General features: G+C 41.1%; 231 protein-coding genes, 1 tRNA gene, 7 pseudogenes, 3 riboswitches and 1 other annotated feature (2 of these 243 running past the window's edge). Of the genes and pseudogenes, 166 read left to right on the forward strand and 73 right to left on the reverse strand.

The genetic code is table 11. The features are described from left to right. The 7 genes from AAYR28_RS04920 to AAYR28_RS04950 all read left to right on the forward strand — a co-directional run. On the forward strand, positions 1 to 320 hold the end of the coding sequence (locus AAYR28_RS04920; RefSeq protein WP_345808942.1) for a PBP1A family penicillin-binding protein. It extends 1,816 nt beyond the left edge of the window; the window shows 320 of its 2,136 coding nt (coding positions 1,817-2,136); its start codon lies beyond the left edge, outside the window; its stop codon occupies positions 318 to 320. Between the two features lie 125 nt (positions 321 to 445). Beyond that, positions 446 to 1,504, forward strand: a complete 1,059-nt coding sequence (gene hemE / locus AAYR28_RS04925; RefSeq protein WP_024425464.1) for a uroporphyrinogen decarboxylase — start codon at positions 446 to 448, stop codon at positions 1,502 to 1,504. Positions 1,505 to 1,536: 32 nt separating this feature from the next. Continuing rightward, positions 1,537 to 2,475 (forward strand): ferrochelatase, encoded by a 939-nt coding sequence (hemH, locus tag AAYR28_RS04930; RefSeq protein ID WP_024426557.1) that lies wholly within the window; start codon positions 1,537 to 1,539, stop codon positions 2,473 to 2,475. 22 nt (positions 2,476 to 2,497) lie between these two features. Beyond that, positions 2,498 to 3,910, forward strand: a complete 1,413-nt coding sequence (gene hemY / locus AAYR28_RS04935) for a protoporphyrinogen oxidase (RefSeq protein WP_041117028.1) — start codon at positions 2,498 to 2,500, stop codon at positions 3,908 to 3,910. A 175-nt stretch (positions 3,911 to 4,085) separates the two neighbouring features. Further along, positions 4,086 to 4,664, forward strand: coding sequence for a TetR/AcrR family transcriptional regulator (locus tag AAYR28_RS04940; RefSeq protein WP_041117030.1), 579 nt, complete (start codon positions 4,086 to 4,088; stop codon positions 4,662 to 4,664). A 64-nt stretch (positions 4,665 to 4,728) separates the two neighbouring features. Beyond that, positions 4,729 to 7,038 (forward strand): YhgE/Pip domain-containing protein, encoded by a 2,310-nt coding sequence (locus tag AAYR28_RS04945; RefSeq protein WP_065214193.1) that lies wholly within the window; start codon positions 4,729 to 4,731, stop codon positions 7,036 to 7,038. Between the two features lie 143 nt (positions 7,039 to 7,181). Further along, positions 7,182 to 8,231 carry a M42 family metallopeptidase gene (locus tag AAYR28_RS04950; protein WP_034282191.1) on the forward strand — a complete coding sequence of 350 codons (1,050 nt, stop codon included), beginning with the start codon at positions 7,182 to 7,184 and terminating at the stop codon, positions 8,229 to 8,231. A 34-nt stretch (positions 8,232 to 8,265) separates the two neighbouring features. Here the strand turns inward: AAYR28_RS04950 and AAYR28_RS04955 are convergent, their stop codons facing one another. Both AAYR28_RS04955 and yhfH read right to left on the reverse strand, forming a co-directional pair. Next, the gene (locus AAYR28_RS04955; RefSeq protein WP_034282190.1) at positions 8,266 to 9,555 is read right to left on the reverse strand and encodes a cation:dicarboxylate symporter family transporter; all 1,290 of its coding nucleotides are present in this window, start codon (positions 9,553 to 9,555) and stop codon (positions 8,266 to 8,268) included. A gap of 339 nt (positions 9,556 to 9,894) precedes the next feature. Continuing rightward, on the reverse strand, positions 9,895 to 10,032 hold the full coding sequence (gene yhfH, locus AAYR28_RS04960) for a protein YhfH (protein ID WP_008359029.1): 138 nt from the start codon (positions 10,030 to 10,032) through the stop codon (positions 9,895 to 9,897). Between the two features lie 156 nt (positions 10,033 to 10,188). Between yhfH and AAYR28_RS04965 the strand changes: the two genes are divergently transcribed. The 3 genes from AAYR28_RS04965 (at position 10,189) to AAYR28_RS04975 (ending at position 13,650) form a co-directional block, all read left to right on the forward strand. After that, positions 10,189 to 10,932, forward strand: coding sequence for an MBL fold metallo-hydrolase (locus AAYR28_RS04965; RefSeq protein ID WP_034282324.1), 744 nt, complete (start codon positions 10,189 to 10,191; stop codon positions 10,930 to 10,932). A 2-nt stretch (positions 10,933 to 10,934) separates the two neighbouring features. Further along, positions 10,935 to 11,924 (forward strand): lipoate--protein ligase, encoded by a 990-nt coding sequence (locus AAYR28_RS04970; protein ID WP_024425472.1) that lies wholly within the window; start codon positions 10,935 to 10,937, stop codon positions 11,922 to 11,924. Positions 11,925 to 12,096: 172 nt separating this feature from the next. Then, a complete protein-coding gene (locus tag AAYR28_RS04975) occupies positions 12,097 to 13,650 on the forward strand; it encodes a fatty acid--CoA ligase family protein (RefSeq protein ID WP_034282189.1) in 1,554 nt (517 codons plus the stop codon). A 71-nt stretch (positions 13,651 to 13,721) separates the two neighbouring features. Here AAYR28_RS04975 and AAYR28_RS04980 read toward each other — a convergent pair whose 3' ends face one another. Next, complete coding sequence (locus AAYR28_RS04980) at positions 13,722 to 14,129, reverse strand: hypothetical protein (protein WP_034282188.1); 408 nt, start codon at positions 14,127 to 14,129, stop codon at positions 13,722 to 13,724. Between the two features lie 177 nt (positions 14,130 to 14,306). On the opposite strand from AAYR28_RS04980, the gene AAYR28_RS04985 reads away from it, so the two are divergent. After that, a complete protein-coding gene (locus AAYR28_RS04985; RefSeq protein WP_034282187.1) occupies positions 14,307 to 15,593 on the forward strand; it encodes a M48 family metallopeptidase in 1,287 nt (428 codons plus the stop codon). 45 nt (positions 15,594 to 15,638) lie between these two features. On the opposite strand, the gene AAYR28_RS04990 is transcribed toward AAYR28_RS04985, so the two are convergent. From AAYR28_RS04990 to AAYR28_RS05005, 5 genes and pseudogenes are all read right to left on the reverse strand, one after another. Further along, positions 15,639 to 16,784, reverse strand: a complete 1,146-nt coding sequence (locus AAYR28_RS04990) for a serine alkaline protease SapB (protein ID WP_034282323.1) — start codon at positions 16,782 to 16,784, stop codon at positions 15,639 to 15,641. A gap of 387 nt (positions 16,785 to 17,171) precedes the next feature. After that, positions 17,172 to 17,756 (reverse strand): histidine phosphatase family protein, encoded by a 585-nt coding sequence (locus tag AAYR28_RS04995; protein WP_024426547.1) that lies wholly within the window; start codon positions 17,754 to 17,756, stop codon positions 17,172 to 17,174. A gap of 61 nt (positions 17,757 to 17,817) precedes the next feature. After that, a complete protein-coding gene (locus AAYR28_RS19025; RefSeq protein WP_404841197.1) occupies positions 17,818 to 18,429 on the reverse strand; it encodes a methyl-accepting chemotaxis protein in 612 nt (203 codons plus the stop codon). Positions 18,430 to 18,573: 144 nt separating this feature from the next. After that, positions 18,574 to 19,113 (reverse strand): annotated as a pseudogene (locus tag AAYR28_RS19030) (protoglobin family protein); the annotation flags it as partial. 92 nt (positions 19,114 to 19,205) lie between these two features. Further along, positions 19,206 to 20,738 (reverse strand): FAD-dependent oxidoreductase, encoded by a 1,533-nt coding sequence (locus tag AAYR28_RS05005; protein ID WP_345808943.1) that lies wholly within the window; start codon positions 20,736 to 20,738, stop codon positions 19,206 to 19,208. 141 nt (positions 20,739 to 20,879) lie between these two features. Between AAYR28_RS05005 and AAYR28_RS05010 the strand changes: the two genes are divergently transcribed. Then, positions 20,880 to 21,740, forward strand: a complete 861-nt coding sequence (locus AAYR28_RS05010; RefSeq protein WP_034282185.1) for an SDR family oxidoreductase — start codon at positions 20,880 to 20,882, stop codon at positions 21,738 to 21,740. Positions 21,741 to 21,796: 56 nt separating this feature from the next. Here AAYR28_RS05010 and AAYR28_RS05015 read toward each other — a convergent pair whose 3' ends face one another. Continuing rightward, the gene (locus tag AAYR28_RS05015) at positions 21,797 to 22,033 is read right to left on the reverse strand and encodes an IDEAL domain-containing protein (protein WP_008348804.1); all 237 of its coding nucleotides are present in this window, start codon (positions 22,031 to 22,033) and stop codon (positions 21,797 to 21,799) included. Positions 22,034 to 22,322: 289 nt separating this feature from the next. Here AAYR28_RS05015 and AAYR28_RS05020 point away from each other — a divergent pair, with 289 nt between their 5' ends. From AAYR28_RS05020 to AAYR28_RS05055, 8 genes are all read left to right on the forward strand, one after another. Then, positions 22,323 to 22,901 carry a competence protein ComK gene (locus AAYR28_RS05020; RefSeq protein ID WP_034282183.1) on the forward strand — a complete coding sequence of 193 codons (579 nt, stop codon included), beginning with the start codon at positions 22,323 to 22,325 and terminating at the stop codon, positions 22,899 to 22,901. A gap of 298 nt (positions 22,902 to 23,199) precedes the next feature. Next, positions 23,200 to 23,682, forward strand: coding sequence for a hypothetical protein (locus AAYR28_RS05025; protein WP_034282182.1), 483 nt, complete (start codon positions 23,200 to 23,202; stop codon positions 23,680 to 23,682). 282 nt (positions 23,683 to 23,964) lie between these two features. Then, positions 23,965 to 24,243: a barstar family protein gene (locus AAYR28_RS05030; protein WP_024426542.1), complete on the forward strand. Its 279-nt coding sequence runs from the start codon at positions 23,965 to 23,967 to the stop codon at positions 24,241 to 24,243. 161 nt (positions 24,244 to 24,404) lie between these two features. Then, entirely contained in the window at positions 24,405 to 25,355 is a 951-nt protein-coding gene (locus tag AAYR28_RS05035) for an ABC transporter permease (protein ID WP_120207356.1), read from the forward strand. Continuing rightward, the gene (locus AAYR28_RS05040; protein ID WP_024425487.1) at positions 25,348 to 26,298 is read left to right on the forward strand and encodes an iron chelate uptake ABC transporter family permease subunit; all 951 of its coding nucleotides are present in this window, start codon (positions 25,348 to 25,350) and stop codon (positions 26,296 to 26,298) included. The genes AAYR28_RS05035 and AAYR28_RS05040 overlap by 8 nt, the downstream gene beginning before the upstream one ends. Next, positions 26,289 to 27,047: an ABC transporter ATP-binding protein gene (locus AAYR28_RS05045; RefSeq protein WP_056766095.1), complete on the forward strand. Its 759-nt coding sequence runs from the start codon at positions 26,289 to 26,291 to the stop codon at positions 27,045 to 27,047. Before AAYR28_RS05040 ends, AAYR28_RS05045 begins: the two co-directional genes overlap by 10 nt. Positions 27,048 to 27,068: 21 nt before the next feature. Next, entirely contained in the window at positions 27,069 to 28,013 is a 945-nt protein-coding gene (locus AAYR28_RS05050; RefSeq protein ID WP_120207354.1) for a siderophore ABC transporter substrate-binding protein, read from the forward strand. Positions 28,014 to 28,151: 138 nt separating this feature from the next. Next, the gene (locus AAYR28_RS05055) at positions 28,152 to 29,105 is read left to right on the forward strand and encodes an LCP family protein (protein ID WP_024425490.1); all 954 of its coding nucleotides are present in this window, start codon (positions 28,152 to 28,154) and stop codon (positions 29,103 to 29,105) included. Positions 29,106 to 29,176: 71 nt separating this feature from the next. Here AAYR28_RS05055 and AAYR28_RS05060 read toward each other — a convergent pair whose 3' ends face one another. Continuing rightward, the gene (locus AAYR28_RS05060; RefSeq protein WP_120207352.1) at positions 29,177 to 29,539 is read right to left on the reverse strand and encodes a hypothetical protein; all 363 of its coding nucleotides are present in this window, start codon (positions 29,537 to 29,539) and stop codon (positions 29,177 to 29,179) included. Positions 29,540 to 29,695: 156 nt separating this feature from the next. Between AAYR28_RS05060 and AAYR28_RS05065 the strand changes: the two genes are divergently transcribed. Further along, complete coding sequence (locus AAYR28_RS05065; RefSeq protein ID WP_024425492.1) at positions 29,696 to 30,313, forward strand: TVP38/TMEM64 family protein; 618 nt, start codon at positions 29,696 to 29,698, stop codon at positions 30,311 to 30,313. Then, a complete protein-coding gene (gene lepB, locus AAYR28_RS05070) occupies positions 30,313 to 30,825 on the forward strand; it encodes a signal peptidase I (protein WP_024425493.1) in 513 nt (170 codons plus the stop codon). Before AAYR28_RS05065 ends, lepB begins: the two co-directional genes overlap by 1 nt. 38 nt (positions 30,826 to 30,863) lie before the next feature. On the opposite strand, the gene AAYR28_RS05075 is transcribed toward lepB, so the two are convergent. After that, complete coding sequence (locus tag AAYR28_RS05075) at positions 30,864 to 32,009, reverse strand: AbrB family transcriptional regulator (protein WP_024425494.1); 1,146 nt, start codon at positions 32,007 to 32,009, stop codon at positions 30,864 to 30,866. A gap of 266 nt (positions 32,010 to 32,275) precedes the next feature. On the opposite strand from AAYR28_RS05075, the gene AAYR28_RS05080 reads away from it, so the two are divergent. From AAYR28_RS05080 to AAYR28_RS05090, 3 genes are read left to right on the forward strand one after another with little or no spacing between them, the layout of a single operon-like run. After that, positions 32,276 to 32,698 (forward strand): BlaI/MecI/CopY family transcriptional regulator, encoded by a 423-nt coding sequence (locus AAYR28_RS05080; protein WP_034282159.1) that lies wholly within the window; start codon positions 32,276 to 32,278, stop codon positions 32,696 to 32,698. Next, the gene (locus AAYR28_RS05085) at positions 32,691 to 33,530 is read left to right on the forward strand and encodes a M56 family metallopeptidase (protein ID WP_034282157.1); all 840 of its coding nucleotides are present in this window, start codon (positions 32,691 to 32,693) and stop codon (positions 33,528 to 33,530) included. The genes AAYR28_RS05080 and AAYR28_RS05085 overlap by 8 nt, the downstream gene beginning before the upstream one ends. Positions 33,531 to 33,587: 57 nt before the next feature. Further along, on the forward strand, positions 33,588 to 33,998 hold the full coding sequence (locus AAYR28_RS05090; RefSeq protein WP_034282155.1) for a DoxX family protein: 411 nt from the start codon (positions 33,588 to 33,590) through the stop codon (positions 33,996 to 33,998). 196 nt (positions 33,999 to 34,194) lie between these two features. Here AAYR28_RS05090 and AAYR28_RS05095 read toward each other — a convergent pair whose 3' ends face one another. Beyond that, positions 34,195 to 34,641, reverse strand: a complete 447-nt coding sequence (locus AAYR28_RS05095; RefSeq protein WP_034282153.1) for a ferritin-like domain-containing protein — start codon at positions 34,639 to 34,641, stop codon at positions 34,195 to 34,197. Between the two features lie 152 nt (positions 34,642 to 34,793). Between AAYR28_RS05095 and addB the strand changes: the two genes are divergently transcribed. The 5 genes from addB to AAYR28_RS05120 are packed head-to-tail and all read left to right on the forward strand — an operon-like array spanning position 34,794 to position 46,898. Then, entirely contained in the window at positions 34,794 to 38,303 is a 3,510-nt protein-coding gene (gene addB, locus AAYR28_RS05100) for a helicase-exonuclease AddAB subunit AddB (protein ID WP_345808944.1), read from the forward strand. Then, on the forward strand, positions 38,281 to 41,985 hold the full coding sequence (gene addA, locus AAYR28_RS05105) for a helicase-exonuclease AddAB subunit AddA (RefSeq protein ID WP_070325680.1): 3,705 nt from the start codon (positions 38,281 to 38,283) through the stop codon (positions 41,983 to 41,985). The genes addB and addA overlap by 23 nt, the downstream gene beginning before the upstream one ends. Before the next feature lie 26 nt (positions 41,986 to 42,011). Next, positions 42,012 to 43,187 carry an exonuclease subunit SbcD gene (sbcD, locus tag AAYR28_RS05110; protein WP_070325681.1) on the forward strand — a complete coding sequence of 392 codons (1,176 nt, stop codon included), beginning with the start codon at positions 42,012 to 42,014 and terminating at the stop codon, positions 43,185 to 43,187. After that, a complete protein-coding gene (locus AAYR28_RS05115; RefSeq protein WP_345808945.1) occupies positions 43,184 to 46,579 on the forward strand; it encodes an SMC family ATPase in 3,396 nt (1,131 codons plus the stop codon). The genes sbcD and AAYR28_RS05115 overlap by 4 nt, the downstream gene beginning before the upstream one ends. Before the next feature lie 19 nt (positions 46,580 to 46,598). Beyond that, complete coding sequence (locus AAYR28_RS05120) at positions 46,599 to 46,898, forward strand: hypothetical protein (RefSeq protein WP_034282144.1); 300 nt, start codon at positions 46,599 to 46,601, stop codon at positions 46,896 to 46,898. A gap of 47 nt (positions 46,899 to 46,945) precedes the next feature. Here the strand turns inward: AAYR28_RS05120 and AAYR28_RS05125 are convergent, their stop codons facing one another. The 8 genes from AAYR28_RS05125 to AAYR28_RS05160 all read right to left on the reverse strand — a co-directional run bounded on the left by AAYR28_RS05125 (position 46,946) and on the right by AAYR28_RS05160 (position 50,409). Then, the gene (locus AAYR28_RS05125; protein WP_003211468.1) at positions 46,946 to 47,164 is read right to left on the reverse strand and encodes a spore germination protein; all 219 of its coding nucleotides are present in this window, start codon (positions 47,162 to 47,164) and stop codon (positions 46,946 to 46,948) included. A gap of 22 nt (positions 47,165 to 47,186) precedes the next feature. Beyond that, positions 47,187 to 47,618 (reverse strand): spore germination protein GerPE, encoded by a 432-nt coding sequence (locus AAYR28_RS05130; protein WP_061109643.1) that lies wholly within the window; start codon positions 47,616 to 47,618, stop codon positions 47,187 to 47,189. Beyond that, on the reverse strand, positions 47,618 to 47,794 hold the full coding sequence (locus AAYR28_RS05135) for a germination protein GerPD (protein ID WP_003210893.1): 177 nt from the start codon (positions 47,792 to 47,794) through the stop codon (positions 47,618 to 47,620). The genes AAYR28_RS05130 and AAYR28_RS05135 overlap by 1 nt, the downstream gene beginning before the upstream one ends. Continuing rightward, positions 47,791 to 48,405 carry a spore germination protein GerPC gene (locus tag AAYR28_RS05140; RefSeq protein WP_041117065.1) on the reverse strand — a complete coding sequence of 205 codons (615 nt, stop codon included), beginning with the start codon at positions 48,403 to 48,405 and terminating at the stop codon, positions 47,791 to 47,793. The genes AAYR28_RS05135 and AAYR28_RS05140 overlap by 4 nt, the downstream gene beginning before the upstream one ends. Before the next feature lie 30 nt (positions 48,406 to 48,435). Then, positions 48,436 to 48,669 (reverse strand): spore germination protein GerPB, encoded by a 234-nt coding sequence (locus AAYR28_RS05145; protein ID WP_003210877.1) that lies wholly within the window; start codon positions 48,667 to 48,669, stop codon positions 48,436 to 48,438. 14 nt (positions 48,670 to 48,683) lie between these two features. Then, positions 48,684 to 48,905: a spore germination protein gene (locus AAYR28_RS05150; protein ID WP_345808946.1), complete on the reverse strand. Its 222-nt coding sequence runs from the start codon at positions 48,903 to 48,905 to the stop codon at positions 48,684 to 48,686. Positions 48,906 to 49,030: 125 nt separating this feature from the next. Then, the gene (locus tag AAYR28_RS05155) at positions 49,031 to 49,192 is read right to left on the reverse strand and encodes an aspartyl-phosphate phosphatase Spo0E family protein (protein ID WP_029707539.1); all 162 of its coding nucleotides are present in this window, start codon (positions 49,190 to 49,192) and stop codon (positions 49,031 to 49,033) included. 122 nt (positions 49,193 to 49,314) lie between these two features. After that, a complete protein-coding gene (locus AAYR28_RS05160) occupies positions 49,315 to 50,409 on the reverse strand; it encodes a CotH kinase family protein (RefSeq protein WP_041117067.1) in 1,095 nt (364 codons plus the stop codon). 205 nt (positions 50,410 to 50,614) lie between these two features. Here AAYR28_RS05160 and cotG point away from each other — a divergent pair, with 205 nt between their 5' ends. The 3 genes from cotG to AAYR28_RS05170 all read left to right on the forward strand — a co-directional run bounded on the left by cotG (position 50,615) and on the right by AAYR28_RS05170 (position 52,773). After that, positions 50,615 to 51,280 (forward strand): spore coat protein CotG, encoded by a 666-nt coding sequence (cotG, locus tag AAYR28_RS19035; RefSeq protein ID WP_080769818.1) that lies wholly within the window; start codon positions 50,615 to 50,617, stop codon positions 51,278 to 51,280. 126 nt (positions 51,281 to 51,406) lie between these two features. Next, complete coding sequence (locus tag AAYR28_RS05165) at positions 51,407 to 52,312, forward strand: fumarylacetoacetate hydrolase family protein (RefSeq protein WP_251232208.1); 906 nt, start codon at positions 51,407 to 51,409, stop codon at positions 52,310 to 52,312. Positions 52,313 to 52,404: 92 nt separating this feature from the next. Further along, on the forward strand, positions 52,405 to 52,773 hold the full coding sequence (locus AAYR28_RS05170; RefSeq protein ID WP_034282135.1) for a YisL family protein: 369 nt from the start codon (positions 52,405 to 52,407) through the stop codon (positions 52,771 to 52,773). A 38-nt stretch (positions 52,774 to 52,811) separates the two neighbouring features. Here AAYR28_RS05170 and AAYR28_RS05175 read toward each other — a convergent pair whose 3' ends face one another. After that, positions 52,812 to 53,339: a DUF2777 family protein gene (locus tag AAYR28_RS05175; RefSeq protein ID WP_041117073.1), complete on the reverse strand. Its 528-nt coding sequence runs from the start codon at positions 53,337 to 53,339 to the stop codon at positions 52,812 to 52,814. 154 nt (positions 53,340 to 53,493) lie between these two features. On the opposite strand from AAYR28_RS05175, the gene asnB reads away from it, so the two are divergent. From asnB to AAYR28_RS05195, 4 genes are all read left to right on the forward strand, one after another. Further along, positions 53,494 to 55,335, forward strand: a complete 1,842-nt coding sequence (gene asnB, locus AAYR28_RS05180) for an asparagine synthase (glutamine-hydrolyzing) (protein ID WP_111927185.1) — start codon at positions 53,494 to 53,496, stop codon at positions 55,333 to 55,335. 147 nt (positions 55,336 to 55,482) lie between these two features. Then, the gene (locus AAYR28_RS05185; protein ID WP_345808947.1) at positions 55,483 to 57,000 is read left to right on the forward strand and encodes a phytoene desaturase family protein; all 1,518 of its coding nucleotides are present in this window, start codon (positions 55,483 to 55,485) and stop codon (positions 56,998 to 57,000) included. Then, positions 56,997 to 58,472, forward strand: coding sequence for a phytoene desaturase family protein (locus tag AAYR28_RS05190; protein ID WP_034282128.1), 1,476 nt, complete (start codon positions 56,997 to 56,999; stop codon positions 58,470 to 58,472). The genes AAYR28_RS05185 and AAYR28_RS05190 overlap by 4 nt, the downstream gene beginning before the upstream one ends. Then, positions 58,465 to 59,304, forward strand: a complete 840-nt coding sequence (locus tag AAYR28_RS05195) for a phytoene/squalene synthase family protein (protein ID WP_034282127.1) — start codon at positions 58,465 to 58,467, stop codon at positions 59,302 to 59,304. The genes AAYR28_RS05190 and AAYR28_RS05195 overlap by 8 nt, the downstream gene beginning before the upstream one ends. Before the next feature lie 25 nt (positions 59,305 to 59,329). Here the strand turns inward: AAYR28_RS05195 and AAYR28_RS05200 are convergent, their stop codons facing one another. Beyond that, on the reverse strand, positions 59,330 to 60,706 hold the full coding sequence (locus AAYR28_RS05200) for an MATE family efflux transporter (RefSeq protein WP_034282125.1): 1,377 nt from the start codon (positions 60,704 to 60,706) through the stop codon (positions 59,330 to 59,332). 113 nt (positions 60,707 to 60,819) lie between these two features. Between AAYR28_RS05200 and AAYR28_RS05205 the strand changes: the two genes are divergently transcribed. From AAYR28_RS05205 to AAYR28_RS05215, 3 genes are all read left to right on the forward strand, one after another. Then, entirely contained in the window at positions 60,820 to 61,686 is an 867-nt protein-coding gene (locus AAYR28_RS05205; protein ID WP_065214208.1) for an AraC family transcriptional regulator, read from the forward strand. A 14-nt stretch (positions 61,687 to 61,700) separates the two neighbouring features. Next, positions 61,701 to 62,267, forward strand: coding sequence for a GNAT family N-acetyltransferase (locus AAYR28_RS05210; protein ID WP_098676798.1), 567 nt, complete (start codon positions 61,701 to 61,703; stop codon positions 62,265 to 62,267). Positions 62,268 to 62,362: 95 nt separating this feature from the next. After that, complete coding sequence (locus AAYR28_RS05215) at positions 62,363 to 62,620, forward strand: hypothetical protein (protein ID WP_034282121.1); 258 nt, start codon at positions 62,363 to 62,365, stop codon at positions 62,618 to 62,620. On the opposite strand, the gene AAYR28_RS05220 is transcribed toward AAYR28_RS05215, so the two are convergent. Further along, positions 62,615 to 63,151, reverse strand: a complete 537-nt coding sequence (locus tag AAYR28_RS05220) for a serine O-acetyltransferase (RefSeq protein ID WP_101677384.1) — start codon at positions 63,149 to 63,151, stop codon at positions 62,615 to 62,617. The genes AAYR28_RS05215 and AAYR28_RS05220 overlap by 6 nt on opposite strands. A gap of 384 nt (positions 63,152 to 63,535) precedes the next feature. On the opposite strand from AAYR28_RS05220, the gene AAYR28_RS05225 reads away from it, so the two are divergent. Genes AAYR28_RS05225 through AAYR28_RS05250 form a run of 6 tightly spaced genes read left to right on the forward strand, consistent with a single transcriptional unit; the run spans position 63,536 to position 71,837 of the window. After that, positions 63,536 to 64,882, forward strand: coding sequence for an aspartate aminotransferase family protein (locus tag AAYR28_RS05225; RefSeq protein WP_034282119.1), 1,347 nt, complete (start codon positions 63,536 to 63,538; stop codon positions 64,880 to 64,882). After that, entirely contained in the window at positions 64,869 to 66,356 is a 1,488-nt protein-coding gene (locus tag AAYR28_RS05230) for a pyridoxal phosphate-dependent decarboxylase family protein (RefSeq protein WP_111927195.1), read from the forward strand. Before AAYR28_RS05225 ends, AAYR28_RS05230 begins: the two co-directional genes overlap by 14 nt. Beyond that, positions 66,353 to 68,134 (forward strand): IucA/IucC family protein, encoded by a 1,782-nt coding sequence (locus AAYR28_RS05235; protein WP_111927197.1) that lies wholly within the window; start codon positions 66,353 to 66,355, stop codon positions 68,132 to 68,134. Before AAYR28_RS05230 ends, AAYR28_RS05235 begins: the two co-directional genes overlap by 4 nt. Then, the gene (locus AAYR28_RS05240) at positions 68,131 to 68,685 is read left to right on the forward strand and encodes a GNAT family N-acetyltransferase (RefSeq protein WP_024426511.1); all 555 of its coding nucleotides are present in this window, start codon (positions 68,131 to 68,133) and stop codon (positions 68,683 to 68,685) included. Before AAYR28_RS05235 ends, AAYR28_RS05240 begins: the two co-directional genes overlap by 4 nt. Beyond that, complete coding sequence (locus AAYR28_RS05245) at positions 68,660 to 70,009, forward strand: lysine N(6)-hydroxylase/L-ornithine N(5)-oxygenase family protein (RefSeq protein WP_345808948.1); 1,350 nt, start codon at positions 68,660 to 68,662, stop codon at positions 70,007 to 70,009. Before AAYR28_RS05240 ends, AAYR28_RS05245 begins: the two co-directional genes overlap by 26 nt. Positions 70,010 to 70,022: 13 nt before the next feature. Beyond that, positions 70,023 to 71,837, forward strand: a complete 1,815-nt coding sequence (locus AAYR28_RS05250) for an IucA/IucC family protein (protein WP_251232204.1) — start codon at positions 70,023 to 70,025, stop codon at positions 71,835 to 71,837. A 43-nt stretch (positions 71,838 to 71,880) separates the two neighbouring features. On the opposite strand, the gene AAYR28_RS05255 is transcribed toward AAYR28_RS05250, so the two are convergent. The 4 genes from AAYR28_RS05255 to AAYR28_RS05270 form a co-directional block, all read right to left on the reverse strand. After that, complete coding sequence (locus AAYR28_RS05255; RefSeq protein WP_120207325.1) at positions 71,881 to 72,738, reverse strand: GNAT family N-acetyltransferase; 858 nt, start codon at positions 72,736 to 72,738, stop codon at positions 71,881 to 71,883. Positions 72,739 to 72,866: 128 nt separating this feature from the next. Beyond that, on the reverse strand, positions 72,867 to 76,295 hold the full coding sequence (metH, locus tag AAYR28_RS05260; protein WP_342496064.1) for a methionine synthase: 3,429 nt from the start codon (positions 76,293 to 76,295) through the stop codon (positions 72,867 to 72,869). Next, positions 76,279 to 78,120, reverse strand: a complete 1,842-nt coding sequence (locus tag AAYR28_RS05265) for a bifunctional homocysteine S-methyltransferase/methylenetetrahydrofolate reductase (RefSeq protein ID WP_326136592.1) — start codon at positions 78,118 to 78,120, stop codon at positions 76,279 to 76,281. Before AAYR28_RS05265 ends, metH begins: the two co-directional genes overlap by 17 nt. Positions 78,121 to 78,198: 78 nt before the next feature. Next, positions 78,199 to 78,317, reverse strand: a riboswitch (SAM riboswitch). 81 nt (positions 78,318 to 78,398) lie between these two features. After that, the gene (locus AAYR28_RS05270) at positions 78,399 to 78,890 is read right to left on the reverse strand and encodes a YajQ family cyclic di-GMP-binding protein (protein ID WP_012009527.1); all 492 of its coding nucleotides are present in this window, start codon (positions 78,888 to 78,890) and stop codon (positions 78,399 to 78,401) included. Between the two features lie 225 nt (positions 78,891 to 79,115). On the opposite strand from AAYR28_RS05270, the gene AAYR28_RS05275 reads away from it, so the two are divergent. The 3 genes from AAYR28_RS05275 to AAYR28_RS05285 all read left to right on the forward strand — a co-directional run bounded on the left by AAYR28_RS05275 (position 79,116) and on the right by AAYR28_RS05285 (position 82,733). Beyond that, positions 79,116 to 79,964, forward strand: a complete 849-nt coding sequence (locus AAYR28_RS05275; RefSeq protein ID WP_024426505.1) for a CvfB family protein — start codon at positions 79,116 to 79,118, stop codon at positions 79,962 to 79,964. Positions 79,965 to 80,109: 145 nt separating this feature from the next. Continuing rightward, positions 80,110 to 81,087, forward strand: coding sequence for a BMP family lipoprotein (locus AAYR28_RS05280; protein ID WP_065214218.1), 978 nt, complete (start codon positions 80,110 to 80,112; stop codon positions 81,085 to 81,087). Continuing rightward, on the forward strand, positions 81,084 to 82,733 hold the full coding sequence (locus tag AAYR28_RS05285; protein ID WP_024426503.1) for a methyl-accepting chemotaxis protein: 1,650 nt from the start codon (positions 81,084 to 81,086) through the stop codon (positions 82,731 to 82,733). The genes AAYR28_RS05280 and AAYR28_RS05285 overlap by 4 nt, the downstream gene beginning before the upstream one ends. Positions 82,734 to 82,780: 47 nt before the next feature. Here AAYR28_RS05285 and AAYR28_RS05290 read toward each other — a convergent pair whose 3' ends face one another. Beyond that, the gene (locus tag AAYR28_RS05290; RefSeq protein WP_024425073.1) at positions 82,781 to 83,632 is read right to left on the reverse strand and encodes a DegV family protein; all 852 of its coding nucleotides are present in this window, start codon (positions 83,630 to 83,632) and stop codon (positions 82,781 to 82,783) included. A gap of 139 nt (positions 83,633 to 83,771) precedes the next feature. Here AAYR28_RS05290 and AAYR28_RS05295 point away from each other — a divergent pair, with 139 nt between their 5' ends. Both AAYR28_RS05295 and AAYR28_RS05300 read left to right on the forward strand, forming a co-directional pair. Next, positions 83,772 to 84,614: a YitT family protein gene (locus AAYR28_RS05295; protein WP_024425072.1), complete on the forward strand. Its 843-nt coding sequence runs from the start codon at positions 83,772 to 83,774 to the stop codon at positions 84,612 to 84,614. Positions 84,615 to 84,628: 14 nt separating this feature from the next. After that, complete coding sequence (locus tag AAYR28_RS05300; protein ID WP_120207318.1) at positions 84,629 to 85,084, forward strand: BsuPI-related putative proteinase inhibitor; 456 nt, start codon at positions 84,629 to 84,631, stop codon at positions 85,082 to 85,084. A gap of 50 nt (positions 85,085 to 85,134) precedes the next feature. Here AAYR28_RS05300 and AAYR28_RS05305 read toward each other — a convergent pair whose 3' ends face one another. The 3 genes from AAYR28_RS05305 to AAYR28_RS05315 form a co-directional block, all read right to left on the reverse strand. Continuing rightward, positions 85,135 to 85,326, reverse strand: a complete 192-nt coding sequence (locus AAYR28_RS05305) for a DUF3813 domain-containing protein (protein ID WP_024425070.1) — start codon at positions 85,324 to 85,326, stop codon at positions 85,135 to 85,137. Next, entirely contained in the window at positions 85,323 to 85,472 is a 150-nt protein-coding gene (locus AAYR28_RS05310; RefSeq protein WP_024425069.1) for a hypothetical protein, read from the reverse strand. Before AAYR28_RS05310 ends, AAYR28_RS05305 begins: the two co-directional genes overlap by 4 nt. 88 nt (positions 85,473 to 85,560) lie before the next feature. Beyond that, positions 85,561 to 86,373 carry a Cof-type HAD-IIB family hydrolase gene (locus AAYR28_RS05315; protein ID WP_024425068.1) on the reverse strand — a complete coding sequence of 271 codons (813 nt, stop codon included), beginning with the start codon at positions 86,371 to 86,373 and terminating at the stop codon, positions 85,561 to 85,563. 137 nt (positions 86,374 to 86,510) lie between these two features. Here AAYR28_RS05315 and AAYR28_RS05320 point away from each other — a divergent pair. The 13 genes and pseudogenes from AAYR28_RS05320 to AAYR28_RS05380 all read left to right on the forward strand — a co-directional run bounded on the left by AAYR28_RS05320 (position 86,511) and on the right by AAYR28_RS05380 (position 100,986). Next, a pseudogene (locus tag AAYR28_RS05320) lies at positions 86,511 to 87,296 on the forward strand (alpha/beta fold hydrolase). 46 nt (positions 87,297 to 87,342) lie between these two features. Further along, a complete protein-coding gene (locus tag AAYR28_RS05325) occupies positions 87,343 to 87,651 on the forward strand; it encodes a metal-sulfur cluster assembly factor (protein WP_024425066.1) in 309 nt (102 codons plus the stop codon). A gap of 123 nt (positions 87,652 to 87,774) precedes the next feature. Next, positions 87,775 to 89,220 carry an FAD-binding oxidoreductase gene (locus AAYR28_RS05330; protein ID WP_065214219.1) on the forward strand — a complete coding sequence of 482 codons (1,446 nt, stop codon included), beginning with the start codon at positions 87,775 to 87,777 and terminating at the stop codon, positions 89,218 to 89,220. Continuing rightward, positions 89,217 to 89,765 (forward strand): MFS transporter, encoded by a 549-nt coding sequence (locus tag AAYR28_RS05335; protein ID WP_061109662.1) that lies wholly within the window; start codon positions 89,217 to 89,219, stop codon positions 89,763 to 89,765. Before AAYR28_RS05330 ends, AAYR28_RS05335 begins: the two co-directional genes overlap by 4 nt. Positions 89,766 to 89,902: 137 nt before the next feature. Continuing rightward, positions 89,903 to 90,940, forward strand: coding sequence for an N-acetyl-gamma-glutamyl-phosphate reductase (gene argC / locus AAYR28_RS05340; protein ID WP_183002008.1), 1,038 nt, complete (start codon positions 89,903 to 89,905; stop codon positions 90,938 to 90,940). Positions 90,941 to 90,962: 22 nt separating this feature from the next. Next, on the forward strand, positions 90,963 to 92,183 hold the full coding sequence (gene argJ / locus AAYR28_RS05345; RefSeq protein WP_120207312.1) for a bifunctional ornithine acetyltransferase/N-acetylglutamate synthase: 1,221 nt from the start codon (positions 90,963 to 90,965) through the stop codon (positions 92,181 to 92,183). A gap of 14 nt (positions 92,184 to 92,197) precedes the next feature. After that, positions 92,198 to 92,974 (forward strand): acetylglutamate kinase, encoded by a 777-nt coding sequence (gene argB, locus AAYR28_RS05350; protein WP_025093396.1) that lies wholly within the window; start codon positions 92,198 to 92,200, stop codon positions 92,972 to 92,974. After that, entirely contained in the window at positions 92,971 to 94,122 is a 1,152-nt protein-coding gene (locus tag AAYR28_RS05355; protein ID WP_120207310.1) for an acetylornithine transaminase, read from the forward strand. The genes argB and AAYR28_RS05355 overlap by 4 nt, the downstream gene beginning before the upstream one ends. Positions 94,123 to 94,193: 71 nt before the next feature. After that, complete coding sequence (locus tag AAYR28_RS05360) at positions 94,194 to 95,255, forward strand: carbamoyl phosphate synthase small subunit (protein WP_024425061.1); 1,062 nt, start codon at positions 94,194 to 94,196, stop codon at positions 95,253 to 95,255. Beyond that, a complete protein-coding gene (locus tag AAYR28_RS05365; protein ID WP_342496066.1) occupies positions 95,248 to 98,328 on the forward strand; it encodes a carbamoyl phosphate synthase large subunit in 3,081 nt (1,026 codons plus the stop codon). Before AAYR28_RS05360 ends, AAYR28_RS05365 begins: the two co-directional genes overlap by 8 nt. Continuing rightward, on the forward strand, positions 98,325 to 99,275 hold the full coding sequence (argF, locus tag AAYR28_RS05370) for an ornithine carbamoyltransferase (RefSeq protein ID WP_342496067.1): 951 nt from the start codon (positions 98,325 to 98,327) through the stop codon (positions 99,273 to 99,275). The genes AAYR28_RS05365 and argF overlap by 4 nt, the downstream gene beginning before the upstream one ends. A 102-nt stretch (positions 99,276 to 99,377) precedes the next feature. Then, entirely contained in the window at positions 99,378 to 99,557 is a 180-nt protein-coding gene (locus AAYR28_RS05375; RefSeq protein ID WP_008348517.1) for a YjzC family protein, read from the forward strand. 163 nt (positions 99,558 to 99,720) lie between these two features. After that, positions 99,721 to 100,986: an MFS transporter gene (locus tag AAYR28_RS05380; protein ID WP_041117120.1), complete on the forward strand. Its 1,266-nt coding sequence runs from the start codon at positions 99,721 to 99,723 to the stop codon at positions 100,984 to 100,986. 112 nt (positions 100,987 to 101,098) lie between these two features. Here AAYR28_RS05380 and AAYR28_RS05385 read toward each other — a convergent pair whose 3' ends face one another. Further along, entirely contained in the window at positions 101,099 to 101,293 is a 195-nt protein-coding gene (locus AAYR28_RS05385; protein WP_003211779.1) for a YjzD family protein, read from the reverse strand. Between the two features lie 212 nt (positions 101,294 to 101,505). Between AAYR28_RS05385 and AAYR28_RS05390 the strand changes: the two genes are divergently transcribed. From AAYR28_RS05390 to AAYR28_RS05405, 4 genes are all read left to right on the forward strand, one after another. Next, a complete protein-coding gene (locus AAYR28_RS05390) occupies positions 101,506 to 102,246 on the forward strand; it encodes a hypothetical protein (protein ID WP_024425057.1) in 741 nt (246 codons plus the stop codon). 73 nt (positions 102,247 to 102,319) lie between these two features. Then, positions 102,320 to 102,895: a nad binding enzyme gene (locus tag AAYR28_RS05395; protein ID WP_342496068.1), complete on the forward strand. Its 576-nt coding sequence runs from the start codon at positions 102,320 to 102,322 to the stop codon at positions 102,893 to 102,895. Positions 102,896 to 102,986: 91 nt separating this feature from the next. After that, complete coding sequence (locus AAYR28_RS05400) at positions 102,987 to 103,949, forward strand: BMP family ABC transporter substrate-binding protein (protein WP_034282085.1); 963 nt, start codon at positions 102,987 to 102,989, stop codon at positions 103,947 to 103,949. Between the two features lie 12 nt (positions 103,950 to 103,961). Beyond that, positions 103,962 to 104,159, forward strand: a complete 198-nt coding sequence (locus AAYR28_RS05405) for a ComZ family protein (protein WP_034282083.1) — start codon at positions 103,962 to 103,964, stop codon at positions 104,157 to 104,159. 9 nt (positions 104,160 to 104,168) lie between these two features. Here AAYR28_RS05405 and AAYR28_RS05410 read toward each other — a convergent pair whose 3' ends face one another. Then, positions 104,169 to 104,402: a hypothetical protein gene (locus tag AAYR28_RS05410; RefSeq protein ID WP_034282082.1), complete on the reverse strand. Its 234-nt coding sequence runs from the start codon at positions 104,400 to 104,402 to the stop codon at positions 104,169 to 104,171. Positions 104,403 to 104,573: 171 nt separating this feature from the next. On the opposite strand from AAYR28_RS05410, the gene AAYR28_RS05415 reads away from it, so the two are divergent. From AAYR28_RS05415 to AAYR28_RS05455, 9 genes are all read left to right on the forward strand, one after another. Further along, positions 104,574 to 105,512 carry a beta-ketoacyl-ACP synthase III gene (locus tag AAYR28_RS05415; protein ID WP_034282079.1) on the forward strand — a complete coding sequence of 313 codons (939 nt, stop codon included), beginning with the start codon at positions 104,574 to 104,576 and terminating at the stop codon, positions 105,510 to 105,512. Between the two features lie 21 nt (positions 105,513 to 105,533). Further along, on the forward strand, positions 105,534 to 106,775 hold the full coding sequence (fabF, locus tag AAYR28_RS05420; protein ID WP_034282078.1) for a beta-ketoacyl-ACP synthase II: 1,242 nt from the start codon (positions 105,534 to 105,536) through the stop codon (positions 106,773 to 106,775). Between the two features lie 77 nt (positions 106,776 to 106,852). Beyond that, positions 106,853 to 107,656, forward strand: a complete 804-nt coding sequence (locus AAYR28_RS05425; RefSeq protein ID WP_342496069.1) for a DUF2268 domain-containing protein — start codon at positions 106,853 to 106,855, stop codon at positions 107,654 to 107,656. A 149-nt stretch (positions 107,657 to 107,805) separates the two neighbouring features. Continuing rightward, the gene (locus tag AAYR28_RS05430) at positions 107,806 to 108,786 is read left to right on the forward strand and encodes an ABC transporter ATP-binding protein (protein ID WP_034282076.1); all 981 of its coding nucleotides are present in this window, start codon (positions 107,806 to 107,808) and stop codon (positions 108,784 to 108,786) included. After that, the gene (locus tag AAYR28_RS05435) at positions 108,783 to 109,805 is read left to right on the forward strand and encodes an ABC transporter ATP-binding protein (protein ID WP_034282075.1); all 1,023 of its coding nucleotides are present in this window, start codon (positions 108,783 to 108,785) and stop codon (positions 109,803 to 109,805) included. The genes AAYR28_RS05430 and AAYR28_RS05435 overlap by 4 nt, the downstream gene beginning before the upstream one ends. 85 nt (positions 109,806 to 109,890) lie before the next feature. Then, positions 109,891 to 111,525 carry a peptide-binding protein gene (locus AAYR28_RS05440; protein ID WP_046310550.1) on the forward strand — a complete coding sequence of 545 codons (1,635 nt, stop codon included), beginning with the start codon at positions 109,891 to 109,893 and terminating at the stop codon, positions 111,523 to 111,525. A 227-nt stretch (positions 111,526 to 111,752) separates the two neighbouring features. Next, positions 111,753 to 112,703, forward strand: coding sequence for an ABC transporter permease (locus AAYR28_RS05445; RefSeq protein ID WP_046310552.1), 951 nt, complete (start codon positions 111,753 to 111,755; stop codon positions 112,701 to 112,703). Between the two features lie 33 nt (positions 112,704 to 112,736). After that, complete coding sequence (opp4C, locus tag AAYR28_RS05450; RefSeq protein ID WP_081124254.1) at positions 112,737 to 113,636, forward strand: oligopeptide ABC transporter permease; 900 nt, start codon at positions 112,737 to 112,739, stop codon at positions 113,634 to 113,636. A 145-nt stretch (positions 113,637 to 113,781) separates the two neighbouring features. Beyond that, complete coding sequence (locus tag AAYR28_RS05455) at positions 113,782 to 114,534, forward strand: YjbA family protein (protein WP_024426484.1); 753 nt, start codon at positions 113,782 to 113,784, stop codon at positions 114,532 to 114,534. Between the two features lie 35 nt (positions 114,535 to 114,569). On the opposite strand, the gene trpS is transcribed toward AAYR28_RS05455, so the two are convergent. After that, a complete protein-coding gene (gene trpS, locus AAYR28_RS05460) occupies positions 114,570 to 115,565 on the reverse strand; it encodes a tryptophan--tRNA ligase (protein WP_061109672.1) in 996 nt (331 codons plus the stop codon). A gap of 53 nt (positions 115,566 to 115,618) precedes the next feature. Continuing rightward, positions 115,619 to 115,839, reverse strand: a binding site (T-box leader). A gap of 482 nt (positions 115,840 to 116,321) precedes the next feature. Between trpS and AAYR28_RS05465 the strand changes: the two genes are divergently transcribed. From AAYR28_RS05465 to spxA, 8 genes are all read left to right on the forward strand, one after another. Beyond that, a complete protein-coding gene (locus tag AAYR28_RS05465) occupies positions 116,322 to 117,959 on the forward strand; it encodes a peptide ABC transporter substrate-binding protein (protein WP_327828104.1) in 1,638 nt (545 codons plus the stop codon). A gap of 116 nt (positions 117,960 to 118,075) precedes the next feature. Further along, positions 118,076 to 119,020, forward strand: coding sequence for an ABC transporter permease (locus AAYR28_RS05470; protein ID WP_024425044.1), 945 nt, complete (start codon positions 118,076 to 118,078; stop codon positions 119,018 to 119,020). Between the two features lie 3 nt (positions 119,021 to 119,023). Further along, positions 119,024 to 119,941: an ABC transporter permease gene (locus AAYR28_RS05475; protein ID WP_024425043.1), complete on the forward strand. Its 918-nt coding sequence runs from the start codon at positions 119,024 to 119,026 to the stop codon at positions 119,939 to 119,941. A gap of 12 nt (positions 119,942 to 119,953) precedes the next feature. Then, positions 119,954 to 121,033: an ABC transporter ATP-binding protein gene (locus AAYR28_RS05480; protein ID WP_024425042.1), complete on the forward strand. Its 1,080-nt coding sequence runs from the start codon at positions 119,954 to 119,956 to the stop codon at positions 121,031 to 121,033. 1 nt (position 121,034) lies between these two features. Then, the gene (locus tag AAYR28_RS05485) at positions 121,035 to 121,955 is read left to right on the forward strand and encodes an ABC transporter ATP-binding protein (RefSeq protein ID WP_024425041.1); all 921 of its coding nucleotides are present in this window, start codon (positions 121,035 to 121,037) and stop codon (positions 121,953 to 121,955) included. 104 nt (positions 121,956 to 122,059) lie between these two features. Beyond that, positions 122,060 to 122,347 (forward strand): hypothetical protein, encoded by a 288-nt coding sequence (locus AAYR28_RS05490; protein ID WP_034282065.1) that lies wholly within the window; start codon positions 122,060 to 122,062, stop codon positions 122,345 to 122,347. A gap of 137 nt (positions 122,348 to 122,484) precedes the next feature. After that, positions 122,485 to 123,063: a GNAT family N-acetyltransferase gene (locus tag AAYR28_RS05495; RefSeq protein WP_034282062.1), complete on the forward strand. Its 579-nt coding sequence runs from the start codon at positions 122,485 to 122,487 to the stop codon at positions 123,061 to 123,063. A gap of 193 nt (positions 123,064 to 123,256) precedes the next feature. Next, complete coding sequence (spxA, locus tag AAYR28_RS05500) at positions 123,257 to 123,652, forward strand: transcriptional regulator SpxA (protein WP_003211421.1); 396 nt, start codon at positions 123,257 to 123,259, stop codon at positions 123,650 to 123,652. A 39-nt stretch (positions 123,653 to 123,691) separates the two neighbouring features. Here spxA and AAYR28_RS05505 read toward each other — a convergent pair whose 3' ends face one another. After that, positions 123,692 to 124,357, reverse strand: coding sequence for a TerC family protein (locus AAYR28_RS05505; protein ID WP_034282060.1), 666 nt, complete (start codon positions 124,355 to 124,357; stop codon positions 123,692 to 123,694). A gap of 264 nt (positions 124,358 to 124,621) precedes the next feature. On the opposite strand from AAYR28_RS05505, the gene mecA reads away from it, so the two are divergent. The 4 genes from mecA to pepF all read left to right on the forward strand — a co-directional run bounded on the left by mecA (position 124,622) and on the right by pepF (position 130,259). Further along, a complete protein-coding gene (mecA, locus tag AAYR28_RS05510) occupies positions 124,622 to 125,287 on the forward strand; it encodes an adaptor protein MecA (protein ID WP_024425038.1) in 666 nt (221 codons plus the stop codon). Positions 125,288 to 125,374: 87 nt separating this feature from the next. Beyond that, a complete protein-coding gene (gene cls, locus AAYR28_RS05515; protein WP_034282056.1) occupies positions 125,375 to 126,895 on the forward strand; it encodes a cardiolipin synthase in 1,521 nt (506 codons plus the stop codon). A 162-nt stretch (positions 126,896 to 127,057) separates the two neighbouring features. Then, positions 127,058 to 128,218 carry a competence protein CoiA gene (locus tag AAYR28_RS05520; RefSeq protein ID WP_254001642.1) on the forward strand — a complete coding sequence of 387 codons (1,161 nt, stop codon included), beginning with the start codon at positions 127,058 to 127,060 and terminating at the stop codon, positions 128,216 to 128,218. Between the two features lie 214 nt (positions 128,219 to 128,432). Beyond that, on the forward strand, positions 128,433 to 130,259 hold the full coding sequence (gene pepF, locus AAYR28_RS05525; RefSeq protein ID WP_305933614.1) for an oligoendopeptidase F: 1,827 nt from the start codon (positions 128,433 to 128,435) through the stop codon (positions 130,257 to 130,259). 107 nt (positions 130,260 to 130,366) lie between these two features. Here pepF and AAYR28_RS05530 read toward each other — a convergent pair whose 3' ends face one another. The 5 genes from AAYR28_RS05530 to AAYR28_RS05550 all read right to left on the reverse strand — a co-directional run bounded on the left by AAYR28_RS05530 (position 130,367) and on the right by AAYR28_RS05550 (position 133,785). After that, positions 130,367 to 130,540: a hypothetical protein gene (locus AAYR28_RS05530; protein WP_024425034.1), complete on the reverse strand. Its 174-nt coding sequence runs from the start codon at positions 130,538 to 130,540 to the stop codon at positions 130,367 to 130,369. 295 nt (positions 130,541 to 130,835) lie between these two features. Further along, complete coding sequence (locus AAYR28_RS05535) at positions 130,836 to 131,747, reverse strand: ClpXP adapter SpxH family protein (protein WP_024425033.1); 912 nt, start codon at positions 131,745 to 131,747, stop codon at positions 130,836 to 130,838. Next, positions 131,744 to 132,142, reverse strand: a complete 399-nt coding sequence (locus AAYR28_RS05540; protein WP_008355333.1) for a thiol management oxidoreductase — start codon at positions 132,140 to 132,142, stop codon at positions 131,744 to 131,746. The genes AAYR28_RS05535 and AAYR28_RS05540 overlap by 4 nt, the downstream gene beginning before the upstream one ends. A 275-nt stretch (positions 132,143 to 132,417) precedes the next feature. Next, the gene (locus AAYR28_RS05545) at positions 132,418 to 133,185 is read right to left on the reverse strand and encodes a lytic transglycosylase domain-containing protein (protein WP_034282051.1); all 768 of its coding nucleotides are present in this window, start codon (positions 133,183 to 133,185) and stop codon (positions 132,418 to 132,420) included. Positions 133,186 to 133,206: 21 nt separating this feature from the next. Further along, complete coding sequence (locus AAYR28_RS05550; protein WP_065214231.1) at positions 133,207 to 133,785, reverse strand: CYTH domain-containing protein; 579 nt, start codon at positions 133,783 to 133,785, stop codon at positions 133,207 to 133,209. A gap of 234 nt (positions 133,786 to 134,019) precedes the next feature. On the opposite strand from AAYR28_RS05550, the gene AAYR28_RS05555 reads away from it, so the two are divergent. The 4 genes from AAYR28_RS05555 to AAYR28_RS05570 all read left to right on the forward strand — a co-directional run bounded on the left by AAYR28_RS05555 (position 134,020) and on the right by AAYR28_RS05570 (position 136,823). Beyond that, positions 134,020 to 134,385: a hypothetical protein gene (locus AAYR28_RS05555; RefSeq protein WP_034282045.1), complete on the forward strand. Its 366-nt coding sequence runs from the start codon at positions 134,020 to 134,022 to the stop codon at positions 134,383 to 134,385. 33 nt (positions 134,386 to 134,418) lie between these two features. Beyond that, positions 134,419 to 135,048, forward strand: a complete 630-nt coding sequence (locus AAYR28_RS05560) for a GTP pyrophosphokinase (protein ID WP_024425028.1) — start codon at positions 134,419 to 134,421, stop codon at positions 135,046 to 135,048. 63 nt (positions 135,049 to 135,111) lie between these two features. After that, on the forward strand, positions 135,112 to 135,912 hold the full coding sequence (locus tag AAYR28_RS05565; protein WP_003211364.1) for an NAD kinase: 801 nt from the start codon (positions 135,112 to 135,114) through the stop codon (positions 135,910 to 135,912). A gap of 17 nt (positions 135,913 to 135,929) precedes the next feature. Next, positions 135,930 to 136,823 carry an RluA family pseudouridine synthase gene (locus tag AAYR28_RS05570; protein WP_065214459.1) on the forward strand — a complete coding sequence of 298 codons (894 nt, stop codon included), beginning with the start codon at positions 135,930 to 135,932 and terminating at the stop codon, positions 136,821 to 136,823. Between the two features lie 40 nt (positions 136,824 to 136,863). Here the strand turns inward: AAYR28_RS05570 and prpE are convergent, their stop codons facing one another. Continuing rightward, positions 136,864 to 137,607, reverse strand: a complete 744-nt coding sequence (prpE, locus tag AAYR28_RS05575) for a bis(5'-nucleosyl)-tetraphosphatase PrpE (RefSeq protein ID WP_041110152.1) — start codon at positions 137,605 to 137,607, stop codon at positions 136,864 to 136,866. A gap of 162 nt (positions 137,608 to 137,769) precedes the next feature. Here prpE and AAYR28_RS05580 point away from each other — a divergent pair, with 162 nt between their 5' ends. From AAYR28_RS05580 to AAYR28_RS05625, 10 genes are all read left to right on the forward strand, one after another. Beyond that, positions 137,770 to 139,611: a monovalent cation:proton antiporter family protein gene (locus AAYR28_RS05580; protein ID WP_345808949.1), complete on the forward strand. Its 1,842-nt coding sequence runs from the start codon at positions 137,770 to 137,772 to the stop codon at positions 139,609 to 139,611. A gap of 59 nt (positions 139,612 to 139,670) precedes the next feature. Next, a riboswitch (TPP riboswitch) is annotated at positions 139,671 to 139,780 on the forward strand. Positions 139,781 to 139,858: 78 nt separating this feature from the next. Further along, a complete protein-coding gene (gene tenA / locus AAYR28_RS05585) occupies positions 139,859 to 140,569 on the forward strand; it encodes a thiaminase II (RefSeq protein ID WP_046310576.1) in 711 nt (236 codons plus the stop codon). After that, positions 140,544 to 141,161 carry a thiazole tautomerase TenI gene (gene tenI, locus AAYR28_RS05590; RefSeq protein ID WP_046310578.1) on the forward strand — a complete coding sequence of 206 codons (618 nt, stop codon included), beginning with the start codon at positions 140,544 to 140,546 and terminating at the stop codon, positions 141,159 to 141,161. The genes tenA and tenI overlap by 26 nt, the downstream gene beginning before the upstream one ends. Continuing rightward, positions 141,145 to 142,257 (forward strand): glycine oxidase ThiO, encoded by a 1,113-nt coding sequence (gene thiO / locus AAYR28_RS05595; RefSeq protein ID WP_034282034.1) that lies wholly within the window; start codon positions 141,145 to 141,147, stop codon positions 142,255 to 142,257. The genes tenI and thiO overlap by 17 nt, the downstream gene beginning before the upstream one ends. Further along, positions 142,254 to 142,457: a sulfur carrier protein ThiS gene (thiS, locus tag AAYR28_RS05600; RefSeq protein WP_024426466.1), complete on the forward strand. Its 204-nt coding sequence runs from the start codon at positions 142,254 to 142,256 to the stop codon at positions 142,455 to 142,457. The genes thiO and thiS overlap by 4 nt, the downstream gene beginning before the upstream one ends. A 4-nt stretch (positions 142,458 to 142,461) precedes the next feature. Beyond that, positions 142,462 to 143,229, forward strand: a complete 768-nt coding sequence (locus AAYR28_RS05605; protein WP_034282033.1) for a thiazole synthase — start codon at positions 142,462 to 142,464, stop codon at positions 143,227 to 143,229. Beyond that, entirely contained in the window at positions 143,226 to 144,239 is a 1,014-nt protein-coding gene (locus tag AAYR28_RS05610; RefSeq protein ID WP_061109683.1) for a thiazole biosynthesis adenylyltransferase ThiF, read from the forward strand. Before AAYR28_RS05605 ends, AAYR28_RS05610 begins: the two co-directional genes overlap by 4 nt. Before the next feature lie 16 nt (positions 144,240 to 144,255). Then, positions 144,256 to 145,059: a bifunctional hydroxymethylpyrimidine kinase/phosphomethylpyrimidine kinase gene (thiD, locus tag AAYR28_RS05615; protein WP_046310584.1), complete on the forward strand. Its 804-nt coding sequence runs from the start codon at positions 144,256 to 144,258 to the stop codon at positions 145,057 to 145,059. A gap of 150 nt (positions 145,060 to 145,209) precedes the next feature. Then, positions 145,210 to 145,986, forward strand: a complete 777-nt coding sequence (gene fabI, locus AAYR28_RS05620) for an enoyl-ACP reductase FabI (RefSeq protein ID WP_024425017.1) — start codon at positions 145,210 to 145,212, stop codon at positions 145,984 to 145,986. A gap of 114 nt (positions 145,987 to 146,100) precedes the next feature. Further along, positions 146,101 to 146,790: a CotO family spore coat protein gene (locus AAYR28_RS05625; RefSeq protein WP_120207286.1), complete on the forward strand. Its 690-nt coding sequence runs from the start codon at positions 146,101 to 146,103 to the stop codon at positions 146,788 to 146,790. 35 nt (positions 146,791 to 146,825) lie between these two features. On the opposite strand, the gene AAYR28_RS05630 is transcribed toward AAYR28_RS05625, so the two are convergent. The 5 genes from AAYR28_RS05630 to AAYR28_RS05650 all read right to left on the reverse strand — a co-directional run bounded on the left by AAYR28_RS05630 (position 146,826) and on the right by AAYR28_RS05650 (position 149,478). Then, positions 146,826 to 147,269: a CotY/CotZ family spore coat protein gene (locus AAYR28_RS05630; RefSeq protein ID WP_024426462.1), complete on the reverse strand. Its 444-nt coding sequence runs from the start codon at positions 147,267 to 147,269 to the stop codon at positions 146,826 to 146,828. A 203-nt stretch (positions 147,270 to 147,472) separates the two neighbouring features. Continuing rightward, positions 147,473 to 147,964, reverse strand: a complete 492-nt coding sequence (locus tag AAYR28_RS05635; RefSeq protein WP_003211658.1) for a CotY/CotZ family spore coat protein — start codon at positions 147,962 to 147,964, stop codon at positions 147,473 to 147,475. Positions 147,965 to 148,110: 146 nt separating this feature from the next. After that, positions 148,111 to 148,614: a spore coat protein gene (locus AAYR28_RS05640; protein ID WP_034282028.1), complete on the reverse strand. Its 504-nt coding sequence runs from the start codon at positions 148,612 to 148,614 to the stop codon at positions 148,111 to 148,113. An 88-nt stretch (positions 148,615 to 148,702) separates the two neighbouring features. Then, the gene (locus tag AAYR28_RS05645) at positions 148,703 to 149,038 is read right to left on the reverse strand and encodes a hypothetical protein (protein WP_034282321.1); all 336 of its coding nucleotides are present in this window, start codon (positions 149,036 to 149,038) and stop codon (positions 148,703 to 148,705) included. A gap of 44 nt (positions 149,039 to 149,082) precedes the next feature. Continuing rightward, entirely contained in the window at positions 149,083 to 149,478 is a 396-nt protein-coding gene (locus tag AAYR28_RS05650; protein WP_223250954.1) for a spore coat protein, read from the reverse strand. 167 nt (positions 149,479 to 149,645) lie between these two features. Between AAYR28_RS05650 and AAYR28_RS05655 the strand changes: the two genes are divergently transcribed. From AAYR28_RS05655 to AAYR28_RS05675, 5 genes are all read left to right on the forward strand, one after another. Beyond that, positions 149,646 to 149,996, forward strand: a complete 351-nt coding sequence (locus AAYR28_RS05655) for a DUF1360 domain-containing protein (RefSeq protein ID WP_044334792.1) — start codon at positions 149,646 to 149,648, stop codon at positions 149,994 to 149,996. A gap of 71 nt (positions 149,997 to 150,067) precedes the next feature. Further along, positions 150,068 to 150,196: a hypothetical protein gene (locus AAYR28_RS05660; protein ID WP_255290946.1), complete on the forward strand. Its 129-nt coding sequence runs from the start codon at positions 150,068 to 150,070 to the stop codon at positions 150,194 to 150,196. Positions 150,197 to 150,283: 87 nt separating this feature from the next. Then, complete coding sequence (locus AAYR28_RS05665) at positions 150,284 to 150,505, forward strand: hypothetical protein (protein ID WP_034282024.1); 222 nt, start codon at positions 150,284 to 150,286, stop codon at positions 150,503 to 150,505. Between the two features lie 84 nt (positions 150,506 to 150,589). Next, the gene (locus AAYR28_RS05670) at positions 150,590 to 150,724 is read left to right on the forward strand and encodes a YjcZ family sporulation protein (RefSeq protein WP_034282023.1); all 135 of its coding nucleotides are present in this window, start codon (positions 150,590 to 150,592) and stop codon (positions 150,722 to 150,724) included. Between the two features lie 138 nt (positions 150,725 to 150,862). Beyond that, on the forward strand, positions 150,863 to 151,120 hold the full coding sequence (locus AAYR28_RS05675) for a stage VI sporulation protein F (protein ID WP_034282022.1): 258 nt from the start codon (positions 150,863 to 150,865) through the stop codon (positions 151,118 to 151,120). Positions 151,121 to 151,136: 16 nt separating this feature from the next. Here the strand turns inward: AAYR28_RS05675 and AAYR28_RS05680 are convergent, their stop codons facing one another. Then, on the reverse strand, positions 151,137 to 153,449 hold the full coding sequence (locus AAYR28_RS05680; protein WP_335370742.1) for an ATP-dependent helicase: 2,313 nt from the start codon (positions 153,447 to 153,449) through the stop codon (positions 151,137 to 151,139). Positions 153,450 to 153,575: 126 nt separating this feature from the next. Between AAYR28_RS05680 and AAYR28_RS05685 the strand changes: the two genes are divergently transcribed. After that, complete coding sequence (locus AAYR28_RS05685; RefSeq protein WP_003210759.1) at positions 153,576 to 153,833, forward strand: hypothetical protein; 258 nt, start codon at positions 153,576 to 153,578, stop codon at positions 153,831 to 153,833. 82 nt (positions 153,834 to 153,915) lie between these two features. On the opposite strand, the gene AAYR28_RS05690 is transcribed toward AAYR28_RS05685, so the two are convergent. From AAYR28_RS05690 to AAYR28_RS05700, 3 genes are read right to left on the reverse strand one after another with little or no spacing between them, the layout of a single operon-like run. Further along, positions 153,916 to 154,350: a GNAT family N-acetyltransferase gene (locus AAYR28_RS05690; RefSeq protein WP_046310592.1), complete on the reverse strand. Its 435-nt coding sequence runs from the start codon at positions 154,348 to 154,350 to the stop codon at positions 153,916 to 153,918. 6 nt (positions 154,351 to 154,356) lie between these two features. Continuing rightward, positions 154,357 to 154,872: a YjcG family protein gene (locus AAYR28_RS05695; protein WP_024426454.1), complete on the reverse strand. Its 516-nt coding sequence runs from the start codon at positions 154,870 to 154,872 to the stop codon at positions 154,357 to 154,359. A gap of 52 nt (positions 154,873 to 154,924) precedes the next feature. Further along, positions 154,925 to 155,665, reverse strand: a complete 741-nt coding sequence (locus tag AAYR28_RS05700) for an alpha/beta hydrolase (protein ID WP_098676826.1) — start codon at positions 155,663 to 155,665, stop codon at positions 154,925 to 154,927. Positions 155,666 to 155,886: 221 nt separating this feature from the next. Then, positions 155,887 to 156,008, forward strand: a riboswitch (SAM riboswitch). Positions 156,009 to 156,086: 78 nt separating this feature from the next. On the opposite strand from AAYR28_RS05700, the gene AAYR28_RS05705 reads away from it, so the two are divergent. From AAYR28_RS05705 to AAYR28_RS05715, 3 genes are all read left to right on the forward strand, one after another. Continuing rightward, the gene (locus AAYR28_RS05705) at positions 156,087 to 157,205 is read left to right on the forward strand and encodes a methionine biosynthesis PLP-dependent protein (protein ID WP_120207282.1); all 1,119 of its coding nucleotides are present in this window, start codon (positions 156,087 to 156,089) and stop codon (positions 157,203 to 157,205) included. Beyond that, the gene (gene metC, locus AAYR28_RS05710; RefSeq protein WP_041117167.1) at positions 157,202 to 158,380 is read left to right on the forward strand and encodes a cystathionine beta-lyase; all 1,179 of its coding nucleotides are present in this window, start codon (positions 157,202 to 157,204) and stop codon (positions 158,378 to 158,380) included. Before AAYR28_RS05705 ends, metC begins: the two co-directional genes overlap by 4 nt. A gap of 128 nt (positions 158,381 to 158,508) precedes the next feature. Further along, positions 158,509 to 158,581: transfer RNA gene (locus AAYR28_RS05715), tRNA-Val, on the forward strand. A 378-nt stretch (positions 158,582 to 158,959) separates the two neighbouring features. Here the strand turns inward: AAYR28_RS05715 and AAYR28_RS05720 are convergent. Further along, positions 158,960 to 159,811 (reverse strand): hypothetical protein, encoded by an 852-nt coding sequence (locus AAYR28_RS05720; RefSeq protein ID WP_081124272.1) that lies wholly within the window; start codon positions 159,809 to 159,811, stop codon positions 158,960 to 158,962. A gap of 249 nt (positions 159,812 to 160,060) precedes the next feature. On the opposite strand from AAYR28_RS05720, the pseudogene AAYR28_RS05725 reads away from it, so the two are divergent. Both AAYR28_RS05725 and AAYR28_RS05730 read left to right on the forward strand, forming a co-directional pair. Continuing rightward, positions 160,061 to 160,877: pseudogene (locus AAYR28_RS05725) on the forward strand (SMI1/KNR4 family protein). Between the two features lie 191 nt (positions 160,878 to 161,068). After that, complete coding sequence (locus tag AAYR28_RS05730; RefSeq protein WP_183002007.1) at positions 161,069 to 162,175, forward strand: Rap family tetratricopeptide repeat protein; 1,107 nt, start codon at positions 161,069 to 161,071, stop codon at positions 162,173 to 162,175. A gap of 382 nt (positions 162,176 to 162,557) precedes the next feature. Here AAYR28_RS05730 and AAYR28_RS05735 read toward each other — a convergent pair whose 3' ends face one another. After that, a complete protein-coding gene (locus tag AAYR28_RS05735) occupies positions 162,558 to 162,896 on the reverse strand; it encodes a winged helix-turn-helix transcriptional regulator (RefSeq protein ID WP_120207279.1) in 339 nt (112 codons plus the stop codon). A 105-nt stretch (positions 162,897 to 163,001) separates the two neighbouring features. Between AAYR28_RS05735 and AAYR28_RS05740 the strand changes: the two genes are divergently transcribed. Beyond that, on the forward strand, positions 163,002 to 163,385 hold the full coding sequence (locus tag AAYR28_RS05740; protein ID WP_061109701.1) for a RidA family protein: 384 nt from the start codon (positions 163,002 to 163,004) through the stop codon (positions 163,383 to 163,385). Between the two features lie 119 nt (positions 163,386 to 163,504). After that, a pseudogene (locus AAYR28_RS05745) lies at positions 163,505 to 163,685 on the forward strand (peptidoglycan-binding domain-containing protein); the annotation flags it as partial. A 51-nt stretch (positions 163,686 to 163,736) separates the two neighbouring features. On the opposite strand, the pseudogene AAYR28_RS05750 reads toward AAYR28_RS05745, so the two are convergent. From AAYR28_RS05750 to AAYR28_RS05760, 3 genes and pseudogenes are all read right to left on the reverse strand, one after another. Further along, positions 163,737 to 164,356: pseudogene (locus AAYR28_RS05750) on the reverse strand (LysE family translocator). 295 nt (positions 164,357 to 164,651) lie between these two features. Then, positions 164,652 to 165,596, reverse strand: a complete 945-nt coding sequence (locus tag AAYR28_RS05755; RefSeq protein WP_070325718.1) for an acetyl-CoA carboxylase carboxyltransferase subunit alpha — start codon at positions 165,594 to 165,596, stop codon at positions 164,652 to 164,654. Positions 165,597 to 165,628: 32 nt separating this feature from the next. Further along, complete coding sequence (locus AAYR28_RS05760; RefSeq protein WP_120207275.1) at positions 165,629 to 166,075, reverse strand: MarR family winged helix-turn-helix transcriptional regulator; 447 nt, start codon at positions 166,073 to 166,075, stop codon at positions 165,629 to 165,631. A gap of 451 nt (positions 166,076 to 166,526) precedes the next feature. On the opposite strand from AAYR28_RS05760, the gene hag (AAYR28_RS05765) reads away from it, so the two are divergent. Further along, positions 166,527 to 167,480, forward strand: a complete 954-nt coding sequence (gene hag, locus AAYR28_RS05765) for a flagellin Hag (protein ID WP_046310604.1) — start codon at positions 166,527 to 166,529, stop codon at positions 167,478 to 167,480. A gap of 522 nt (positions 167,481 to 168,002) precedes the next feature. On the opposite strand, the pseudogene AAYR28_RS05770 reads toward hag (AAYR28_RS05765), so the two are convergent. Together AAYR28_RS05770 and AAYR28_RS05775 are read right to left on the reverse strand one after the other, a co-directional pair. Further along, positions 168,003 to 168,192 (reverse strand): annotated as a pseudogene (locus AAYR28_RS05770) (hypothetical protein). 988 nt (positions 168,193 to 169,180) lie between these two features. After that, on the reverse strand, positions 169,181 to 169,600 hold the full coding sequence (locus AAYR28_RS05775; RefSeq protein ID WP_120207271.1) for a stress protein: 420 nt from the start codon (positions 169,598 to 169,600) through the stop codon (positions 169,181 to 169,183). Between the two features lie 51 nt (positions 169,601 to 169,651). Between AAYR28_RS05775 and AAYR28_RS05780 the strand changes: the two genes are divergently transcribed. From AAYR28_RS05780 to AAYR28_RS05815, 8 genes are all read left to right on the forward strand, one after another. Next, positions 169,652 to 170,482 carry a sialate O-acetylesterase gene (locus AAYR28_RS05780; protein WP_120207269.1) on the forward strand — a complete coding sequence of 277 codons (831 nt, stop codon included), beginning with the start codon at positions 169,652 to 169,654 and terminating at the stop codon, positions 170,480 to 170,482. Between the two features lie 129 nt (positions 170,483 to 170,611). Then, positions 170,612 to 171,271 (forward strand): type A chloramphenicol O-acetyltransferase, encoded by a 660-nt coding sequence (gene catA / locus AAYR28_RS05785; RefSeq protein ID WP_098676834.1) that lies wholly within the window; start codon positions 170,612 to 170,614, stop codon positions 171,269 to 171,271. Between the two features lie 188 nt (positions 171,272 to 171,459). After that, complete coding sequence (locus AAYR28_RS05790; RefSeq protein WP_120207267.1) at positions 171,460 to 172,572, forward strand: Rap family tetratricopeptide repeat protein; 1,113 nt, start codon at positions 171,460 to 171,462, stop codon at positions 172,570 to 172,572. Further along, positions 172,562 to 172,732 (forward strand): hypothetical protein, encoded by a 171-nt coding sequence (locus AAYR28_RS05795; protein ID WP_183002006.1) that lies wholly within the window; start codon positions 172,562 to 172,564, stop codon positions 172,730 to 172,732. The genes AAYR28_RS05790 and AAYR28_RS05795 overlap by 11 nt, the downstream gene beginning before the upstream one ends. Positions 172,733 to 173,222: 490 nt before the next feature. Next, positions 173,223 to 174,824, forward strand: coding sequence for a ribonuclease YeeF family protein (locus tag AAYR28_RS05800; protein WP_369877290.1), 1,602 nt, complete (start codon positions 173,223 to 173,225; stop codon positions 174,822 to 174,824). A gap of 16 nt (positions 174,825 to 174,840) precedes the next feature. Then, positions 174,841 to 175,140, forward strand: coding sequence for a contact-dependent growth inhibition system immunity protein (locus tag AAYR28_RS05805; RefSeq protein ID WP_034284276.1), 300 nt, complete (start codon positions 174,841 to 174,843; stop codon positions 175,138 to 175,140). Positions 175,141 to 175,482: 342 nt separating this feature from the next. Continuing rightward, on the forward strand, positions 175,483 to 176,313 hold the full coding sequence (locus tag AAYR28_RS05810) for an SMI1/KNR4 family protein (protein WP_120207262.1): 831 nt from the start codon (positions 175,483 to 175,485) through the stop codon (positions 176,311 to 176,313). Between the two features lie 425 nt (positions 176,314 to 176,738). Further along, positions 176,739 to 177,635, forward strand: a complete 897-nt coding sequence (locus AAYR28_RS05815) for a macrolide 2'-phosphotransferase (RefSeq protein WP_120207260.1) — start codon at positions 176,739 to 176,741, stop codon at positions 177,633 to 177,635. A 44-nt stretch (positions 177,636 to 177,679) separates the two neighbouring features. Here the strand turns inward: AAYR28_RS05815 and AAYR28_RS05820 are convergent, their stop codons facing one another. Next, on the reverse strand, positions 177,680 to 178,555 hold the full coding sequence (locus AAYR28_RS05820; RefSeq protein WP_120207257.1) for a LysR family transcriptional regulator: 876 nt from the start codon (positions 178,553 to 178,555) through the stop codon (positions 177,680 to 177,682). A gap of 23 nt (positions 178,556 to 178,578) precedes the next feature. Continuing rightward, complete coding sequence (locus AAYR28_RS05825) at positions 178,579 to 179,277, reverse strand: aspartate/glutamate racemase family protein (protein WP_120207255.1); 699 nt, start codon at positions 179,275 to 179,277, stop codon at positions 178,579 to 178,581. Between the two features lie 177 nt (positions 179,278 to 179,454). Between AAYR28_RS05825 and AAYR28_RS05830 the strand changes: the two are divergent. Further along, positions 179,455 to 179,957: pseudogene (locus tag AAYR28_RS05830) on the forward strand (DinB family protein). A gap of 4 nt (positions 179,958 to 179,961) precedes the next feature. Here the strand turns inward: AAYR28_RS05830 and AAYR28_RS05835 are convergent. Further along, positions 179,962 to 180,525, reverse strand: a complete 564-nt coding sequence (locus tag AAYR28_RS05835) for a GNAT family N-acetyltransferase (protein ID WP_120207253.1) — start codon at positions 180,523 to 180,525, stop codon at positions 179,962 to 179,964. 16 nt (positions 180,526 to 180,541) lie between these two features. Beyond that, complete coding sequence (locus AAYR28_RS05840; protein WP_034284287.1) at positions 180,542 to 181,447, reverse strand: LysR family transcriptional regulator; 906 nt, start codon at positions 181,445 to 181,447, stop codon at positions 180,542 to 180,544. 112 nt (positions 181,448 to 181,559) lie between these two features. On the opposite strand from AAYR28_RS05840, the gene AAYR28_RS05845 reads away from it, so the two are divergent. From AAYR28_RS05845 to AAYR28_RS05870, 6 genes are all read left to right on the forward strand, one after another. After that, entirely contained in the window at positions 181,560 to 182,717 is a 1,158-nt protein-coding gene (locus tag AAYR28_RS05845; RefSeq protein WP_120207250.1) for a CynX/NimT family MFS transporter, read from the forward strand. A gap of 41 nt (positions 182,718 to 182,758) precedes the next feature. Further along, positions 182,759 to 183,178 carry a GNAT family N-acetyltransferase gene (locus AAYR28_RS05850; RefSeq protein ID WP_065214252.1) on the forward strand — a complete coding sequence of 140 codons (420 nt, stop codon included), beginning with the start codon at positions 182,759 to 182,761 and terminating at the stop codon, positions 183,176 to 183,178. A gap of 129 nt (positions 183,179 to 183,307) precedes the next feature. Further along, a complete protein-coding gene (locus tag AAYR28_RS05855; protein ID WP_046310635.1) occupies positions 183,308 to 184,441 on the forward strand; it encodes a Rap family tetratricopeptide repeat protein in 1,134 nt (377 codons plus the stop codon). Further along, a complete protein-coding gene (locus AAYR28_RS05860) occupies positions 184,431 to 184,568 on the forward strand; it encodes an aspartate phosphatase (RefSeq protein ID WP_120207245.1) in 138 nt (45 codons plus the stop codon). Before AAYR28_RS05855 ends, AAYR28_RS05860 begins: the two co-directional genes overlap by 11 nt. A gap of 97 nt (positions 184,569 to 184,665) precedes the next feature. Continuing rightward, positions 184,666 to 184,899, forward strand: coding sequence for a hypothetical protein (locus AAYR28_RS05865; protein ID WP_041105908.1), 234 nt, complete (start codon positions 184,666 to 184,668; stop codon positions 184,897 to 184,899). Between the two features lie 225 nt (positions 184,900 to 185,124). Next, positions 185,125 to 185,583 carry a GyrI-like domain-containing protein gene (locus tag AAYR28_RS05870; RefSeq protein ID WP_034284291.1) on the forward strand — a complete coding sequence of 153 codons (459 nt, stop codon included), beginning with the start codon at positions 185,125 to 185,127 and terminating at the stop codon, positions 185,581 to 185,583. Positions 185,584 to 185,638: 55 nt separating this feature from the next. Here AAYR28_RS05870 and AAYR28_RS05875 read toward each other — a convergent pair whose 3' ends face one another. After that, entirely contained in the window at positions 185,639 to 185,986 is a 348-nt protein-coding gene (locus AAYR28_RS05875; RefSeq protein ID WP_108909024.1) for a YunG family protein, read from the reverse strand. A gap of 140 nt (positions 185,987 to 186,126) precedes the next feature. On the opposite strand from AAYR28_RS05875, the gene AAYR28_RS05880 reads away from it, so the two are divergent. The 6 genes from AAYR28_RS05880 to hag (AAYR28_RS05905) all read left to right on the forward strand — a co-directional run bounded on the left by AAYR28_RS05880 (position 186,127) and on the right by hag (AAYR28_RS05905) (position 193,121). Continuing rightward, positions 186,127 to 186,738: a GlsB/YeaQ/YmgE family stress response membrane protein gene (locus AAYR28_RS05880; RefSeq protein WP_081124280.1), complete on the forward strand. Its 612-nt coding sequence runs from the start codon at positions 186,127 to 186,129 to the stop codon at positions 186,736 to 186,738. A gap of 181 nt (positions 186,739 to 186,919) precedes the next feature. Beyond that, positions 186,920 to 188,101 (forward strand): alanine racemase, encoded by a 1,182-nt coding sequence (alr, locus tag AAYR28_RS05885; RefSeq protein WP_120207242.1) that lies wholly within the window; start codon positions 186,920 to 186,922, stop codon positions 188,099 to 188,101. 118 nt (positions 188,102 to 188,219) lie between these two features. Further along, entirely contained in the window at positions 188,220 to 189,701 is a 1,482-nt protein-coding gene (locus tag AAYR28_RS05890; protein WP_120207240.1) for a Kelch repeat-containing protein, read from the forward strand. 230 nt (positions 189,702 to 189,931) lie between these two features. Further along, positions 189,932 to 190,837: a flagellin Hag gene (hag, locus tag AAYR28_RS05895; RefSeq protein WP_046310661.1), complete on the forward strand. Its 906-nt coding sequence runs from the start codon at positions 189,932 to 189,934 to the stop codon at positions 190,835 to 190,837. 264 nt (positions 190,838 to 191,101) lie between these two features. After that, complete coding sequence (hag, locus tag AAYR28_RS05900) at positions 191,102 to 192,013, forward strand: flagellin Hag (protein ID WP_041116353.1); 912 nt, start codon at positions 191,102 to 191,104, stop codon at positions 192,011 to 192,013. Between the two features lie 286 nt (positions 192,014 to 192,299). Continuing rightward, complete coding sequence (gene hag / locus AAYR28_RS05905; protein ID WP_025093449.1) at positions 192,300 to 193,121, forward strand: flagellin Hag; 822 nt, start codon at positions 192,300 to 192,302, stop codon at positions 193,119 to 193,121. 34 nt (positions 193,122 to 193,155) lie between these two features. Here the strand turns inward: hag (AAYR28_RS05905) and AAYR28_RS05910 are convergent, their stop codons facing one another. Further along, a complete protein-coding gene (locus AAYR28_RS05910; protein ID WP_120207238.1) occupies positions 193,156 to 194,628 on the reverse strand; it encodes an NAD(P)/FAD-dependent oxidoreductase in 1,473 nt (490 codons plus the stop codon). Between the two features lie 217 nt (positions 194,629 to 194,845). On the opposite strand from AAYR28_RS05910, the gene AAYR28_RS05915 reads away from it, so the two are divergent. After that, positions 194,846 to 195,670 (forward strand): methyl-accepting chemotaxis protein, encoded by an 825-nt coding sequence (locus AAYR28_RS05915; RefSeq protein WP_034281469.1) that lies wholly within the window; start codon positions 194,846 to 194,848, stop codon positions 195,668 to 195,670. A gap of 235 nt (positions 195,671 to 195,905) precedes the next feature. On the opposite strand, the gene AAYR28_RS05920 is transcribed toward AAYR28_RS05915, so the two are convergent. Further along, positions 195,906 to 196,277, reverse strand: coding sequence for a DUF5412 domain-containing protein (locus AAYR28_RS05920; RefSeq protein WP_024426772.1), 372 nt, complete (start codon positions 196,275 to 196,277; stop codon positions 195,906 to 195,908). Between the two features lie 242 nt (positions 196,278 to 196,519). Here AAYR28_RS05920 and AAYR28_RS05925 point away from each other — a divergent pair, with 242 nt between their 5' ends. Next, positions 196,520 to 197,143: a poly-gamma-glutamate hydrolase family protein gene (locus AAYR28_RS05925; protein ID WP_120207236.1), complete on the forward strand. Its 624-nt coding sequence runs from the start codon at positions 196,520 to 196,522 to the stop codon at positions 197,141 to 197,143. Between the two features lie 26 nt (positions 197,144 to 197,169). Here AAYR28_RS05925 and AAYR28_RS05930 read toward each other — a convergent pair whose 3' ends face one another. Then, positions 197,170 to 197,718, reverse strand: a complete 549-nt coding sequence (locus tag AAYR28_RS05930) for an ImmA/IrrE family metallo-endopeptidase (RefSeq protein ID WP_024424963.1) — start codon at positions 197,716 to 197,718, stop codon at positions 197,170 to 197,172. 310 nt (positions 197,719 to 198,028) lie between these two features. On the opposite strand from AAYR28_RS05930, the gene AAYR28_RS05935 reads away from it, so the two are divergent. Beyond that, positions 198,029 to 198,928 (forward strand): N-acetylmuramoyl-L-alanine amidase, encoded by a 900-nt coding sequence (locus AAYR28_RS05935; RefSeq protein ID WP_120207234.1) that lies wholly within the window; start codon positions 198,029 to 198,031, stop codon positions 198,926 to 198,928. On the opposite strand, the gene AAYR28_RS05940 is transcribed toward AAYR28_RS05935, so the two are convergent. From AAYR28_RS05940 to AAYR28_RS05965, 6 genes are all read right to left on the reverse strand, one after another. Further along, positions 198,917 to 199,048 carry a type II toxin-antitoxin system SpoIISB family antitoxin gene (locus tag AAYR28_RS05940; protein WP_120207232.1) on the reverse strand — a complete coding sequence of 44 codons (132 nt, stop codon included), beginning with the start codon at positions 199,046 to 199,048 and terminating at the stop codon, positions 198,917 to 198,919. The two genes, AAYR28_RS05935 and AAYR28_RS05940, sit on opposite strands and share 12 nt — an antisense overlap. A 98-nt stretch (positions 199,049 to 199,146) precedes the next feature. After that, on the reverse strand, positions 199,147 to 199,317 hold the full coding sequence (locus tag AAYR28_RS05945; RefSeq protein WP_024424961.1) for a type II toxin-antitoxin system SpoIISB family antitoxin: 171 nt from the start codon (positions 199,315 to 199,317) through the stop codon (positions 199,147 to 199,149). Next, a complete protein-coding gene (locus tag AAYR28_RS05950) occupies positions 199,292 to 200,062 on the reverse strand; it encodes a type II toxin-antitoxin system SpoIISA family toxin (protein ID WP_024424960.1) in 771 nt (256 codons plus the stop codon). The genes AAYR28_RS05945 and AAYR28_RS05950 overlap by 26 nt, the downstream gene beginning before the upstream one ends. Before the next feature lie 145 nt (positions 200,063 to 200,207). Further along, positions 200,208 to 201,206 carry an inorganic phosphate transporter gene (locus AAYR28_RS05955; protein ID WP_017359158.1) on the reverse strand — a complete coding sequence of 333 codons (999 nt, stop codon included), beginning with the start codon at positions 201,204 to 201,206 and terminating at the stop codon, positions 200,208 to 200,210. Positions 201,207 to 201,221: 15 nt separating this feature from the next. After that, positions 201,222 to 201,839: a DUF47 domain-containing protein gene (locus tag AAYR28_RS05960; RefSeq protein WP_024426775.1), complete on the reverse strand. Its 618-nt coding sequence runs from the start codon at positions 201,837 to 201,839 to the stop codon at positions 201,222 to 201,224. 199 nt (positions 201,840 to 202,038) lie between these two features. Further along, a complete protein-coding gene (locus AAYR28_RS05965; protein WP_120207223.1) occupies positions 202,039 to 202,503 on the reverse strand; it encodes an ASCH domain-containing protein in 465 nt (154 codons plus the stop codon). 227 nt (positions 202,504 to 202,730) lie between these two features. Between AAYR28_RS05965 and ggt the strand changes: the two genes are divergently transcribed. From ggt to AAYR28_RS06055, 18 genes are all read left to right on the forward strand, one after another. Continuing rightward, positions 202,731 to 204,482 (forward strand): gamma-glutamyltransferase, encoded by a 1,752-nt coding sequence (gene ggt, locus AAYR28_RS05970; RefSeq protein ID WP_120207221.1) that lies wholly within the window; start codon positions 202,731 to 202,733, stop codon positions 204,480 to 204,482. Positions 204,483 to 204,742: 260 nt separating this feature from the next. Beyond that, positions 204,743 to 205,780: a sulfate ABC transporter substrate-binding protein gene (locus tag AAYR28_RS05975; RefSeq protein WP_070325738.1), complete on the forward strand. Its 1,038-nt coding sequence runs from the start codon at positions 204,743 to 204,745 to the stop codon at positions 205,778 to 205,780. 11 nt (positions 205,781 to 205,791) lie between these two features. After that, the gene (cysT, locus tag AAYR28_RS05980; RefSeq protein WP_034281474.1) at positions 205,792 to 206,637 is read left to right on the forward strand and encodes a sulfate ABC transporter permease subunit CysT; all 846 of its coding nucleotides are present in this window, start codon (positions 205,792 to 205,794) and stop codon (positions 206,635 to 206,637) included. A 5-nt stretch (positions 206,638 to 206,642) separates the two neighbouring features. Next, positions 206,643 to 207,512 (forward strand): sulfate ABC transporter permease subunit CysW, encoded by an 870-nt coding sequence (cysW, locus tag AAYR28_RS05985; RefSeq protein ID WP_120207218.1) that lies wholly within the window; start codon positions 206,643 to 206,645, stop codon positions 207,510 to 207,512. 15 nt (positions 207,513 to 207,527) lie between these two features. Beyond that, positions 207,528 to 208,259 carry a sulfate/molybdate ABC transporter ATP-binding protein gene (locus AAYR28_RS05990; protein ID WP_183002005.1) on the forward strand — a complete coding sequence of 244 codons (732 nt, stop codon included), beginning with the start codon at positions 207,528 to 207,530 and terminating at the stop codon, positions 208,257 to 208,259. A gap of 240 nt (positions 208,260 to 208,499) precedes the next feature. After that, positions 208,500 to 208,967, forward strand: coding sequence for a PTS sugar transporter subunit IIA (locus AAYR28_RS05995; RefSeq protein ID WP_120207214.1), 468 nt, complete (start codon positions 208,500 to 208,502; stop codon positions 208,965 to 208,967). 53 nt (positions 208,968 to 209,020) lie between these two features. Beyond that, positions 209,021 to 210,394, forward strand: coding sequence for a PTS galactitol transporter subunit IIC (locus AAYR28_RS06000; RefSeq protein ID WP_034281477.1), 1,374 nt, complete (start codon positions 209,021 to 209,023; stop codon positions 210,392 to 210,394). A 19-nt stretch (positions 210,395 to 210,413) separates the two neighbouring features. Further along, positions 210,414 to 210,692 (forward strand): PTS sugar transporter subunit IIB, encoded by a 279-nt coding sequence (locus AAYR28_RS06005; RefSeq protein ID WP_003212259.1) that lies wholly within the window; start codon positions 210,414 to 210,416, stop codon positions 210,690 to 210,692. Between the two features lie 61 nt (positions 210,693 to 210,753). After that, complete coding sequence (locus AAYR28_RS06010) at positions 210,754 to 211,200, forward strand: hypothetical protein (protein ID WP_120207212.1); 447 nt, start codon at positions 210,754 to 210,756, stop codon at positions 211,198 to 211,200. Continuing rightward, on the forward strand, positions 211,197 to 212,228 hold the full coding sequence (locus AAYR28_RS06015) for an alcohol dehydrogenase catalytic domain-containing protein (RefSeq protein ID WP_120207210.1): 1,032 nt from the start codon (positions 211,197 to 211,199) through the stop codon (positions 212,226 to 212,228). The genes AAYR28_RS06010 and AAYR28_RS06015 overlap by 4 nt, the downstream gene beginning before the upstream one ends. 180 nt (positions 212,229 to 212,408) lie before the next feature. Continuing rightward, complete coding sequence (gene pdhA, locus AAYR28_RS06020; RefSeq protein WP_024424949.1) at positions 212,409 to 213,392, forward strand: pyruvate dehydrogenase (acetyl-transferring) E1 component subunit alpha; 984 nt, start codon at positions 212,409 to 212,411, stop codon at positions 213,390 to 213,392. Positions 213,393 to 213,423: 31 nt separating this feature from the next. Further along, a complete protein-coding gene (locus AAYR28_RS06025) occupies positions 213,424 to 214,404 on the forward strand; it encodes an alpha-ketoacid dehydrogenase subunit beta (RefSeq protein WP_034281944.1) in 981 nt (326 codons plus the stop codon). A gap of 17 nt (positions 214,405 to 214,421) precedes the next feature. Continuing rightward, positions 214,422 to 215,747 carry a dihydrolipoamide acetyltransferase family protein gene (locus tag AAYR28_RS06030; RefSeq protein WP_120207209.1) on the forward strand — a complete coding sequence of 442 codons (1,326 nt, stop codon included), beginning with the start codon at positions 214,422 to 214,424 and terminating at the stop codon, positions 215,745 to 215,747. A 12-nt stretch (positions 215,748 to 215,759) separates the two neighbouring features. Continuing rightward, positions 215,760 to 217,142, forward strand: coding sequence for a dihydrolipoyl dehydrogenase (lpdA, locus tag AAYR28_RS06035; protein WP_120207207.1), 1,383 nt, complete (start codon positions 215,760 to 215,762; stop codon positions 217,140 to 217,142). A 25-nt stretch (positions 217,143 to 217,167) separates the two neighbouring features. Beyond that, entirely contained in the window at positions 217,168 to 217,869 is a 702-nt protein-coding gene (locus tag AAYR28_RS06040) for an SDR family NAD(P)-dependent oxidoreductase (RefSeq protein ID WP_259455884.1), read from the forward strand. Next, the gene (locus AAYR28_RS06045) at positions 217,847 to 218,632 is read left to right on the forward strand and encodes an SDR family NAD(P)-dependent oxidoreductase (RefSeq protein ID WP_120207203.1); all 786 of its coding nucleotides are present in this window, start codon (positions 217,847 to 217,849) and stop codon (positions 218,630 to 218,632) included. The genes AAYR28_RS06040 and AAYR28_RS06045 overlap by 23 nt, the downstream gene beginning before the upstream one ends. Before the next feature lie 93 nt (positions 218,633 to 218,725). Further along, complete coding sequence (locus AAYR28_RS06050) at positions 218,726 to 219,682, forward strand: sugar-binding transcriptional regulator (RefSeq protein ID WP_024424944.1); 957 nt, start codon at positions 218,726 to 218,728, stop codon at positions 219,680 to 219,682. A gap of 63 nt (positions 219,683 to 219,745) precedes the next feature. Then, positions 219,746 to 220,075 (forward strand): bh protein, encoded by a 330-nt coding sequence (locus tag AAYR28_RS06055; protein ID WP_034281483.1) that lies wholly within the window; start codon positions 219,746 to 219,748, stop codon positions 220,073 to 220,075. Positions 220,076 to 220,201: 126 nt separating this feature from the next. Here AAYR28_RS06055 and AAYR28_RS06060 read toward each other — a convergent pair whose 3' ends face one another. Further along, positions 220,202 to 221,527: an APC family permease gene (locus AAYR28_RS06060; RefSeq protein ID WP_041116373.1), complete on the reverse strand. Its 1,326-nt coding sequence runs from the start codon at positions 221,525 to 221,527 to the stop codon at positions 220,202 to 220,204. 329 nt (positions 221,528 to 221,856) lie between these two features. Between AAYR28_RS06060 and AAYR28_RS06065 the strand changes: the two genes are divergently transcribed. Further along, positions 221,857 to 222,813 carry a ring-cleaving dioxygenase gene (locus tag AAYR28_RS06065; protein ID WP_120207201.1) on the forward strand — a complete coding sequence of 319 codons (957 nt, stop codon included), beginning with the start codon at positions 221,857 to 221,859 and terminating at the stop codon, positions 222,811 to 222,813. 33 nt (positions 222,814 to 222,846) lie between these two features. On the opposite strand, the gene AAYR28_RS06070 is transcribed toward AAYR28_RS06065, so the two are convergent. Continuing rightward, positions 222,847 to 224,130 carry a S1C family serine protease gene (locus AAYR28_RS06070; protein ID WP_061109728.1) on the reverse strand — a complete coding sequence of 428 codons (1,284 nt, stop codon included), beginning with the start codon at positions 224,128 to 224,130 and terminating at the stop codon, positions 222,847 to 222,849. Between the two features lie 168 nt (positions 224,131 to 224,298). Between AAYR28_RS06070 and proG the strand changes: the two genes are divergently transcribed. From proG to AAYR28_RS06100, 6 genes are all read left to right on the forward strand, one after another. Then, positions 224,299 to 225,123: a pyrroline-5-carboxylate reductase ProG gene (gene proG / locus AAYR28_RS06075; protein WP_034281487.1), complete on the forward strand. Its 825-nt coding sequence runs from the start codon at positions 224,299 to 224,301 to the stop codon at positions 225,121 to 225,123. A 189-nt stretch (positions 225,124 to 225,312) separates the two neighbouring features. After that, the gene (locus tag AAYR28_RS06080; RefSeq protein WP_034281488.1) at positions 225,313 to 226,137 is read left to right on the forward strand and encodes a M55 family metallopeptidase; all 825 of its coding nucleotides are present in this window, start codon (positions 225,313 to 225,315) and stop codon (positions 226,135 to 226,137) included. 18 nt (positions 226,138 to 226,155) lie between these two features. After that, positions 226,156 to 227,091 (forward strand): ABC transporter permease, encoded by a 936-nt coding sequence (locus tag AAYR28_RS06085; RefSeq protein ID WP_034281489.1) that lies wholly within the window; start codon positions 226,156 to 226,158, stop codon positions 227,089 to 227,091. Further along, positions 227,088 to 228,050, forward strand: a complete 963-nt coding sequence (locus AAYR28_RS06090; RefSeq protein WP_034281490.1) for an ABC transporter permease — start codon at positions 227,088 to 227,090, stop codon at positions 228,048 to 228,050. Before AAYR28_RS06085 ends, AAYR28_RS06090 begins: the two co-directional genes overlap by 4 nt. A 6-nt stretch (positions 228,051 to 228,056) precedes the next feature. After that, complete coding sequence (locus AAYR28_RS06095; RefSeq protein ID WP_120207199.1) at positions 228,057 to 229,070, forward strand: ABC transporter ATP-binding protein; 1,014 nt, start codon at positions 228,057 to 228,059, stop codon at positions 229,068 to 229,070. Continuing rightward, positions 229,067 to 230,686: the 5' portion of a peptide ABC transporter substrate-binding protein gene (locus AAYR28_RS06100; RefSeq protein WP_120207197.1), read on the forward strand. It continues 3 nt past the right edge of the window; the window shows 1,620 of its 1,623 coding nt (coding positions 1-1,620); it begins with the start codon at positions 229,067 to 229,069; its stop codon lies beyond the right edge, outside the window. Before AAYR28_RS06095 ends, AAYR28_RS06100 begins: the two co-directional genes overlap by 4 nt.

Raw genomic sequence — 230,686 nt, forward strand, 5'->3', positions numbered from 1 at the left:
GGATAAAAGAGCTCGAGTCGCCTATCCATTTAGAGGGACTATCAGGATTTGAAGCCCGCTATGCGTTTAAAATCAAAGGATTGTTTACATTAGAGCTGTCTTGGAACAATCAAGAGGATAAACGCGTTGAATACCGCATTTATGAAAAGAGAAATGGAAGCGAGACGCTGATCGACACAGTGACAGGCGTGGGCAGCTATACAATGCCGTATGCCAATGTATTTTCAAATGCAGAGTATAAGGTTGTTCCATATAATACTCAAACGCAAGAAGAAGGCGAAGGCAGTCCATATGTCAAGCCAGAGGCTTTTGGACGTTAATATTCGGCGATTTTTTGAACATTGAGCCGCTTTAGTATACCGTGCCTTGAAAAAACGGTATAGTAAAAGCAGGTTTGAGCCTTGTACAAAAAGAGAGTATAAGGCGAAAGGTGGAATGAAAGGTAATGGGAAAAACGAAGGTTTTTAATGACACGTTCTTAAAGGCGTGTAAAGGGGAAAAAACAGACCATGTACCAGTTTGGTATATGAGACAGGCAGGACGCTCACAGCCTGAATATCGTGCCCTTAAAGAAAAATACGGGCTATTTGAAATTACGCATCAGCCAGAGCTATGTGCTTATGTAACGAGACTTCCTGTAGAACAATATGGTGTAGATGCCGCTATTTTATATAAAGATATTATGACCCCGCTTCCGGCTATTGGAGTGGACGTAGAAATTAAAAATGGAATTGGACCTGTGATTGATGCACCGATTCGATCTAAAGCAGATATCGAACGTCTTGGGGAACTTCATCCTGAAGAAGACCTGCCATATGTGCTTGATACCATTCAGCTTTTAACGAAGGAGCAGCTGAATGTTCCGCTTATCGGTTTTGCTGGCGCACCATTTACGATGGCAAGCTATATGATTGAAGGCGGCCCATCTAAAAATTATCATAAAACAAAGGCACTGATGTACAGTGATCCTGAGGCGTGGATGCTGCTCATGAACAAGTTAGCTGATATGACGATTACGTACATACGCGCGCAGGTAAAAGCCGGGGTCAGTGCATTTCAAATTTTCGACTCATGGGTTGGTGCTTTAAATGCAGCAGATTACCGGACATTCATTAAGCCTGTCATGCAGCGAATTTTCACAGAGCTGAAGTCTGAAAACGTCCCAATGATCATGTATGGAGTTGGTGCAAGCCATTTAGCGAAAGACTGGCATGACCTGCCGCTTGATGTGGTTGGACTGGATTGGCGTATGAGTGTAGACGAAGCAAGAAAAGAAGGGCTCACAAAAACGTTACAGGGGAACCTTGATCCAACCATTTTACTTGCTCCTTGGGAAGTCATTGAAGAGAGAGCAAAAGATATTTTAGATCAAGGAATGAAATCAGATCACTTTATCTTTAACTTAGGTCATGGGGTATTTCCAGATGTTTCACCAGATACGTTAAAGAAGCTGACAGATTTTATTCACGATTATTCAGCGAAACATAAAAAATCATCCATCTAAACTATTTCAAATGATCTGAAGGAGTGTTGGTTGTGGAGAAAAAGAAAATGGGACTTCTTGTCATGGCATATGGCACCCCATATAAAGAAGAAGATATTGAGCGTTATTATACACATATCCGCAGAGGCAGAAAGCCGGAGCCAGAGATGCTGCAAGATTTGAAGGATCGCTACAAGGCAATCGGCGGTATTTCTCCTTTATCAAAAATTACCGAACAGCAGGCAAATGGTTTGTGTGATCATTTGAACGACATCCAAGACGACATTGAATTTCATGTCTACATTGGCTTAAAGCATATTGAGCCGTTCATTGAGGATGCAGTTGCAGAGATGCACAAGGACGGCATCACAGAAGCAGTGAGTATTGTTCTTGCGCCGCATTTTTCAACCTTTAGCGTGAAATCGTATAACAAGCGTGCACAAGATGAGGCAGACAAGCTTGGCAATCTGAAGATTACGTCTGTGGAAAGCTGGTACGATGAGCCGAAGTTTGTGGACTATTGGGTGAAACAAGTGAAGGATACGTATGCATCGATGAGTGAAGAGGAAAGAGAATCAGCCGTACTCATTGTGTCTGCACACAGCCTTCCTGAAAAGATTATTGCAGCAGGAGATCCATATCCTGATCAGCTCGCACAATCTGCCAAAATGATTGCAGAAGGTGCAGGAATTGAACATTATGAAATTGGCTGGCAAAGTGAAGGCAACACGCCTGATCCATGGCTTGGACCAGACGTTCAAGACTTAACACGTGACCTATTCGAACAAAAAGGCTATAAAACGTTCGTATATGTGCCTGTTGGATTTGTCGCTGACCATCTTGAAGTGTTATACGACAACGATTATGAATGTAAAGTCGTGACAGATGAAATCGGTGCAGCCTACTATCGTCCAGAAATGCCAAATGCGAAACCAGCATTTATTGATGCTCTCGCAACTGTCGTATTAAAGAAGCTTGACGAAAGCAAGTAATTATATAAAAGAAGGCGATCCTATGCATGACAATCAAAAACACCTTGTCATCATTGGCGGTGGCATCACTGGTTTAGCCGCCGCCTTCTATTTGGAAAAGGAAGTCGAAGAAAAAGGTCTTCCCATTCAAATATCTCTTATTGAAGCGAGCCCTAGGCTAGGTGGAAAAATACAAACATTATATAAAGACGGCTACATCATTGAACGTGGACCTGATTCATTTTTAGAAAGAAAGGTCAGTGGACCGCAGCTGGCGAAGGATGTGGGTCTCGCAGATCAGCTCGTCAATAATGAAACAGGGCAGGCATATGTACTAGTCAATGAAACCCTTCACCCGATGCCAAAAGGCGCTGTCATGGGTATTCCAACTCAAATCAGCCCATTCATCACAACCGGTCTTTTTTCAGTTGCAGGAAAAGCGAGAGCCGCAATGGATTTCGTCTTGCCAAAAAGCAAGCAAACAGAAGATCAGTCGCTCGGTGAATTTTTTAGAAGACGTGTCGGTGATGAAGTAGTTGAGAATTTAATCGAACCTCTTCTATCAGGCATTTATGCAGGTGACATTGACCGTCTCAGCTTAATGTCTACCTTCCCGCAGTTTTATCAAACAGAACAAAAGCATCGCAGTTTGATTCTTGGGATGAAAAAATCACAGCAGCATGCGAAAGCGCAGCAAGTGACAGCGAAAAGACAAGGGCAGTTCCAAACGATCAATCAAGGACTGCAAGCGCTTGTTGAAGCAGTAGAAAGCAAGCTCAAGCTGACAACGATTTATAAAGGGACAAAAGTGCAGCAGATTGAAAAAACAGATGGGGGCTACGGTGTGCAGTTAGACAGCGGTCAAACGCTTTTTGCTGATTCAGCCATTGTGACAACTCCGCATCAATCGATCTATTCCATGTTTCCAAAAGAAGCAGGGCTTGAGTACTTGCATGATATGACATCAACTTCTGTTGCAACGGTGGCACTCGGTTTTAAAGAAGAGGATGTTCATAATGAATATGACGGTACTGGTTTTGTCATCTCAAGAAACAGTGATTTCTCTATTACAGCCTGTACGTGGACGAACAAAAAATGGCCGCATACAGCTCCTAAAGGAAAAACGCTATTGCGTGCCTATGTAGGGAAAGCTGGCGACGAATCAATTGTCGAGCAGTCAGACCATCAAATCGTCAGCATCGTGCTGGAGGATTTGAAAAAAATCATGGATATTAAAGCAGATCCAGAACTGACGACAGTGACTCGCTGGAAGACGAGCATGCCGCAATATCACGTCGGTCATCAAAAAGCTATTTCGAACATGCGAGAAACGTTTAAGCAATCATATCCTGGTGTTTATATCACAGGTGCTGCTTTTGAAGGTGTCGGAATCCCTGATTGTATTGATCAAGGAAAAGCTGCTATTTCAGAAGCTTTATCTTACCTATTTTCATAAAAAAACAACTCCCTTTTCTGTCATGGAAAGGGAGTTTTTCATGTTCGAATCAATCAAAAAGAGTTGGGAATCATAAATGTGAACAAAATTGTTGCATCCGGGGAAAAGGGTGTGGTATATTACTTTCTGTACTTAATGACCAAAACGTTCAAATAGTCATTTTGGGAGTGAGATCATGAGTGTTGATAGGAGACAAATGATTTTAGACGGGGCTACGAAGGCATTTACTCAATTCGGGTATAAAGCCACCACAATGGACCTTGTGGCGAAGCTTGCCAACGTCGGAAAAGGAACCATTTATACCTTTTTCAAAAACAAAGAAGAGCTGTTCGATGAAATTTTCACATCCCTTTTAATGGAGATGAGGAAAATTGCGGATGAAGCAATGGATGAGGAAAAAAGTTTCTCTGAAAACCTTCACTTAGCACTCTTTGCAATATTGGAATTTCGAAAAAACCACCAGCTCACAATCAAAATCTTTCAGGAAAGTGCGGAGCTTGGCACGTCAGCGGTCAAGGAAATGATTGAGAAGATGGAGCAAATGATCATTCGCTATATCAAAACGAAAGTAAAAGAAGCGATTGATAAAGGCGACATTAAGCCATGTGATCCTGAATTGACTGCATTTGTGATGGTGAAACTATATATTGCACTTATTTTTGATTGGGAAAAGCGATACGAGCCTTTAACAAAAGAAGAGGTGGCCGAGTCGCTGGAACTTTATGTACTCAAAGGACTTTTAGCAGCACCATAATTTTTTTTAAGTTCAAATGACCAAATTCTAAATTTAGTCATTCATCTATGGGAGGAAAACAGCAATGAATTTAATTCGGAATCAATGGAAAGACATTGTGACGAGCAAAAAACTACTGATCCCGATTTTAGCTGTCTTATTTATTCCGCTGATTTACAGCGGTGTATTTTTAAAAGCGTACTGGGATCCATATGGTACAGTCGATCAGTTGCCTGTAGCGGTTGTCAACTTGGATGAAGGCAGTCATTATGACGGGAAGACACTGCATGTCGGCGATGATTTAGTGAAGGAATTAAAGAAAAACGATAATTTCAAATGGAACTTTGTCGATAGTGAAGAAAAGGCAGTGAAGGGATTAAATAATGAGGATTATTATCTCGTCGTGGAAATACCAAAGGATTTCTCGAAAAATGCAAGTACAGTCCTTGATAAGCATCCAAAAAAATCGAATCTGAAATATTATACGAATCCAGGCGCCAACTATGCGGCGTCACAAATTGCGAATAATGCCATTATCAAATTAAAAGATTCGGTTTCAAAGGAAGTCACAAAAAATTATGCAGAGGTCATTTTTGATAACTTCAAAACGATTGCAAAAGGCTTAGATCAAGCAAGCGATGGTGCGAAGAAAATTGATGACGGAACAAAAAATGCAAAAGATGGCAGTAACAAGTTAAAGGACAATTTAGCAAAATTGGCTGAAGGAACGTTAACCTATAGCGAAGGTGTTCATCAATTTGCTGGTAAAATGGGTGAACTGAACACAGGGATACAATCTCTTGACAGCGGACTTGGCCAGCTCTTAACAGGCTATCAAACCATCGATCAGAAATTTGGAGAGCTTGGTACAGGAATTGATACATTGACTGAAGGGTTAAACACAAGCCGTGAAGGTCATCAGCAGCTCGCTTCTAAAATGCCGCAATTCACAGCGGGTATTGAGCAGCTAAACAACAAAGCACAATCTTTTTCAGAAAAAATTGAAGCAGTAGAAAAAGTCTTGTCGTCACCAGAATTAGCGAATCTTGAAAAGATGGCGCCTAAACTCGATCAGGTGAAAAAAGACGCAAAAACGTTTAGTACAAAACTTGCTTCATTAAAAGAAGCGCTATCGAATCGAGATGCTAAAGTAAAAAGCATCATCCAAAACAGCTCAATGACAGATGAAGAGAAAAAGGCGGCAATGGATCAGCTTGACAGTCTGCCTAAAATCGAACTGCCAGATCTGTCTGGACTTGAACAAAGCTTAGCGGCCTTGCAGGAACTGCCTGATGCAAGTGAGGTTCAATCTGCGGTTGCTTCTGCAAAAGCTCAGCTGCAGCAAGTCAAACAGCTGCCAAAGAAAACGGAACAGCTGTACACATCTACAGTCGCGATACAAAGTGCGATTGATCAAATGACATCTGGAACGAATAAATTGTATCAAGGTGCACTTAAGCTCCAAACAGGTCAAGGCCAATTACAAGATGGTCTGCAAACAGCAAATGGAAAGCTGGATACAGCGAAAAGCGGTGCAGATAAGCTTGCGAATGGTTCAAGCCAGCTGAGTGCAGCGTTAAATAAGCTGGAAAGTGGTTCAACGAATATCCAAAGCAACACATCTAAGCTTGCTGAAGGCTCAAAATCACTCGATAAAGGATTGGGAGATTTAAAGAGCGGTACAGGTAAGCTGTCCGATAAATTAAAAAGTGCCGCTGATGAAACAGGAGAAATTGATGCGGGTCAAGACAATTACAATATGATTGCGAGTCCCGTGAAAACAGAAAATGATACAGCGAAAAAGATCGATAATTATGGTACAGGGCTCACACCTTATATTTTATCGATGGGACTCTTTGTAGGGGCTCTCATGCTCACCGTTGTATTCCCAATGAAAGACCCTGCTGGACGCCCTAGAAACGCGTTTGAATGGTTTTTCAGCAAATATAGCGTACTCCTCTTTGTCGGTATCCTGCAAGCAGTCATTGCAAGCTCCATGCTCATCTTTGGGCTTGGTCTTGAGGTGGAAAGCCTCTGGCGCTTCTATCTCTTTGCGATTATCGTCAGTCTGACATTCTTAGCGATCATTCAGCTGCTGGCGACAACTATGGGGAACCCAGGACGCTTCATTGCCGTTATTATCTTGGTTCTTCAGCTCGCAGCAAGTGCTGGTACATTCCCGCTTGAACTTGTGCCGAAATTCTTCCAAGTCATTCATAGTCTGCTTCCAATGACGTATACAATCAACGGATTTAGAACGATCATTGCAAGCGGTGATGACAGCTATTTATGGCACCAAGCAGCGATCCTTGGAACAGTTGCGATCATCATGATGGCGGCAACAACAGCATACTTTGCTTGGAACGTAAGAAAAATGAAACAGGACGAAGCTTAATTCATGAATCCTTTCTCTTTATAGAGGAAGGATTTTTCATTTGAAATTAGACATCTCGAACCTGAAGCGATATATTTTAAGAAGAGATGCTGAAAAAGGCATACATGGAAGGAATTGCTTTCAGACAAAGGAGGAAATGCCGAATGACAACTGAAGTAAACGAAACCGTTCAGCTGATTCAAAAGCTCGTATCAATCCCAAGTCCATCAGGAAATACGGAAAAAGTGATCGGCTTTGTTGAACGTTTTTTACAAGATTTGAATATTGAGACAAAACGAAATCGAAAAGGCGGATTAATTGCCACAATCAAAGGAACAGATGACAAGGAACACCGCATGCTGACAGCGCATGTCGATACGCTCGGTGCGATGGTTAAGGAAATTAAATCAAATGGACGGCTTCGTCTTGCACTTATTGGAGGCTTTCAATATAACTCAATTGAAGGCGAATATTGTGAAATTGAAACAGCATCAGGCCATACATACACAGGGACCATTCTTATGCATCAAACATCCGTTCATGTTTATGCGGATGCTGGAAAAGCGAAACGAAACCAAGAAAATATGGAGATTCGTCTCGATGAAAAGGTGAAAAATGCAGACGATGTCAAAGCACTTGGCATTCAAGTAGGGGACTTTATTTCATTTGATCCGAGAGTGGAAGTGACGTCTTCAGGGTTTATTAAATCAAGACATCTTGATGATAAGGCAAGTGTTGCGCTGCTTTTGCGGCTCATCCACCGGATTCAAAAGGAAAACATCACATTGCCGCATACGACGCATTTTTTAATTTCCAATAATGAAGAGATTGGCTACGGCGGCAACTCGAATATTCCAGAAGAAACAGTGGAATATCTCGCTGTAGATATGGGTGCGATCGGTGACGGTCAATCGACAGATGAATACAGTGTATCGATTTGTGTAAAGGATTCGAGCGGCCCTTATCACTATGGATTTCGCAAGCATTTAGCTGCATTAGCAGAAGAGAACAACATTGATTACCGCCTTGATATCTACCCTTATTATGGCTCTGATGCATCAGCAGCCATTAGAGCAGGGCATGATATCATTCATGGACTGATTGGTCCTGGTATAGATTCCTCGCATGCTTTTGAAAGAACACATGAAGATTCACTTGTCCATACAGCGGATCTCCTTTACTACTATGTTCAATCACCATTAATCACAGCATAAAAAAAGAACCCCTGATAGATGGGGTTCTTTTTGGTTAGCTTGAAAGCTGTGTTGGCTCAGGTGCCTCTTGTCCAGTCATCACACGATGTCCTTTTTCAGGGTCATACTGCCCTTCCCATTTAGACATGACAACAGCTGCAAGTGCATTTCCTGTTAAGTTGACAACAGTCCGTGCCATATCCATGATACGGTCCACACCTGCAATAAATGCAAGACCTTCAGCAGGTACACCGATCGTTCCTAATGTCGCGAGTAATACAACAAATGAAGTACCAGGAACGGCAGCCATTCCTTTAGATGTTACCATCAGCACAAGAACTAGTGTAAGCTGCTGGACGATCGTGAGGTCAATGCCATATACCTGTGCAAGGAAAAGCGCAGCAATGGCTTGATACAAGACGGAGCCGTCCAGATTAAACGTATAACCGATTGGGATAACGAACGAAACAATTCCTTTTGGACATCCGATGCGCTCCATTTTATCCATGACTCTTGGTAAAACTGTTTCAGAGCTGGATGTACTAAAGGCAAGAAGCATTTCGTCTTTCATGTAAGCAAGAAATCTGAAAATATTGACGCCAATCATCTTTCCGATAATTCCGAATACAACGATAAGGAAGAGAGCGAGCGCAAAATAAACAAGACCTACAAGCTTACCTAATGAAATGAGAGATTCAAGACCAAATTTTGATACGGTCACACCAATGAGTGCAAATACACCAAATGGTGCAGCTTTCATCACAACATTGACGACATGGAACATGGCATGTGATACACCCTCGAAGAAGGCGAGCACTGGTTTACCGCGTTCGCCAATTGCTGAAACGCCAAGTGCAAATAGCACAGTGAAGAAAATAATCGCAAGCAAATCACCTTCCGCCAATGATTGGAAGAAGTTCGTTGGAACGATATGAAGGAACGTATCAGCAACTGATTTGCTGCTTTGCTCTTTTTCCGTTTCAACATACTGGCTAATATCTTGCTTTTCCGTATTTCCAAAGTCAACGCCTGCACCAGGCTGTACAAAGTTTGCAAGCACAAGACCAAGGACAATCGCAAATGTTGTGATAATTTCAAAATAAAGAATGGTTCTAAAACCTAGTTTCCCTACTTTTTTACCATCACCCGCACCTGCAACACCTAAAATTAAGCTGGATACGACAATTGGTATGACAATCATCTTTATGAGCCTTAAGAAGAAGTCTCCAATTGGTTTTAAGTATGTCTCGACACCTGGGTTACCGAAAAAGATTGCCCCAACAACAACACCGAGAATAAGACCGATTAGGATTTGAGTAGCCAATCCAAATTTTAATTTTTTCATAGATTTCCTCCCTAACATATTCATTAAAGGAATATTCCCACCATATTAAGTTTTAATATATGAATTAAAGTATAACTAAATTTAAAGAGGTTCGTCCACGATTAAATTATATTAAGAAAATACAAAATTATTAGAAAAAATAGACATTTAGAACCCCCTCCATTGTTTCGAGTCAATAAAAAGTGCCTTCAGAACTAAAAGTCATCATATGAAAATACTAAAAAACCCTTTTGTGACGAGGGTTTTACCTTTTTACCTATTTTTCAGAAAAAATAAAAAGCACCTTTGACTCCAACTGATGACGGAGGAAAAAAGTGCTTTTTTATTCAATTTATTCCCTTATTTAAGATAACTTACTTGTGAGCATTCCTCACATTCATTACCGTAACACTCGTGCTGTTCCATTAAATCATTTCCACATTTTGTGCATTTCTTTGAGGGCAAATTTCTAAAAAACTCTGTGATTTTTCCTAGCATTTGTCATCCTCCAATACGATTTGTTGCTATTATTGTATTATAACAGATTAATAATTGTCAATCTGTTTTGTAACAATAGGCAGGAAGAATGCTTTTTCCTTGAAAAATGGGTATATTGTAAGAAGGGGATTTTTAGAAAAGGAGGGAAAAATGACGTTGAACTTAACCGTGATTGGATGCTATGGAGGGTTTCCGGCAGCTGGTGAAGCGACATCAGGCTACCTTTTTGAATCAAATGGCTTTCGTCTTCTTGTAGACTGCGGAAGCGGTGTTCTTTCAAAGCTGCAGCAATACATTGATATAGAAGAACTAGATGCTGTTCTCCTTTCTCATTATCACCACGATCATATTGCTGATATCGGACCACTCCAATATGCAAAGCTAGTGGGATATCATTTAGGAAAAAGCAGCGGCCCGCTTCCGATCTATGGACATACTGGTGATCAAGAAGCATTTGGGCGGCTTTCTGATGATGTACATACAAAGGCAAAGCCTTACCAGCCAGAAGAAAGGATTGAACTCGGACCCTTTCAAATTGATTTTTTGAAAACGGTTCATCCGGCAGAATGCTATGCGATGAGAATTCAGGCAGAAGATGCTGTGGTCGTGTATACTGCAGACTCAAGCTATCAGGAGGCATTTATTCCATTTAGCAAGGGGGCAGATCTGCTCATTGCCGAAAGCAATTTTTACGTTGGACAAGATGGATCAGGTGCCGGACATATGAACAGTACGGAAGTAGGGAAAATTGCAAAGGAAGCAAATGTTGGGGAACTTATCATCACCCATCTGCCCCATTTTGGACGTCATAAAGACCTAGTCAATGAAGCACAGGCGTTATATACTGGCAGTATACAGCTTGCCCATTCAGGGCTTAGATGGAACAAGGAAGGAAGATAGAGATGCTGTTTATCGATAACGAACAACATTATGATCCAATGATTAATTTGGCAATTGAAGAATATTGCTTAAAATATTTAGATCCAGAAGAAACATATTTGCTGTTTTACATCAATCAGCCGTCGATCATTATTGGAAAGAACCAAAATACAATAGAAGAAATCAACACAAAGTATGTGGAAGACAATGGAATCAAAGTCGTGCGCCGCTTATCCGGCGGTGGTGCAGTTTACCATGACAAAGGGAACTTAAACTTCAGCTTTATCACAAAAGATGATGGAGACAGCTTTCATAACTTTAAAAAGTTCACAGAGCCAGTTATCAAAGCGCTTGAAAAGCTAGGCGTTAAAGCTGAATTGAGCGGCAGAAATGACATCATGGCAGATGGACGTAAAATTTCTGGAAATGCCCAGTTCGCAACAAGAGGACGTATTTTCAGCCACGGCACACTGCTATTTGATTCAGAAATTGAACATGTCGTTTCGGCTTTAAATGTGAAAAAAGAAAAGATTGAATCAAAAGGCATCAAATCAATTAGAAGCAGGGTTGCCAATATTAGTGAACTGATGGATCAAAAAATGACAACAGAAGAGTTTAGAAAAATTCTTTTAAGCTACATTTTTGATACAAATGGGGACGTGCCTCAATATCGTCTGACTGAAAAGGATTGGGAAAAGATTCACGAGATTTCCCGAGATCGCTATCAAAAATGGGAATGGAACTATGGCCGTTCACCGAAATTTAATTTGCAGCATTCTAAGAGATTCCCTGCAGGCTCCATTGATTTGCGATTAGAAGTGAAAAAAGGGATGATCCAGGATTGCAAAATCTTTGGTGATTTCTTTGGCGTAGGAGATATTGCCGATATTGAGAAGCGGCTCATTGGCCAGCAATATGATCGTAAAACGATCAGTGACGTCTTAGAAGATATGGACATGCGTCACTATTTCGGCAACGTATCAAAAGAGGATTTTCTTGATTTGATTTATTAATCGCGGGAAAGCACTGCTAGGCATAGCAGTGCTTTTTTGATTGAAGGAAATGAAAGCGATTTACATTTGATCTTGTGGATTTTTTCGATTGTCGATTATAATAGAAAGGAGGAATGTTCGGCCATAAAATGAATGGCCATTCATTCATTGATGACATGTAAGGGGTGGGAGAATGGATTTGATCAAAAATCTTCAGCAGACGGCGATGACGAAGGGAGAAAATATCGCATTGATCTTTGAAGGAAAGAAGTGGACCTATCGAGAGCTGATGACAAGTATCGAGCGTTTTGCAGATGGATTAGTGAGCGAAGGGTTTCAAGCCGGGGATCATATCGCGCTTATTTTAGGAAATTCACCGCATTTCGTCATTTCTTTTTTTGGCGCATTAAAGGCAGGGCTTGTCGTTGTGCCTATTAACCCAACATACACACCTAGTGAAATTGGATATATGCTCATCACAGGTGATGTTAAAGGTATTGTTGCGCCTGAACAGCTTCTGCCAGTGTACGAACAGGTGTATGAGCAGCTTCCTTCCATTGAAAGAGTCATTATTTGTGCAGAAAATGAAGCGGCGTGCAGATCAAGCTTCAAGGAAGTATCTGATCGGCTTGTTTTCTTTGGAAAGCTTGTGACAGGTGCTGCGAATGAAAACGTACACCCTTCCATTCAGCCAGATGATACCGCTGTTATTTTATTTACATCTGGCACGACAGGAAAACCAAAAGGTGCCATGCTGACTCATTTCAACCTTTATTCAAATGCCAGAGATGTCGCTGAGTATTTATCGATTGATAAAAAGGACAAGGTCATTGCCGCTTTGCCAATGTTCCATGTATTTTGTTTAACAGTCTGTATGAATGCGCCGTTGATTCATGGTGCGACGATTTATGTCTTGCCGCATTTCAGCCCGTCAGAGCTTTTGCGCATGATGGAAAAAGAGAAGCCAACGCTATTTGTTGGTGTGCCCACCATGTATAACTATTTGTACCGACAGGAGGGGCATAATGAAGCGATGTCATCTGTGAGGATCTGTATATCAGGCGGTGCCTCAATGCCTGTTGCCTTACTGCATGGCTTTGAGAAAAAGTTCGGAGTTACGGTCCTTGAGGGCTATGGGTTATCAGAGGCATCTCCAGTGACTGCATTCAATCCTCTTGACGGAAAAAGAAAACCGGGTTCTGTCGGAACTGACATTATGAATGTGAAGAATAAAATTGTGAATGAACTTGGAGAAGAAGTCGGTCCTAATGAAGTCGGAGAGCTGATAGCAAAAGGGCCAAACATCATGAAAGGCTATTATCAAATGCCAGAAGATACGGAAGCTGCACTAAGAGACGGCTGGCTGTATACTGGCGATTTGGCGAGAAGAGATGAAGACGGATATATTTACATTGTCGATCGGAAAAAGGATATGATTCTTGTTGGCGGTTATAATGTTTATCCAAGAGAAGTAGAAGAAGTACTCTATCAACATGAAGGTGTAGCAGAAGCCGTTGTCATCGGTGTGCCAGACCCAAACACAGGAGAGGCAGTCGTCTGTTACATTTCCCCTAAGAAACATGCTCACATCAATCAAGAAGACATCATCACACATTGTTCACGCTATTTAGCAAAATATAAGCAGCCCCAAACGATCCATTTCATAGATGATATTCCTAAAAACACAACAGGTAAAATTTTAAGAAGAGCGCTAAGAGAAAAGTATCAAGCAGAAGAAAGTAAATAAAAAAAGGGAGTCTCTGATGAGGAGGCTCCCTTACAAATCCCCGCACTTCAAGGTTTTCTCTCAAAGACATTTTAGCTCTTTTGAATGGCTTCTTTTAACTGTCTCTGAAAAGAATTCGACTGTTTTTGATTCAGTTCATAAAACGTTCCATCAACTAAAAAAACGACCTGTGATCGGTTGGTCCAAAGCTGGAAGGTGGTGCCGTTTGTTCGTCCGAACATCACCTTGGCGATATAATCAGGCTTTTTTAAATTTTTCTTGAGATGATTGCTTGTTTGTTTGCCTTTATTTAATTCTTCAATTAAATCTTCTGCTGTGTCCTTATCATCTATTTCATAAGAGATTGATTCATTCGCAGGTGAGAGCAGCAATTTTTCTGCTCGATTCTCATCAAAGATTTCGCTCGTCCGGCTGAACACATAAAAGAAAGTGATTAATAAAAGTCCAAAAATCACAACTCCTGCAAGGATTTTCTTCATTTTGATCCTCCAACTTACTGTTTTACATGTAGCTTCTCCGATTTTTGAGCCGCATAATCATTTTTTTCGCGAAAGCTTTTTCAGATGGGGCATGCTATGATGGAGCCACATGAGACAGGTTCTAAACGAAAAAATGCGCGACTAGAATAGAGAGAGGGATGGAAAGGAGGCTGACCTGTGCGAGTACGTAAATGGATAGCTCTTGTAACGGTAGCATACATATTGTACGGTCTTTTTATTTATTCGTATTTGTTTCTAATGGGGGATTCATCGGTACCTGAAAGTATAAAAGAGACAAGTGCAGATCCGCATACTTTTATGACAAGCCATGAGCTTGTGATCAGTGAGAATTTCTCGAACATACGGAACCTGCTGTATTTCATAACCATCCCATTAGATTGGTATGTCTTTTTTCTTTTGCTCATTTCAGGGTTTTCACGGAAAATAGCAGACTGGAGCTTGGCAGCAGCCCGTTTCAAGTTTTTAAGCAAACTTGTGTATGTGTTTGTGCTGTCACTTTTAACAATGATCATTTCATTCCCAATTAAATGGATTGGCTATCAGCTGTCTTTACACTACGGAGTATCTTCACAAAGTACGGCAAGCTGGTTGAAAGATCAAACACTGGATTTTTGGATTCAATATCCGCTCCTTGCCCTTTGTGCTATTGTGTTCTTTTGGCTGATTCAAAAGAGAAGAAAGCGCTGGTGGCTGTATGCGTGGTGTTTGACAGTCCCAGTTACGCTGTTTCTCTTCTTTATACAGCCGGTCGTCATTGATCCGTTATATAACAATTTTTATCCACTAAAGGATCAAGCCCTAGAGAAGAAGATATTAACGCTGGCAGACAAAGCGCATATTCCGGCAGATCATGTATACGAGGTCAATATGTCTGAAAAAACGAATACGATGAACGCTTATGTCACAGGAATAGGTGAAAATAAGCGTATTGTTTTATGGGATACAACACTGCAAAAGCTGAAAGACCGCGAAATTTTATTTATCATGGCGCATGAAATGGGACATTACGTCATGAAACATGTCTATATTGGGTTAGCAGGATATTTAGTGCTGTCACTGGCCGGATTTTTTGTAATCGACCGTCTTTATTTTTATCTTTATCAAAAAGGAGCAGCCTCATTTCGACTCAAGGTGTCTAACGACATCGCCGCTCTTCCGCTTCTTTTAATCATCGTTTCCATGCTGTCATTTGCAGCTTCACCTTTTACAAATGCAGTGTCAAGGCATCAAGAACGGGCAGCCGACGAATATGCGGTGAACATGACAAAAGACGGGAATGCAGGCGTAACGTCTTTTCAAAAGCTTGCAAAATCAGGGCTCTCCCAGGTGAATCCACCATTTCTAGTGAAGATTTTCCGCTATGGACACCCGACCATGATGGAAAGAATTATGGATATGGAAAAAGCAGCGGAAAAAGAGAAAACGCCGAAAAAGCAGGAATAAATAAAATCCGGCTGGATCAGCCGGATTTTTATTATCACATTTGGATTAGTTAGAAGCCGCTTGAACGTTGATTAACCCTTTTCCGTAATAGAATGAGTCACCAAGCGGTGTTGCCGTGTTTTCTAAGCGCTGGCGAACCTGAGAAGTTGATAGATTCGGATACTTAGAAAGGATAAGCGCTGCTGCTCCTGCTACATGAGGAGACGCCATAGATGTTCCAGTATAAGAAGTGTATCCACTGCTTGGCACCGTACTTAAAATAGAAGTACCAGGTGCAGAAACATCTAATTCAGGACCTGCGCTAGAAGATGAGTTTCTGACATTGTTACTGTTTACATTGGCAACAGCAATTGTAGAATCGTATTTTGCTGGATAGCCAACGGTGCTAGTAGAGCCAAATGAACCTGAATTTCCTGCTGCGGCAACGACAACTACTCCGCGGTTATTCGCTGTGTCAACAGCATTTTTAAGCGCTGTGGAGCCGTTTGGTCCGCCTAAGCTCATATTGATGACATCCATGTTATTCGCTACAGCCCATTCAATACCGCTAATAATCCAGCTGTATTGTCCGTCGCCATTACGGTCTAATACTTTCACAGCATATAGGGAAGCGCTTGGAGCGACCCCAAGAACACCAATTGTGTTATCAAGGGCAGCAATGGTTCCTGCTACGTGAGTTCCATGTGATTGAAAGTCTTGGGTGGCATTTGGCTCTGAAGGGACGAAGCTCGCACCGCCTGCAACATTTAAGTCAGGGTGTGCAGCGTGGATTCCAGTATCAAGGACAGCTACTTTGACATTAGCACCTTTATAACCTTGAGCGTGTACAGCTGGAGCTTTGATTTGAGGGATTCCATAAGGGACGGTTTGTGCATATGCTTCTGCTTTATGGTCTTCTTCTACGTAAGCAATGCTAGGGTCATGTTCAAGTTTCTTGGCGGCTTGTTCGGACATTTTCACTTGTGCAGCATTAATGAGGCGGTATTGTTTTTCTAGTTTTCCACCATTTTGAATGACAGCTTGTTTCTTAGAGCTGTTTGTGGTGGCAGAGGCTTTAAAACCAACAATATAGCTTTTTTCACTATCTGTTTTGGAGACCGTTTCGGCATTTGCCATGGATCCTCCAAACCCTGCTGAAAACAGAAGAGGGACAGCCAATAAAACACTTGTCATCACATTTTTCTTTTTCACGCACATTCCACATCCCTTTTTTCTTATTTCAGAATAATCATCCGTAGTCTATAAGAATGAACCGTTTGATTATTCTGTATATTCAGTTTAAGGGAAGTAGGCAAATAAGAGTAGACCCGAATTTTTGTGAAAGTCCTAGCGAAAATTGGGGAATTAAGTCACTTGGAACTGGTGGTAAAATATGTTTATTCTATCATTTCAGCGATGTTCTATTAAAAAGGGAGTGTGCTTTTTTTCTCATGATCCATTTCCGGTTAAATATTCGATACCCGAAAAGCCATAAAATAGGTAGAATCGTCTAGCATCTATTTCGAATTTCGATATAAAAAAATATTATTTTATCATTGTTTTTGCCATAAAAAAGAACCTGCTAAGATAACAGGCTCTTTAAGAAGGGGCGGATTGAGTTAAATGGCTGACCACGTTGTAATCACGGACCTTCCATTTACCATCTGACCATTCCACATAATTTAAGCAAGCATTAACAAGTCTCGTGTTCTGTAGACCCATATGTTCATCTGCCAAAGTGGTGAGTAAAGCATGGATAGCAGCTCCGTGAGCCACGATCAGGACATGTTGATCTGGATAGGCGGCTCTGACTTTCTCAATACCTTCTAGCATTCGGTTTTGAATCGTCTCAATTGGTTCCATATTTGGATACTGTTTATCTGGAAACAGCTTCTGACGCTCCTCAAACGACATGCCTTCAGCGTCACCATAATCTCGTTCTATAAAATCATCCATGATGACAAGTGGAGCATGGACATGATTTAAAATCAAGTGTGCCGTTTCTTTTGCCCTTGTTAGTGGACTGGAAATGACAACATCCCAATGGACATCCTTTAAGTAAAGTCCAGTTTGTTCAGCCTGCCATTTACCTGTGTCGTTTAAAGGGATATCTGTTCGTCCTTGAATTCGTTTCGCTGCATTCCAATCTGTTTCCCCGTGTCTGACTAGGCAAATTGTTGTCAATCAAATCCCGCCTTTTCTATCTTTTCTTCTATTATACTAAAGCAGAAGAAAAAAGACTGTATTAGCGATTTGTCAGGCTTGTTAAGGATTCGACGGAGCTTGCGACTTGAGACACCGTTTGTTTGACTTCCTTCAATTCGTTAAGGAAAGTCTGAAGGTCAATTTCAATTTTTCCGTTTTGGTTTTTGCTTAAGTTCATGCTGCTGACGATATCATCGAAGAGTGAATTGATTTGTGTCATTTTTTCTTTACTGTCTGTCACAAGTAAATTCACGTCCGCAATGTGCTGAGAGACAATGGCGATTTGTGAATTGGTATTGTTGACAAGTTCAGATACAGTTGAAACCGTTTTCTTTGTGTCCTCTGATAATTTGCGCACCTCGTTTGCAACGACAGCAAAGCCTTTTCCATGTTCTCCTGCTCGTGCAGATTCGATTGAAGCATTTAAAGATAACAAGTTCGTCTGCTCTGCAATGCCTGTGACAATCCCAAAGATTTGTTCAATTTGTTTGGCGATTTCCTCAAGACGCTTAATTTCTGTTTCAATCTTCGTCATGCTGCCATCAATCTGATTCATTTGTGTTTGCTGAATTTCTAATTCTTTTTTACCGCCGATTGATTTTTCTTCGACCTGTGCTGAAATTTGGGTTCCAGCTTGTGACATGTCCGCCATCTCATCCGATTTTGAGACAAGCTTGTCGACCGCACTTGTTGTGTTTGAGAAGAGCGAAGCAAGCGAATTTGAAGTCTCTGTGATTTTTGTATGAAGCTCCTGCTGCTGCTCTTCTGCTTCATCACGAATTTTAGAATATTCATTTTGGAATGTATCTAAAACAAGCTGCTGCTCTAAATTTAAAATTTTCGTCGTCGCTTTGACCGCTGTCTGATATTCTTTGAAATCTTGGATATGGTTAGCGAATAAATCCATAATGGATAGCAGAAGGTCTTGGAATGCTGCCATGTACCATTTAGGCTGGAGTCCAATCCGTAAATGAACTTGCGCAATTTTAATGCGTTTTGCCACATAGGCTTCGTCAATCACGCCTGCAAACATTTCGCTAATATGAATGCGGAGTGTTTTTTTCAAACGATCGACAGAACTATTGTCTTGAATGATATGCATCAAGGAAGACTCGACTTCTAAATTTTTATAAAACTTATCAACAATATGTGCAATATCATCCTGAACAATTGGATTGAGCTGCTTTAATATCAATAGGTCATGCTGCGTCAGGTCAATCATTTTGATTTGTTTCGCGATGTCCGTATTGTTCGAGAAGTTGATTCGTTTTATCCCATCATCCTGCTGTGTGAAAAAAGCAGTGTTTTTTCTTTTCGGTTCTTTTTTAAATAACAATGTGTTTGTCCCCCCATAATCATCAAAAATATCAGACTTTATGTTTTTTATCGGATAATATTGGATTTTTTAAAGGGGGGACGAGTGAAATTTTACTGTTCTTTATATGACCTTTTTAGTGGTTTTTTAGCAGGGCCTTCTACTACTTCTCCAGTAATGGAAAAACGTGAACCGTGACACGGACAGTCCCAAGTGCGGTCACTATTATTCCAAGCCACTTCACAGCCTAGGTGAGTACATGTTGTATCGACTAGAAAGACATTCCCATCCTCTGATTTATAGGCGCCGCACTTTTTATGTTCATACGAGATAATGCCGCCCTCACCTGGTTTTAAATCATCGATTGTTTGATCAGTTTGTTTGAATTTACCACTGATCAGCTTGGCAGCGACATTGGCATTTTCTTTAACGAAATCTTTGACGAAAGAGTCAGTAACAGGTCTTGATGGCGTAAAGATTGATTCGTATGGATTCGATTTTCCTTCAATTAAATCACCGATAAGAGTGGCTGCGACGTGGCTTGTGGTCATGCCCCATTTTCTAAAGCCGGTTGCTACAAAGATATTCTGGTGGTGTTTGGTCAGGCGGCCAATGTAAGGGATTTGATCCATTGTGACCATATCGTGGGTTGACCAGCGATACAGCACTTCTTCTATTCCAAGGGTGGCGTCTCCAAACGTTTCTAGTCCTTCATAGTGAGCGGATTCATCTCCGCCTTGTCCTGTTTTATGGCCTTCTCCTCCGATGAGGACTACTTCTTCTCCGTCCCATTCTGCCGTTCTTAAAGAGTGAGCAGGCTGGTCAATTCCTAGGTACATTCCGTCTGGGAGTGGTTTGGTTGTTCTAGCTGCTACGACATAGGATTGCTCTGGATGAATACGGGTGAAATAAAGTCCTTTTCCATCATAAAAAGGAAAGTGTGAGCATGAAATGACATAGCGCCCTGTCAGATGATATCCGCTTTTTGTGACGACAGCAGGGCGGTTCCCTTCTTTTACATCAACAGCGGTTGTTTGTTCAAAGAAACGTACACCTCGCTCTAGGAGCTTGTCGATTAGCGCATTGAGATAATGAAGGGGATGAAACTGTGCCTGATTGGTCATCGCAAGTGCTGCTTTGATGTCACCGTCAAAAGGAAGCTTTGTTTTCCATTCCCGGTCAATACCAAGCTGTTTGTAGGCATCTAATTCCTTCTTTAACTTTTTTGCACCGCTTTCTTCCTTTGTATAAAGGTAAGCATCTTTTATCTCTAGCTGACAATCGATGTCGTGCTCTTTGATACGAGCTTGAATGAGGTCTTTTGCTTTCTCATTTGCTTCTACATACAAACGTGCTTTTGGCATCCCAATTTGTTGAATCAGCTCATAATAGTACACATCATGCTGTGAGGTGATTTTAGCCGTTGTGTGTCCGGTCGTGCCTTGCAGCAATTGTTCGGCATCAATGATGATCACATCTAGTCCTCGCTCTGTCATTTCAAACGCCGCAGCGATACCGGTAATACCGCCGCCGACAATGATCACATCTGCTGTGAGATCTTCACTGACAGCAGGAAAAGAATGCTTCTGACTATCCGCCAGCCATAACGATTTTGCCTGTTCCATTCCTTTATGTTCTTGTTCCATGTTGTCGCCTCCAATGATTTGTTGTGTATAATTTTTCCACAATGCTGAAAATCATACATCTGAAAGGAAACAGGGGCGTCATACATAAAAAAGCAGCCAGCACATAAAAATAAACAAGATAAAAGGAAGGAGTGGACTAACGTGTCAACAAAGCAGCCGAAGAAAACATTACCGCCTCAGCACCAAAATGAACGTCCGGGTCTTGAATATAAAATGAACCCTAGACCTGTCTTTGATCGTGAGGTGCAGAATAAAAAGTTAGCAGGAAAAACAGCCATTGTGACAGGTGGAGACAGCGGGATTGGAAGAGCAGTCTCTGTTTTATTTGCGAAGGAAGGTGCCAATGTCGCCATTGTTTACTTAAGTGAACATCGTGATGCCGAGGAGACGAAGGACTATATTGAGAAAGCGGGAGGCCGTGTCATCTTAATTGCAGGTGATTTAGGGGATGAGGCTTTTTCTAATGAGGTCGTCAAAAAAACAAAAGATGCCTTCGGTTCCATTGATATTTTGGTGAATAACGCCGGGGAACAGCATCCACAAAAAAGCATTGAGCAAATTACCTCGCATCAGCTTCTTCGGACGTTTCAAACGAATATTTTTGCCATGTTTTATTTAACAAAGGCTGTTCTTCCTCATTTAAAAAAAGGAAGCAGTATCATTAATACAGCCTCTGTCACCGCCTATAAAGGGCATGAAACATTGATCGATTATTCATCCACAAAAGGGGCGGTCGTCACCTTTACGAGATCATTATCTTTATCGCTCATTAAACAAGGGATTAGAGTGAATGGAGTAGCTCCCGGTCCTATTTGGACACCGCTGATTCCCTCAACCTTTACGGAAAAAGAAGTCTCTGAATTTGGCGGAGATGTCCCAATGGAACGTCCTGGTGAGCCAGTAGAGCTTGCGCCAAGTTATTTATTTTTAGCGAGCGAAGACTCATCTTATATGAATGGACAAATGCTGCATGTGAATGGCGGGACCATTTTAAATGGATAAACAAAAAACTTGCGGTAAAGAGACGAGTTACTGTCTCTCTGCCGCAAGTAAAATCATCATGATTGATGTAAGCAGTGTTCTGCATATTGAGCTGACAAGTCATTGAATCGCTTTTCATCACGCTGATCCAGTGCCTTATCAATCTCTTCTCTTAGGAAGGTTAAGCGCTGTTTATAAAGCGCCTCATCTAAAACCATTTGAATATAGATGTCTAAAATGGTGACGCCGTTTTCTTCGGTTTTTTGGGTGTTGCGGGACTTCATGAGCTCAGCATACGTTTTTTTCTCTTTCATAAAGAATCCCCCCGATGCCTTTTTTATAGTATATGGATTGGCGGAGAAAAAATCAACAAGAATTTATAATTTTTAGACAATTTATTTTTGAGCAGAATCGACACCTCTTGTCCAATCGACAGGATGTGATATATCTTTAAAAATGGCTTTTCGATAGATCGAATGGACTAAAAAATATGATAAAAAGATGATTTTTAATAAATTTTGAAAAAATCCTGTCGTTTCTTATATGTTGGTGATAGATTAATAGTATCTCAAATAACCAAATATTAACACAGGAGGAAATGAAGTGTCAGGAATTAGTGAAACACCTTTAGATTCATACGTCATTAATCAAACAACAATGGCGGTCCTTCCAGTTGAAGAAGGAAAAAGAGTATATTCAAAAGTTATAGAAAGAGAGACAAGCTTTTACGTTGAATTAAAGCCCCTGCAAATTATTGAACGCAGCTGCAGATTCTTCGGCTCAAGCTATGCAGGCAGAAAGGCGGGAACATACGAAGTAACAGGAATTTCTCACAAACCCCCAATTGTGATTGACTCATCCAATCATCTGTATTTTTTCCCAACCTATTCATCCAACCGTCCTCAGTGCGGCTGGATCTCCCACAAATACATTCATACCTTCCAAGAATCATCCCTCGGAGACACGGTGGTCACCTTTACAAACGAGCAAACCGTCAAACTTGATGTCTCATATAAATCATTTGAGAGTCAGGTGCACCGGACAGCATATCTCCGAACGAAATTTCAAGATCGTCTCGATGGAGGTCTTCCGAAGAAACAAGAATTTATGCTGTATCCAAAAGAACAGCAGCTCAATCTCGTATACGATTTTATATTAAGGGAGCTTCGAAACAAATATTAGTCAAAAGCCAGCGGCAGAGCAGCCGCTGGACCTCTTATCCAGCATGAATGAAATGCAAAAAGGCGCCGCTACATCATAAAGAAGAATTCATTGAAACCAAATACGTATGTCTCGTCGTCTATTGGTTGTTTGGGAAATGACAGGGAAATGTGAATCCTTAGACATATTTTCATTCATTTATCCATAAAGCACAGAAGAGACACGAGCTTGTCTGTTACAATAAAAGAAATCTTATGTGGTAAAGGATGCTTATATTTGACCGATATGAACGAATGGGATGAAGAAATGGAGGCTCTGTATGAAAAAACAATCACATTTGGTGCTGCTATTTATCCTAACTTTGACATTACTAGCAGCCTGTCAGCAAGCAGGTCAGCCGCCTTCAAAGCAAGACACAAAAGAAGCTGCTTATGAACAATGGGTGCAGTCTTATATGGATGAGTTAAATAAAGCATATGAAAATATGACCGGTCAGTTTATCTCAGATGGACATGGAAAGATCCAAACAAATAAAAAATTGACAGAAGCGACGAAAGCATTTGATCGTGTGATTCAAAAAGGGCTTGATCATCAAGAAGTTCCAGCTGCTTATCAAAAGGCCGATCAACAATTAAAGACAGGCCTTGCTTCATTTGAAAAAGGGATCAGTAAGGTGGAAAAGCTCTTGAAGCATCCCGATCAAGAAAAGCTGTTTATTTCCGCTACCCATCATTTTCAGGATGGCTTGCAGCAGACAGCCGCATTTATGGAAGAAGTGGGTCAGATTCAGCAATCATCCTAAAAAAGCTTGGAAGTAAACCTTCCAGGCTTTTTTAGATGTGAAGTATTTTCTTTAAACGGCGTACGCCCTCTTGAATCATGCTTTCGTCCGTACAGGCGAATTCTAGCAGTAATCCCTTTCGAAACAATAAGGACTTAATGGATAAATGCCAACGCCAGCTTCTTTTGCTGCCTTCCTCATTTTGTTGATCTCAGGTGTCGGGCAGAAACAAAAGTAAGATGTCCATCTTTCTCTTTCTCCTCCAATTCGTTTAAAATATAGAGAGGAGAGGGGAAGATGAACATGAAAAAAGTGCAGCTTGACGGTGCAGCGTGCAGGTCGCAAGAAGAGCTTCATGACCAGCTGAAAACAGTTTTACACCTTCCTGACTATTACGGAAAAAATCTTGATGCCCTTTGGGACTGTTTGACAGGAGAGGTGACTCTTCCAGTAGAGCTGACATGGGTGAATTTTCAAACGAGCAAAGACGCTCTTGGTGATTATGCTGAGAGCTTGCGTCAGTTATTTCAAGAAGCAGAAGAGGAATTGAAGGGACAATTTCAATTGAATATTCAATCATGATGAAAAAAGCAGCCGCTGCCGCAGGCTGTTTTTTTGAGTGTGCGTCTTTTTCATACCGCTATTGAATATTTCACTAGATGTGATAATATATGAACTGTCGCTTAATTGATAATGATAATCATTTGTGGCGGATAGAGCTTGATAGAAAGTGAGAAACCTGTATGAAATTGTATCAATTAAGTTTGTTATTTGTATGTTTGGCATGTATATCTCTGTTTGTCGGTGTACAGGATCTGTCCATTTTACAGCTGTTTCATTTAACAGATGAACAAGTGCACACGTTAGTTTCAAGCCGCCTCCCGCGTCTCGTGAGTATTGTGCTTGCTGGTATGAGCCTTAGTTTATGCGGCTTTATTATGCAAAGCATGACGAGGAATAAATTTGTTTCACCAACCACTGCAGGAACGATGGATTGGGCGAAGCTTGGTATTTTAGTAGCAATGCTTGTTTTTACACAAGCGAATCCGCTTATGAAAATGGGGATTGCGTTTCTATTTACTTTAGCTGGGAATCTTCTTTTCTTAAAAATCCTGCGGCATATTAAGGTGAACGATACGATTTATGTACCATTAGTCGGCTTAATGTTTGGGGGGATTGTCAGTTCAATATCTACGTTTATAGCCTATAAATATGATTTGATCCAAAACGTATCCACATGGCTTCAAGGAGATTTTTCTCTTATTGTCCAAGGGCGTTATGAACTGCTCTATGTGAGCGTTCCACTATTGATCATTGCGTATTTATATGCTGACCGCTTTACAGTGGCAGGCATGGGCGAGAGCTTTGCCGTTAACTTAGGTTTAACGTATAAACGTGTGATGGCGGTTGGGTTGGTGATCGTTTCAATGATTACGTCTGTCACCATTTTAACTGTCGGAATGCTGCCATTCCTTGGATTAATCATTCCGAATATTGTATCGATCTACCGCGGCGATCACTTGAAAAAAAGCCTCCCGCATACAGCTTTACTAGGAGCTATTTTTGTTCTGATTTGTGATGTGCTCGGAAGGGTGATCATTTATCCATATGAAATATCAGTTGGACTCATGGTAGGCATCATCGGAAGTGCGATCTTCCTGTACATGTTATTAAGGAGGAAACGCTATGCATAAGAAACGTATATTATGCCTGATTGCAGCCATTGCAGCCGTGTTGATCGTAATTTTTATTACCTTTCAAATGGGGTACTGGCCGTACACAGTCCCAAGTCGTTTAAAGAAAGTGCTTGCGATGACATTAACGGGAGGCGCGATTGCCTTTTCATCTGTTGTTTTCCAAACTTTGACCAACAATCGAATCTTAACGCCGAGCATATTGGGTTTAGACGCACTGTACTTGTTTTTGCAAACAGCGATTATTTATGTGTTTGGGTCGACTCATTTAATGATCGTCAATAAGAATTTTAATTTTTTCCTTTGCGTTGGGCTGATGATTCTATTTTCTGTGCTGCTGTATACAGTCATGTTCAAACGCAAAAATAAACATATTTTCTTGCTTCTGCTTGTTGGAATTGTGTTTGGGACATTGTTCAAAAGTCTTTCTTCGTTTATGGAAATGCTGATCGATCCGAATGAATATCAAGTCGTACAGGATAAATCCTTTGCAAGCTTTAATCACATGAACACGGACATCTTACTGATTGCTTCTGTTTTATTTGCGGCGCTGTGTGTTTACATTTGGACATTCCGCTCCAAATTAGATGTCATGTCTCTTGGGAAGGAGCATGCGGTGAATCTAGGCATTGACTACGACAGTGTCACAAAAAAGATGCTGATCGTAATAGCTGTCCTTGTGTCTATCGCAACGGCACTTGTCGGACCGATTACGTTCCTCGGCTTACTCGTCGTAAACGTCGCACGAGAGCTTTTTCGGACATACCGGCATACATACTTGCTATTAGGCTCTTTTTTTATTAGTGTGATTGCCCTTGTAGGCGGGGAATTTCTTGTAGAAAAGGTATTTACTTTTCAAACGCCGCTTAGTGTGTTGATTGATTTAGTCGGCGGACTGTATTTTATTTATTTACTGTTAAAGGAGAGTCGTTCATGGTCTTGATGAAGGGCGTCAGTAAGACGTATAACGGAAAAACAGTGCTTCACGACACAACAATCAGTGTGAAAAAGGGACAACTGACCTCTCTCATTGGTCCGAATGGTGCGGGGAAAAGCACGCTTTTATCCATTATGAGCCGGCTGATTCAGCCAGACTCAGGTGCAGCTTATTTAGAAGACAAGCCCTATAGCGCATACCCTCCGCAGGAACTTGCGAAGAAGATGAGTATTTTAAAGCAGGCCAATCATATGAATGTGCGGCTGACCGTTCGGGAGCTTGTCAGTTTTGGCCGTTTCCCTTACTCACAGGGCCGTCTGACTAAAGAGGATGAGAAGATGATCGATGTGTCCCTCCAATACATGAAGCTTGCTGATATCCAGCATCAATATGTAAATGAACTGAGCGGTGGACAAAGACAAAGAGCCTTTATTGCAATGGTGCTGGCGCAGGATACAGATTATATTTTCTTAGATGAGCCTTTAAACAATTTGGATATGAATCATTCTGTCGAGATGATGAAGCTCTTTCAGCAGCTCGTCAAAGATCTTGGGAAAACAATTGTTGTGGTTCTTCATGATATTAACTTTGCTTCTGTGTATTCCGATCATATCGTCGCCTTAAAAGATGGACAGGTTATTAAAGAAGGTGGAGTGGACGAAGTGATTCAAACAGATGCACTTGAACAAATTTATGACATGCGCATACCGATTGAAGTTATTCGCGGTGAGCGTATTTGCTTATATTTTTCTTAAAAAATAAAGAGGTGATCACGTATGAAAAAATGGATATGGATGATGACTGTATTAACAGCGATCGTGGTACTCGCTGCCTGCGGAAATCAAGGAAAAACAGAAGGAATTAAAGAAGAAACTGTGACGGTAAAAGACATGCTGAATAAGGATGGTGTAAAGATCAAGAAAAACCCGAAAAAAGTGGTCGTGTTTGATATGGGAAGCCTTGATACGCTAGACAAACTAGGTGTGAATGTAACAGCTTTACCGAAACAAGTGGTACCTAAATATTTGTCTAAATATGAAGGAGACAAATATGAAAATGTCGGCGGATTAAAAGAGCCGAACTTTGAAAAAATTGCAGAAATCAAGCCGGATTTAATCATTATCCAGCACCGTCAAGCAGATGCATTCGATGAATTTTCTGAAATTGCCCCTACGATTTATATGGATGTAGACAATGCCAATTATATGGAATCATTTAAAAAGAATGCCGCAACTTTAGGCAAGATTTTTGATAAAGAAGACAAAGTCAAAGAAGAACTTGCTGCCATTGATCAAAAAGTGGATGCTTTAAAGAAAGAAGCAAAAGAGTTAAAGAAAAATGGACTGGTAATCATGGCGAACGACAGCAAAATGACAGCCTTTGGTCCTAAGTCAAGATACGGTCTTATCCACGATGTGTTTGGTATCACACCGGCAGATCAAAAGCTTGAGCCATCTGATAAACACGGACAAAGCATTTCGTATGAATACATGGTCAAAACGAACCCAGATTATCTATTTGTCGTTGACCGAGGCGCAGCGATCGGAGAAGAAACGTCTGCGAAACAGCTTGTTGAAAATGATTATGTGAAATCAGTGAAAGCAGTCAAAAACAACCATGTGGTGTATTTGAACTCTGACATGTGGTATTTATCTGGCGGCGGCCTTGAATCATTCACTGCCATGATTGATGAAATAAAACAAGGAATTAGCCAAAAATAATGGACGAAAGCTGCTCATCTTGAGCGGCTTTTTTATTGTGGATTCATAAAAATATGTTGCATGCAGGAAACTTTCATTAAAATATGTTATAGTGGAACCTACATTGATAGACTAAGATAGAGTGAGGGTTCGGAAAGGATGAAGGAAAAAAGATCAAAAAGAAGACTAAGGCCTTGGGTAAAAGCCGTGCTGTTTATCATGGCATTTGTCATGGTGATGGCAGTGTCCGTGACTGGATACGCATACTATAAAATTTCAAAAGCGTCGAATAAGGCGCAAGTATCATTAGAAAGAGGAGACACCTCGCAAAAGCGTGTGAAAGCTTTTGATCCAGGAAAGGACAGCTTTTCGGTGCTGCTGCTTGGAATTGACAGCCGTCCAGGTGAAACGGTAGACGAAGCAAGAAGTGATGCGGTCTTACTGGCGGCGGTGAATCGAACAGACAAAACCATTAAGCTTCTCAGTATTCCTCGTGATGCTTATGTGGATATACCAGGGAGAGGATATGATAAAATTGCTCACGCCCATGCGTTTGGGAGTGCAGATTTGTCAGTCAAAACGGTCGAAAACTTGTTGAACATTCCTGTAGACTATGTGATTTCAGGGAACTTTAAGGCGTTTCAAGACATTGTGGATGAGCTAAATGGAATTGACGTAACGATTAAAGATGAAGGCATCGCAAAACAAATGGAAAAGGATTCAAAAGGGAAAGTTCATGTGCAAACAGGAACACATACGTTAAATGGTGAAGAAGCTTTAGCCTTTGTGAGAACGAGAAAAGCAGATAGTGACCTCATGCGCGGAAAACGTCAAATGGAGGCACTTCAAGCCATCTTCGAAAAATCTAAATCGATTTCTTCGATCCCGTCATATGACAACATCATTGATACGCTTGGTGATAATGTCTCAACCAATCTTTCCATGAAGCAGTTCATCGGTCTTTTTCCATTACTGAGCTCATTGAAATCAGTGGATACGATTCAGCTAAAGGGCCATGATTATCAGCCTGGGAATGTGTATTACTTTGAGTTAGATGGACCAGGATTAGAAGAAGTTAGAACAGAGCTGAGAAAACAGCTTGAATTATCATAAATAAGAAGGAGCCTGCCGCCGCGGCAGGCTTTTTTCTTTGAATGGGTACCACGCCGCATTTCAGCAAGAAGTTAATTTGCTTGATGCAGAAAATATCCAGTCAGCAGTTCCTCTACCCGGTGACGTATACGCGGATTAAAGTATTTATGCTTTTCTTCATAGCCATTTATGATAAATAGATACGTTGTAAATCCTTCATCGTGTTCCATTTGCTGTACCTTCATGTTTTCTTTACGTAAATGCTGCTTCAGTTCGTAAAGTGCTTTCTGTGCTTCCTTTAACACGGAGGTCACAAGCTGAATGTATGGTTCATTTAATTTAAATGTTTGATGTTGTTTTAAGTGTGTCAGATCACGATTGAGGATGGAGATGACCATTGGGAGAAAGATGGCCTGTTCCATCATCTGAAGCTGTATTCTTGATAGTCTCGTCATGTCCAAGCCTGCTTTCTTTAAAAATAGAACAAACGTTCTTATTTATTATATCGAATGAGTCAAACAATCTCAAGGGGGCGAGTGGTATTCATTTGTATATTTTTATGTTTTCCATGTAAAATGAAATGTAGACAAACCTTGAAGGAGTCAAACAAGTTGACATCATTTCTTTCTCTATTTACTCATGAAAATATCACATCATTTTTTGAAAGCTACAAGGCCTTTGGACCAATTGTCGCTATATTGCTTCCTCTGATTGAAGCATTTCTTCCGTTTTTACCACTCGTGGCGTTTGCGGTGGCAAATGCGAATGCATTCGGCCTTTGGGAAGGCTTTTTATTAACCTGGATCGGTGCAAGTGCAGGTTCTATTCTTGTCTTTTTACTGATCAGAAAATTTGGACAGATGAGAATGCTGAACTTTATCAGCAGACACCCTTCCATTAAGAAATTAATGCTTTGGGTGGAGAAGCGGGGATTTGGTCCGTTATTTATTTTACTCTGCTTTCCTTTTACACCTTCTGCGGCTGTCAATGTTGTCGCAGGCTTATCAAGAATTAGCATGTGGCAATTTTCATTAGCTGCTTTAGCTGGTAAGTGTGTCATGCTCTTTATCATTAGTTTTATCGGTTATGATCTTTCTGCTTTAGTAAAGAATCCGTTAAGAAGTGTTTTTGCGGTTCTAGTTATTGTTTTATTATGGTATGTTGGAAAGAGAGTAGAAAATAGGTTGAATATTCGAATGAGCAAGCGTGAGGACAAAGGAGGCTCTTAATGAAAAAGAAGCCATTGCTATGGTTGATGATTATTACATGCATCGTCTTATTGTTCCAGGTAAAGAATTTCATGTTTGTGAAGTATAAAGTAGAAGGGGTTAGTATGGACCCCACATTTACAGATGGAACAGAATTATTAATCAACAAGTTCTCGCCAAAACTCACGAAAATTAGCCGGTTTGATTATGTGTTATTTCACGGCCCTAAAAATCAAATTTTGATCAAAAGGGTCATTGGGCTCCCAGGAGAATCGATCAAGTATGTAGATGATCAGTTATTTGTTAATGGGGAAAAATGGAAAGAACCCTATTTAAAAGAGCAGAAAAAACATAAAATGGGGAATGTCCTGACAGGAGATTTTCAGCTGAAAGCCATCACAGGACAAGATAAAATCAAAAAAAACCATTACTTCGTAATCGGAGATAACCGAATACATAGCTTCGACAGCCGGCATTTTGGAACGATTTCAAAGGATCAAGTAGTTGGTGTCAAAAGAAATCAGGATGAATAAAAAAAGAGACGCTCTGCACATGCAAAGCGTCTCTTTTTTTATTTTGCGGCTTTATATTCAGGATGTCTTTTTGCCCAGACATGATGTAAGAATCGAAAAAACGGTGGCAGCATCGCAATGACAAGAATGATTCTAACGACTTGTACAGCTACTACAAAGGTTGAGTCCTCATGGAGTGTGACTGCTGTTGTTGCCATTTCTGCAATACCGCCAGGCGAAAAGGCAAGAATGGCTGTAATGACAGAAATGCCTGTGACCTCTGCAATGGCAATTGAACTGAGAACCGTTGCAGCAATCAATCCTGCTGAGCTGACGACGGCTACAATTAACGTGTTTTTTAGCCCGACAAACATCTGTTTATTCATTTTTGAACCGATGGTTGCACCGAGAAATACCTGTGATGCGATATTCGCTTGTGCTGGCCAATAAGGAATCAAATCATGACCTATGAGCGCACCTGCACCTACTTGAAGAGCTGCAACTCCTAACATGCTGCCAATCAGCCAAGGGGCAGGGAAATGAAGCCGAACCGCGAGGCGTGACATAAGCCAGGCACCTAAAATAAGTGCAGCAGTCCACGAGATATTTGACAGGGTGAAAACGCCGGATGAAAAGGCGCTCCCTTGCACGCCTGCAGCTGCATCCGCTGGATTTTTTGTATTTAAATAGAACACCGTAAATGGGATGGTGAGTACCACCATTAATACACGTGTTGTTTGTACGAGACTGACAACGGCTGTATTTGCTCCAACCTCTTGGGCAATCCCTGGCATAGCAGATAAACCGCCTGGGGCTGTTCCGACAAAGCTGGTCAGCATATCTGTTTTACTCAGCTTCCATAAGGCAAAGCCAGAGAGCATCGCCAGTAGAATAGAAAAAACGAGCATGAAACTCACAGGAAGCCAATGTTCAGCGAAAATATGAAGAACTTTCATGTTCATTTTCTGTCCGAGTTCGATTCCGAGAATGAATTGACCAAGGAGTAGCCATCTGCTGTGAATACGCAAGGTGTTGTTTCCTTTACGCTGAAACAGGGTGGGACGTCGCATGGCAATAAATGCAGCTGTAATTAATGTACCGACCATCCAGCCAATAGACATTCCTGTTAAAGACAAAAGAAATCCACCTAAACCGCTTATCGCGATCAAAATGAGATCGGTTCGAAGGCTGTTTCCTTGTTTCATCACATGTAAACCTTCTTCCTATAAATTTGTTCAGTAAGTGAAATGTTGTTATCTTTACTATAATACAAAAGTCTTTATAAATAAAATACGAATTTTTTTACCTTTTTCATAAGATTATCTTATCAAGAGCAAGATAGCCTCTTGATAAAAGTGAAGATATAATTTTTACCAAAAACAAAAACAATATACAACGATTTTCCCCTATTTTGGTTATCTGTTGACTATCATTTTCAATTACACTACAATCCTTAGTGTGAGGTGATGACATGAAAATTCCTTCTTTTAAATATAATGAAAAGGGTTTGAATCGCTTTTTCGGTCCTTTAGAGGGAAGGATTATGGAGATCCTTTATCAAGGTGAGGGTATGCCGATTAAAGAAGTGCAGCAGAAGCTGTCAGATGAGAAGCCGATTAATTTCAACACGGTGATGACTGTGCTGAACCGCTTAACCGAAAAGGGAATTGTCGAGAAGAAAACAAAAGGGCGTTCATCTATTTATAATCCCATTTTAACAAAAGAAGAATTTCTAAATGAGCAGACAAAATGGATTACCCAAGGGCTGATGGACGATTTTGGTCCACTGGCAGTGAATCATATGGTGGATGCAATTGAAAGTGCTGACCCTGAATTACTCAAAGTGCTTGAAGCAAGGCTGGCATCCAAAAAAGAGGAGCAGCAAAATGAATAAAATGAAATCGAGCCTGCTGTTTTTAGGCGGTATATTGATTGGTTTAACGATTTTTTATCAGATGGGTTATTACGTGCTTTCAAGCTTTTTTGGCTGGAATCAAGCATATAATCTTATTCATGTATGCCAGTCTGTTCTCGAATTCTATGGATTCACTCCTTTGAAATATTTTCTAGATGCTTTAGTCCTCTACACACTGGGATTTGCGATTTTCTATATGACGAAGCAAATCAAAACGTACATTCAATTCAAGCAAAATCTGATGCTTGCAGTCGATTACCACTCGACCGAATCTTTATCTGAGAAATATGCAAATGACATCATTGTGTTTCATTGTCATGAACCGCTTGCTTTTGCCATGGGGATGCTTCACCCAAAGGTTTACTTATCAACGTCTCTCATGGACATGCTGGATGAAGAGGAGATTGACGCTGTTGTTTATCATGAATTACACCACAAATACAGCTATGATCCTTTAAAGGCTTTCACATTCTCAATGCTCACAAAAGTCATTTGGTACATTCCAGTGTTAAAGCATATGAGACAAAGCTATTCCGTTTTTCGTGAAGTGATCGCAGATGACTATGCGATTCGGCAGACAGGCACTGAGCTTGGAGTAGGGCAAGCCCTTTTGAAGCTGATTAAAAAGAGAACGCAGTTTCAAAAACAAACGAAGTTTGCGGTATCCTTTGGAGATCGGGCATTGAATTTAAGAATACAGAAGATCTTAAATCCAACATACAATATTCCTTTCAATGTACCCATCATTCCCATTGTCACATCAACCATTCTCATGGTGGCCTTAATGATTATGCTTAACCTAAATTACTAATTTTTTTTACTTATTAACATTACATTATGTAGTGTAAAAACAGGAGGAAATCACTATATGAAAACGAATCAAGAAATAGGAACACTTTTTGTACGTGTTATTTTAGGTATTATCTTCTTTCTACACGGACTTCAGGCATATCAAGGAGGTCTGGGGGGAACAGCGGCATTCTTTGGACAAATCGGTGTACCGGAATTTATGGCCTATATTGTAAAGACAATTGAGCTGGTCGGTGGTATCGCCTTGATTTTAGGTCTAGGAACACGTATTTTCGCAGCATTATTTGTACCAATTATGGCTGTGGCGATTATTACGGTTGGTTTTTCTAAAGGATTTGTTGGCGGTTATGAATTTGAACTATCGCTGCTTGTCATGGCCCTTTATTTAACACTCAGCGGCAGTAAGATGCTGTCCATTGATGGGTTGCTAAAACATCAGCAGCAAAGCAATGAAGCAAAATTTCATTAAACGATCATGAAAAAACTCCTTCTGCTATTTGTGGCAGAGGAGTTTTTTTATTTATCAAATTGTCGTTTTCACGTTTGAAAAAGTGAAAGAGATGAGGGATTTATTGAGAATAGTATTTTATTTGATAGATTGAATGAACAAAAAGCCGATTTCATTTTTTGACGGAACATACGATCTCCTATTAAAATAGGACTATCTAAGACACATGGTGCGTTAAAAGATATAAAAACCATACAGCATGCTGCTGTTCATCTTGAGCGATACGTTTCATCAGCTCTTTTGTTCCTTGATCCCGGACATAATCTGATATCGTTAAGTAAAAATCGACTGTTCTTTGTTCATCTTTAAATGCGAAAAGAAGCCCTTCTCTAAATTGATCTGGACAAGGTTCTGTTACGCTTGGTTTGTGATTTTTACCTGTTAAAGAATAATACAGCTTTGAAAATAGTTGATAGTGTCTGACTTCATCCTGACGTATTTCTTGAATGATTTTTTTTGCCTCAGGAGTTTTTGCTCTTTGAGCAAGTTTTTCGTAGCATTGGATCGCAGAATATTCACCATTGATTGCTTTTTCAAGGTCTGAAATGATTCTTGTGTTTTGGCGCATGTCATATGGCGGGTAGTCGTAATAACCGTAATACATGATATTGCCAGCCTCCTTTGAGTTCATGATGGTTTATGATATGAGAAGAGTAAGGAAAGGTGCCTATATCTTTTTAGGAAAGAGAAGGGGAAAATAGCTATTTACTTTTATTTTCGCTAGAATATGAGTACATAAGAAAGGTGTTGTGGAGCGTGGAGATTCAGTTTTTAGCAGGCAGATCGGGGAGTGGAAAAACGACTGCAATCTTAGAGGAAATCAAAGAACAGCTTCGGCTTGATCCGTTGGGTCCGCCAATCATTTTTTTAGTCCCGGATCAAATGACATTCTTAATGGAATACGAGCTTGCAAAAACGTCTGAAGCTGGCGGGATGATCAGGGCCAAAGTATTTAGTTTCACGCGTCTTGCTTGGTCTATTTTACAGCAGACTGGTGGAGCGAACCGGCAATTTGTGACAAGCACAGGAATTCAAATGCTTTTAAGAAAAGTGATTGAAGAGGAGAAAGAAAAGTTTAAGGTATTCAAAAAAGCGAGTGATAAGCCGGGGTTTGTCGAGCAAATCGAAAAGACGATGGCTGAGTTCAAGAGATACTGCATGCTGCCTGAGGATATTGAAAAAATTTCATTACAGAGCATGCATTCAGAGTATACAGAAGAAAGACGGGCAGCCGAGAAATTGCATGATCTGCATGTTCTTTATCAGCAGATGGAGCAGCATTTACAAGATGAATATGTGCACTCAGAAGACTATTTGACGCTTCTCACGGAGCAAATTCCTTTATCTGAAGAAATAAAAGGAGCACACATTTATATAGATGGTTTTTATCAATTTACACCGCAGCAGCTTCTCGTCATTGAACAGCTTTTGCTGCATGCTGAGAAAATAACGGCTGCTTTCACAGTGGATCGTTCCTATCATGATAAACAGCCAAATGAACTTGATTTATTTCGTATGACAGGTAAAACGTATTTCCAGCTCTATCAGCTTGCTAAAGAGTGCGGCGCGTCCATTTCTGAGCACATTTTGGAGAAAAATAACCGTCATCTTCATACGCCAGATCTTGCTTATTTAGAACGGCAATATGAGCAGAGACCGGTGAAGCCATATCAGGAAATAACCCCTCATCTCACAGTGTCTAAAAGTGCGAGTAAACGAGCTGAAATTGAGGGAGTAGCGAGAGAAATTCTTCATTTAGTGAGAGAAGAAGGACTTAGACTGCGAGATATTTCGATTGTAGCGCGGCATGTAGACGACTATAAAGATACGTTAAAAGAGGTTTTTCGAGATTACGATATTCCATTTTTTATTGATGGAAATGAATCGATGCAGTATCATCCGCTCATTGAATTAATTCGTTCAAGCTTGGATGTCATAAAAGGAAACTGGCGTTATGAGGCCGTGTTTCGCTGCGTGAAGACAGAGTTCTTATTTCCGCTCGAACTTGCCAAAAACAAAGCGAGAGAACAGGCAGACCAGCTTGAAAACTACTGTATTGCTTATGGTGTAAAAGGAGAACGCTGGACAAACGGTTCCCGTTTCCATTACAGACGATTCCAATCCTTAGATGAGGATTTTGGACAAACAGATCAAGAAATTGAAATGGAACAGATGCTGAATGATGTAAAGGAATGGATCGCACCGCCGCTTTTCCAATTGCAAAAAAGGCTGAAAAAAGCGCAAAAGGTAAAAGACATGGTAGAGGCAGTCTATGTCTTTTTAGAGGAAATACAAGTGCCTGATAAACTTGAAAAGGCTAGGCTGGAAGCTGAAGAAGCAGGTAGATTAGCTGAAGCCATGCAGCATGGACAAGTATGGGATGCTGTTATTCAATTAATGGATGAATTTGTTGAAATGCTCGGTGAGGAGGAGCTCTCATTTCCTTTATTCCAACAGATGATGGATACAGGATTGGCCTCTTTAAAATTCGCTTTAATTCCGCCTTCACTCGACCAAGTATTTATCGGAAGTATGGATTTATCGAGAATGTATCAAGTGAAGTGTATGTTTATCATTGGGGTAAATGATGGCGTTATTCCCGCACGTCCTTCTGACGAAAGTGTTTTGTCTGAGGATGACCGGGAGTGGTTAAAACGAGCAGGAGCAGAACTCGCAGAGACAGGAAAAGAACGGCTGCTAGATGAGCAATTTTTAATTTACCAGGCGCTGTCGAGTCCATCTCATCATTTGTATCTGTCTTATTCAGTGTCAGATGAAGAGGGGCGCTCTCTATTGCCTTCGCCTCTTATCAAGTATTGTCAGGAGCTTATGCCAAATCATGAGCATACTTTGTATGTGTTAGACCCGGAACAGCTGGATGACAAGGAGCAATTAAAATTTGTAGCGAATGAGCATGTCTCGTTATCGTATACTGTCTCGCAGCTGCAGCAATGGCTCAGCCAATACCCCATCAGTGGTGTATGGTGGAGTGTCTATAATTATTTGATGACGTCATCTCATCGGGATGTATCAAAAAACATCTTGTCGAGTTTGTTTTTTACAAATCGAGCGAAGCGCTTAAAACCTAACGTCACAAAAGAACTTTATGGTGATCACATTCAAGGCAGTGTTTCAAGAATGGAGAAATTCAATGCGTGTGCATTTTCTCACTTTGCTTCCCACGGGTTAAAACTAAAGGACCGGCAATTTTATAAATTGGAAGCACCCGATATCGGCCAGCTGTTTCACTCGGCCTTAAAGCATATTTCAGATACGCTTGTTGAACAAAAAAAGGATTGGAAAAACCTAACGAAGGATGACTGTGTCAACTATTCAAGACATGCAATCGAACAGCTTGCACCGCGTCTTCAAAAGGAAATCCTATTAAGCTCTAACCGACATGCTTATATTAAAGAAAAGCTCCAGAAAATCTTGATTCGAGTCTCTTCTATATTAAGTGAGCATGCAAGAGTGAGTGGATTTTCTCCCGTTGGGCTTGAGTTAGGCTTTGGCGGCCAAGGGCCACTTCCGCCGTTTACTTTTAAATTGAAAAATGGCTGCACGATGGAGCTTGTCGGAAGAATTGACCGGGTGGATAAAGCAGAAGGTTCAAAAGGGCTGCTGTTGAGAATCGTCGACTACAAATCGAGTGAGAAAGGCCTTGATCTAGCAGAAGTATACTATGGGCTGGCCTTGCAAATGCTCACATACTTAGACCTGACGATTACGTATTCAAAGGAGTGGCTCGGTGTAGAAGCAACGCCAGCTGGCATTTTATATTTCCATATTCATGATCCGCTCATTCAAGCACCGATTCCGCTTGCAGAGGATGAAATTGAGCAGGAAATATTCAAGAAATTTAAAATGAAAGGTCTTTTGCTTGAAGATGTAGAAGCGGTAAAGCTAATGGATCAAACGCTTGAATCAGGAAGATCACAAGTCATTCAAGCTGGCTTGAAAAAGGATGGGTCTTTCCGTTCTGACTCTGCTGTTTTAAGTGAAGATCATTTCCATATACTCACACAGCATGTTCGGCGCACGTTTGAAGAGGCAGGCGAAAGAATTACAAATGGCGAGGTAGCCATTAATCCATATAAATTGAAGGATCAAACACCATGCCGCTTTTGTTCATTTAAGTCTATTTGCCAATTTGATGAATCGATAGAGGATAATGAATTTAGAGTGCTTTCATCTGAAAAGGATGATGTTGTGATAGACCGGATCAAAAAAGAAGGGGATCAGTATGCAAATACCAAAACCGAATAACAGTACTTGGACGGATGACCAGTGGGAAGCCATCGTTTCAGAAGGACAAGATATCCTTGTTGCGGCGGCGGCAGGGTCAGGTAAAACAGCTGTTTTGGTTGAACGGCTGATTCGAAAAATGACCCGTCCTGAAGATCCAGTTGATGTGGATCGTCTGCTCGTTGTGACTTTCACAAATGCATCTGCGGCAGAGATGAAGCATCGGATCACAGAAGCACTTGAAAAGGAATTAGCTAAGAACCCCGGGTCCCTTCATATGAGAAGACAGCTGTCGCTCATGAATCGTGCCAATATTTCCACCCTGCACTCCTTTTGTTTGCAGGTTTTGCGCACCTTTTACTATGAGATTGACCTTGATCCAGGCTTTCGTTTGGCTGATCAAACAGAAGGAGAATTATTAGGAGATGAAGTGTTAGATGAACTGTTTGAGGATGAATATAAGGCTGGAAAGCCAGCGTTCTTTGAACTGGTTGATCGTTACACTTCTGACCGTCATGATTTAGATTTGCAATGGCTTGTGAAGAGAATTTATGAGTTTTCCAGATCTCATCCTTCACCTGAACAATGGATGAGGGCATTCCTTTCTCTTTATGATGTAGATGCTCAAACAAAAGTAGAACAATTACCGTTTTACCCATATATCAAAGAGGATCTTTCTCTCGTTTTTCGAAGCTGTCTGGAACTGCTCGAACGAGCTCTAGCCCTATCAAAAGAACCGGGTGGCCCCGCGCCGAGAGCAGAAAATTTTATAGATGATTTAGAGCAGATCAATGAATTAATCAGGCACCAAGATGATTTTGAGAAGCTTTACGAGCTTTTGCCAAACATCAATTTTAAAAGGCTCAAAACATGTAAAGGGGACGAATATGACCCTGTGCTGTTAGAAAAAGCCACAGATGCACGCAATCAAGCAAAAAAACAACTAGAAAAGCTCAAAGATGAATACTTTATGCGCAGTCCCGCCCAGCATTTGAAAAGCTTAGCTGAAATGAAGCCGGTGGTCGAAACACTTGTGGAGCTTGTCATCCAATTTGGACAGCGTTTCGAAAGAGCGAAGCAAGAAAAATCAATCGTGGATTTTTCGGATTTAGAGCATTATTGCTTACGCATTTTAGCAGAGCAGGACGCGGAAGGAAATTTGATTGAAACAGAAGCGGCCAAGTACTATCAACAGCAGTTTGAAGAAGTGCTCGTTGATGAATACCAGGATACAAACCTTGTACAGGAAACGATTTTAAGGCTTGTATCTAAAGGGGAACATGCTGCAGAGGGCAACCTGTTTATGGTTGGTGATGTAAAGCAGTCCATTTATCGTTTTAGACTGGCTGAGCCTATGCTCTTTTTAAACAAATATAAACAATTTACACCAGACGGCGAAGAAACAGGGAAAAGAATTGATTTAAATAAAAACTTCCGCAGCCGTTCAGATGTGTTAGACAGTACGAACTTTTTGTTCAAACAGCTGATGGGGGAAACAGTTGGAGAAATTGATTACGATGAACAAGCTGAATTAAAGCTTGGAGCTAGTTATCCAGAAAGCGAAGATACAACGACAGAAATGCTTCTTGTACATTTAGATCAACAGGAAGCAGAAACTGACGAAGAGCGAGAAGAACTAGAGACCGTACAACTAGAAGCGAGAGTCATTGCTAAAAAAATAAGAGAACTGGTGGAGCAGCCATTTCAAGTGTACGATGCAAAACAGCAAATGACCCGTAACTTGCAGTATCGGGACATTGTGATTTTACTTCGCTCCATGCCTTGGGCCCCGCAAATGATGGAGGAATTGAAGAAGCAGGGAATCCCTGTGTATGCGAATCTTTCCTCGGGTTATTTTGAAGCAACAGAGGTGTCTGTGATTCTTTCTCTGTTAAAAGTCATCGATAATCCATATCAGGATATCCCGCTTGCAGCTGTATTAAGATCACCAATTGTTCATTTAGACGAAAATGAAATGGCACTGATTCGCACGAGTGATAAAAAAGGCACTTATTATGATGCTGTGAAGGCATTTATGAGTGTGACTCATTCAGATCACCCTACATGCAAAAAACTAGAACGGTTTTTCAGGTTGCTGCGTAAGTGGCGTGATTTCTCCATGAATCATTCAGTAGCGGAATTGATTTGGGAAGTATACCGCGATACGCAGTATCTAGATTACGTTGGCGGGATGCCTGGAGGCAAGCAGAGACAGGCGAACCTCCGTGCTCTTTATGATCGAGCGAAGCAGTATGAAAAAGCTGCCTTTAGAGGGCTGTTCCGTTTTCTTCGTTTTATCGAAAGAATGCAGGAGCGTGGAGATGATCTTGGTGCGGCAAAAACGTTCAGTGAAACAGAGGACGTTGTTCGCATGATGACGATCCACAGCAGTAAAGGATTAGAATTTCCAGTCGTCTTTACCGCAGGACTCGGCAGAAACTTTAATATGATGGACTTAAACCAGTCCTACTTGCTTGATAAAGAATTAGGCTTTGGAAGCAAATATATTCATCCAGAGCTGAGAATTAGCTATGCAACATTACCGCTTGTGGCGATGAAAAAAAAGATGAGGAAAGAGCTATTATCTGAAGAGCTGAGAGTTCTATATGTAGCGCTCACAAGGGCTAAGGAAAAATTATTTCTTGTCGGCTCTGTCAAAAATCAGGTGAAGGCATTAAGCAAATGGCAAAATGCTGCAACCGGAGAGGACTGGCTCCTCCCTGATTTTGAACGTTATCAATCGAAAACATACTTAGATTTTATTGGCCCTGCTCTCATCCGTCACCAAGCAATGTCATCTATTTTAGAAGAAACAGGTGATGTTGTTCTTTCACACCCATCAGCATTCACAATCTCTTTTACTCAAGCTTCCGATCTTCTAAAAGAAGATATGTCACTTGAAAAGAAGCAGCAGGACGAGGTGGTACAAGCTTTGATGGAAGGTCTGCCTGTTGAAGAATATGGTGATGCTGATGAGAAAGTAGCAGAGAGACTTTCATGGAGATACCCATACCTAGCGGCCTCACAAGTCGGCACAAAGCAGTCAGTTTCCGAGATAAAAAGAATGAAAGAAATACAGGATGAGTATAGTGTTCCTTCTTCTCTTCGAAAAGCCCGTGCCACGATGTATGACCGGCCGGCTTTCATGAAGAAAAAAACACTCACTGCCGCAGAGCAAGGCACCGCAATGCATACAGTCATGCAGCATATTGCGCTTCCTTCTGACGAGCCCTTCGATGAAATCCGTATACATCAGCTGCTCGATTTCTTACAGCAGCGAGACTTGCTAACAAATGAACAAGTCCAGTCAATTGATCAAGAAGGAATTGCAGCTTTCTTCTCTACTTCTATTGGTCAAAAGCTGCGGAAAGCGGACTGGGTGAAACGAGAAGTGTCATTTAGTATGGTGTTACCTGTTAAAGAGGTATACAGCCATATTGATGCAGAGGGGGAGCCTGTCCTTATTCAAGGGATGATTGACTGTTTGTTTGAAACGGATGGAAAACTATATTTACTAGATTATAAAACAGATAGAGTGCAAGGCAGATATACAGACGGTCTTGAAGCAGCTGTACCTATATTGAAAAAGCGCTATGAAACTCAAATAGCGTTATATGCAAAAGCAGTAGAACGTTTAACAAACAGAAAATTAGAGGAGAAAATTCTTTATTTCTTTGATGGTAATTTAGAAATTTCATTATAAATGTATCGGAATGAGAGGTGAATCACATGAGGATTCTGCATACGGCAGATTGGCATTTAGGAAAAACCCTTGAAGGCCGGAGCCGGCTTGATGAGCAAGCACAGTTTTTAGATGAGCTGTATCAAATCGTAAAAGACGAACACATTGATGTCATTGTCATGGCTGGAGACGCCTTTGATACAGTGAATCCGCCTGCTAGAGCAGAACAGCTTTTTTATGAAAGTCTATCCGCCTTATCTGATAAAGGAAAACGTCAGGTCGTGGTCATCTCAGGCAACCATGATAATCCGGATCGACTATCTGCCGCATCTCCTTTAACTAATGATCAGGGGATTCATTTAATTGGTTATCCGACAAATGACATCATCCGCGTCGATGTTCCCTCTTCAAGTGAACGTTTATCCATTGCAGCACTCGCTTATCCGTCTGAAGCGAGACTAAACGAGGTGCTGGCTGAAACATTTGAAGAGAAATTGCTTCGCGATCATTACAATTTAAAAATACAGCAAGCGTTCCAACATTTAAGCACTCAATTTCAAGCCGATACGGTCAATATCGCAACGAGCCATATTTATGTGGCAGGAGGAAGTCAAACAGATTCAGAAAGACCGATTGAAGTAGGCGGTGCATATACCGTTGCGGCAGAAAGCCTGCCAGAAGCAGCCTGCTATGTGGCCCTTGGTCATTTGCACCGCCCGCAAACCATCAAGCGTGCCAAAACGATTGCCCGCTATTCCGGGTCACCTCTTGCTTACAGCTTTTCTGAATCAGGATATGCCAAATCAGTCACGATTGTAGAGGCAAAACCTAATGAAAAAGCAAGCTGGAAAGAAGTGCTGTTATCAAGCGGAAAACCACTTGTGAAATGGAAGGCAACTGAGGGACTGAGTCAAGTGCACGAGTGGCTGGATGAAAAACGGGATCTTCAGGCATGGATTGATTTAGAGATTCATTTAACAGATCAGCTCTCCATAGAAGAGATCCATCAGCTCCGAAAGCAGCATAGCGGGTTTGTCCATATTAGACCGAAATTTAAAGAACTTCAGCAAATGGAAGAACAAAAGCAAGCCGAAAAGCTCTCAATCGAGGAGCGGTTCGTGAAATTTTATGAGCGCCAGACAGGCGGCGGTCTTCCTGATGAAAAAACAGTCAAGCTGTTTTTGGAGCTCGCCAATGAAATGCAAGAGGAGGAAGCGACTTGAAGCCGATTACGCTAACCATTAAAGGACTTCATAGCTTCAGAGAAGAACAAACAATTGACTTTAGCTCATTATGTGATGCAGGTGTGTTTGGCATTTTTGGACCGACAGGAAGCGGAAAGTCGTCCATATTAGACGCCATGACCCTGGCACTTTATGGCAAAGTGGAACGTGCGTTAAATAATACACATGGTATTTTGAACCAAGCGGAAGAGAAGCTGTCAGTTTCCTTTACGTTCGCTTTACAAAAGGAACACCACATTTCTTATAAAGTCGAACGTGCTTTCAAGCGGGCAGATGAAATGAAAGTCAGAACGACACTATGCCGTCTGATTGAAATTGGGGATACACAGACAGTTCTTGCAGATAAAGCGAGTGAGGTCAATCGTAAAATAGAAGAATTACTCGGGTTAACCATTGATGATTTTACGCGAGCGGTTGTCCTGCCTCAAGGGAAGTTTGCAGAATTCCTTTCCCTAAAAGGAGCCGATAGACGACAAATGCTACAGCGTTTGTTTAACCTGGAAAAATATGGGGATCAGCTCGTTAAACGTTTGCGCGCAAAAGCGCAGAATCAGTATGGACAAAAAAATGAACTGCTTGCTGAGCTGAATGGCTTAGGAGAAGCTGGCCCAGAGGCGCTCGCAAAGGCAAAGGAAGCGGCTGAGCAGGCAAAGGCTATTTTTCATGAGAAAAAACAAGCACGGGATGAAGCGTTCACTGCTTTTACAAAGGCGCAAACAATTTGGCAGTATCAAAAGGAACGAGAAGCCTATGAGACGGAACTAAACCATCTGAATCAACTGGCACCATCAATGGAAGAAAAAAAGGCCAAGCTTCATATTGCTGAGCAGGCAGAGGCATTAAAGCCTTATGCGGATGCATTAACAAAGGCTGAAAATCAGCTTTCTCAAGCATTAAAAGAGAAGCAGGAAGCAGAAAATCAGCTACTGCATCAACGAACGATCTATGATCAAATGACGCAGAACTATGAGCAAGCAAGGCAAAAGAAAATAGAAACTGAGCCAGAACTTCTTCAAAAGAAAGAGCAGCTGCTTCAGCTAAAGGAAATTGAACGGAAAAAAGAGGCGGCTCTTCAGGAAAAGACGGCAATCGAACAGCGAAAAAACGATACAGCGCAGCAATTATTACAAAAAAAAGAAGAAGCAGACAATCTCCAATCTTTGTTAGAACGTGCACTCGCAAAACAAACACAGCTGAAGCGTGAGCTGGAGCAATTACAAGTCTCTATAAAAGAACGGAAAAGTGTACAGGATGCTTTGCGTTTAAGCGAAAATGTTCAAAGAATACACCAAAGCATACACAAGGAACAACAAAAGATGGAGGAGCTCAAAAAGCGATCAACACAGACCGCAGCAGCATATGAAAAGCTTCAAAAACAGCAAAAAGACCATCATGAAAAAATAGACCAATCGTTTCAAGCGATAGAACAGCTTTATTTCTATGTATGTGAATTCGAACGGGCTTTTACAGAATGGAGTAAAAGAGAACAAAGTCAGAAGCTCGAAAAATTAAAACAGCGTGATGCTGTTAGGGCGGCAGAGTTAAGAAAAGAATTAGCGGCAGAGCTCGTAGATGGTGAGCCATGTCCTGTTTGTGGATCGATTCATCATGACCCAAAGGCATTGGAAAACAATGACCATGAAGAAACAGTGGCACAAATCGATGAAGTGATTCAACGGATGGACACAGAGCTCAAGCAGGCAGAGGAATATACAAGAGACATGTATGCCGCCAAGCAGTTATTGGAAACGCACGCCAATCAATTAGTAAAGCAGTTTGCCTTTTTATCTCAGAAAGCTCCAGGTGCGGAAGTTGCAGCAGCAGTAGAAGCAGTGCAAAAGCCGGAGTCCTTGCAGTATCTCATGCAAGAATGGAAAGGCTTGAAACAAGATATTCAAGAAGTTGAACGTAAAAGAGCTCGTTTAATGGATGAAACATATGATCAAGCAGCAGAGATAAGCAAGACGATAGATCAAATGACATTTGATCAGCAGCGTATCGAAGAATTAGACGGGCTGATCAAGGAGCTCCAATCTGAGCTTTCAGAGCAAACGTCTCAATTTGAACAGGCCTTCCCGCACTTAACATTGCACCAAGTACAAGAGATGCAAAAGCAGATCGACGAAAAGGACCAGCAAGCGGAAGGCTATAAAGAGCGTATTGAGAAAAGTATTTCATTTTTGGAAGAAAAACAGCTGGCAAAAGAACAGCTGCAAACAGCCATATACGATGTAGAGAAGGAACTTGATAAACTCGCGCATCAGCTAGAAAGCCAGCATCAGCTCATTCATCAATATGAAACAGATTTAGGGAGATATCCATTGAAAGCTGTCTCTATTTCTGATGAACTGATTGAAGTTGAACACACGCTTGCTCGTCTCAATGAAATGGAACAGCAATCGTACAAGCAATTTCAGCACGCGCAGGAGCTCTTTAGTGAAGCACAAAGTCATTTTTCAAGCTGTGAGCGTCAGCTTCAAGAGGCTGACCGGAGAAAACAAGAAGCAAGTGTCGCATGGGCTAAAGAATCGGAGTCTTCTCCTTTTGATAAGCCTCAAGAGATTGAATCTGCTTTTATGAATCAATCAGTACGTCAATCTGTTAAACAAGAAATTGACGAATTTGAGGATAAAAGAAAGCAATGTGCCGCAAACTTAAAGCGAATTTCTGAACTGCTGAAAGATGAGTCACTAGATGAAAAGCAATGGACTGACATTCAACTGAGGAAAGAAGCGGCAGAAAAGGCATTGGAAGAAGCAACAGTGATGAGCGGCTCTGCATATGAACATCTGCGTGTAATGGAAGAAAATCACCAGCGATTTGCAAGTATTCATGAACGCTTGGCGGAGCTGCAGCAAGAAATTGATCGGCTCGATAAGCTGCAAACCGTGTTTAAAGGAAATACATTTGTTGAGTTCTTAGCAGAAGAACAGCTGGAAAGTGTCAGTCGTGATGCATCTGCCCGTCTTGGTATTTTGACAAGACAAAGGTATGCGATTGAGGTTGATTCAGAAGGCGGCTTTGTCATGCGTGATGATGCGAATGGCGGTGTCAGACGTCCAGTGTCCAGCTTGTCCGGCGGGGAAACCTTCCTGACGTCGCTTGCGCTTGCGCTAGCTCTTTCAGCGCAGATTCAGCTGAGAGGTGAGTTCCCGCTGCAATTCTTTTTCCTTGATGAAGGCTTTGGTACCCTTGATCAAGACTTGCTTGATACGGTGATTACCGCATTAGAGAAATTACAGTCTCAAAACTTAGCTGTTGGTGTCATCAGCCATGTGGAAGAATTGAAAATGCGGCTGCCGAAAAAACTGATTGTCCATCCGGCAGATCCAAGCGGGAAAGGGACAACAGTCTCAATGGAATTAATGTAAATATTGAGGTGATGACGCGGTGGCAAAGCAAACAATTGGATTATGTGAGATGTGCGGAAGACAAGATGTCCTGCTCACAGAACATCACTTAACCCCAAGAGAAGAAGGCGGGGCTTTTTTACCGACTGCCTTCCTATGCATTCCTTGTCATAAACAAGTACATGCCCTCTTTACAAACCAGGAGCTTGCCGCACGTTTGAATACAATTGATGCGCTGAGGCAGGATGAAAAGCTTGCTTCGTACATCAAATGGATTCGGAAACAGCCGGCAAGCAAGCTGGTCAAAACGAAAAAATCGAGACAGCGCAGAAAAAAATAAGCATAAAAAAGCGCTCCTCTATTTGAAATGGGTGTAGAGGAGCTGCTTTATGCATTGCCTACCATATTCTGATCATTTAAGTCAGGATCCACATAGTTGGTGGCGCTAATGCCATTATTTAATATCAAGAAATCTCCGGTATTCCCCGCTCCAGAGCCTAAAGCAGATTTTGACGAACTTTTAGGCGACAGGTAGAATGAGTCACCGACGTTTACGACGCCTCCAGAAATAGAGTTAATGTAAATGGGTCCGACAATTGCTGGCATAATCGACATCCTTTATTCGAAGTCATATCACCATCATATGCGCAGGTAGGTCCATTTGTGAGTTTTGCGGACTTTCATCATTGCTAAACAGCTCTCTAATATGCTTCACTCGCGCAATGCCATTCATTCTACAAGTAGAGCCGATTTGATAGACAGAGGACGATGATACCCCTTCTACATGGATTGAAGACACTTTAATCACAGGCTTTTCATGGTAAAATGCCGTTCTCACTGATCGTTCTGGCAGCATCAATGGAATGGGCTCATAATACACTTCAAATTCTTTCGCATCTAAATTTTCTGCTTCATAGCCATAAAACAAACTAATGGTTCGTTGAACAGCTAAAACCTTGACTGCCGGGCACAGCTCTTGTGTATCACCAATTTGAACCACACTCGAAATCCCGACAGAATTCACCTTTGAGAACTTCACTTTAGATGTGCGCTTGATCATTATCGAGGTGCCAGAGGAACAAACGGGCCAATAATCAGTGATTCTGGCGGTGTATCGAAAATCGAGGATAATTGTACATGGTCTGTGTCCCCGATGATAAACAGGGAAGAGGACGAAACCCCGACTACTTTAATGCTTCCGGTCTCGATGTTGCGGTTGACAACTGTGAAATTCATCCGTTTTCCTCTCCTTTCGTTTCACTTGGAATATGGGCTAAAAAGTGCTCAATCGCCCGCTTTACATCATGCTTCACATATTCAGCAATTTGCTCTGAACGCTGCAGCGGTGTCATTTCTTCCCGGTGTGGCAGCTGTCCCGCATAGTATTTGATCCTGCTGTCAATTTGCTTGCGAATATCCTCAATGATATGGTGTTTGTTGCTTTCATCGAGGGACCCTTCATATCGCTGTTCTAGTTCTTCAAGAAGTTCTGGGGCTTCTTCATTTAAAAATGCATCGACAAGCTGCCGTGTTTGATTGAAAAATTGATCAGCCATTTCTTGCTGCATCATTCCAATTCCCGGGGTTGTTGTTTGGCCCACTTCAAAGTTTTGAACACTGTTTGGATCAGATGGATTGAGGCCGATATTCAGCGTTCCTTCCAGCCGTTCGATTTTCAGTTGATCAAATTGATAATCAATCCGTTCAATATTCGTTGTCGGTTTATCTTTGATCATTTGTATTTCCTGCTGAAGCTCGTTAAGCCTTTTTTCAAGCATCATGATTTGTTGCGAGTGTTTTTGAATGATGCCATATACCTGTGAAGCGTTGCTCTGATAATCATACATTTACATACACCTCCGGGGATTGCAGATGACTTAAGTTGTTGGTGACTGAAGCGGTACAAAAGGTGCTGTGCTTGCGCCTTGAGATTCTTCAATTCCTTGTGTACCTGCTGCGGCAGGCGCTGCTTCTACGTAGCTTCCCGTGTTATACAGGTTGGAAAGGGCCTTGATGGATCCAGCACTCCCAATTTGCAGAACAGAGGAGTTACTTACAGACTCTACACGTAAATAATTAATTTGTATCGCTTGATTAATATAGAAGTTCAACGGATCCTCACTCCTTACAAGTTACCAACAAGCGGTTGATCAATGACATCACTGTCGTACGTATTTGTCACACTTTTGTAGTTGCTAATTCGCAATTGATCACCAGTATTAAAACTGCCTGCGCCAGCAAACGTTTTAACCTGACTATTTGGAGAAATAGTGATGCAGTCTCCAACATGAACGACTCCGCTCGTTCCGACGGCATTTACTTTTAAGGCTCCCACAATAGCCGGCATAGCGGTGCACATCCTTTATAAAATTAGGGCACTTGTTTTGGGCGTTTCACCATAGCTTATGATGGGTCTTTTAATGTGTGATTGTCTTTTTGAAAGCTTTTGATGAGAGGAATTAGATGTATGGTTTACCCTTTTTTTGAGCAATCTTTAGAGGTGGATTTGATGCCTTTATTTAAGAGTGTGTCAAGCTCTTGACTGCACCTGATCGTTTCTTCGGCATTCATCCCGAATTTTTTTGCAGTCTCAATTAAATGTAATCTTTTTTGTTCAATTTCATAATTGATCATAACGGACGCCAACTCTCACATTTTTTATCAAATAGAAGGATATGGTTAGTATACCCTATTTTTCTATAAAAAAAGCTGTTTCGTCAATATGAGTAATAAAGTGACAAAATTCGAAAGTGTTCTTACGTACCAAAAATCTCTTTTTTGATCTCAGTCTGTAAATAACGTCGTCTTTTGTTGATATATTGCCGGATTAAGTCTCTTTCAGACTGCAAGATGTCTTTTCGGCCTTTCGTATATGGATCATCTCCAATTCGATCCTCAATCGATTCATGCCATTTCTCTATGATTGGGCAGAGCCGGTCTTCTACAAAATGTGTATCGAGTACATGCTGGAAAAGTGTGTAATAGGCTCTTTTAAACGAAGGGATATCTAGTAATCTAGCAGTTAATGTATTAAACCCGTTTACTGGGATATAATCAAACGGCATTTCTTCTCCATGAATGTCACGACCCCATGTTGCATCATAATCCCAAGGAAGTACTTGAAACCTCCCTTGTTCATTTACATAAAGAGCGTAGTTATGAACAAAACCATCAAAGTTTTGTGTGCATACCACACCGATGAGCCAGCGGAAATATTGTGTCACATCTAGGTATTGTTCAATTTTTTCTGCAAAAGTGTCATCTTTCGCTGTGTTGAGAAAGTAAATAAATTCGCTCAGCTGCTGATCATGTTGAGAAGTCCCCGTTTTTTTCTCATATCCGAGAAGAAGGTGCTTTTTTGGTTTTTTATCAAAAGAACTCAAAAGGGAGAAGTTCGCGTCATCATCAACCGCATAATAAATGCCGCCTCCTGAAAGCTGCCGTTTTTGAAGAAAGAACTCATCGACAGATTCTATTTTCAAATAAATCCCTTCTTTTCTTCCATTTATGGTGAGAAACACATGAGAAGCGGCTGGGCTATGCACCCCCATCTGCTCAAAGAAATAAAAGGACAGCCTGTTTCGGATAAACGACGGATCATTGTACTCTGCATTTAAATGAAAGATGGATTCGCCTTGTCTTTGTTTTGGCTTTCGGTATTCAATTTGATAGGACTTTTTCTTAAGCTTTCTAATGTGCGATCCGCGGTATGAAGCATAAATATGTGATTTGGTTTGGCCGGTTTTTAGAATAGCTTCAACAGGTTCATCGTTCCAAATGTCTTTTTTTAATTCAATCAGGTCCTTTGGATGAATCCACATATCAAGTTGTTTTAAAGGTTCTGTGTTCATATGTTCATCAGCCTCCTATATGCTCTTCTTTACGATATGAAAGTGAAGGAATGTCCTGTACCGGCTGGTAGGTATTCATGGAGTTTTCAAGGAAAGAGGCATTCGTCACGAACACTTGTCTACCGAGTCTCGTAACATAAAGCAGAGAAGATAAACAGCTTTGTCTGTTTGTTTTGTCGAAGATAGACTGGGAGGGGAATTGTTCGTGAGTACATTTGATCATTCACACATTGAACATGCAGTAGCTTCACTTCGAAGTGAGGGACGTGATCATCACTTAGATCGTGAACCAGAATCGAGACGTTCGCATAAGTCAGCTCGTTCTCGTCATTCAAGTCGCGGTCATTGGTTCTTTGGCGGTGGTGGACGCCGTAAATCACGCCGCAGTAAAAAAAGCTACAGAAGCTATCGTTCAAAGAAAAGTTATCGCTCTAAGAAAAGCTATCGTTCGAAGAAAAGCATGAAGAGTAAAAAGTCATATAAAAGCAAAAAATCTTACAGAAGCAAAAAGAGCGAACCGAAAAAGTCACATCGCAGCAAATGCAGATCTCATCATAAGAAGAGCTGCCGCAAGTCACACCGCAGCAAATGCAGATCGCACCATAAGAAGAGCTGCCGCAAGTCACACCGCAGCAAATGCAGATCTCATCATAAGAAGAGCTGCCGCAAGTCACATCGCAGCAAGCACAGATCCCACAATAAGAAGAGCCGAAAGTCGCGCCGCAGCCATAGATCTAAACGTTCTCATCACCATAAACGCAGCCGCTCTTGCCGAAGATGTGGAAAGAAGTCGCATCGTTCCAGAAATAGAGGAAATGTTGAGCGTAAATGGGATCAAGGGAACATGTGGGAGTATCGCCGTTTCCGCTAAGCATTCAATCATCATTTTTGAAACCCTTTTTAAAAGAGAGTATGATAAAAAAGGGTTTTTTTTATTTCGTAGAGAAATAAAATGAGACATCATAACTTAGCGAAATGAAGATTGTGAGGGGAAGACATGAAGTTTTTTACAGGTGAGATACATAGCAGCATGTTTATTGGGGTAGTCATTGATGATGAATGGGTGATGGACGTCAAAAAGGCAGAAGCCAAATTATTTGAGCTTGAGACACTGCCAAACTCTTTATCTGAGTGTATCAAAATGGGGGACAAGTTTGTTGAACATGTAGGACAGCTTCTTGATTGGGCTGAGAAAAAAGAAGAAGACCGCGGTTCTTATGTATATCCGCTTTCGGACGTGAAACTCCATGCGCCGATTCCAAAGCCGTCTAAAAACATCATGTGTGTCGGAAAGAATTATCAAGACCATGTCATGGAGATGGGAAGTGCGGCGGATATTCCTAAAGACGTGATGATTTTTACAAAGGCACCTACTTCTGTCATTGGACACGGAGCGGACATTCTTCTTCATGAAGGTGTGACCAGTGAACTGGATTATGAAGGAGAGCTTGCCATTGTGATGGGCAAATCAGGGAAAAACATTGCTCCTGAAGAGGTCCAAGATTATATATTCGGTTACACCATTTTAAATGATGTGACGGCAAGAGATTTGCAGAAAAAACATAAACAATTTTTCATTGGCAAAAGCTTAGATACAACCTGCCCGATAGGACCTTATATCGTTCATAAGTCAATGATCGAGGATCATGGTGCGCTCCATGTGGAAACAAAGGTAAACGGAGAGGTTCGTCAGTCTGCCAGTACGGAATTAATGATCTTCACAATTGAAGACATTGTCTCCACTCTTTCAAAAGGGATGACATTAGAAGCGGGTGACATCATTGCAACAGGTACACCTTCTGGGGTAGGGAAGGGCTTTGAACCGCCTAAGTTTTTAGCTTCTGGAGATCGAATTGACATCACAATTGAGCCGATTGGAACGCTGACAAATCACGTCAAATAAAGCGCGTGATGACACAGGATTGTCGCTTTGTGTTCGACTTATTTCGTGGTACGATGAGAAGGTACTTGTTCTGATAAAGGGGGAAATCACAAATGGGAACACATTTACATATCACAGCATGGGTGCTGGGGATTATTTTATTCTTCGTAGCCTTTGCTCTTGCAGGTAAAAACGACAAAGGCGCTAAAATTGTGCACATGATCGTTCGCTTATTCTACTTGATCATTATCGCAACAGGCGTAGAATTGTATGTTCGCACAGGAATGAAAATTCCAGGTTTCGGGGGCGAGTATATTGGAAAAATGATTCTCGGTATCCTCGTGATCGGTTTCATGGAAATGGTCCTAGTGCGCAAGAAAAAAGGAAAATCGGTGACTGGTGTGTTGATTGGGTTTATCGTATTTGCGATTGTGACCATTCTTCTCGGTTTACGTCTGCCGATCGGTTTCCATATCTTTTAATATAAAAAGGGCATTGCTTATACGAAGCAGTGTCCTTTTTATGTGGCATCAAATTGTGAAACGATCCGTTGTCCGTCTGAAGTGGTCCATTCAAAACGAATGTGGCTGGCTGCAGGCTCATAGTGACATTGAAGTGCAAGTGATTGCGTATCTGTCGAAAACTGAAAGAAAGAGACGCGCTGCATTGAATAAAAGGAGGAGAAGACACAATCATAGACGGAAAAACCAAGCTGCTCTACCTGTTCAAGGATGTGATCAAAAACGTTTTCCGGTACGAACATGAGAAGATCAAGCCATCCTTTGGCAAGGGACGCCGTATATTGAATGTTTTCTCCTCCCTGTACTTCTATTAGTTGCCCGTTTTCATGAAGAATCATAGAACCGAGCAATTCCCCTTTTGTCCATTGGTCATTTTCCTTCAAACAGATCATTGTGCTTTGAAGACTTTCTGGCAGCATGATCTCTCCTTCTTCATCTTCAATCAGACAATGCCCGTTTTCAATGAGCAAATACCCGTTACACCATCTTCGGCTGCAGCGTTCAAGCTGCTTCATTCGATTTTCCATTTGCAAAAGCTCCTTTCTTCTTTCTTTTCTTACCAAATCAAGCTTGTCCTATACGCCGGGAAAAAAGGACAAATCAACTATCAAGGAAACGATGCATAAACTAAGAAAGGCTGAATGAGAACACTTGAGGAAAAACGGATGGGAGCTGATGATGATGTGTGGAATTACAGGCTGGGCAGACTTTAAAAAGCAGCTCATCCAACAGGATCATGTAATCAATCAAATGACAGATACGTTATCTAAAAGAGGGCCAGATGATACAAATACGTGGAAAAGTGAGCACGTTCTTTTCGGGCATAAAAGGTTAGCGGTGGTAGATGTAGAAGGCGGAAAGCAGCCGATGACATATACACATCAAAACCATGCTTATACGATTGTATACAATGGAGAGCTCTATAACACGGAGGATATAAGAAAAGAATTATTAAAAAGGGGGCACCGCTTTCTTGGGCATTCTGATACAGAAGTTCTTCTTCATGCCTATACAGAATGGAAGGAAGAGTGTGTCTCCCATTTTAATGGCATTTTTGCATTTGTGATCTGGGATAGTGAGCGTGAATTGTTATTTGCAGGGAGAGACCGGCTAGGCGTCAAGCCATTTTTCTATACAGAACGTCATCATTCCTTCTTATTTGGTTCAGAGATCAAAGCACTTCTTGCTCATCCTGATATCAAAGCAAAAGTCGATTATGAAGGGCTGTCGGAGATCTTTGGCTTAGGACCGTCAAGAACACCAGGTCAAGGAGTGTTTAAAGGGATAAAAGAGCTGAGACCTGCACATGCCTTGACCTTTTCAAAAGACGGACTGCGCGTGTGGAGATATTGGAATGTCAAAAGCAAGGAGCATACCGACTCACTTGATGACACCGCACAGCACATTAAGCATCTCTTTACAGATGCCGTGACAAGACAGCTCGTCTCTGATGTGCCTGTATGTACATTTTTATCTGGGGGCGTCGATTCTAGTGCCATTACTGCCATTGCCGCTAAGCACTTTGAGAAAATAGGGGAAGCACCGCTTCATACGTATTCCATTGACTACGAAGGAAACGATCAATTCTTTGAGGCAAATCAATTCCAGCCGAATGCTGACGGCCCATGGATTGATCAAATGACAAAAGCGTTTCAAACGAATCATCACAGCTGTATCATTGGACAAAAAGAGCTCGCTTCCTATTTGAAGGAAGCCGTTGAGGTTCGAGACTTACCGGGTATGGCAGATATTGATTCTTCCTTGCTTTGGTTTTGCCGAGAAATTAAAAAGGACTTCGTTGTTGGCTTGTCAGGTGAATGTGCTGATGAAATCTTTGGCGGCTACCCTTGGTTCCATATGGAAAATGAAACGAATGGTTTTCCGTGGATGAGATCGACTGAAGCGAGAACTCAGCTCCTGCAAGACTCGTGGCAAAAAAAGCTGTCACTTAAGGAATACGTGCAAAGCAAATATGAAGAAACGGTGGCAGAAACGCCTCTTTTAGATGGAGAAACTGGCGTTGATAAAGCCCGTAGAGAACTTTTTTACTTAAATATGATCTGGTTTATGACAACACTGCTTGATCGAAAAGATCGAATGAGTATGGGGGCTAGTCTTGAGGTACGTGTGCCATTTGCAGATCATCGTCTTGTCGAATATGTGTGGAATATTCCTTGGGAAATGAAAATGCATGGAAATCGTGAAAAAGGGGTTTTACGAAAAGCATTAGAGGGAATTTTACCGAATGAAGTGCTTTATCGAAAGAAGAGTCCTTATCCGAAAACACATCATCCAGCCTATACTCAGGCTGTGAAAGAGATGCTAACAGACTGCCTCGCGCAAAAAGACTCTGTACTTCACGAATTTTTAGACCCACATCAATTAAAGCAGCTGATTGAAACGGAAGGAGCTTCTTTTCATGTGCCATGGTATGGCCAGCTCATGAAGGGCCCGCAGTTGATTGCCCATCTTGCACAGATTCATCATTGGTTTGAAACGTATCGAATTGATATAGAAGCGTAATAAAGGGTCGGCTTTCTTGCACTTGTTGAAAGGAAGCCGGCTTTTTTGATACATAACATGAGACTTTTTGAGCACATCAAAAGTTGATCTAATCTTTCTAATTTGTATAATTAACTTAAAGTGAATTAATTTGGAGGAAAAAGGAAAATGAAAATCATTGTGATCGGAGCGGGACCAGGGGGCCTTGCAGCAGCTATGATGCTTCAAAGCAAAGGACATGATGTTCATGTATACGAAAAACAGCCCTTTGTTGGCGGGCGTAACGCTAAGTTTCAACTTGGTGATTTCACGTTTGATACAGGTCCTACCTTTCTCAGCATGATTCATATTGCAGAGGAGCTGTTCACCTTTGCTGGTAAAAATCTTTATGACTATATTGATGTGATTGAATTAAAAGAGATGTATAGATTAATATTTCAAGACAATCAGCTCGATATGATTCGGGATCGCGATGAAATGTACAAACGATTAGAAGCCTTTGCACCTGGTGAGGGCGAAGGGTATCTAAGATTTATGAAGGATACAAAGCGCAAAATGGATCGTTTGACACCAATTCTACAAAGTAAAATGGACCGCTTTCATCATTACCTTCGCCTGAAGGTGATCAAAGCACTTCCACAGCTTTCACTAAATAAAAGTTTGTATGATGTGCTGTCAGACTATTTTTCGAATGAATCAGTGAAATATGCTTTTACATTTCAATCAAAGTACTTAGGAATGTCCCCGTGGGAATGCCCTGGTGCGTTCTCGATCCTTTCGTTTATGGAACATGACACAGGTGTATTTCATCCGAAGGGCGGTGTCAATCAGCTGTCAGAAGCGATGGCAAAGGCCGCGCTTGAAGCTGGAGCAGAGATTCATCTGTCAGCTGGCGTCGAAAAGCTGCTCACGGAGGGAAGGAAAGTAAAAGGCATTCGTTTAGAATCTGGGGAAGAAATACAAGCAGATGAGGTTGTCGTCAATGGAGACTTTGCACATGTGATGACAAAGCTTGTCGAGCCAGGACTCTTAAAGAAATACAGCGAGAAGAAATTAAAAAAGAAAAAATTCTCTTGCTCTACCTTTATGCTTTATTTAGGACTGGATACCATATATGATGAGCCGCATCATACCATCGTTTTTTCCGATGATTATGCTAGATTTGTCAAAGGCATTACGAAAACATATGAGCTGCCAGATGACCCGTCTATTTATATTCAAAATGCAAGTGTAACCGATGACTCACTTGCTCCAAAAGGAAAATCAGCTCTTTATGTGCTGGCTCCAGTTGCCAATAACCAAAGCGGTATTGATTGGGAGGCGCATCAAGATGAATTTAGAGAGCTTGTGCTGGATACATTGGAGCGGAAAACAGGCTTTCAGAATGTGAGACAGCATATAGAAGTCGAGCGGATGATCACACCGAAGCAATGGGAGGAAGACCTTTACGTATATGAAGGAGCTACATTTAACCTCGGCCACCAGCTGACGCAGATGATGGTCCTAAGGCCGCACAATGAATTTGATGAATTAAATCACTGCTGGCTCGTTGGAGGAGGAACACATCCAGGAAGCGGACTGCCAACCATTTTAGAATCAGCACGTATCACGACAAATGCCATTCTTAAAAAAGAGAAACATTCACACAAAACAATGCCGCATCAAGAAAAGGGGAGCGCCTCATGAAAAAACATATATTAATTGCAGGCGGTGGTATTGGTGGAATGATCTCAGCGCTTTATTTAAAAAAAGCGGGACATGATGTCACCCTTGTCGAAAAAAATGAACGGCTTGGCGGGAGACTTGCTTTTGTACGTGAGAAAGGATATAAAGTAGATGAAGGTCCGACCATTGTCCTACTTCCTGACATGTTAAAAGGCATTTTACATGAGGTAGGAATTGACGATTCATCTCTTGATCTGCTGCAGCTTGATCCGCTGTACACAATTCAATATCAAGATGGAACCTCCTATACGAAATACTCTGATGCACTTCGTCAGCTAGATGAAATCAGACGTGTATTTCCAAAGGAAGATCAAGGGTTCCTGAGGTTTATGGAAGAAATGACAGACCGGTTTCAAGAAGGGCAGCAAGCCTTTCTAGAAAAATCATTTCACGAAAAACGTACATTTTTTACAAAAGCGAATATGAAGATTTTAATGAAATTAAAGGCGTATCGAACGGTACAAAGTGCTCTGAAAAAATATTTCTCAGACGAACGCCTGCGAGATGCATACGCACTTCAAACCCTCTATGTTGGGGGAAACCCGTATGAAGCATCGGCTATTTATTCGCTTGTGTCCTATAGTGAGCACGCGCATGGAATCTACTATTTAAAAGGCGGCTATGCGAGTTTAGTAGATATATTGGAAGGGCAGCTCATCAAAATGGGTGTGCATGTAAGAAAAAATGAAGAAGTCACGCAATTGGTGTTTGAGGGGAAACGGGCAGTCAAAGCTAAAGTAAATGATGAATATGAAACCGCTGATGCATTTGTGATCAATGGAGATTATCCAGCTGCGTTAAAACAGCTTGGTTTAGACGAACAAGATCGCCGGAAATACGTGCCGTCCTCTGGCTGTGTGATGGTGTATCTCGGGTTAAACAAGATGTATCATGAAGCACCTGTTCATCAATTTTTTATGGGAGAACACTTTGATCAGCATATGAAAGAAGTTTTTCAAACGAAAACGATTCCTCAAGACCCGTCGTTTTATACATTTAATCCATCGATCATTGATCCATCTCTTGCCCCAGAAGGCTGCAGTGTTCTATACATGCTCGTTCCCGTTCCTTCAGGAGATCATATCAACTGGGAAGAGGAGACAGAGTTTGTCGAGAAGATGGTGGATGTCCTTGAGAAAAGAGGCTTTCCGAGATTGCGAGAGTCGATTGTCTGGAAAAAGGTCAGAACACCAAATGATTCCTTGCGAGAAGGATTGTTTGAAGGCGGCAGCTTTGGACTTGCGCCTAATTTGTTTCAATCAGGTGTCTTCCGCCCGCAAGTGAAGGTCAGTGAGACAGATAATCTTTATGCGGCAGGTGCTTCCATCCATCCGGGTGGCGGGGTGCCGATCGTGATGCAAAGTGCGAAGCTTATGGCTTCTGTACTACTAAAAGATTTGAATGATAGAAAGGAAGTGAAGCTAAGTGGTTGATGTACAAACAGCATTAAAAGTGTGTGAGGAAACCATTCAAACCCATTCAAAAACGTTTTACCGGGCCTTTTCCATGCTACCTAAAAAGAAAAGACAGGCCGTCTGGGCCGTATATTCCTTTTGCCGTAGAGCAGATGACATTGTAGATGAATCCCCTTCGCCAAAAGAGGACCTTGCATCCTTTCGGGAGACGTTTGATCGATTTTTACAAGGTGAGGTAGACCGGAATGATCCAATATGGGTGGCGCTAGAGCATACATTTCAAGAGTTTCGGATGGATGAAGCCCCGTTCCGTGACCTGCTCCAAGGACAGGAGATGGATTTAGAGCAGCAGCGATACGAAACGTTGGATGAACTGCTCATCTATTCCTATCATGTTGCTAGTACAGTTGGGCTTATGCTCCTTCCCATTATTGCACCGCGTAAAAAAGAGCAGCTAAAAGAAGCAGCCATTTCGTTAGGGATTGCTATGCAGCTAACCAACATCCTTCGAGATATCGGCGAAGATCAGGCTGAAAGAGACCGCATTTATTTGCCAAAGCAAGTGATGGATCAATTCGGGTACACAGAGCAAGAATTGCAGGAAGGGATTGTGAATCAAGCCTTCCAGCACGTCTGGGAGTACATTGCCTTTGAGGCAGAGGCATACTACGAGGAGTTTTTTGACCATCTTCATGAATTCCCGCTCTATTCACGAATACCGGTGAAAGCAGCAGCCTACTTTTATAAAGCCATTTTAGATAAAACAAGAGAAAACGAATACCGCGTCTTTACAGAGCGAGCATTTATTTCAAAACAGGAAAAAGCACTTATTTTAGAAGATATTACGTAAAAAAGGACTGCACCCGCAGTCCTTTTTATGTGGAAGAAAAACGATACTCCGTCCATACTCTGGAACGCCAGCGCCTATACATGAAGATACCTCTTACCCATTCATCCACAATAAAAGAAATCCAAACCCCGATGAGCCCCATTTCAAACTGAATGCCTAACAAATAAGCGATCGGAAGCCCAATTCCCCACATTGAAATCATCGCCATATACACTGGAAACTTCGCGTCACCAGCAGCCCGCAATGAATTAATAATGACCATATTAAAAGAGCGTCCCGGCTCTAAAATGATCGTCAATAGGAGAAGTGTGGCGGCGATTTCAATGATTTCACGATTGCTAGTGAAAAAGGTAAGCAAATGCGTCGATGATAAAGATAAAGCAGTGGAAGAAAGAAGAGAGATCCCAATGGCCCAGTATAAGCTTTTCATACATCTGCGGTAGGCAGCATCAAATTCTTTCGCTCCAATATGGCGCCCGATTAAAATCTGTGTCCCTTGGCTAATCGCTGCACCAAACAACATAATAAACATCATCAAATTTTGAGTGTAAACCTTTGCGGCTAAAGCCTGCGTCCCCATAAATGTAATAAACAGTGTAATAATCATTTGAGAGCCGTTATAAGAAAGCTGCTCTCCAGCAGAAGGAATGCCAATTTTCAGCAGCTTTTTTAAATGCGTCCGCTGGATGTGAAACATACTCTTCAGTGAAAAGCGCAATCCAATTCGGCGGCGGACAATGAGGATCATCGCCATCAATCCGATCAAACGAGCCAGCGAGGTTGAAAAGGCAACACCCATGACACCTAATACAGGAAAGCCAAACGGACCAAAAATGACCAAATAATTGCCGGCAACGTTGAGCAAATTCATTCCGATGGTGACATACATCGTGTCTCTTGTATATCCGTAGCTTTTTAAAATAGCACTATACGTCATAATGAGTGCTTGAATAAAAGAAAGCAGGCCGACAATTTGTAAAAAGACCGCCGCATCCGGCATGAGTTCACTTGATAAGCCCATCATGTGCAGGATTGGAACAGCTAACACAAACATGAGGAGACTAATGACAAAGCTGATCAAGAAGTTGGTTCCTAGTGAGACATAGGCGACTTGAGTCGCTTCCTGCTTGCGGTCAGCTCCTAAAAGCTGCGCAATCACAATGGTCGTTCCTGTTGTAATGAAGCTGAACATGACAATTAATAAATTCAGGAGCTGGTTGCTTACACCTACTGCGGCCACACTGTTATCGGAGTATTGGCTGAGCATAAGTGTATCAGCGCTCCCCATGAGCATATATAAAGAGATTTCGATAAAAATAGGCCAAGTTAATGCAAATAATGAAGGGTGTGTTTTCTCATCTTTGGCTTGAACCTTTTCATATGACAGGGTTTGAGATTTCATCACATAGCCTCCTTTCGTATAAATCCGATTTATAGTGTACCGTGCATCGACTATAATAAGAAGAGATGAAACCGAAACTTATTGGAGAAATCCGACTTCATAAGGGGATGAATATGGATCGATTTATTACATTTACTGTACCGCCGTTTCCTATTTATATTGCTTCAGGTAAAGGGGTATTTCATCAAGGAGAAAGACATATCTCAAGAACCTTCACTGTATTTGATCTTCTCTATATCACAAAAGGTGAACTATGGATGACAGAGGGCGAGGAGGCTTTTCATGTAAAAGAAGGTGAATATATGATTCTCTCACCGGGCCTGTCTCATGGTGGACATCTGCCGTGTGAAGAGGAAACGCACTATGAGTGGTTGCATTTCTCAATTGACCGATTTGAGCTGACGAACCGGCCGAGAGAACACTGGATTGATATGAAACAAAATCAAGCGACCTTCGAAAAGCCGGCAACCTATGAATTTAGTCTGCCCCGTTTAGGAAAAGTGAAAGGGCGAAGTGTGTTAAAAAAACATCTTTCAGCGATGAGAGCACTAAATCATGATGCATCTGAACTTCCGCTGAAAAAACAGCTATTATTTGAGGAAATGCTCATTCACCTGCAAAAGGAAGCATTCCATATTCCAAGTGCAAAGGAGACTGTCGCATCAGAAGTGGTTCATTATCTTGAGCATCACTTTATGGAGAAATTACACATGGAGCAGCTTGCAGAGAAACTGCACTATCATCCTGATTACATGACAAGATGTATGCAGACGGTGTATGGATTGACGCCAAACCAGTACAGCCATCGACTCAAAATCGAAAAAGCCAAAAGCATGCTGGCCTCAACGAATGAAAAAATCGCTGCCATTGCAGATCATGTAGGTATTGACGACCCTACTTATTTTTCTAAGCTGTTTCGGCAAAATGAAGGCATGACGCCGATCGAGTACCGTCATTTAGCAAAAAGAACGACAAAGTAAAGGAACGTGAACAGATGAAAAAAGAAAAGGAAGAGCTTGTGAACATACGTCCATTAACCGAAACGGACTTAGAAACGGTGTGGCATTTAAAATTTAAAGCATCAGACCAGTCCTATCGAAAATGGAATGCCCCTTATTTTTATGAACACGAAATCCCGCTTGCTGCATTTAAGAAACGGTACTTACAGGAAGAATCCATTCCTCAAAAGCTATATGGCATTGAAATAGATGGTGATATCAAAGGCACCGTATCATATTATTGGGAGAATGAACGTACGAGGTGGCTTGAATGCGGCATTATCATTTATGATTCACGCTTTTGGAACGGGGGTATTGGGACAAAGGCATTAAATCTTTGGATTGATGTGTTATTTACGCATATTGATATCCCTCGAATTGGTTTAACAACTTGGTCAGGGAATGAACGGATGATGCGGTGCGCAGAGAATTGCGGATTTATCCTTGAGGGGAGACTGAGAAAGGTCCGTTATTATCAAGGGGTTTATTATGATTCAATGCGCTACGGAATGTTGAGAGAAGAATGGAGAAGCCTTCCGCGGAACAATGATAAAATATTTTAGGACAAAAGTATTGTATGTTTGAATAAACTGAAAAAAATCGGTTTTTCAAGCGAATAATAGAAAATGTGTTTTTTTACATAAGGGGGAATTTAAATATGAGATTAACGGGTCTATTCGTTTCACTTGCTGTTGCCATCTATTTATGGTTTGATGCGCCAAAACATAACAAAGACAAATGGCTGTGGGCTGTTTTAGGCGTGCTATTTAGCACCATCGTACTTGGTATTTATTTGATCAAGACAGAGAGGAAGGGGCTGGGCTGGACGATCTTGATTTTAACCATCTTGTTTTATCTCATGCTGCTCATCTCTGTTTTGATCGGTGTTATTCTTTTTTATCAGGCGCCTTCATGAAGAAGGGCCTTTTTCTTTTACCTTTTGAGCCGGTACACCAGCAATGACGATCTGCTCTTCATGAAAGGAACGATTCACCACGGCATTTGCTCCGATTGAAATATGATTTGCAATGTAAATGTCTCCAAACAGCTTAGCACCGGGGCCAACCCATACGTGATCTCCAATGGTTGGTACATCCTTTTCGGAATGGTTTTGGCCAATATTCACCCCTTGATGAATATCACAAAATGCCCCAATTTTTGCGTGCTTATTCACAATTAAGAGACCACTATGATTGATTCTAAGGCCGGGGCCAAAGACGCCAATCGGAATATCAAAGCCAAGCTGCATGCCTTTCTTTTTATGTAAATAGCGATAAAACCATTTGCGCAGTAGAGCGCCGCTATTAGAATAGTATTCATATTTTCGCAAATACCTTTGATATTTCCATATATCGTCCCCAAACCACTTTGGCCTTTTGCGCGTGATCGCTAATGCTATCTTATCCTGCGTTAAGTAATGGTGAAGATCGTGCTTTGTAAAAATCATCAAATTCCCCTCCATTCCTTTATGTTTCAGAGAAATTATACCATCCAAACCATTTATATCAAGAAAAAATGATGTTACTTCTTCAATTTTCTACCTTCATTTCATCCAAATTTCTTCATTAAATAAGCGCTTTGAGTTGAGTAGAACAAAAGAACCAGGAAGAATGATTTGTAATTTTTTTCAATATCAAACCGTCTCATGCGTTCCATCTCCTTATGGCAGTAAGGTTTGTAAAAATTACTCGAAAATACTCATTAAAAAGAGAATATAGCATTCATATGCTTTTTGAATCATCTTTTTGAATACAATTGACTTTCCTATCTCATATCCTCTAGGCTAATAAATGAAAATGATAATCTTTATCAATTGGAGGAGTGTTTTATTATGTCCATCAAAACCGTTTCTAAAAATCAGCAATTTTTAGAGCAGCAAAGTCAAAGAGAATCTAATGCAAGGTCTTACCCGAGACGGTTCCCGTTAGCCATGCAAAAAGCCGAGGGTATGATCGTGACAGATGCAGATGGCAGAGAGTTTTATGACTGTCTGGCAGGCGCAGGAACACTTGCACTTGGTCACAATCATCCGGTTGTTATAGAAGCTATTGAACGTATGCTTCATGAAAAAAGACCATTGCATACGTTGGACATAACCTCAGAAATTAAAGAAGAATTTGTGAATGAAATTTTTTCTCACCTGCCAGAAGAGTTTGCAAAGAGAGCAAAAATTCAATTTTGTGGACCAACTGGCGGTGATGCCATAGAAGCTGCGATTAAATTAGTCAAGACAGCGACAGGAAATCGTTCCATTCTTTCTTTCCACGGTGCTTATCACGGTGCGACACATGGCACGATGTCATTAAGCGGAAATTTGTCTCCAAAGGAAAGAGTGCAAGGGTTAATTCCAGATGTGCATTTCATGCCTTATCCATATGAATATCGCTGCCCATTTGGCATTGGCGGGAAAGATTCACACCGCATTTCCAGCTCTTATATTGAGCGTGTATTAAATGATCCTGAAAGTGGTATTCTTCCGCCAGCAGGTATGATCTTTGAAGCAGTGCAAGGTGAGGGAGGTTCAATTCCAGCATCTATTGAATGGATAAAAGAAATGAGAAGAATCACAAAAGAAAAAGGCATTCCGCTCATTATCGATGAGGTTCAATCAGGCATTGGCCGAACAGGCAAGATGTTTGCCTTTGAACATGCGGGAATTGTGCCAGACGTTATTGTATTATCTAAAGCCATTGGTGGAAGCCTGCCGCTTTCAGTTGTGATTTATGATCAAGATTTGGATCAATGGAATCCAGGTGCACACATTGGCACATTTAGAGGGAATCAAATGGCGATGGCTGCAGGAACCGCTACGCTTAAATTTATAAAAGAAACCAATCTGCTTGATCATGTAGACCAGCTAGGGGATCGCATGCAGGCTTATCTAAAAGACATTCAAAAAAATGTACCTGCTATTGGTGATGTTCGAGGAAGAGGATTAATGATTGGTGCTGAAATAGTCAATCCAAATGAAAAGCAGGATGTGGATGGAAGTTATCCAGCAAATCCTGAGCTAGCCAGTCTCATTCAAAAGAATTGCTTCGACAAAGGCTTAATTGTAGAGACAGGAGGCCGTTTCGGTAGCGTCATTCGATTCTTACCGCCATTGATCATGACAGAAGAACAGCTTGAACAAGTCATCGCTATTTTCAAAGAGGCCGTTTACGATGCAATCAACTAAAGCTTCTGTGGATTCATTATTTATCAATCAAAGCCAGCTTGGAAGAGAGTCCTTCCGAGCGGCTCTTCATACATCTATCGACAGCTTACTAGATCAGTGGCAAAAAGACCAAGGTCCATACAGCGGAATATTGCCTGGGAAATTAGCGGCTAGTGTCGAATCCTTATTTCAGCTTCAACCGTCTGGCGAATCAATGGAATCTGTCTTTCAAGATATACAGCAGCACCTTTTGCCGCATCTCGTTGATGTATCGCATCCTAAATGCTTGGCACATTTGCATTGTCCGCCGCTTATCCCTGCACTTGCCGCAGAGGTGATAGTGAGCTCCTTTAACCAATCAATGGATTCCTTCGATCAAAGCGGTATTGCATCTTTGGTTGAGGAGGAAATTTTAAAGTGGCTATGTGCGAAGTTTTCTTATGGAAATCTAGCAGATGGGACATTTACGAGCGGTGGCACCCAATCTAACTACATGGGACTGCTTCTTGCAAGAGATGCATTTTGTGAAAACACATGGCAATGGAATGTTCAGCAGAAAGGCTTGCCGAGTGAGGCTCACCGCATGAGAATTCTTTGTTCTAAGAATGCTCATTTCACTGTGAAGAAATCTGCATCCCAGCTAGGCTTAGGGGAGCAGGCAGTTGTTCTGGTAGAGACAGATGAGCATCACCGCATGGACCTCAACGATTTGAAGAAGAAACTTGTTGAATTAAAGGAACAAGATCTCCTGCCTTTTGCGGTAGTGGCGACTTGCGGGACAACTGATTTTGGCAGTATTGACCCGGTTCGAGATGTGTATGACATCGTCAAGCCATACGGTCTATGGATTCACGCAGATGCTGCCTACGGCGGAGCGCTTGTATTAAGCGAAACCTACGGGAATAAATTAGACGGTATTGAACTTGCTGATTCCATCACGATTGACTTTCATAAACAATTTTATCAGCCGATCTCCTGCGGAGCATTTTTACTGAAGGATAAAAGACATTTTGGTTTGATTCATTATCATGCAGATTATCTCAATCCAAAGGAAGATGAACTGGATGGAATACTACATCTTGTCCATAAATCTGTGCAAACGACGCGCCGGTTTGACGCACTGAAATTGCTTCTTTCTCTTCGTCTGATTGGGGAGGAAGGGTTTGGTGACATCATTGACCATACCATTGATTTTGCGAAGGATGTGGCCGCGCTTATTGAGAGCAATGATCACCTTGACGTGATCAATCCTGAGCCAGAAATCAATGCAGTTGTGTTTCGATTTAAGGGGGCGGATGCCATCAATAAAATCATCCATCGAACGTTATTCAAATCAGGAACTGCTGTCATTGCGAAAACAGTGGTGGATGGTCAAACATGCTTAAAATTCACTTTGTTAAATCCGAGAACGACAATCACACATATTGAGGAAATCCTTTCTGACATCGTTGATATCGGGATCGCTCATATTCAATCCGGGAGGGTACTACGTTGAGTCAATATAAACAAATGGCTGAAAATGCAACTATGCAAAGCTTTTTAAACTGTTTTTTACGTGAAACAGGAATCGATCGATCTGCAAAAAAAGAGACGAAAGCAGATGGTTCGCTTGTATTCGTGGCAAAACTAGCAAAGCAAGACCTTGAGCTTGTGATTCCGATCCGATATTTTTCATCTGTAGGCCGCCATCTCTTTGATTTTCCGATTCGCTTTCGTCCAAGTGGCAGCGAAAAAGAGGGAACGATCGTCGATTACACGACACTTGTTGCTTTATGTTCAAAGGAGCTTCTCATTGCATATGGCCGCACTGATGCAGAGGATGAATTCATGCTGCGCATCATTTTAAGCTGCCGAAATATTGAACGATTCTTACGGGAGAGAGAAAGTGATCAAGCTGCTTTATCTCAAGCTGATTTTGAGTACATCGAGGCTGAGCAGTCACTTCTCCTTGGACATTTAACACATCCTACACCAAAAAGCAGACAAGGGATGACAGAAGAAGAGGAAGCCGTCTATTCTCCTGAGCTGAAAGGAGCTTTCCAGCTTCATTACTTTAAAGCGCACCATTCGATTGTGCTTCAGGATTCGTCTATTTCACAATCTGCGGCAAGCCTCATGTTAGAAGAGCTTATGCGTCAGGTGCCAGAAGAAACAGAGAGACTGAATAGGTTAACAGAAAACGGAGAATTTGTGCTCATTCCGATTCATCCGCTGCAAGTCAAAGTGGTCATGGAGAAGGCATTCGTGAAGCGTTATATAGAGGAGGGGAAACTGACTTATTTAGGACCGCTCGGGTCTGAATACACAGCGACCTCATCCTTTAGAACGGTCTATCAAAAGGATTCTGCTTACATGCTCAAATTCTCTGTTCCTGTGAAAATTACGAACTCTTTACGTATCAATAAACAAAAGGAACTGGATCGAGGAGTAGAGATGTCCCGCATCTTAAAAACAGAATTAGGCGTTTCTTTATATGAAAAATTCTCTGGATTCCGTGTCATTGAAGATCCTGCATATCTCTCTATTCGAGGAGATGAAGCGGAATCTGGCTTTGAAGTGGTCATTCGTCAAAATCCATTCTTGCATCGTGAAAGAGGCGCAAGCTTAATTGCTGGGCTATGTCAGGATCATGCGTACGGAGGAAAATCGAGATTAGCAGGAATTATTCATAAACTTGCAGATTCAGAAGGCCGGTCAACAGAAGCGGTCAGCCAAGATTGGTTTAAACAATATTTGACCATTTCGTTAAAACCGATGCTCTGGCTGTTTGAAACGTATGGTCTTGCACTCGAGGCCCATCAGCAAAATGCTGTTGTGCAAATGAAGGATGGTTATCCAGAGACTTTCTATTATCGTGACAACCAAGGCTACTATTATAGTGAATCAAAAAAAGATAAGCTCGCAAATCTAGTTCAAAACTTGAGCGTAAGAAGTGAAACCATTTGTGCGGATGATGTAGCCGTTGAGAGACTCCGTTATTATTTCTTCTTTAATCATTTATTTGGTCTCATTAATGGCTTTGGCACAGAAGGTCTAGCAAAGGAAGAAGATTTGCTGGCACTCGTGAGAGATACATTGCTCGCTCATGAGGAGACGTACGGAGCATCTGATCTGACTAACAGCCTTCTCCGCTCAAAAGAACTTCCTTCAAAAGCGAATTTGCTGACACGATTTGAAGATATGGATGAGCTGACAGGATCTCTGGAAACACAGTCTCGTTACACGGCTGTCTTGAATCCGCTCTTTTTACATAAGGAGGCGCTGATTGGATGAGGCATCGCATCAGGTTTATTCGTGCTGAATATGAAAGAGATGTCCAGCTTGTCCATAAGTGGATGCAAGAAGAGTACGTTCACCCATTTTGGCATTTGAATATTCCATTTCCTGCTTTTGAAAAGCATTTTTATCAGGCCATACATGATCCGCATCAAACCCTTTATTTAGGCACGATTGATGGGACGCCAATGAGTTATTTTGAGGCTTACAACGTGAAAGGGGATATCATTGAATCCTACTATGAGCCTTCTCCGCATGATCAAGGCATCCACCTGTTAATAGGGGAGCCGGATTATGTGGGAAAAGGATTTGCTGCGCCGCTCCTTCAGGCAATGACAGCATTTCAATTTGAGCAGAACAAACGAACAGAAAAAATCGTTGCTGAGCCGGATATTCGCAATGAAAAAATGATTCATGTATTTGAAAAATGCGGCTTCGAACGTGTGAAACCAGTCACTTTACCCGATAAAACAGGTCTTTTGATGTTTTGTGATCGAGAACGATTCGAAAGGAAGTATAACCATGACGCGGTTCAACAAGCAAAATAATATAGTGGATGTAATTGGGATCGGCATTGGCCCGTTTAATCTCGGGCTTGCCGCATTATCTGAAGAGGTAAATGAAATCGACGCTTTGTTTTTTGAAAGAAATGAAGCCTTTCACTGGCACCCAGGGATGCTCATTGAAGGGACAACACTGCAAGTCCCTTTTTTAGCGGACCTTGTCAGCATGGCAGATGTGAAAAGCAAATATAGCTTCCTCAACTATTTGCAGGAACAAAACCGTTTGTATTCATTTTACTTTCTAGAAGACTTCCATATCCCGCGCAAGGAATACAGTCATTATTGCCGCTGGGTCGCTGACCAGTTAGACTCTTGCCGATTCGGCATGAATGTCGAATCTGTCTCACTGATCGAAAAGGCAGGGGAAAAGCGGTATGAAGTGCATGTCCGTCATGTAAAGGACCAAACTGTAGAGGTGTTTGAAAGCAAACATCTCGTCTTAGGAATTGGCACGCAGCCGGCGATACCCGCATCGCTCCAGCCAGCTTTAGGAGAGAAGGTTTTTCACTCAGCTGACTATTTAAAACGAAAGAAAGAAGGCTGTTTCAAAGGGAAATCTGTGACAGTTATCGGCTCTGGTCAAAGTGCGGCAGAAGTGTTTTATGACATTTTATCAGATGATGAGGCGAAGGATATTCACTGGTTCACACGGTCAAAAGGATTTTTCCCAATGGAATATTCAAACCTTGGACTTGAGTATTTCTCCCCTGACTATATTGATTTCTTTTATGAGCTTCCGCAAGCCAAAAAGGATGCGTTATTAAAACAGCAAGACTTGCTGTATAAAGGTATCAGTTCGGCGATGATTCGTGATATTTATCATTTGCTTTATGAACGTTCCGCCTGTGGAAAGCAGCTGAACACAGTGCTTCAAGCCATGACAGAGGTTAACCTGATTGAGGAAACTACAGGCAGATTATCACTTTCATGCACGCAATGGGTCAAGGAAGAATCCTTTACACATGAAACGGATATTGTCGTATTGGCGACTGGCTACCAATCCGTTCTGCCGCCGTTTATCAACCCTATTTCTCATCACATTCAATGGGATGATCAAGGACGTTTCCAAGTTGAACGTGAATATCGTTTGAAAACAAATACGATGGGTGAAAATGATATTTTTGTACAAAATGCAGAGCTTCATACACATGGGGTCGGCGCTCCAGATTTGGGGCTGGGGGCTTATCGAAACAGTGTGATCATCAATGAACTTGCTCGTCAAACCGTGTATCCACTTTATCAAAAGCATGTCTTCCAGACATTTGGTACACACAAGAACGCACACACATTTGAAGAAATCAAAGGATAAGGAGGATGAAGCGATGAGTGTACAAGATGAATTGAAAAAAGCGGTGAATCCTGCTGCTTGGAAAAAGGCAAACCAGCGAATGGTGGCAAAAATGCTGTCTGAATATATGTATGAGGACATGCTTCATCCTGTTGAGCTGGATTGTAAGGATGGCATCGCGCAGTATGAATTAATCATTCACGAACATAAGAAATATCGTTATCTGGCAAAACCTCGATTGTTTGATAGTTTTGATACAATCGCTGAATCAATTGAGTGCTGTCAAGATGGAAAATGGTCAAAGGATGTCAGTGCCATTGTGTTTTTACTAGACATTCAGCCGATCATTCCAATGTCTTCTGATACAACAGGCCATCTTATCAAAGAGCTTCACCATACTTTGTTAGCCGATGTCCATTTGCTGTCGAAAAAAGCACTTCGTGCGGATGAACTGACAGATACGGATTATGCATGGATTGAAGGAGAAATGACAGGCCATCCTTGGATTGTGTATAACAAAGGACGTATAGGATTCAGCTACGATGATTACTTAGCTTATGCACCAGAACGGCAGGAATGTGTGCAGCTGTCTTGGATTGCTGTACATAGAGAGCTTGCGACATTCCATGCAGTCGACCATGAAAACTATGAGCAGGTAATTGCCAAAGAATTAGATGAAGTCACGATTCGTCAATTTCAGCGTGTGTTAAAGGATGAAGGACTGAATGCAGCTGACTATTATATGATGCCTGTTCATCAGTGGCAGTGGACACATATGATTATTCAGCATTTCCCGGAAGATTTGGCCTTGCGCCGGATTGTGTATTTGGGAGAGGGACTGGATCAATATATCCCGCAGCAGTCGATCAGAACCTTTACAAATATCTCAAACAAAGGCAAGCATCATATTAAACTGCCAATGAGTATTTTAAATACACTCGTGTACCGTGGACTCCCATCAGAACGTACGGTCATTGCCCCGCGCATTACAGCGCATATTAAAGGGATTGCCGATCAAGACTCATTTTTATCTGATGTCTGCCGCGTCATTTTACCAGGTGAGAATGCAAGTATCAATGTCGATCATCCATACTACAGCAAACTGCCTGGTGCGCCGTATCAATATCTTGAGATGCTCGGTGTCATTTTTAGAGAAAGCATTTATACGTACTTAGAAGAAGGGGAGAGCCCTGTTACACTTGCGGCACTCACTTATGAGGATCATGAAGGTGAGCCGTATATCAAGCAGCTGATTGAAAAATCAGGTCTCTCAGCAAAAGAATGGATGGCGAAGTTTTTCCATGTCGTGATGCCGCCGCTGCTGCACTTTATGTATCAATACGGCACAGTCTTTTCACCGCATGGGCAAAATACAATTCTTGTGTTAAAAAATCATCAGCCGCATCGTTTGGCGATCAAAGATTTCGTTGATGATGTGAATATAAGTGACCAGCCGCTGCCTGAATTAGCTTCATTAGAAGAAGATTTAAGAGAAGTGCTGCGCAGTGAGCCGCCAGAAGGTCTGGTGCAATTTATCTTTACAGGACTATTTATTTGCAATCTGCGTTATGTATCCAACGTATTAGACAATCACAATCTGTTAGATGAAACGACTCTTTGGCGTTTGCTTGCTGAAGAAATTCAGCAGTATCAAAATCAATTCCCGCAGCTAAAAGACCGTTTTGAATTATTTGATCTATTCCAGCCGAAGCTGACAAAGCTTTGCTTAAATCGAAATCGAATGATTGATTATGGCTATGGAGATGGAGATGACCGCCCGCATGCATCAGAGCATGGGAAGGTCACAAATGCACTCGCTCATGTTCTTTCGTCAGTTGGGGAGAAGTAATAGAAAAGCTGTAGACATCAAGTGTCTACAGCTTGTTTGTTTTTTAAGAAAATGCTTGAGAGGCAAGGAAATAGAAAAGGGCGGGATCATTCAGTTTTTCTTTCCCGCGAATCATCATAAAATGCGCTACGTTTGTTTTTGTAAATCCTGCTTCAACAAGTGTTTCATGCAGGCGTTCAGCAGTTTCTTCCTGCATATCTAAACGAATTGCGCCTGAATAAGACGAGATGAGTGATTGGATGAGCGAGAGAGCGGTTTGTTCATCGTTTGCTGTAAGCGGTCCAATCATTAGATTAGCAGGGGTTTCGATGCCAAAGGCAAATCCAGTTGTTTCATGGTGCTCATTCTTTGCAATCAGCCGGAACGATGCTCGTTCCATTCGCTTTCTTATAAAGCTTGATCGATTGGTGCCTGCACCTTTTTCGTCAAGTGCTTCAATAGACGGAAGGTCCGCTTCATCAGCAGGAGAAAGGTGAATCCCGCCTGACACACGAAAAGCCGCTGGATTCGTGGTCTGTGCTTTGTATGTATGAATGTAGCCGGCCGTTTGAAATCCGATTTTTTCGTAAACGGGCTGTCCTTGTACAGTAGCAGTTAAAACGACAGGAACGCTTTGATCGCTTCTGCGAAGCAGGGTGTCAATCATTTTCCGTGCAAGGCCTAAGCCGCGATGTGTCTCAGATACAATAACGGCACCAATTGATGCTGCTTTATCATATTGGAAAAGTCCTGCACATGAGATCACTTGTCCATCTGTTGTTGAAAAACCTGTAAAATATCCGTTTGTTAAAAGAGATGTAAGCTCATCCGCATTGTAATCAGGCCAGTCGACCTCTTTTGACAATGCGATAAGATCGGGTATGTCATCAAGTGTTAAAGTTCGTTGTACAACGTTTTCCAATACACGCAACTCCTTCTTAGCTGATTTCATCTATATGTATCGTACCATATGAAGGCATAAGAAAAAGGAAAATCCTTTTCCTCTCAGCGTGTATCAAAAAAGAACCCCCAATGACGGAGGGTCCAGTCTTAATGAACATTAAAATATCGAGCTTCAGGGTGGGAAACGACGATCGCTGAAACAGATGCTTCAGGTTCCATCATGAATCCTTCTGTGAGATGGATGCCGATTTTTTCAGGCTGAAGCAGCTTGAACAGCTTTTCTTGATCCTCAAGATTTGGACACGCTGGATAACCAAAGGAATAGCGCTGCCCTTGATATTTCGCTTGGAATCGTTTTTCCATTGTAAAATCGACTGGGTCAGGGAATCCCCATTTGTCACGAATCACTTGGTGGGTTCTTTCAGCTAATCCCTCTGCAAGCTCAAGTGCGAGAGCTTGGACAGCATGCATTTTTAAATAATCTCCTTCCTGCTTAAATTGCTGCGCGACCTCGCGTATACGCGCGCCGGCTGTGACGGCGAATAAGGCAATATAATCTTTCTCGTTTTCATCACTTTTCCGTACATAATCAGAAATGGAGCGGTACGGGAGCTTCTCCTGTCTTGGAAATTGGAACGTTTCAATGATGCGGTCAGGCTCTACGGGATCATAAATATGCAAATCATTTCCGTCTGAACTGGCAGGGAAGAATTGATACACAAATGCTGGCGCAAACCAGTTTTTCTCTCTGCCTTCGTTTAGAAGATCTGTGACAAGCTGTTTTAATTCCAATGCTTTTGGGTGCTTTTCAGCTAATAAGGTTTTGATCTTTCCCTTTAAGCCGAGATGATGACCAATAAGCATTTGTTCATTCACATAAGGCATAATATGATGCAAATCGATGTCTCTCACATAATGGCGTGCGGTATTTTCTGGCGTAAATACCGGTGCCTTCGGGAGTGCTGCGCGTTTTTCTAGAAATTCTATGACAGCTTTCGGCTGCTTTCCTTCTTTTTCCTTGAAAGGTGCCGCTGGCTCTTCTTGCGGTTTTGTTTGAAATTGAAGAGGATTCGCTTTTAACTCATTGGCTAATGATAGTCCGTCCATCGCATCTTTTGCATAAAGAACAGGTCCATCATAATGAGGCGAAATTTTCATTTTCGTAAATTTACGAGAAAGGGCAGCACCGCCGACCAAAATAGGAACAGAAATATTGGCTTTTTGTAAATCTTGAGCGGTTAGTACCATTTGCTGTGCGGATTTTACAAGTAAGCCTGATAATCCAATCATATCTGGTTTTTCCTTTTGCACAGCTTCAATCAATGTTTGAGGTGTCACCTTGATGCCGAGGTCGACCACCTGAAAGCCGTTATTGCTCAAAATGATGTCGACGAGGTTTTTCCCGATATCATGGACATCTCCTTTTACAGTCGCAAGTAGAATCTTTCCTTTCCCGCTCGCATGCTGCTTTTCCATATATTGCTCAAGAAACGAAACAGATGCTTTCATGACCTCAGCCGATTGAAGCACTTCGGCTACAATCAATTCGTTTTGATTAAAAAGACGACCAACTTCAGCCATTCCCTGCATTAACGGGCCATTGATGATATGAAGCGGCGATTCATATTGCTCCAAAGCAAGGGATAGGTCATCGACGAGACCTTCTTTCGTTCCCTCGACGACATAGAGCGCCAGCCTTTCTTCAAGTGATAAGGAGATCTTTGGTTTTTTCTCCGTTTTCTTTTTGCCGCGGTAAAATTGGGTGAATTCAGCCAGTGTTTGATCATTTGTTTCATAAAGCAAGGTTTCAGCTAGTTTGATTTCTTCCTTTGGAATGGAAGCGAAGCGTTCAAGCTTTTCTGTATTGACAATGGCATAGTCAAGCCCTGCTTGCACGCAGTGATACAAATAAACGGCATTTAAAATTTCTCTGCCAACAGGCGGAAGTCCGAAAGATACGTTGCTGATGCCTAAAATGGTGAGGCACTCAGGCAGGGTTTCCTTAATCATTTTAATGCCTTTGATCGTTTCTTCAGCGGCGCCAATATATTGCTCGTCTCCAGTGCCTACGGGAAAGACAAGCGGATCAAAAATGATGTCACTTGCGGGAATACCATACTTCTTCGTTAGCAGATCGTGAGAACGTACAGCAATTTCAAGTTTTCGTTCTGCTGTCACCGCCATTCCTATTTCATCAATCGTGCCAACAACAAGTGCACCGCCATATAGCTTCACAAGAGGAAGAATCTCTTCAAAGCGTTCCTCGCCATCCTCAAGGTTGATGGAATTGATGATGGCTTTCCCTTGAGAGTAGGTGAGTGCCTTTTCAATCACGTGTTTATCCGTTGAATCAATGACAAAAGGGGCTTTCACCTTTTTCATGGCTTCTTGTAAAAAGCCTTCCATGTCTGCTGCCTCATCACGGTCTGGATCGGCGAGACACACATCAACGACGTGAGCGCCATTTTTCACTTGAGCACGAGCAATTTCTGCTGCTTCTTCAAACTTTTGTTCCGCAATGAGCCGTTTGAATTTGCGAGAACCAATGACATTGGTCCGTTCGCCTACAAAAAGAGGACGCATCGAATCCTCATAAATAAGAGGCTCAATTCCTGATACGGTATGCTGCGGTGATTCGCGGTTGATATGACGCGGCTGAAGCGTGCGTACTTCATCTGACAATGCTTGAATATGCGCAGGTGTAGTCCCGCAGCAGCCGCCGACAATATTTAACCAGCCTTCCTTAGCAAAGGCGGCGATTTTTTTAGCAAGAGAGGCAGGGGATTCGTGATATTGGCCTTCTTCATCTGGGAGACCAGCATTCGGATAGCAGCTCACCGCTGACTTTGCAATGGAGGAGAGCGTGCGGATGTGGTCTGTCATAAATTCTGGACCAGTCGCACAGTTAAGGCCCACACTGATTGGTTTCATATGCTCAAGAGAAATATAAAAGGCTTCAATATCCTGACCAGCAAGGGTGGTGCCCATCGGTTCAATCGTTCCTGATACCATGAGTGGTAATTGGATGCCCGTTTGCTGAAAGGCTTCCTGAATCCCTTTGAATCCAGCTTTTACATTCAGCATATCTTGGCTTGTTTCTAAAAGAAGGGCATCACACTTTCCGTCAATCAGAGCGCGGGCCTGCTCTTCATAATTTCTGACGAGCTCACTGAAGGTTGTGCCGCCTGTTACAGATAATGTTTTCGTTGTCGGGCCCATTGCGCCTACAACAAAACGAGGCTTTTCTGGTGTGGAGAAACGGTCAGCTTCTGCCTTTGCCAGCTGCGCAGCTCGAACATTGAGTTCATAGGCAAGGTGCCCAAGCCCATATTCGTCAAGGACGAGCTTTGTCGCGCCGAACGTATTTGTTTCAATGAGGTCAGCACTTGCTTCAAGGTACTCCCTATGGATCTTAGAGATGATGTGAGGGGCTGTCACATTCAAATACTCGTTACAGCCCTCATACTCTTCTCCGCCAAAGTCCTCTGCTGTCAGGTTGGCGTTTTGAATCATTGTGCCCATTGCCCCATCAAGGACGAGGATGCGTTTTTTGAGCTGTTCAGTGATAGGTGACATGGACGTTAGACTCCTTTTCTTTCTGATGGATGTAGGTGGTCAGTTCTGCTGTTAAATCTGATCGAAGGAAAGGAGTAATTAAATAAATGCCATTAAACAATTCGCAGGCTGTATCTAATAAAGAGCGGGCAATCGCTAAGCCTTCTGCTCGCTGCTTTTCTTTATCCTCGCCAGCTTTGGCCATAATGTCACGAATAGAATCAGATAATTTGATGCCTGGAATTTCGTGATGAATAAACTCTGCATTTCGGCTGCTTGTTAACGGCATAATGCCGATATAAATCGGTTTATCCAAGTGGCGGCTTTCCTCATGAATTTTCACAAGCTGTTCCTCAGAATAAACAGGCTGTGAAATAAAATAATCAGCACCGTATTCGATTTTTTTCTCAAGACGTTTCACCGCTTTATCAATATGGCGCACATTTGGGTTAAACGCGCCAGCCACTGAAAAATTGGTCTTTTTGCCAAGGGGCTTTCCTGAGAAAGAAAGGCCTTCGTTAAACTGTTTGATGAGACGAATCAAATCAAAGGAGGTTAAATCATACACAGATGTTGCACCTGGGAAGTCTCCAATTTTAGATGGATCGCCTGTGATCGCTAAAATATCGGTTAATCCAAGGGTGTCGAGCCCCATTAAATGAGATTGAAGCCCAATCAAATTACGGTCGCGGCATGTGATATGAACAAGAGAACGCATATCGAGCTGCTGCTTTAATAATGCGCCGCAAGCGACATTGCTAATGCGCGGAGTCGCAAGAGAATTATCGGCTAACGTCAATGCATCAATGCCAGCATTCTTTAATTCATTTGCAGCAACGAGAAATTTTTCGAAGTTCAGCTTCTTCGGCGGATCAAGCTCTACGATAATCGATCGTTTTTTCACAGCCAGCTCATCAAGACCTGGCTCAGTGCGCTGATCTTGGATGGAAATGATTTCTTCTTTTAACACCTTCACTTCTTTTTCAGTGATCGGTGCTAAATCTTTGACCGCTTCAGCCATTGCGCTAATATGCTGAGGTGTTGTTCCGCAGCAGCCTCCGATAATACGTGCGCCCTGATTTCTAAATTCAAGTGCACTTTTTCGGAAATAATCGTTATCGGTATCATAGACGAGTCTGCCTGCTTCAAGTGAGGGGAGACTGCTGTTAGGATAGACAGATAAATGCGAATTTTCCAAAAGTGGAACGCCTTCAAGTGCCTGAATCATGTGATAAGGGCCCAGCCTGCAGTTGATGCCGACAACATCTGCACCAAGAGATGATAACTCAGATAAACCATCCTTCAGCGGGGTACCATCCTGCAAAACGCCTTGTTCATGCATTGAGACGTTCATGACAATCGGAAGAGTCGTTTCTTTGCGGGCAATTTGGAGAACAGCCTTCGCTTCTTCTATATCATAATATGTTTCAAGCAATAATCCGTCAGGCTCTTCATTTAATAGGATGTACAGCTGCTCTCTAAAGCTTCGTTTGATTTCTTCTATAGAGTAAGCATTTTTGTTAAACGTTCGAATGCCGCCAATTGTTCCGAGTACATAAGCAGAGCCTGCGGCTGCTTTTGCAATTTGTACCGCTTTTGTATTGATGCGTTTCGTTTCTTCCTCTAAGCCGTAGCGGGATAGTTTAATATAATTCGCACCGTATGTGTTCGTTTGGATGATGTCAGCGCCTGCCTGCACATATGCTTCGTGCACGCGTTTCACTTCATCCTCTTTCGATAAATTTAATTCTTCAAAGCAGCGGTCAATGCCGTAAGAGTATAAAAGTGTTCCCATCGCTCCGTCAGCTATCAGTACGCGGTTTTGTAAGTCTTGTAATAGGCCCATTGTATTCCTCCTTATTTCTATGTAACAAAAAAAGCCTTCTGATAAGAAGAAGACTTTTTGGCTGTATCGTAATTCTTCTCCTTATCTTCCAAGCAGTTGCTTGCTGGATTTAGCACCTTGGTCATAGAAAATAGATTTCTACTACACCGGTTGCTGAGGCTTCACAGGGCCAGTCCCTCTGCCTCTCTTGATAAGAAAGCAATATGAACATGTCAATGAATTGAACTTCCATCAACTGTAACGAAAAATGCAGAAATAATCAATGGAAAATTTGAAATTTATCGAAAATTTATAAATTGGACATCAATCGGCAAATCGGCCTTGCGCATAAGAGAAATCACCTCTTGTAAATCATCTTTATTTTTCCCTGTCACACGCACTTGGTCATCCTGAAATTGTGATTTCACTTTGATGCCTGACTGCTTGATAAGCGCGTTGATCTTTTTGGCGTTGTCTTGATCAATCCCGCTGATCAGCTTCGCACGCTGGCGTACTGTACCGCCTAGGGCATGCTCAGTTTTTCCGTAATCGATGTTTTTAGTTGGAACATTTCGTTTGATCAGCTTTGTCACAAGCACATCTTTTAACTGCTCAAGTTTGAAGTCATCATCAGAAATGAGGACAAGCTCTTCTTTTTCGAGAGAAATATCACTTTTACTTCCTTTAAAATCATAACGGTTTTTAATTTCTTTCAGTGCTGCTTGAACAGCGTTTTGCACTTCAGGCAGTTCAACTTTCGATACAATGTCAAATGAGCTTTCTTTTGCCATCACACATGACCTCCAAGTTTAGATATTGCGTCTATTTTATCATGCAAATAGCAGAAGAAGAAAACTTTATCAAAGAGTAAAGCCGCCAGCCGTATAAATCGTGTCCAGTTTGTCCACTTTAGCTAACAGAACTAGAGATGTTCATGCAGGAAGAAGTATAGTAGAATAGAGTGAATCAAAAGATGAACGAACGCTCTTTTATGGGCAGATAGGAAGGAAGAGAACATGAGACCAGGTGAGCAACTGACCTTGCAAATAGAGAATGAAATGGAATACGGCTACTTTTTGACAGACGGTGAAGATTCGGTCCTCTTACACCGCAGTGAAATGACAGAAGATATTGGTGACCGAGATGAAGTAGAGGTCTACTTATATGTAGATCATGAAGAAAGACTCGCTGCTACGATGAAAATACCTACAATTAACGCACATACATACGACTGGGTAGAAGTCGTGGACGTGGTAGAAGACATGGGCGCATTTGTTGATGTTGGGCTGTCAAAGGATGCACTTGTTGCAACAGAACACCTCCCGCCTTTTGAGGAAGCATGGCCGAAAAAAGGAGACAAACTCTACTGTATGCTGAAAGTCACAAGCTACGGCAGAATGTTCGCAAAACCAGCCACAGAAGACGTGATCAGTGAATTGTTCACAGAGGCACCAGAAACCTTAATGAACAAAGAAATCACTGGAACAATCTATCGTTTAATTGCGACAGGTTCTTTTATGCTGACAGATACAGGCGTGCGTGGGTTTATTCACCGCACGGAACGAAAGGAAGAGCCACGATTAGGATCGACCGTGACAGGACGCGTCATTGCAGTGAAAGAGGACGGAACGGTGAACGTTTCTCTGCTTCCTAGAAAACAGGATGCACTATCTGTCGATGCAGAAGAAATTTTAACCTATATGAGAACAAGAAACGGCGCCATGCCTTATGGGGACAAAAGTGATCCAGAGGATATCCGCGAAAGATTTCAAATGAGCAAGGCAGCCTTTAAACGAGCACTAGGTCATCTCATGAAAAATGATTTAGTTTACCAAAAAGAAGGCTGGACATACGAGAAAAAGTGAGCATTTGCTCACTTTTTTATTTTTGTCTTAAATAATGGATTTTTTCTGTGAAAAAAGTCATGAAAAACCTTCACTAATCATTGAAACAACGCCTCTCAAATCCGATAAAAAAGGAGTAAGGATGATAAAAGGAGTGTGTTTTTGGATGAAAGTGAAGATTTCATTACTTCTGATGGCAGCCATGCTTATGGTGCTCGCCGCATGCGGTAATCAACAGGAGGGGGCGCCAAAATCAACTGCGAAGCATATTGGCGTTATGCTCACAGATGATGGTCTTGGTGATCAATCATTTAACGATTCATCATTTAAAGGATTAGAAAAAGCACGTGATGAGCTTGGCATTGAATTTGATTATAGAGAAATTGCAGAAACTGATACATATGAAAAAGGGCTGACAGAACTCGTAAAAGATGGAAATGATCTTGTCATTGGTGTAGGTTTCAGTATGCAAGAAGACCTGGAAAAAGTCGCAAAGAAATATCCGAAGAAGCAGTTCCTTTTGATCGATGCTGTATCTGAGCTGAAAAATGTGACCTCTGTGACGTTTAAAGAAGAGCAAGGCAGCTATTTAGCGGGAGCACTTGCTGCAATGACAACGAAAAGCGATGTCATTGGATTTGTTGGCGGTGTTGACGCAGATGTCATTCATCGTTTTGAAAAAGGATTTCAAAAAGGCGCCAAATCAGTCAATCCGAAAATCAAGATATTATCCACCTATGCCGGTACGTTTAGTGATGCAGGCAAGGGTAGTAAAATAGCCAAAGACATGATCAAAAAGAAAGCAGACGTTTTATATGCGGCAGCCGGTTATACAGGTGTCGGTGTATTAAAAGAAGCGCAGGCGCAGGGTAAATATGCCATTGGTGTAGACAGCGATCAGTACTATACTGCTGAAAAAGCGGTCATTTCGTCTATGGTGAAAAAAGTCGATGAAGTGGTCTATCAATTCAGTGAACAGCTCGTCAAGAACAATCAAATGAAAAGCGGACATGTTGTCTATGACTTAAGCAATGATGGAATCGATATGGCAAAAATCCGGATCCTGAAAAATGCTGAGACACTGACCAAAAAATTAAATGGTCTGAAGCAGACGCTTCTAAAAGAAGAGGGGGACGCATCATGAGCTTACGCGTCAAAATTTTACTTAACTCACTTATTTCACTTCTTTTAGCAGTTGGCGTCATCGCCTTTATCATTGTCAGCATGACAAAGATCCAATCATCAAATGAGACAGATGTGCAAACCTTATTAAACGTACAAAAAACGAAGGCAAGCTTTGAAAGTGTCGAGCAAGCCATGACCAATTATTCGATGACACTCTCAGATGAACAGCTAGAGATCGTTCAAAACGATATTTCTACAGCAAAAAAGCAGCTGCAAACGCTAAACAAACATGCAGGAAATATGAACAAAGAGGCATTAACAAGGTTAAATTCAAAATTTGACACGTGGACCAAGGAAGCAAACAACGCCATTGGTGAAAAAAACGCATCGGATGCAAGACGTGTGGCAGCAAGAATTGATGGCGTTTTAAACGATGTGCATACGATGAATAAAAGGGCAGAAGAAGCGTATAAACAAAATCTAGAGGCTGCAGCAGACAATGTCCAATGGATTATCACAAGTGCACTCGTCTCAGCACTCACACTGATTGTCATTGCTGTCTTTTTGAATATTGGATTAACGCGATCCATCGTGACACCCATCAAATCACTATCCTACAGAGCAAAGCAGATCGCAGAAGGCAATCTTGCTGTGGAGCGGATGGATATTCAGCGCAAGGATGAAATCGGCGGCTTGAATGAATCCTTTAATCAAATGACAGATCAGCTGATTAGTCTGATTAAAGAAATCAGCAATGTCTCAAGCCGAGTAGAGACATTCTCGATCCACCTGAATGATGAAAACAAAAAGATGATGGAGTCTGCGAATCAAGTATCTGTTTCGACAGACGAAATGGCCAATGGGTCACAAGCGATTTCAGAAGATCTCCAGCACGGCGTCAGCTTGATTGAGAAAATGGACCAGCATGGACGTAAAAATTCAGAACGCTCGCAAACGGTCATCCGCAGTACAGAGGATGCCATCGAAGCCGTAGAAAGCGGAAAGCACACGTTAACAGAAACAAAAACAGCGATTGAAAAAAATACACATGCCACGAGACAAATCGAAGAATCAGCAGGAGAATTTACGCAATACGCCAGCGGAATCTCGGCCATGGCCAAAACGGTTTCTGACATTGCGGACCAAACAAACCTGCTTTCCTTAAACGCAGCCATTGAAGCGGCAAGAGCAGGCGAAGCTGGAAAAGGCTTTGCCGTTGTAGCAGATGAAATTCGCAAGCTTGCTGATGAATCGTCTAATGCAACAAGACAAATCTTTGACATGGTCAGTCATATTGAAAGAGGCATTCAATCCATTAGTCAAACTGTTCAAGAAGGGGTCAAACTTTCACTTCAGCAGCAGGATGCGATGGACAAAACCTCACACTCCTTTGAAGATATAGAAACAAAAGCGCAGCATATTAAACAAGAAATGGCGGTCTTAAATGACCAAATTATGCAATCAACAGAACTTGGCGGACAAGTGCTGCACTCGATTGAAAATATTAGTGCAGTTGTAGAAGAAACAGCAGCTGGCAGCGAAGAAATTTCTGCCTCAGCCAATGAACAGCTGCAATCGTTCCATCAAATGAACAAACAGGTCGAAGAATTGATGAGTATGACGGCGAGGTTAAATGAAACCGTCCAGCGATTTAAACTTTCATAAGAAAAGCACCCTTCCCGTGTTGTGTCAGGGAAGGGTGCTTTTTATGATCATTTGCCTGTAAAAAAGATCGCAAGCGTGCTAGGCCCTGAATGGGACCCAACAGCGGCACCGATGATTTGAATATCAATTTCCTTTGGATGAAATTCGGCTTCGATCAGCTGTTTCATGTCTTCCGCCAGTGCAGGATCATCACCATGACTAATACCGACCGTTTGGTTCGACCAATCCGTTCCGCGTTCTTTCATTAGTTCAATAATGCGTTTCAGCAGTTTTTTACGTCCGCGGATTTTTTCAAGCGGGATGAGTTTTCCATCTTCGACATGTAAAATGGGCTTAATACTTAACAAACCGCCAACAAATGCGGACGCTTTACTGATTCTTCCGCCCCTTGCTAAATACGATAAATCGTCTACAGTAAAAATATGTTGTAAAGATTCACAAAAATGCTTTACAGACGTTTCAATTTCTTGTATTGTATTTCCGTCAATGGCAAGTGATTGAGCGTGTTTGACAGCAAGCCCATAGCCGAGTGAAGCGCATTTAGAATCAATGATTCGTAAATCAAAATCAGGGTATTCTTCCTTCACTTCGTTTGCCATCATCACAGCTGTCTGGTATGTACCTGAAAGCTCTGATGAAAAAGCGACATAGATAGCAGATGTATGGGTTTGAGCGGCAGAAACAAAGGTTTCCTTGATCCGGTTTGGTGAAGCCTGTGACGTTTTTGGACTGGCTCCTTGTCTCATCGCATCAAATACTTGTTTTGGTTCAATGGTGATCAAATCCTCAAATTCCTGCTCGCCAAGCAATACGCGGAGCGGAATGAGCGTTATGTTATGTTCATCATAATAAGAAAGAGGCAGATCAGCAGCACTGTCTGCTATGATATGAACAGTCATATAAATCCCTTCTTTCTAAAAAATAAGCCATATTTTACATCTTTTTAGCCTAACTATATCATAGAAATCATCTTTTCGTGTTCAAATTCTAAATTTTAGGGAAAACCATAGAGAGAATGGTAAGTGGAGGAATGACAACATGTTCATTGGAGAAGCAAAAAAACTCATTGTCGTCGTTATTGGTGCATTACTCAATGCGATTGGACTGAATTTATTTTTAATCCCAGCTGACGTATATGCAAGCGGTTTTACAGGGGTAGCCCAGCTGTTATCCAGCTTAATCGATCAATATGCGCCATTTTATGTATCAACAGGGATTCTATTATTTATTTTAAACATTCCAGTCGGCATTTTAGGCTGGATGAAAGTTGGCCGTTCCTTTACTTTGTACAGCATCATCAGTGTTGCACTGACGACCATTTTCCTTGGCATTTTACCAGAAACGAGTGTTTCCCACGATATTTTATTAAATGCTGTGTTTGGCGGTGTCATATCCGCAGTAGGGATTGGGATTACGCTCAAATACGGGGCATCGACAGGCGGACTCGACATTGTTGCTATGGTTTTAGCGAAGTGGAAGGATAAACCAGTTGGCACGTATTTCTTCATTTTAAATGGAATCATCATTTTTACAGCAGGATTATTACAAGGTTGGGAGAAAGCATTATATACCCTTGTCACATTATATGTGACCACAAGGGTCATTGATGCCATCCATACAAGACATGAGAAGCTGACCGCGATGATTGTCACGAAGAAAGCAGATGAAATCAAAGAAGCCATTTACGGAAAAATGGTCAGAGGCATTACGACTGTACCTGCAAAAGGCGCATTCACCAACGAGCAAAAGGAAATGATGGTGATCGTTATTACAAGGTATGAGCTTTATGAACTTGAACAAATTATTAAAGAAGTCGATCCAAAAGCCTTTACAAATATTGTGCAGACAACCAATATTCTTGGATTTTTCAGACGAGATTAAAAGGTGGGTAGCAGATGAAAAAAGGGTTTGTGCTTCTTCTCATTCTATTGGTTTTAGCCGCTTGTGGACAACAAAAAAAGGATGAACCAGACAAGGAGGTATCCGGTCAAATGGGAGAAAAAACGGTTGAGCTCACAGTAGACCCCGTCCAGAAAGGTTCTTCAGTTCAATTTAACATGTCACTGAAAAATGAATCAGATCGAGATTTTGAATTTACTTTTAACACAAGCCAAAAATTCGAGCTTAGTGTGTATGACGAAAACGGGAATGAACAATACCGCTATTCGAAAGACCGTATGTTCACACAGGTCATCCAAACTTTTGTGCTGAAAAAAGGCGAGGCCTATGATTTTCAAGATACATGGTCAAACGGTGTAAAGCCCGGAACATACGAAGCAGTCGTAACGTTTAAAGGAAAAGCAGAAGGGCTGAAACAAATCACGGAGAAGAAAACATTCCAAGTCAAATAAGCGAGGGTATCAGAAAAAGCTGTCCACATTAGGTGAACAGCTTTTTTATGTTAGAGATCATCGAGCAAGTCTTGGAAGGTATGCAGCTGGTTTCTTTCTGCATCTGTCGAATTGGCAAATGCAGAGGAAACGGCATTTTTCGCTCGCTTGACTGCCTGCTGACGCTCTAACCCAGATGAAAATGAAGAAGTAAGAGCTTCTTCAGTAAACGATTTGGCTTGATCAAAAAGTTCGTTTCTCACAATGAACCTCCAGAAGCATCAGTCTTCATATTCCCTCTGTCTGACGCTTCTTCAAGTGTCGAACGATAAGGAAAACGTGCGTCATGAAGACTGACTGAATCTTTACCTTGTTGTATAAAGCGTTTCGATTTGCTTCTTTTACCCATTCGGAATCCGCCCCTTTACACAAGCTGACAGGACAACCTGTCTAACGGTAGTATGCCCGCTTCCATCTGCTATGTATGAATGGAAAAATTAAAGCGAGAAGTAATTCGTTAGAAACTTTGCAATCCCGTCTTGTTCATTTGTATCAGTGACTTCATTTGAGACACGTTTCACGGCATCAATTCCGTTGCCCATTGCTACACCGCATCCAGCAAATTCAAGCATTTCTAAATCATTGTCTTCATCTCCGAATGCCACAATCCGCTCCTTAGGAACACCGTAATAATCACTGATCTTTTGCAGTCCAACGGCTTTGTTCATGCCTGTTTTAATGATTTCAATCACGTGCCACGGGGCAGCCCAGCGCCTGTGATCAATCACTTCTGCATGAACATCTGATAAATAGCTTCGAATGGCTCCGACGTCCTCTTCTTTTGCATGAATTAACACGCTCGTCACATTCTCTCCAAGGTTGTCCCTAAGGTCTCCAACAGTGACTTTGTTTGCATTCATATTAAAGATATCAATGAGTTTTTCATCATGATAATGGAAATACAAATCGTCTAACACTTCAGCTAAGACATTATGCACTTTATATTCTTCACTAATGTCTACAAGCTGTTTGACTACTTGAAGATCAAGTGACGTATGAAATCTGCCCCATTTTTCATCAAGAGGATGATGGACAAACGCTCCGTTAAAATTCACAATGGGTGAATCAAGCTGTAATTGCTGATAATAAGGAGAGCTGGAACGAAATGGCCGGCCTGTTGATATACAGACGTGATGCCCGCTGTCTCTCACTTTTTGAATGACGTCAAGTGTATGCGCAGAAATGGTTTTATCATCTTTTAATAATGTGCCATCCAGGTCAAGTGCGATTAGATAAGGTTTAGTCTCCATAAAATCTCCTTTGATCTGTAAGTGATAGGAGGCAATTCATGCTAGCGCCTCTTTCTATAGTGTATCTTTATCACATCTTTGTTGTCTACATGTTAAAATAAACAAAGACGGGAATGATAAAGGAGGATTCATAGGCTGTGATCACCATTGATGAGCAAATTACGCGCGATATTCCATTTTTACATATCGTAAAAGCTGAAAATAAAGACAAACCGCTGCCGCTTGTATTTTTTATTCACGGATTTACAAGTGCACGTGAGCATAATTTACACTTTGCCTTCCATTTGGCGGAAAAAGGCATGAGAGTCATTTTACCTGACTGTGCTTATCATGGTGTAAGATCAGAAAACCTCAGCTTAGAGGAACTGGCATCAAAGTTCTGGTAAATTGTCCTGAACGAAATTCGTGAAATCGATATACTCAAAACATACTTTCAAGAAAAACAATTGATTGAAGCCGATCTGATAGGCGTTGCGGGTACATCCATGGGCGGCATCACCACCTTTGGTGCACTTGCCAAGCATGATTGGGTCAAAGCCGCTGTCAGCTTGATGGGAAGTCCAAACTATACGACATTTCTAAAAGCACAAATCATGGACATGCGTCACAAAGGGTTGATGAAAGACATTACAGACGAAGAGGTTCATCTGCAATTAGACGCCCTGCGCCCATATGATTTAACGCTGCAAACGGATCGATTAAACAAAAGACCGCTGTTATTCTGGCATGCAGAAAACGATCCTGTCGTCCCTTACCGGCACGCAAAAACTCTATATGATGAGTTAGTAGCCACACAATATAAGCAGGATCCGCATCTGATTCGTTTTATCACTGATGGACAAGCTGGACATAAGGTCTCAAGACAAGCGATGTTCGAAACAATTGACTGGTTTGAGACACATCTGAAAAGCACAAACGTTTAGTCATAAGAAAAAGTACGTTATACTAATGGAAAAAGGAGTGGATATCATGGATGAAGCATTGAAAGAAAATATTTTAGGCGCCCTAGAACAGGTGATTGACCCTGAGCTGAATGTCGACATCGTCAACCTTGGACTTGTCTATGATGTCGATCTTGATGAGAATGGAAAAGCGGATATCACCATGACCTTAACATCAATGGGGTGTCCTCTTGCACCAATTATCGTAGACGAAGTCAAAAAAGCATTAAGTGATCTTCCAGAAGTAAAAGAAACAGAAGTTCACATCGTATGGAATCCCCCTTGGACACGAGACAAAATGTCAAGATACGCAAAAATCGCGCTCGGTATTCAATAAGCACAAAATGAAAAATGCCTGGTATGAGTTAAACTCATGCCAGGTTTTTTTATGAAAAATTAAGGTGGAGGAAGAGAGTAGCTTGATATAATGGATGTAATTTTATAGAACGGAGTACCTATCATGAAACAAAAATGGCTATGGATCGTTCTTTTGATCGTATATGCTGCTGCATTTCTTATATCAATCACTATACGAGAAGGCCAAGTACACAAAAAAAAGGATCTTGAGGCTTTTACTGATGTCAGTCATCTCATGCCTGTCAAAATCAAAAAAGTTGTTCAAGGGAAAGAGATAGACACGTTAAAAGAAGTATTGAAAGAAGCAAAAGCTAAACACCTGCCGATTTCTATTGCCGGCAAACAGCATAGCATGGGCGGCCACACATATTATGAAAACGGCATCGTGCTCGATATGACGGAATTCCGCCAGATTTTAGCGTTTGATCCAAAAAAGAAAACGATTCGGGTTCAAAGCGGTGCTACATGGGATGATATACAAAAATATGTGAATCCATATGGCCTAGCTGTGAAGGTGATGCAATCGCAGAATATCTTTACAATTGGCGGATCTTTAAGTGCAAATGCACATGGACGTGACATTCGCTACGGGTCACTCATTGATACGGTACGTTCCTTTAGGCTGTTAAAAGCAAATGGTGAGATTGTCACAGTAAAGCCAGGTGATGATTTGTTTTCTGCGGTCATTGGGGGATACGGATTGTTCGGTGTCATTTTAGATGCTGATCTTTCTTTAACAAAAGATGAATTATATAAAATGGAGACAACCTCTCTAGATTACGATGAGTATACGGATTATTTTCAAAAGCATGTCAAACACAATAAAGAAGTACGCATGCATCTTGCCAGAATCTCAACAGCAAAAACAAACTTTTTGAAAGAAATGTATGTGACGAATTATTCCCTCTCTTCAGATCAAAAAAACGAATCATATCAAGAGCTGAAAGAAGATCAACTCGTTATGCCATTGAAATTTATGCTCGGCCTTTCAAGGAGATTTGATATGGGGAAAGATCTGCTCTGGAATTTGCAAAAGAAGTATTTCCTAAGTCAAAATGATCAGTTGATCACAAGAAACAATGTGATGCGTTCTGATTCTGCCTTTTTGGAATATGAAAATGAGTCAGACACAGATGTGCTGCAGGAATATTTCGTCCCAGTTGACCGTTTTCGTGCGTACATCGATGACATGAGAGCCTTTTTACAACAGGAAGATTTGAATCTAATGAATATCACAATCCGCTACGTTCAAAAAAATGAAAAAGCGGATCTCTCATATGCGAAACAAGATATGTTTGCCCTTGTGCTTTTAGTGAATTACGGGTTCGAAAAAGAAGAGAAGGCGGAAGCAGAGCGGATCATTCGAAAAATGACAGATATCACGCTGCGGCACGATGGAAGCTATTACTTACCGTACATGCCGTATCAAACGAAGGCGCAAATGAAGCGGGCTTATCCTAAAACCGATGTATTTTTCCAAAAGAAAAAACAAGCAGATCCAGATGGCACGTTTACCAACTACTTTTATGAGAGGTACAATACACAATGAATGCAAAAGCAATGAAATGGTTCGTCTACTCTCAAAGTCTGCTGTTTTTCGCCAGCAGTTTGATATTCCCCTTTTACATTCTTTTTATTAAAAATGTTGGATCAAGCTATTCACAGTTTGGACTCGCCTATGGTCTGTTTGGTTTAAGCGGTGCGTTTATTCATTTACTTTTAGGAAAACTGCCGGAAACCACCGACAGGCGGCTCTTTTTAATCATTCATTCGTTCGGTATGGCGTTTCTTTTGCTGCTTTTTCCGCATATAACAGAAGTGGAGCAAGTGTATATCATTCAGCTTGCACTTGGTGCGCTGGGCGGCTTTCAAAAACATGGGGAGAAACTGCTTGTCACTGATCTGACAACAGAGAACAAAAGAATGAAAGAAGTCGGTCACTATCATTTTTGGACAGCCCTATTTTCATCCATTGCCATTATGCTTGGCGGCCTGTTTGCTGATTTCTTTACCGTTTACTTCATTTTTTATGCAAGCTCCATATTATATTTATGCAGTGCACTCATGGTCCTCTATATCAAAAATGAAAGATAAATCCGCATGTCTCATGAAGATATGCGGTTTTTTTGTTGAAAAAAAATGAAAACAAATATTAAATATACAATTGAATTAATTTTTATACATGTTATAATGTTAAATAATTTCACAAAGATCAAGAGGGTGTATTGACGTTGAAAATAGGTATTATAGGTGCTACAGGGTACGGTGGTGCGGAATTGGTTCGTATCTTCAAGCATCACCCGCATGTGGAGGAATGTATATTGTATTCATCAAGTGGTGATGGGCAATCATACAGTCAATCTTATCCGCATCTGACAAACATGACCGACCAAACATTAAAAGCCATTGACCCGGCTGCCATTGTGCAAGAGACAGATGCTGTGTTTTTAGCGACACCAGCAGGCGTATCTAGTGAACTGACACCAAAGCTTATGAATCAAGGAGTGCCGATCATTGATTTATCAGGTGATTTGCGCATTCGAGATGGAGCAACCTATGAAGCTTGGTATAAACGAAGGGCAGCGGATGCAGTATCTGTCCAACAAGCGGTGTACGGGTTATCCGAACTGAATCGTGACAAAATTCAACAGGCTGAAGTGATTGCCAATCCGGGCTGCTTTCCTACCGCAGTTCTTCTCGGTTTAGCACCGCTCATCAAACAGAATGTCATCGATGAATCCATGATTATAATAGATGCAAAAACAGGGGTGTCCGGTGCCGGACGATCTGCCTCACTTGGCACGCATTTTTCAGAACTAAACGATAACTTTAAAATTTATAAGGTGAATGAGCATCAGCATACGCCAGAAATAGAGCAAATATTAAGAGAATGGAATCCGCAGACGGCGAACGTCACATTTTCTACGCATCTTGTCCCGATGACAAGAGGGATTATGGCGACGATGTATACACAATTAAAAACAGATGCCACAAAAGAAGAATTGATGAAGCGAATGAAAGACTTTTATGAAGATTCCTGTTTTGTCAGAGTGAGAGATCACGGCGTTTATCCACAAACGAAAGAAGTATACGGCAGTAACTTCTGTGATATTGGCTTTCATTTAGATGAGCGAACAGGGAGACTGACAATCGTGTCGGTCATAGACAATCTCATGAAAGGCGCGGCCGGCCAAGCGGTTCAAAACTTCAACATCATCAAAGGCTTACATGAAGAGGCGGGCCTCACAATGACACCTCTTTATCCATAAGAGAACAGGGGAGACAACAAACATGATCGAATTGAATGAAAAAAGCATTGTCAAAATAGACGGTGACGTATCATCACCAAAAGGCTTTGAAGCGAAGGGGATTCACATTGGCTTGCGCTATTCAAAAAAAGACCTTGGCCTCATCGTCAGCGAAGTACCAGCAGCAAGTGCAGCGGTCTACACACAAAGTCACTTTCAAGCTGCGCCTCTCAAAGTCACACAACAAAGCTTAAAAAAGACAGGAAAATTAAAAGGTGTCATTGTCAATAGTGCTATCGCCAATGCATGTACTGGTGAGCAGGGATTAAAAGACGCATACGACATGCAGGCAGCCTGTGCAGATATGTTAGGTGTAGCACCTGATTACATTGCTGTTTCTTCTACTGGTGTCATTGGGGAATGTCTGGAGATGGATAAAATCAAAAAGGGCATCGCCGATTTAAAAGAAGCAAAAGCCGAAAAAGGCCATTTTGAAGAAGCGATCTTAACGACAGATACTGTCATTAAAAATACAGCATACACTCTTACGATAGACGAAAAAGAGATTATCATTTCAGGAGCAGCAAAAGGCTCTGGCATGATTCACCCGAACATGGCGACAATGCTTGGCTTTGTCACAACAGATGCAAATGTTGAACAGGAAGCCTTACAGCAAGCGCTTCGTGACATTACGGATGTGACCTTTAATCAAATTACCGTCGACGGAGAAACTTCGACAAACGATATGGTGCTTGTGATGGCAAATGGCATGGCACAAAACGATGTACTCAATGAAGAGCATCCAGAATGGCCATTGTTTAAAGAAGGATTAAAACTAGCTTGCGAGGATTTAGCCAAAGAGATTGCGAGAGATGGAGAAGGCGCAACCAAATTAATTGAAGCAAAAGTCGCTGGTGCTAAAAATAACTTGGAAGCCGGCATCATTGCGAAAAAAATCGTTGGTTCAAGTCTTGTTAAAACCGCCGTATATGGTACGGATGCCAATTGGGGACGAATCGTTGGAGCCATTGGTCATAGCGCAGCATCCGTCACACCGGAAGAGGTAGAAGTCTATTTAGGCGGACAATGTTTGTTCAAACGCAATGAACCGCAGCCATTCTCAGAAGAGGAAGCAAAAGCATATCTAGAAAAGGATGAGATTACGATTTTCATTCAAATGAGTGAGGGGAATGGTGAAGCAGCAGCATGGGGCTGTGACCTTACCTATGATTATGTGAAAATTAACGCGAGCTATCGCACATAAAGAAGGAGATAGACATGAATAAAACGATCGTGTTCAAGTGTGGAGGCAGTGTCATTCGAGAACTTTCAGATACCTTTTATGAAAATGTCCGCTCACTTCAAGCCGCTGGATTTAAACTGGCTATCGTGCATGGCGGAGGACCTGAAATCACCGACATGCTGCAAAAATTAGAAGTGAAAACAGAATTTGTTGACGGGCAGCGTAAAACAACGAAGCCTGTGTTAGAGGTAGCCGAAATGGTTCTTTCGGGAACGGTCAATAAATACTTTGTGTCAGAGCTCGCAAAGCATGATATTTCATCTGTCGGCGTATCCGGTAAAGATGGGCAGATGCTTGTCGCCGATTTCCTAGATCAAGACGTTTACGGGTACGTTGGCGAAATCAAAGAAGTTCATCCAGAGATGGCAGAAGCACTCATGGAAAAACAATTCATTCCTGTGATTGCGCCGCTGTCTATGACGGAAGAATGCCAAACCTTAAATGTGAATGCCGATTTAGCAGCATCAGCTGTCGCCGGAGCCATGAAGGCTGATAAGCTTATGTTTGTCACAGATGTTGAAGGCATTTTAAAAAATGGTGAACTATTAGATGTCGTCACCGAACAAGAAGCCCTTTCACTCATTGATGAAGGCATTATTTCCGGGGGAATGATTCCAAAAGTACAATCCGCATTGAGTGCTTTATCAGGTGATGTGGATGAAGTGATGATCGTAAATGGCAAAGGCAGTATCTTTACAGGAGAAACCTTTAAAGGAACAAGAATTGTGAAACAAAAGGAGGCGGTCCTGTGAGTCATCTCTTTCAAACTTATGGTCGGTGGAATGTTGAAATTAAAGAGGCTGCAGGTTCTTGGGCAGTCGATACAAATGGAAAAAAATATTTAGACTTTATACAAGGCATTGCGGTTACAAATTTAGGCCACAATCACCCAAAGGTCAATGAAGCCATTAAGGAACAGCTTGACCACGTCTGGCATGTATCAAATCTATTTGAAAATGGACTGCAAGAAAAAGCAGCAGAAAAGCTGGCAGAAAACAGTTCAGGGGATCTCGTGTTTTTCTGCAATAGCGGGGCAGAGGCAAATGAAGGTGCCATTAAATTAGCACGTAAAGCGACAGGGAAAACAAATATCATTACATTTTTGCACTCTTTCCATGGGCGCACGTATGCTGGTATGGCTGCGACAGGCCAAGATAAAATCAAAACTGGCTTTGGCCCTATGCTAGAAGGCTTTCACTACGTACCGTTTAATGATCCAGACGCTATGTCAGCGTGTGAAGTCGATGATGTGGCAGCGGTGATGCTGGAGGTTGTGCAAGGTGAAGGTGGAGTGAATCCAGCGACACCAGAATTTCTAGAAGCCGTTCAAGCATTTTGCAAAAAGCATGAAGCACTGCTGATTGTAGATGAAATCCAAACCGGCATCGGTCGAACAGGAACAGCATTTGCGTACGAAGAGACGTGTCTTGACCCTGATATTATCTCTTCGGCAAAAGGGTTAGGAAGCGGCTTTCCAGTTGGTGCAGTCATAGGGAAAAAAGCTCTAGGAGATGCATTCTCGCCAGGTTCACATGGTACAACATTTGGTGGAAATATGCTTGCCATGGCGGCTGTGAATGCGACACTCGATGTCATTTTCAAAGAAGAGTTTCTTTCAGAAGTGAAAGAAAAGGGTGATTACCTGTTAGAAAAGCTGCAAAATGTCAAACAGCTGAATATCGTAAAAGAAGTGCGGGGAAAAGGATTGATGGCAGGTATTGAATGTGATCAGCCAGTCGCCGGCTATATCACAGCTCTTAGAGAACAAGGGCTGCTGGTGCTTCCAGCTGGTCCGAATGTCATTCGTTTATTACCTCCGCTGAATGTGAAGAAAGCAGAGCTGGATCAAGCGATCGAAGCAATTGTTCAAGTATTAGCCAATAAAACAGTTTCGGTGTAAATTTTTTTTACAAACAAACGTATAAAAATGCATTTATATCATTAATTATTCAATTTTGGGGTGACATAAGCATGAAGGGTTATTTAAATTTAGAAGATGGAGCCTCTTTTGAAGGAGATCTGACAGGAGAAGCTGGCATCACAGGTGAAGTGGTCTTTTTTACAGGTATGACAGGTTATCAAGAGGTGCTCACAGATCCTTCCTATAAAGGTCAGATCATTGTTTTCACTTATCCGCTGATCGGAAATTACGGCATTAACCATGAAGACTTTGAGAGCAAGAAGCCTCAAGTAAAAGCGGTAGTTGTTTACGAGGCAGCAGAGCATTTTTCACATCATCTTGCAGCGGTCAGCTTAAAAGATTATTTACAAAAGTGGAATATCCCGCTTCTGACACATACAGATACGCGCGCAGTTGTGCAAAACATCCGGGCAAATGGAACGATGAACGCTGTGCTCAGTGTAGACGAAAACGAAACACCGCCTGCAATGAAACAAGACAATGTCGTCGCACAGGTGACAGATAGTGAGATTTACACACAAGGCAGCGGTGAGGAACATGTGGCGCTCATTGATTTTGGCTTTAAAAAATCAATTGCAGATTCGCTTGCAGCGCGTGGCTGTAAAGTAACCGTCATTCCATATAAACAAATGGAAAAGGTATTTGAGATCAAGCCGGATGCGATCCTCTTGTCAAACGGACCTGGAGACCCGAAAACCATGACACCGTATTTAAAAACAATTCATGACATCATGATGTCATTTCCGACACTTGGGATCTGCCTAGGTCACCAATTAATCGCTCTTGCACTTGGCGGAGATACGTATAAGCTGCCATTTGGCCACAGGGGAGCGAATCATCCTGTCCAGGATACAGAATCCAAACGTGTCTTTATGACAAGTCAGAACCATAGCTATGTTGTGAATGAAAAAAGCATGAATGACAAAGAAGTGGATGTGAAATTCCTTCATGTCAATGATGGATCTGTAGAAGGATTCATTCATAAAGAAAAGCTGATTATGTCAGTTCAATTTCATCCAGAAGCACACCCAGGGCCTGCTGAAAGTGAATGGGTATTCGATGATTTTATTGAGAAAGTGAAACAAGCAAGGAGAGAAGTCGCACATGCCTAAAGATCAAAGCATACAAACCATTCTAGTCATCGGGTCTGGTCCAATCATCATTGGTCAGGCAGCAGAATTTGATTACTCAGGAACACAAGGATGTATGGCCTTAAAAGAAGAAGGCTACAAAGTCATCTTAGTGAATAATAACCCAGCAACCATTATGACAGACGAGTCATTTGCTGATGAAATCTATTTTGAACCGCTTTCAGTTGATTCAGTGACAAGAATCATTGAAAAGGAAAAACCAGATGGTCTTTTAGCCAACCTTGGCGGACAGACGGCTTTAAACCTTGCTGTCGAGTTAGAAAAAGCCGGTGTGCTGAAAAAGCATGGGGTGACTCTGCTCGGAACGTCAGTTGAAACCATTGAAAACGGTGAAGATCGAGAGAAATTCCGTGCTCTCATGAAGCATTTGAACGAACCTGTGCCAGATAGTGAAATTGTGGATAATGCGGAAGATGCTCTTCAATTTGCAAAAGAAGTCGGCTTCCCGGTTATCCTAAGACCAGCATACACACTTGGCGGTAAAGGCGGCGGAATCGCTCTAACAGAAGAGGCGTTTAAGCCGCTCATTGAAGGAGCTCTTTTAGCGAGTCCAATTCACCAGTGTTTAGTTGAAAAAAGCATAGCTGGCTTTAAAGAAGTCGAATATGAGGTCATGAGAGACCGTCAAAATACGTGTATCACGGTATGCAACATGGAAAATATCGATCCAGTTGGTGTGCATACAGGAGACTCGATTGTCGTAGCACCTTCCCAAACATTAACAGATCAGGATTACCAAATGCTCCGTTCTGCAAGCCTGAAAATCATTTCAGCGCTGGATGTAGTCGGCGGCTGCAACATCCAATTTGCCCTTGATCCACTCAGTAAAGAATACTTTGTCATTGAGGTGAATCCTCGGGTCAGCCGTTCTTCCGCTCTTGCATCAAAAGCAACAGGCTATCCGATTGCGAAAATGGCAGCTAAGCTTGCGGTGGGTTATACGCTAGACGAATTGAAAAACCCGCTCACAGGCACAACCTATGCTAGTTTTGAGCCAGCACTCGATTATGTTGTCGTGAAATTCCCGCGCTGGCCGTTTGATAAATTTAAACAGGCAGACCGTCAATTAGGCACAAAAATGAAGGCCACTGGTGAAGTCATGGCGATTGATCGGAATTTAGAGTCAGCCATTCAAAAAGCAGTTGCATCACTTGAAATTAAAACGAAGGGCTTCCACCTTCCAGAACTGAAAGAGCAATCGACAGAACAATTATTTGAACTCATCAAAACACCAGACGATCGCCGGTTTTTCGCTGTTATGGAGCTTCTTTCAAGACAAGAAACGGTTGAAACGATTCATCAAACGACGAAAATTGATCGATTCTTCTTACATGTGTTCCAGAATATGATTACGCTCGAACAAGAATTGAAAGATCATAAGGGGACGCTATCAAAAGATACCTTGAAAAAGATAAAGGAAAAGGGTTTCCTTGATGAAACGATTGCTCTACTTACGGGTCACACGGAAGAGTCAATCAGGCAGCTTCGTCAAGAATACGGCATTGCTGCTTCATTTAAAATTGTTGACACATGTGCGGCGGAATTTGATGCTAAAACGAATTACTTCTATTCCACGTACTTCGGCAAAAGCGATGGTGAACATCAAGAAAAAACAAAGCAACGTGCACTCATCATTGGCTCTGGTCCGATTCGAATCGGGCAGGGGGTCGAGTTTGATTATAGCGCTGTTCATGGCGTTCTGACCTTGCAAAAGCTTGGATTTGAAACCATCATGATGAACAACAATCCAGAAACAGTCAGTACTGATTATGAGATTGCAGATCGTTTATATTTTGAGCCGATTACATTAGAGCACATTTTAAATGTTGTGGAAGCAGAACAAATTGATTTCGTCATTGTCCAATTTGGCGGACAGACTGCAATCAATGTCGCAGAAGGCTTGGAAAAAGCCGGTGTCACGTTGTTAGGTACGTCCTTTGATACGCTGGATGCACTTGAAGACCGTGATTTATTCTATCAGCTTCTTGATGAACTGAATCTTCCTCACGCAAAAGGAGATACGGCTCATTCAAAAGAAGAAGCACTCGTACATGCGAAAAGCATCGGTTACCCTGTATTAATTCGCCCATCGTATGTCATTGGCGGAATGGGAATGATCGTTGTTCAGTCAGAAGCACATTTGGCGTCACTGCTTGATCAGCCAGATCATTTGCCATACCCAATCTTAATTGATGAGTACGTCACTGGAAAAGAAATTGAAGTCGATCTTATTTCTGACGGAAAAAAGGCGTTCATTCCAACCATCGTAGAACATATTGAGAAAGCGGGCGTGCACTCAGGTGACAGCTTTGCCATTTTACCAAGTATCTCAATCAGTGAAGACATCAAACAGCAGGTGCATACCGCGTCTGAACAAATAGCGAAGAAATTAGCGTTCAAGGGCATTATGAATATCCAATTTGTCATCAAAGGGGATCAGGCGCTTGTATTAGAAGTGAATCCGAGGGCAAGCCGGACTGTACCGGTCGTCAGTAAGGTAATGGGCATTGATATGATCCCAATGGCCACTCAATTATTAGCTGGTGCGTCGCTTGAAGAACTAAACCCTGCAACGAAAAACAAAGGGGGGACAGCGGTCAAATTCCCAGTGTTCTCATCACATGCCATTCAAGATATCGACCTCAAGCTGACACCTGAAATGAAAGCGACAGGAGAAGGAATGTGTGTAGGCAAGAACGCCGAAAGCGCCTTGAAAAAAGTATTTGCGCCGATCTGGAAGCAAAAAGGAAGCCTTTTTATACAAGGCAGCGAGCAATTGATAGATGAAGCGAAGCATGCAGGCTTTGACGTCTGGACTGGCAGCTTTGAATCTTGGCTGCAGAATGAAAATAAATCCCTTCATATTCATTTAGGAGAAGATGAAGAGGCAAAAGAGCAGCGTGTAAAAGCACTCACACACGGCGTTCAAGTCCTAACCGAATATGAAACAGTTCAAGCATTCCTGCAAGGAAAAAATGGAGATGTATCACCAGTATCGCTCCATGAATTATATAAAAAGGAAGTGACGGCATGAGTCAAGTCGACGTGCAACCTGCATTATACGGAAAAGACTTTTTATCATTAAAAGATTTCTCAATCCATGAGATTGCATATTTAATTGAAAAAGCGGAAGAAATGAAACAAAACCCATATCAAGATTTATTCAAAGGAAAAACGTTAGCGATGATCTTTGAAAAATCTTCAACTAGAACCCGTGTCTCGTTTGAAGCGGGGATGACGCAGCTAGGAGGACATGCGCTCTTCCTCAGCTCAAATGATTTGCAAATTGGCAGAGGAGAAACCATCAGTGATACAGCGCAGGTGCTGTCTGGTTATGTCGACGGTATTATGATTCGAACCTTTGAACATGAGAAGGTTGAAGAGCTTGCACAATACGCGTCTATTCCAGTCATTAATGGATTAACCGACTACTCACATCCATGTCAGGCGCTTGCTGATTTATTAACCATTAAAGAAACAAAAGGTACTTTAAAAGGAATCAAAGTGGCCTATATCGGTGACGGAAATAACGTGGCGCACTCCTTGATGATCGGCTGTGCGCAGCTAGGCTGTGACATTGCGGTTGCATCACCAAAAGGCTATGAACCACTTCAAGAAGTCACAGACACTGCCCGTGAGTTTGCAAAAAAATCAGGGGCAGAAGTGACCGTGACAACAGATCCTGTTGCAGCTGTAAAAGATGCAGATGTTATTTATTCAGATGTGTTTACAAGCATGGGGCAGGAAGCAGAAACAGAGAAACGTCTTGCTGAATTTAAAGAATATCAAGTCAATAACGAACTGATGAGTCATGCAGCAAAGGATTATATTTTCCTTCATTGTCTCCCGGCACATCGCGGGGAAGAAGTGACGGCAGATATTATTGACGGGCCGCACTCAAAAGTATTTCAACAGGCAGAAAACCGCCTGCATGTGCAAAAAGCGTTAATGAAAGAACTTATGTATCAACTATCCAAATAAATCCAAGTGTCCCTGACTCGTATGAGCAGGGACTTTTTGCATAAAGGATTGGAGAGGCAAGGGACGGGACATAATAACATCAATCGAGAAAGGAGGATGAAAATGGGTCAGCAGCATCAGTTTAAATCAGGGAATAAAGCACCGAATAATGGTGTGTATATCGAGATCGGTGAAACTGGCAGTATGGTGAAAGATCCTTTAAAGATTAAGCTTAAAGCAGGCGACGTCTTTCCTGATAACTCGAACCATAATCGTGTTTGGACCTACCAAAGAAAGCCGTAAGCAATTGACTAAGAGTCAGCAGGAATAAGACTTTAGAGGCATGTGTCATGCCTCTTTTTTCTTTATAATAAAAAACAATTAAGTTCAAATTTTCAAATAAATAGTATGAAAAAAAGAGAACTTAAGGTAAAATATGTAATATATTGTTGAAAGGATTTGTGTGATGGAAAAGATGAATCTCAGTGAAAGTGTTTGGAATAAACGCTTCACCTCATTATTCATATCAAGACTCATTAAAAACACAGGGGAAAGTTTTGCTTTTACATCCGTCCTTTGGCTATTGATTTTAAGAGGGGATGGAGCGCTCGGTACAGGACTTCTTCTAGCAGTAACGGTTCTCCCTTCATCTTTGTTAGCCCCAATTTTAGGACCTCTTATGAAAAAGCACCATTTGTCTAAATGGATGTTCGCTTCAGATGTTGTTCGAGCAACAATTGTACTCATTATTCCACTTCTGCACTTTTCGCATCTATTGCCTCTATGGTTATTGATTTCATTAATGGTTATTCAATCGGCAACAGGTGCAGCATATAATCCAGCTTCGGTGGCGATCTTACCGCAGATTGTTCCAAAGCATCTCATTCAAAAAGCAAATGCAATCCTGCAATCTTCTTTTGAGATTGTTGCACTTGCAGCAGTCATGGTAGCTGGTCTTTTGGTTAAATTAATTGGACCTGCAGATACTCTGCTGATCACCACTGCTTTATTTGTGATTTCTGGTCTGTTTATTATCGGGGTCAAACTAAAGAAAACCGATGAAGAAAAAGCAGCGGGCATTAAACAAGCGAAGAATACATATTTGTATAACTTAAAAAGAGGGTTTCTCGTTGTCAAAAACCATCACATTTTATTTGCGCTCACGCTGTATTGTATCTTAATGAATGTCGCAGCAGCTCCGTGGCAGGCACTGTCAGCGGTATACGTAGCAGAAGCGCTGCAAAGCGACTCCATGGTGTATTCCATTTTAAGAGGTGTTGCCGCAGTTGGCGCGTTTATGATGGGCTTTGCTCTGGCAAAGGTGAAAATTAAGAGATTTGGTTTGTTCTTTATTGTCGCTGGCATGATTGAAGGGGCTGCATTCTTTATGACAGGGATGAGTACATGGCTGCCGGTTGTTCTGCTTGCTTCCTTTATTTTCGGAGCTGCTGTCAGTGCGATCAATGTGCCGGAAATGGTCATTATTCAAACATCTGTTGACCAAGAGGATCAGCCGCAAGTATATGCTGTGATCAATGCCTCATCAAATGTCTTTCTCCCGCTTGCAGCTGTCGTATCAGGCGTCCTGGCAGAAAGATTTGGAGCGGGACCTGTCATTGCTGGCGGAGGAATCCTTGAAATTTTATCAGGTATCGCGATCTTCCTGTTTACAGGGCTTGCGAAAAGCCATTTGACTCAAGACAAACAGAAGTCCGAAACCGTCGAGGTATAAACAATAAAAACCCCCTGTATGTTTAAGGCAGGGGGTTTTAGCGTGCCGCAATCACTCTGAAAAGAAAGAAAAAAGAGCTAAACATCAATTTAGCTCTTTTTCACAAGTCATATTAAGAATGTTTTGTTGAACTTTCCGTTTCTTTCATTGGACTTACTTCAGCAAAGATGAATAAAATAACCGTAAACACAACTGCAAGAATGGAAGTGAGCGTAAAATCATAAGCAGCTCCATTCATAGAGGCAACGATGTAACCAGCCATATGTGTCAGCAGAAAAGTCCAAATGAGGGTGATAATATAATGCATAATCCCACCGTCCTTTATGTAACAATCTATTGATTATCATACCATAGATGCAAGTGAAGGGAAAAGACTGTTTTCCGCCTTTATGTGACCATTTTAAGACCTTCTGCTATAAAAATAAAAAGAATTCTTCTGTCTTTAGGGGATTTCCTTATTCCTACAAGAGTTGTTGTTCATATCATAGAAAGCAGAATCACTGAAAGGAGGCTGGCCATATGGGTGTAAGCGAACGTTTTTTCCAGCTTGGTTCCCAGTGGAACATCATTCACCTTCCTCAAAAACCAAATGGCTTTGGCATTCTAATCCTCGGTGACCGAAATCACTTTGTGCAGGAAAATACATCATTCTGGCTTCAGCATTATGGAAGAAACCAGCTTTTAACTGCCTTAAAGGATGAAGGATATACATTGTTTAATAGTCATCTTCATGGGAATCACTGGGGATGCGAAGATGCTGTTTTTAGTGCCAAGCAGCTCGTGCATCACACACTAAAACAAGAAATATTAAACCGGGAAATTCATGTGCTCGCAGAGGGAATGGGTGCACTTGTTGCTATGAGCCTTGCTGAGGAGATGCCTGAAGTACTAAGGTCCATTGCGATGGTGAATCCATGTCTGAATCTGGATGCACAACGAGAAAGAGAAAAGGAACACAAATTCTTTTATAAGCAGCTGCTCAAAGAGTTAGCAGAGAGCTATGGCTGTTCTGAAAAGGAAGCTGAAACGTATCCACTGCCTTCTTGTCCTGTTCATTCTGCTCATGTACCGATTCATATATGGCAAAGGCTAAACGGCGCACCTTATGCATATGAACTTCACGCAAAGCCTTTTATTGATCAGCATATGAAAAATCCAGAACATTGTCAGGTCGATCTCACGCTGCATATGTTTGATCATCCGAGAAGAATCTTTCAATCCATTCACAAGTTTTATAAATCGCATGAAAGAGAATTGTGATGAATAGGATGATAACAGCCCTTCATAGAAAGGGCTCTTCTTTTTATTCGATATTAAAAAAGGGGACGTGAACATGGAAACAGGACTGATCATAGGGGCAGATGAGTTTTTTGGCCTGACACTTTGTGAATATATGATGAAAGAGGGCATTCAAGTGGATATCACGCGTCCTCATGATCTTAAAGAAGAACAAAAGGCACTGTTAGAAGAGCGGATGATGTGGCTGGGCAGAAATGATCTCGTTCGTGTCATTGACCTTCAGGATAGCAAAGACACGTATGACCTCATTTTTATTCAATCAGAGGAACCGCATAACAGGCAGAAAGACATCAAAGCAGAGCATGGCATGTACCAGATTCTTTATGAAAAACCTGAAAATGAATCAGTGAAACAGGATGTGCCGGCAGTTATTCTTCCTCGCATGTTCGGACCATGGACACTCAATGAAGATCAAACAAAGCGTGCAGATTCACTTTTTGTAGAAGATGTGGCAAAGGAATTGTTACAATGGGCTTCGGACACAGGTCAAAGACAGGACATGACGTATGAATTGAAGGTAGAAAGCCAAACAGATGACAAACAAGCAGAAGACATGATTGCAGAATGGAAAAGACAAAACTCAACATTTTTCGACAAAAAGCAAGAATGATCTTCCATCTTATCTTTTTTCAGTATAAAATAAACCTATATTTAACATACAGGTTCATCACTGCATGTTGCAAAAGGGAGTTGAACATGGCATGAAGTACCAGCGGCTTGTCATGATCTTTTCGTTCCTTCTTCTATTAACTGCCTGCTCGCAGGCGCCTTTAAAAGGAAAAATTGAGAAGGTGGGTTTACTCGTCCCCGATACGATCAATGATCAAGTTTGGGGAACGAAAGGTTATAAAGGCTTATTAAGTATCCAATCAACATTTGGTGTAGATGTTTATTATAAGGAAGGAATGGTCGACAAGGAGAAAATCGTTGATGCCATTGAAGAATTCCATAAAAAAGGAGTCAATTTAATTATTGGCCATGGCAATGAATACAGTGAAATTTTTAACTTGATCAGTGAAGATTATCCAAACATACAATTTATTACGGTCAATGGAAACAAGCCTCAGGCGGGCAATGTCACAAACGTGACGTTTAAAGGTGAAGCGATGGGCTTTTTCGGAGGCATGACAGCTGCACATATGTCAAAAACAAAAAAGATTGGTATTCTTGCTACATATGATTGGCAAAGTGAAGTAGACGGCTTTATCAAAGGAGCAAAATATCAAGATGAACATGTACAAGTATTAGCAGAGTTTGTCGAAAACTGGGATGATGCTGACAAAGCGGTGGAGCTCTATCAAAAATTAAAAAAGCAGGGCGTTGATGTTGTGTATCCAGCAGGTGATGGTTATAATATCCCTGTCATTGAACAAATCAAAGCCGATAATTTATCAGCGATCGGATACGTCACCGATCAATCCAACCTCGGCAGCCATACAGTTTTAACGAGCACTGTACAGCATGTTGATAAGGCGTACAGTATCATTGCAAAGAAGTTTAATGAAGGCAAGCTAAATGAACAAGATGAGTACTCCTTTGATTTTAAAGAAGGAGTGGTCGAGATGGGGAAATTTAGCTCCACCATTGACGACGCTTTTGTGAAAGACATTGAAAGTGATATTGCGTCTTACAAAAAAACCGGAAAACTGCCAAATGAAAAGTGAGGAGACGACGACATGCAGCACGAAAAATCGATGGAATTTTTACAAATTGCCATGAAGTATTTTCCGCAGGCGAAGGAAGAGTTAGATAAAGCAGGGATTCAGCTTGACCCTGAAGCACTTCAGCCGCTTCTAACATTATTTACATCTGTCATGCAGGAAGCATACGAGCTTGGAAAAGCAGATGCAGAATCAGAAAAAGCCACAGAATAGTGGCTTTTTTTATGATAATTTTTTCTTGAAGGCACTAATCATAGGGCCAACATCTTTAAACACAGGCTTCAGCTCATCGATGGAGTTCATAATGTTCCCAATTTGATTCATGACATGCATGTAGTCAATTGAGTCCTCACTTGAAGATGTCTCCGCACGTTCCTCCTTTGCCTCTGTCTTGCTTTTCTCCTTCTCAATCGGCTGTCCAAACATCATTGCTGAGAAAATATCTTTTTGTGCCATATCACATGTTCCTTTCTACTATTGGTATATATCATTAATCTATGAAAAAAGTGAGAGGAAAGGTTAGACGTTTGTATTGCCAAGAAGAAAAAAATAAGGTAAAATTAGTACCAGATACTAATATAAGATCACAATATCACATGCTCGTATGAGTAAAAGGAGTCTTATTCAATGAATGCTGGAATTATTGGCCTTGGCCGCTATATACCTGAAAAAGTATTAACAAATCATGATTTAGAAAAAATGGTTGAAACTTCTGACGAGTGGATTCGTACTAGAACAGGTATAGAAGAAAGAAGAATTGCATCTGATGATGTCAATACATCTCATATGGCGCTTGCTGCTGCAAAAAAAGCATTAGCTGCCGCAGATGTGGCTGCAGAAGATATCGATATGATTCTTGTGGCGACAGTCACGCCAGATCAAGCATTTCCGACAGTTGCTTGCATGATTCAAGAGCAGCTCGGTGCACATAAAGCATGTGCAATGGATATTAGCGCTGCGTGTGCTGGCTTTATGTATGGGCTTGTTACTGGAAAACAATTTATCGAATCAGGAACTTACAAACACGTGCTTGTTGTCGGTGTAGAAAAGCTTTCTCGCATTACAGACTGGGATGACCGTAATACTGCTGTTTTGTTTGGAGATGGAGCTGGAGCTGCTGTGCTGGGAGAAGTCAGCGAAGGCAAAGGAATTCTATCATTTGAACTTGGAGCAGATGGAAGCGGCGGGAAGCACTTGTACTTAGATGAAAAAGATCATACAATCATGAATGGACGAGAAGTATTTAAATTTGCTGTAAGACAAATGGGAGAGTCAAGTGTAAATGTCATTGAAAAAGCTGGACTATCAAAAGAAGACGTTGATTTCTTGATCCCGCATCAAGCAAATATTCGCATTATGGAAGCAGCACGCGAACGCTTAGAGCTTCCAGTTGAAAAAATGTCGAAGACGGTTCATAAATACGGAAACACATCAGCAGCATCCATTCCAATTTCACTATGTGAAGAAATCGAAGCCGGAAAAATTCATGACGGCGATGTGATTGTAATGGTTGGTTTTGGTGGCGGATTAACTTGGGGCGCAATCGCTATGCGATGGGGCCGATAAAAGAGTGGGGTGCACAAATTAATGGATAAGAAACGAGTAGTTGTTACAGGATTAGGTGCTTTGACACCTCTTGGCAACGATGTAGAGTCAACATGGAAAAATGCTTTAGCGGGTGTATCAGGGGTTGGACCGATTACACGTGTCGATTCAAGTGAATATACCGCAAAAGTAGCGGCAGAACTAAAAGATTTTAACATTGAAGATTACATGGAGAAAAAAGAAGCGCGAAAAATGGCACGCTTCACACAATATGCAGTCGTTGCAGCTCAAAAAGCGCTGGAAGATTCACGTCTTGAAATCACAGATGAAATCGCACCGCGTGTTGGTGTATGGGTTGGGTCTGGTATTGGCGGGCTTGAAACATTTGAAGAGCAGTTCGAAGTGTATTCAAATAAAGGGGCAAGACGCGTCAGTCCATTCTTCGTCCCAATGATGATTCCTGATATGGCGACAGGCCAAATCTCTATTGCACTTGGCGCAAAAGGGGTTAACTCTTGTACGGTGACAGCATGTGCAACAGGAACAAACTCGATTGGTGATGCATTTAAAGTTATTCAGCGCGGAGATGCAGATGCAATGATCACAGGCGGAACAGAAGCGCCATTAACAAAAATGTCGTTTGCAGGTTTCTGTGCGAACAAAGCCCTTTCGACAAATCCTGATCCAAAGACAGCAAGCCGTCCGTTCGACAAAAACCGTGACGGATTTGTCATGGGTGAGGGTGCAGGGATTATTGTTCTTGAAGAACTTGAGCATGCCTTAAAACGTGGTGCGACCATTTATGCAGAAATCGTTGGTTATGGTTCAACTGGAGATGCCTACCATATTACAGCACCAGCTCCAAATGGAGAAGGCGGCGTCCGTGCAATGAAAGAAGCGATTCGAGATGCAGGGTTGTCTGTGGAAGATATTGATTATATCAATGCCCACGGTACAAGCACACCTTACAATGATAAATTTGAAACAATGGCGATTAAAGAAGTATTCGGAGAGCATGCGAACCAGCTTGCGATCAGTTCGACAAAATCAATGACAGGTCACTTACTTGGCGCAGCAGGCGGAGTAGAAGCCATTTTCTCTGTTCTTGCGATTAAAGACAGCGTCCTTCCTCCAACCATTAATCTTGAAACACCGGATGAAGAATGTGATCTTGATTATGTAGCAAATGAAGCACGTTCAAAAGAAGTACAAGTGGCTTTAAGTAACTCACTTGGTTTTGGCGGGCATAATGCGACAATTATTTTCAAAAAATACGAAGCGTAATACTTTCTGAGAAAGCGGCGGTCGATAAACAGATCGCCGCTTTTTTGCATATGATGAAAATGGAGGTGTTCAGCGGTATGGGTCTGATCAATACACAATATCTCATTCATCAATCATCATCATTTCAGGAGCTTGCAGCGCGCTTTGTTCCTTATTTTAAAGGGGTCGAGGAAAAAGAATGGTCGTCTATCCTCGCTCACCTGCAGCATCACGGGATGGTTCGGTCTTGGAGCTCGTGCAAAAACATGATCGACAAGCTCAAGGAAAAAGGGTATTTCAAGCTTGTCATGAAAGAATATCAAACGCTTCAAAAGCAGTGGGAAGGTCCAGACATTCCTGTGTTTATTTTACCTGTCAACGAGAGCAGCAGAGAAATCAGAGAGCAATTTTATTATCAATCCGGCATGGCATTTGATGACAAGGTCTTTCTTTTTTTGTCTCCAAATACCCCGAAGGAGCGAATCGGTACATTGCTGACTCACGAATATCACCATGTATGCAGGCTGCATTTTCTCTCAAAAGAAGAAAAAGACTTTACATTCCTCGATACAATCATGATGGAGGGGCTCGCTGAATATGCTGTGTATCATAGATATGGAGAAAACTATACAGCGAAATGGACCACCTTCTATAGCGAAGAACAGCTTCAGCGTATGTACAAGAAATGGGTATCCAGTCATCTTGATCAAAGAGTCCAGGACGACGAAAGGCTGATACAGAATCTTCTTTATGGAAAAGGGAACTACCCTAAAATGCTTGGTTACGCTACCGGGTTTTATATTGTGAAAAAATATTTCAATGAGCACCGAATCAGCGAGGAGTCGATGATTGCAGAGCCAGCAGAAACCTTTTTAAAGGCGATAGAATCACAAAGTGAATAATTCACATAAAAAGAGACATATTACAAATTTACTAAATACTTCTTGATTTCGTCATAGCGATGTAATAATATACAAATAATTCTTTTTATTTTTAAAATACAGAATATTCAGGTTCGATTCTATTGATCTAAGGAGAAAGGGGCGAATGAATGAGCACGCTGCTTGAAGTGCAAAACTTAAAAACATATTTTTTTCGAAAAAAGGAACCGATACCTGCTGTGGATGGCGTTGATTTCAGCATCAACAGAGGAGAAACTGTCGCATTAGTCGGTGAGTCTGGGTCTGGCAAAAGCATTACGTCCTTATCCATTATGGGTCTGATTCATGGAACGGGTGGGAAAATTATGGACGGTTCCATTAAACTTGATGGAAAGGACCTTGTTACATATAGTGAAAAGGAATTATGCAGCATCCGCGGTAATGATGTATCTATGATCTTTCAGGAACCCATGACCTCACTTAATCCCGTCTTAACCATCGGAGAACAAATAACAGAAATCCTCATCTATCACAAAAAACTTTCAAAAAAAGAAGCGGTCAAAAAAGCGGTTGATCTGCTGAAGCTTGTTGGTTTTTCCCGCCCGGAGCAAATCATGAAAGATTATCCGCATCGTTTATCAGGCGGCATGCGGCAAAGAGTGATGATTGCCATAGCGTTAAGCTGTGACCCGAAGCTTCTCATTGCAGATGAACCGACAACTGCCCTGGATGTGACCATTCAAGCACAGGTACTCACATTAATGAAAGATTTATGCTCTACCTTTGGTACATCTATTCTTCTTATCACACATGATTTAGGTGTCGTGTCTGAAGTGGCAGATCGAGTGATTGTCATGTACTGCGGACAGGTTGTTGAAAATGGAACTGTTGAAGAGTTGTTTGAACAGCCGCTTCATCCTTACACAGAAGGGCTGCTTGAATCGATTCCTGTCATTGACGGAGACATACAGCCGTTAACAGCCATCAAAGGGAATGTTCCTGCGCCAGATCAGCTTCCAGCCGGCTGCCGCTTTGCTCCTAGATGTCCGCAAGTGAAGGAACGCTGCCTGGGAGAACTGCCTAAGCTGAGAACATTTGAAAATGGCAGAAGCGTCAGATGTTTCTTATATGAGGAGGCAGACCACACATGACCCTTGCTCAAAATCAAACACAAATAACGGAATTACCAGAGAAAGAAACGATCCTTGAACTGAAACAGATTCGAAAACATTTTCCGATTAAAGCGGGCGTCTTTCAAAAGAAAGTCGGTGCAGTGAAAGCTGTTGACGGCATAGACTTGAAGATTTATAAAGGTGAAACGTTAGGTATTGTCGGGGAGTCAGGATGCGGGAAATCTACACTAGGCCGGACAATGATCCGCCTATACGAACCAACTGACGGTCAAATCTTTTTTAAAGGGCAAGACATCACGCGCGTATCAGAGTCAAAGCTAAGACAATCTACACGAAAAAACATCCAAATGGTTTTTCAAGATCCCTTTGCATCACTCAACCCTAGAAAAACACTTCGAAGCATCATCAAAGAACCCTACAAAACACATCACTTATATTCCTTAAAAGAAAGAAATGAAAAAGTAGAACAGCTTTTATCAAAGGTAGGTCTTCATCCAAGCTTTGCGAACCGCTATCCCCATGAATTTTCAGGCGGGCAGAGGCAGCGGATCGGCATCGCTCGTGCGCTTGCCATGAATCCCGACATGATCATCGCAGATGAGCCTGTATCAGCACTTGATGTATCTATTCAGGCGCAGGTTATTAATCTGATGGAGGAGCTTCAGGAGGAATTTGACCTTACCTATCTATTTATCTCTCACGATTTAAGTGTGGTCAGGCATATTAGCGATAGAGTCGGCGTCATGTATCTCGGCAAAATGATGGAGCTTGCCGATAAGCATAGTCTGTACGATGACCCGCTCCATCCGTATACACAGGCTCTGCTTTCTTCCGTTCCTGTCACCCGTAAAAAAGGGCAGACGAAAAGAGAACGCATTATGCTCCAAGGCGATCTGCCGAGTCCTGCAAATCCGCCAAAAGGCTGCGTATTTCACACAAGATGCCCGCACGCGAAAGAAATCTGTAAAGAAAAAGTACCAGCATTTCAGGAATTAAAAACGAACCACTTTGTTGCCTGCCACCTCTACAACGCTTGATCAAGCTTGTATGATCTCATCTTTGAGAGGGGGGATGAAACAGGATTCGATCATTATTTTTAAAAAAGAATAGGGGGAATTGTCTATGAAAGGTAGAAATAGAAAGTCCATTTTGGTCAGTTTACTGCTGATTTTTACATTAATCCTTGCTGCTTGTTCTGGTGGAAATAAAACGTCTGGAGACAGTGGAAAGAAATCCACAGGTAAACCGGTACAAGGCGGCGATCTTGTCATCGGTTCAATTGCAGAGCCAACATTATTTAACTCGCTGTATTCTACAGATGTGGCAAGCTCTGATATTGAGGAAAGAATCTACAGCTTCTTACTTCAAACAGACGGAAAGCTCAACCCTCAGCTATCGCTGGCAGAGGATATTAAAGAATCTGATGACGGCAAGCAGTTTGATGTCACCATTAAAAAAGGTGTGAAGTTTCATGATGGTGAAGAACTGACTGCTGACGATGTTGTGTTTACATACAGCATTCCAATCAATAAGGACTACAACGGGGAGCGCGGATCAGGCTTTGAAGTTTTAGAGTCTGTTAAAAAGACAGGGGACTACTCGATCGAATTCAAGCTCAATAAAAAAGATCCGTATTTTTATAATGTCACACTAGGAAGCTACGGTATTTTACCTAAGCATATTTTAGGTGATGTGCCTATAAAAGATCTCGGTGAAAACGAATTTAACCGAAAAAAACCAATCGGTTCTGGTCCATTTAAATTTGCAGAATGGAAAGAAGGAGACTACGTCAAACTAGAAGCCTTTGACGATTATTGGGATGGACGTCCTTACCTTGATACTGTCACAATTAAAACCATTCCTGATCAGAATGCAGCGATTGCCCAGCTGTCAGCAGGAGATATTGATTTCTTTGCTGTACCAGGCTCCGAGCTGCAAACAGCTGAAAAAGTGAGCAACATTAAAATTGAATCTGATCTAGGACTCAATTATTCATACATTGGCTGGAACCAGAAAAATGAACTCTTTAAAAGTAAAAAGGTCCGCCAAGCGCTGACACATGCTATTGATCGTCAAACGATTGTTGACCAAGTGCTAGATGGAGACGGCAAAGTAGCCAATATTCCAGAAAGTCCGCTGTCCTGGAACTATCCAAAGGATGAAAGTGTGCCAGTGTTTGAATTTGATCAAGAAAAAGCGAAAAAGATGCTGAAAGAAGAGGGCTGGGAGGATACAGATGGAGACGGCTATCTTGATAAGGATGGCAAGAAATTCTCCTTTGTCATAAAGACCAACCAAGGAAATAAAGTTCGTGAAGATATCGCTGTCGTTGTCCAGCAGCAGCTCAAAGAAATCGGTGTGGAAGCGAAGCCGCAAATTGTGGAATTCAGTGCACTCATTGAGCAGACGACACCGCCTAAGTGGGATTATGATGCGCTGCTGCTCGGCTGGAGCCTTGCGACATTCCCTGATCAATTCAGCATATTCCACTCAAGCCAGTCTGAAAAAGGCTTAAATAACATCTGGTATAAAAATAAAGAGGTCGATAAGCTGTTAGTCGATGCTAAAAACTTAAGCGATCGAAAAGATTATTCAAAGGCATATGAAAAAATTTATAAACTGATCGCAGAGGATCAGCCGTATACGTTCCTCTACTATGCCAATTCACATCGCGCTATGCCATCTAATCTCCAAGGCTACTCTTACCACCCGAAAGATGAGTATTACAAAATCGAAAAATGGTGGCTTGAACAGTAGGCTGATAGTGAAGAAGGGGGATTCTCCCCTTTCACCGTGAGAACAATCCCTTGCATTCGGTGTCAGTTCTCTGCGCGGGTGCTAAAAAGATCACTTCGTTCGCTCCGCATCAGCACGAGAATTCAAGGGTTTTCAGATCACGCTGAAAAGAAGACAAAAGGCTAAAATAACATCATTTTGGCCTTTTTTTCACAGAATGGCGATCCGATGAAAAAGGAGTTGTGCATATGGTTACATATATCATTAGAAGGACATTGCTCTCGATTCCCATCTTATTGGGGATTACCATTTTGTCCTTTGCCATTATGAAAGCAGCACCAGGCGATCCGATGTCACTCATGATGGATCCTACTATTAGTGCGGCAGACCGGGAAGCCTTTATTGATAAGTACGGCTTGAACGATCCTGAATATGTGCAATATATGAAATGGCTTGGCAATATGCTACAAGGTGACTTTGGCACATCCATTGTCAAAAAGGGAACACCCGTGGCTGATTTGATTTTTGCCCGGCTGCCAAATACCCTCATCCTCATGATCTTTTCTACAATAGTTGCCCTGCTGATCGCCATCCCATTTGGTGTTCTTTCAGCAAAACGTCCATATACAAAGCTTGACTATGGCATTACGGTTACATCTTTTATCGGACTGGCTATTCCAAACTTTTGGTTTGGTCTCATCCTCATTATGGTTTTATCCGTGAACCTAGGTTGGTTTCCAACTGGCGGAGTTTCTACCTTGAATGCCGATTTTAATGTGTTAGACCGGCTTCATCATATCATTTTACCTGCCTTTGTTTTAGCAACGGCTGATATGGCAGGGCTGACCCGGTACACAAGGTCGAGTATGCTTGATGTCATGAGGCAGGATTACATCCGCACAGCAAGAGCGAAAGGCTTTAGAGAAAACAAAGTCATTTTTAAGCATGGTTTAAGAAACGGTCTTATGCCTGTCATAACGATTTTCGGATTAATGATACCATCTTTTATTGGCGGCGCAGTCGTGGTGGAACAAATCTTCACCTGGCCTGGACTTGGAAAGCTGTTCATTGATTCTGCCTTTTCGAGAGATTATCCGGTCATTATGGCAATGACCGTTATTTCCGCAGTGCTTGTGGTGGTTGGAAATTTAATAGCGGATATTTTATATGCGATCGTTGATCCGCGTATTGAATATTAGAAGGGAGCTGAAGCACAATTGGCACAGCCTAATATGGGAACACCTCCTGTTGATATCAAATTAAAGGAGGGCCTTCCGCCAAAGCCAGAGACGATGCTGCGTTTGTTTTGCGAGAAATTTTTCAAAAATAAATTGGCGGTTGCCGGCTCCGTGATCTTATTGATCATTATCTTTTCTGCCATTTTCGCTCCAGTGATCGCTCCATATGCACCAGAGCATCAAGATTTATTGAAGCGGCTCCAGCCGCCAAGTGCTGAGCATTTTATGGGTACTGACAAGTTTGGCCGCGATATATTCTCAAGGGTGCTATATGGCGCGCGGGTCTCTTTATTGGTTGGTTTTGTCTCGGTGGTCGGTGCGATCACCATTGGCACCGTCGTTGGTGCGGTTGCGGGGTATTTCAAAGGGTTTGTTGATTCTTTGTTAATGAGGTTTGTAGATGTCGTGTTGTCGATTCCAGACATTTTTCTATTGATTACGCTCGTCACCATTTTCAAACCGGGCATTGATAAATTGATTTTAATCTTTGCTTTGACAGGCTGGACAACAACGGCCAGACTCATCCGCAGTGAATTCTTATCACTTCGAACAAGAGAATTCGTCCTCGCGGCGAGAACCATTGGAACGAAAAATCATGTCATCATCTTTTCGCATATTTTACCGAACTGTATCGGTCCTATTATTGTATCAGCTACATTAAAAGTAGGCTCCGTCATTTTAGCTGAATCAACGCTCAGCTACCTTGGCTTTGGTATTCAGCCGCCAACGGCAAGCTGGGGCAACATGCTGCAAGATGCACAAAATTTCTCGATTATGGTGCAAGCTTGGTGGTACCCGCTTTTCCCAGGTTTATTCATTTTGCTGACTGTTTTATGTTTTAATTTTTTAGGAGATGGGCTGAGAGATGCGCTTGATCCTAAAAAGCTGAAGTAAAGTTTAAAGGGGCTCTGCGTTTCCTGAACGAAAGAAAGACATGAAGCTCATCATTCTCAGCTTGAAGTTTTGATAAAGTTGGAATAATTTCTCTATCCCTTGCCCATACTGTGGACAACAGTTTTTATAAAGTGAGGGATTGGTTATGTTATTTCTTCATGACGTATGGGTGAATTGGTTTGAAGGGGAAGAGAATGGCTACAATGTGTGTCATTTTCATGAGTGGCGTAAGGAGGACAGTGTTGAACTGTTAGATCAAGTGCCTTTACTTAAGGTGCAGAGCCCTTTGTTTGATTACATAGAGAATGATCTTTCAGAGCTGCCGAAGACGCTGCTAGAGTCTGTATTTGAGAAATCATATATTCGAAAAAATCATGAACGCCGTAAATTAGAGTATTGCTTTGTAGTCACCGACGGAATTCGAATCATTGCTGTAGATACGATAGGGTATTCCATACCTGTGAGAAAAAGCCGCTTGATTCCAAGGCAGGAGCAATTGGTGTATGAAATGGTGAAAGATGTGAAGGCAGAGGAATATGAATTTTCTAAGGACAGCCTTGAATCGACGAAAGAGTATCACATTCTATCACTGCCGCCGCAGCATATCAGCGGATTAACGAGAAAAGAAAGACAGCTGAAACAGCTGATGTTTATGGCGCTCGATCAATTAAAAGGGCTCAAAAACAGGGCGGAGATTGCGTATTGGTATACGGAATGGAACCCGCGCATGTACAACCAAATCAAACGAATGTCTTTCGAAGAGATTTGGAACATGCTTTACAATGAAACGATTGATGGGTGGTCAGAGAATCATTTAGCCTTCTGTGAAAAAATGATTAAAGGACAGCCTTTTTTCGAAAAGCTTTGGGAAATGGAAAACGAATCAAAAGTAAATTAGAAAAAGCTTGCAGCGAGTCGTGCTGCAAGCTTTTTTTATTTGCGTTTTCTGCCAAGACCCATCGCATTCTCCATTTTTTTCAGCATTTTGTTTGCTGCGCGGTTTGCTTTTTCAGCACCTTCGTCTAGAATGCGGTCAAGCTCGTCTGATTCAATGAGTTCGTAGTATCGATCTTGAATTGGTTTTAAAGCATCAATGACAACGTTCGCAAGATCTCCTTTAAACTCACCATATCCTTTGCCTTCGTACTTTTGCTCCAGCTCAGCAATCGATATGTTGCCTAAAACAGAATAAATCGTCAGCAAGTTGGCAATTCCAGGCTTGTTCTCTTTGTCATACCTCACGATGCCTTCTGAATCCGTCACAGCACTTTTAATTTTCTTTTCAAGCTGCTTTGGTTCATCTAATAAGGTAATGAAAGATTTTTGGTTCGGATCGGATTTGCTCATTTTTTTCGTTGGATCTGTTAAAGACATAATTCGTGCGCCTTCTTTTGGAATTTTCACTTCAGGCACAGTGAAGATGTCATTGTACTTTCGGTTAAAGCGTTCAGCGAGCGTTCTAGTCAATTCAAGATGCTGCTTTTGGTCTTCTCCAACAGGGACTAAATCAGTACCATATAATAAGATATCGCCAGCCATTAATGGGGGATACGTTAATAGGCCTGAAACAACTGCTTCTTTACCAGCGGATTTGTCCTTAAATTGGGTCATTCTTTCTAATTCCCCAATATAAGCAACACATTGAAGCATCCATCCTGCCTGGGCGTGAGCAGGTACCTCTGATTGGATAAACAATGTCGCTTTCTCTGGATCAAGACCAACAGCTAAATAAAGAGCTGCTAAGCTTCTAATATTTTGGCGGAGAGCTAATCGGTCCTGACTCACTGTAATCGCATGTTGATCCACGACACAAAAATAGCCATTATAGTCATGCTGCAAATCAACAAATTGCTTCATTGCTCCAATATAGTTCCCTAACGTGACAGAACCGCTCGGCTGAATGCCTGAAAAAATTGTCTTCTTTGTCATACTAAAACCTCTTTTCTTCAATATAAAAAGGCCCACCCATCACTTTTCAACAGAAAAGGGACGAATGAACCGTGGTACCACCCTTGTTATTTCACATAGAAATCACTCAAGACGTTGATAACGGAGACTGCTCCGTCTAAGCCTACTCACTTTTTTAGAAGTGTTCGGTTAGCTGCTCCAAAGCCCATTCCATACATGCCATTATCTGCTCACACCGGCCGCAGATTCTCTGTAAATGGTGAATATATGTACTCTTCTTTTTCATCGCAACAATATGTCTATCTATTATAAAGGATGACCATGAAAAAGTCACGAAGCCCTTATGTGACCTTCTCATCATGCCTATTGACACTTAAAATTTTAGATAAAATAACAAATATCTGTCAGAATTTTTTAAAAAAGGATGATTAATTATATGTATAAAACATTATTCCTGCTGAATTTGTTAAATTATTTTAATCAATTTACGCTTTAATTTGTTGAAGTGATTGAGACTTTAGTTTATAAAAATCCCTCTTTATCCCCATTTACGTTTTTAAAAAATATATGAAATTGATATTGCAATAAATTATTCTATTCATTATAATGAATTTGTTCACACGTTTGTGCTAGGCTCTTTACATAGTGAAAATTCAGAAAAAACAAAAGAAATAGAAAGTAAGCTATTCAGGGACTTTTTTACGCTATTTCTTAAATCTGAATCTCATCTTCTATCGAGACCTTTGAACTAAAAACATATTATAAGGGGGAATACAGTTGAAAAAGCGTTGGTCTGTTGTTACTTTAATGCTTATTTTCACACTTGTATTAAGCGCTTGTGGTTTCAGCGGAAACAAATCAGGCGACAGCACGAGCAGTTCTGGAGAGGCTAAAACAACATTAAATGTGAATATCTCCACTGAGCCTTTTTCTCTACATCCGGGATTGGCAAATGATTCAACTTCAGGTAGTGTCATCCGTCAGACTTTTGAAGGGTTAACAAGAATTAACGCTGAAGGAAAGCCAGAAAATGCAATGGCTTCTGATATCAAAACAAGTGCTGATGGTAAAACTTATACATTCACACTTCGTGATGCAAAATGGTCTAATGGCGACCCTGTAAAAGCAGAAGATTTCGAATATGCTTGGAAATGGGCATTAGATCCTAAAAATGAATCTCAATATGCTTACCAGCTTTACTATATTAAAGGTGCTGAAGCAGCTAACAAAGGGAAAGCGAAAGTTGCTGATGTTGGCATTAAAGCTAAAGACGACAAAACGCTTGTAGTTGAGCTAGAAAACCCAACACCGTTTTTTACTGAACTAACTGCATTCTATACTTATATGCCAGTCAACAAAAAAGTGGCTGAAAAGAATAAAAACTGGTACACAAATGCTGGTGAAAACTACGTATCTAACGGACCATTCGTTCTTTCTAAATGGAAACATGGCGGTTCTATCACGCTTGAAAAGAACAATGAATACTGGGATAAAGATACTGTGAAATTGAAAAAAATCAACATGTCTATGATCAAAGATACAAACACTGAGCTTAGCATGTTCAAAAAAGGCGAGCTTGACTGGGCTGGTTCTCCAACTGGAAGCCTTCCAACTGAGTCTTTAAAAACATTGAAAAAAGAAGGCGGTCTGAAAATCCAGACGATCGCTGGTATCTATAACTACAAATTCAACACAGAAGTAAAACCTTTAAACAATGCAAACATCCGTAAGGCCCTTGCATACTCAATCAACCGTCAAGCGATCGTTGACAAAATTACGCAAGGTGAACAAGTTCCAGCAATGGCAATCGTTCCACCAACAATGGAAGGATTCACAGATAACAAAGCTGGCTACTTCAAAGATCACGATGTAGATACAGCTAAAAAGCTTCTTGAAAAAGGTGCGAAAGAATTAGGTTATAAGTCTGTTTCTGATCTTCCAACATTGAAACTTTCCTACAACACAGATGAAGGCCACCAAAAGATTGCACAAGCAATTCAAGAAATGTGGAAAAAAGATTTAGGTGTGAAAGTTGAACTTGATAACTCTGAGTGGAACGTATACATCGACAAAATCCACAGCGGAGATTACCAAATCGGACGTATGGGCTGGTTAGGTGACTTCAACGATCCAGTGAACTTCCTTGAGCTTTACAAAGATAAAGACGGCGGAAACAACGACACTGGATGGGAAAGCAAAGAGTACAAACAATTGTTGAATGATTCTGCAAAAGAAACAGATAAAACGAAGCGTGAAGAAATGCTGAAAAAAGCAGAAGAAATCATCATCAACGATATGCCTATAGCACCAATTTACTTCTACACTCAGCTTTGGGTACAAGATCCAAAACTTAAAGGTGTAGTTGTATCTGGACTAGGTGATGTTCAATACAAATGGGCACATTTCGAAAAGTAAGAGTAATAGTGTAAGAGATCTACGGCAAGGATCTTAAGGTATATGGAGGATGTCTCTCCATATACCTTTCTTGCTGATTAGAGAAATTGTTGTAAAATCATGGAGGTGCAATTCCGTTGCTTAAATATATCGGTAAGCGATTAATATATATTTTAATCACACTGTTTGTTATTGTAACTGCAACTTTCTTTCTCATGCAGGCAGCACCTGGTGGTCCATTCTCTGGTGAGAAGAAACTTCCTGCTGAAATTGAAGCAAACCTAAACGAGCACTACGGATTGGACAAGCCCTTATTTGTTCAATATGTAAACTACCTAGGTTCAGTTGCAACATTAGATTTTGGTCCCTCATTTAAATATAAAGGACAAACCGTAAATGACTTAATCAGTTCTGGATTCCCCGTTTCCTTTACCCTCGGAATTGAGGCAATTCTCCTCGCATTAGCATTTGGTGTATTGTTTGGGGTCCTTGCAGCGCTCTATCATAACAAGTGGCAAGACTATACGATTGCCATTTTAACGATCTTTGGAATTTCAGTTCCAAGTTTCATTTTAGCGGCGCTACTACAATATGTATTTGCATCTGAGGCAAGTATTATAGCGATCTTCCCAGTTGCAGGATGGGAGTCTTGGGCAAGCACCGTACTACCTTCTATTGCACTTTCCTTCATGCCAATGGCATTTATCGCTAGACTTGCACGGTCAAGTATGCTTGAAGTACTAAATAGTGACTACATTAGAACGGCTAGAGCGAAAGGATTAACAAAATCTGCTGTGACGATCAAACACGCCATCCGAAACGCATTGTTACCTGTTATCACATACATGGGACCAATGGCTGCTTCAGTTTTAACAGGTAGTTTTGTCGTTGAGAAGATTTTTGGTATTCCTGGCTTAGGCTCTCACTTTGTCACAAGCATTACAAACCGTGATTACACCGTCATCATGGGTGTCACAGTCTTCTACAGTATTATTCTATTAATCAGTATTCTAGTCGTTGACGTCCTCTACGGTATTATCGATCCTAGAATTAAACTGACGAAGGCGAAGAAAGGGGTCTAACACATGGAAGAGATGAGAAAAGATTTATTTGTGCCTGCGACAGCTGACGCAGCAGAATCTGAAAAAATTTCTAAACCTAGTCTATCTTTATGGAAGGATGCCATGCTTCGCTTCCGTGCCAATAAACTTGCAATGGTTGGACTTACAATCATTTTTATTATCGTGATGCTGGCCATCTTTGTTCCGATGTTTTCTAAATACGATTACTCTACGACTGATTTGCTGAATGCTGACCAGCCGCCTTCAAAAGAACACTGGTTTGGTACAGATGATTTAGGACGTGACATGTTTGTCCGTACATGGGTCGGGGCAAGAATTTCGATCTTTATCGGGCTTGCTGCAGCGGTGCTTGACGTGATTATCGGTATTATCTGGGGAAGTATTGCTGCATTCAAAGGCGGCCGTACAGATGAAGTGATGATGCGTATCGCAGACGTTTTATGGGCAATTCCAACACTATTAATGGTTATCTTAATGATGGTTGTTCTGCCAAAAGGATTATTAACGATTATCCTCGCCATGACAGTCGTAGGCTGGATTAACATGGCACGTATTGTTCGGGGACAGGTTTTACAATTAAAGAGTCAAGAATACGTTCTTGCAGCACAAACATTAGGTGCGAAAACATCTAGACTTTTATTTAAACACTTAATTCCAAACTCAATGGGACCAATCCTTGTGACGATGACATTAACGATTCCTTCTGCTATCTTCACAGAGGCATTCCTAAGCTACCTAGGGCTTGGTGTACCGGCTCCGTTAGCGAGCTGGGGAACAATGGCGTCTGACGGAATTCCAGCCATGACGTATTACCCTTGGAGATTATGGTTCCCAGCCGCATTTATCTGTATTACAATGTTTGGTTTTAACGTGGTTGGAGACGGACTAAGAGACGCTTTAGATCCGAAGTTGCGTAAATAAGGAGTGATTAGGATGGAACGTGAACGTATTCTAGAGGTGAAAGACCTTGCAATCTCATTTAAAACATATGGTGGAGAGGTTCAAGCCATTCGTGGTGTGAACTTCCACTTAAATAAAGGCGAGACACTTGCTATTGTAGGTGAATCTGGCTCTGGTAAAAGTGTGACATCACAAGCGATCATGAGATTAATTCCGATGCCGCCAGGTTATTTCAAGCGCGGACAGATCCTGTTTGACGGCCAAGATATTGTCAAGAAAACTGAAAAACAAATGCAAACCATTCGAGGAAAAGATATCTCAATGATCTTCCAAGATCCGATGACGTCTTTGAATCCAACGATGAAAGTCGGGAAACAAATTACAGAAGTACTGTTCAAGCATGAACAAATTTCAAAAGAAGCGGCTGAAAAAAGAGCCATTGAACTATTGGAGCTCGTTGGAATTCCAATGCCCGAAAAAAGAATTAAACAATATCCGCACGAATTTAGTGGCGGGATGAGGCAAAGGGTTGTCATCGCCATGGCGCTTGCAGCAGATCCAAAGCTGCTGATTGCCGATGAGCCGACGACTGCACTTGATGTAACAATTCAAGCACAAATTTTAGAATTAATGAAAGAAATTCAGCAAAAGGTTGACACTTCGATTATCTTTATTACACATGATCTAGGTGTTGTTGCCAACGTCGCTGATCGTGTAGCTGTTATGTATGCAGGACAGATTGTGGAGACAGGGACTGTCGATGAAATTTTCTACAATCCAAAGCATCCGTATACATGGGGACTTTTAGCATCCATGCCGAGTCTTGACACAGATGGCGGAGATGAAGGAAAGCTGACTGCCATTCCAGGAACACCGCCAGATCTGACAAACCCGCCGAAAGGAGATGCATTTGCACTCCGCAGCGATTATGCAATGAAAATTGACTTTGAACAAGAACCGCCAATGTTCAAAGTATCAGATACGCATTATGTGAAATCATGGCTACTTCATCCGAATGCACCTAAAGTTGAACCGCCTGCTTCTGTAAAGGCGAGAATGCGTGAACTAGAAGGTAGCTACGAAAAACCTGTATTAGTAAAAGAGGGTGAATAGCATGGCAGAAAAACTGTTAGAAATCAAAAATTTGAAGCAGCATTTCCATACAGCAAGAGGAACTGTGAAAGCAGTTGATGGGGTTTCATTTGATATTTACAAAGGTGAAACGCTTGGTCTTGTAGGTGAGTCTGGTTGTGGTAAATCCACTACGGGCCGTTCGATCATTAGACTTTATGATGCGACAGATGGTGAAGTTCTTTATAAGGGAGAAAATGTACACGGGAAGAAATCAAGACAAAAAATGCTTGAGTTCAACCGTCAAATGCAGATGATCTTCCAAGATCCATATGCTTCACTCAACCCTAGAATGACAGTGCTTGATATCATTGCAGAGGGCATCGACATTCATGGCCTTGCAAAAACAAAACAGGCGCGTAAAGAGCGTGTGTACCAATTACTTGAAACTGTTGGCTTGAACAAAGAGCACGCGAACAGATACCCGCATGAATTCTCAGGCGGTCAAAGACAGCGAATCGGAATTGCACGTGCATTAGCAGTAGAGCCGGATTTCATCATCGCCGATGAACCAATCTCTGCATTAGACGTGTCGATCCAAGCGCAGGTCGTCAATTTATTGAAAGAGCTTCAAGAGGAAAAAGGTTTAACGTACTTATTCATTGCCCATGACTTGTCCATGGTAAAATACATCAGCGATCGTATCGGTGTGATGTATTTTGGAAAATTGGTTGAGCTGGCACCAGCGAATGAATTATACGAAAACCCGCTTCATCCATATACAAAATCATTGCTGTCTGCGATTCCGCTTCCAGATCCTGATTATGAGCGTAACCGCAAACGAATCAAGTATGATCCATCTGTTCACAAAGGAACAAACACCGAGTTCCGTGAAGTGAAGCCAGGTCACTTTGTGAGCTGCACAGAGGAAGAATTCAAAGAGCTACAGGCGAAACAATCATAAGAAGGAAGAAGCACTGCTAAGTCAGTGCTTCTTTTTTTATTTTACAAAAAAAGAAGATGATGGTAACTTTTAGTTAAGTACAAGCAGATACCGGAGGAAATCAAATGTTAAATTGGAAAACCTTTCGTTATTCATTGCTTCATGTTCTCATTGTATTCATGCTTTTTTCAACGTCTTTTTTCAGGAAACCAAACGGAGGAAAGTGGATGCTCGCGTTTATGGTACTCATTGGGATTGTGTCTTTTTCAATGGAATATATGCTTAACCGAAAGACAAGCGGTCAGAAGCAAGAAGCATGGCGCGTAAAATATCTTTATTTCATTATGCTTCAAATTGCGATGACAATTATCCTGTTTGTCTGTATTCAACTCGTCATGAATCGTTCGTTATAAAACTTTTTTTGCGTTAATTGAAAAAAAGTGAAACTACTTAAGACTTTGCTGCGTCTTACTAGTACAGGCGTTTAAATAGCAGGAAATCGGGAATATCTAAGGAAGTGGTTCTTAACTATAGCATAAGGAGCAGATCCATGAATTGGTATGAAAAGCTCAGTGAATACTTCCCGATAGAAGAAATGAAGTCAAAAGAGCATATGGAAGCTTTATTAAAGGAAAGAAGTGATATTTATCATAAGGAGGAAGGACCTCATCATGTGATGATGTACGCCGAATTTGATTCTTTCATCTTTATTGATTATTTATTTGTTTCCAAAGATGCAAGAGGTGAAGGCCTCGGGTCAAAGCTTATTCATAAGCTGAAGGAAAAAAAGAAACCGATCTTGCTTGAGGTCGAGCCTGTAGATGAAGATGATGCAGATACTGCAAAACGCCTAAAGTTTTACCAAAGAGAGCACTTCAAGCATGCAGAATCAATCGGTTATAAACGCAGGTCACTTGCAACAAATGAAGTGAACCGCATGGAAATTCTTTATTGGTCGCCTCTTACAAATCATGAGGAAGAGATCATGGAAGCCATGAGGAAGACTTATGAACGAATCCATACGTATAAAGATGAAGAATGGTATGGACAATCGTATGAGGATGTTGATGATGTATTGAAGATCATTGAAAATAGAAAGCAAAAAAATATTTTCGATCATCTCGAGTAAATGAGAATGTTCTGACATCCAGCAGCACGACAAAATGAATGAAATTGTCTAGTTTTTGTCACAAAAATTGCAAGAAAATCTGTTCACACTTACTTTTTTATAGTATAATCACTATAAAGATTACTTATTTAGAACAATTTTAATTTAAGAATACAGATCAATATTCATTCTACAAATTGAGGAGTGAAGATTTATGGTAACATTATACACATCACCAAGCTGTACATCATGTAGAAAAGCAAGAGCGTGGTTAGAAGAGCACAATATCCCATATCAAGAGAGAAACATTTTTTCTGAGCCTCTTTCAATCGATGAAATCAAAGAAATTCTTCGAATGACAGAAGACGGTACAGACGAAATTATCTCAACACGTTCAAAAGTATTCCAAAAACTAAATGTCAATGTTGAGACAATGCCGCTTCAACAATTGTATAAACTAATCAATGAGCATCCAGGTCTTTTGCGTCGTCCAATTATCTTGGATGAAAAAAGATTACAAGTTGGGTACAATGAAGATGAAATTAGACGTTTCTTACCAAGAACGGTTCGTACATTCCAACTAAGAGAAGCTCAGCGACTTGCTAACTAATAAAAACATAAAAAGCTGCCGATCATTTGGCAGCTTTTTTTATTTATTTTCAGCCGTTTGTTCGTAAAAGAGGCTCGCTAATATGACCACTATGACGGTTAAAAACGGAAGCATCAATTCAAGCGTGGCATGCTGTGCCATAAATTCAGCCAATTTCACATCACGTACAATCATTTCACCCCCTGTAAAGGCCAAGAGAGCACTTCCTCCGTATAAAAGAAACGGAAATTTAGTTAAAGCTGCATGAATCAGCTTGCTTCCCCAAATAATAATCGGTACAGAAATCATGAGACCAAAAGCGGTCAGAAGCATGTTGCCTTTTGCTGCACCTGCAACTGCGATGACATTATCAAGTGACATAAAGAGGTCAGCAATCACAATGGTTTGAACCGCACGCCAAAGGGAGCCGCTGCTCTTTATCCGAATCGATTCCTTCTTTTGTTCAATTAACAGATTGTATCCTATATAAAGGAGAAAAAGACCGCCAATAAACTGCAAATAAGGGATAGTCAATAAATAAACGGCGGCACCAGTCATTGTAATTCTCATCAACACGGCTAAAAGAGTGCCGATCCAAATGGCTTTATTGCGTTTGTCATGTGATAAACTGCGACTCGCCATCGCAATAATGAGCGCATTATCTCCGCCTAAAATTAGGTCTATGCCAATAATCATCAGTAAGGATACGATCCACTCTGTTTCCATCCATTTCACCTCATGTCCCAAATAGAGCTCGTACAACCAATATATGAGGACAATTCAAATATATGTTTCTGCAAGTTTTCTCTGCAAAAAATGCGTTTTTATTTCTTTTATTCATGTTTTATCATAAAATAGACAGTACGAAGCAATACCTCAATTCTTTAAACGGTTAACATGTAGACGGAACGGGTAAAGTGTAGTAAAGTACTATTAATTGGGAGCTTGTATGTCCCTTCAACATCTTATATAGAAGGGAAGGTTGGCAAAATGGAAATCGAAAGAATAAATGAACATACAGTCAAATTTTATATTTCCTACGGTGATATTGAAGATCGCGGATTTGACCGTGAAGAGATCTGGTACAATCGTGAGCGCAGTGAAGAGCTGTTTTGGGAAGTAATGGACGAAGTGCACGAAGAAGAAGAATTTGCAGTAGAGGGACCGCTTTGGATTCAAGTACAGGCACTTGACAAAGGTCTTGAAATTGTCGTGACAAAAGCCCAACTTTCTAAAGATGGACAAAAGCTCGAATTGCCGATTCCAGAAGATAAAAAAGATCAAACAGATGAAGAAAGCTTAGACGCACTGCTTGATGATTTTCATAAAGAAGAGCAAGATCAAGAAGACCATAATGAGAAGGACAAAAAACTTCAACTTCAATTCGTATTGAAAATGGATGACTTTGAAGATTTGATTGCACTTTCTCAATTAAATATGCAGGATTTTACCACAAGTTTATATTCGTTTGAAAACCGTTATTATCTATATGTTGACTTCCACGAGGATTTGTCAGATGAGCAAGTGGAGAATAAGCTCAGCATTTTGCTTGAATATGCTCATGAATCAGTGGTCAGCATCTACAGACTGAAAGAATACGGTCAGCTGATTATCGAAGGGAATGCCCTTGAAACGATTCAACAGCACTTCTCGTAACTAACAAAAAGTCGATTTCTATAGAGGAATCGGCTTTTTTATCTGAATGAATAGATAAATAAAGAGATCGGCAAGGAGAAAAATGAAATGAGAAATGTAGTCAAAGTTCTATTTTTTCTAATCATTACGGTAGGTGCTTATTTAATCATCCAATTGATTGTCGGTGATTTAGCGGTAAGTGTATTAAGTTCTGTGAGTGTTCTATTTACTTTATCGATTATTTTCATCGGATTTGTTATTTTCTTGGAGAACCGGAATCCGTCTCAAACGATTACATGGCTTGTCCTGCTTGGCAGCTTTCCGTTATTCGGCTTTTTGTTCTACATTTTCTTTGGACGCAATATCAAAAAGCGCCGGCTGTTTGAAAAGAAGGCGGTATTGGACGAGAAATTAATTCAGGAAGATGAACGTATCCATAGAGAAGCGATTGAAAAAATGACGCATATGGGTGATCATCAGCAGCTCTTATTTAAGCTGGCCCACAGACTCGGACATACTCCTATTACATATCGCACGTCCTCTAAAGTCTTAACCAATGGTGAAGAAACATTCTCTCATATTTTTGAAGAGATTAAAAAAGCAACTCATCACATTCATTTAGAATATTACATTCTCCGCCACGACGACCTTGGCCAAGAATTAAAGGACATTCTCATTGAAAAAGCGAAAAATGGCGTGATTGTCCGCTTTTTATATGACGATGTAGGAAGCTTAAAGCTCTCCCGTCAATATATTGCTGACCTAGAAAAGGCTGGCGTTCAGATCGTTCCGTTTTTACCAGTAAGGCTCCCCCTTTTAAATAATAAAATCAACTTCCGAAATCATAGAAAAATTGTCGTAATTGATGGGGAAGTGGGATTTGTCGGCGGGCTTAACATTGGAGACGAATACATGGGCAGAAGCAGACAATATGGATTCTGGCGTGATACTCATTTGATGATTAAGGGCGAAGCTGTTCGTGACCTCCAGCAGATTTTCATGCAGGATTGGTACTATATGACGAATGAAAGATGCTCTGGTGTGGACTATTTCAAAGATTTCAGCCACCTTGAGAGTACAACAGAAGGCGTACAAATGATTGCTGGCGGGCCTGACAAGCAGTGGGAGGTCATTAAAAATCTTTTTTTCTCCATGATCATCTCCGCCAAAAAGTCCATCTGGATCGCTTCACCGTATTTTGTGCCGGATGATGATATTTTGTCCGCATTGAAAATTGCCGCATTGAGCGGAGTAGATGTACGGATTATTGCTCCAAAGAATCCAGATAAACGGATTGTTTTCCATGCATCTCGTTCATACTTCCCGGAGCTTCTTGACGCAGGAGCAAAGGTATACGAGTATGATCAAGGCTTTATGCATAGTAAATTTATTATTGTGGATAGCGAGCTGGCTTCGATAGGAACGGCAAACATGGATATGAGAAGCTTTCATTTGAACTTTGAAGTGAATGCCTTCCTCTATAAAACAAAAAGCACCGAGAAGCTCGTCAATGATTTCTTAGGTGATTTAGAGCAGTCACATGAAATTGTTCCAGAAGAGTTTGCAAAGAGACCCTTGGGGGTCAGACTGTTTGAATCAACAGCAAGATTATTATCACCACTTTTATAAAGATTGTATTTTCCCCCTTTTCTATAAGGGGGATTTTTGATTTTACCGAAGAAATGATTATTAAAATTATCTTTTGACACGGTAAAAATTCATTTTGCCTTTTCGCTTCCTTATAGACGAACAAGCTATAATACGGTTATCAAAGAGCGAGGGGCGAACTGAATGAACGCAGCAATTATGGATAACGGTAAGCTTATCCGAATGACACATCATCTATCGAAAAGCCGTCTGGAGCATGTAAGAACGACGTGCAAATTTTATTGTACTGAGTGCAGGGAGGAGGTGCAATTAAAGCTAGGGGAGCATCGTGTCTATCATTTTGCGCATAAACAGCTGACAGCATGTCCGCTAGCTTCAGGCGAAACGGCTTATCATCAGGCGGGAAAGGAAGCCATTATGAATTGGCTGAAGGGGCTTGGACATAAACCGGCGCTGGAAAAGTATATGTCAAATATTCATCAGCGTCCTGATGTGACCGTCTCTATAGAAAATGAAAACTATGCAATTGAATTTCAATGTGCAAATATTTCCCGGCAAGAGCTTCGCAGAAGAACAGCAGGTCTCCGCGAGGCAGGGCTCTTTCCCATATGGATGATAGGGGCAAATCGTTTAAACCGAAAATCTGCCCAGCTTTTTTCTTTCTCCTCCATTCATTGGGGAATTTTAAGGGAATCAGAGGAAAGGCGCTTGATTTTTTTCTGCCCGATCCAGAAAAGGTTCATCCATCTTGATCAATTCCTCGTGTTTCAACCAACGAAAATATGTGCGGCCATGACTGTCAGACCACCTTCAGCATACCGTGATATTCCGGCACTTCTATCTCTGCCTTCCAGTAAGCGTCAAGTAAACCAACAATGGATTAAATGTATACAGCAATTTAGGCAGCGTCCTCCTCGCAGTTTATCAAATGAAAGCAAACGTTTGAGAAATATTTTTTATGAGCATCATCATACGGCATTCCCTTTTTTGCCAACTGAATTATTTATTCCGGTGCAAGAAGCGTATATCTTTACAAGTCCCGTGTATGTTTGGCAAGGGTGTCTCTATGATTGGATGATGCGGAAAAAAGGAAGCGGAAGAGTGACGATTCAACAGCTGATGATGGAAATCAATCGCTGTGTGCAAATGAAAGAAGTGAAACTCCGATATGGCGATGTTTCAAGAGAAGAAATAAAAGAGGTGGTCACTGCATATGTAAATGCGCTTGTAAGACAAGGGTTTTTACATATGACGAAAGAGGGTAATTATGAAGTATCGTCGAATCAAATGCCTATACGAACACTAGATGAAGTGTTAAAACGAGATGCTTTCTTATTTCATTAGCATGTTTCATGACCACTTTGATCATGATAAGAAAAAGGTGGTGCTGCTATTGAATCGAAAGAAACGCTTTTTCCTCATTTTTTTAGTCTGTTTGGTATTTATTTCTGCATATGATTTGACAAATATAGTTCAAAACAAAGAAGATAAATACAACACCAATTTCTTTCACTTTCCGAAAGGTTGGTTTAACACAACTCATGCAAGGGGGATTCATATGACTTCACAAAACAAAAACAATCATTTACCAGACAGAAGCGAAGTAAAAGAAGAAAACAAATGGCGTCTTGAAGATATTTTTGAAAGCGTCGATGCATGGAACAAGGAATTCGAAGCGGTCAAAAAAGAAATTCCGAAGCTGGCCCAGTTTAAAGGAAAGCTGGCCCATTCTGCTGATGTTCTGTATGAAGCCCTCACCTTTCAGGATCAACTTTCTGAAAAGCTTGGCAAGCTTTATACATATGCGCACATGAAATATGATGAAGATACAACGAACTCATCATTTCAGGCGTTAAATGATAAGGCATCGAATCTATTTACACAGCTGTCTAGTACATCTGCTTATATTGTTCCAGAGATTTTATCGATCCAAGAAGATAAATTGCAGCAATTCATACTAGAAAAAGAAGAATTAAAACTGTATTCACATGCTCTCGAAGAAATTAATAAAGAGCGTCCACATATTTTAAGTGAAGAGCAAGAAGCTTTATTAGCTGAGGCATCTGAACCACTTTCATCTTCATCTACTACCTTTAGTATGTTTAACAACGCCGATGTTTCGTTCCCTTCTGTAAAAGATGAGAATGGAGAGGAAAAGAAAATTACCCACGGCAACTTCATCACATTTTTAAATAGTGATGATCGTGAAGTGAGAAAGAATGCCTTTAAAGCTGTGTATAAAACGTATGATCAGTATAAGAATACACTTGCTTCTACACTGAGCGGTTCGATTAAAAAGGATAATTTTTATGCAAAAGTGAGAAATTACAAATCCGCAAGAGAAGCAGCATTATCACGAAACAGCATCCCGGAAGAAGTGTATGACAATCTAATTGATACAGTTCATCAATATTTACCGTTATTACACCGCTATATTGAATTACGTAAAAAGGTATTAAAGCTTGATGAAGTGCACAATTACGACTTGTATACACCACTTGTGAAAGATGCTGGCATGAAGCTCACCTATGATGAAGCAAAGGATTATATGCTGAAAGGGTTAGCGCCATTAGGAGAAGAATATGTGTCCGTGTTAAAAGAAGGACTCGACAATCGCTGGGTAGACGTTTATGAGAATAAAGGGAAACGAAGCGGTGCTTATTCATCTGGGAGCTATGGTACAAATCCATATATCCTCATGAACTGGCAAAATAATATTGATAATTTGTTTACACTCGCTCACGAATTTGGGCATTCTGTACACAGCTACTATACAAGAAAGCACCAGCCATATCCGTATGGAAACTATAGTATCTTTGTAGCTGAAGTGGCTTCCACTACAAATGAAGCGTTACTAGGCGAATACCTGCTCAATCATTTAGACGATAAAAAGCAGCGTTTGTATGTGTTAAACCACTTGTTAGAAGGATTTAGAGGAACGGTATTCAGACAAACGATGTTTGCTGAGTTTGAGCATCTTATTCATGTGAAAGCACAAGAAGGAGAGGCTTTAACGCCAGAATTTATGACAAACCTTTATTACGACCTGAACAAGAAGTACTTTGGTGACGGCATGGTGGTTGATAAGGAAATTGGATTAGAGTGGACGAGAATCCCTCATTTTTATTACAACTATTATGTGTATCAATACGCGACAGGCTATAGTGCGGCGCAGGCATTAAGCAAGCAAATCTTACAAGAAGGAAAACCAGCGGTAGAGCGCTACACCGATTTCCTTAAAGCAGGAAGCTCTGATTATCCAATCAATGTGCTGAAAAAAGCAGGGGTTGATATGGCTTCTAAAGAACCAATCGAAGCAGCATGTCAATTGTTCGAAGAAAAACTAAAAGAAATGGAAGAGCTCATCTCCAAAACAGGTGAGTAATGAAAAGACTTCTGTCAGACGTGTGAGTGCTATCTCATCTTTTGACAGGAGTTTTTTTCTCATAAAAAAAGACCTCTTCAGATGTCGAGGCCGTTCCTTGTCAATCATCAACCTTTAAAACCTCTAAAGGTCTTACGGTGATTCATTCGATAAAGCGTAAAAAGAATCGAAGCAAATAAGAGTGGAGACGTCAAATAAAGAGGAAGCATCTTCATTAAGCCTAATATATTTAAAAAGAAACATAAGCCAATGGCAACAAGTCCAATAGTTGTGCTGCGCATGCAGATCCCCCCATTTTTTTGTTACTTTTACTATATGAAAGTGACAACCCTCTTATGTTTTGTGACAAAAATATGAACATATAGTATATCTGTTGTCATAAGTCGACAAAATTTGATATACTACAGATGTGAAATTAATCACATACAAACATTACCCCTTTGTTTGACCGTGAAAAATTTCTCCCATCCCCTTTGTTGTCGTTAAGACATAGTGAAACCGCGCTTATCCCGGCGCGGTTTCTTCGTGTTTATAAATGGAACGAATGTTCCTTTTTGGAGTAAAGAAAAACATGGGTCAGCACCCATGTTCATTTTCACAGCGATAGACATCAAGATCTGTATGGTGGTCATTCTCTTTATAGCGCCAAAACATTTCTTGCTGCACTTGTACACGTTCTACCTTTTGAGCGAAAGCCAGCTTCTTCATTTCTCGTTCAACTTCTTCAAGCGTCAGGTCATAGACAACGGCTATCTCTTTTGCGGAAGCAAATTGAAAGTAAGCAATAAACCATTCAATTGGAGGACGTTCTGATGGTGTTGGTTTTTCACCAATCATTTCAAAAAGGATTTCCTCGTATATATCATAAGAGTAGGCACCTGAAATTTTTAATCCTTCATCTCCATTTACGGTATTAAAAAAGGCGAAGGTCGGAAGCTCAGATACGTCCATTTCAGCTGCAATTTTCATATCGCATTGCAGTGCTTTCACAGCACTTTGAGAATGAATGTCGCGCTGGAATTCCTCGATGTCCAGACCAGCACTTTTTGCATTTTCTATCAGTACCTGCTCACTTGTGACATCTTGCTGATGGCAAAAAAGTGATTCTTGAATAAGACGCAAAAATTTCATTCCGCATTTTCTGCCTTGAAGCTCCGCTGCTTTTAGTGCCAGTGAGGCGAGGTAGGGTGATGTCACAATTTGTTCAGACAGCATTTGTTCTTTTTTGGTCTGCGTTTTAGTGGCAAATTTCCCCCATGCTTCAGTCAGTAAATGTTTTTTTCTTTTCCGATTCAAAGCATTAATACTAGAACTTGTTACCGTTCGTAAAGTGAAAAAACGGCCATATTTCATTTTCAACTTTTTAATGGATGGCTCTAATAACCAGCAGTCTGGGCTTAGAGGATCAATGAATACATAGATTTCAATCGGCTTTTGAGGATGTCCGTGACAGTGTGAGAAATATTGATCGTGCGTATTGCAGCTCAAGATCGTCCATCCTTTTCAGGTGTTTGGTTGACCATATGACGAGCCGTCAGAGAAAGCCGTTCAAATAAAAAGTCACGAATATCGCCGGTTAATCCTACTTGATCCATTGCATCCTCCATGCATTCAAGCCATGCGTCAGCCCGCTCCTCAGTAATCGGAAAAGGGAGATGTCTCGCTCGCAGCATTGGGTGGCCATGCTCTTCTGTATAAAGCGGTGGTCCGCCTAAATATTGCGTTAAAAACTGTTTTTGTTTTCTTGCTGTTTCTTTTAAGTCATCCGGGAAAATAGGATGAAGCAAAGGATGACACTTTACATTTTCATAAAAAGTATCAACAAGTTGCGATAGAAGTTCCTCTCCAACCGCTTCGTAAGGTGCGTTAAACGATTGTACCATGTTGACTACTCCTTTTACTCGTAGTTAATAGGATGACTCACCCTATTGCGCATTACATTTATTTCAAAAGTGATATTCAGTTTGTTCTATTTTATTGTTTCTATTCTTGTACTTATTTTAACAACCTCATCTCAATTCCACAAACAAACCGCTTTGGTCTGCTCGAAATAAAGAGAGAATCGAATTCTGTGATCAATTGACCATATCATAACACATTCAGTCAAAAAAGGGGGAAAAGCGACATACAAAAAACCGAAGAGGTTATTCTCTTCGGTTTAAGCGAAATATTGAGCTGTGATTTTCTTGACATAATTTTGTGTTTCTTTAAATGGAGGAATGCCCCCGTATTTATCTACATTTCCTGAGCCTGCATTATAGGCAGCTAAGGCGAGTGAGATATTTCCGTTATATTTATTGAGCATTTGTTTTAAATACTTCGTTCCGCCTTCAATGTTTTGGGACGCATCAAAGGCATTGTTGACGCCAAGTGATTTAGCAGTAGATGGCATGAGCTGCATGAGTCCAAGCGCACCTGCATGGCTGACAGCATTTGTGCGGTAGCCGGATTCCTGCTTGATGACCGCGTGAATCAGCTTTTCGGGAACGCCATGCTTTTGAGCCATTTGTGACACGATTTGATTAATCTCTTTTGATGATGAGCTACTTGAGACAGCCTTTTGAAGCGGCGGCGTGTAGCTGTTGTTTAAGACATTTCCAATGCCATTCGCTGTATTTAATTGATTGTCATTTGCATATAAAGATTGGGCCTCAAGCTGATCACTGCCGGAAGTGGCAGATAAATATGGGTTTGTACGCGCATATTGCGTGTTTGGAGCCGTTGATGGATCCGTGCCCAAAAAAGCTGAGATGGAAAGCGGGAGACGTGATAATTCCGATCCGCCTAAAAAATCTTGCAGCAGCGACTGAAATGAAGCTTGGGCATTCGATTCTTGACCCCCAGACATTTGCGTTTGTGCTGGATCTGTCTGTAACGTTTTAAGCGCTTGAAGCTGCATAAAGGATTGAAGTTGATTGACGTTCATCATGTTCCTCCTTCAAGGAATTCATCTATTCTGTGTTTTCATTTTTTCTTCATAAAAACGAACGACTTTGTTTTTCGTGTTTCGTACTGGAATATGAAATTTGCGGAGCAATGCGGAGAAAGCGGCTTGTCCGATTTCCAGGTCGCTCACTTCAAATTCAAGTTCATAGTCCTCTACTGTTAAATATCGGCTGTGATCCAAAACAATTAAGCCTTCTTGGATCATTTTTTCTGCTCTTGACGTTTCAAGTGAACCAAAGTACACAATTTGATCCTTTAGAATGTTCAGGTGGTCTAATCTGTCTGCAACTTCACCTTCTGGCAGCTTAAAATCGTCAAGTTGAGAAGGGGGAGCAATCGTTTGGTGGGTTTCGAGCAAGCCTATTTCATGTGGTTCCTTTAATGTGAGCACCCATTGACCGTTTTTTTCTCTCATTCTTAATGCAGCCAATTGAGATTTTATATCAAATTGAGGTGTATCAAAATAATAGTTGGTTTGCGTATGGAAATCCGCATCCTTCAATTGAAAATGCTGTTTCAGCTGTTCAAATTCTTCTTTCATTAATAATTGCTTTAGTTCGATTTCAATTTCCTGTGCCATTTGACATCAACCTTTCATTAGAGGAAATATGATTATTGTACATGAAGTGTGTTCAACATGTAAAAGACTGTTTTTTTCTCTCTATTTTCTTTAGGTATGGACCAAAATGAATGAAGAATCTTGGGAAAGGATCATTTAAAAGAGAAAAACAGGATTTTCTCAAAAAGTTCGGTTTATCAATATTGAACTTGATATGATAAAATAAAGCTGTACTTTGTTGTAAAGGAGATCATGATGCAAAACAGAATTGAAATCACAGAAGCAACTTTAAAAGAAGACAGGCTGATTTTGACAATCCAGTCAGAAGAGCAAATCCAAAAAGCAAAAGCATCAGGACAAATGCTTGTTGATTCTGATCACTTTGCGTTCGTTTACATACTTGAAACCGAGGAGTCCTTTTCGTATCTTATTTTAGGGGAACATACATGGGCTCCATTAAAAGAAGCAATGAATCGTGACATCCCTGTCTATTTGGCATCAGATGAACATTCACTGGAACTCATTCAGCTTCAACAGGAATTACATTATTTAATCGACAATATTAAAGACAATGCCAATTACGGAGATATGGAAGAGAAAGTGAAAAGCACATTCCTCTGAAATAATTAGGTATATGGAATTGGGGGAAGTTTCATGGACAAAAAACAATGGGATCAATTCCTCGCACCGTATAAACAAGCAGTCGAAGAACTAAAAGTGAAACTAAAAGGCATTCGAAAGCTGTATGAATTCGAGGATGACCATTCACCAGTAGAATTTGTCACAGGCCGAGTGAAACCCGTTGCCAGCATATTAGAAAAGGCAAAGCGTAAAAACATCCCGATGCATGAGATTGAAACGATGCAGGATATTGCTGGGCTTCGCATTATGTGCCAGTTTGTAGAAGATATACAAGTCGTGAAAAAAATGCTCCAGTCACGTAAAGATTTTGTGGTTGTAGATAAACGCGACTATATTGCAGAACATAAAGAAAGCGGATACCGCTCTTACCACCTTGTTGTGTTATATCCGCTGCAAACCGTAAGCGGAGAGAAACAGCTCCTCGTTGAAATCCAAATTCGTACGCTTGCGATGAACTTTTGGGCGACCATTGAGCATTCTCTGAATTATAAATATAGCGGGAACATCCCGGAGAAGGTCAAGCTGCGCCTTCAAAGAGCATCTGAGGCAGCTTCTCGTCTCGATGAAGAAATGTCCGAAATTAGAGGGGAAATTCAAGAAGCACAAGTGGCATTTTCCCGGAAAAAGAAAAACGACAGCTGAGCCAGTTTGATCAAATATGATGCTGCCCTCTCATAGCAGCAAGGTGAAAAAGGAGAAGAATTCATGAAATTTGCAGTTTCTTCAAAAGGGAATTCTGTATCTGACACGCTCAAAAGTAAAATTCAGACTTACTTATTGGATTTTGGTATGGAACTAAATGAAGAGGAACCGGATCTTGTCATTACGGTTGGTGGAGACGGCACCCTTCTTTATGCGTTTCACCGTTATAGCGACCGTCTAAATGAAACGGCTTTTGTCGGTGTTCATACAGGTCATCTTGGCTTTTATGCTGACTGGGTGCCGAGTGAAATTGAAAAACTCGTCTTAGCCATTGCGAAAACGCCTTATCATATTGTGGAATATCCGATCTTAGAAGTCATTGTCAGATACAATGACGGCGGCAGAGAAGAGAAATATTTAGCAATGAATGAATGTACAATTAAAAGCATGGAAGGGACACTTGTGGCAGATGTTGAAATCAGAGGCCAGCTGTTTGAAACATTTAGAGGTGACGGTCTTTGTCTGTCTACACCATCTGGCAGTACGGCCTATAATAAGGCACTGGGTGGCGCCATTATTCACCCTTCCATTAGAGCCATTCAGCTGGCAGAAATGGCTTCAATCAACAACCGAGTGTTTCGGACGGTCGGTTCACCGCTTATTTTGCCTGACCACCATACTTGTGTGATTAAGCCGAGGAATGATGTCGATTTTCAGGTGACCATTGATCATTTAACACTGCTTCATAAAGACGTCAAATCCATTCAATGCCGGGTGGCAGACGAGAATGTCCGTTTTGCCAGATTTAGACCGTTTCCGTTTTGGAAAAGGGTGCAAGATTCCTTTATCGGAAAAGGAGAATAAGAAAGAGGTTGTTCCCGCTGGAATACTTTACGTTAAACAAAACCATAACAGCCAAAGAAGAAGGGCTGCTTTTAAAGGAATATTTAATTGATCTTGGCATTTCGAAAAGAATGCTGACAGATATTAAGTTTGCTGGCGGTGACCTCCTCATTAATGGAGAGCATGTTACCGTGAAGTGCGAACTGCATGAAGGGGACAGGCTCACCATTTTATTTCCCGAGGAAAAAGTGAGTGAAGGACTAAAGCCTGCACCGATTCCACTTGATATTATATTTGAGGACGAGCATGTCCTTGTGCTGAATAAAAGGCCGTATATTCCTTCAATCCCTTCTCGGGAGCACCCTGAGCACAGTATTGCGAATGGATTGCTGCATCATTATGCCAAGCAGTCTGTTCGGCATACGGTTCATTTGGTGAACCGTCTTGATCGTGACACATCTGGCGTCATGCTTGTGGCGAAGCATCGCTTTGCCCATAGCCTTTTATCAAAGGCGCAAAAAAGTGGAGCGGTTAAGCGAACATACAGAGCGTTTACACATGGCATGATCACAGAAAAACATGGAACGATCGCTGCAAAAATTGCCCGAAAAGGGGATAGTATCATCGAGCGGATGGTTGATGATACTGGGCAGGACGCAGTGACGCATTATTTCGTGCGAGCGGTAATCGCTGAGTTGAACATGTCGGATGTGTCTCTCTCACTTGAAACTGGGAGAACACATCAAATTCGTGTTCATATGCAATTTCTTGGGCATCCGCTCATCGGAGATACGCTGTATGGCGGAACGACCGAGCGGATAGACCGGCAGGCACTGCATAGTGAAACCCTTGTATTTCCTCATCCGATGACAGGTGAGCAAATGACATTTTCAGCCCCGCTTCCTGATGATATGAAATCATTGCTTTTTTAAATAGAGAAACCCGGTCACCTGCAGCGCAGGGCCGGGTTTTTTATGATGTGAAATGCTGAAATCTTGACTCATCATAAGGCATGGATGAAGGAACGGAGACCGTTTTAAGCTCAGGGTATGTGAGGGCAGACAGCTTGTTGCCAAATACGCAGCCTGTGTCAATATTGACGGTTCTGCCAACGAATCGAGGTTCTTTCACTGGTGTATGGCCATACACAATCCACGGTTTTCCGTGATACTCCTTTGCCCAGTCCTTGCGAACAGGTCGTCCATCTGGCCATGTTTCTCCTGTGACGGCACCAAATAATAAATAGGACCGCATTTGTTTATTCGGCTTTTTTCCAATATCCTTTTCCTTCATCGCTGCGTGTGCAATGATCAGCTCATCAGGAATGAGTACATCATAAAGCGGAGCCTTCTCGAATAACTGCTTAAATTCATGTGACAATTTATTTTGTTCATGAATTGGCAGTTTTTTTATTTCGTTCACTGTGGTTTCGATGCCATGAAGCAATTTGACGGGATTTCCTTTTAAGTAACGATAAAGCTTAAAGCAATGGTTGCCAGGTACATAGCGGATTGCGCCGTGTGAATAGGCATGAATGACAAATCGCATGACGTCTACTGACTGAGGTCCACGATCTGTTAGATCACCAACAAGGGCCAGCGTTCTCTTATCAGGATGGACGGGTAATCCATGTTTGAGTTCGTATCCTAGTTTGTGTATGAGGGTAAGCAGCTCTTCGTAACAGCCGTGGATATCGCCAATGATATCGAATTTCATAAGGTTTCCTCCTGATTTTTTTCATCCATTCGTCGGATATAAAGAAGTTTGAATTTTAGAAAATATAACGAATGGCTTTCATTTCATTTGGGCAATTGTTAGAATCAATGCTTTAACGTAAGACTTAAAAAATTAAACATGAATGTTAGGAGGCTTTAGCCAATGGAGCATACATCTGTTTCATCACTCGTTGTCGTTATCATTGTCGCCTTTTTCACCCCTATTTTATTGCACCGATTTAAGCTGACCATTCCGGTCGTTGTAGCTGAAATCATCATGGGGCTCATCATTGGGAAAAGCGGTCTTCAACTGGTTGTCGAACATGATGCGTGGTTAGATACATTATCCATGCTCGGTTTTATTTTTCTGATGTTTTTAAGTGGACTTGAAATAGATTTTTCTTCTTTTGAGTCAAAGAAGAAAGCACGAGAACTTCCAAATGGTTTAAAAGAACCAAATACATTTAAAGCTGCCACCATTATTTTTCTTGGGGTATTTTGTATTTCTTTTATTCTGTCCTATGCGTTTGTACTCGCAGGGTTTATCCAAAATGCCTTTTTAATGACGCTCATTATCTCTACCATCTCATTAGGCGTAGTGGTCCCAACTTTAAAAGAGGAAAAGTTGATGCAGACGAATATCGGTCAAATCATTCTGCTTGTAGCTGTCATTGCCGATTTGGTCACGATGATTTTGCTTGCTGTGTTTTCCTCCATTTATGGAGATGGAACAGGGAACATGTGGCTCCTGCTCTTATTATTTGCTGCAGGCATTCTTCTTTATTTATTTGGCCGCGTATTTAAGACAAAGTCAATTTTTCAGTCGATGTCTAAAGGGACCGTGCAAATTGGGACAAGGGCAATCTTTACTCTCATTATAGTCTTAGTTGCCTTATCTGAATCACTCGGGGCTGAAAATATTCTTGGGGCGTTTTTAGCTGGCGTGCTTGTGTCCCTTCTTTCGCCAAATAAAGAGCTCGTTCAGCAGCTGGACTCATTTGGCTATGGATTTTTAATCCCGATCTTTTTTGTGATGGTCGGAGTAGATCTGAATATATGGGCACTGTTTAAGGACCCAAACATCATGATCATGATTCCGCTGCTGTTTATTGCGCTGCTTATAAGTAAGCTCATTCCGATTCTTTATTTGAAAAAATGGTATGACATGAAAAAGGTCATTGGCTCCGGCTTTTTATTAACTTCAACTTTATCTCTCGTCATTGCAGCTGCGACGATTGGTGAGCGGCTCGGGGTCATTGATCATAAAATGTCAGGAGCGCTGATTTTAGTTGCTGTGTTAACGAGTATTTTAACACCTGTTTGGTTTAAAGCGCTGTTTAAAAAAGAACAAGCGGCAGCCCATAAGAAGCGTGTGACCTTTATTGGAGCTAATCAGCTGACCTTACCTGTCACACTTGATTTACATCAGGATGAATATGACATTCGGATTTTGCATGTTTTTCAAGAAAATAAGGAAGCGCTGCTGGCAGACTCTATCTTTGAAGTCGAATCAATTGAACAATACGATGATGAGACGCTGAGAAAGGCAGGCGTCGGCCAAGAGGATGTCCTAGTCGTCGCAACAGGCAGTGAGACGAAAAATAAGGAAATTGCTTTATTTGCAAAAGAAGAAGGTTCAAAACAAGTCATTGCAAGTGTCAACAAAGCAGAGGCAGAGCTGACATTGAAGGAAGCGGGAATTGATACGTTTTCTACTTTCCTGTCATCTAAAACGGTGCTAAGAGCTTTGATTGAAGCACCTGATGCGATTCGATTGCTAACAAATGAGGATTCTTCTTTGTATCAAATTCAAATGAACAATCATCGTTATCATAATGTCATGCTGAGAGAATTTCCTTTCACCGGTGATTTGGTATTTGTCCGTATTTTCAGAGGGATAGACAGCTTAGTACCGCATGGAGATACGACACTCAGAAGCGGCGACCGTGTGCTTGTATCGGGCTCCCGGGAATATGTGGCAGGACTAAGAGCCCAATTAGAATGACAATGAACCCTTGACCAATGAACAATTCCTGATTAAGATAGAGGTACAACATCATATATTTGATCCACTAGGGGAGTCCTTTAAAAGGGCTGAGATAAAAGTGTCGACTTTTAGACCCTCATTACCTGAACAGGTTCATACCTGCGTAGGGAAGTGGTGCGGTTTTTGACTATGCTTTTTACAAATTCCAAGCCACTTTCCACGCGGAAAGTGGCTTTTTTATATGGAAAAACAGGAGGAGAGAAAAATGACGTTTTCAACAGAATGTAAAGAGGCTGCAGCAGCATGGTGGAATGGAAGCTTTACACATCCTTTTGTCAAAGGGATTGGAGATGGCACACTTTCACTCGATCGTTTCACCTATTACGTGATGCAGGATTCGTATTATTTAACTCATTTTGCAAAGGTGCAGGCATATGGAGCGGCGATTAGTGAGGACTTACATACGACGGGCAGAATGGCGTATCATGCTCAGGGGACGTATGAAGCAGAGCTGTCGCTGCATAGGAAATTTACAGAGCTTCTGCAGATTTCTGATGAAGCCATTGAGAACTTTAAGCCTTCCCCCACTGCTTATGCGTATACCTCTCATATGTACCGATCTGTAAAAAGCGGACGGTTTGAAGAGATTTTAGCCGCGTTATTACCATGTTACTGGCTCTATTATGAGGTAGGTGAAAAGCTGAAACAAACAACACCTGACCATCCAATTTACCAAGAATGGATTTTGACATACGGAGGCGATTGGTTTAAGGAACTCGTCTTCGAACAAGTGAACCGCTTTGATGAACTAGCAGAAAAAGCACCAGACCATGTACGGGCCAATATGAAAGAAAATTTCGTGATTTCAAGCTATTACGAATATCACTTCTGGGAGATGGCGTATCAAAAAGAAATGTGGCAAACAGCATGCTTAGATGGGGTTGGTGCAAATGGAACTCCACGCAGTGACAAATGATTCGTTTCCTGCGGATGAACTGATCAAACAAATAAAAGCCATAGCGTCTGAAGTGGATTTTATTCATATTCGGGAAAGGTCTAAAACAGCAAGTGAGCTTGTTGATCTCGTGAAGAATCTCCTTTTAGAAGGTGTGCCGAAAGAAAAGCTCGTCATCAATGACCGAGTAGACGTTGCGCTGCTTACCAATATTCACAGGGTGCATCTGCCGGGCCACAGCTTTTCGCCAAAAGAACTGCGAAAAAAATTTCCTCACCTTCATGCGGGAGTATCTGTCCATTCGATAGAAGAAGCGAAAGCAGCAGAGAAAAATGGAGCAGAGTATGTCATGTTTGGGCACGTATATGCCACCTCTTGTAAACCAGGACTTCAGGCAAGAGGTGTACAGCTTGTGAAGAAACTGACTTCTGCACTAACGATTCCAGTGGTGGCCATCGGCGGGGTGACCCCAGAACGAGTTCCAGAATTGAAACAAGCAAATGTGAAAGGAATTGCTGTCATGTCTGGGATTTTTGCTCATCATCAGCCGCGTATGATGGCACAAGCATTTTCTGAAAAGGTAAAGGAGAATCCTTATGAAAAAGCATTATGACGTTGCAATCATTGGTGGTGGAATCATAGGGGTCTCCATCGCCTATCACCTTGCAAAAGCAGGAAAACAGGTGGTCTTATTTGAAGCGAATGAGATAGGGAAGCAAACGACAAGTGCGGCTGCCGGGATGCTCGGTGCACATGCTGAAGGAGAGGGTCATGAGGATGTTTTCTTTCAGGCAGGCAGAGCAAGCCAGGCATTGTACGAAAAATTAAAAGTCGATCTTCTTCATGAATCAGGCATTGATATTCGAACTTCAGCGGGCGGTATCATGAAGGTCGCCTTTACAGAAGAAGAGAAACAAGCCCTTTGCCAGATGCAGCATTTGTCTACATTTAAATGGCTTGACGCAAGCAGCGTAAAAAAATGCATGCCTCAAGTTACAGATCACATGCTGGGAGCAGGTTTGATTGAAGAGGATGTGCATGTGGAACCTTACGCTGTATGCAGGGCTTTATGGCAGGCGGCTGTCCGGTACGGGGCAGATGTGAAAGAGTGTACACCTGTGATCGAAGTGAAGCGGGACAAAGAAGCGTTAACTGTCAGAACAACGAAGGGCACATTCACATGTGATGACCTGACAGTCGCAAGTGGTGTATGGTCTGGCCGTTTTTTTGAAGAACTCGGATTATCTCATTCTCTTTATCCAGTAAAAGGGGAATGTGTGTCTGTATGGAATAATGGTCCGGCGCTCGCACACACCATTTATCATGATCATTGTTATATCGTTCAGCGAGATAGCGGAAAGCTTGTTATCGGCGCAACAATGAAGCCAAACGAGTGGCAGGCTGTTCCAACGCTTGGCGGCATGGAAGCTGTGATTCAAAAGGCGTCTCAGCTTATGCCTTCTATTAAGGAGATGCCGATTGAAGAGTGCTGGGCAGGCCTTCGTCCGGCGACAAACGATCGGCATCCTTATATCGGAAGACATCCAGAAGACAAGCGTATTCTTTTTGCTGCAGGGCATTACAGGAACGGTATTTTACTAGCGCCGATTACTGGAGAAATCATTCGTGACCTGATATTAGACGAACCGGTCAAAGAGGAATGGCTTCATGCGTTTCGTATTGGACGAAAGGAGGCACTATTCGTATGAAGATTCAATTGAATGGCAGAATCGTTGATTTCGATCAAGAGAATGGAACGATCTATGATCTGCTATCAGCCTATCAGCTTGAAAACCGTGTGGTGATCGTTGAAAAGAACCATGAAATCATTGATAAAGAAGCGTTTCAACAAGTAGAAATTCAACCAAATGACACGATTGAAATCGTTCATTTCGTAGGAGGAGGATGATCCAATGCTGCACATTGGCGGAAAAACATTCACATCAAGACTATTACTAGGAACAGGAAAGTACCCATCATTTGAGGTTCAAAAAGAAGCGGTGAACGTATCGGAAGCCGAAATTTTAACCTTTGCCGTCAGAAGAATGAACATATTCGAAGCATCTCAGCCTAATTTTTTGGAGCAGCTTGATTTATCAAGATATACGCTGCTTCCCAATACAGCTGGTGCAAGTACAGCAGAAGAGGCAGTGCGTATTGCCCGTTTAGCAAAGGCTTCTGGGCTTTGTGACATGATCAAGGTAGAAGTCATTGGCTGTTCAAGGTCTCTTCTGCCAGATCCAGTTGAAACATTAAAAGCATCTGAAATGCTGCTCGAAGAAGGATTTATCGTGCTGCCATATACATCTGATGATGTGGTGCTGGCAAGAAAATTAGAAGAACTCGGTGTCCATGCCATCATGCCTGGTGCTTCACCGATTGGTTCAGGCCAAGGTCTGTTAAACCCTCTGAACCTCTCATTTATAATCGAGCAGGCGAAGGTGCCGGTCATTATTGATGCTGGCGTAGGTTCTCCGAAGGATGCAGCTTATGCGATGGAACTTGGAGCTGACGCTGTATTACTAAATACCGCTGTCTCTGGTGCAAAGGATCCTGTGAAAATGGCAAAAGCAATGAAACTCGCGATTGAATCAGGAAGACTAGGCTATGAGGCAGGACGTATTCCGCTAAAAAACTATGGGACAGCGAGCAGTCCACAGGAAGGAATGCCGTCATTTTGAGCACTCGTTATTCACGCCAGGAGCTTTTTCAGCCAATCGGAACAGAGGGTCAAAAGAGGCTAAATGACTCAAAGGCGGTCATTATTGGAGCGGGGGCACTTGGAACCGCAAGTGCTGAAATGCTCGTTCGTGCCGGCGTTGGTTCTGTCACCATTTTGGACCGAGATTATATTGAATGGAGCAACCTTCAGCGTCAGCAGCTCTACACGGAGCAAGACGTGAAGGATCGACTGCCAAAAGCTGTGGCGGCTGAAAAAAGACTCAAGCAAGTAAACAGTGATGTGCACATCAAAGGAATCGTAATCGATGTGACTGCTCACAATATTGACGAACTTGTCAGCGAGGCTTCAATCATTGTCGATGCAGCGGATAATTTTGAGGTGAGAATGATCGCAAATGATGCCGCTGTCAAACATCAAATTCCGTTCCTTTATGGTGCCTGTGTAGCAAGTTACGGCATTCAATTCACTGTGATTCCTGGTGAGACGCCGTGTTTACACTGTCTGCTTGAACATTTACCTGCACAAGGCATGACATGTGATACTGCAGGTATCATCAGTCCAGTTGTGCAGCAGGTGGCCGCATATCAAGTGGCAGATGCACTTAAATATTTAACAGGACATCAAGTGACGCCAATTTTAAAATCCTTCGATTTATGGAAAAATGAACGGTCTGATATTCGATCGGCCGCGTCTTTAAAGAAGAAGCAATGTCCAAGCTGTGGACTGAAGACCTATCCATTTCTTTCATATGACAAGAGAGCGAAGGCAGATGTACTATGCGGCCGCAATACGGTACAAATCCGCAGTGCAGCAGAAACACCGCCGCCTTTACATGAAGTTGCTCTTCGGTTAAAGAGGGCAGGAATGGATGTGCTTGAGAATCCATATTTGCTTTCGTGTCAAAAGGATGAATTTAAAATTGTCTTATTTAAAGATGGCAGAGCACTTGTTCATGGTACGAATGATATTGCCAAAGCAAGAACTATTTATCATCAATGGATTGGCTAATGAGAGGTGTGAAGAAATGATCAAAAAAGCATTCACAATCGCGGGTTCTGATTCTGGCGGCGGAGCAGGCATTCAGGCAGATTTGAAAACTTTTCAGGAGCTCGGTGTGTACGGAATGTCTGCGATCACAGCGATTACTGCGCAAAACACACTAGGTGTTCACGGGATATACCCGCTTTCAATTGAGGCGTTAGAGCGTCAAATAGATGCAGTGGCAGAAGACTTACTGCCAGATGCCGTCAAAACAGGGATGCTGTGGAGTGCAGACATGATTAAAATCGTAGCTGAAAAAACGGTTCAATATGAAATGAAGCTGATTGTAGATCCAGTCATGATCGCAAAAGGAGGGGCCTCTTTATTAAATGAAGATGCGGTCTCTGCGATGAAAACACACTTGCTGCCTGTCAGCTATGCTGTAACACCGAATCTTCCTGAGGCAGAAGTACTAACAGGCATACGTATTCAGACGAAAGAGGACCGCTATGTGGCAGCGGAGCGTCTTTATGAGCTTGGCACGAAACATGTCGTGATCAAAGGCGGCCATGGTCCATCTGATGGGATGATTTCAGACCTGCTGTATGATGGAAAAGGCTTTATTGAAGTCACAAATGAACATATTGATACACCGCATACACATGGTACAGGCTGCACGTTTGCAGCAGCATTAACAGCTGAAATTGCGAAAGGATATTCGATGAAGGAAGCCTTTGAAACAGCAGAAACCTTTGTCCATGAAGCCATTAAATTCCCTTTACGTATTGGATCTGGACATGGGCCTACGAACCACTTTGCTTATCAGCAAAACAGAATCAAACGATAACGGAATCGAACCGTCTTCACTTGTGAGGGCGGTTTTTTTTCGAAAATGAAACTTTCTTTCAGCGGAAATTGTCATTCTCTTATGATCTGTGATAATATTATGATCAGGTACTAATACTATGTCTTGAAAAAATAGGAGGCTTTATTACATATGAACTTTTCTTTAGAAGGCCGTAATATCGTGGTGATGGGTGTTGCCAATAAACGAAGCATCGCTTGGGGAATTGCCCGCTCACTTCATGAAGCTGGAGCTCGTTTGATTTTTACTTATGTTGGAGATCGTCTTGCTGAATCGGTAAAAGAGCTTGCAAGCACACTTGAGCGTGATGATTCAATTATTCTTCCATGTGACGTGACAAGTGACGAAGAAATCGAAAAATGTTTCGCTGCAATTAAAGAAAAAGTACAAGTCATTCATGGCGTTGCGCATGCCATTGCATTTGCAAACAAGGAAGAGCTTGTTGGCGAATACTTGAACACGAACCGTGAAGGTTTCCTTTTGGCGCACAATATTAGTGCATACTCATTAACTGCTGTAGCAAAAGCAGCACGTCCATTAATGACAGAGGGTGGAAGCATTGTGACGCTTACATACCTAGGCGGAGAGCGTGTTGTATCAAACTACAACGTAATGGGTGTAGCGAAAGCATCACTTGAAGCAAGTGTGAAATATTTAGCAGCTGATTTAGGCGCAGAAGGCATCCGCGTGAACAGTATTTCTGCTGGTCCAATTCGTACGTTATCTGCAAAAGGCATCAGCGGCTTTAATACCATTCTGAAGGATATTGAAGAGCGTGCACCGCTCCGCCGTACAACAACTCCTGAAGAAGTTGGCGATACAGCTCTATTCTTATTCAGTGATCTATCTCGCGGCATGACAGGTGAGAATCTGCATGTTGATTCTGGCTTCCATATCATTGCCCGCTAAACGAATACAAGACTTGCAGCATACCGATGAAGGGTATGCTGTTTTTTTATTTTTCTTCTGATTTGAGGCCTCCGTTCATATATATAAGGAATGAATCATTCGGGAGGGATTAGTATGTCAAATAAAGGTGATGAGAATCAAAAGCCGCTGATGTATATTGTTCAGCCGAGCTATCAAGAATCAAAGCCGGCCATGCAAAATATTGTGAGAAAGCGAAAGAAATCAGAAAAACAGCCAGAAAGTGAGTCCAATGCAAAAGATGTGATCAAAGAAAGCAAGCAGGAGGAACCTGCAGCTCAAGAAATAGAGCATAAAAAAGAAGCCGAGCCGCCTAAACTCCAACATGATGAACGAGAAATAACACAAGAAGCTGAGTTTACAGAAGAACAAGAGATCCCACAAGAAGCAGGGCCTGCACAGGAACAAGAGGATACACAAGAAGCCGAGCCTGCGCAGGAACAAGAGATCACACAAGAACCAGAGATCATACAAAAGCGAGAGCCTCAAGAAGAAGAGGGAAACCAGCCAGAAGGTGTCTTTCATGAAACAAAAGAAGAACCAAGAAGAAAACGAGTGAAAAAGCCTTTAAGTCAGATGAGTATTGATGAAAAAGTCGATTTTCTCACAAGACTGCCTCATAATATGCCAAGGGCTCTTTGTCTGATTGAAGCTGATGGTAAAACATATCGAGGGATCATCATGGATCGAAAAGATGATACTGTGATCATTCGTACAGCAGGCGGGGGAAATCCAGTCGAATTAGCGATTGCTGAGATTTCTTCCATCCACCCGCTAGGTTTTTAACTAATAAAAAAAGTCCCATTTAGGGACTTTTTTTGTTAGCAGTTACGATTGATGAGTCTTGGGTTTAGGCACTCGATTGCGCAGAAGCAGTCAAGGTCTACTTCAACACAATACTTCGATTTTTCTAATCGGAACACATCACATAGGGAATCTTTATCTGTAAAATCTAAAATATGACGGTCTTTGTCAAATGCGATAAGCAAGCTGAGTGTTGCACAGTGATCACAGATATGTTCGACTCTGAAAAATGCAGTACTGAAGCAAGGGCCTGCATCTACTTCTCCGACGTTTCCGAATGCGACGAATGGTTTTGATTTGGATGTAAAGAGAACAAACGGGACAGTGTCACCTAATGAATGTGATGGAGAAAGGAGATTGCTGTAACAGCTGGTCGGGCAATCTTCTTTGACAGCATTTTGCAAGTCGCTAATGTTTTCAACAGCCTCTGTTACACAGCTCCATGAATGATTGCGGCTCATATTCAACCCTCCTATACTAGGAAATTTGTTTGAGTGTTTGAGCACTGTCATCATCTTCAAGCTATCTTTGCCGGCTCGTGCATCTACTTTTAACCAATGCGGAAGCAGCCGCTTCTTATGCTGACTGCTCCGCATGATTGGCTGTCATTCGTGAGGAAGGGGATGCTTTGACTCATGACAAGTTAGATGAGCGGCCTGTTGATTTAGCCGTGGTGATGATGCTTTTTATCTTTTGATGGCATGACTCTGTCGACAAGCTCTGGGTTTAAGCATTGGATTGCGCAGAAGCAGTTTAGATCAACCTCAATACAAAAGTCCGTTTTTTCTAGACCAAAGAAGTCAGGGTCACAAGGGTGACATACGCTTAGCGTATGTCCGTGTACATCAACAGGTCTTAATACAGATAACGTAGCACAGCAGTCGTGTAATTTTTCAACCCGGAAGAAAATAGATTCGAAGCATTGGCAATCGTCAACGAATCCTCCGATGTTTCCGAAAGTAGAGAACAACCCGCCCTTTTTATCAAAAAGTAAAAACGGAATCGTATCTTTTCCAGAAACTGTTGGGCTTAATAAATTACTGTAGCAGCTCGTAGGACATTTATCTTCTACAGCTTCCTGCTCTGCTAAAATCTTATCAACCGCATCGCATACACAGTTTTCATCATGTCGGCCATGGTGTTTTCCGCAGCTCATGGATTTCAGCTCCTTTAACAAGGTATTTGACTTTAGTCCTTAACAACATATGTATGCGCCCTCTAGTTGGTGTGGGTAAATGACCATTTATATTTGATGTATTTTGATAAAAGGAAAAGCAGAGCTTTTCGCTCTGCTTTTGTACATTAGAGGATACCGATTGCAACGATTGTCGCAACAAGTGTTTGAGTAAGTGTTTGGATTGCGATAGAGATGTCCGCATCGATTGTAGATACTGTAACGTTTCTTGAATTTTCGATGACAAGTTTTTGGCGGTTTGTTTGTTTGTGAGTAGCGGCTTGTAAAAGATCCTGCGTAACGCGGTCTGCCAAATCACCGTCAGCGATTGAGATATTTGTAATAGTGATGATCGCTGTTTGAATCGCTACTTGGATAGATGCTGCAACCTGTGCATCAACAGAAGAGACGTTAATGTCACAAGAGTCTCTGACGATAATGACTTCTTCAGATGTCTGCTTTGTGAAACTTACTTGATCCAAGTCTTGTAAGACATCTTCATCATCATAATAGTCGTCACAAAGTGCTTTTCTTTCATAGTTGCAATCGTCGTGGTGTCTGTGGTGTCCGTGATGTCCGTGGTGTGTACAGTTACGATCTAGAGCGACCCAAGAATATGGTTTAGAATCCATTTCTATTCCTCCTTCCGTTTACTTTATTAAATGCTGGAATGCGTGGTTTTGTCTCGGGCATTTACCCTAGCAGGCAACCCATTTTTATTTAATCGTTATTACGCTGCGCATCACGGCGTTGCTGAATACGATTTCGAAGTGAATTTCGTTTTGGACGTACTTTTGGTTCAGGCTCTACTTGTTCCGGCTGTTTTGCTGCCTCAGCCTGCCTTTTTTTCTCCTGCTGCTGTTCTACGAAATCATTTGCTTTCTTTTGCAAGTCCTCCACTAATTTCAAAATCATTCTTCTTTGATCATCTGAGATATTTGCTTTCTGATCATCAGTAATATTGTTTTTGTTTAACACATCACTTACAAGAAGACTTGTTAATGGATCAATATCAGTATTGATTTGAAACTCCTTTTTTTCGTTCTCTTCAGCCACGATGATTTCACCTCTTTCATACGTCATGTTAGAAAAAGAAAGGGTCAAAGAATGCCGGCTTCAACTAAGAGTACATTCAATGTTTGAGTGAGAATTTGGACGGAGTTCATAATGGATGCATCTGATAATGTAATCGTAATGTTATGGCAGTTGATGATTTGAATCACAGTTTTCTTTTGGACTGTCACTTGTTGTGTGGATAAAAGCTGATCTGTGATGTCGGCAGCCACTTCATCGTCTGGTACAAGAATTTGGATTAAAAGAGTAATGATTGTCGTTACGGTCGCTTGAAGGGAGAGTGCAGCTGTTACATCTGTTTTATGAATTGTGACATTTTCGGAATCTTTGATCTCAATGAAATCATCATAATTGCTGATTAATTCGTTTAACAGTTGTGTATATAATATTTCAGCACTTTCTTCAATAGACAATACTTTCACTCCTTTCTTATCTATACATTATTTAATGCAGCAAGGACGCAAGGTGGAATCGGAAAGTGTGAAAAAGTACAACCCAATTTTATTTCCGCTCGATTCATCATGACGATCTTTTTTCTTGCATATATAAAGAAAGGACGGAAAAAGAAGAAAGAAGGAGGTGGAGGCTTCTGAGCGGTGCTTTGTCATTTGTCGTGTTTGCCCTCGCATCCTTTAGACTGACGAGACTGATTGTGTTTGATACCATTACGGCCCCTTTCCGCCGTCTATTTCATGAAGAACAGGAAGAGGTAAACGAACAAGGTGAGGTCGAAACATATATCATCATTAAAGGGGAAGGACTGCGGTCTTGGGTTGGAGAACTGTTAAGCTGTTATTGGTGTACTGGCATATGGTGCACTGCTGCCTTACTTCTGATATACATATTTTTTCCTGTCATCAGCATGTGGCTTAATTTACTATTAGCGATTGCCGCAGCAGCAGGCATCATTGAAGCGGTCGTCTCAAAGCTTGTGAAATAAACAGGCATTCTGATCAGACACGCTTTCAACAAATGCATATACTATCATGGAATAGGAAAGGAAGGGTTGCGATGAAACCAAACGAAACGCCGTCACATACGCTTCAAGGTTATCCAGCGCAGTCAAATCAACAATCTGTATATACGAAGAAAATCAAGAAAACAGGCTGCGGCTGTGGAAACAAAAAGAAACCTCAATAGAAGAGAAAAACAAAAGCCGGATTTATCCGGTTTTTTTGTTGCCCTTTTTTTGAGTGATGCATATGTAAGAGGGAAGGGGTGACCAGAATGGATGCATTCGAACAATTAATTGGTTCCTTGTTCACTAAACCCCATGATGGGAAAGAACAAGCGCACGAGAAGGCTGAAATGGATCTAACGGATAAAGCGAATGATCTTGAGGAGCACTTAAAAGAATTTGGCGTGAAGATGGAGGCTTTTGCGAAAGAAACAGAAGCATTCATGATGCGTCATAGAGAGGCAGATTACGTATTTAAACAGCAGAAATAAAAATTCCGCACTTTTTTATGTGATCGTCCAAACCATTTCTTTCATTTTTCATATTTTGTAAGGGAGAAGAGGAGGTGCTTATATATGAGTTGTTACGGTGGCGGTTCTTGCGGCGGCTACGGAGGTGGCTACGGCGGCGGATATGGATCAACATTTGTTCTTGTCGTTGTGCTTTTCATCCTTCTAATTATCGTTGGTGCTTCTTTCTTTAACTACTAAAAAGTAAGAAGGTGAGGGAAGCAAGGGGGAAGCCTTTTGCTTTCCTTTCTCTTTGATCAAACAAGGCTTTAGGATAGGCACATATCTCGCCTATTTTCATATAGTAAGGTGATTACTCCACAAAGAGGAGGCAAATGAATGGATAATAAATTCTTTAAAAGCGTAGAAAACAAAACCGGTGTGAATATGAATGATGTGTTTAAACTTGCAGGTTCTTTGCAAAATGCCAACTTTAAAGATGAGAATACCGTTCGAGGTGTCATTAAAAAAGTAGCGCAGCTTGCGAACAAACGTGTACCTAAAGAAATGGAAGACAAAATCGTTCAATCGATTACAAGTGGAAAAGAAAAGCTTGATTTCAATACAATCTCTAAAATGATGAACAATAAAAAATAAACAACAGGCTCTCCGTTTAAAGGGGGGCCTGTTGTTTTTGCGTAAATAATTCACGGTTTTTCTTTAGAAGAGGATATAAAAAGCGAGAACGATGAGCCGTTTTTCCTCGTCTAAATGATGGAACAGACAGATAAAGAGATTGTTCAGCTCTTGTCATGGCCACGTATAATAAACGGCGCTCTTCTTCCAGCGCTTCTTCATCACCGTTTCTGAGTTCATCCAGTGAGAAATCATGGGGCAGTGCCCCGTCGACCACACAAGTGATGTATACTGTCTGGAACTCAAGTCCCTTTGCGCGGTGGATCGTCATGAGCTGAACACCGGGTTCATCTGTTTTTTCCTTTTCGGCAGACTTCATATGTTCGGCATGTGCGAGAAAGGCTTCAATCGTTTCAAAGCGTTTGGCGGCTGTTTTCACATCACGTACATCATCCGCTCCTTTTTCAAGTACATTCGTATCGTTCACCCGTTTTTTTAAGTAATCCCCGAGTCCCATCTTTTGTTCAATAAATGTCACTGCGTCCGATGGCTTTAACGTCCGTAACGTTCGGAACAAAGGAACAATTGATTGCAGCTTTTTCCGCTGAAACGGCTGTATATCTGTCAGTTTTCCGAGCGCTTCTACCATTGAGCAATCTTCTGTGATGGTCAGTGCCTTTAGTGTATTCAGGGTTTGCTGCTTTAAAAAGAAAACCGGCAGCAGCTGTTTTATGGCGGCCACATCATCTGCATCCTGACTTAAAGATAGAAAGGCGAGGAGAACCCGAACCATTCGTCTGCTATAGAAGGCTTTGACGCCGGCATCCGTTTCATACGGAATGGCCGATTGATGCAGCCGTTCATAAATCGCACGGCCGCCTGTGTTCGTTCGAAACAGCACGCAGAAGTCATTCGGCTTTGCACCGTTTTTAATTTTCTCCTGAATATCTGCGACAATCATCGTCGCTTCCTCTTCTTCATCATATGGATAAAAAAGCGTCGGAGGAATTTTCTCCTCGCGCACGGCTTTTAACGTCTTCTCATAGCGATGCTGATTTTTCTTAATAATCGCATCAGCACTTGCGACAATCGTATGGTGAGACCGGTAATTCGCATGTAAATGGACGATCTGAGCAGAAGGATAGTCTTGTTTGAATTCAAGAATGAAAGCAGGATTGCTCCCTCTAAAGGCGTAAATGGCTTGATCATCATCCCCTACACAAAATAACTGCTCTGATTCTCCGGCTAAAAGCTGAATCAATTGATATTGTACTGGATTAATATCCTGAAATTCATCCACTAAAATATACTGGAATCGTTCTTGATACCGTTTTAGCAGTTCGGGCTGTTCTGTCAGCATATGTAAGCAGGCAATCGCCATATCATCAAAGTCAAATTGCTGATTGTCTCGTTTTTGCTGTTCATATGATTGATAGATCGTCCACATATGTTTTTCCTTTTCATCCTTCAAATCAGGAAGTTCACCTGGTAAAAAGGCATTTTTCCAATAGCCGATCGATTGCAGTACTTGATCAGTAGGGTAGTCTTTTTCATCAAGCCCTTCATTCATGATGGCTTTTCGAATGTATTGCTCCTTTTGCCAGTCAAACTTGATCAGATGCTGGCCGTTCCATTTGCTTGCGTCATCGTGAAGCAGCATTTTATAAAAAAGACTGTGGAAGGTGCCTGTCACTACTTGGCTGGCTTGTGAAGGATGAAGCTGGTATTGCTTGCGCAGCCTTTCTTTCATCTCACTGCTCGCTTTGGTCGTGAAGGTCACGAGTAAAATATGATGAGCAGGAATATGATGATGGGACATGAGATAAGCCGCTCTAGCCGTCAGGACTCTTGTTTTCCCGCTGCCGGCACCAGCCAGCACAAGCATCGGACCATCTTGATGTGTGACAGCTTGAAGCTGTGGTGTGCTGAAGGTGATATGCGGAAAGAGGTCGATCGTATGAACTTGTTCATTCTCTTCTAAATGTAAGGCGTCGCTAAATTGAATTGACCTAGGTTCCTGCCAGTCATATGATTCGTTCGTTTGCGAGATGATCTGTTTCCCGGTTGGAAAACGGAAGCCGCCAAGTTCTTTATAAGAATCCCTTTCCTCTTGATCTGCCGTTTTATTGTGATCAGCTTGTTCTTCAGCTTTTTCACAAATCTCTTGCTGAGACATGTGCTTATGAATAAAGGCAGGTTCATCATGTATATTTAATCTAAAAAAGACCGGTTGTCCGCAATATGGGCAGAATAATTGTCCTTTTTTTCCCTCGTCATGGAGGAATTGATAGTGTTCTCTCGAATACGTATGTAATGAGATCGTTCGATCATGTCGTCGTGCGCATTTCAAAGCTAGTCCTCCAATAGTCAATCAATCTTAAAATGAAACACATCTAATCATATCAAATGAGGCGTGTTTCAAACAGTCATAATTAGGGAATAGTAGAGTAAGAGAGAAGCAAAGGAGGCGTTCTTGATGGGATATATAGCCCCGATTCAGCCGGATCTGTATTTTCAGTATATCAATCGTCCAGCTCCTCAGGATAAAGAAGACTACGCGAAAGTAACAAAGGTTACCCGCACCTTTCATGACAAGATTTACAGAGAGCTGGAGAAAAAAGAGGACTTAGTGACAGAAGCGGAAACGAAAGTACAGCAAAAAAAGCGGGAACGCTTTGTACGAGATATGTTTATGGAGGAAGGCAAGGGCGTTCATATCAATACGTATATATAAATGATTACGCTTTCTTCCATTGGCGAACGATAATGAAAAAGAAAAAGCCAGGGCATCTTGAATGCTCTGGCTTTTCTTTTGGTCAAACAGACAGTGTTTTTGTCATTTTGACATGTTTGATTCCTGCTTCTTCAAACGGTTCAGAAACCGCTTTGTAGCCTTTCTTTTCGTAGAAAGGAAGAGCTTGGATTTGGGCATGCATAACCGCTTCTTTTGCTCCATTAGCAACCGCTTCTGTTTCTAGCGCCTCTAATAGCTTGTGGCCAAGGCCGAAGGAGCGCGCCTCTTTTAACACACAAATTCGTTCAAGCTTTGCCTTTGATCCCTCAATGATCCGCAGTCTAGCGGCCGCCTGAGGCTTTTTGTCATCATTGTAAATGACAAAATGGGTGGCTTTGTCTTCTAGTTCATCTATTTCGATCTCTATTGGAACTTCTTGTTCTTTTACGAATACTTCTTTTCGAACGTAATATGCATCTTCTCGTTGTGTTTGTTCTGTTGCGATGACTGTTTTCAAATGTCTTTAACCCTCTTCTCCTAAAATAAATGTTTCATAGACGGTCCAAGATCCGTTCTCTAATTGATATAAAAGGTGGAAGCGATCCACTGTTTCTTCATGGTCAATCTTTCTCAGCTTTAATGTGCCAAGTACGTCTGAATGCTCATCATCTGATAGTTTTTGAGCGACTGTCACATGCGGAACAAAGGCATATTCAGGTGTGCCGGCAAGTGGATCTGCGTACAATCTTTCATTGAGCGCCATGATGTCCTCGTTCGGTTCTACTTTCATATAAATGACGTTGTTTACAGGAGCGAATGAACTGAATTTTTTAATACGTAACGTAATAGGAGAAGCATTTTTTGCATAATCTCTTAACGTTGAGACGACCTCAGCCGCTTCTAGATCCGTTAATTCAAAAGGTGTTCTTAATGTTAAATGAGGCGGTATGAGTGCATAGTTCGGATCATAACGCTTCCGGTAAGAGTTCGCAATATCTTGCAATTTTTTTGATGGAAATATAACAACTCCGTATTTCATCATGTTCCCTCCTGAATAAGAAAGTATTTATTATTGTTTATTATAACAAAATTCAGTTGATTAACGAATATGGGAGCATTCTTTTTAACGAAGGCGCAATGAGCGGCTGCCAAAACGTCCATTTATGATCCCCTTCGAATGTCTCAAATAAATAATCCGCACCAGATTGTTCAAGAAGGGCCTTTAAATCTTCGTTCGGCTGAACAAAATCAAGCACCTGGCCATCTGTTGTTTTCACAGCGGTTTCCTCAAGCCCAATTTGATGGATAATGGCATAATGAGAAAGGGCTGTTGACTGTTTGACGGCTTCTAGAACCGACTTGTCAACGTAAGGGGACTGCAAAATCAGCCCGCCAAATAAAGAAGGATAATCAATGGCTGTCATGAGGGAAATCGTCGCACCCAGTGAATCACCAATAAACGTCCGTCCTGATCCAATTTGATAGGTTGGATAGTGTTTATCAATATAAGGGACCAGTTCATTTGCTAAAAAGCGTTTATACGCTTCAAACTTTGTACCGTCTGGATGATACGTGTTTCGTCTTTCTGTGACATTTTCATAAGGAACACCAATGATAATCGTGCGTTCCATTTCTTTGTTTTGCATCAATTCTTCTGCCTGTCTGCCTATTTTGCCTAGGCGGAAATAATCATGACCATCCTGAGCAATGATGACATGATATGTATAAAGGGGGGAGTAATTGACTGGCAAATAGATCAAAATGGTCATGTCCGCCCCAAGTTCTTTTGACTGTAAGGTTTCTTCTTGAATGATTCCTGTTTTCTTCACCATAATCCATTCCTCCAGCTAACCAAATTCATCATAAAGTGAAACGTTTCCATTCATTGTAACATGAAAAACAGCGTTGTTCCTATATGCTAACATGCAATCAAATCGTATAACATCCATTCTGTTATAAAATACAGAAAATTTTAATTAATCATGTCATTTCCCCTTGAAAAATGAGATTTAATGGGTTACAGTATTAAGAATTAGAACAGACAGACAACACATTCTTATCGTGAGAGGTGGAGGGACTGGCCCTTTGAAACCTCAGCAACCGGTATGCATCACTTCATGTGATGTACCAAGGTGCTAAATCCAGCAAGCAGCTTTTTTGCTTGGAAGATAAGAGGAAGCGATTAAACCCCTTCTTCTTATGAAGAAGGGGTTTTCTGTTTTGAAATCAGATTTTTACTTAGGATGGTGTCAAATGACAGAACATGTGGAAACGAAATTAGCGCAGATTGGAAACCGTAGCGAAGAGGTGACTGGCACTGTCAGTCCTCCCGTTTATCTTTCGACAGCATACAGACATAGAGGCATAGGGGAATCTACAGGATTTGATTACATTCGAACGAAAAACCCAACAAGACAGCTCGTAGAGGATGCAATTGCTTCACTCGAAGAAGGGACGGCCGGTTTTGCCTTCAGTTCGGGAATGGCGGCGATCCAAACGATCATGGCTCTATTTGAAAGCGGAGATGAACTCATCGTCTCTTCAGACCTATATGGCGGTACATACCGTTTGTTTGAAAACGAATGGAAAAAGTACGGCTTACGTTTTCTTTATGATGATTTTTCAGATGAAGACTGTTTACGCTCTAAAATCACGCCAAACACAAAAGCGGTCTTTATTGAAACACCGACAAATCCACTGATGCAGGAAGCAGATATTCAAAAAATAGCGAAGATTGCAAAAGAATATGGCGCTTTGGTGATTGTCGATAACACCTTTTACACACCAGTCTTGCAAAAGCCGATTACGCTTGGAGCGGACATTGTCATTCATAGCGCAACCAAATATTTAGGCGGACATAATGACGTTCTTGCCGGGCTTGTCGTCACAAAAGGAGAGCAGTTGTCTGAAGACATGTTCCAGCATCAAAACGCGATTGGAGCGGTTCTATCACCATTTGACTCATGGCTTTTAATGAGAGGAATGAAAACACTTGCTCTTAGAATGCGCCAGCACGAGGAAAATGCGAAGGAGCTGGCACAGTTTTTAGAGGAGCAGCCAGAAATTCAAGATGTGCTTTATCCAGGAAAGGGAGGCATGCTGTCATTCCGAGTAGCCAAAGAAGGCTGGGTCAATCCATTTTTGAAGCAGCTGAAAACGATTTGTTTTGCTGAAAGCCTTGGCGGAGTCGAAAGCTTCATTACGTATCCTGCAACGCAAACGCATATGGATATTCCAGAAGAGATTCGCATTGCAAACGGTGTATGTAACAAGCTGCTCCGATTCTCTGTTGGCATCGAGCATGTAGATGATCTGAAATCAGACCTAAAACAGGCACTATCACAAGTAAAAGAGGAGGTACACGCCAAATGACCACACACGATTGGACACTCGAAACACAACTCGTTCATAATGCGTTTAAAACAGACCGTTCAACAGGTGCAGTCAGTGTACCGATTCAGCATGCATCCACATTTCATCAAAGCAGCTTCGATGAATTTGGCCAATATGACTACTCCAGATCTGGGACTCCGACACGTCAAGCATTAGAGGATACGATTGCAGCGCTGGAAGGTGGAACGAGAGGGCTTGCCTTTGCATCAGGCATGGCAGCCATTTCAACCGCTTTTCTTCTATTATCAAAGGGAGATCATGTCCTTGTCACAAGAGATGTGTACGGCGGTACTTTCCGAATGATCACCCAAGTTCTTTCAAGATTTGGAATTGAGCATACCTTCGTGGACATGACGGATTTGAATGAAGTCAAAAGAGGCATTCAATCAAATACAAAGGTCATTTACATGGAAACACCGTCAAATCCAACACTAGGGATTACAGATATTGAAGGTGTCGTCCAGCTTGCGAAAGAGCATGGCTGTCTGACTTTCTTAGATAATACGTTTTTAACACCTGCGCTTCAGCGTCCGCTGGACCTTGGTGTTGACGTTGTTCTGCACAGCGCAACGAAATTTTTAAGCGGCCACAGTGATGTGCTGTCAGGCTTAGCCGTTGTGAAAGATAAGAAGCTGGGAGAGGAACTCTATTCACTGCAAAACTCCTTCGGTGCAGTCCTTGGCGTGCAGGATTGCTGGCTCGTGCTAAGAGGATTAAAAACCCTTCAGGTCAGATTAGAAAAAGCAAGCCAAACGGCATATGAACTCGCTACATTCCTCAAAGAACATCCTGCGGTGAAAAAAGTATACTACCCAGGCTTAGATGACCATCCGGGTGCAGATATTCAGCGAAAGCAAGCAAGCGGAGCAGGAGCCGTTCTCTCATTTGAACTAGAAAACCAAGCGGCTGTCAAAGAATTGGTGGATGCCGTTACATTACCTGTATTCGCCGTCAGCCTCGGCGCCGTCGAATCGATTCTGTCATACCCAGCCAAAATGTCCCATGCGGCTATGCCAAAAGAAGAAAGAGAAAAAAGAGGGATTACAGATGGGCTGCTTCGTTTAAGTGTCGGAGTTGAAAACGGAGAAGACCTCAAACGCGACTTCAAACAAGCACTTGATCAACTAAAGCCAGTTCTTGTGAATCAGTCATAAAAGTCAGTGAAAAGCCGGTGCCGATACCGGCTTTTTGGCTTTTTTGAACAAAACCATTGACGCCTTATTGTTATGGTTATATAATAGAGACTGTCAGTAATAGAAAGCCCAGAACTGATACATAACCCGATTCCGTAGCTCAGCTGGGAGAGCGCTACCTTGACAGGGTAGAGGTCGCTGGTTCGAGCCCAGTCGGAATCATCGTTTAAACCCTTGCCTAGCAAGGGTTTTTGGTTTTTCCGGCAACGAATATTTGTTCTGTTTCTTTTGGTTGGGGACGAATTGGGGACGAACTTTTTCCATTAGATGGTTTCTCAGTATTTTTAGGATCAAAAGTATGTAATTTTCTTGCCTTGTATTGAATTTAAGGTGAAAAAATGTTTTTTATTAACCGTTTGTTATAATGCGAAAAGTAGCCCCTTTCCTTAGTGGATAGGGGCATTTTTAATAATAGATACACTTTTAATTATACCTTCCTGTATTCATATCACCAAAGGAATTTATTCAGAGCATAAAATTCTATATTAATAAGCGTACTTTATTCTCTATTCTTTAATGATTATGTTATCGATACTGATTTTAACCATTTAACCATTTAATCCAGTATGGATACAATTGATCCTTGATCTCAAAAGTAATCCAAGGAAACAGGAAGCAAAAGATAAGCAAGGTAAGGAATATCGGTATGAATAATCTTTCTAAAAATATTGTGAATTTTTTTTCACCGTCTTTTAATGTCGGTAGTGCTATTCTAGCAGTCGACATTATTATGAAAACTGTAAGAAGAATTATTCCAGAGCTTCGTCCAATTAAATAATACAAAGCATCTTTTCCCCAGATGTTCTTAATATGCGCAGATACACTATCTAACCAAGATGAAATAGAGTTTCCACCTTGAAATATTATAGATATGTTAAACTTCAAATTCTTATCGATTTCAGTGAGTTCTTTAGGAATAGGTAAAAGTAATAAACTGAAGATCAGTCCAAGTAACAAAAACATATTAATAAAAGCTAGTGCGAATTTCAATTCATCAAATGGTTTATTTAGTGTTTTGATCGCGAGCGAAGCTCGGACATATAAGGTAAATCTAATAATAAATAGCACTATTAGAATTAAATTAAAGAAGTTCAAATAACTAAAATAAATTATGCCAAATAAAATCAAAACAATTAACCAACCAATAACCTTTAAAATTTCCATTTCAGAACTATAATTCGGAGAAGAGTTTTCCATCCTATATACTATCTTTTGAGACTGATCTATAGTAGGCTGAAAAATTTTATTGATAATCTTTGTTTTACCTGTGTTGATTTTATTGTGATCCCCTTTTACAGATATGTTCGTTTTATTATCACGGGCTACTATAAATCCAATGATTCCTAAAACAGAAGCAATAATAGTTAAAATAACGCTTAACAGTTCTAACATGAAATTAACCTCCAAATATTTTTTCAAAACTTTTCATATTATAACATTTTTTGAGATTTAATGTTGTTCGTTTGAATAAATTTTTCTAATCATTTCTAAAAAATATTTCCTAGCTATTCATATAATCAAAAATTAAACGGATTTTTCATTGCGCTATCAAAACCAAAGCTGTTAAAAAAAACATTAAAAATGGTGTACTTATGTGCATATTATACTAGGGGGTACAAACCTTGAAACAAATTTTAGGAAATAGATGAGGAAGGCTATTATACGCTGGAGAAGATAAATGAGAAAAAATAGCTAAAGCAGAAAAGAAATCTGGAGCAACTTTACCGAATACATATAAAAAACTCATTCTAGAACAGAATGGTGGTTATATAGTTCATAATGCTTTTCCAACCACTCACTCTAATTCATGGGCTGAGGATCACATTCAATTTAATCACCTACTGGGAATTGCTGAAGATTAGGGGATTATGGATAGTGCCTATTTAATAAAAGAGTGGGAGCTGCCAGAAGGGCTTGTTCTAATTAGCGGGGATGGCCATACTTGGGTAGCGATGGATTATAGAAAAATGAAAAAGAATCCTGCAATTCATTATTTTACGTTGAGATGGAAGAAGACTTTAAATTAGCGAATTCCTTTGATGAATTCATTGAGGGGCTTTATACAGCTGAGTACACTGCCGATGAGGAAGCAGCAGAGGGTGAATATGAACTTTCTGAAGTTCATTTAAGTAAAGAAGAACTTGAAGCCATATTTGAATTGGACGTCCTTGATGAAGAGAATCTTTATAAAATTCAATACTACCCGATGGTTGATTTGAACGAAATTGAATGTTTTTTTTAAAAGATGCAATATCACATTGAAAAAACAAGAGATGAAGATGATCTTTATGAAGTAGCTTCTGCGATTAACAACGTTCTCTTATTGAATCCCAATATGCCAATCAACGATGAAATTAATGGAAATCTAAATCAAATTGCTAAATTTTTAGAAAAAAATAAAGATCCACTTATAGTAAATCTCGGAGAACATATTGCTATGAAAACAAGTTTCCTTTAGTAAGCTTGGGCACAAAAAACAGGCCATACTAGTGGAAGATTTATTTGGAGTATCATCAAATAATAAAAGGCATACCAGAGAGGCGAATTCGTCTCTCTTTTTTGCGGTTTCTTTTCGGTGTGGAATATTCAAACGGATGATAATATATGTAATTATAGGGAAAATAAAGGAATGGATAGGGGGAGGTTTGTTTGGGAGAAAAAGTAGCAAGCCCATTTGTTGCTAAAATGATCGGTGATTGGTACGGATATATAAAGAAACAGGACATTCTAAAGGCTGAAAATAAGAGAAAAGAGATCGTAATAGCCTTTGAAAATATGGAAGAAGATCAAAATGTCTTATTATACTTTAACTTGATTGATTCCAGATACAAAATGTTGGCGCAGGAGTTTGAGGGATCAAAAGATATATTGAAGCAAATAGACATTGAAGAGAAGCAGAAAACGGATGACATGATTCAGTATTATTATTTCTTCTTCAATGGCATGTATGAGTTTTATAAAAAGCGCTTTTCAGACGCTATCAACTATTATCATATTGCAGAGACCCGACTTCGAAACGTTCCTGACGATTTAGAACGTGCTGAATTTAATTATCAGCTTTCGATTGCATACTACGAAATCGCACAAAATCATTTCTCCATTAACCACGCCAAAAAAGCTTTAGAAAGCTTTAAATCAGCAGATTTACAAGAGAGTCGGGTTGCTACTACTCTAATGGTAATCGCATCAAATAAGATGGATTTAAACCAATTTGTACAAGCTGAATCCACCTATAAGGATGCTATCAATTTAGCAGCAGAATCTAAAATTGATTTTCCACAAGCGCTAGGGTATTTCAATCTTGGGATATGTTATGAGCGTCAAGGAAAGCTTCAGCAAGCTTTAGAATGTTTACATAATGTCTTTTCGGTTGAATTAAAAAAGCCACACAAACCACTGTATATGAGAACAAATTACATGTTAGCGCGTGTACTCTTCCAGTTAGATAAAAAAGCTCAAGGGCTGGATGCACACAACGAGTCACTCATGTTAGCGAATGAATTAGCTGACAATGCGTATATTGCTAAGTTAAATATCATACATTCAATATATGTAACAGATGATGAAATTCAGCTCGACGCAGCTCTTGATGTACTGAAAAATCAAAAACTTTGGACAGATGCCGCAGAATTGTCAATTATGGCAGCAAGATTTTATAAAAAGCAGGATAATTACAAACTGGCATCAAAATACTTTGATGAAGGTTTGGAATCACAGGCCAAAAAATTGACATGGATGGAGGAGGAAGCTGAATGAAGCACCTGAAAGTTATGATATTAAGCCTTACCGTATTAATGGGGATCACAACCACTGTACATATAAATTCCTCAAATGATTTTCAAACCGCAGAAAACGGCTACTTTGGTTAAGCATGAAGTCTATTAATAAAAAAGCCCTTTTTGGGGGCTTTTTTTATTTGAATATTATCTGCTATTTTCATTGCTGTTTCAATTGATCAAAACACAACTTCAAAACGTATAGGCAAAATAAAAACAGACCCTGCAAGGTCTGTTTTTATGGGGACGGATGGGGCCTAATCATTACTATCTTTTTCATTAAGATTAGAAGTTCCCTATACGCTCCATTGCTTTATCAAAACCTTCATAGTCAATACTTGAATTATCTATACAAAAAGAATTTAATTACTGCGATTTTTCTCTCCCCAATCACATAACTGTTCTAAAATTGGTAAAAGTGTTTCTGCCTTATTTGTAAGACTGTATTCCACTTTGGAGGGGACTTGTGGATATTCCTTTCGTATAATCATCCCATCTGCCTCTAAATCTTTAAGTTGTGCACTCAATGTTTTAAAGGTAATCGTTCCAAGTCTCCTTTTCATATCATTAAAGCGAACGGGTTGATTTTCCGAAAGGAGATACAGAATTAGCATTTTCCATTTGCCTCCTATAACTGATAAAGTATATCCAAAAGGTGTCTCTTGGATATTACCCGTTTTTCTATAATCGGCCATACTCATATTGACACTATCCTTTCTGGTAGTAACTATCTAAATAGTGCGTACTTTTTTTCTCTCTATATTCATTTTATACTTACTTTACTTTGAAATAAAGGAGAGAAAACGATGACTAATATTAAAACCTACAATCACAATCTATGGGATCACGGTATTACCCAAGGATATAGCGTTAAAGGAACAATCTATATTTCAGGTCAATTTTCATACGATAAAAATGGTATGTTCGTTGGTAAGGAGAATATTGAAGCTCAGACTCTGCAAACATTTGAGAACCTTGATCGGGTATTGGTGGAATTGGGAGCTACGAAATCCAACATTGCATATGTTGAAATTTTTCTAACAAATCCACAAGAACACTCAGAAACGGTCATAGATCTATTCAAGGAATACTTAGGTCAACACAGACCAGCTGGCAGTCTCATTGGTGTGACATATCTGGCTTTCCCAGAGCAATTGATTGAAGTCAAGGCTATCGCACACACTGATTAAATATGTTATCATTTGACCAATTCTCAATATCAATACAAGGGATAGAATAAGGATTCGAGCTAAACCATCTATGATGATTAAAATGAACAAACTATGCTAGAGTAATGCCTTACAGTATTTTTCTAACCTCAAAAGGTAGCCGAAAAAATGGGATAGACGGCTACTTTGGAGCAAAAATAGAAAATGCGGTCAAACGATTCCAGCTCTTGCATGCTTAGAGCTGATGGTATCTATGGTCCGAAGACAAAAGCAGCTCTTCAAAAAGTATTGAAAATAAGTAAAACCCCCTGTCCTGTGTAGGATAGGGGGTTTTTATGTTTTAAATGATTTAACTCTACTTGTGGTCAAAATTTAATGTTTTGGATTTGTAAACAAAAGTTTTACACCAAAACCTACTAAAACTAGTCCTGTTATTCTGTCAATGGTCATTTGAACTTTTGTTGATAATAGGAATTTCCTGATGTATCCAAGCAGAAATACAATCGTCGTAAACCACAGTATAGATAATAGGGCATAAATAGAGCCCATAATGACAAATTGAAGGCTAGTATTGAACTGTGGTGTAACGAATTGAGGTAAAAACGTTAAAAAGAATATAGCAACCTTTGGATTTAAAGTATTTGAAATTAAACCTTGTTTAAAAGCAGATTGTTTTGGAACTACAACATCATGAAAAGATGTATCGTCTTTTTTTTCTTGTTGACGAAAGAAGACACGCCTAGATATATAAGGTAAATAGCACCTAAATACTTAATGATTTCAAACGCTAAGGCAGACTTCATTAAAATTAAAGAAAGTCCAAATGCTGCGGCAAGTGTATGAATGAGAGCGCCAGATGTAAGACCTAATGCCATCTTCATCCCATCACATTTTCCTGTTCCGATGGTTCTTTTAGTAATTAACGCAAAATCAACTCCAGGAGAAGCAACGACAAATAAGGTAAGAAGAAGGAAAGTCACAAAGTCATTCATCTCCTCACATCCTTTCAAAAGTGATAATACATACTAACGCAGAAACATTTTCATTGCAACATGAGAGTGCCTTAATTAGCAAAAACATCGAACTAATGAATAAGTAAAACCCTTGGCCATAAAGGTCAGGGGTTTATTTCGGTGTTTATTTTTCAGGAGACGTTTTTCTGAAATCCTTATTCACTATGTTTGATCCCAAAAAAACAAAGGCTCCAAAAGGTGTGTCCAGTTTAAGAGGTTATTTGCAAAATATATAGACTTTTTGCGAGAATCCTCCGAAAAACTTTAAATATTTTCATTTATAATTCTCTATTTGTCTATACTTTTCATATCGCTGTTGTATTAGCTCTTCCGAAGATAATAGTATCAATTGTTTTAGAGATGATGCGATTGCAGATTCAATCATTTTTGCCTGTGATTTTATATCATTTTGTGCTCCACCTTTCATTTCAGGAATGATTTCATCAATAATTCCTAACTGTTTTAAATCTTTTGCTGAAATTTTCATATGTTCAGCAGCTTCTGGAGCATACTTAGCGTCCTTCCATAGGATAGATGCTGCTCCTTCTGGCGAAATGACCGAGTACCATGAATACTCTAACATATGGATATGGTTACCGACACTAATGCCAAGGGCTCCACCACTTGATGCCTCTCCAATTACAATACAAACAATTGGCACTTTAAGTGTAGTCATTTCAAATAGATTTCGAGCTATCGCTTCAGAAATTCCACGTTCTTCAGACCCTTTCCCTGGATAGGCGCCTATTGTATCAATAAATGTAATAATAGGGCGATTAAATTTATCAGCTTGTTTCATAAGTCTTAGCGCTTTTCTATAACCTTCTGGATGTGCCATTCCAAAATTTCTTTCTATATTTTCCTTTGTACTTCTACCTCTTTGATGACCAATAACCGTAACGGGCATCCCTTTAAATTTTGCAATACCACCTATCATTGCTTTATCATCACCATATAATCGATCACCATGAAGTTCGAGAAAGTTTGTAAACAATAAAGGTATATAGTCCAATGTCGTGGGCCGGTTACGCAGCCTTGCAATTTGAACTCGTTGAAAAGGTGTAAGATTAGAATAAATTTCATCTTGCATTTTATTTAAACGTTTTTCTAATACATGAAGTTCTGACGATAAATCTACATTATTTTCTTTCATCATTTTCTTTAATTCATCTAATTTCTCTTTTAATTCAATAATAGGACGTTCAAAATCCAAACTCATTTTATCCTCCACATGTTATGAATTACCTCACTCTAATCAAAAGGCTTAGAAATAGAATCAATAAATAATTCAAAACCATCCATAACTATTTTTTGTTCTGATTCTGATAAATTATTGAGAATTTTTTGATAAAATGTAATGGATTGCTCTCTTAAGCAATGAACAGTTATGTGACCTTTTTCTGTGAGGTGCAGAAAAAGTTCTCTTCTATTTTTTTCATTTACTTCACGATAAACAAGCCCCTTTTTTACTAACTTATCTACTAATCTACTTACAGTTGAAGTCTCTAATCTAAGTTTATTGGATAGTTGCCAAACAGTTAATTTTTCCGCCTCTAGTTCCTCTAACGCCATCATTTGAGAAGTTGGTAGAGGTTTTTCAAATGGTCCATTGGGCAAATTTTGAGATTCAAAAACCCCAGTTATTATAATCATTTTCTTAATATCTGTTCTTAGTTTTAAGGCATCTTCTCTTTTCAAAAAGGTCACCCTCCTACAATTCATGTATCATACATCAATTGTATTATACATGAATATGATTTTTTCACAAGCTTAACGTAAGCCAATATGACAACATGGACGAGATATTTCTTCTTGTTAAATGTGTCTAATTTGTGAAATTAACAATTTCCACAAACTAAAATATATGGAAGTTCAGTCTATAGTAGGTAACATAATACTCATTGTTATGGCGAGTATCTAGTCTCGTAAAAGTGACAAGAATAATCATTTTGCATGAATAGGAGGAGATTTTATGATGATTATTGCCATAACTGATGTTACGTACGGTAGTAAAGTTAGAGAGCCAAAAGGTGCTCTGCGTTACTACTAAACACATGCCTTAGAAATCGAAAATTCTAAGGAAGAGCTTCTCATTCAAATGGACTTTACAGATTAGCTCTCGAAAAAAATTACACGGAGGTAATAGGAAATGAGAATTAACCACAATATCGCAGCACTTAACACATTGAACCGTTTGTCTGCAAACAACGGTGCGAGCCAAAAGAACATGGAGAAACTTTCTTCTGGTCTTAAAATCAACCGTGCAGGAGATGACGCTGCAGGTCTAGCAATCTCTGAAAAAATGCGTGGACAAATCCGCGGATTAGAAATGGCATCTAAAAACGCACAAGACGGTATCTCTCTTATCCAAACAGCTGAAGGTGCATTGACTGAAACTCACTCAATCCTTCAACGTGTTCGTGAACTAGTCGTTCAAGCTGGAAATACTGGTACACAGCAAGGTGAAGACTTAGCTGCAATTAAAGATGAGATTACAGCGCTTGTTGAAGAGGTCGATGGTATTTCTAATCGTACTGAGTTTAATGGAAAAAAATTATTAAATGGTACGTTTAATGGAACAGGCACACCAGAAGTTCCGCCGACAGATCCAGATGATCCAAGTACAGGTACACCTGCAACTGAAGGTGATGCTTTAGTATTCCAAATTGGTGCAAATGCTACACAACAAATTAAGGTAAACATTCAAGATATGAGCGCTGCTGCTTTAGGCGTTACTGACGCAGATGGTGCAGTCGAGACAGGTAAATCTGTTAAAGATATCGATGTTTCTAAATTTGAAACAATCGCAGCTGATGACGATGGTGGATTTGATGATCAGTTAGCAATCGTTGATGGAGCTATTAAGCAAGTTTCTGCACAACGTTCTAAACTTGGTGCAGTTCAAAACCGTCTAGAGCACACAATCAACAACCTTGGTGCTTCTGGTGAAAACTTAACGGCTGCTGAATCTCGTATCCGTGACGTTGACATGGCAAAAGAAATGAGTGAGTTCACGAAGAACAACATTCTTTCTCAAGCTTCTCAAGCTATGCTTGCTCAAGCGAATCAACAGCCACAAAACGTACTTCAATTATTACGTTAATAAACCAAAAGCCCCTATATAAAGGGGCTTTTTTTGTTTGTCTTTATTCAGTTCGATGTCTTATTTTATAGATCGTTCTAAAAGCCACTTCAACGCCAATGAATACGACAAATAATATTACTATCCAACTAACCAATTCTGCCCAAATATTTGACATGGTAATCATGCCGAACTGACTTAATCTCGATTGAATTACAAGGGAGATTCAAGCAGTAATAAACACAGACTCTTTTTCAACATCAGTTCCAGCCAATGATTCTAAATGATTTTTGATCTCTAATGAAATATCCTTTGGTAAACCATCATTGATAACTTTGGATTCATCAAAGGAGAAAGTTTCAGTTGATTTCACCTTGACAGGGTAGAGGTCGCTGGTTCGAGCCCAGTCGGAATCATATAAAAAGACGTTAATACAGAGCCATTCTTGAGATATTCGAGAGTGGCTTTTGTATTTCTCAGTGTTGGTCATTATCCTGTTTTTCACAAACAGAGAGCTACATAAAGCAGCTCCCTGACAAGTAATCAATCTTTCTTTTTTTTGTAGTCTTTTATTAAGCTTGAAATAGTTAAACCCATTACACCAAAAGCGACTACATAAAATGAAATTTTTGTAACAGATGTATCGATTTTTCCTAAAATCAACACAATAGCGATAATAGCGGCGGGTAAAAGTGATTAACAAACCTTTGGATGCCTTATTTTCATGTGTCACTAGCCGAGCACCTCCTTGATGTTTCACCATTTAGGTGTGTTTTAGTTCATTTTAAAAAACGAACAACATGATGGTTTTTGCAACCCACCATGCTGCATTTTCACTTCCAGTCACTTTAAGAGCGCCTGTATAGTGTTCGAGAGTGATTAAAATGGTTTCTAACCCTGTTACACCGCCTATCATTACTTTCAATTTTGTTGGTAATTGGACATAAGCTCCTTTTATTGCTTTTATAGAAGATGTGAATTTACCGTGTAGAGCAGCTTCTCCGTTTGGTTTGGACTCTGCTTCTTTTTTTGCTTTTTTGAACTTTGCTGTTTCTTCTTCATTGAGATTCCAATACTGTGCAAACTCATCTATTGTAGGCTCTTTTGATTGATCAAAAGAAGTTTTTACAGATCAATAAAAAAAAGGACTGTTCTTTTTCGAGAGCTTTAGTAGCATTTGCTTCTGCAAAAGGTGTGAATATAAAAACAGAAATTCCTGCAACCGTTGATAAGATTAACCCTTTCGAAAAAACTTAGTTTTTCCATAATAAACTTCTACTTTTGAATATATTTTAGAAAATTAGGCTTTCAACGAATGTAAGGCTAATTTAGTAATACAATATTTTGTTTTAGCTGTTAGAAATATTCCTCCTATTCTAATGGGTGTTATTATTTGTAAATAAAAGAAGTAAATAGGTTATTTGTTATACGGTTTGAACGGTACAATATGCATGCATATTAATGATGAAAAACATGAATAACAAAAAAATGTAAACAACAAAGATTAAGAATAAAGAGGTAACATTTTTAGTCTTAAAAAACGAAGGAATACCGGAGGATAAAAAGCGTCTGTAGTAACGGTAGAAGTGTATTAGAGGTGTCACTGGTAATGACAGAATTCTGTACCTCTACCTTGACAGGATAGAGGTGACGGTTCGATCCATCGTAAAGAATTCTTCTTTGTTAAAGATTAAAGAAGCAATCAGTAAAAAAATATGAAACTATTTTATTTCCTCATCCATCACTTTCTTATATTTTTCAAACTCAGAATCCTTCATTTCTCCGTTCATTTGAAGCAGGAAGTTCCCTTTTGAATATGTGTGAGAGAAGAACATAGATCCAGCATTTCCTAACTCATCATAATATGATTTGGCCTGGTTAAGGTCAGTTTCATTTCCAAATTTAAAAATCCTTCCACCAGCATTTTCACCTAAAGAAGGAATGAGAATCCTTTTTCCTTCTTCTCTTATATTTCCAAACTCTTTTCGTTCAAGATCAGTTGGTTTTTCTGCTTCAAGCCCAGCACTTTTGAAAGCTTCAATCACGTTGTCTGTGGTGAGCTGTTTTTTAGTAGATGCTGCACTGCTACAAGCTGTTAACAATAATAAACATGTAAAAAATAATACAAAATATTTCTTCAACGTTCAGGTGAATACACATTTGATAAAATAATTAGCGAGGGGGAGAAAGATATGAAGTCATTTTTACTAATTGGACAATCAAATATGGCGGGGCGCGGCTTCAAACATGAAGTTCCTCCGATTTATAATGAAAGGATCATGATGCTGCGAAATGGTAGATGGCAAATGATGACTGAACCCATTCATTTTGATAGGCCGGTAGCTGGCGTAGGACTGGGGGCTTCCTTTGCGGCGGCTTGGTGTAAGGATCATGAAGGAGAGAAGATTGGCCTTATTCCTTGTGCAGAGGGTGGCAGTTCCATTGATGAGTGGTCGCCGGATGAAGCATTATTTCGTCATGCAATAAGTGAAGCTAAATTCGCAAAGGAAAGTAGCGAATTGGCAGGGATATTATGGCATCAAGGAGAAAGTGACAGCCAAGATGGGAAATACAAAGAATACTATGAAAAAATACTAAGATTATTTCATGAACTAAGAACTGAATTATCCGTACCTAACATTCCGCTTGTAATAGGAGGTTTGGGTGATTTCTTGGGAAAGGCGGCATTTGGCGCAGGATGTGTGGAATTTTCACTGATTAATGAGGAACTTCAAAAATATGCACATCATCAGGAAAATTGTTATTATGTTACTGCGAAAGGTCTTATACCTAACCCGGACGGAATTCACATCAATGCGATGTCCCAGAGAATATTTGGTATAAGATATTATGAAGCATTTCGAAAAAAAGAACATATACATGAGCCAATAACAAATGAACATGAGTTAGTGAATGAATGTCATAATAGAATGAATACCTCAGCAGAGAAAAAATATATAGCACTAGAACAGTTCACGTTAGGGAAGATGACTTACGAAGAGTTGCTGAAGGCTTTATCGTAGGTAAAACTCATAGTAGACTTTGAATGGACAAAAACATGACATATCTCTTGAAAGGATGATTGTGGTGGTGAAAACAGATAAAGTCTCCTCCTGAATACAGTAAATCACACATTCAGGAGGAGATAAAAAATGTTTAAACAAATAGATGAAAATTATCCGAGAAAAGAGCACTTTCATCATTATATGACGTTAACTCGATGCTCATATAGTCTGGTGGTTGATCTAGACATCACGACATTGCATTCAATATTAAAAGAAAAAAAGCTAAAAGTATATCCTGTGCAAATTTATTTGTTAGCAAGGGCTGTGCAAAAAATACCGGAGTTTCGGATGGATCTAGTGAACGATGAACTTGGTCACTGGGATCTTCTCCATCCTAGTTATACGATTCTAAATAAAGAAACAAAGACATTTTCAAGTATTTGGACACCTTATGACGAAAACTTTGCTCGGTTTTATAAAAGCTGTGTAGCGGACATTGAAACTTATAGTGAAAGTAACAAACTATTTCCGAAACCTAATATGCCAGAGAACATGTTCAATATTTCAAGTCTACCTTGGATTGATTTTACTTCTTTTAACCTTAATGTATCCACAGATGAAACTTATTTGCTGCCAATATTTACGTTTGGTCAATTTAAGATGAAAGGAGAAAAAATCATCCTACCCGTTGCGATTCAAGTACATCATGCTGTTTGTGATGGCTATCACGTCGGTCAATATGTGGAATATTTGAGGTGGCTTATAGAACATTGTGAAGAGTGGTTAAGCGATTCATTGTATACTTAATTTTCAAAAGGTGTAGTCATTTAGAAAAAGGCAGACTTTGCAGAGTCTGCTTTTTCTGTTGTTAGAAGAAATGTGTAAAATCGCGGTTACTCAATTGTTCTTTTTGCGGTTTCTTTTCGGTGCCTTGTAAACTTAAACATGTGATAATAAATGTAATATAAGGGAAATTAGTGGAAGGGGAATAAGGAATGGAGAAAGTTCTTTCTTCACATGTTGGTGTGAAAATAAATGAATGGTATAAAATGATTCGGCAATTCAGTGTCCCCGATGCAGAGATTTTGAAAGCTGAGGTAGAACGAGAAATTGAGCGAATGGAAGAGGATCAAGACCTGCTCATTTACTATCAATTGATGTGTTTTCGCCATCAGCTTATGCTCGATTATATAAAACCTTCATTCGATCAATCAATTTCCGCGCTAGTCGATAAAATAGAGAATTCTAACCATCAACTGTCTGGAATGTTGCAATACTATAATGCCTTTTTTAGAGGTATGCATGAATTCAGTAAGAAAGAGTATGTACAAGCCATTCAATATTATAAGATTGCTGAGAGGCAGCTGGCGCTTGTTGTAGATGAAATTGAACAAGCAGAATTCCATTTTAAAGTTGCTGAAGCATATTACATTATGAAACAAACCCATGTTTCTATGCACCATATTATAAAAGCCCTAGAGATTTATGATCGTTATGATCTTTATAAGGTGAGAAAAATTCAAAGTCTATTTGTGATCGCAGGAAATTATGATGATTTTAAACGATATGAGAAGTCGCTCCCCCACTTACATAAAGCACTAGATCTTGCTGAAGAAATAAATGATCAAAGATTAATCGCTAAAACTTATTTGAATCTTGGAAATACGTATGACAGGCAACAGGATTATATTAAAGCTGCTTCCTTCTATAAAAAAGGGTTGGATAAGATGACTGAAAACAATGAAGATATTAAACCAAGATTATTTTTTAGTTTAAGTTGGACTTTGTTTAAAAGTGATAAAACAAAAGAAGCACTTGAATATATCGCTAAAGGAATAAAAAGTGCAACAGCAGAAAACAATCTGTTTTATAAAACATTGCTCAATTCATTAAAGACAATTTATGTAGATGAAGGTATTGAAAATATACGAAAAATGTTTAAAGGGTTAGAGGAAAAGAAGTTGTATCCTTATATTGAAGAGTTTGCTTTAAGCCTTGCAAATCTTTATGAAAAAAGGAATGATTCGGAGAGGCTAGCAGATTATTATAGAACTGCCATAGAAGCTCAAACCGAAATCCAAAAAGGGGAGTGTTTATATGAATATTAAAATGAAGATATTGATTAGCGCCACTTTATTGGTAGGTGCTGCTTGCCTAGGTTCTTTTAATTACTCACAAGAATCAACTGATCGAAATATCACTGTATTTCCTCAAAAAACCGATCGAAACACGACGATGATCGATCCAAATTCAACATTTGAAAACTAATAGGCAAAACTAAACAGACCTTGAGGGTCTGTTTTTTTTAAATGGGGACAGATTGGGGACGAACCCTTTCAGTTTTTTATCAGAAATGCACTTGCACATTATAGAACCTTATTAAATCAGTCTTTTTCAGAAAACGTCCGTTTGCTTCGGATGAGGTCATTCACCTTGATAGGGTAGAGGTTGGAATCATCTTTGAAACTCTTGCGTAGCAGGTTTTTTTTGTTTTTCTGTCAACGAATGTTCTGTTTCTTTTTATTGTCAACAAACTTTTATCTACTAAAATTGTTTTGAGTGTTTTTAGGAAGAGATAGATATCACTTATTAAAAAACAAGTAACCATAAACACTAGAAAGTACTCTAGGTCTTGTTTTTGTGTCTTTAATCCTATTTCATGACAAACCCTGTGTTGGTAAAATTGACCTTGTCAATGAATAGGAAGGAGTGAATTCTGCTGGGCAAGATACTTAATGCAAAAGCACTAACAAGTGCCATGGACACAAGGGCAAAACACTATCAGGAACTCCGCGAACAAATGATAGATTTAAAAAAGGCATTACAAGGTGTTGCCAACCTCGGTGATGATTTCACTGGGAAAGGTGCAGATAACATTAAAAGTTTCTATAAAGAGCTCGCTGGAAATGTAGACATGTTTATCAGCTTCATTGATAAGCAAAAAGCCTTTCATGAAGGTGTTTCTGGGACACTGGATGATACGAGCTTTGGCGGCGATACCTTTGTAGAAGAACACTTTTTAGACAACGCAGTACATATGGGCATCAAGAATGCCAAAAGCATTGTGAAGGATCAAAAAAAGGCACTCAAAACGATTTTTCAAGACATTGATGACCTCATTTCCCTAGAGGTATTTGATAGCCAAACCTTTGATGAAAAAATAGAAGATGCGGAAGATGAACGAAAAAAGACGGTCAAAGAACTAAGAGAGCTTGATCAAAATTTAAAAGATGAATATGCTTTGTCAGAGACGGAACAGCAAGCTACAATGGCATTGTACGCTGAAATGATGAATGCGACAAATGACGGAAAAGCGATTTCGCCTATGAATTTTGACAAGAAAGCGTATCAAAATAGCGACATCTACAAGGCAAAGAGCGATATTGAGAAGCAAACTGCTGAATATCTGAAAATCAAAAAAGAACAAGAAGAAGCCCGCAAGATCGCAAAGGAACAAGAAGCCCTCGCCAACCGCCCTTGGTATGAAAAAGCCCTCGATTATGGTGGAAACATCGTGAATGAACTGACTGGCGTGAACGATGCAAAACGTGCCGCAACGGGCGTTGATCCAATCACAGGCGAGGAACTCACCGCAGGCCAGCGTGTCGCGGCAGGAGGCATGGCAGCGGCCGGCTACATCCCTATCGTTGGCTGGGCAGGCCGCATTTTCAAAGGCGGAAAAGCTGTCTATAAAACGACCCAAGCCACATCAGCCGCAGTCAGGGCGGTCGATATTTACAAGACATCACAAAAATCCTTTGACGCCCTAAAGACAACCCAAAAAGGTTTATATGGCCTCACCGCCACCAACGGCTTCAGCGAAGCGATCACAGGCCGAGACATGTTTGGAAACAAGATCTCGAAAGAACAGCAGGAAGCGAGTATGAATGCGGCGCTGGGGATGCTTTTACCGTTTGGTGCAAAAGGGTTTCATGGTAAGATGGGAATCAAGAAAGGTGAGAAAAATCCTTTATCTCCAGGTAATGGGTTAGCTACACATGAATCCAGAGGTGGGCACTTAATAGAGAGACATGTTGGGAAAACAGATGAAGAACTATTAGAAAGGCTGAAAAGTAATCCTAAAATCACGGGTTCTTCTACTTTTAACGATAGAATGACTGCAGAAAGAGTTGCTGATTCAGTTTTGGGTGATCCGAAGAGTGTTGATAAAATACAAAAGTGGTTATCCGACCCCAACAGTAGACCTACATTACCATTAAAATATAAGGGTGATGGAGAGGTAATTGGAAGAAGTGTTTCGAGAAATTCAGAAGTAGTTGAGAATGTTACAAATGCAAAAATTATACTGAAAAAAGATGAGAATGGCGGTTTTATTTTAACAGGATACCCTGTTAAATAGAAAGAAGGATGATAAAATGAATGAGAGTTACAGTTATTTAGAGGAGTTAGAAGATTTTTTAGGTGGGACATTTCATCAGGATATCGATTCACCAGAAGAAGCGTTAGAGGAGTTTATTCATGAAGCTACTAAAGAATGTCTGCTGTCTACTATAAAGGATTGTCAGGATTTTTTGAATGGTACTTTAACAATAGAAGAAAAAGAAAGCTTTATCGAAAATAATGCAGAAATCTATTTTCCGGCGATCTCATTAAATCCTATACAGTGGTTTAATAAAATAGTAGAGGAAATGAAAGAAGCAGTGAAAATGAAGTAACAAAATGATCCTTGATCGGCTAATGCCTTTCAAGGTTTTTTGTGTCAATTGGTCATCAAATCAAGAAAAAGGGGATCTTTTTTCTATGCGGATCATCGTATGATATAGATAAACAAATCGAACGTGAATATTTTGTCCAGAAGGAATAACCTGAGGATGCTGGCATTGAGCACTTTAAGTGCCTGGTACTTGGCCACTCCAGCCAGATCTTTTTTATATCTACTGATAAATTCTTTATTGGATGAAGGAATTGAACGGGTTTGTAATTTGAGGTTTTAAAAAGGTAAATGAGTAGTTGGTCAATGATATACTGATCTCATTAGAAACTAGGAGGTCCCCACTTTGAAACCATTTTGGGAGAAAGAAGAAGAGAGCCCTTTCACGTTAGAAAAGATAGATGAGGAAAAAATTCGTGAAGCAGAGGGAAGACTTGGTGTCGCTTTACCTGATACATATAAAAAGCTCATCTTAGAATGGAATGGTGGCTTTACAGTTCGTAATGCTTTTCCAACGGAACAACTGAATTCATGGGCAGATAATCATGTTCAATTTGACCATCTAAGAGGAATCGCCAAAGATGATGGCATCATGAATAGTTCCCAGTTAAGTGATGAATTGGAGCTGCCGGAGGGACTTGTGATCATCAGCGGAGAGGAAGATACATGGATCGCAATGGATTATCGAAAAACGAAGGAACACCCGCCTATCCACTATTTTGATTTAGAAATGGGAGTCGATTTTAAGCTTGCAGATACTTTCGATGAATTTATTGAGCAGTTATATACAGCTGAAGACGCCATGGTCGAGGTAGTAGAAATTGATGAGGAATGCTCGGATTTGTATATCAGTAAAGAAGAGCTTGAACAAATTTTTGAGAGACAAGACCTTCGTCAGCAGAATCTCTTTAAAATGGCACATTATCCGATGGAAGAGATTGAAGAGATTGAATGGTTTTTCGATCGTATGAAACAATGCATCAAACAGATAAAAGATCAACATGTTTTGTATGAAGCAGCGACAACGATTCACTCCATCCTTCTGTTAAACCCGGATATGCAAAGAAATGACCTTATCAATCAAGAGCTGAAAGAAATAGCAGAGTTTCTAGAAAATAGTGGTGAGCCTTATATCGCCTTTTTGGGAGAAGACATTCATCCAGGGAAAAAACCATAGTAAAAGAAGAAAAGCCCCTGAAAAAGGGCTTCTTTTTGTAATCTTATTGAAAGTCATATTTAAATAAAGTATAGTAACTTTATTGACAAAGAGGAGGATGGTTAAAGATGATGCATGCAGGAAGATTACGCCAGCAAACTTTGAACAATCAGTAATTTCATATGTTCAAAGGCTCTGTTTTCATCAAACGGAGTAAACGGGGTAGTCTGCACATTTTTAATGATCTTCAGCGGGAAAGTATGCAATTTCACTAGAAGACAGGCAGATAATTGTTCTGTCTTTTTTGTATGTTTTTATAATACAAAGAAAGGCATAAGTCTAGCTTTGTTTACTCTGACCACATAAAGTAGCCTGTTTGTGGTTTTTTGTGATGATATTCTTGATGCCTATTGATCATGATTAAATGAGCAATTGGAGGAATGAATATGAATAGACTAGAATTAAAGCAGTTAGCCAATCATCACGGATTAGAAATTTCAGAGAATACCATCAAAATAAATGAATCAGGTGTGGATTTCCGTGTCGCACATGTCGAAGATTTACATGGTGACCAATGGATATTAAGAGTGCCTCGCAGACCTGAATCAATGAAACATACTTTACAAGAAAAAAAGACATTAGATCATATGAGTAAGCAGGTTCACTTTCAGGTCCCTCAGTGGTCTATCTTTACAGAAAGTCTGATTGCTTATAAACAATTAGAGGGGGTACCGTCGGCTAGTATTGATGTGGAGAAGCAATCATATGTGTGGAGTTTTGATCAAACGAAAGTACCGCAAGCTTATTATGAATCATTAGGAAGAGTTCTAGCGAATGTACATTCCTTAGATCAACAGCCTTTTAAAACGATCGGTGTGGAGATGCTCAGTGCTCATGAATTAAGAGGATCAATGAAACAGCGAATGGAACGTGTCAAATCGCAATACACCATTAACAGCGGTTTATGGGAGCGCTGGCAAGAATGGCTAGCTAAAGATTCTTTATGGCCGCCTTTCGTGGGAGTGAAGCATGGAGATTTGCATCCCGGCCACATTCTGATTGATGAAAATCAATGTGTGACGGGTGTGATTGATTGGTCTGAAGTGGGGGTTGGTGATGTATCTGCAGACTTTTTGTCGCATCAACTTCTCTTTGGGAAAGAAGGGTTAACAAAACTTATCCATGCGTATGAAAAAGCAGGCGGGAGAACTTGGTCAGGAATGGATGAACATATAATAGAACTTCTGACGACAAGTGCGATCACTGTGGCCGAGTACGCACAGAGATCAGGATTAAAAGATATGCATGAAACTGCAGCATACATGTTGGCAAACGAAAGCTAATCAATCAGAACGAATCCAAAAAAAGCCCTGAAAAGGGCTTTTTTTTAATCTAATTCATGAAAAAACTGTTTGAGTTGATCAATGAAAACGGATTTGGATTTTCCTTTTTTATAAATGAACTCGATATTGATGTTGAAATCTATGGATGGGTCTATTGAAATTTGTTTTAATGTTCCTTGTTCTACCTCATTTCTAACACAATGATGAGGTAGAAATGATAGTCCCATTCCTTGCAGCACTAAATTTTTTGCAGTTTCCATATGATCAACCTCAATGGAAATGTTCGGTGTGATGTTGTTTTTTTGAAATAATCGATGGAGCATCAACCAATCAAATGATCCATAGTCAAAGAAAATAAAAGGCTGTTCTTCTAGCTCTTTCATATTGATGTTGTCAAGGCTGGCAAGCGGGTGATGAGTTGGGACGAACAGCCCGATTGGATCGCTGAAAATTGGGATCGATTCAATTTGAGGATGTGTTTCAGTCCTCACAATCCCAAAGTCTACTTGGTTGTTAATCACTTTTTGGACAACATCCTTTGAATGTCCTGTTACGATTTTCACTTTCAGGTTTTCGTATTTTTCTTTTAGGGCGGGCAATATGTTAGGCAATAGATTATTGGAAATGGAGGATGCGCATCCAATCGTCAATTCATAAGGAATCATCGTTTGTTTGAGACTATGCTTTGCTTCTTGATAAGAATGGAGAATCTTTTTGGCATGCGGGTAAAACTGTTCACCTTTTTCCGTCAGAGATAGTTTATTTCTCTGTCTATCAAATAATTTCAGGTCTAATTCCTTTTCTAATGATTGAATACGTGCCGAAACAGAAGGCTGGGTTAAATACAGTGCTTCCGCAGCTTTATTGATACTGCCTAGCTGGCATACATAAATAAACGCTTCTATATTCTCAATATTCATGTTATCCCCTTATATGACGTTCTTTAAATGTTTAGTTTTTCAAGCTCATACACTAATTTTACAGCCTCTTTCGCCAAAATGACAGTAGGGTCAATCACTTTCACATCTTTAGTTGACCTTAAGACTAAGGGGATTTCTGTACAGCCGGCAATGATGGCTTCTGCTCCTTGATTGATTAGAATTTCTGCAGCTAACGCCAATTCACTTCCGCCTTTACTTAATTTTCCTGCTTTCACTGCATATATCCCATTCATCACGTTTTTCTGAAGATTTTCACTAGGAGTCATGACGTCAATCTTGTGATGAGCACAAGCCTTTTGATAGAGCTGGGTTTTTAATGTTCCATCAGTACATAGTAAGCCCACAGATGTATAGTGATGTTTATTTAGGTAATTTGCGGTTTCTAATGGCATGTTCATAATAGGGATATGAGTGGAATGTCGTACGTTTTCTAAAAAGAAGTGTGCGGTATTGCATGCAATAAGAATAAAGTCCGCTCCGGCACGTTCTAATCTCTTTACTGATTCAATCATATATTCTGTAGGATCGTCGCCTTTCCCAAAAATTGCAGTGGTTCTATCAGGAATTTGAGGGAAATTATCAGCAATCACATGTAAATGATCCTGATCTTTAATAGCTGGTGTATGTGAAATGATTTTTTTCATCAGATCAATCGTTGCTAAAGGACCCATCCCGCCCATAATACCAATCGTTATAGACATAGATATCACCACATTTCATTTTTTTCTATTATAAAAAAAGAAAGCATGGTAATCGTTATAGAAAAGTTCTATTTGTATATAGAAGGTTATGAAAAGCGCATTTATCTGTCTTGAAGTATGAGTTGCAATCTATTCAAAAAACATTAGAATAAAGAAAATTGATAAAGGAGCAGCCATATGAATTTCAATTTAAATGAAGCTTTGGATATGTTGAGTCGAACTCCTCACATGTTAGAAAGTCTTTTGTCCGGTTTATCGAATGATTGGCTTCACAGCCGTGAAGGAGAGGGAACATGGAATCCAGTTGAAGTCATTGAACATTTGATTGAAGCAGAGAAATTCAATTGGATTCCTCGATTAAATGTGATTCTTGCTGATGGAGAGAATACACCATTTCCTGCGTTTGACCGCTACTCTCATTTGAATCAATCTGAAAGACAGATAGAACAAGCACTATCTGAGTTTCATCATGTACGGATGGAGAATGTGGCATACATTCAGCGCATGACACATTCAGGCCTTGATTTAGAGAAAAAGGGCGTCCATCCGGAGTTTGGAGTTCTGCGTGGGTTGTCCATGACTTCACACATATGTCCCAGATTGTTCGGGTCATGGCGGAACGATATCGAACCGATGTGGGTCCATGGAGCGCTTATTTAGGAATTTTGAATAGGAAATAAATGTTTAATGACGCTTAGCGGCCCACTCAGATTGAAGAATGGCATATTGATATTCATCGACCCAATGTCCCTTCGACATATAATTTTGCAGCAAATGTCCTTCGCGTCTCATTTCTAAACGTTCCAGCACTCGAATGGATTTTTCGTTGCGCACATCTGTAAAGGCGATGATTTTATGTTTGTTCAATGTCATAAAAATATATTCGAAGATTGAACTGAGAGCTTCGTGAATATAGCCCATTCCTTGGTATTCGGGCGCGAGGGTAAAACCTATTTCAACGATTCTAGGTTCACTGTCAAGTGTATGGATGGCGCAATCTCCTATCAGCTGTTTGGACTCAGATAAGGCAATAGCGTATTGAAACCACGTCCCCGGTTGATTAGGTTTTTGTGTCATTTGATGTTGAACAAATGATTCAGCATCTTCGTACGTGTAGTTTTCCCAAGATTGAAATTTTGCAATAGAAGGATTTGCTCGATATTGATAAAATGCTTCAATATCCTGTCTATCAAATTGACGAATAACAACCCGGTTTGTTCTTGTAAATATGCTGTTTGCATTCTTCATGTGTTAACCTCACTTTTTAGTTTGTTCTTGATTTGAAAAAGTCTATCAGCCATTCAGATAGCTGCTGTTGTGCTTTGCTGACAAATCGATCTGCATAATAAATTAATTCCAAGTGCCGGACAGGTGCTGGATCAGCAATAGGAATCGAAACAATATTAGGCCACATCGAATGTTGCTTTAGTAATCCTCTTGGCTGAATGGTTGCACCGATGCCGGCTTCAACCAGCTGCAATAGCGAAAACGCGGACCCAACCTCCATGGCGGTGTCCAGTTCAACACCCTGTTCTTTACATACGTCATCTACTAAATCCCTTCCTAGATATCCCTTCGGATACATGACCAACGCACGGTGAGTCAGCTCTTTTAATGACACTTCGCTCTTTTGGGCCAAATCACTTTCTGAATGAACAAATAATTCGTAAGGCTCACTTCCAAGTGGAATTTGAACGAGACGCTTATCCGCAGGCCCTCGCAGTCCGATGCCGAGATCCACTTTATGCGAAAGGACTTCTTCACGAACGAAGATATTTGAATATGCCTTTAGATTGGTTTCTGGATAAAGAGTTTTAAATTCTACAAATAGTGGCACCAGCTGAAAATCAAGATCTGAAGGGAGTACTGCGAGACGAACGGTTCCTCGTTTTTCCGATAATAGTTCTTTCATCGCATTTTTTGCATCTCTTTCAGCTTGAAGCATTTTCACGCCATATTGATAAAGCAGCGAACCAGCTTCGGTAGCAACGACCTTTTTGCCGATTCGATCAAAGAGCGGCATCCCAACTTCTGCTTCAAGCAGTCGAATTTGCTGGCTAAGTGTAGGCTGTGATATACCTAGCTGCTCAGCGGCTTTTGTAAAATGCAAATGGTTGAATACAGCCATAAAATAGGTAATATGCCGGGTATCCATATGTCCACCTTTCATAAATGATAGTCTTTTCCTATCATCATAATACGATTTATTGTATTGATCAATGAATGCGGCAGATTTATACTCAAAGTAACCTTAACAAGATGAGAGAGAAAGAAGGGTATTGATGAAAAAAATATATTATTTAGCCGCTTTATTTTTAGCCGCTTTAAACTTACGTCCGATCATTACTTCCGTGGCTTCCATGATGAGCATGATCCAATCAGAGCTTGGAGTAAACGCACTGACAGCAAGCCTTTTGACCACTTTGCCTGTCCTTTGTATGGGAATATTTGCTCCCGTTGCAACGATACTCAGCCGGCGTTTTGGTTTAGAGAGAACGCTGTTTTTCTCGATTCTTCTTATCACGATTGCCACTGCACTGCGTGGTACTAGCCAATCGGTTGCTATCCTGCTCATGACTGCGTTTGCTGGAGGGGTAGGGATTAGCTTCGCAGGTCCTTTATTGTCTAGTTTTATTAAAAAATATTTCCCGAGAAATCCTGGTATTGTCAGTGTGTATTCAATTTCGATGACAATAGGTGCAGCGCTCGCTTCCGGCTTCACGATTCCGATTTATCTGCGCAGTCAGCATCATCTTCCATTTGCATTGTCCTGCTGGGCTATTCTAGGGGTGATCGCCCTTATTCTATGGATAGGTTTAGCTCGCAAAAATGAGCAGAGTGATCTTGTAACGTTGCCGTTAAAATTGCCGCTGCGAAACAAAAAGGCCATTCAATTCACCTTGTTCTTTGGCTTTATGTCCAGTATGTTTTATTCTTTGACGGCATGGATTTCACCGATTGCTCTTAGTTTTGGAAACAGTCCGCAATATGCTGCCATGCTCTTGACCATATTTACACTCATTCAGATTCCGGTGGCACTACTCGTTCCAGCGGTCGTTACTCGGTTAGGAAAACCGAAATTATTTCTCATCTTATGCAGTCTGTCTGAACTCATTGGTCTTATCTTTCTTCTTCTGCCAATGCCGATCTTGCCAGCCGTCATTTTCCTAGGTATGGGTGCCGGGGGGTTATTTCCTTTAGCGCTTATGCTCCCGATTATGGAGACGAGTACTCCGGAGGAAGCCGGAACCTGGTCCGCGATGTCGCAGATGGGCGGGTACATCGTGGGTGGATTCGGTCCGTTTTTCATTGGCTTGGTTTTCGATTTAAGCGGACATTTTTATGCTTCCATTGTGGCAATGCTTGTCATCGTCTCGTTAATGATTGGCGTTCAGTTATCAATGAAACTTGGTAGAAAAGCAGGAGAAGTGTCGAGTTAAATAATGCTGCTTCACATTTCAATAAAAACGGGGGAATTCTATTGCTCATTCGAGAAGCAAAAACGATCGATTATCCACAATTAAGACAAATCTATTTAAAATCCCGGCGCCAGAGCTTTCACTGGCTCAATTCAGAAGAACTCCATCTGCAAGATTTTGATCAAGATACGCAGGAAGAGCAAATTTTCTTAGCTGAGGAGAACAATAAAATCCTTGGATTCATTTCTCTATATGTACCAGATCGTTTTATTCACCTTTTGTTTGTACATCCAGAAGCTGCTGGTCAAGGGGCTGGCGATCTGCTGCTCAAACAGGCTATAAAAGTTTTAGGAACACCGGTCACCCTCAAATGTGTCTCCGACAATCACAAAGCTTTATCTTTTTATCAAAAAAGAGGGTGGAAGGCTGTTGTGGAAGAAGGAGAACCTGGGGCGGAATACTGGGTGCTTATTTATGAATAGAAGTCATTTTATTTTATCAATTTCACGGCCCTTTATTGGGCCTTTTTGCGGTTTCTTTTCGGTGTCGAATGGTACATAAAATGATAATATATGTAATTATAGGGAAAATAGAGGAAGGGGTAAGGGCTGATGGAGAAAGTGCTTTCTTCTCACGTCGGTTTGAAAATCAATGAATGGTATTATCATATTCAAAGATTTAACGTACCGGACGCCGAAGCATATAAAGAGGAAATCAAATCAATGCTTGATCATATGGAAGAAAATCAAGATTTATTATTGTATTTCTCACTCATGGAGTTCAGACATAAATTAATGCTTGATTACTTGAATCCTTTAGAAAATGGGAAAGAGCGGGCCAACTTCAAGGAACTCGCAATGAAGATCAAAAGAGACCAAGAGAAATTAACAGGATTGCTCGAGTATTATTTCAATTTTTTCTACGGCATGTATGAATTTGAAAACTATGAATACCTAAATGCGATTACCTTCTATAAACGGGCAGAAAAAAAGCTGTCTCTTGTCAGTGACGATATCGAACGGGCCGAGTTCAATTACAAGATGGCTGAAATCTATTACCACATGAAACAAACCCACATGTCCATGCACCATATCGCTCAGGCGATAGAATGCTATCGAGAAAAAGAGACATACACAGTAAGAGAAATACAATGTTCTTTTGTGATCGGATTAAACTATATAGATATGGGCTGCCCCGAAAAAGCAATACCCCATTTTCAACACGCACTAGAAAAAGCCGCCGACAACTCAACAAAACGATTAAAAGGATCAGCACTCTATAATTTAGGGTTGAGTTATTTTCATCATAATGAAATAGCCCAAGCAATTATACATTTTAATGACTCAATTCGAGCATTTAGAGAGCAGGGATACGAACATTTAAATAGAATCTTAGACCCGCTCATTATGTTGTCAAAAGCCTATTTCAAAAAGAAAGAAAAGGATTTAGGTAAGTATGCTTTAAATAACGGCATAGAACTATCTGAAAAGCTGAAAGACCATGTGCTGTTATTGATATTCAAATTTTTAAGATCACTATATGTTGACAACAATTTTGAGCAGTTGGAAAAAATAATGGAATCGCTAGAAATAAAGTCAATGTATCCTGATCTTGAAGATTTAGCAAAAGATGCTGCAAAATATTATAATGAAATGGGAGATAAAGACAATGCGATGCATTTTTATGAAAAGATTCTTTATTTCCAAACTCAAGTGAAGCGGGGGGACTGTCAGTATGAAATTTAAAACGTTATCAATAGTATTTGTGATGATCAGTGTCATCAGTATTGTTGGTTATTTTACATCTGAAGTGACAGCAAGTCATGATGAAGCTAGGAGAGGTCATACTGCAAGTATCGGTTATACTGCTTAAATAAAAAGCCCTTAAAGGGCTTTTTATTTTAAGATTGAATATATGCTATGAATAAAGAATATTTTTTCCATAGAAAAGATATTGAGGAGGAAGTAAAGTGACAATGTTAAAATCAACATTATTTCGAAGGATTTTCATTATATCTTTTGCTTTAACCTTTATGATTAGCCTGTTCAATATGGCTGTGTTTCCAGGGACGCCAGCGTCTTATTATGTTGGCCTAGTTTGTAAGATGTTGTTTATCAGTTTGTTAAATGGTTTGTTTTTTGGAACAATCATCTATTTGATTGGCGTCTTTCTCGGTGCTAAATCTTCAAAGGAAAATCAATAAAAAGTGAGCGGCTATAGTCTGCTCTTTTTTATTTGAAAAAATTTGATATCTAATGAAGAGAAAATGAGTTACTTCATGTACGATCTAGATCGTAAATCCAACATATGTATTTTTCATCATACATTACATTATTTTTAATATCCTACTGCATTCTATTTTAAAGGATGTTACCGTTGTTTGTAAGGAATGATTGGCCAGTCTTCCAATAAAAATTGGAGGGAAATCATGAATTACAAAATTGAAATGTTAACGAATATGAAAATGGTGTATATGAGAAATATCGGATCATATGGCAGCAAAGAGAATTTTGAGATGATGAAGAGATTGAAAAAATGGATTAAGCAACATCATTTAAATGATGAATTAAAGGAATATGGTATATATGGTGTTCCTCAAGATGATCCTGGAAAAATTCCATCAGAAAAATGCAGATACGACCTCATGCTTATGACAAATAGAGATTTCACAAAAGATCAAATGGTTCAGACTGGTCATTTTGAAGGAGGAAAGTATGCTGTGTTCACGGTGACACATACAATCGAAAAAGTGAATTTGTTTTGGAGACAATTGCCTCAAATGATCCAAAACAATCGATTAAACATGCGTCAGGCCCCTATAATGGAAAGGTATAGAGAAGAAGAAGGCGAAGATAAGGTGTGTGAATTCTTACTGCCTATCTTTTAAACACTTTATCAAACTGCAATGAAAACAGACCTCATATGGTCTGTTTTTATGAGTATTAAATGTTTAAATATTTTAGGACTCGTTCCTTTAAATATCGGTATTGATCCTCATTCGTATCTTGAAATGCTTCTTCTCGATTTGAAGGGACATCCATATAAACGATTTCCTCAGAGAATTGTGAAGAAGTAAAGTCGATTCTTTTTCCATTCACTACGTTGTAAAAGTGCCATCCGCTAGGTAATGCGGTCTTGTTTATTTTTCCGCCTAAAAGATCATGGACGACTAAAGAAGTGACACCGCATTGTCCATTGGCCGGGTTGTCTTCACTCCATTTTGAACTAGATTGAGAGGACCAGGCTTTATAAAGAGCATCAATGATTTCGTCTGTCGTGTAGAGGTTCATCATAAAAATCCTTTCTATTTAAAAGCGAAATGAATATAGTATCTGTTTAGTCTATAGTAGATTTTTTTTCGATCAAAATCCAGATGCTATACTTGATTAAACCAAAATAACAATGAGGGTCATGACAGGAGGAGCATGGAGTGATATTCATCATAGGCATTGTAATCGCTTTTATTGTTGCTATTTTAGGCTTTACTATTTTCGTAGATGTAGGTAATGGGCTGGGAACGGTTTTTAGCATCATCGGTGCAATGGTCATTTTATGGATAGCGGGTAGGCTGCAAAGGCAAAAAGAAAAGAATGATCCAAATATATTATTAGATAAAATGATGATGCTTTTTCAAGAAGACGGGTTTCAGGCTTCAACACACATCTTTTCACAAAATGTTGATAAAGGCTTTGCAATTGATGATGAGCGAAAGGCAATGCGCTTTATTACACATCAACCTGGCGGCTCATCTCGAAAATTCAGGTTTGAAGTCACTGAGCTTTCCTTGAAAGAGTTGAAGCAAGTTGACATGTTAGAAGATGGTGTACCGATTGAACAATCTGTTGAGAGTGATAATAATGAAGAGATCTCGACACTTGAATTGAGATTAACTATGAATGATCAGGAATCATCAACGATTACGCTCACCTTTCTGACATTTGATGTGCCTGTTCGTAAGAGCACTGCCGAATATTTGACTGAACGAGAAAATCTAGAGGAGATTTATCATGAAATTGATTCAATGATGAAATCTGCGGATTAATAAATGGCTGTTCATAAAGAAGAAATCACAATTTGAGGTGGTTTCTTTTTTTATGTCAATCAAGACAAAGCTGGTTCAGTCATTGCGGTTGAATGTTTTTCACAAAAATGAATAAAGATAGACTAGACACGAAAACGAACATTGATATCGAAATGACTCATGTGATGAGGAGGAAACATACATGCAAAAGCTTTGCAGGGAAGTCTGGATCGAGGTTAATCTTGATGCGATTAAAAGAAATATCGAAGCCATTCAAGCGCATATTCCAAGGAAAAGTAAGATCATGGCTGTGGTGAAGGCGAATGCTTATGGACACGGTTCAGTGGAGGTAGCGCGGCAGGCACTAGAAAGCGGTGCGACAGAGCTTGCAGTTGCTAGTTTGGAAGAAGGCATTGTATTGCGGAGAGCAAAAATTGAAGCACCGATTCTGGTCCTTGGATTTACCCCGCTCGACTGTGTGAAAAGGGCTGCAGCCTGGAGAATTGATCTCTCCGGCCTACGAGAAGACTGGATTGTTCAAGCAAATGAGATCTTAGCGGAAGAAGAAAGTCAGCATCGCCTGGGGATTCATGTCAATGTCGATACGGGGATGGGACGATTAGGTGTGCGGACAAAGGAAGAGTTGTTAGCAGTGGTAGAGGCGCTTGAAAAGAGTGAAAACCTGAGGTGGGATGGAATATTTACGCATTTCTCCACTGCGGATGAGCCTGACCCTGATTTCACACTAATGCAGCACAGCATTTTTATTGATTTTCTTCGTTTCTTAAAAAAAGAAGGCATTACTTTGCCCACTGTACATATGAACAATACAGCGGCTGCCATCGCATTTCCTGAATTTAGCGCAGATATGATACGGCTAGGCATCGGACTTTATGGACTGTATCCCTCGCAATACATTGAGAGTTTAGATGCTATTAAGCTAGAGCCCGCTCTCAGTTTAAAAGCAAGGATTGCATTCGTGAAGGAAATGGTGACAAAGCCAAGGACCGTCAGCTATGGGGCAACCTATGTAGCAAAACCTGATGAAGTTATAGCAACCATACCAATCGGTTATGCAGATGGGTACTCACGAGCATTATCCAATCGAGGATTTATGCTTTTCCGTGGAAAGCGAATGCCGATTGCTGGCCGCGTCACCATGGATATGACGATGATCAGTTTAGGAGAAATGAAAGCAAAGCAAGGCGAAGAAGTCGTCATATATGGTCGTCAAAAGGGCGGAGAAATTTCTGTCGATGAAATCGCCGAAATGCTCAATACGATCAACTACGAAGTCATCGCCACCTTAAGCCGGCGCGTCCCAAGATTTTATCGTCGCGGCGGAAAGATTATTAAAATATCAACGCCGGTGATGTATGTGTGAGGGTAAATAACAGGTGCGATTTGAGGATATTTGTTCTGGTGTACAATGATAAAAATTAAATTTTATTACAAATATGTCGATAAAAGGAGGGATATTTAAGATATGGAGGAAAGAAACGATGAAAAAAGGTTTATTTTTAGTGCTTTTGACTATTTTTATGATGGTCACAATTCATCAGTTAAAAGCTCATGCAGCTGAGACAAATGGGTGGACGAAGCGGGCGGACTTACCGGAAGAGCGTATCGGAGCAAGTGTAGGAGTAGTTGATGGAAAAATATATGTATTTGGTGGAGCAAGTCAGCAATCAAAATTCAACGATGCAACATATATGTATGATCCTAAAACTGATTTGTGGACAGAAAAAGCAAGTATGCCTAGAGAAAGAACGGGCGCTGCTTACGCGACAGTAGGTAAAAAAATCTATGTTATTGGCGGTCTTACTGATACAACTAAAACAGTTCACAAAACCATCGATGTTTATGATACGGAACTAGATCAATGGACAGAAGAACCAATTAAGATGCCTGAGAAATTTATATATACATCTTATATAACTGGTTCCTTAAGAGCAGTTACAGTTGGAGAAAAAATTTATATAGTAGCATCTTTATCAAGCTCTCAAGTAAATTTTTATTCCTATGATACGGTAAGTGGAGAGTGGGAAAGCTTAGATAATTCTCAATTAGCTCCTCGTCAGGGTAGAAGCATTTCAGAGATAAATGGAAAGTTATATATTGCTGGTGGTGAGGCTAATGTTAGCCGAGCGAAAGATAAAGACATTTTAGAATATGATATGACGTTTGGTAAGTGGCAACGCTTAAAGGATATTCAATTAAATTCTTTTGCATATGAAGCTGCATATGCGACCGCCAATCATAAATTATTTATGATTGGCGGTCAGCAAATTGGAGATAGATCGAGTAAATTATTAAAACAAGTTCAGATATTTGATCCACAAACTAGTCAAGTTCAAGATTCTTTATATGAAATTCCTGAAGGTAGAGTTGGATCTGTAGCAGTTATTGCTGATGATCAATTATATGTTATTGGTGGAAGAGATTATGCTGAATCAATTGGTAGTCATTCTGTCAAAAACAATTTTAAATCTGTTATTTCTATTCCATTAAAAGATCTGCAAAAAGTGTCAAAGGATCAGGATGAAACAAAACCAGGTGATGGAACAAGCGAAGAACCAAAAGATCAGGACGGAACAAAGCCAGATGATGGCACAACCGAAGAACCGAAAGATCAAGACGGAACAAAGCCAGATGATGGCACAACCGAAGAACCGAAAGATCAGGACGGAACAAAACCTGGTGATGGTTCAACTGAAGAACCAAAGGATCAAGACGGAACAAAACCTGGTGAAGAAGCAGCAAAAGGCATACTTTCAATTACGATGATAAACGGGCTGCAAAAGGATTATCTGCTTTCAATGAAAGAAATCAACGATTTTCTTAACTGGTACAAAGAAAGAAGCTTTGGTATTGGTATGAACTTCTATGAAATCAATGATGAACACAATAAAGGTCCTTTCACAAGTAAGAAGGATTATGTCGTATACCAAAATATCTTAATGTTTGATATCAAGCAATACTGAAATTCATAAATGATAAAGCTGCTGATAAGAGATCAGCAGCTTTTATTTTGATAAATTTGTTAAAATTAGGATTAACGTCATGAAAAAATGTGATATCTTTTAAAAAATCTGCTAAACATCCTATAACCACATCCGATAATAGAATTGTCAGGGTTGATAAGCCCTAGAATAAAGGACTTTTTTCAGACAAGGACGTCTGTCAGGTCCCACATACATGGAGGTAATAGGAAATGAGAATTAACCACAATATCGCAGCACTTAACACATTAAACCGTTTGTCTGCAAACAACGGTGCGAGCCAAAAGAACATGGAGAAACTTTCTTCTGGTCTTAAAATCAACCGTGCAGGAGATGACGCTGCAGGTCTAGCAATCTCTGAAAAAATGCGTGGGCAAATCCGCGGATTAGAAATGGCGTCTAAAAACGCACAAGACGGTATCTCTCTTATCCAAACAGCTGAAGGTGCATTGACTGAAACTCATTCAATCCTTCAACGTGTTCGTGAACTAGTTGTACAAGCTGGAAACACTGGTACACAAGATAAAGGTACTGACCTTCAATCTATCCAAGATGAGATTAAAGCTCTACAAGAAGAAGTAGACGGTATCTCAAACCGTACAGAGTTTAACGGTAAAAAATTGTTAGATGGTACGTTTAAAGATACTGGTGATCCTGCAACTACAAAAAGTTTGACTTTCCAAATTGGTGCTAATGCAACTCAACAAATTGATGTTAATATCGAAGATATGGGTGCGGATGCAATTGGTGCAAAAAATGCTGGAGTAATTGTTGCTGGTCAAAGTGTTAAAGACATTGATGTGACTAAATTTGCAGATGTAGCTGCTGCTGCTGCAGGCGGTTTTGATGAGCAATTAAATATTGTTGATTCTGCAATCAACCAAGTATCTGCTCAACGTGCTAAGCTTGGAGCAGTTCAAAACCGTCTAGAGCACACAATCAACAACCTTGGTGCTTCTGGTGAAAACTTAACAGCTGCTGAGTCTCGTATCCGTGACGTTGACATGGCGAAAGAAATGAGTGAGTTCACGAAGAACAACATTCTTTCTCAAGCTTCTCAAGCAATGCTTGCACAAGCGAACCAACAGCCACAAAACGTACTTCAATTACTACGTTAATAACGGGCCCCTTTATGGGGCTTTTTTGTATTTATTAATTAAAAAATATGGATGATATTTAATTTTTTAATAAAATTTAGGAGTGGGGTATTAAGCGTAATTGTGAATTTAGACAGATAAATTCATAAATTAATCTTGAATCAAGCTAAACATCCTTTAAAATAAACCGATATTTTAATTGTTAGGGTTGTTAAGCCCTAGAATAAAGGACTTTTTTCAGACAAGGACGTCTGTCAGGTCCCATATACATGGAGGTAATAGGAAATGAGAATTAACCACAATATCGCAGCACTTAACACATTAAACCGTTTATCTGCAAACAACGGTGCGAGCCAAAAGAACATGGAGAAACTTTCTTCTGGTCTTAAAATCAACCGTGCAGGAGATGACGCAGCAGGTCTTGCAATCTCTGAAAAAATGCGTGGGCAAATCCGCGGATTAGAAATGGCTTCTAAAAACGCACAAGACGGTATCTCTCTTATCCAAACAGCTGAAGGTGCTTTAACTGAAACTCATTCAATCCTTCAACGTGTACGTGAACTAGTCGTACAAGCTGGAAATACTGGTACACAGCAAGGTGAGGATTTAACTGCAATTAAAGACGAAATGGATGCTTTAATTGAAGAGATTGATGGTATTTCTGATCGTACAGAATTCAATGGTAAAAAACTTTTAAATGGTGATTTTAAAGCTTCTACCCCACCAGTAAATACTGACCCATCTTTAGTTTTCCAAATCGGAGCTAATGCAACTCAACAAATCAAAGTGAACATCCAAGATATGGGTGCAGATGCTTTAGGTGTCGATAATGGAACTGGTGGTATCGTTGCAAACCAATCCATTAAAGATTTAGATGTAACAGCCTTTGCAACTAATGCAGCAGATGCTACAGATGTTGGTTTTGACACACAACTAAAAATTGTTGATTCAGCTATCAACCAAGTTTCATCTCAGCGTGCTAAACTTGGTGCAGTTCAAAACCGTCTAGAGCACACAATCAACAACCTTGGTGCTTCTTCTGAAAACTTAACAGCTGCTGAGTCTCGTATCCGTGACGTTGACATGGCGAAAGAAATGAGTGAGTTCACGAAGAACAACATTCTTTCTCAAGCGTCTCAAGCAATGCTTGCACAAGCGAACCAACAGCCACAAAACGTACTTCAATTACTACGTTAATGACAGGCCCCTTTATGGGGCTTTTTTTTATGTTTTTTTCTTCGCGTTTTCTCCAGTCTTATGATTCTTAAACCCCTGTTATAAATCATGAAAAATGACCTTTAAATTTGGAATACTCTAGCGAAACGACCATAGTGAATGAGACTTTATCCTTATTTATTCCTTTTTTGTTAAACATATTCCATAAATGTTCGATAAATGGATTGTAAGGCTTACAAAAAAATTCTAATTTAGAACTTTTGGATAAGGACGTCCAATTGGTTCAAACACATGGAGGTCATTTAACATGAGAATTAACCACAATATCGCAGCACTTAACACACTGAACCGTTTGTCTGCCAACAATGGTGCAGGGCAAAAGAACATGGAGAAGCTTTCTTCTGGACTTCGTATCAACCGTGCAGGAGATGACGCAGCAGGTCTTGCGATCTCTGAAAAAATGCGTGGACAAATCCGCGGATTAGAAATGGCGTCTAAAAACGCACAAGATGGCATTTCGCTTATTCAAACAGCTGAAGGTGCATTAACAGAAACACATGCGATTCTTCAACGTATGCGTGAATTAACAGTTCAAGCAGGTAACGTTGGGACTCAACAAACAGAAGATTTAACAGCTATTCAAGAAGAACTTACTGCTTTGGTTGATGAAATTGATGGTATTTCTCAGCGTACAGCATTTAACGGAAAGAATCTGTTGGATGGTAGCGTTGAAGAAGGATTCCAATTTCAAATTGGCGCAAACATTGAGCAAAATATCAACGTACAGATTGGCAAAATGGATGCAGAAACTTTAACTGTAAAAGATATTGTAGTTAATGAAGAAGGCTTTAACTTTGACACCGAAGTAGCAAAAATCGACGCAGCAATCGGCGCTGTTTCTAAACAGCGTTCAGCTCTTGGTGCAGTCCAAAACCGTCTAGAGCACACAATCAACAACCTTGGTGCTTCTGCTGAAAACTTAACAGCAGCTGAGTCTCGTATTCGTGACGTTGACATGGCAAAAGAAATGAGTGAGTTCACAAAGAACAACATTCTTTCTCAAGCATCTCAAGCAATGTTAGCGCAAGCAAACCAGCAGCCACAAAACGTACTTCAATTATTACGTTAATGAAAAAGCCCCTTTGAGAGGGGCTTTTTTTATTTCATTCAAATGACAGCAAGTGCTCTAGACGAAAGTCAGGAACCGCTTCATGGAAAAAAGCTAGGTTGCCTTCATCGTTCTTTTGATCCCATTGCTTCCACCATTCAGCGGTTTCTCCAGAGGTGTCAGCTTGAATCATGTTGTGCAGCTGTTCTAAGTTGATGATTTCTCTTGGTTCTAATAAAAAAGAATGCATCCGGTGATACGACTCAAGACATTCAGGCTGTTTTGTCACAATGGCGAATTGTACGTAGCGATTTAAAAATTCCTGTACGAACGTCAAGTGGGGGATGGTTGCTTCTCCTTTTAACTCGACGCCGTCCCACGCCATATCAGCAATCGCACAAAGCCACCAGCCAAGTTCACTCGCTTGCTGCATTTGTTGTAATGTGTCCTTTTCAAAAGACAGCCGCTCATTTTTTTGTGCTAGTTTGAGCATACGGTCAAGTGTTTGTGCTTCGAGGGCTGCCTTTGTCATGCCCTGTCCATGAATGGGATCTAACGTACACAAGGCATCGCCCATCACCAATAATCCACTTGGCCAATCCTGCATGTGTTCATAGTGATGTCTCACGCAGGAAGGAACTCTAAATCCTTTTGGTTTTGTAAAGGGCGTTAAATGGGTGATGGCTTCTGCTATCGCGGGGTGGGTCAGTGCAGCGGTTTCTGAATCAAATTGATCAGCATCCGTTGTTGGATAATGTGAACCGCCAGCTGCAGAAAGAAGAACAGCCACTAAATCATGATCAACCCGTTCAAACAGTCCTGTTGGAATTTGCTTGTCTGGCTGGCCAACTACGACCATTGATTGCAGGGGTGGGGCCCCTGATGGTATGTGATAATATCTTGTGCTGTAGCCTAGAAACACATGTAACTCATCAGTCTTTGGTAAGGTCCATCCAGCGTCTTTCAGCCATTTTGGCAATTTGGACATTCTTCCAGACGTATCGATCACTAAGTCTGCTTTTATTTCATGAATGCTTCCAGGTTTTACTTGCCGGTTCTTCACGATGAGCCCCATGACCTGATTTGTTCCCTCTTTAAACTGAAGAGAGATGGCTTCATGTTTTTCTAAAAACTGCACACGTTCCTCTTTTACTATTCTTTGCATCAGCACCCACTCTAGCATTGCACGTCTTGTGACGGCGGTTTCTTCTCTATCAGTGAGCGTTAATTCGCCATCTTTTGTGATAAATCGAGAGGTTTGATGCATGGTATTAAATCCGCCCATTGCCAGTAACTCTTTTGTATAACCAGGGAATAGACGTTCAACGATTTGATTGCCAAGTGGCAGCATTCTATGTGGGTGAAAGGCTTGAGGAGTGCCAAGACGATTCTCAGGAGAGTCCGGCAGTTCATCCTTTTCAATCATCAAAACTTGATGATAAAACGTTGATAAAACTTTTGCAGCGAGCATCCCGGTGATACCTCCGCCAATGACGATTGCCCTCTCATATTTCATGGGTTGTGTCACAACATGCGCCTCCAATGAATATACAAAATGGTTACATGACCATTTCATCATATGTCGATTCATTAATTATAGCAAATTTACGTTTGAATATAGAAAGGAAAAGTACTTCTTTTTACTCGTAAATATGAAGAATTTCTTCTAATCATTATCATTATTTTAAAAAGTAACTATTAATTTAAGAGGAACGACCGATAAACTATATAAGGGGGTAGAGAAATTGGATATACTACAGAGTATTGTGACAGCAGCACCTTATATGATGCAGATTTTAAAAAACGAAGTGACGATGGGTGTCATTGATCGAGAGAAATTCTTGCTGTATTTGCCATCGAAAGATGTTGATTTTCAAATTCGAGCAGGAGAACTCATTAAGCCAGATGATTTAAATATGAAAAAAGCGCTCAGAGGTGAGACATCAAGTATGTTTGTGCCTGAATCGGTTTACGGAATACCGTTAAATGCAATGGGTCTGCCAATTTTTGATGAAAATCAACAAGTTATCGGCGCACTCGCTTTAGGTTTTCCACTTAAAAATCAATTAGAGCTTGAAGCATATATGGAGTCATTAAATGACATCATTCAAAGTATTCAAGAAAAGGTGCATGTGGTGGCGGCACATTCAGAAGAGCTTTCTGCGACAAGTGAGGAAATGACCTTACAAACGCAGCAAACACTTGAAAGCTCGAAAAAAACATCTGATATTACAAAAATGATTAAGGGCATTTCGAAACAAACAAGTTTGCTGGGATTGAATGCGTCAATCGAAGCAGCCAGGGCAGGAAAAGAGGGGGCTGGATTTAGTGTTGTAGCCAGTGAGGTTCAAAAGCTTTCAAGTGAAACTTCACGTGCAACAGAAAATATTGAAAGTTCACTGCAAGGGATTTCCTCTAATATACATACATTACTTGAGAGTATGGACCATATGAAAGGTTCATCATCAGAGCAGGCTTTACTTGTGACAGAGTTTAGTGAAATTGTGGAACGGCTGACGAGCGTAAGTAAAGAAATGAAAGAATTCATGCAGCATGTAATGTCAACGTAAAAAACGAATCCAATTGGATTCGTTTCAGCGTGTAGACAAACCCTCGCATTCTTTGTCAGTCCTGCGCGCTGGTGCTCACGAATGTTCAATTCGCTCCGCGCCAGTGCTCGTCCTTCCTAGACTGCAAAGGTTTTCTATCACGCTGAAAAGAAGACAAAGGGCTAAAATAAAAATCATTTTAGCCCTTTGTCAACAATTTGAAACGAATCCAAAAGGGATTCGTTTTTTTGATACGCTATTTTCTTTTGTTCCGGTCAAAGCGATAATCGTATGTTTCTCCCTTTACCACATTTAAAAATTCATGCCCAATTTGAACAAGCTGTCCATTTTTCCATTTGATGAGAGGGTCTTTATCAGGGTATTTCCAGTAAATCGTTTTCTTTCGGTGGGTGAGTTTGTTTTCAATTTCTGCTCTAACTGCGTTCTCCTTTAGTTTCCCTCCGCTATGTCGATAGGTGTTGATGATATATGTTCCGTCAGGTGATGTCATCGAGCGGATAAAGGTTCCGTGAGATACGCCTTGAAGAGAAAAGCATTTCCAGTAAATGATGCCAGCGAAGCTGAGGATTAAGATGACAAAGGTGATGGTGGTTTTCTTTTTTAACATGAATTCCTCCAGATGTAGATCACAATATTTCTAATTTATGAGAGAGAATGCAAAAAGATTCATATAGTCCAAAAGTTCTATTCATTTCAATTATCGGTCATTTTTTCTCAAAATTCAACAGATAGCCGAAAAGATAAGGAAAATTTAAGGATGTATTAAGTCGATAGGTCATGTGAAATCCCTTTACAAAAGAATTTAAGATCAGTAGACTTATGCTCATATAGAGAAATGGGGAAGATGGAATGACGCAAATCATTGATACATATCAAAGTTATGAAGAGCTTTCCGCTCATGAAAGAGAGGGAATCGACTATCAAATTCTTCACGAGCGGAAAGGTGACCAGCTTTTGGTTTTGTCCCCTCATGCTGGGGGAATTGAATCTGGCGTGAGTGAGCTCATTCATGAAATCGCAAGTGATATTTCTATGTATTTATTTGAAGGCCTTAAAGTGAAAGGCAATCATGTGCTTCATATTACAAGCACACGTTTCAATGAGCCGGTCTGCCTTTCTCTAGTGCATGCCCATCATTACACGTTTGCGCTCCATGGCTACGGGGAAACAGAGGTGCTTCAAACATTAGTGGGCGGGACAGACAGAGAAAAAGCGGCAGAAACAGTGAAACGTTTAACGCTTAATGGATTCCCTGCAGTGCTGCTATCTGAATCTGATCGTTATTCTGGAACTCATCCTCACAATATTAATAATCAATGTCTGACCGGAAAAAGTGTACAACTTGAAATCAGTCAGGCGCAAAGAAGAGCATTCTTTCAAGACTTCAGACGGCGCTATCGCCGTGAAACGCAAAATGAGCAATTTTATCGGTACACAAATGTACTCAAGCAAGTATTAAATCTTTATGGATAAACCCTGTCGCCCTATGCAGAAGAGGCTTACGTTTGATAAACAGCTTCTTTTTCCGCGACCTTCTCGGCTTTCATTAGATAAGATGTAAACTCCTGTTGGAAGCGAATACCTGCTTTCCGCTGTTCGAACAAGGCGAGCCGCTTTTCAGCGAAAGCCCAGGTGACGTGAAATGTTTGCGCAATGTGCAAAATGGCTTGCTGCCGAAGGTTTGGAAGCTTCATTTGCATCAGCATAAAGGTCGGCACACAAAAGTGATACATGAATTGTTTAGCCTGAAACTCTTGCAGTTCTCGAAAGAGTTTGTGCATCTTGAAATGATTGCCTGCATGCTTCAGCACATGACAAAGCTCGTGGGCAAAATCCTGCCATTGTTCCTCTGACGATAGAGATCTGTTTAATATAATACTGTAAAGACCTTGATGTTTGATCATCATGCTGCCAGTATCCTCATAGTGGACCCATACATGAAATTCAGAAGCGATCCTTTGCATGTCTCTATAAGCAGGACCGCTTATTTGTAATTTGGCATATAACCGCTTAATCTCTTCTTCTAAATGGGTTAAAAAACCAGTCATTTAAAAACCTCCATGCAAACGTATGTTCTATTTTTGGCGTAAAAGAAAAGTCCATATAGGACTAAATAGCTAATGAAGCTATTACTTACTTTTAATATCGGCTTATTTTTAACAATTTTAACATAAAATCAAGGAAAAATGGAATTAATTCCTGTTTTTTTCTTCATTTTTGCGTTTTCCATTACTAAAAAGAGTGGTTTGAATTCAAATTTTACCATAGTCTTATCACTAAAACAAACCCAAGTTGTCTTACGAACGCCACCAATTGATGAGAAAGATCAATTCAATTTAGCAAAAGGGAGTGCAGAACATGGTGGAAATTTATCAAGATTTTATTCCAGTTGGAAACGGGAACCGCCCAGGATACGCCATGACACCGATGTATGTGACGGTTCATAACACAGCAAACACGTCAAAAGGGGCGGATGCGAAAAGTCATGCGGCATATGTGAAACGCCCAACGACAGCGGAAAGCTGGCACTTTACAGTGGATGATCATGAAATCTTTCAGCATCTGCCGTTAAATGAAAATGGCTGGCATGCAGGGGACGGACATGGAAATGGGAACAGAAAGTCGATCGGCATTGAAATTTGTGAAAATGAAGATGGGAATTTCCAGCAAGCGGTTAAACATGCGCAATGGCTCATCCAAAAGCTGCTGAAAGAGCATAATATTCCACTAGCGAATGTGGTCACACATCAGCACTGGTCTGGAAAAACATGTCCGCGTCTGCTTCTCTCTACATGGGATGAATTTAAAAAAGGAATTGAAACGGCAGGAGACCCTGAGACGGTCATCACGTATGTCGTCAAAAGCGGGGATACGTTAACGAGTATTGCCAAAGCTCATGACGTCACAGTTCAAGATCTTCAAAAGTGGAATAACATTAGCGACCCGAACAAGATTCAAATTGGACAGGTTCTCAAAATTTATCGAAACGATGGAAAAATGATGTATGAGCTGCCAGATGGGATTTTAAAGGTGACTTCGCCTCTAACGAAGGGAGAGCACGTACGCCTCGTCCAAAAAGCGCTTGCTGCTGTTTATTTTTATCCTGATAAATCGGCTGCAGATAAAGGCATCGATGGTGTTTACGGAGAAAAAACGGCGAATGCCGTAGCGCGCTTTCAGCTGGTGAACGGTTTGACAAGTGATGGAATATACGGTCCTAAAACGAAGGAGAAGCTGCTTAAACTGTTAAATCAGTGAGTGTTTCTGTTTGTATGATTGGATGGCTGTTTCACTCTTTTCAATTAATCGCTTAGTATATGGGGACGGCTGATATTCGGCAAACTGAACATATCTCAGTTGTTTGATTTTCTTTTTCATTTTGGCACCTCGATCGTTGCAGCGTATAGTGTATTGTATGCAAGTCTATGTGAAAATGGAAGCAGGACGCGGATTTCGTTCCGCGTCCTTTAGTGTAATCAAGCCTTTTTATTTTTATACTCATCCAGAAGCTGTTCATTCTTTTTAAAAATTCTCTCAGTATGGGGGCTTACCTTATAATCGGCCATACTGATATGGCGTTTTTTCTTTAAAATCTTAAAAGGGTTTTTCTTAGGATTGTTGTTATCCCCTTGAAGTGCGTGGTCCATCTTCATCACCTTCCTCTTCGTCAGGCAAGATTAGGTCATAAATTGTTGTAAGTGATGTCATTAATAAATAGTCGAACTCCGTGACAATCTCATCGGAGGTGAGCTTAATGACAAAATGAGCATCTGCTACAGAAAATGGGATGAGCACCAAATGACCGAAATCATCGTAATATACTTCCTGCCTGTCAAGCTTCGCCTGAATAAGAGCCCGCTGGTCAAGTGTCCGAAGCAGGTCGTCTTTTTGTTCCTGCATATCGTATGGACAAAGCACCGCTTGAATATTCATCTTGTCGGCAAAAGAATAAATCAGCCGCTCAATTCCCTCTATATATGCCTCTACACTTCCATAATATACATGGATCGGTTCATTTTTCAATAGGTATTGGTACGTTTTTAGTTTATTGAGGTAGGAATGAAGCAAATCGTTATTTTGTTCAAGGAGTTGATGGGTGTCGGTTTCCAGCTCATGATTTCCGAGTTTCTTTATATAGGAGCTAAGAAAGATGAAAGCATCGGTTAATGCGAAAAAAACGGCAATGATCAAGTAGTGCATCCAATCGGTGAAAATCGAAGAAGGGTCATTTGTCCAGTATACAACAGCACCAGCTACATAAATCCAATACCACGTTTTACGAATGGCAAACATCTTTTCTTTTACTTTTTGTTCAAAGCGCCAAACCGCAAATACATACACAGCAAGAGCACCTAGCAATAACCATACAGTCAATTGAAAAAATAATAGCATGTTCTTCTCTCCCATAGACAGATGAATACTTGTTTATTTCTATGGATATGATTGGAAAACCTGCTTCATGAAAAAATGTCCTGCAGAAGGAAGGTTTTAAGTGTGCGGGCAAATAAAAAAAGACCTGTCAGACAGGTCTTTGATATTAGAGAATCGCATTTAACACAAAGTATATAAGAGCTCCTAGAGTTCCTGAAATCGGTAATGTAATCACCCAAGTGACAAGCATACGTTTTGCTGTACCCCAGTTAACCCCTTTGACTCTGTGTGCAGAACCTACACCTAGAATAGAAGATGAGATAACGTGAGTCGTACTAACAGGTAAGTGAATAAACGTCGCACCGAAGATAATAGCTGCACCCGTTAAGTCTGCAGATACTCCGTTTACTGGACGAATTTTCATAATTTTACCGCCGACTGTTTTGATAATCTTCCAGCCGCCGATAGAAGTACCGAGTCCCATTGCAAGCGCACAAGAGAATTGTACCCAGAAAGGAATGTCGTCTGTTGTATGCAAATTACCTGCAATTAAAGCCATCGTAATAATTCCCATCGCTTTTTGCGCATCGTTTGTCCCATGGGTATACGATTGCAGTGCAGCCGTTAAAATTTGAACACGTCGGAATTGTTTATTTGTTTTTGCGAGATTGTTGTTTCTAAATATAATTTTGATAATGGTATACACGATATATCCCAATACGAAAGCTAGGATAGGTGAAAGCAAAAGTGCTTGAATGATTTTAATGAATCCCGAATAGTTTAAAGCGCCAAAACCGGCAGAAGCAATAACCGCACCTGCAATTGATCCGATTAATGCATGTGAAGAACTACTCGGAATCCCGTAATACCAAGTAAGCAAGTTCCATGTGATGGCGGCAATTAAAGCAGCCAAGATCACAACAGAGCCGTTTTGAAGTGTAAATGGATCTGCGATGTCTTTTGTAATGGATTTTGCCACACCTGTAAATGTCATTGCTCCTAAGAAGTTCATGAACGCTGCCATGATGATCGCATGTCTAGGCTTTAATGCCTTCGTTGAAACTGAAGTTGCAATGGCATTTGCTGTATCGTGGAACCCGTTAATGAAATCAAAAGCAAGTGCACAAATGACAATAAGTATGGTAAGGATGAGTAATGTGTCCATGTTTAACTAACCCCGTTACGCATTCTTCATAATGATTGTTTCTAGATTGTTGGCAACACTTTGACAGGAATCAGCGATTTCTTCAAGTGTTTCGTAAATTTCTTTGTATTGAATCACCTTAATTGGATCTGTTTCTTTTCCAAACAAGTTCTTTAATGATTTACGATGAAGATTGTCACAATTATGCTCAATCTCTTTGATCTTGATTGCGTGCGGATGAATATCTTTCAAGCGATTTTCAGCTAGTAAATCAATTGTGATTAAAATTTCTTTCGCACACTCTCTGATGTAGTGGCTGAATTTGTCGATATGTTCGTCAGAGCTTGTGATTGAGTAAATTTCTAATGTTGCTGAAAAATGCTCAATTCCATCTAAAACATCATCGAGGCTATTCGTCAATTGAAGAATGTCTTCACGTTCAATCGGTGTAATAAAGGCTTTGTTCAGCTCTTTAATCATGGTATGAACATGATTATCACCTTTTGTCTCATATTCCTTCAATGTGTCAGAAAATTCTTTCAGAGTGGTTTGATTTGTTACTTTATAGCTAACAAAATACTCAGCAGTTTCGTCTAAATTTTTAGCAATCTCCGTTAACAAGACGGAAAACTTGTCTTTTTTCCTTTTTAACATGTAAAAACCCTCCATTGTATAAATGAGACAATGCACACATCAAATAATTATATATTCTTTTGTCGAAAAAAAACAGGTGTAGTCGAAAATTTCTTCACTTTTTCTATTTGATCTTATTCTGACCTAAAGATGTGATCTCAACACACCTTTTTCTAAAAGGGGAAAAGCCACGAAAAAAGCGGGCCATATTTGGCGCCGCTTAAAGGCTAAGAGCTGAATGAATCAGCTTAAACCGTTCACAAACAAGAAGCATATCCTCTTTGAATTCTAAACCGTATGATTGGAGTGCTTCTGTGAAAAATTCTTTATGTTCTCTGTACCAATAGTCATAAGATAAGTCGCCTTCACCCTCTGCTTGTGCAAATGATACGGGGACTTCATTCATTGGCATGACATCTACATGTGTAATTTCAATGATGGCTTTTGGCTCTTCTTGGCTGTCCAAAATGACCGCATATTGTCCGGGTTGTGGAAGCGGCTCCTGTTCCTTTTCATAAAAAAGGTGTCCAGAACAAGTGGCTGTTTTTTTTCCTTGCTTTACAAGATCAAGCAAATGATCAGGATCTGAGCCGAATGCCCACGCCGAAACAAACGCGTCAGCAGGTGCTTTTTCTGATTTCTCTTTCCAATAGTCTTCCCAAAATAATCTGCATTTGTTGTTCAATGCTTTTCCCCCTCTTTGTTGTGTTTATTATACCTTGAAGCTGAATCGTTGGAAATGATGTGTCTTTATTCCTAATGAGTGAGTGCGTCATATGTTTTGAAAAACAATGTTTGATTTAGGAAATGTAGGATGATAGGATGAAAATTTTTGAAATTTTAGAATAATCTATTGTATTCTGGTCAAGAAGTCGGTAAGGTCAAAGTAAGAATATGGAAGGGGTGTTGTTCATGAAACGCATTTCTATAATTGTTTTGTCCATATGTCTGTTTGTTTTCTCGTTTTTTCTGCCTGTCAGCCAAGTCAATGCGAACGAATCTCATGGGAGTAAAGTAGCTGTTGGTAAAGATGGCATGGTGGCTACTGCTCACCCGCTGGCATCAGAAGTAGGTGCTGATGTATTGAAGAAAGGTGGAAACGCAGTGGATGCTGCTGTTGCCATCCAGTACGCACTGAATGTGACAGAGCCAATGATGTCTGGAATTGGCGGCGGTGGTTTTATGATGGTTTATGATGGAAAGACAAAAGAAACATCCATCATCAATAGTAGAGAACGAGCACCACAGGGCGCAACACCTGACATGTTTTTAACGGATGAGGGAAAAGTCATCCCATTTGCTGAGCGGTCCACACACGGTAATGCGGTTGGTGTCCCAGGGACAGTAAAAGGTCTCGAGGCAGCATTAGATAAGTGGGGAACCCGTTCGATGAAGGAATTGATTGAGCCTTCCATTCAGCTTGCAGAGGATGGATTTGAAATCGATTCTGTTCTGGCAAAAGCCATTGAAGATCATCAAGAAAAGCTGAAAAAAACGGCCGCAGCGCCAATCTTTCTTCCAGATGATCAGCCGCTCAAAGAAGGCGATCTGCTTGTACAGCCAGGTCTTGCGAAAACATTTAAGCTCATTGCAAAAAAAGGAAGCAAAGCATTTTATGAAGGAAAAGTAGCAAAAGCACTTGCAAAGACAGTCCAAGATTTTGGCGGAACGATGACAACTGATGACCTTGGTCGTTATGAAGTCAAGACTGACAAGCCTATCTGGGGGGACTATAAAGGCTACCAGCTTGCAAGTATGCCTCCACCAAGCTCAGGCGGTGTGTTTATGCTGCAAATACTCAAAATACTAGATCACTTCAATCTATCACAATATGACCTCAAATCATTCGAAAAATATCAGCTGCTAGCTGAAACAATGCATCTCTCCTATGCTGACCGTGCTGCATATGCAGGCGACCCCGAATTCGTAGATGTTCCACTAAAAGGACTACTAGACGATGATTACATTTCAAAAAGAGCTTCTCTCATTCAATTAGATCAAATGAACAAAAACCCGAAAGAAGGAGATCCATGGGCGTATGAGGATGAAAAAAATCCATCCCCAATTGTCCCGCAGCCAGAAGATAAAACCATTGGCGAGACCACTCATTTTACTGTTGCCGATCAGTGGGGAAATGTCGTGTCATTCACAACAACCATTGAACAGTTATTTGGTACAGGAATTCTTGTTCCGGAATATGGCTTTTTCTTAAATAATGAACTAACAGATTTTGACGCAAGACCAGGCGGAGCAAATGAAGTCCAGCCGAATAAGCGTCCATTATCCAGTATGACCCCGACCATCATATTCAAAGATAACGAGCCGGTCATGACTGTGGGCTCACCTGGAGGAACGACCATTATTGCTTCGGTTTCACAAACGATCCTAAACTTGCTTGAATACGACATGGAGCTGCAAGATGCGGTAGAAGAGCCGCGGATTTATACAAACAGTCCAACTTCTTACCGTTACGAAGTAGGTGTTCCCCTTGATGTGAGAACGAAGCTAAATGACATGGGTCACCGTTTTGGCAGTTCACCTATTGATATAGGAAATGTGCAAGCCTTACTCATTGATCGGAAAGCAGGGACATTTACAGGAGTAGCTGACTCCTCAAGAAATGGAACCGCTGTTGGTGTCAATTTAAAGCTATCTGCCGATTAAGACCATTTCCCGGGAAAAGAAGCGCCTCTTCAAGATGGCGTTTCTTTTTTTGTTTAAATGAAAAAACAGAGTTGACACCTGTGAATAGTTTGAATAATATAAAGACTAACATCAATCATACATAGCTGATCGGACAACCGAAGGCTCTTGGCAATTTGAAGTACAGAACTGTGATGTATTTCAGGTGGCTAAGGGTCTTTTTTGCGTGTGAAACGGCAAGGTTGGTGTCACTATTATTTGATAACGGGGAGCGGGATAACATGAAAAAGTGGAAATGGGTCTCTATCGTGACCATCATTTTAGTCTTGGCTGTGACGAGTACTGCATGCTCAAACGCAAACGAAGCTTCAAAGCAAAAGGGAAAGGTTGAGCTGTTAAATGTTTCGTATGATCCTACACGTGAATTGTATCAGGAATACAATCAAGCCTTTCAGACGTATTGGAAAGACAAAACTGGTGAGGATGTCACGATCAAGCAGTCTCACGGTGGATCAGGAAAGCAGGGAAGATCGATTATTGATGGACTCGAGGCAGATGTGGCAACACTGGCTTTAGGGTATGACATTGATGCGATTGCAGATCGCGGACTGCTTTCAAAAGATTGGCAAAAAGAATTTCCAAATCAGTCCACACCGTATACATCGACCATTGTGTTTCTTGTGAAGAAAGGGAATCCCAAAAACATTAAAGATTGGGACGATTTGATTCGGCCAGGTGTGTCCATCATTACGCCAAATCCGAAAACGTCCGGCGGTGCGAGATGGAATTACTTAGCTGCATGGGCCTACGCCGATAAAACATTTCATGGGAATGAAGAAAAAACAAAGGATTTTGTCAAAAAGCTATATGAACATGTCGAAGTCCTTGATTCAGGTGCACGCGGAGCCACAACGACCTTTGTTGAACGCGGACTTGGGGATGTGTTAATTGCATGGGAGAATGAAGCCTATTTAACGCAGCACGAACTAGGCAAAGACAAATTTGAGATTGTCACCCCATCAATTAGTATTCTAGCGGAGCCGCCTGTTGCGGTTGTTGATCAAAATGTGAAACGTAAAGGAACAGAGAAAGTGGCGAAGGCTTATTTAGATTATTTATATTCTAAAAAAGGGCAGGAAATTGCGGCGAAAAACTATTATCGCCCTAGAAATCAAGAAGTCTTAAACAAATATAAAGACCAGTTTAAAAAGATTGATATGGTGACGATTGATCAAGCGTTTGGCGGGTGGAGAAAAGCGCAGAAAAGATTTTTTGATGATGGCGGCTTATTTGATCAAATATACAGCGGACAAAAATAGGGGGCGATGTGATGAAGAAAACACATGCAGCCGCCAATAAAAGAAAACGTATATTGCCTGGATTTGGTCTGAGCCTTGGGGTGACGCTCGTTTATGTGAGTGCGATTGTCGTCATTCCTTTATCCATGGTATTTATTTGGACGGCTTCATTAGGAGCAGAGGGGATTTGGAAGGTATTTACCGATGCAAGAGTATTGAAGTCGCTTCAGCTGACCGTGACGACTTCCTTTGCAGCTGCTCTCATCAATGCAGGGTTTGGTGTACTGATTGCCTGGGTTCTCGCCAGGTACACATTTCCTGGAAAGAAAATCTTAGATGCTCTCATTGATTTGCCTTTTGCTCTCCCAACCGCTGTTGCGGGTATTGCCCTCACCACCCTTTATTCTCCTAATGGATGGATTGGTCAATTTCTGCATATAAAGGTGGCGTACACACCGATTGGGATTATTTTGGCACTGATTTTTATTGGCATTCCATTCGTTATCCGAACCGTTCAGCCTGTGATAGAGGGGCTGCAGCAGGAAGTGGAAGAGGCTGCGGCGATTCTTGGTGCGACAAGGAGACAGACCTTTTTTCACATACTGCTACCGGCCTTGTTTCCTGCGGTGATGACTGGATTTTCACTTGCGTTTGCAAGAGCGCTAGGTGAATATGGCTCTGTTGTGTTTATTGCTGGAAATATTCCGTTTAAAACAGAAATTACACCGCTGATGATCATGTCCAAGCTTGAACAATATGATTATCATGGTGCAGCAGCAATTGCATGCTTGATGCTGCTTCTTTCATTTTTCATTCTGTTATTGATTCACGGCATTCAGTGGTATGTTGAGCGGAAAAAACAAGTATACGTGAGGTGAAACCATTGGAGAGAGAGTTTAGTCATCAGCACCATGTTCGGTATAAAAGTCCTGTAACCGAATCTAAAGCAGTGAAAATCCTATTGATTACGGTCGTGTATGCTTTTTTGATTTTATTTTTACTTATACCGCTGATCACCGTTTTTTCAAAGGCATTTGAGAAAGGGTGGAGTTCATACCTTCTGGCCATCTCACATCCAGATACACTAGCGGCGATCAAATTGACCGTTTTCATTGTCGTCGTCACCTTGCCGCTTCAAATGATCTTTGGGGTGAGTGCTGCATGGCTTATCACAAAATTTAACTTCCGCGGAAAACGTTTGTTAACGACTGTGATGGACCTCCCGTTTGCCGTTTCGCCTGTGATTGCTGGACTTGTATTTGTGCTTTTATTTGGTTCAAACGGGCTTTTAGGACCTTGGCTTATGGCGAATGGATGGAAAGTCATTTATTCTGTACCAGGCATGATCCTAGCCACCATATTCGTTACATTTCCATTTATCGCTAGAGAATTAATCCCGTTTATGCAGCATGAAGGCATTCAGGAGGAGGAAGCATCGCTCACACTGGGTGCAAACGGATGGAAGACTTTTTTCTTTGTGACACTGCCGAATATCAAATGGGCTCTTTTTTACGGTGTCATCTTGGCCGGGGCAAGAGCGATTGGTGAATTTGGTGCCGTGTCGGTTGTATCAGGTCATATTCGAGGGATGACCAATACGATGCCGCTTCATATCGAAATTTTATACAATGAGTACCAATTTCAAGCCGCTTTTGCTGTGGCGTCTCTCATGGCGTTTGTGGCAGTCATTACTTTAATCATTAAGCAAATCATTCAGCAGAGGGATCACCGGCTTGGCAAGCGGTCAACATAAATGGAGGGATGTGCCTTGGGGATTACAGCAAAACAAATATTAAAACAATTTGGCCAGACAAAGGTTTTGCAAAACGTGGATTTATCGATAAGAAATGGTGAATTGATCTCTTTATTAGGACCGTCTGGCTCTGGGAAGACGACGTTATTAAGAATCATTGCAGGTCTTGATTACGCCAATAACGGGCAGATTTTATTCGGAGATCAGGATTACACACACATTCCAGTACGAAAACGGCAGATCGGTTTTGTGTTTCAGCAATATGCGCTTTTTCGAAATATGACGGTTTTTGATAATGTGGCATATGGACTGAAAATTAAACCTAGAGGAGAAAGACTGCCTAAAAAAGACATCAAAGAGCGGGTACATGAGCTTTTAGAGGTTGTTCAGCTTACGCAGTATGAGCAGCGGTATCCAGAGCAGCTGTCAGGAGGGCAAAAGCAGCGTGTAGCACTGGCGCGCGCACTTGCCGTTCAGCCGAAGGCACTCCTGCTGGATGAACCCTTTGGCGCACTTGATACAAAGGTGAGGAAAGAATTAAGGCATTGGCTGAAAAAAGTTCATCGTGACTTTCAAATGACCACCATTTTTGTGACACATGATCAAGAAGAAGCATTTGATATTGCTGATCGTGTTGTGGTGATGAATGAAGGAAGAATCGAAAAAATTGGCACAAAGGAAGAAATGGCAGTGCAGACAGACAATCTATTTGTATCTGAATTTTTAGATATAGGAAGCCACATTTAACAAGCAGTATAGAAGATTAGAAGGAAGAGACGCGGTGATGACTGCGTCTTTTTTTATTTAAATTTCCCTAGGGACATTGACTTATAATTTTGAATATTATAATATCTTTACAAAGGTAACAGTATTGAACATTTTTTAGAAGGTATAATTGTAAGCGCTTTATAAAAGGTTCTATTCTAAAAATGTTCTTTCTTTTTGTTACATGTGTTCATATTTATACCAAATGAAAGGGGTGGTTGTTTGAACAGCTTGTTTGAGTTAGATGAACAACTGATTAAGCTGCAGTTCGAAACATCTTCGAGAGAGGAGGTGACCACATATTTAGCAGGGCGGTTAGAAGCTGGAGGGTACATTAAATCGAGCTTTTTACCAGCAGTGCTTGAAAGAGAAAAAACATATCCTACAGGCCTTCCACTTGCAGCCTTTGGGGTAGCGATTCCGCATACAGATCCTGAGCATGTGAACAAACCAGCGATTAGTGTAGCTACTTTAAAGGAACCTGTCATTTTTCATAAGATGGGAAGCCCTGATGAAACAGTGCAAGCCAAAATTGTGTTTGTCCTAGCAATCTCTGAGCCTAGCAAACAGCTTGTGATGCTGGAGAAGCTGATGACACTTTTTAGAAAAGAAGAAGTGATGACGAAGCTCTCTTATATGACATCTTATGAAGAAGCGGTTGACGTGCTTCAGCAAGAACTAAACCAATAGTCACTCGCGAAATTATGTAAGCGCTTTATCTGAAAAATTCAGGAGGTGGATGTATGATCAAGCAAGCCGTCGATTTTATATTAGACCTTGGACCAACTATTATGCTCCCGATTATTATGACGCTTTTCGGTATGATTTTAAGGCAGGGCTTTAAGAAATCCTTCAGGGCCGGTATTACGATCGGAATTGGATTTGTTGGTGTCAATCTTGTCATTAATTTGCTCGTGAGCGGACTTGGGCCAGCAGCAAAAGCCATGGTTAATTCCCTTGGGCTAAAGCTCGATATTTTGGATGTTGGATGGCCGATTGGAGCTGCCATATCCTTTGGTACACCCGTTGCCCCGCTCATGATTCCTCTTGTGCTTTTATTAAATGTCATCTTATTGTCTGTAAACTTTACGAAAACGCTGAATGTGGATATTTGGAACTTCTGGCATTTGATTTTCGCAGCCTCTGTTACTTACTACGCTTATCATAATATGTTCTTGGCTCTTGCTGTTGGCTTGATCGTCTCTGCGATCACGCTAAAGTTAGCCGATTGGACGGCGCCGACAATCGAACACCATTTCGGTTTAAAAGGCGTATCGATGGCTCATGCAGAAACGGTCAACTTCGCCCCGCTCATGTATGCGTCCAACCGCGTCATTGATAAGATTCCTGGTTTAAACAAAATTCATGCTGATCCAGAAACATTGAAGAAACGCTTTGGCATTTTTGGCGAACCGCTTGTGATGGGTCTCATACTTGGTATCATTATTGGTCTTCTCGGCGGCTATGATGCAAAAGGCGTGATGACGCTCGGTATTCAAATGGCGGCAGTTCTTGTCTTAATGCCAAGAATGGTTGCTTTATTAATGGAAGGGCTCATTCCAATCTCTGAGGGCGCTCGTTCTTATATTCAAAAGCGTTTCCCAGGGAAAAATGTCTATATTGGTTTAGATACAGCGATTGTGATTGGTCATCCAGCGAATATGGCGGTAGCCCTTTTAATGGTGCCGATTACGATTTTGCTCGCAGTTGTTCTGCCTTACAATGGCATGCTCCCGTTTGCTGACTTATCGGTTCTGCCATTTACAGTTGTCTGGGCAGTAGCAGCCGCTCGTGGAAATATTATTCGCGGCCTTATTAACAGTATTTTTACATTAATGATTGTCTTCTTTATCGCAACGAACCTTGCTCCGCTTGCGACAACCATGGGGAAAGCAGTCGGCTTTGATTTCCCAGAAGGGGCAAACATGATTTCAGGTATTGATCTTGGTTCTCACGTCATTCCTTGGATCATGGTGAGACTTCTTGATCCGAGCAACCCTTACTTTATTGCAGCCATCATCTGTGCTCTGGCTTATGGGCTTCTATGGTACTGGGTGCGAAATGATATTAAAAAGCAGTATGCAAAAGAAATGGGCTTAGATCAGAAAGAACAATAAATGAGCTGGAGGGATTCTAATGGCGAAGAAAATATTAGTATCATGCGGAACGGCAGTTGCAACATCAACGGTTGTGGCTAAAAAGGTAGAAGAGACGTTAAAGGAAAAAGGATATGATGTCGTGGTGGAACAGTGTAAGGCATCTGAAGTCCCGCAAAAAGCGGAAGGCGCCGATTTAATTGTGACAACAACGCCTGTAAGTGATACAAAAGGGACACCTGTGATTCAAACATTATCCTTTTTAACTGGATTTGGTATTGAAGATGATATCGAGAAAATCATTGATCATATCAAGTAGAGGGCTATTTTCTGAAGGAGCTTTTCCGGCTCCTTCTAGTGATTTGAAAGGAGGAAGTCTTATGCAGCATCATGCTTATAGCCGAACGTCTGCAGTGTTGTCTATTTTTCTTCCGGCTGTGCTCATCTGTCTGTTTTTTCTCTGGTCTCTTTATACGTTATGGTCAGCAGGACCTGACCCGTTAGCTGTGTTAGGCGTTTATACGCTGCCTATTCTCATGCTCTCTAGTATTACAGGACTGAACCAGCCGACAAGCGTCATCATTAGTGAAGATCAACTGAAGATAGGCGCTTTTGGCAGATGGCACACATATGCAATTTCTGATATCAAAGGAAAGCTTTTTTTAAAGCCTTATCCTCATATCGGGAAAGTCTATGTCAGGGTGGGTCCATCTCGTATATTCGGAGGGCGTTACTGGATATCCAGTGAGATGAGTGAGTACAAGCAGCTTGTTCAAACGTTGCAGGATTTTGCGAAGGGTGATGAAAAGGAGGATGCCGCTACATGAAATCAGCTGTCTTTTATTCTTCAGAGGACATTCGGTATGAGGAGCGGAACCGGCCAGTCATCGGTGATGATGAAGTTTTGTTAAAGCTGCGAGCCTGCGGCTTATGTGGAACGGATATTTACAAAGCAACACATGAGACAGTACCTCCTGGGACAGTGCTGGGGCATGAAATCGCTGGTGATATTGTCGAGACCGGCAAGCACGTGACAGATGTCCAAACGGGAGACAGGGTTTATGTGGCACATCATGTGCCTTGTTTCACCTGTGACTTTTGTCAAAAGGGTTTTTATACGATGTGTCCGCAGTTTACAGCCACAAATGTAGAGCCGGGCGGGTTTTCAGAATATATCCGTGTACCTGCTTTGCATGTCAAGCACACGATGGGCAAGCTTCCAAAAGACGTATCGTATGAGCAAGGGGCGATGGTAGAACCGGTTGCCTGCTGCCTGCACGGGTTTGAACGAGCTCCTGTTCACCCAGGAGATTCCGTTTTGATCCTTGGAGCGGGGCAAATTGGCTGTATTCAATTGCAGCTCGCCAAATATTATTTGGCTGGGAAAGTGATGATAACAGACGTGAATGAGAACAGACTGCTGCAAGCGAGGAGTTTAGGTGCAGACGTCTCCTTTCATCCAGCAGCCGAGCCGGTGGAAAACCGGGTGATGAAAGAAACAGATGGAAAGGGAGCAGACCTCGTCATTATTTCTGTTGGGAGCAGTGCGCTTTTAAAAGAGGCGTTTCAGGCTGTAGCGCGAGGCGGGACGATTTTGGTGTTTGCTCATTTTCCAAAGGGAGATGTGGCCATTCCTGCTGAACGATTTTTTAATGATGAAGTGAAGGTAGTAGGAGCCTATTCCTCGCATCCATATCATTATCGTGAAGCCCTTGAGCTTTTGAAAGCAAAAGTGGTCAACACTGAAAAGATGGTGACGCATCGTTATCCGTTAAGCCAGCTGCTTCAGGCGATAGAATGTGCGAGGCATCCTGAGGGTGAGAGCGTCAAAATCATGATGTATCCAGATGAATGAGTGTATGAGATTAAAAGAGAAAGAGAAGTTCTTTGGAAAAGGGCTTTCCCTTTCTCTTTTTTTCTGATAAAAGATGAAAACGCTTAAAAATGAGAGAGAAATGCTTGACTTCGATGACACTTAAACGTATGATTATTACAAATGTAACACATAAGAACAAATGTAAAGGGGAGAGAAGAAATGCAAAAACAAATCACTTTGCCTGAACAGATTAGTCATGAGAAATTAGCAGATTTATATAAACAAATGTGGTTAGTGAGATATTTTGATGAAAAGGTCGACCAATTTTTTGCAAAAGGACTTATCCATGGCACCACTCATTTATGTGTTGGACAGGAAGCGTCAGCTGTTGGATCGATTGCCGTATTAGAAGATAAAGATAAGATCGTCAGCACACACAGGGGACACGGTCACTGTATTGCAAAAGGGGCCGAGGTTAATAAAATGATGGCTGAATTGTTTGGACGTGAAACCGGCTATTGTAAAGGAAAAGGCGGCTCGATGCATATTGCGGATTTAGAAAAAGGAAATCTTGGGGCAAATGGAATCGTTGGCGGCGGTATCCCGCTGGCAACAGGTGCAGCGCTCACATCTAAAATGAAGCAGGAAGGCTTTGTTGTTCTTTGTTTCTTCGGAGATGGTGCTACAAATGAAGGCAGTTTCCATGAAGCATTAAACCTTGCGTCTATTTGGGATTTACCGGTTGTGTTTATTTGTGAAAACAACCAGTACGGCATGTCTGGCCCTGTGAAAGAAATGATCAATATTGAAGACATTTCAACAAGAGCAGAAAGCTACGGAATGCCAGGAAAAACGGTTGATGGAAATGACATGGTCGAAATTATGAACACAGTAGATGAAGCAGTCAGCCGTGCGAGAGCGGGAGAAGGCCCATCACTCATTGAAATGAAAACGTACCGCTGGAAGGGTCACTCTAAGAGTGATGCGAAAAAATACCGTACACGTGAAGAAGAGACAGAGTGGAGACAAAAAGACGGAATCAAACGCTTTAAGTCTCTCTTGATTGAACTGAATGTTTTAACAGAAGAGCAGGCAGCAAGCTTACAGGAAGAAGCGAAGCAGGAAATTGAAGCGTCTGTAGAATTCGCCAAAAACAGTAAAGAACCGTCAATTGACACACTATTAGAGGATGTATACGCCTAATTAGGAGGGAAATCACGTGACAAAAACAACAGTGAGAGAGATTTCATATTTAGAAGCCGTTCGAGAGGCTATGAGTCAGGAAATGAGAGAAAACCAAGATGTCTTCATTTTAGGTGAAGATATCGGCGTATATGGAGGTGCTTTTGGGGTCACGCGCGGCATGATTGAAGAATTCGGTCCAGAGCGCGTTCGCAATACACCTATCTCAGAGGCTGCCATCGCAGGTGGGGCAGTCGGAGCGGCTTTAACTGGTATGCGGCCGATTTTAGAACTTCAATTCTCTGACTTTATAACAATCGCAATGGATCAGCTTGTGAACCAAGCAGCCAAAACACGATACATGTTTGGCGGAAAAGGAAAGGTGCCGCTTGTCGTAAGAACACCAGCAGGATCAGGAACGGGTGCAGCGGCGCAGCACTCACAAAGCTTAGAAGCGTGGATGGCGCATATTCCAGGACTTAAAGTGGTTCAGCCTTCAACAGCCTATGATGCAAAAGGACTTTTAAAAGCGGCGATGGATGATGACAACCCTGTCATTTTCTACGAGCACAAGCTTTTATATAAAACAATCGGTGAAGTGCCTGAAGAGCAATATTCCATTCCTCTAGGGAAAGCAGATGTGAAAAGAAGCGGGAAAGACGTCACGATTGTAGCAACAGCGATTATGGTACACAAAGCGTTAGAAGCGGCGAAGGAACTAGAAGCAGAGGGAATTGATGTTGAAATCATTGACCCAAGAACACTTGTCCCATTAGATGAAGAAACGATTATCGAATCTGTGAAGAAAACAGGTAAATGTATCGTGGTTCATGAAGCAGTAAAACGAGGCGGCTATGGCGGAGAGATTGCAAGTATGATAGCGGAAAGTGAAGCCTTTGACTACTTAGATGCTCCAATTAAACGACTTGGCGGTCTTGCGGTCCCAATACCATACAACCCGACGCTGGAAAAAGCGGTCATTCCACAAGTGCCAGATATTATTGAAGCAGCAAAAGAGCTTGTGCGCTCTTAAGTAAAGGGGAGAAGATCATGCCAAAAGAGATATTTATGCCGAAGCTGAGCAGTACGATGGAAGTCGGCACCTTGCTTCAATGGTTTAAAGAAGAAGGAGATTCGGTTGAAATCGGTGAGCCTCTTTTTGAAATTATGACAGACAAGATCAATATTGAGGTGGAAGCCTATGATGATGGTATTTTTCTAAAGAAATATTATGAAGCCGATGATCAAATTCCAGTCAATGCTGTCATTGGATACATCGGAGAGGCAAATGAACAGGTGCCAAGCGAACCGCCAGCACAATCAGATGAAGATTCACCAGGCAGCAGCGAATCGTCTTCATCAGACGCGGCTTCATCCAGTTCTGCTGAAGCCCCAAAAACACTTAATGAAAAAGTACGTGCCACACCTGCGGCGAGAAAAACGGCAAAGGATCATCATGTAGCGATTCATGAGGTATCTGGCACAGGACCTAAAGGCAGAGTTCAAAAGCGTGACGTCGAGGCGGCCGTCCACTCTAGTGAGAAAGATCAGCGCGTGTCACCGCTTGCAGAAAAAGTGGCTGCTCGTGAAGGAATCAATTTAGCGAATGTTGCTGGATCTGGTGCACACGGTAAAATTATGAAGAGTGATGTAACGGCAGCAGCTGCAAAAACAACAGAGTCTTCTCCAGTGAAAACACAAAAACTAGCTGGTATGAGAAAAGTGATCGCTGACCGCATGTCACAAAGTGCCTTTACAGCACCGCACGTGACATTAACAAGTGAAATCGATATGACAAAAGCGAAAGAAATACGCAAACAGCTATTGCCAGCGATTGAAAAAGAGACAGGCTACAGACTGTCGTTCACAGAAATTATGATTCATGCGGTCAGCAACGTACTCACACGCCACCCGCATATCAATATGACGTTTGAACAAAATGAGCTCCATTTCCATGACGATGTGCACATTGGTCTCGCTGTCGCTGTAAAAGATGGCTTAATGGTTCCAGTCATTTCTCATGCGAACCAAAAAGGGTTAAAACAGCTGACAAAAGAGGCGAAAGAAATCGGCCGAAACGCACGTGACCAAAAACTGCTGCCAGACCAGCTGAAAGGGTCCACTTTTACCATTAGTAACTTAGGGATGTATGCCATTGATACCTTTACCCCGATTATTAATCAGCCGGAAGTGGCGATCTTAGGGGTTGGGCGCATTCAAGAAAAACCTGTTGTAGTAGATGGAGAAATTCAGGTGCGGCCGATGATGGGTGTTAGTTTATCGTTTGATCACCGAGTGGTAGATGGCGCACCAGCGGCTGCCTTTTTAACAGACCTTAAAAAAGTGCTTGAACAACCATTTGAATTGCTAATGTAGGAGATGAATCGGATGACGAAAACGTATGATCTGACAGTCATTGGCGGAGGGCCTGGCGGGTATACTGCCGCCCTTCAAGCAGCTGAGCGTGGACGGAAGGTCGCATTGATTGAAGAGGATTTTCTAGGCGGTACTTGTTTAAATCGGGGCTGTATTCCTTCCAAGACACTGCTCAAACATGCAGAAGTCATTGAATCAATTGAGAAGGCGAAAAGCTGGGGAATTGAAACAGGTGATTTGGTCCTTTCCTTCGATAAAATGAGAAAGCGCAAAGATGACGTCATTGAAAAGCTCAGAGGTGGAATTGCCTTTTTATTAAAGCAAGGAAAGATTGATGTATATAACGGCAGAGGTACAGCTGTTACAAAGCACCGGATTGAGATTGAAAAGCTAGATGGTTCAGAATCGATTGAAACGAAAGAGCTCATCATTGCCACTGGATCTTCACCTGCCATTCCGCCAATACCAGGCCTTAAAGACATTCAATTTGACACAAGTGATACGATCTTTGACATCCCAGATATTCCGGCTTCTGTCGTCATCATTGGCGGCGGTGTCATTGGACTTGAGCTGGCTTGTATCTTCCAGAGTCTTCAATCAAAAGTCACGATTATCGAAGCGGCTCCGTCTATTATTCCACAAGAGGATGAGGAAGCATCTAAGCTGCTAGAAAGAGAATTAAAGAAAAAAGGCATCCATATCGCGAAAAAAACCACTGTGACAGAGGTGACGGAAAGCGAAGGAGTCAAAGCGGTTCATGCATCAGACGATAAAGGAGAGACGCATATTTTTACGGCTGAAAGACTGCTTGTTTGTGTAGGAAGAAGACCTAGCGTTTCTGCTGTCATCCAGCTTGACCTTCAGCTGGATGGTCCTTTTATCAAGGTGAACGACAAGATGCAGACAAGCGTGGAAGGTGTCTATGCAGTTGGGGATGTCGCTGGCGGCTATCAGCTTGCTCACGCAGCGATGGCAGAGGCCGCTGTTGCGGTCAGTAATATTTGCGGAGTGTCTGAAAAAATGAATGCTGATATCATGCCTAGATGTATTTATACATTACCAGAGGTAGCGAGTGTTGGTCTGACTGAGAAAGAGGCAAAAGCCAAAGGACTTAACGTGCGGGCAGAACGATTTGATTTAGCGGCAAGCGGTAAAGCACTAGCGGCAGGTGATCAAACAGGCTTTATTAAATTGGTATACGATACAGCCTATGGTGAAGTGATTGGCGCGACGATGGTTGGCCCGCACGTCACAGAGATGATTTCAGAAGCTTCCTCCTTTATGTATTTAGAAGGAACAGCAGAAGAGATGGCGAAAATGATTCATCCGCATCCGACCATCTCAGAAGGTTTTTATGAAGCAGCACTTGATATCGTGAGTAAGCTGAGAAAATAATGGCCAAACAAGGGATAGGGAGGAGATGCATGTGCACGTCCAGCTTCATCAGAAAGCGGCACTTGTGACAGGTAGCACAGATGGATTTGGAGAAGCCATCTGCCTGGCTTTAGCCCGGGCAGGTGCACATGTTTTTTTACACACGTTTCATGATGAATCAAAGGCTAAAACCATTCGTGAAGACATTCAAAAAATGGGCTGTCAAGCGAGTATCATTCAGAACCCGCTGGAAACACCGCGTGATGCCGCGCGAATGCTGAGGCAAGTGATTGATACATGCGGTAAACTGGATATTTTGGTCAATCAAGCAGAGCAAGGAGCGGACGCGAAGCTTGATGACGTGCGCCCTGATGAGTGGGTGGATGAAGTGGAATCGGCTGTGAATACCGTCTTTCTTTCCAGCCAGGCTGCTGTATGGCATATGGTTGATCAGAGGCAAGGCTGCATCATTAATATATCGTCATCAGGCAGTATTACAGGTGATGGCGGGATCTCGCATGCTACATCGAATTCTATGCTGAATGCCATGACAAAAGGGTTAGCGAGAGAATTTAAAGACAAAGGCATCCGGGTGCTTGCGCTGCTGCCGCCTCCTCTTCATTTGGTTCCTGATACAGAGCAAATCAAGGAGACTGTGGCCCATATGACGGTGTTTCTCAGTACATCCTATGGTGCATTTACAGATGGCGTGGCGATTATGCTTGATGGGGGTGAGAGTGCTGGCTAATGTTCAAAAACCAGTTCTCATCGTTGGCGGAGCCCAAGGGATCGGAAAAGAAATTGCTGAGCGTTTTTTAAAAGAAGGGCACCAAGTCGCCGTGTCAGATATAGATGAAAAGGGACTTTCGCTCTTAAAGACACAGTATCCTCAGCTGCTGACATTTCAAGCTGACGTTTCATCGTGGGAAAGTGTTCAGCAAATGATATCAGCAGCTGAAAGGGAGCTGGGCGGTATTGCTCACCTTGTGTATTCAGCAGGAATGACTAAATCACTGCCTTTTTTAGAAGTCGATTTTTCACTTTGGAAAAAGACACTGGCTGTGAACTTATATGGTCTTTACTATTGCATCAAAGCGTTGGCACCCTATATGTGTGAGCGGCAGGAAGGCAGTGTTGTCATTATTGGATCGGGATCTGCAATCACCGGCTCAGGCGGCGGTATTCAATATTATGCATCAAAAGCAGGTGCTTTTGGATTGATGCGTTCGCTCGTAAAGGAACTAGGCTCGCATCAAATACGCATCAATGTGATTGCCCCCCGCGTCATTGAATCTCAAATGCTTGATACGCTCTATCCTACTGTAGAGGAGAAACGGCAGCTGCAATCACTCATTCCCATCGGAAGATTAGGAAAGCCTGAGGATATCGCAGGGCTCACTTTATTTCTCACACGTCGCGAGGGGAGCTATTTGCACGGACAAATGATCCTGTTAGACGGAGGGAGAACGTATCAGCCCAAATATACTGAGGGAAAAAGAGCGGAGAGTTAATCGCTCTTTTTGTCATTTTCATAACAATTGTTCCAATTGGAAACGAATGTTTGGTATACTGGTAATCATAGTATATTAAAAGGATGATGTCACATGCTGAATTGGGAAGAAAGACGACAGCTCGTCAAAGTTGCTCATCTTTATTATACAGACGGGTGGACGCAGCAGGAAATTGCAAAAAAGCTCAATGTCTCAAGACCAGTCATCTCAAAGCTCTTACAAAAAGCAAAAGATGTGGGAATCGTGGAAGTGTACATTAAAGACGAAAGCATTCATACGGTGGAACTTGAAAAGCAGCTAGAAACAACCTTTCAATTAACAGATGCGGTCGTTGTCCCAAGTGTCGGGACAATGTCTGAGATGGTGAAGCGGGCAGTCGGTCAAGCAGGCGCCTATTATTTGTCTAAAAACATGAAAAATGCGGAGAAAATCGGCATTTCATGGGGGACGACGCTTGCTGAGCTTGTAAAAGAATATCCGTTTGAACGAAGAAACGATGTGAAGGTCATTCCTTTAGAGGGCGGAATGGGCAGGCAGGCGGTCGACATTCATGCCAATCAGCTGGCATATGAGCTGGCAAAGAAAATGAACGGCACGTGTTCCTATTTATATGCCCCTGCGATTTTAGAAACAGAAGAATTAAAAGAACGGCTTATGGCGATGCAGGACATAGAAGCTGTGCTTGAAGAAGGCAGAAATGTGGATATTGCCCTCATCGGTATTGGCAACCCGCATAAAGGGTCAACTTTAAAAACAGTCGGTTATTTAAAAGAAGAGGACTTATCTGGTTTAAGGCAATCAGGGGCTGTCGGTGATATTGGCTTTCGTTTTTTTGATGGAGAAGGAAAACCTGTCCAAGATGAACTGAATCAAAAGGTCATTGGCTTATCGCTGGAACAATTAAAGAGCGTCAAAACGGTCATCGCTGTTGTAGAAGGAACCCATAAAGCTGAGAGTATTTTAGGGGCTTTAAATGGCGGCTTCATTCAAGTACTGGTGACAGACGAACTAACGGCGGCAGCCATTTTAAAGGAAGCATCCGTTCAATAAAAGACTGGCAGCGTTCGAATGGTATAACAAGAGCAACATCAAACGAGAAAGGAGCTGTGTATCTTGAAGCAAACCGAAATGGAAGCAAACCTACACTGTACTCGGTGCCAAGAAGAGACCCTCCACAGCATCGTTTATGTGAATGATCAGATGAAAAGCGTTGAGTGTACAGAGTGTCATCAAAAGATCAGTGTGCAAGTCGACATCATGAAGGAATTTTACAAGGAAGTATACGAGAAAATAGCGACAAAGCCAAAGCGGATCACGCAGGAATATAAGTCGAACCTGAATGGATTTATCTCAAGACTCCCAATCCGCGTGCTTAGTAAGCCATACCGGCTCATGAGATATTTAAACGAATCATACAAAGTGATCAAACAATATAAAAAATGAAGCAGAGACCGTTTAGCACTCTGCTTCAGCCTGTAGGCAAGTCAGTCCTCCGCTCCGATACTCGTCTTTCCTAGACTGCAAAGGTTTCTATTACGCTGAGAAGAAGGAAAAAAAGCAGAGCACCGTTTAGTGCTCTGCTTTTTTTTGTGTTTTTTTCATATAATAATAAATAGGCAGTCCAGCCATCCCGATCAGCATGGAGATCAGGCAGCTTTTCCAATCGGTGATCATGGTGCTGATTAAAACGAATAATGAACCGATAATCGCAATGATCGGTGTCAGCGGGTAAAGTGGTACACTGTACGCACGCTTCATTCCGCTGTTTTGTTTTCTCAGCTTAAAGACGGCGAAAAAGGCCATCACGTAAAAGATGTAGATCATGAAAATCGAGACCTCAGACAGCTTCTCCGGATTACTGACGATCATAAACACAATGGCGATCAAAATTTGCACAAATACAGCGATCCAAGGTGTTTTAAACGTTGGATGAATCCGCGAAATCGCGTTGGCGAAAGGAATCTGCTTTCGTTCTGCCATCGCAAAAATCACACGTGGGAATGAAAGAACCTTTCCGTTCAAACAGCCAAAGATGCTGATGATGATCCCAATACTAATGATTTTCCCGCCAATTGGCCCAAAGAGCATGGTAGCAGCAGTGCTTGTCGCATTTTCACCTAACTGGACGATTTGATCAGCTGGCAGCACGTGCAAAAGTGCGACATTAATAAAGAGATAACAAGCCGTCACGATTAAAATTCCGCCTGCCATTGCACGAGGCAGCAGTTTCTCAGGGTTTTTCATTTCACCCCCAAGCGCCGCAAGTAAAATCCAGCCATCATAAGCAAACAGCGTAGCCAAAATCGCTGCTCCGAAGTTCATTTGAGCGATACTATCGTTGACGGCCATCAAGATGTTTTCGTTACCTTTCCATATGCCAAACACAATAATCGCAGCAATTGGGACAAGCTTTCCGATAGTGGTCAGCCCCTGAACAAATCCGCCGTATTTTGTTCCCATGATGTTGATGATACATAAAAATAAAACGGTGATAATGCCGATCGTTGTAGACCATAAAGTCGAAAGAGAAAATAGATTGGCTAATAATGAACCAAAATAAAGACCAAGTGCACCAATGATGGCGGGTCCGTAAATAATAATCTGCACCCAGCCGCATAAGTAGCCCCAAAATTCACCATACACTTCTTCAAGATAGGCGTACAACCCGCCGGTTCTCGGGATTTGTGTACCAATTTCAGCGACAGTCAGTCCGCCTGCAAGGGTTAAGATGCCACCTAGCAGCCAAGCGAATAAGGCGATGTCTGAGCTTCCTGAATAGGAAAGGACGTTGCCTGGCTTCATAAAGACGCCTGACCCGATAATGGTCCCGATGACAAGAGATAGGGCGAAAAATAAGCCGATGTCTTGTTTTAACGCTGGTTGTTCTTTGTTCATTACACACGACCTCCTGCATCACTTTCGTACGTTACTGTGACATGTATTTTGTTCATTGTAATACGATTTTAGGAAAACAAGAATTAAAAAAATTTTCTGATTTTCGTATTTGTATTTGAAAGTGTTCGTTTATTGGAGATATTAGGGTGAATGTTGCGTTAAAAACGAACAATGAAAGTTTATTTTTGATTTAATGTTAATTTAATGACCGGAAACCGAACATCCAGTAAACGTGCAGCCAAATGGTTGACTTTTCTTGAAAAATGAACTATTTTATTCATAAGGATATTATCTCGAATTCGAGATAATTTAAAATAGGAGTGAAAATAATGAAAATCAATGGGATTCACCACGTATCTGCGTTAACAGCCAATGCTCAGAAAAATGTTGATTTCTACCGCCAAATCCTTGGCTTAAAACTTGTAAAGAAAACAGTCAATCAGGATGACCCGTCTATGTATCACTTGTTTTATGGAGATGAGGTTGCTTCACTAGGAACAGAGCTAACATTCTTTGAAATTCCAATGCTTGCCCGCCGTTTGGAAGGGACGAATGCGATCACAAGCACAGGTCTTCTCGTTTCTTCTGAAGAGGCACTCACGTTTTGGGAAAAGCGGTTTGAAGATAAAGGCGTGCAGCAAGAAACAGCTTCTTTGAGAGGCGGAAGACCTGCTTTGCGTTTTAAAGACCCAGAAGGGCAGCAGCTGTTTTTAACAGTAGAACCGAATACGCAAGAGGCAGGCTCACCGCCAGTGCATGATGATATTCCGGCAGAGTTTGCGATTAGAGGTTTAGGTCCAGTTGAATTAACCGTTGCAGAAGCTGACAAGACGATCCGTGTTTTAACAGACATCCTTGGCTTCACCGAAAGAGCACGTGAACAATCAAATGATGGTGAGATCGTGACCATTTTTGAGTCAGGAAATGGGGGTGCTGGAACAGAAATTCATGTGATCGAAAAAACAGAAGGGCCTTCTGAACGTTCCGGCAGAGGAAGTGTGCATCACGTCGCATTTCGTGTGAAAGACGCAGAGGAGCTTGAAAAATGGTATGAAAAAATCTCAAAAGCAGGCTTCACGAACTCTGGTGTTGTAGAACGTTTTTACTTTAAAGCTCTTTACTTTAGAGAGCCAAATGGTATTTTATTTGAAATTTCAACAGATGGCCCTGGATTTACAGTCGATGAAGGGGTGGATGAGCTTGGCGATCAATTAGCCCTTCCGCCGTTCCTAGAGCATAAACGAGCAGAAATTGAACAAAGATTAACGCCAATTCAGTCGTCATAAAAAAACAGCTCATCAACTGAGCTGTTTTTTTTATTAGGAACTGACCTGCTTAGATTCAGATTGTGTTAATGTGACCTGCTTTGTTTCTTGTTTTCCGTTTCGAATGAGGGTGATGCTCACGGTGTCTCCTACTTTTGCATTCGTGTATAGCTCGTGACGTAATTCACTGCCAGTTTTGATTTGTTTCCCATTGATGCCGGTAATGACATCCTCTGACTTTAAGCCAGCTTTGGCGGCAGGTGAACCTGCGGCGATATCTTTGACATACACGCCTTGATTGAGCTGACTGCTTTTAAGTCCGAGAGTTTCTTTTTGATACACATTTGGAACTTGTTCGAGATCCAGCATGCTGATGCCGATATATGGACGTTCAATTTTTCCTTTTGCGAGAAGCTGATCAGCGATTGGTTTGACATCATTGATTGGCAGTGCGAACCCAATGCCTTCAACACCTGTTTCAGAGATTTTCATACTCGTGATCCCCACAACCTTTCCGTCTGTCGTCAGAAGCGGGCCTCCGCTGTTACCTGGGTTAATGGCTGCATCTGTTTGAATAACATTAATGCTGCTTTCGCCTGCTGATGTGTTCATAGAGACTGTTCGGTCGACACCGCTGACAATTCCTTGTGTCACCGTTCTTGAAAGATCTTCACCAAGCGGGTTTCCGATCGCAATGACGGTTTCTCCAGCACGCAGTGAGGAGGAATTGCCTAATGCCGCAACCTTCGTCACATGACTGCTGCTAATTTCCACAACGGCTAAGTCAGTGAGCGGATCAGCTCCAACCAGTTTTCCTTCAATGGTTTTGCCATCGTGTAAGGATACGGTTAGTTTATTTGCCCCTTCAATGACGTGGTTGTTTGTTAAGACATAGGCTTTATTGCCTGATTTTTTGAAAATCACTCCTGAGCCTGTACCGGTTTCTTCCTCTTGACTGCTTTTGTTTTGCTGTGATTCATCGAAAGGCGTATTGAAATCGCCAAAGCTCGTGTCTGTTTGCGTTTGGTAGTTTGTAATGCCGACAATAGCTGGTGATACATTTTCGACCATACTGGAGATGCTGCTTGATGAATTTGATGTTTGGACGGCTGTTGTTTTTGACGAATTCGTGTGATTTGTCGATACTGCTTCAGTTTTCGCTGCCGAATCATTTGCAGTGCTGTCTGATGAATGCTGAGCATATGGCGTAAGAACGTAGACACCTAACGCTAATGTACCGCCTACAACACCGCTGACAAATGGCTTAAACCAGCCGTTTGGCTTTTTCTGTTTTTGAGGTTGTTCAATTGTTTGTTTGTCATCTTTGTGCTGTGTCATTTCAATCACTCTCTTTCAATGATTTTTTCATGTATGTGTTTGGGTGTTTTACCGTATGTGGTGGGGACTGACTTTATCGTATGAAAAAAGTGTGGGATAAAAATGAAAACATTGTGGGAAATTGTTAAAATAAGTAGTGAATCTAAGCAAGATAGAGGAGATTAAACTGTGGAGACAATTGGAATCATTGGATATGGAAGTATGGCTGATATGATGGTGCAAAAGTGGCTGGAAAATGGGGTGCTGGATGCTCATCAAATCATGATCCATACAAGAAGTGAAACGGAGCGCCTTCATCAGCTCAAAGAAAAGCACCAAGAAGTCAACATTTGTTCATTAGACGAACTTTCTGCGTCATGTGATATATTGTTTGTCTGCGTGCCGCCGCTTGCAGTACTTGATGTTCTGGATCAGCTGCCTTCTCAAGCGAGAGCGGTACATATTGTGTCAGTAGCAGCAGCTGTGACATTAGAAAAGTTACAGGCGCATACAACACAGCCAGTGTCTAGATACATCCCAACACTCACGTCAGCTGTTGGGACGGGCGTATCACTTGTTGCGCATGGTGCAGCAGCAGGAAGCGAGGAAAAGGAGCGTTTGCACCGTCTGCTTTCAGCTTTTAGCATCGTCAGGGAAGTAGGGGAAGACCGGTTTGATGCGGCGAGCAATTTGACAAGCTCATCTCCTGGTTTTATCGCTGCTCTTTTTGAAGAAATGGCGAAAGCGGCTGTGAGAAATAGTGATCTTTCCTTAGAGGAAGCGAATGAATTTTTAACGTATGCCCTTTTAGGTACTGGCCAGATCCTCGTAGAGCGAGGCCTAACCTTTGCTGAAACTGTCGATAGAGTGGCGACAAAAGGGGGAATTACAGGAGAAGGTGCTGAGGTCATTCAACAGCAGGCACCTCAGATGTTTGATGATTTATTTACACAAACCATGAAGAAATATGAACAGCTGAAATCGCAGATCAACGAAGCGGATAAACACCACTAAAGGCATAGTTAGTGGTGTTTTATTTGTTAAAAAAATCCTTTCTATAAAAGCCTTTTGACCTGTATTATCTGAGTCTAAACTCCTTATTTTCGGACATTGTATTGAAAAATCAATCAAGTTCTCATATAATTTTTTAGAAAATTTAGAAAAATATACACAAATTTTATGTTTAATTAAAGGGGGATGGGAATGAAGCTCTATGTATCTGTCGATATGGAGGGGATTACTGGTCTAGCTGATCATACATTTGTTGATTCGCGCCAGCATAACTATGAGCGGGGCAGACGCATTATGACGGGTGAAGTGAATGCTTGTGTAGAAGCGCTTCTTCAGCATGGTGCCACCGACATTTTGGTGAATGACAGTCATTCTAAAATGAATAATCTTTTGATCGAAGAACTGCATGAAGAGGCAGTTCTCATATCAGGTGACGTAAAGCCTTATTCAATGGTGCAAGGATTGGATCAAACCTATGATGCAGCTGTTTTCTTAGGTTATCATGCAAGGGCATCAATGAAAGGTGTGATGTCGCACAGTATGATTTTTGGTGTCAGACATTTTTACATAAATGATCATCCAATTGGGGAAATGGGCTTTAATGCGTATGTTGCAGGCTACTATGGTGTGCCGGTGATTCTTGTTTGCGGGGATGATCAAGCAGCACGTGAGGCAGAAAAGCTGATGCCTGGTGTGAAAACAGTGGCAGTGAAAGAAACCATCTCAAGATCTGCTGTGAAATGCTTACCTCCTGCCAAAGTCAATAAACAAATCTCGCAGCAAGTGGAAGCCGCGATGAAACAGATTGATCAAATGAAGCCGCTGACGCCTCCTGATCAGCCGCTGCTTAAGATTGAGTTTGCCAATTATGGACAAGCTGAATGGGCGAATTTAATGCCGGGTACTGCCATCATAGAAGGAACAACGACGGTGACGTACCAAGCAGACAATATATTAGAAGCCTATCAAGCGATGCTTGTCATGACAGAGCTTGCCGCACGTACAACATTTTGTTAAGTGAGGGGGAGACAGCAGATGGCCAGCTTTTTGTTCAAGCGTTTTATTGCGATGATTGCTACGATCTTAACGATTACGACTTTAACGTTTATTTTAATGAAGGTCATCCCAGGATCGCCTTTCAATGAAGAACGAAATACAAACGAAACCGTCCAGCGAAACCTCGAAAGCTACTATCACTTAGACGAACCACTCTATGTTCAATATGTCATCTATTTAAAATCCATTGTTACCTTTGATTTTGGTCCTTCCATTAAAAAGCCTTCTGAAAGTGTCAATGATCTATTGGCGAGAGGCTTCCCAGTCTCATTAGAACTTGGTCTTATCTCGATATTGATTGCTGTCATCTCTGGCATCCTGCTAGGGGTCATGGCTGCCCTCCGGCATAATGGTTTGATTGATTACATCGCCATGACCATTGCAGTTTTCGGTATATCCATTCCAAACTTTATCTTTGCTACCCTATTAATTCAGCAGCTTGCTGTCAATTTGAAGCTCTTTCCTACAGCGATGTGGACAAGTCCAATGCATATGGTGCTGCCTACAATCGCCCTTGCTGTCGGCCCAATGGCGATTATCGCCAGGTTAACGAGATCGAGCATGATTGAAGTGCTGTCGCAAGACTATATCCGTACGGCCAAAGCAAAAGGGCTTTCTCCCTTTAAAATTGTATTTAAGCATGCGCTTCGGAATGCACTTTTACCCGTTGTGACCATTCTTGGAACACTTGTCGCAAGTATTTTAACAGGAAGTTTTGTCATTGAAAAAATATTCGCCATTCCTGGGATGGGAAAATACTTTGTCGAGAGTATTAACAACCGTGATTATCCTGTCATCATGGGAACCACTGTTTTTTACAGCATTATTTTAATCACACTTCTCTTCATTGTCGATGTGGCGTATCGTCTCCTTGATCCGAGGATTCAGCTGCATCAGAAAGGAGGAAAGGCATGAGTATACACCTTCAGCATGATCCACCGAACAGGCATCCTGAAGTGCCAGACGAATGGTTTTCTCCACGAGAGCAAAAGAAAACAGAAGCCCATGCCATTAAAAGACCCTCTCTTTCCTATTGGGCAGATACATGGAGGCGGCTGAAGCAAAATAAGCTTGCGATGTTTAGCCTATCGGTTCTGATTTTTCTTTTTGTCATGGCAGTCTTAGGCCCATTGCTTGCACCAAATAGTGTGACAGAGCAGCGTCTTTCGATGCAAAATCTGCCGCCCTCGGCTGCTCACTGGTTTGGAACAGATGAGCTTGGACGAGATGTGTTCACACGCACTTGGTACGGAGCCCGTATTTCATTATTTGTGGGTGTCATGGCAGCCCTGATTGATTTTGCCATCGGCGTGATTTATGGGGGCATAGCGGGCTATAAGGGAGGCAAATACGACCATGTCATGATGCGGATTGTCGAGGTGCTCTACGGACTTCCTTATTTACTCGTCGTCATTTTATTGATGGTGCTCATGGGGCCAGGGCTTGTCACCATTATTGTAGCGCTCACTGTCACCGGATGGATTGGAATGGCAAGAATTGTGAGAGGTCAGGTTCTTCAGCTGAAAAGCCAGGAATATGTCCTTGCCTCAAAAACCTTTGGTGCCAAAAGCCTGCGGATCATTCGCCGCAACCTGCTCCCAAATACGATGGGGCCGATTATCGTCCAAATGACCCTGACTGTACCGACCGCGATATTTGCTGAAGCGTTCCTAAGCTTTCTCGGTTTAGGTATTCAAGCGCCGTTTGCAAGCTGGGGCGTGATGGCTAATGACGCTTTGCCGACTGTGCTGTCAGACAATGGACATTGGTGGCGTTTATTTTTCCCGGCATTTTTTATTTCACTCACGATGTTTTGCTTTAACAATTTAGGTGATGGCTTGCAAGATGCGCTTGATCCAAAGATGAAGAGGTGAAGCGCTTTGAAAAAAGTTCTACAAATTATCGATCTGCACGTCAGTTTTCGGACATACGGCGGTTCAGTTCAAGCAGTACGCGGAGTGAATGTCGATGTATATGAAAAAGAAACCTTAGCCATTGTGGGAGAATCAGGCTGCGGGAAAAGTGTGACATCACAAAGCATTATGAGGCTTCTGCCTGCATACAGCGCGCATGTCGATCAGGGAGAAATCTGGTTTCAAGACCGCAACTTGCTGTCATTATCTGAAAAAGAAATGCGCGCCATACGAGGTGTCGATATTTCGATGATCTTCCAAGATCCGATGACGGCACTGAACCCTACCTTGACAATAGGGGATCAGCTGATGGAGGCGGCGAAGGAGCATCAAAAGCTGACGAAAAAAGAAGTGAAAGAAGCCGCCATAAAGATGCTTGATTTGGTTGGTATTCCGCAGCCGAAGGAGAGATTAAAGCAATACCCACACCAATTCAGCGGGGGAATGAGGCAGCGGCTCATGATTGCCATGGCACTGATTTGTGAGCCAAAGGTGCTGATCGCAGATGAACCGACGACCGCGCTGGATGTGACCATACAGGCACAAATTTTAGAACTGTTTAAAGAGATTCAGAGGAAAACAGGGGTTACCATTATATTAATCACACACGACTTAGGGGTCGTAGCCCAAGTTGCCGACCGGGTAGCAGTCATGTACGGAGGGAAAATGGTTGAAACCGGAACAAGGCAAGATATTTTTTACAGTCCGCAGCATCCTTATACAAAAGGACTCCTGCAATCCGTTCCAAGACTTGATATGAAAGATGAACTGATTCCGATTGAAGGAAGCCCGCCTGATTTATTTGCACCGCCAAAGGGCTGTCCGTATACCGATCGCTGCCCGGCTGCCATGAAAGTGTGCGATCATATCATGCCGCACGAAACGCAGCGGTCACCTACTCATACAGTGCATTGCTGGCTCCAGGATGAGCGAGCGAACCAAGCGATGTTATCTTCAACACAAAGGGGGAGTTTTTCATGAGAAAAAAAGGGTGGATCATTAGTGTTTGTTTGTTCATCATCATGCTGCTCGCAGGATGTACAGCCAATGAGCAAGCAGGTAAAGGATCATCGAGCAACAAGAATGAAAAGAAAGTATTAACCTTAAATAACGAAAACGAACCGACGTCATTTGACCCGCCGATTGGTTTTAATAATGTATCGTGGCAAGGACTGAATAACTTAATGGAGGGATTAACGAGGCTGAATGAAAAGCACGAACCATCTCCTGCAATGGCGGAAAAATGGGAAATTTCAGAGGATGGAAAAACGTACACATTTCATTTAAGAGACGGCATCAAGTGGTCGAATGGTGATCCAGTGAAAGCGAGTGACTTTGAATATGCGTGGAAGCGTCTGCTTGATCCGAAAACAGGCTCCTCTGCATCGTTCTTAGCTTACATGATTGAAGGCGGAGAGGCATTTAACAGCGGAAAAGGAAAGAAAGAGGATGTAAAAGTCAGTGCTGAAAATGACAAAACGCTAAAGGTCACACTGGCATACCCGCAGAAATCTTTCTTAAATATGACCGCAAACCCCGCCTTTTTCCCTGTCAATGAGAAGGTAGCAGAGAAGGATCCAAACTGGGCAAAGGATGCCAAAACCTTTGTTGGGAATGGACCGTTTCAGCTGACAGAATGGAAGCATGATGAGAGCTTCACTATGGAAAAAAGTGAGACGTATTGGGACAAAAAATCAGTCAAGCTGGATCAGGTAAAGTGGCTGATGATCAGCGATCGAAACACTGATTATCAAATGTATCAATCGGGAGATTTAGATACTGCCTTCGTCCCAGCAGAACAAAGTGAAAATTTGCTGAAAAATAAAGATGTACAAATTGAAGATCAGGCTGGACTGTTCTTTTATCGTCTGAATGTGAACATGGAACCTTTTCAAAATAAGAACATTCGTAAAGCCTTTCAAATGGCGATCAATCCGCAAGATATCGTGGATTATGTCACGAAAAATAAAGAGAAGCCAGCCCGCGCCTTCGTTTCACCGGGGATTTTAGATTCAAAGGGTGAGGATTTCAGAGAAGCTGGCGGTGATCTTGTCAAACAAGATACGAGTGAAGCTGCGAAGCTATTAGAAAAAGGGCTGAAAGAAGAGAACTATTCAAAGCTGCCGCCCGTCACATTAACATATAGTACAAAGCCTGAGAACAAGAAAAAAGCTGAAGCCATCCAGCAGCAACTAAAAGAAGCGCTGGGTGTGGACGTGAAGCTTGCAAACATGGAAGCCAATGTATTTGCAGAAGATCAAAAGGCACTGAAATTTCAATTCTCGCAAAGTTCATTTTTAGCAGACTATGCAGATCCGATTAACTTCCTAGAGAGCTTTCAAACAGGGAATGCGATGAACCGGACTGGATGGTCAAACGACACCTATGATCAGCTGATTAAAAAGGCGAGTCAGGAAGCAGATGAACAAAAAAGAAACAGCATCCTTCATGAGGCAGAGGCACTTCTCATTGAAGAAGCACCAATCATTCCAATTCATTTTTATAACCAAGTTCATTTGCAAAAAGAGGGCGTGAAGGGAATTGTCCGCCACCCTGTTGGGTATATCGATTTGAAATGGGCGCAAGTAGATGGAGAG

Source organism: Bacillus safensis, from assembly GCF_039619585.1.
Lineage (GTDB): Bacteria > Bacillota > Bacilli > Bacillales > Bacillaceae > Bacillus > Bacillus safensis.

Excerpts from the sequence above, each read along its gene's own strand:
- hemE (WP_024425464.1), top strand. The coding sequence starts at position 446 with ATGGGAAAAACGAAGGTTTTTAATGACACGTTCTTAAAGGCGTGTAAA.
- hemY (WP_041117028.1), top strand. The coding sequence starts at position 2,498 with ATGCATGACAATCAAAAACACCTTGTCATCATTGGCGGTGGCATCACT.
- AAYR28_RS04940 (WP_041117030.1), top strand. The coding sequence starts at position 4,086 with ATGAGTGTTGATAGGAGACAAATGATTTTAGACGGGGCTACGAAGGCA.
- AAYR28_RS04945 (WP_065214193.1), top strand. The coding sequence starts at position 4,729 with ATGAATTTAATTCGGAATCAATGGAAAGACATTGTGACGAGCAAAAAA.
- AAYR28_RS04950 (WP_034282191.1), top strand. The coding sequence starts at position 7,182 with ATGACAACTGAAGTAAACGAAACCGTTCAGCTGATTCAAAAGCTCGTA.
- AAYR28_RS04955 (WP_034282190.1), bottom strand. The coding sequence starts at position 9,555 with ATGAAAAAATTAAAATTTGGATTGGCTACTCAAATCCTAATCGGTCTT.
- yhfH (WP_008359029.1), bottom strand. The coding sequence starts at position 10,032 with ATGCTAGGAAAAATCACAGAGTTTTTTAGAAATTTGCCCTCAAAGAAA.
- AAYR28_RS04970 (WP_024425472.1), top strand. The coding sequence starts at position 10,935 with ATGCTGTTTATCGATAACGAACAACATTATGATCCAATGATTAATTTG.
- AAYR28_RS04975 (WP_034282189.1), top strand. The coding sequence starts at position 12,097 with ATGGATTTGATCAAAAATCTTCAGCAGACGGCGATGACGAAGGGAGAA.
- AAYR28_RS04980 (WP_034282188.1), bottom strand. The coding sequence starts at position 14,129 with ATGAAGAAAATCCTTGCAGGAGTTGTGATTTTTGGACTTTTATTAATC.
- AAYR28_RS19025 (WP_404841197.1), bottom strand. The coding sequence starts at position 18,429 with ATGGCGGACATGTCACAAGCTGGAACCCAAATTTCAGCACAGGTCGAA.
- AAYR28_RS05005 (WP_345808943.1), bottom strand. The coding sequence starts at position 20,738 with ATGGAACAAGAACATAAAGGAATGGAACAGGCAAAATCGTTATGGCTG.
- AAYR28_RS05015 (WP_008348804.1), bottom strand. The coding sequence starts at position 22,033 with ATGAAAGAGAAAAAAACGTATGCTGAGCTCATGAAGTCCCGCAACACC.
- AAYR28_RS05025 (WP_034282182.1), top strand. The coding sequence starts at position 23,200 with ATGAAAAAACAATCACATTTGGTGCTGCTATTTATCCTAACTTTGACA.
- AAYR28_RS05030 (WP_024426542.1), top strand. The coding sequence starts at position 23,965 with ATGAAAAAAGTGCAGCTTGACGGTGCAGCGTGCAGGTCGCAAGAAGAG.
- AAYR28_RS05035 (WP_120207356.1), top strand. The coding sequence starts at position 24,405 with ATGAAATTGTATCAATTAAGTTTGTTATTTGTATGTTTGGCATGTATA.
- AAYR28_RS05040 (WP_024425487.1), top strand. The coding sequence starts at position 25,348 with ATGCATAAGAAACGTATATTATGCCTGATTGCAGCCATTGCAGCCGTG.
- AAYR28_RS05045 (WP_056766095.1), top strand. The coding sequence starts at position 26,289 with ATGGTCTTGATGAAGGGCGTCAGTAAGACGTATAACGGAAAAACAGTG.
- AAYR28_RS05050 (WP_120207354.1), top strand. The coding sequence starts at position 27,069 with ATGAAAAAATGGATATGGATGATGACTGTATTAACAGCGATCGTGGTA.
- AAYR28_RS05055 (WP_024425490.1), top strand. The coding sequence starts at position 28,152 with ATGAAGGAAAAAAGATCAAAAAGAAGACTAAGGCCTTGGGTAAAAGCC.
- AAYR28_RS05060 (WP_120207352.1), bottom strand. The coding sequence starts at position 29,539 with ATGACGAGACTATCAAGAATACAGCTTCAGATGATGGAACAGGCCATC.
- lepB (WP_024425493.1), top strand. The coding sequence starts at position 30,313 with ATGAAAAAGAAGCCATTGCTATGGTTGATGATTATTACATGCATCGTC.
- AAYR28_RS05075 (WP_024425494.1), bottom strand. The coding sequence starts at position 32,009 with ATGAAACAAGGAAACAGCCTTCGAACCGATCTCATTTTGATCGCGATA.
- AAYR28_RS05080 (WP_034282159.1), top strand. The coding sequence starts at position 32,276 with ATGAAAATTCCTTCTTTTAAATATAATGAAAAGGGTTTGAATCGCTTT.
- AAYR28_RS05085 (WP_034282157.1), top strand. The coding sequence starts at position 32,691 with ATGAATAAAATGAAATCGAGCCTGCTGTTTTTAGGCGGTATATTGATT.
- AAYR28_RS05090 (WP_034282155.1), top strand. The coding sequence starts at position 33,588 with ATGAAAACGAATCAAGAAATAGGAACACTTTTTGTACGTGTTATTTTA.
- AAYR28_RS05095 (WP_034282153.1), bottom strand. The coding sequence starts at position 34,641 with ATGTATTACGGTTATTACGACTACCCGCCATATGACATGCGCCAAAAC.
- addA (WP_070325680.1), top strand. The coding sequence starts at position 38,281 with ATGCAAATACCAAAACCGAATAACAGTACTTGGACGGATGACCAGTGG.
- sbcD (WP_070325681.1), top strand. The coding sequence starts at position 42,012 with ATGAGGATTCTGCATACGGCAGATTGGCATTTAGGAAAAACCCTTGAA.
- AAYR28_RS05125 (WP_003211468.1), bottom strand. The coding sequence starts at position 47,164 with ATGCCAGCAATTGTCGGACCCATTTACATTAACTCTATTTCTGGAGGC.
- AAYR28_RS05130 (WP_061109643.1), bottom strand. The coding sequence starts at position 47,618 with ATGATCAAGCGCACATCTAAAGTGAAGTTCTCAAAGGTGAATTCTGTC.
- AAYR28_RS05135 (WP_003210893.1), bottom strand. The coding sequence starts at position 47,794 with ATGAATTTCACAGTTGTCAACCGCAACATCGAGACCGGAAGCATTAAA.
- AAYR28_RS05140 (WP_041117065.1), bottom strand. The coding sequence starts at position 48,405 with ATGTATGATTATCAGAGCAACGCTTCACAGGTATATGGCATCATTCAA.
- AAYR28_RS05150 (WP_345808946.1), bottom strand. The coding sequence starts at position 48,905 with ATGCCGGCTATTGTGGGAGCCTTAAAAGTAAATGCCGTCGGAACGAGC.
- AAYR28_RS05155 (WP_029707539.1), bottom strand. The coding sequence starts at position 49,192 with ATGATCAATTATGAAATTGAACAAAAAAGATTACATTTAATTGAGACT.
- AAYR28_RS05160 (WP_041117067.1), bottom strand. The coding sequence starts at position 50,409 with ATGAACACAGAACCTTTAAAACAACTTGATATGTGGATTCATCCAAAG.
- AAYR28_RS05165 (WP_251232208.1), top strand. The coding sequence starts at position 51,407 with ATGAAGTTTTTTACAGGTGAGATACATAGCAGCATGTTTATTGGGGTA.
- AAYR28_RS05170 (WP_034282135.1), top strand. The coding sequence starts at position 52,405 with ATGGGAACACATTTACATATCACAGCATGGGTGCTGGGGATTATTTTA.
- AAYR28_RS05175 (WP_041117073.1), bottom strand. The coding sequence starts at position 53,339 with ATGGAAAATCGAATGAAGCAGCTTGAACGCTGCAGCCGAAGATGGTGT.
- asnB (WP_111927185.1), top strand. The coding sequence starts at position 53,494 with ATGTGTGGAATTACAGGCTGGGCAGACTTTAAAAAGCAGCTCATCCAA.
- AAYR28_RS05185 (WP_345808947.1), top strand. The coding sequence starts at position 55,483 with ATGAAAATCATTGTGATCGGAGCGGGACCAGGGGGCCTTGCAGCAGCT.
- AAYR28_RS05190 (WP_034282128.1), top strand. The coding sequence starts at position 56,997 with ATGAAAAAACATATATTAATTGCAGGCGGTGGTATTGGTGGAATGATC.
- AAYR28_RS05200 (WP_034282125.1), bottom strand. The coding sequence starts at position 60,706 with ATGAAATCTCAAACCCTGTCATATGAAAAGGTTCAAGCCAAAGATGAG.
- AAYR28_RS05205 (WP_065214208.1), top strand. The coding sequence starts at position 60,820 with ATGGATCGATTTATTACATTTACTGTACCGCCGTTTCCTATTTATATT.
- AAYR28_RS05210 (WP_098676798.1), top strand. The coding sequence starts at position 61,701 with ATGAAAAAAGAAAAGGAAGAGCTTGTGAACATACGTCCATTAACCGAA.
- AAYR28_RS05215 (WP_034282121.1), top strand. The coding sequence starts at position 62,363 with ATGAGATTAACGGGTCTATTCGTTTCACTTGCTGTTGCCATCTATTTA.
- AAYR28_RS05220 (WP_101677384.1), bottom strand. The coding sequence starts at position 63,151 with ATGATTTTTACAAAGCACGATCTTCACCATTACTTAACGCAGGATAAG.
- AAYR28_RS05225 (WP_034282119.1), top strand. The coding sequence starts at position 63,536 with ATGTCCATCAAAACCGTTTCTAAAAATCAGCAATTTTTAGAGCAGCAA.
- AAYR28_RS05230 (WP_111927195.1), top strand. The coding sequence starts at position 64,869 with ATGCAATCAACTAAAGCTTCTGTGGATTCATTATTTATCAATCAAAGC.
- AAYR28_RS05240 (WP_024426511.1), top strand. The coding sequence starts at position 68,131 with ATGAGGCATCGCATCAGGTTTATTCGTGCTGAATATGAAAGAGATGTC.
- AAYR28_RS05245 (WP_345808948.1), top strand. The coding sequence starts at position 68,660 with ATGACGCGGTTCAACAAGCAAAATAATATAGTGGATGTAATTGGGATC.
- AAYR28_RS05250 (WP_251232204.1), top strand. The coding sequence starts at position 70,023 with ATGAGTGTACAAGATGAATTGAAAAAAGCGGTGAATCCTGCTGCTTGG.
- metH (WP_342496064.1), bottom strand. The coding sequence starts at position 76,295 with ATGTCACCTATCACTGAACAGCTCAAAAAACGCATCCTCGTCCTTGAT.
- AAYR28_RS05265 (WP_326136592.1), bottom strand. The coding sequence starts at position 78,120 with ATGGGCCTATTACAAGACTTACAAAACCGCGTACTGATAGCTGACGGA.
- AAYR28_RS05270 (WP_012009527.1), bottom strand. The coding sequence starts at position 78,890 with ATGGCAAAAGAAAGCTCATTTGACATTGTATCGAAAGTTGAACTGCCT.
- AAYR28_RS05275 (WP_024426505.1), top strand. The coding sequence starts at position 79,116 with ATGAGACCAGGTGAGCAACTGACCTTGCAAATAGAGAATGAAATGGAA.
- AAYR28_RS05280 (WP_065214218.1), top strand. The coding sequence starts at position 80,110 with ATGAAAGTGAAGATTTCATTACTTCTGATGGCAGCCATGCTTATGGTG.
- AAYR28_RS05285 (WP_024426503.1), top strand. The coding sequence starts at position 81,084 with ATGAGCTTACGCGTCAAAATTTTACTTAACTCACTTATTTCACTTCTT.
- AAYR28_RS05290 (WP_024425073.1), bottom strand. The coding sequence starts at position 83,632 with ATGACTGTTCATATCATAGCAGACAGTGCTGCTGATCTGCCTCTTTCT.
- AAYR28_RS05295 (WP_024425072.1), top strand. The coding sequence starts at position 83,772 with ATGTTCATTGGAGAAGCAAAAAAACTCATTGTCGTCGTTATTGGTGCA.
- AAYR28_RS05300 (WP_120207318.1), top strand. The coding sequence starts at position 84,629 with ATGAAAAAAGGGTTTGTGCTTCTTCTCATTCTATTGGTTTTAGCCGCT.
- AAYR28_RS05310 (WP_024425069.1), bottom strand. The coding sequence starts at position 85,472 with ATGGGTAAAAGAAGCAAATCGAAACGCTTTATACAACAAGGTAAAGAT.
- AAYR28_RS05315 (WP_024425068.1), bottom strand. The coding sequence starts at position 86,373 with ATGGAGACTAAACCTTATCTAATCGCACTTGACCTGGATGGCACATTA.
- AAYR28_RS05325 (WP_024425066.1), top strand. The coding sequence starts at position 87,343 with ATGGATGAAGCATTGAAAGAAAATATTTTAGGCGCCCTAGAACAGGTG.
- AAYR28_RS05330 (WP_065214219.1), top strand. The coding sequence starts at position 87,775 with ATGAAACAAAAATGGCTATGGATCGTTCTTTTGATCGTATATGCTGCT.
- AAYR28_RS05335 (WP_061109662.1), top strand. The coding sequence starts at position 89,217 with ATGAATGCAAAAGCAATGAAATGGTTCGTCTACTCTCAAAGTCTGCTG.
- argJ (WP_120207312.1), top strand. The coding sequence starts at position 90,963 with ATGATCGAATTGAATGAAAAAAGCATTGTCAAAATAGACGGTGACGTA.
- argB (WP_025093396.1), top strand. The coding sequence starts at position 92,198 with ATGAATAAAACGATCGTGTTCAAGTGTGGAGGCAGTGTCATTCGAGAA.
- AAYR28_RS05360 (WP_024425061.1), top strand. The coding sequence starts at position 94,194 with ATGAAGGGTTATTTAAATTTAGAAGATGGAGCCTCTTTTGAAGGAGAT.
- AAYR28_RS05365 (WP_342496066.1), top strand. The coding sequence starts at position 95,248 with ATGCCTAAAGATCAAAGCATACAAACCATTCTAGTCATCGGGTCTGGT.
- argF (WP_342496067.1), top strand. The coding sequence starts at position 98,325 with ATGAGTCAAGTCGACGTGCAACCTGCATTATACGGAAAAGACTTTTTA.
- AAYR28_RS05375 (WP_008348517.1), top strand. The coding sequence starts at position 99,378 with ATGGGTCAGCAGCATCAGTTTAAATCAGGGAATAAAGCACCGAATAAT.
- AAYR28_RS05380 (WP_041117120.1), top strand. The coding sequence starts at position 99,721 with ATGGAAAAGATGAATCTCAGTGAAAGTGTTTGGAATAAACGCTTCACC.
- AAYR28_RS05385 (WP_003211779.1), bottom strand. The coding sequence starts at position 101,293 with ATGCATTATATTATCACCCTCATTTGGACTTTTCTGCTGACACATATG.
- AAYR28_RS05390 (WP_024425057.1), top strand. The coding sequence starts at position 101,506 with ATGGGTGTAAGCGAACGTTTTTTCCAGCTTGGTTCCCAGTGGAACATC.
- AAYR28_RS05395 (WP_342496068.1), top strand. The coding sequence starts at position 102,320 with ATGGAAACAGGACTGATCATAGGGGCAGATGAGTTTTTTGGCCTGACA.
- AAYR28_RS05400 (WP_034282085.1), top strand. The coding sequence starts at position 102,987 with ATGAAGTACCAGCGGCTTGTCATGATCTTTTCGTTCCTTCTTCTATTA.
- AAYR28_RS05405 (WP_034282083.1), top strand. The coding sequence starts at position 103,962 with ATGCAGCACGAAAAATCGATGGAATTTTTACAAATTGCCATGAAGTAT.
- AAYR28_RS05410 (WP_034282082.1), bottom strand. The coding sequence starts at position 104,402 with ATGGCACAAAAAGATATTTTCTCAGCAATGATGTTTGGACAGCCGATT.
- AAYR28_RS05415 (WP_034282079.1), top strand. The coding sequence starts at position 104,574 with ATGAATGCTGGAATTATTGGCCTTGGCCGCTATATACCTGAAAAAGTA.
- fabF (WP_034282078.1), top strand. The coding sequence starts at position 105,534 with ATGGATAAGAAACGAGTAGTTGTTACAGGATTAGGTGCTTTGACACCT.
- AAYR28_RS05425 (WP_342496069.1), top strand. The coding sequence starts at position 106,853 with ATGGGTCTGATCAATACACAATATCTCATTCATCAATCATCATCATTT.
- AAYR28_RS05430 (WP_034282076.1), top strand. The coding sequence starts at position 107,806 with ATGAGCACGCTGCTTGAAGTGCAAAACTTAAAAACATATTTTTTTCGA.
- AAYR28_RS05435 (WP_034282075.1), top strand. The coding sequence starts at position 108,783 with ATGACCCTTGCTCAAAATCAAACACAAATAACGGAATTACCAGAGAAA.
- AAYR28_RS05440 (WP_046310550.1), top strand. The coding sequence starts at position 109,891 with ATGAAAGGTAGAAATAGAAAGTCCATTTTGGTCAGTTTACTGCTGATT.
- AAYR28_RS05445 (WP_046310552.1), top strand. The coding sequence starts at position 111,753 with ATGGTTACATATATCATTAGAAGGACATTGCTCTCGATTCCCATCTTA.
- opp4C (WP_081124254.1), top strand. The coding sequence starts at position 112,737 with ATGGGAACACCTCCTGTTGATATCAAATTAAAGGAGGGCCTTCCGCCA.
- AAYR28_RS05455 (WP_024426484.1), top strand. The coding sequence starts at position 113,782 with ATGTTATTTCTTCATGACGTATGGGTGAATTGGTTTGAAGGGGAAGAG.
- trpS (WP_061109672.1), bottom strand. The coding sequence starts at position 115,565 with ATGACAAAGAAGACAATTTTTTCAGGCATTCAGCCGAGCGGTTCTGTC.
- AAYR28_RS05475 (WP_024425043.1), top strand. The coding sequence starts at position 119,024 with ATGGAAGAGATGAGAAAAGATTTATTTGTGCCTGCGACAGCTGACGCA.
- AAYR28_RS05480 (WP_024425042.1), top strand. The coding sequence starts at position 119,954 with ATGGAACGTGAACGTATTCTAGAGGTGAAAGACCTTGCAATCTCATTT.
- AAYR28_RS05485 (WP_024425041.1), top strand. The coding sequence starts at position 121,035 with ATGGCAGAAAAACTGTTAGAAATCAAAAATTTGAAGCAGCATTTCCAT.
- AAYR28_RS05490 (WP_034282065.1), top strand. The coding sequence starts at position 122,060 with ATGTTAAATTGGAAAACCTTTCGTTATTCATTGCTTCATGTTCTCATT.
- AAYR28_RS05495 (WP_034282062.1), top strand. The coding sequence starts at position 122,485 with ATGAATTGGTATGAAAAGCTCAGTGAATACTTCCCGATAGAAGAAATG.
- spxA (WP_003211421.1), top strand. The coding sequence starts at position 123,257 with ATGGTAACATTATACACATCACCAAGCTGTACATCATGTAGAAAAGCA.
- AAYR28_RS05505 (WP_034282060.1), bottom strand. The coding sequence starts at position 124,357 with ATGGAAACAGAGTGGATCGTATCCTTACTGATGATTATTGGCATAGAC.
- mecA (WP_024425038.1), top strand. The coding sequence starts at position 124,622 with ATGGAAATCGAAAGAATAAATGAACATACAGTCAAATTTTATATTTCC.
- cls (WP_034282056.1), top strand. The coding sequence starts at position 125,375 with ATGAGAAATGTAGTCAAAGTTCTATTTTTTCTAATCATTACGGTAGGT.
- AAYR28_RS05520 (WP_254001642.1), top strand. The coding sequence starts at position 127,058 with ATGAACGCAGCAATTATGGATAACGGTAAGCTTATCCGAATGACACAT.
- pepF (WP_305933614.1), top strand. The coding sequence starts at position 128,433 with ATGACTTCACAAAACAAAAACAATCATTTACCAGACAGAAGCGAAGTA.
- AAYR28_RS05530 (WP_024425034.1), bottom strand. The coding sequence starts at position 130,540 with ATGCGCAGCACAACTATTGGACTTGTTGCCATTGGCTTATGTTTCTTT.
- AAYR28_RS05540 (WP_008355333.1), bottom strand. The coding sequence starts at position 132,142 with ATGGTACAATCGTTTAACGCACCTTACGAAGCGGTTGGAGAGGAACTT.
- AAYR28_RS05545 (WP_034282051.1), bottom strand. The coding sequence starts at position 133,185 with ATGAACGTCAATCAACTTCAATCCTTTATGCAGCTTCAAGCGCTTAAA.
- AAYR28_RS05550 (WP_065214231.1), bottom strand. The coding sequence starts at position 133,785 with ATGGCACAGGAAATTGAAATCGAACTAAAGCAATTATTAATGAAAGAA.
- AAYR28_RS05555 (WP_034282045.1), top strand. The coding sequence starts at position 134,020 with ATGCAAAACAGAATTGAAATCACAGAAGCAACTTTAAAAGAAGACAGG.
- AAYR28_RS05560 (WP_024425028.1), top strand. The coding sequence starts at position 134,419 with ATGGACAAAAAACAATGGGATCAATTCCTCGCACCGTATAAACAAGCA.
- AAYR28_RS05565 (WP_003211364.1), top strand. The coding sequence starts at position 135,112 with ATGAAATTTGCAGTTTCTTCAAAAGGGAATTCTGTATCTGACACGCTC.
- prpE (WP_041110152.1), bottom strand. The coding sequence starts at position 137,607 with ATGAAATTCGATATCATTGGCGATATCCACGGCTGTTACGAAGAGCTG.
- AAYR28_RS05580 (WP_345808949.1), top strand. The coding sequence starts at position 137,770 with ATGGAGCATACATCTGTTTCATCACTCGTTGTCGTTATCATTGTCGCC.
- tenA (WP_046310576.1), top strand. The coding sequence starts at position 139,859 with ATGACGTTTTCAACAGAATGTAAAGAGGCTGCAGCAGCATGGTGGAAT.
- tenI (WP_046310578.1), top strand. The coding sequence starts at position 140,544 with ATGGAACTCCACGCAGTGACAAATGATTCGTTTCCTGCGGATGAACTG.
- thiO (WP_034282034.1), top strand. The coding sequence starts at position 141,145 with ATGAAAAAGCATTATGACGTTGCAATCATTGGTGGTGGAATCATAGGG.
- thiS (WP_024426466.1), top strand. The coding sequence starts at position 142,254 with ATGAAGATTCAATTGAATGGCAGAATCGTTGATTTCGATCAAGAGAAT.
- AAYR28_RS05605 (WP_034282033.1), top strand. The coding sequence starts at position 142,462 with ATGCTGCACATTGGCGGAAAAACATTCACATCAAGACTATTACTAGGA.
- thiD (WP_046310584.1), top strand. The coding sequence starts at position 144,256 with ATGATCAAAAAAGCATTCACAATCGCGGGTTCTGATTCTGGCGGCGGA.
- fabI (WP_024425017.1), top strand. The coding sequence starts at position 145,210 with ATGAACTTTTCTTTAGAAGGCCGTAATATCGTGGTGATGGGTGTTGCC.
- AAYR28_RS05625 (WP_120207286.1), top strand. The coding sequence starts at position 146,101 with ATGTCAAATAAAGGTGATGAGAATCAAAAGCCGCTGATGTATATTGTT.
- AAYR28_RS05630 (WP_024426462.1), bottom strand. The coding sequence starts at position 147,269 with ATGAGCCGCAATCATTCATGGAGCTGTGTAACAGAGGCTGTTGAAAAC.
- AAYR28_RS05635 (WP_003211658.1), bottom strand. The coding sequence starts at position 147,964 with ATGAGCTGCGGAAAACACCATGGCCGACATGATGAAAACTGTGTATGC.
- AAYR28_RS05640 (WP_034282028.1), bottom strand. The coding sequence starts at position 148,614 with ATGGATTCTAAACCATATTCTTGGGTCGCTCTAGATCGTAACTGTACA.
- AAYR28_RS05660 (WP_255290946.1), top strand. The coding sequence starts at position 150,068 with ATGAAACCAAACGAAACGCCGTCACATACGCTTCAAGGTTATCCAGCG.
- AAYR28_RS05665 (WP_034282024.1), top strand. The coding sequence starts at position 150,284 with ATGGATGCATTCGAACAATTAATTGGTTCCTTGTTCACTAAACCCCAT.
- AAYR28_RS05670 (WP_034282023.1), top strand. The coding sequence starts at position 150,590 with ATGAGTTGTTACGGTGGCGGTTCTTGCGGCGGCTACGGAGGTGGCTAC.
- AAYR28_RS05675 (WP_034282022.1), top strand. The coding sequence starts at position 150,863 with ATGGATAATAAATTCTTTAAAAGCGTAGAAAACAAAACCGGTGTGAAT.
- AAYR28_RS05685 (WP_003210759.1), top strand. The coding sequence starts at position 153,576 with ATGGGATATATAGCCCCGATTCAGCCGGATCTGTATTTTCAGTATATC.
- AAYR28_RS05695 (WP_024426454.1), bottom strand. The coding sequence starts at position 154,872 with ATGAAATACGGAGTTGTTATATTTCCATCAAAAAAATTGCAAGATATT.
- AAYR28_RS05700 (WP_098676826.1), bottom strand. The coding sequence starts at position 155,665 with ATGGTGAAGAAAACAGGAATCATTCAAGAAGAAACCTTACAGTCAAAA.
- AAYR28_RS05705 (WP_120207282.1), top strand. The coding sequence starts at position 156,087 with ATGACAGAACATGTGGAAACGAAATTAGCGCAGATTGGAAACCGTAGC.
- metC (WP_041117167.1), top strand. The coding sequence starts at position 157,202 with ATGACCACACACGATTGGACACTCGAAACACAACTCGTTCATAATGCG.
- AAYR28_RS05720 (WP_081124272.1), bottom strand. The coding sequence starts at position 159,811 with ATGTTAGAACTGTTAAGCGTTATTTTAACTATTATTGCTTCTGTTTTA.
- AAYR28_RS05735 (WP_120207279.1), bottom strand. The coding sequence starts at position 162,896 with ATGAGTATGGCCGATTATAGAAAAACGGGTAATATCCAAGAGACACCT.
- AAYR28_RS05740 (WP_061109701.1), top strand. The coding sequence starts at position 163,002 with ATGACTAATATTAAAACCTACAATCACAATCTATGGGATCACGGTATT.
- AAYR28_RS05755 (WP_070325718.1), bottom strand. The coding sequence starts at position 165,596 with ATGAGTTTGGATTTTGAACGTCCTATTATTGAATTAAAAGAGAAATTA.
- hag (WP_046310604.1), top strand. The coding sequence starts at position 166,527 with ATGAGAATTAACCACAATATCGCAGCACTTAACACATTGAACCGTTTG.
- AAYR28_RS05780 (WP_120207269.1), top strand. The coding sequence starts at position 169,652 with ATGAAGTCATTTTTACTAATTGGACAATCAAATATGGCGGGGCGCGGC.
- catA (WP_098676834.1), top strand. The coding sequence starts at position 170,612 with ATGTTTAAACAAATAGATGAAAATTATCCGAGAAAAGAGCACTTTCAT.
- AAYR28_RS05790 (WP_120207267.1), top strand. The coding sequence starts at position 171,460 with ATGGAGAAAGTTCTTTCTTCACATGTTGGTGTGAAAATAAATGAATGG.
- AAYR28_RS05795 (WP_183002006.1), top strand. The coding sequence starts at position 172,562 with ATGAATATTAAAATGAAGATATTGATTAGCGCCACTTTATTGGTAGGT.
- AAYR28_RS05800 (WP_369877290.1), top strand. The coding sequence starts at position 173,223 with ATGGACACAAGGGCAAAACACTATCAGGAACTCCGCGAACAAATGATA.
- AAYR28_RS05805 (WP_034284276.1), top strand. The coding sequence starts at position 174,841 with ATGAATGAGAGTTACAGTTATTTAGAGGAGTTAGAAGATTTTTTAGGT.
- AAYR28_RS05815 (WP_120207260.1), top strand. The coding sequence starts at position 176,739 with ATGAATAGACTAGAATTAAAGCAGTTAGCCAATCATCACGGATTAGAA.
- AAYR28_RS05820 (WP_120207257.1), bottom strand. The coding sequence starts at position 178,555 with ATGAATATTGAGAATATAGAAGCGTTTATTTATGTATGCCAGCTAGGC.
- AAYR28_RS05825 (WP_120207255.1), bottom strand. The coding sequence starts at position 179,277 with ATGTCTATAACGATTGGTATTATGGGCGGGATGGGTCCTTTAGCAACG.
- AAYR28_RS05835 (WP_120207253.1), bottom strand. The coding sequence starts at position 180,525 with ATGAAGAATGCAAACAGCATATTTACAAGAACAAACCGGGTTGTTATT.
- AAYR28_RS05840 (WP_034284287.1), bottom strand. The coding sequence starts at position 181,447 with ATGAAAGGTGGACATATGGATACCCGGCATATTACCTATTTTATGGCT.
- AAYR28_RS05845 (WP_120207250.1), top strand. The coding sequence starts at position 181,560 with ATGAAAAAAATATATTATTTAGCCGCTTTATTTTTAGCCGCTTTAAAC.
- AAYR28_RS05855 (WP_046310635.1), top strand. The coding sequence starts at position 183,308 with ATGGAGAAAGTGCTTTCTTCTCACGTCGGTTTGAAAATCAATGAATGG.
- AAYR28_RS05860 (WP_120207245.1), top strand. The coding sequence starts at position 184,431 with ATGAAATTTAAAACGTTATCAATAGTATTTGTGATGATCAGTGTCATC.
- AAYR28_RS05870 (WP_034284291.1), top strand. The coding sequence starts at position 185,125 with ATGAATTACAAAATTGAAATGTTAACGAATATGAAAATGGTGTATATG.
- AAYR28_RS05875 (WP_108909024.1), bottom strand. The coding sequence starts at position 185,986 with ATGAACCTCTACACGACAGACGAAATCATTGATGCTCTTTATAAAGCC.
- alr (WP_120207242.1), top strand. The coding sequence starts at position 186,920 with ATGCAAAAGCTTTGCAGGGAAGTCTGGATCGAGGTTAATCTTGATGCG.
- AAYR28_RS05890 (WP_120207240.1), top strand. The coding sequence starts at position 188,220 with ATGAAAAAAGGTTTATTTTTAGTGCTTTTGACTATTTTTATGATGGTC.
- hag (WP_046310661.1), top strand. The coding sequence starts at position 189,932 with ATGAGAATTAACCACAATATCGCAGCACTTAACACATTAAACCGTTTG.
- hag (WP_041116353.1), top strand. The coding sequence starts at position 191,102 with ATGAGAATTAACCACAATATCGCAGCACTTAACACATTAAACCGTTTA.
- hag (WP_025093449.1), top strand. The coding sequence starts at position 192,300 with ATGAGAATTAACCACAATATCGCAGCACTTAACACACTGAACCGTTTG.
- AAYR28_RS05920 (WP_024426772.1), bottom strand. The coding sequence starts at position 196,277 with ATGTTAAAAAAGAAAACCACCATCACCTTTGTCATCTTAATCCTCAGC.
- AAYR28_RS05925 (WP_120207236.1), top strand. The coding sequence starts at position 196,520 with ATGACGCAAATCATTGATACATATCAAAGTTATGAAGAGCTTTCCGCT.
- AAYR28_RS05930 (WP_024424963.1), bottom strand. The coding sequence starts at position 197,718 with ATGACTGGTTTTTTAACCCATTTAGAAGAAGAGATTAAGCGGTTATAT.
- AAYR28_RS05935 (WP_120207234.1), top strand. The coding sequence starts at position 198,029 with ATGGTGGAAATTTATCAAGATTTTATTCCAGTTGGAAACGGGAACCGC.
- AAYR28_RS05940 (WP_120207232.1), bottom strand. The coding sequence starts at position 199,048 with ATGAAAAAGAAAATCAAACAACTGAGATATGTTCAGTTTGCCGAATAT.
- AAYR28_RS05945 (WP_024424961.1), bottom strand. The coding sequence starts at position 199,317 with ATGGACCACGCACTTCAAGGGGATAACAACAATCCTAAGAAAAACCCT.
- AAYR28_RS05950 (WP_024424960.1), bottom strand. The coding sequence starts at position 200,062 with ATGCTATTATTTTTTCAATTGACTGTATGGTTATTGCTAGGTGCTCTT.
- AAYR28_RS05955 (WP_017359158.1), bottom strand. The coding sequence starts at position 201,206 with ATGGACACATTACTCATCCTTACCATACTTATTGTCATTTGTGCACTT.
- AAYR28_RS05960 (WP_024426775.1), bottom strand. The coding sequence starts at position 201,839 with ATGTTAAAAAGGAAAAAAGACAAGTTTTCCGTCTTGTTAACGGAGATT.
- ggt (WP_120207221.1), top strand. The coding sequence starts at position 202,731 with ATGAAACGCATTTCTATAATTGTTTTGTCCATATGTCTGTTTGTTTTC.
- AAYR28_RS05975 (WP_070325738.1), top strand. The coding sequence starts at position 204,743 with ATGAAAAAGTGGAAATGGGTCTCTATCGTGACCATCATTTTAGTCTTG.
- cysT (WP_034281474.1), top strand. The coding sequence starts at position 205,792 with ATGAAGAAAACACATGCAGCCGCCAATAAAAGAAAACGTATATTGCCT.
- AAYR28_RS06000 (WP_034281477.1), top strand. The coding sequence starts at position 209,021 with ATGATCAAGCAAGCCGTCGATTTTATATTAGACCTTGGACCAACTATT.
- AAYR28_RS06005 (WP_003212259.1), top strand. The coding sequence starts at position 210,414 with ATGGCGAAGAAAATATTAGTATCATGCGGAACGGCAGTTGCAACATCA.
- AAYR28_RS06010 (WP_120207212.1), top strand. The coding sequence starts at position 210,754 with ATGCAGCATCATGCTTATAGCCGAACGTCTGCAGTGTTGTCTATTTTT.
- AAYR28_RS06015 (WP_120207210.1), top strand. The coding sequence starts at position 211,197 with ATGAAATCAGCTGTCTTTTATTCTTCAGAGGACATTCGGTATGAGGAG.
- pdhA (WP_024424949.1), top strand. The coding sequence starts at position 212,409 with ATGCAAAAACAAATCACTTTGCCTGAACAGATTAGTCATGAGAAATTA.
- AAYR28_RS06030 (WP_120207209.1), top strand. The coding sequence starts at position 214,422 with ATGCCAAAAGAGATATTTATGCCGAAGCTGAGCAGTACGATGGAAGTC.
- lpdA (WP_120207207.1), top strand. The coding sequence starts at position 215,760 with ATGACGAAAACGTATGATCTGACAGTCATTGGCGGAGGGCCTGGCGGG.
- AAYR28_RS06040 (WP_259455884.1), top strand. The coding sequence starts at position 217,168 with ATGCATGTGCACGTCCAGCTTCATCAGAAAGCGGCACTTGTGACAGGT.
- AAYR28_RS06045 (WP_120207203.1), top strand. The coding sequence starts at position 217,847 with ATGGGGGTGAGAGTGCTGGCTAATGTTCAAAAACCAGTTCTCATCGTT.
- AAYR28_RS06050 (WP_024424944.1), top strand. The coding sequence starts at position 218,726 with ATGCTGAATTGGGAAGAAAGACGACAGCTCGTCAAAGTTGCTCATCTT.
- AAYR28_RS06060 (WP_041116373.1), bottom strand. The coding sequence starts at position 221,527 with ATGAACAAAGAACAACCAGCGTTAAAACAAGACATCGGCTTATTTTTC.
- AAYR28_RS06065 (WP_120207201.1), top strand. The coding sequence starts at position 221,857 with ATGAAAATCAATGGGATTCACCACGTATCTGCGTTAACAGCCAATGCT.
- AAYR28_RS06070 (WP_061109728.1), bottom strand. The coding sequence starts at position 224,130 with ATGACACAGCACAAAGATGACAAACAAACAATTGAACAACCTCAAAAA.
- AAYR28_RS06080 (WP_034281488.1), top strand. The coding sequence starts at position 225,313 with ATGAAGCTCTATGTATCTGTCGATATGGAGGGGATTACTGGTCTAGCT.
- AAYR28_RS06085 (WP_034281489.1), top strand. The coding sequence starts at position 226,156 with ATGGCCAGCTTTTTGTTCAAGCGTTTTATTGCGATGATTGCTACGATC.
- AAYR28_RS06090 (WP_034281490.1), top strand. The coding sequence starts at position 227,088 with ATGAGTATACACCTTCAGCATGATCCACCGAACAGGCATCCTGAAGTG.